General features: G+C 68.7%; 154 protein-coding genes and 3 tRNA genes. 88 read left to right on the top strand and 69 right to left on the bottom strand.

The features are described from left to right. The 3 genes from KEG57_RS23320 to KEG57_RS23310 all read right to left on the bottom strand — a co-directional run. Positions 1-3,982, bottom strand: a 3,982-nt coding sequence (locus tag KEG57_RS23320) for a SpvB/TcaC N-terminal domain-containing protein (RefSeq protein ID WP_272458808.1), incomplete at its 3' end; no start/stop codon positions are given. Positions 3,983-4,020: 38 nt separating this feature from the next. After that, positions 4,021-13,368, bottom strand: coding sequence for a Tc toxin subunit A-related protein (locus KEG57_RS23315; protein WP_272458807.1), 9,348 nt, complete (start codon positions 13,366-13,368; stop codon positions 4,021-4,023). A 987-nt stretch (positions 13,369-14,355) separates the two neighbouring features. Continuing rightward, the gene (locus KEG57_RS23310; protein ID WP_272423445.1) at positions 14,356-14,895 is read right to left on the bottom strand and encodes a hypothetical protein; all 540 of its coding nucleotides are present in this window, start codon (positions 14,893-14,895) and stop codon (positions 14,356-14,358) included. Positions 14,896-15,200: 305 nt separating this feature from the next. On the opposite strand from KEG57_RS23310, the gene KEG57_RS23305 reads away from it, so the two are divergent. Genes KEG57_RS23305 through KEG57_RS23295 form a run of 3 tightly spaced genes read left to right on the top strand, consistent with a single transcriptional unit; the run spans position 15,201 to position 18,845 of the window. Beyond that, a complete protein-coding gene (locus tag KEG57_RS23305) occupies positions 15,201-17,324 on the top strand; it encodes a c-type cytochrome (RefSeq protein ID WP_272423446.1) in 2,124 nt (707 codons plus the stop codon). After that, a complete protein-coding gene (locus KEG57_RS23300) occupies positions 17,321-17,839 on the top strand; it encodes a hypothetical protein (protein WP_272423447.1) in 519 nt (172 codons plus the stop codon). The genes KEG57_RS23305 and KEG57_RS23300 overlap by 4 nt, the downstream gene beginning before the upstream one ends. 25 nt (positions 17,840-17,864) lie before the next feature. Then, positions 17,865-18,845: a formylglycine-generating enzyme family protein gene (locus KEG57_RS23295; RefSeq protein WP_272423448.1), complete on the top strand. Its 981-nt coding sequence runs from the start codon at positions 17,865-17,867 to the stop codon at positions 18,843-18,845. A gap of 6 nt (positions 18,846-18,851) precedes the next feature. On the opposite strand, the gene KEG57_RS23290 is transcribed toward KEG57_RS23295, so the two are convergent. Beyond that, complete coding sequence (locus KEG57_RS23290; RefSeq protein WP_272423449.1) at positions 18,852-19,712, bottom strand: SGNH/GDSL hydrolase family protein; 861 nt, start codon at positions 19,710-19,712, stop codon at positions 18,852-18,854. A gap of 184 nt (positions 19,713-19,896) precedes the next feature. Here KEG57_RS23290 and KEG57_RS23285 point away from each other — a divergent pair, with 184 nt between their 5' ends. Then, entirely contained in the window at positions 19,897-20,529 is a 633-nt protein-coding gene (locus KEG57_RS23285) for a hypothetical protein (RefSeq protein WP_272423450.1), read from the top strand. 8 nt (positions 20,530-20,537) lie between these two features. Here KEG57_RS23285 and KEG57_RS23280 read toward each other — a convergent pair whose 3' ends face one another. Together KEG57_RS23280 and KEG57_RS23275 are read right to left on the bottom strand one after the other, a co-directional pair. Beyond that, positions 20,538-21,083: a hypothetical protein gene (locus tag KEG57_RS23280; protein ID WP_272423451.1), complete on the bottom strand. Its 546-nt coding sequence runs from the start codon at positions 21,081-21,083 to the stop codon at positions 20,538-20,540. Continuing rightward, positions 21,080-21,778 (bottom strand): hypothetical protein, encoded by a 699-nt coding sequence (locus tag KEG57_RS23275; RefSeq protein ID WP_272423452.1) that lies wholly within the window; start codon positions 21,776-21,778, stop codon positions 21,080-21,082. Before KEG57_RS23275 ends, KEG57_RS23280 begins: the two co-directional genes overlap by 4 nt. Positions 21,779-21,877: 99 nt before the next feature. Here KEG57_RS23275 and KEG57_RS23270 point away from each other — a divergent pair, with 99 nt between their 5' ends. From KEG57_RS23270 to KEG57_RS23255, 4 genes are all read left to right on the top strand, one after another. Next, complete coding sequence (locus KEG57_RS23270) at positions 21,878-22,699, top strand: ATP-grasp domain-containing protein (protein ID WP_272458806.1); 822 nt, start codon at positions 21,878-21,880, stop codon at positions 22,697-22,699. 71 nt (positions 22,700-22,770) lie between these two features. Further along, positions 22,771-23,295, top strand: a complete 525-nt coding sequence (locus tag KEG57_RS23265) for a hypothetical protein (protein ID WP_272423454.1) — start codon at positions 22,771-22,773, stop codon at positions 23,293-23,295. 200 nt (positions 23,296-23,495) lie between these two features. Then, entirely contained in the window at positions 23,496-24,593 is a 1,098-nt protein-coding gene (gene ychF, locus KEG57_RS23260; RefSeq protein ID WP_272458805.1) for a redox-regulated ATPase YchF, read from the top strand. A 418-nt stretch (positions 24,594-25,011) separates the two neighbouring features. Then, on the top strand, positions 25,012-25,329 hold the full coding sequence (locus tag KEG57_RS23255) for a BPTI/Kunitz domain-containing protein (RefSeq protein WP_272423456.1): 318 nt from the start codon (positions 25,012-25,014) through the stop codon (positions 25,327-25,329). A gap of 51 nt (positions 25,330-25,380) precedes the next feature. Here KEG57_RS23255 and KEG57_RS23250 read toward each other — a convergent pair whose 3' ends face one another. Beyond that, the gene (locus KEG57_RS23250) at positions 25,381-27,792 is read right to left on the bottom strand and encodes a TolB family protein (protein WP_272423457.1); all 2,412 of its coding nucleotides are present in this window, start codon (positions 27,790-27,792) and stop codon (positions 25,381-25,383) included. A gap of 286 nt (positions 27,793-28,078) precedes the next feature. On the opposite strand from KEG57_RS23250, the gene KEG57_RS23245 reads away from it, so the two are divergent. Next, complete coding sequence (locus KEG57_RS23245) at positions 28,079-28,711, top strand: hypothetical protein (RefSeq protein ID WP_272423458.1); 633 nt, start codon at positions 28,079-28,081, stop codon at positions 28,709-28,711. Positions 28,712-28,744: 33 nt separating this feature from the next. Here KEG57_RS23245 and KEG57_RS23240 read toward each other — a convergent pair whose 3' ends face one another. Continuing rightward, positions 28,745-29,371, bottom strand: coding sequence for a hypothetical protein (locus KEG57_RS23240; RefSeq protein WP_272423459.1), 627 nt, complete (start codon positions 29,369-29,371; stop codon positions 28,745-28,747). A 157-nt stretch (positions 29,372-29,528) separates the two neighbouring features. On the opposite strand from KEG57_RS23240, the gene KEG57_RS23235 reads away from it, so the two are divergent. After that, positions 29,529-31,364: a serine/threonine protein kinase gene (locus tag KEG57_RS23235; RefSeq protein WP_272423460.1), complete on the top strand. Its 1,836-nt coding sequence runs from the start codon at positions 29,529-29,531 to the stop codon at positions 31,362-31,364. Here the strand turns inward: KEG57_RS23235 and KEG57_RS23230 are convergent. The 3 genes from KEG57_RS23230 to KEG57_RS23220 form a co-directional block, all read right to left on the bottom strand. Next, entirely contained in the window at positions 31,340-32,104 is a 765-nt protein-coding gene (locus KEG57_RS23230) for a hypothetical protein (protein ID WP_272423461.1), read from the bottom strand. The two genes, KEG57_RS23235 and KEG57_RS23230, sit on opposite strands and share 25 nt — an antisense overlap. Continuing rightward, a complete protein-coding gene (gene infC / locus KEG57_RS23225) occupies positions 32,082-32,804 on the bottom strand; it encodes a translation initiation factor IF-3 (RefSeq protein WP_272423462.1) in 723 nt (240 codons plus the stop codon). The genes KEG57_RS23230 and infC overlap by 23 nt, the downstream gene beginning before the upstream one ends. Positions 32,805-33,273: 469 nt before the next feature. Further along, positions 33,274-33,345 (bottom strand) — tRNA-Val (locus tag KEG57_RS23220). Between the two features lie 275 nt (positions 33,346-33,620). Here KEG57_RS23220 and yajC point away from each other — a divergent pair. From yajC to KEG57_RS23190, 6 genes are all read left to right on the top strand, one after another. Beyond that, positions 33,621-34,049, top strand: coding sequence for a preprotein translocase subunit YajC (gene yajC / locus KEG57_RS23215; RefSeq protein ID WP_272423463.1), 429 nt, complete (start codon positions 33,621-33,623; stop codon positions 34,047-34,049). Positions 34,050-34,104: 55 nt separating this feature from the next. Further along, entirely contained in the window at positions 34,105-36,252 is a 2,148-nt protein-coding gene (secD, locus tag KEG57_RS23210) for a protein translocase subunit SecD (RefSeq protein WP_272423464.1), read from the top strand. 11 nt (positions 36,253-36,263) lie between these two features. Next, a complete protein-coding gene (secF, locus tag KEG57_RS23205; protein WP_272423465.1) occupies positions 36,264-37,520 on the top strand; it encodes a protein translocase subunit SecF in 1,257 nt (418 codons plus the stop codon). A gap of 106 nt (positions 37,521-37,626) precedes the next feature. Then, positions 37,627-39,441, top strand: a complete 1,815-nt coding sequence (gene recJ / locus KEG57_RS23200; RefSeq protein WP_272423466.1) for a single-stranded-DNA-specific exonuclease RecJ — start codon at positions 37,627-37,629, stop codon at positions 39,439-39,441. An 11-nt stretch (positions 39,442-39,452) separates the two neighbouring features. Continuing rightward, positions 39,453-40,232, top strand: a complete 780-nt coding sequence (locus tag KEG57_RS23195) for an ABC transporter ATP-binding protein (RefSeq protein WP_272458804.1) — start codon at positions 39,453-39,455, stop codon at positions 40,230-40,232. A 35-nt stretch (positions 40,233-40,267) separates the two neighbouring features. After that, positions 40,268-41,392, top strand: coding sequence for an MlaD family protein (locus KEG57_RS23190; protein ID WP_272423468.1), 1,125 nt, complete (start codon positions 40,268-40,270; stop codon positions 41,390-41,392). Positions 41,393-41,401: 9 nt separating this feature from the next. Here the strand turns inward: KEG57_RS23190 and pdxR are convergent, their stop codons facing one another. Next, positions 41,402-42,892, bottom strand: coding sequence for a MocR-like pyridoxine biosynthesis transcription factor PdxR (gene pdxR / locus KEG57_RS23185; protein ID WP_272423470.1), 1,491 nt, complete (start codon positions 42,890-42,892; stop codon positions 41,402-41,404). A 90-nt stretch (positions 42,893-42,982) separates the two neighbouring features. On the opposite strand from pdxR, the gene KEG57_RS23180 reads away from it, so the two are divergent. The 3 genes from KEG57_RS23180 to KEG57_RS23170 all read left to right on the top strand — a co-directional run bounded on the left by KEG57_RS23180 (position 42,983) and on the right by KEG57_RS23170 (position 45,488). Then, positions 42,983-44,068, top strand: coding sequence for a GNAT family N-acetyltransferase (locus KEG57_RS23180; protein ID WP_272423471.1), 1,086 nt, complete (start codon positions 42,983-42,985; stop codon positions 44,066-44,068). A gap of 23 nt (positions 44,069-44,091) precedes the next feature. Continuing rightward, complete coding sequence (locus KEG57_RS23175; RefSeq protein ID WP_272423472.1) at positions 44,092-45,300, top strand: pyridoxal phosphate-dependent aminotransferase; 1,209 nt, start codon at positions 44,092-44,094, stop codon at positions 45,298-45,300. A 116-nt stretch (positions 45,301-45,416) separates the two neighbouring features. Beyond that, a tRNA-Val gene (locus tag KEG57_RS23170) sits at positions 45,417-45,488 on the top strand. A gap of 50 nt (positions 45,489-45,538) precedes the next feature. On the opposite strand, the gene KEG57_RS23165 is transcribed toward KEG57_RS23170, so the two are convergent. Next, entirely contained in the window at positions 45,539-46,543 is a 1,005-nt protein-coding gene (locus KEG57_RS23165) for a hypothetical protein (RefSeq protein WP_272423473.1), read from the bottom strand. 196 nt (positions 46,544-46,739) lie between these two features. Continuing rightward, on the bottom strand, positions 46,740-48,329 hold the full coding sequence (locus KEG57_RS23160) for a TIGR02266 family protein (protein WP_272423474.1): 1,590 nt from the start codon (positions 48,327-48,329) through the stop codon (positions 46,740-46,742). A 241-nt stretch (positions 48,330-48,570) separates the two neighbouring features. Here KEG57_RS23160 and KEG57_RS23155 point away from each other — a divergent pair, with 241 nt between their 5' ends. Next, positions 48,571-48,927, top strand: a complete 357-nt coding sequence (locus KEG57_RS23155) for a PilZ domain-containing protein (protein WP_272423475.1) — start codon at positions 48,571-48,573, stop codon at positions 48,925-48,927. Between the two features lie 54 nt (positions 48,928-48,981). Here KEG57_RS23155 and KEG57_RS23150 read toward each other — a convergent pair whose 3' ends face one another. The 7 genes from KEG57_RS23150 to pilB form a co-directional block, all read right to left on the bottom strand. Then, entirely contained in the window at positions 48,982-49,533 is a 552-nt protein-coding gene (locus tag KEG57_RS23150) for a hypothetical protein (protein ID WP_272423476.1), read from the bottom strand. Positions 49,534-49,644: 111 nt separating this feature from the next. Continuing rightward, the gene (locus KEG57_RS23145; protein ID WP_272423477.1) at positions 49,645-51,420 is read right to left on the bottom strand and encodes an early set domain-containing protein; all 1,776 of its coding nucleotides are present in this window, start codon (positions 51,418-51,420) and stop codon (positions 49,645-49,647) included. A 54-nt stretch (positions 51,421-51,474) separates the two neighbouring features. Further along, complete coding sequence (locus tag KEG57_RS23140; RefSeq protein WP_272423478.1) at positions 51,475-52,683, bottom strand: OmpA family protein; 1,209 nt, start codon at positions 52,681-52,683, stop codon at positions 51,475-51,477. Continuing rightward, the gene (locus tag KEG57_RS23135; RefSeq protein WP_272423479.1) at positions 52,680-53,006 is read right to left on the bottom strand and encodes a DUF4398 domain-containing protein; all 327 of its coding nucleotides are present in this window, start codon (positions 53,004-53,006) and stop codon (positions 52,680-52,682) included. The genes KEG57_RS23140 and KEG57_RS23135 overlap by 4 nt, the downstream gene beginning before the upstream one ends. A gap of 114 nt (positions 53,007-53,120) precedes the next feature. Further along, the gene (gene lexA / locus KEG57_RS23130; protein ID WP_272423480.1) at positions 53,121-53,783 is read right to left on the bottom strand and encodes a transcriptional repressor LexA; all 663 of its coding nucleotides are present in this window, start codon (positions 53,781-53,783) and stop codon (positions 53,121-53,123) included. Between the two features lie 107 nt (positions 53,784-53,890). After that, positions 53,891-55,009: a type IV pilus twitching motility protein PilT gene (locus KEG57_RS23125; RefSeq protein WP_272423481.1), complete on the bottom strand. Its 1,119-nt coding sequence runs from the start codon at positions 55,007-55,009 to the stop codon at positions 53,891-53,893. Between the two features lie 2 nt (positions 55,010-55,011). Continuing rightward, positions 55,012-56,724 (bottom strand): type IV-A pilus assembly ATPase PilB, encoded by a 1,713-nt coding sequence (pilB, locus tag KEG57_RS23120; RefSeq protein WP_272423483.1) that lies wholly within the window; start codon positions 56,722-56,724, stop codon positions 55,012-55,014. 73 nt (positions 56,725-56,797) lie between these two features. Between pilB and KEG57_RS23115 the strand changes: the two genes are divergently transcribed. The 3 genes from KEG57_RS23115 to KEG57_RS23105 all read left to right on the top strand — a co-directional run bounded on the left by KEG57_RS23115 (position 56,798) and on the right by KEG57_RS23105 (position 62,878). Continuing rightward, complete coding sequence (locus tag KEG57_RS23115; protein ID WP_272458803.1) at positions 56,798-58,030, top strand: FHA domain-containing protein; 1,233 nt, start codon at positions 56,798-56,800, stop codon at positions 58,028-58,030. Next, entirely contained in the window at positions 58,027-59,328 is a 1,302-nt protein-coding gene (locus tag KEG57_RS23110) for a serine/threonine-protein kinase (protein ID WP_272423485.1), read from the top strand. Before KEG57_RS23115 ends, KEG57_RS23110 begins: the two co-directional genes overlap by 4 nt. A 136-nt stretch (positions 59,329-59,464) precedes the next feature. After that, positions 59,465-62,878 carry a tetratricopeptide repeat protein gene (locus tag KEG57_RS23105; RefSeq protein ID WP_272423486.1) on the top strand — a complete coding sequence of 1,138 codons (3,414 nt, stop codon included), beginning with the start codon at positions 59,465-59,467 and terminating at the stop codon, positions 62,876-62,878. Positions 62,879-62,914: 36 nt separating this feature from the next. Here KEG57_RS23105 and KEG57_RS23100 read toward each other — a convergent pair whose 3' ends face one another. Beyond that, positions 62,915-65,050, bottom strand: a complete 2,136-nt coding sequence (locus KEG57_RS23100; RefSeq protein ID WP_272423488.1) for a M3 family metallopeptidase — start codon at positions 65,048-65,050, stop codon at positions 62,915-62,917. Between the two features lie 60 nt (positions 65,051-65,110). Between KEG57_RS23100 and KEG57_RS23095 the strand changes: the two genes are divergently transcribed. After that, positions 65,111-65,407, top strand: coding sequence for a hypothetical protein (locus tag KEG57_RS23095; protein WP_272423489.1), 297 nt, complete (start codon positions 65,111-65,113; stop codon positions 65,405-65,407). Between the two features lie 16 nt (positions 65,408-65,423). Here KEG57_RS23095 and pruA read toward each other — a convergent pair whose 3' ends face one another. Next, on the bottom strand, positions 65,424-67,055 hold the full coding sequence (gene pruA, locus KEG57_RS23090; protein ID WP_272423490.1) for an L-glutamate gamma-semialdehyde dehydrogenase: 1,632 nt from the start codon (positions 67,053-67,055) through the stop codon (positions 65,424-65,426). A gap of 92 nt (positions 67,056-67,147) precedes the next feature. Here pruA and KEG57_RS23085 point away from each other — a divergent pair, with 92 nt between their 5' ends. Further along, positions 67,148-68,152 (top strand): DUF2804 domain-containing protein, encoded by a 1,005-nt coding sequence (locus KEG57_RS23085; RefSeq protein WP_272423491.1) that lies wholly within the window; start codon positions 67,148-67,150, stop codon positions 68,150-68,152. Between the two features lie 77 nt (positions 68,153-68,229). Here KEG57_RS23085 and ligA read toward each other — a convergent pair whose 3' ends face one another. Together ligA and KEG57_RS23075 are read right to left on the bottom strand one after the other, a co-directional pair. Beyond that, positions 68,230-70,194 (bottom strand): NAD-dependent DNA ligase LigA, encoded by a 1,965-nt coding sequence (ligA, locus tag KEG57_RS23080; protein ID WP_272423492.1) that lies wholly within the window; start codon positions 70,192-70,194, stop codon positions 68,230-68,232. Between the two features lie 30 nt (positions 70,195-70,224). Further along, positions 70,225-70,701 carry an NUDIX hydrolase gene (locus KEG57_RS23075; protein WP_272423493.1) on the bottom strand — a complete coding sequence of 159 codons (477 nt, stop codon included), beginning with the start codon at positions 70,699-70,701 and terminating at the stop codon, positions 70,225-70,227. 121 nt (positions 70,702-70,822) lie between these two features. Between KEG57_RS23075 and KEG57_RS23070 the strand changes: the two genes are divergently transcribed. Together KEG57_RS23070 and KEG57_RS23065 are read left to right on the top strand one after the other, a co-directional pair. Continuing rightward, positions 70,823-71,668: a carbon-nitrogen hydrolase family protein gene (locus KEG57_RS23070; RefSeq protein WP_272423494.1), complete on the top strand. Its 846-nt coding sequence runs from the start codon at positions 70,823-70,825 to the stop codon at positions 71,666-71,668. 34 nt (positions 71,669-71,702) lie between these two features. Next, entirely contained in the window at positions 71,703-72,176 is a 474-nt protein-coding gene (locus KEG57_RS23065) for a hypothetical protein (RefSeq protein WP_272458802.1), read from the top strand. A 398-nt stretch (positions 72,177-72,574) separates the two neighbouring features. Here the strand turns inward: KEG57_RS23065 and KEG57_RS55690 are convergent, their stop codons facing one another. From KEG57_RS55690 to KEG57_RS23050, 3 genes are all read right to left on the bottom strand, one after another. Then, complete coding sequence (locus KEG57_RS55690; protein WP_272423496.1) at positions 72,575-73,018, bottom strand: helix-turn-helix transcriptional regulator; 444 nt, start codon at positions 73,016-73,018, stop codon at positions 72,575-72,577. 506 nt (positions 73,019-73,524) lie between these two features. Beyond that, the gene (locus KEG57_RS23055) at positions 73,525-75,459 is read right to left on the bottom strand and encodes a DNA gyrase/topoisomerase IV subunit B (protein WP_272423497.1); all 1,935 of its coding nucleotides are present in this window, start codon (positions 75,457-75,459) and stop codon (positions 73,525-73,527) included. A gap of 3 nt (positions 75,460-75,462) precedes the next feature. After that, positions 75,463-77,895 (bottom strand): DNA gyrase/topoisomerase IV subunit A, encoded by a 2,433-nt coding sequence (locus KEG57_RS23050; RefSeq protein ID WP_272423498.1) that lies wholly within the window; start codon positions 77,893-77,895, stop codon positions 75,463-75,465. Positions 77,896-78,246: 351 nt separating this feature from the next. Here KEG57_RS23050 and bamA point away from each other — a divergent pair, with 351 nt between their 5' ends. Both bamA and KEG57_RS23040 read left to right on the top strand, forming a co-directional pair. Next, positions 78,247-80,916: an outer membrane protein assembly factor BamA gene (gene bamA / locus KEG57_RS23045; RefSeq protein WP_272423499.1), complete on the top strand. Its 2,670-nt coding sequence runs from the start codon at positions 78,247-78,249 to the stop codon at positions 80,914-80,916. Between the two features lie 195 nt (positions 80,917-81,111). Next, a complete protein-coding gene (locus tag KEG57_RS23040; RefSeq protein ID WP_272423500.1) occupies positions 81,112-81,915 on the top strand; it encodes a rhomboid family intramembrane serine protease in 804 nt (267 codons plus the stop codon). A 30-nt stretch (positions 81,916-81,945) separates the two neighbouring features. On the opposite strand, the gene KEG57_RS23035 is transcribed toward KEG57_RS23040, so the two are convergent. The 9 genes from KEG57_RS23035 to KEG57_RS22995 form a co-directional block, all read right to left on the bottom strand. After that, positions 81,946-82,308, bottom strand: coding sequence for a hypothetical protein (locus KEG57_RS23035; protein ID WP_272423501.1), 363 nt, complete (start codon positions 82,306-82,308; stop codon positions 81,946-81,948). A 38-nt stretch (positions 82,309-82,346) separates the two neighbouring features. Further along, positions 82,347-84,233 carry an RNA polymerase sigma factor RpoD gene (rpoD, locus tag KEG57_RS23030; RefSeq protein ID WP_272423502.1) on the bottom strand — a complete coding sequence of 629 codons (1,887 nt, stop codon included), beginning with the start codon at positions 84,231-84,233 and terminating at the stop codon, positions 82,347-82,349. A 107-nt stretch (positions 84,234-84,340) separates the two neighbouring features. After that, positions 84,341-86,266: a DNA primase gene (gene dnaG, locus KEG57_RS23025; RefSeq protein ID WP_272423503.1), complete on the bottom strand. Its 1,926-nt coding sequence runs from the start codon at positions 86,264-86,266 to the stop codon at positions 84,341-84,343. Positions 86,267-86,384: 118 nt separating this feature from the next. Next, positions 86,385-86,939: an ATP synthase F1 subunit epsilon gene (gene atpC, locus KEG57_RS23020; protein ID WP_272423504.1), complete on the bottom strand. Its 555-nt coding sequence runs from the start codon at positions 86,937-86,939 to the stop codon at positions 86,385-86,387. Between the two features lie 2 nt (positions 86,940-86,941). Then, on the bottom strand, positions 86,942-88,366 hold the full coding sequence (gene atpD, locus KEG57_RS23015; RefSeq protein ID WP_272423505.1) for a F0F1 ATP synthase subunit beta: 1,425 nt from the start codon (positions 88,364-88,366) through the stop codon (positions 86,942-86,944). 104 nt (positions 88,367-88,470) lie between these two features. After that, on the bottom strand, positions 88,471-89,295 hold the full coding sequence (gene rsmA / locus KEG57_RS23010; RefSeq protein ID WP_272423506.1) for a 16S rRNA (adenine(1518)-N(6)/adenine(1519)-N(6))-dimethyltransferase RsmA: 825 nt from the start codon (positions 89,293-89,295) through the stop codon (positions 88,471-88,473). A 67-nt stretch (positions 89,296-89,362) separates the two neighbouring features. Beyond that, a complete protein-coding gene (locus KEG57_RS23005) occupies positions 89,363-91,015 on the bottom strand; it encodes a DUF58 domain-containing protein (RefSeq protein WP_272423507.1) in 1,653 nt (550 codons plus the stop codon). A 2-nt stretch (positions 91,016-91,017) separates the two neighbouring features. Then, complete coding sequence (locus KEG57_RS23000; protein WP_272423508.1) at positions 91,018-91,989, bottom strand: AAA family ATPase; 972 nt, start codon at positions 91,987-91,989, stop codon at positions 91,018-91,020. Further along, positions 91,986-93,440 carry a DUF4350 domain-containing protein gene (locus tag KEG57_RS22995; protein ID WP_272458801.1) on the bottom strand — a complete coding sequence of 485 codons (1,455 nt, stop codon included), beginning with the start codon at positions 93,438-93,440 and terminating at the stop codon, positions 91,986-91,988. The genes KEG57_RS23000 and KEG57_RS22995 overlap by 4 nt, the downstream gene beginning before the upstream one ends. Positions 93,441-94,173: 733 nt before the next feature. Between KEG57_RS22995 and rpsP the strand changes: the two genes are divergently transcribed. The 9 genes from rpsP to KEG57_RS22950 are packed head-to-tail and all read left to right on the top strand — an operon-like array spanning position 94,174 to position 100,455. Beyond that, positions 94,174-94,428 carry a 30S ribosomal protein S16 gene (rpsP, locus tag KEG57_RS22990; protein ID WP_272423510.1) on the top strand — a complete coding sequence of 85 codons (255 nt, stop codon included), beginning with the start codon at positions 94,174-94,176 and terminating at the stop codon, positions 94,426-94,428. 6 nt (positions 94,429-94,434) lie between these two features. Continuing rightward, a complete protein-coding gene (locus tag KEG57_RS22985) occupies positions 94,435-94,695 on the top strand; it encodes a KH domain-containing protein (RefSeq protein WP_232379670.1) in 261 nt (86 codons plus the stop codon). Beyond that, on the top strand, positions 94,692-95,240 hold the full coding sequence (gene rimM / locus KEG57_RS22980) for a ribosome maturation factor RimM (protein WP_272423511.1): 549 nt from the start codon (positions 94,692-94,694) through the stop codon (positions 95,238-95,240). Before KEG57_RS22985 ends, rimM begins: the two co-directional genes overlap by 4 nt. Positions 95,241-95,252: 12 nt before the next feature. Further along, entirely contained in the window at positions 95,253-95,996 is a 744-nt protein-coding gene (gene trmD, locus KEG57_RS22975; RefSeq protein WP_272423512.1) for a tRNA (guanosine(37)-N1)-methyltransferase TrmD, read from the top strand. Then, positions 95,993-96,559: an RNA methyltransferase gene (locus tag KEG57_RS22970; RefSeq protein WP_272423514.1), complete on the top strand. Its 567-nt coding sequence runs from the start codon at positions 95,993-95,995 to the stop codon at positions 96,557-96,559. Before trmD ends, KEG57_RS22970 begins: the two co-directional genes overlap by 4 nt. Before the next feature lie 40 nt (positions 96,560-96,599). Beyond that, the gene (gene queG, locus KEG57_RS22965) at positions 96,600-97,754 is read left to right on the top strand and encodes a tRNA epoxyqueuosine(34) reductase QueG (protein WP_272423515.1); all 1,155 of its coding nucleotides are present in this window, start codon (positions 96,600-96,602) and stop codon (positions 97,752-97,754) included. A gap of 17 nt (positions 97,755-97,771) precedes the next feature. Further along, positions 97,772-98,668 carry a lysophospholipid acyltransferase family protein gene (locus tag KEG57_RS22960; protein WP_272423516.1) on the top strand — a complete coding sequence of 299 codons (897 nt, stop codon included), beginning with the start codon at positions 97,772-97,774 and terminating at the stop codon, positions 98,666-98,668. A 12-nt stretch (positions 98,669-98,680) separates the two neighbouring features. Next, positions 98,681-99,412 (top strand): DUF72 domain-containing protein, encoded by a 732-nt coding sequence (locus tag KEG57_RS22955; protein WP_272458800.1) that lies wholly within the window; start codon positions 98,681-98,683, stop codon positions 99,410-99,412. Then, the gene (locus KEG57_RS22950; protein WP_272423518.1) at positions 99,409-100,455 is read left to right on the top strand and encodes a hypothetical protein; all 1,047 of its coding nucleotides are present in this window, start codon (positions 99,409-99,411) and stop codon (positions 100,453-100,455) included. Before KEG57_RS22955 ends, KEG57_RS22950 begins: the two co-directional genes overlap by 4 nt. Positions 100,456-100,699: 244 nt before the next feature. Here the strand turns inward: KEG57_RS22950 and rpmB are convergent, their stop codons facing one another. From rpmB to KEG57_RS22935, 3 genes are all read right to left on the bottom strand, one after another. Beyond that, positions 100,700-100,924, bottom strand: coding sequence for a 50S ribosomal protein L28 (gene rpmB / locus KEG57_RS22945; RefSeq protein ID WP_272423519.1), 225 nt, complete (start codon positions 100,922-100,924; stop codon positions 100,700-100,702). A gap of 142 nt (positions 100,925-101,066) precedes the next feature. Then, positions 101,067-103,652 carry an ATP-dependent helicase HrpB gene (gene hrpB / locus KEG57_RS22940; protein ID WP_272423520.1) on the bottom strand — a complete coding sequence of 862 codons (2,586 nt, stop codon included), beginning with the start codon at positions 103,650-103,652 and terminating at the stop codon, positions 101,067-101,069. After that, complete coding sequence (locus KEG57_RS22935) at positions 103,652-103,984, bottom strand: PH domain-containing protein (protein WP_272423521.1); 333 nt, start codon at positions 103,982-103,984, stop codon at positions 103,652-103,654. The genes hrpB and KEG57_RS22935 overlap by 1 nt, the downstream gene beginning before the upstream one ends. Positions 103,985-104,140: 156 nt before the next feature. Here KEG57_RS22935 and KEG57_RS22930 point away from each other — a divergent pair, with 156 nt between their 5' ends. After that, on the top strand, positions 104,141-104,512 hold the full coding sequence (locus KEG57_RS22930; protein WP_272423522.1) for a response regulator: 372 nt from the start codon (positions 104,141-104,143) through the stop codon (positions 104,510-104,512). A 17-nt stretch (positions 104,513-104,529) separates the two neighbouring features. On the opposite strand, the gene KEG57_RS22925 is transcribed toward KEG57_RS22930, so the two are convergent. Continuing rightward, entirely contained in the window at positions 104,530-104,994 is a 465-nt protein-coding gene (locus KEG57_RS22925) for a YbhB/YbcL family Raf kinase inhibitor-like protein (RefSeq protein WP_272423523.1), read from the bottom strand. Positions 104,995-105,168: 174 nt separating this feature from the next. Here KEG57_RS22925 and KEG57_RS22920 point away from each other — a divergent pair, with 174 nt between their 5' ends. Together KEG57_RS22920 and KEG57_RS22915 are read left to right on the top strand one after the other, a co-directional pair. Next, a complete protein-coding gene (locus tag KEG57_RS22920; RefSeq protein WP_272458799.1) occupies positions 105,169-106,275 on the top strand; it encodes a hypothetical protein in 1,107 nt (368 codons plus the stop codon). A gap of 165 nt (positions 106,276-106,440) precedes the next feature. Continuing rightward, a complete protein-coding gene (locus KEG57_RS22915; RefSeq protein ID WP_272423525.1) occupies positions 106,441-106,914 on the top strand; it encodes a hypothetical protein in 474 nt (157 codons plus the stop codon). Positions 106,915-106,917: 3 nt separating this feature from the next. On the opposite strand, the gene KEG57_RS22910 is transcribed toward KEG57_RS22915, so the two are convergent. The 3 genes from KEG57_RS22910 to KEG57_RS22900 form a co-directional block, all read right to left on the bottom strand. After that, positions 106,918-107,931 carry a diacylglycerol/lipid kinase family protein gene (locus KEG57_RS22910; protein WP_272423526.1) on the bottom strand — a complete coding sequence of 338 codons (1,014 nt, stop codon included), beginning with the start codon at positions 107,929-107,931 and terminating at the stop codon, positions 106,918-106,920. Positions 107,932-108,059: 128 nt separating this feature from the next. Beyond that, positions 108,060-109,133 carry a hypothetical protein gene (locus tag KEG57_RS22905; RefSeq protein ID WP_272423527.1) on the bottom strand — a complete coding sequence of 358 codons (1,074 nt, stop codon included), beginning with the start codon at positions 109,131-109,133 and terminating at the stop codon, positions 108,060-108,062. Positions 109,134-109,220: 87 nt separating this feature from the next. Further along, positions 109,221-110,558: a hypothetical protein gene (locus tag KEG57_RS22900; protein ID WP_272423528.1), complete on the bottom strand. Its 1,338-nt coding sequence runs from the start codon at positions 110,556-110,558 to the stop codon at positions 109,221-109,223. Positions 110,559-110,744: 186 nt separating this feature from the next. Here KEG57_RS22900 and KEG57_RS22895 point away from each other — a divergent pair, with 186 nt between their 5' ends. Beyond that, positions 110,745-112,112, top strand: coding sequence for an MFS transporter (locus tag KEG57_RS22895; protein ID WP_272423529.1), 1,368 nt, complete (start codon positions 110,745-110,747; stop codon positions 112,110-112,112). Here KEG57_RS22895 and KEG57_RS22890 read toward each other — a convergent pair. Next, positions 112,109-113,587, bottom strand: coding sequence for a hypothetical protein (locus tag KEG57_RS22890; protein ID WP_272423530.1), 1,479 nt, complete (start codon positions 113,585-113,587; stop codon positions 112,109-112,111). The two genes, KEG57_RS22895 and KEG57_RS22890, sit on opposite strands and share 4 nt — an antisense overlap. Positions 113,588-113,821: 234 nt before the next feature. Between KEG57_RS22890 and KEG57_RS22885 the strand changes: the two genes are divergently transcribed. Next, on the top strand, positions 113,822-114,613 hold the full coding sequence (locus KEG57_RS22885; protein ID WP_272423531.1) for a hypothetical protein: 792 nt from the start codon (positions 113,822-113,824) through the stop codon (positions 114,611-114,613). Here KEG57_RS22885 and KEG57_RS22880 read toward each other — a convergent pair whose 3' ends face one another. Further along, positions 114,614-115,888, bottom strand: coding sequence for a patatin-like phospholipase family protein (locus KEG57_RS22880; protein ID WP_272423532.1), 1,275 nt, complete (start codon positions 115,886-115,888; stop codon positions 114,614-114,616). It abuts the gene before it with no gap. After that, positions 115,885-120,309 (bottom strand): serine/threonine-protein kinase, encoded by a 4,425-nt coding sequence (locus tag KEG57_RS22875; protein WP_272423533.1) that lies wholly within the window; start codon positions 120,307-120,309, stop codon positions 115,885-115,887. Before KEG57_RS22875 ends, KEG57_RS22880 begins: the two co-directional genes overlap by 4 nt. 77 nt (positions 120,310-120,386) lie before the next feature. On the opposite strand from KEG57_RS22875, the gene KEG57_RS22870 reads away from it, so the two are divergent. The 3 genes from KEG57_RS22870 to KEG57_RS22860 all read left to right on the top strand — a co-directional run bounded on the left by KEG57_RS22870 (position 120,387) and on the right by KEG57_RS22860 (position 125,014). Continuing rightward, positions 120,387-121,562: a hypothetical protein gene (locus tag KEG57_RS22870; protein ID WP_272423534.1), complete on the top strand. Its 1,176-nt coding sequence runs from the start codon at positions 120,387-120,389 to the stop codon at positions 121,560-121,562. A gap of 211 nt (positions 121,563-121,773) precedes the next feature. Further along, entirely contained in the window at positions 121,774-123,582 is a 1,809-nt protein-coding gene (gene ftsH, locus KEG57_RS22865; RefSeq protein ID WP_272423535.1) for an ATP-dependent zinc metalloprotease FtsH, read from the top strand. A 76-nt stretch (positions 123,583-123,658) separates the two neighbouring features. Beyond that, entirely contained in the window at positions 123,659-125,014 is a 1,356-nt protein-coding gene (locus KEG57_RS22860; protein WP_272423536.1) for a LysM peptidoglycan-binding domain-containing protein, read from the top strand. Here the strand turns inward: KEG57_RS22860 and KEG57_RS22855 are convergent. After that, a complete protein-coding gene (locus tag KEG57_RS22855; protein ID WP_272423537.1) occupies positions 125,011-128,544 on the bottom strand; it encodes a serine/threonine-protein kinase in 3,534 nt (1,177 codons plus the stop codon). The two genes, KEG57_RS22860 and KEG57_RS22855, sit on opposite strands and share 4 nt — an antisense overlap. 107 nt (positions 128,545-128,651) lie before the next feature. Between KEG57_RS22855 and KEG57_RS22850 the strand changes: the two genes are divergently transcribed. Genes KEG57_RS22850 through KEG57_RS22830 form a run of 4 tightly spaced genes read left to right on the top strand, consistent with a single transcriptional unit; the run spans position 128,652 to position 131,384 of the window. After that, positions 128,652-128,903: a MoaD/ThiS family protein gene (locus KEG57_RS22850; protein ID WP_272423538.1), complete on the top strand. Its 252-nt coding sequence runs from the start codon at positions 128,652-128,654 to the stop codon at positions 128,901-128,903. Positions 128,904-128,907: 4 nt separating this feature from the next. Then, entirely contained in the window at positions 128,908-129,957 is a 1,050-nt protein-coding gene (moaA, locus tag KEG57_RS22845) for a GTP 3',8-cyclase MoaA (RefSeq protein WP_272423540.1), read from the top strand. 12 nt (positions 129,958-129,969) lie between these two features. Beyond that, positions 129,970-130,908 carry a cyclic pyranopterin monophosphate synthase MoaC gene (gene moaC, locus KEG57_RS56100; protein WP_372518203.1) on the top strand — a complete coding sequence of 313 codons (939 nt, stop codon included), beginning with the start codon at positions 129,970-129,972 and terminating at the stop codon, positions 130,906-130,908. Then, a complete protein-coding gene (locus KEG57_RS22830; RefSeq protein WP_272423541.1) occupies positions 130,905-131,384 on the top strand; it encodes a molybdenum cofactor biosynthesis protein MoaE in 480 nt (159 codons plus the stop codon). The genes moaC and KEG57_RS22830 overlap by 4 nt, the downstream gene beginning before the upstream one ends. A gap of 2 nt (positions 131,385-131,386) precedes the next feature. Here the strand turns inward: KEG57_RS22830 and KEG57_RS22825 are convergent, their stop codons facing one another. Genes KEG57_RS22825 through KEG57_RS22815 form a run of 3 tightly spaced genes read right to left on the bottom strand, consistent with a single transcriptional unit; the run spans position 131,387 to position 133,894 of the window. Next, positions 131,387-132,589, bottom strand: coding sequence for a molybdopterin molybdotransferase MoeA (locus KEG57_RS22825; protein ID WP_272423542.1), 1,203 nt, complete (start codon positions 132,587-132,589; stop codon positions 131,387-131,389). Then, positions 132,589-133,137: a MogA/MoaB family molybdenum cofactor biosynthesis protein gene (locus tag KEG57_RS22820; protein ID WP_272423543.1), complete on the bottom strand. Its 549-nt coding sequence runs from the start codon at positions 133,135-133,137 to the stop codon at positions 132,589-132,591. The genes KEG57_RS22825 and KEG57_RS22820 overlap by 1 nt, the downstream gene beginning before the upstream one ends. Before the next feature lie 4 nt (positions 133,138-133,141). Beyond that, entirely contained in the window at positions 133,142-133,894 is a 753-nt protein-coding gene (locus KEG57_RS22815) for a patatin-like phospholipase family protein (protein WP_272423544.1), read from the bottom strand. A 128-nt stretch (positions 133,895-134,022) separates the two neighbouring features. Here KEG57_RS22815 and KEG57_RS22810 point away from each other — a divergent pair, with 128 nt between their 5' ends. After that, a complete protein-coding gene (locus KEG57_RS22810) occupies positions 134,023-134,994 on the top strand; it encodes a prolipoprotein diacylglyceryl transferase (RefSeq protein WP_272423545.1) in 972 nt (323 codons plus the stop codon). Positions 134,995-135,063: 69 nt separating this feature from the next. On the opposite strand, the gene KEG57_RS22805 is transcribed toward KEG57_RS22810, so the two are convergent. After that, positions 135,064-135,948: an acyl-ACP desaturase gene (locus KEG57_RS22805; RefSeq protein WP_272423546.1), complete on the bottom strand. Its 885-nt coding sequence runs from the start codon at positions 135,946-135,948 to the stop codon at positions 135,064-135,066. Between the two features lie 437 nt (positions 135,949-136,385). On the opposite strand from KEG57_RS22805, the gene KEG57_RS22800 reads away from it, so the two are divergent. From KEG57_RS22800 to rodA, 7 genes are all read left to right on the top strand, one after another. Continuing rightward, positions 136,386-137,306: an RNA recognition motif domain-containing protein gene (locus tag KEG57_RS22800; RefSeq protein ID WP_272423547.1), complete on the top strand. Its 921-nt coding sequence runs from the start codon at positions 136,386-136,388 to the stop codon at positions 137,304-137,306. Between the two features lie 234 nt (positions 137,307-137,540). Continuing rightward, positions 137,541-137,702, top strand: a complete 162-nt coding sequence (rpmG, locus tag KEG57_RS22795) for a 50S ribosomal protein L33 (RefSeq protein ID WP_136930735.1) — start codon at positions 137,541-137,543, stop codon at positions 137,700-137,702. Positions 137,703-137,925: 223 nt separating this feature from the next. Next, positions 137,926-138,960: a rod shape-determining protein gene (locus tag KEG57_RS22790; protein WP_136930736.1), complete on the top strand. Its 1,035-nt coding sequence runs from the start codon at positions 137,926-137,928 to the stop codon at positions 138,958-138,960. A 113-nt stretch (positions 138,961-139,073) separates the two neighbouring features. After that, on the top strand, positions 139,074-139,952 hold the full coding sequence (gene mreC, locus KEG57_RS22785; protein ID WP_272423548.1) for a rod shape-determining protein MreC: 879 nt from the start codon (positions 139,074-139,076) through the stop codon (positions 139,950-139,952). A 23-nt stretch (positions 139,953-139,975) separates the two neighbouring features. Then, entirely contained in the window at positions 139,976-140,503 is a 528-nt protein-coding gene (locus KEG57_RS22780) for a rod shape-determining protein MreD (protein WP_272423549.1), read from the top strand. After that, entirely contained in the window at positions 140,500-142,449 is a 1,950-nt protein-coding gene (gene mrdA, locus KEG57_RS22775) for a penicillin-binding protein 2 (protein WP_272423550.1), read from the top strand. Before KEG57_RS22780 ends, mrdA begins: the two co-directional genes overlap by 4 nt. Next, entirely contained in the window at positions 142,446-143,579 is a 1,134-nt protein-coding gene (rodA, locus tag KEG57_RS22770; RefSeq protein WP_272423551.1) for a rod shape-determining protein RodA, read from the top strand. Before mrdA ends, rodA begins: the two co-directional genes overlap by 4 nt. A gap of 167 nt (positions 143,580-143,746) precedes the next feature. On the opposite strand, the gene KEG57_RS22765 is transcribed toward rodA, so the two are convergent. The 3 genes from KEG57_RS22765 to KEG57_RS22755 form a co-directional block, all read right to left on the bottom strand. Further along, on the bottom strand, positions 143,747-145,222 hold the full coding sequence (locus KEG57_RS22765) for a GTP-binding protein (RefSeq protein WP_272423552.1): 1,476 nt from the start codon (positions 145,220-145,222) through the stop codon (positions 143,747-143,749). A 129-nt stretch (positions 145,223-145,351) separates the two neighbouring features. Then, a complete protein-coding gene (locus KEG57_RS22760; protein ID WP_272423553.1) occupies positions 145,352-146,059 on the bottom strand; it encodes a PA14 domain-containing protein in 708 nt (235 codons plus the stop codon). Positions 146,060-146,118: 59 nt separating this feature from the next. Further along, complete coding sequence (locus KEG57_RS22755; protein WP_272423554.1) at positions 146,119-147,081, bottom strand: rhomboid family intramembrane serine protease; 963 nt, start codon at positions 147,079-147,081, stop codon at positions 146,119-146,121. Positions 147,082-147,225: 144 nt separating this feature from the next. Here KEG57_RS22755 and KEG57_RS22750 point away from each other — a divergent pair, with 144 nt between their 5' ends. The 17 genes from KEG57_RS22750 to KEG57_RS22670 all read left to right on the top strand — a co-directional run bounded on the left by KEG57_RS22750 (position 147,226) and on the right by KEG57_RS22670 (position 167,550). Next, positions 147,226-148,008: an RNA polymerase sigma factor gene (locus tag KEG57_RS22750; protein WP_272423555.1), complete on the top strand. Its 783-nt coding sequence runs from the start codon at positions 147,226-147,228 to the stop codon at positions 148,006-148,008. Next, positions 148,005-148,715 (top strand): hypothetical protein, encoded by a 711-nt coding sequence (locus KEG57_RS22745; protein WP_272423556.1) that lies wholly within the window; start codon positions 148,005-148,007, stop codon positions 148,713-148,715. The genes KEG57_RS22750 and KEG57_RS22745 overlap by 4 nt, the downstream gene beginning before the upstream one ends. Beyond that, the gene (locus KEG57_RS22740; RefSeq protein ID WP_272423557.1) at positions 148,712-149,302 is read left to right on the top strand and encodes a hypothetical protein; all 591 of its coding nucleotides are present in this window, start codon (positions 148,712-148,714) and stop codon (positions 149,300-149,302) included. Before KEG57_RS22745 ends, KEG57_RS22740 begins: the two co-directional genes overlap by 4 nt. An 8-nt stretch (positions 149,303-149,310) precedes the next feature. Then, positions 149,311-150,285 carry a lysophospholipid acyltransferase family protein gene (locus KEG57_RS22735; RefSeq protein WP_272423558.1) on the top strand — a complete coding sequence of 325 codons (975 nt, stop codon included), beginning with the start codon at positions 149,311-149,313 and terminating at the stop codon, positions 150,283-150,285. A gap of 41 nt (positions 150,286-150,326) precedes the next feature. Continuing rightward, on the top strand, positions 150,327-151,961 hold the full coding sequence (locus KEG57_RS22730; protein ID WP_272423559.1) for a DnaJ domain-containing protein: 1,635 nt from the start codon (positions 150,327-150,329) through the stop codon (positions 151,959-151,961). A gap of 75 nt (positions 151,962-152,036) precedes the next feature. Beyond that, positions 152,037-153,866, top strand: a complete 1,830-nt coding sequence (dnaK, locus tag KEG57_RS22725; protein WP_272423560.1) for a molecular chaperone DnaK — start codon at positions 152,037-152,039, stop codon at positions 153,864-153,866. Positions 153,867-153,894: 28 nt separating this feature from the next. Continuing rightward, positions 153,895-155,448, top strand: coding sequence for a hypothetical protein (locus KEG57_RS22720; protein WP_272423561.1), 1,554 nt, complete (start codon positions 153,895-153,897; stop codon positions 155,446-155,448). Next, positions 155,445-157,508: a M1 family metallopeptidase gene (locus KEG57_RS22715; protein ID WP_272423562.1), complete on the top strand. Its 2,064-nt coding sequence runs from the start codon at positions 155,445-155,447 to the stop codon at positions 157,506-157,508. The genes KEG57_RS22720 and KEG57_RS22715 overlap by 4 nt, the downstream gene beginning before the upstream one ends. Before the next feature lie 5 nt (positions 157,509-157,513). Next, the gene (locus KEG57_RS22710; protein WP_272423563.1) at positions 157,514-158,554 is read left to right on the top strand and encodes a hypothetical protein; all 1,041 of its coding nucleotides are present in this window, start codon (positions 157,514-157,516) and stop codon (positions 158,552-158,554) included. Positions 158,555-158,617: 63 nt separating this feature from the next. Further along, positions 158,618-158,690: transfer RNA gene (locus KEG57_RS22705), tRNA-Phe, on the top strand. Positions 158,691-158,887: 197 nt separating this feature from the next. Beyond that, complete coding sequence (locus KEG57_RS22700) at positions 158,888-160,315, top strand: carboxypeptidase-like regulatory domain-containing protein (RefSeq protein WP_272458798.1); 1,428 nt, start codon at positions 158,888-158,890, stop codon at positions 160,313-160,315. 40 nt (positions 160,316-160,355) lie between these two features. Continuing rightward, positions 160,356-161,510 (top strand): SUMF1/EgtB/PvdO family nonheme iron enzyme, encoded by a 1,155-nt coding sequence (locus KEG57_RS22695; RefSeq protein ID WP_272458797.1) that lies wholly within the window; start codon positions 160,356-160,358, stop codon positions 161,508-161,510. Between the two features lie 94 nt (positions 161,511-161,604). Next, positions 161,605-163,167, top strand: coding sequence for a serine/threonine protein kinase (locus KEG57_RS22690; RefSeq protein WP_272423566.1), 1,563 nt, complete (start codon positions 161,605-161,607; stop codon positions 163,165-163,167). Further along, on the top strand, positions 163,167-163,952 hold the full coding sequence (locus tag KEG57_RS22685; protein WP_272423567.1) for a tetratricopeptide repeat protein: 786 nt from the start codon (positions 163,167-163,169) through the stop codon (positions 163,950-163,952). The genes KEG57_RS22690 and KEG57_RS22685 overlap by 1 nt, the downstream gene beginning before the upstream one ends. Next, positions 163,952-164,653, top strand: coding sequence for a hypothetical protein (locus KEG57_RS22680; protein ID WP_272423568.1), 702 nt, complete (start codon positions 163,952-163,954; stop codon positions 164,651-164,653). Before KEG57_RS22685 ends, KEG57_RS22680 begins: the two co-directional genes overlap by 1 nt. A 46-nt stretch (positions 164,654-164,699) precedes the next feature. Further along, on the top strand, positions 164,700-166,163 hold the full coding sequence (locus tag KEG57_RS22675; protein WP_272423569.1) for a hypothetical protein: 1,464 nt from the start codon (positions 164,700-164,702) through the stop codon (positions 166,161-166,163). Positions 166,164-166,170: 7 nt separating this feature from the next. Further along, entirely contained in the window at positions 166,171-167,550 is a 1,380-nt protein-coding gene (locus KEG57_RS22670; protein ID WP_272423570.1) for a glycogen synthase, read from the top strand. Here the strand turns inward: KEG57_RS22670 and KEG57_RS22665 are convergent. Both KEG57_RS22665 and KEG57_RS22660 read right to left on the bottom strand, forming a co-directional pair. Further along, on the bottom strand, positions 167,516-168,067 hold the full coding sequence (locus KEG57_RS22665; protein WP_272423571.1) for a hypothetical protein: 552 nt from the start codon (positions 168,065-168,067) through the stop codon (positions 167,516-167,518). The two genes, KEG57_RS22670 and KEG57_RS22665, sit on opposite strands and share 35 nt — an antisense overlap. 433 nt (positions 168,068-168,500) lie before the next feature. Next, a complete protein-coding gene (locus KEG57_RS22660) occupies positions 168,501-169,103 on the bottom strand; it encodes an HAD family hydrolase (RefSeq protein WP_272458796.1) in 603 nt (200 codons plus the stop codon). Positions 169,104-169,565: 462 nt separating this feature from the next. Between KEG57_RS22660 and KEG57_RS22655 the strand changes: the two genes are divergently transcribed. From KEG57_RS22655 to KEG57_RS22625, 7 genes are all read left to right on the top strand, one after another. After that, complete coding sequence (locus KEG57_RS22655; protein WP_272458795.1) at positions 169,566-170,072, top strand: hypothetical protein; 507 nt, start codon at positions 169,566-169,568, stop codon at positions 170,070-170,072. Positions 170,073-170,280: 208 nt separating this feature from the next. Further along, a complete protein-coding gene (locus tag KEG57_RS22650) occupies positions 170,281-170,802 on the top strand; it encodes a MarR family winged helix-turn-helix transcriptional regulator (RefSeq protein ID WP_272423574.1) in 522 nt (173 codons plus the stop codon). After that, a complete protein-coding gene (locus KEG57_RS22645; protein ID WP_272458794.1) occupies positions 170,799-171,848 on the top strand; it encodes a phosphatidylglycerol lysyltransferase domain-containing protein in 1,050 nt (349 codons plus the stop codon). Before KEG57_RS22650 ends, KEG57_RS22645 begins: the two co-directional genes overlap by 4 nt. An 89-nt stretch (positions 171,849-171,937) precedes the next feature. Beyond that, positions 171,938-172,534, top strand: a complete 597-nt coding sequence (locus KEG57_RS22640; RefSeq protein ID WP_272423576.1) for an SRPBCC family protein — start codon at positions 171,938-171,940, stop codon at positions 172,532-172,534. Between the two features lie 330 nt (positions 172,535-172,864). After that, on the top strand, positions 172,865-173,887 hold the full coding sequence (locus tag KEG57_RS22635; RefSeq protein ID WP_272423577.1) for a methyltransferase: 1,023 nt from the start codon (positions 172,865-172,867) through the stop codon (positions 173,885-173,887). Positions 173,888-173,987: 100 nt separating this feature from the next. After that, the gene (locus tag KEG57_RS22630) at positions 173,988-175,277 is read left to right on the top strand and encodes a cytochrome P450 (protein ID WP_272423578.1); all 1,290 of its coding nucleotides are present in this window, start codon (positions 173,988-173,990) and stop codon (positions 175,275-175,277) included. A 42-nt stretch (positions 175,278-175,319) separates the two neighbouring features. Then, a complete protein-coding gene (locus KEG57_RS22625) occupies positions 175,320-176,645 on the top strand; it encodes a PAS domain-containing protein (RefSeq protein WP_272423579.1) in 1,326 nt (441 codons plus the stop codon). 336 nt (positions 176,646-176,981) lie between these two features. On the opposite strand, the gene KEG57_RS22620 is transcribed toward KEG57_RS22625, so the two are convergent. Both KEG57_RS22620 and KEG57_RS22615 read right to left on the bottom strand, forming a co-directional pair. Continuing rightward, the gene (locus tag KEG57_RS22620) at positions 176,982-178,349 is read right to left on the bottom strand and encodes a sigma-54-dependent transcriptional regulator (protein ID WP_272423580.1); all 1,368 of its coding nucleotides are present in this window, start codon (positions 178,347-178,349) and stop codon (positions 176,982-176,984) included. After that, positions 178,342-179,904, bottom strand: a complete 1,563-nt coding sequence (locus KEG57_RS22615) for a sensor histidine kinase (RefSeq protein WP_272423581.1) — start codon at positions 179,902-179,904, stop codon at positions 178,342-178,344. Before KEG57_RS22615 ends, KEG57_RS22620 begins: the two co-directional genes overlap by 8 nt. 212 nt (positions 179,905-180,116) lie before the next feature. Between KEG57_RS22615 and KEG57_RS22610 the strand changes: the two genes are divergently transcribed. The 5 genes from KEG57_RS22610 to KEG57_RS22590 are packed head-to-tail and all read left to right on the top strand — an operon-like array spanning position 180,117 to position 188,061. Continuing rightward, positions 180,117-181,532, top strand: coding sequence for a TolC family protein (locus tag KEG57_RS22610; RefSeq protein ID WP_272423582.1), 1,416 nt, complete (start codon positions 180,117-180,119; stop codon positions 181,530-181,532). Then, the gene (locus KEG57_RS22605; RefSeq protein ID WP_272423583.1) at positions 181,532-182,704 is read left to right on the top strand and encodes an efflux RND transporter periplasmic adaptor subunit; all 1,173 of its coding nucleotides are present in this window, start codon (positions 181,532-181,534) and stop codon (positions 182,702-182,704) included. Before KEG57_RS22610 ends, KEG57_RS22605 begins: the two co-directional genes overlap by 1 nt. Beyond that, positions 182,701-185,808, top strand: a complete 3,108-nt coding sequence (locus tag KEG57_RS22600; protein ID WP_272423584.1) for an efflux RND transporter permease subunit — start codon at positions 182,701-182,703, stop codon at positions 185,806-185,808. Before KEG57_RS22605 ends, KEG57_RS22600 begins: the two co-directional genes overlap by 4 nt. Before the next feature lie 22 nt (positions 185,809-185,830). Then, positions 185,831-186,445 carry a hypothetical protein gene (locus KEG57_RS22595; protein ID WP_272423585.1) on the top strand — a complete coding sequence of 205 codons (615 nt, stop codon included), beginning with the start codon at positions 185,831-185,833 and terminating at the stop codon, positions 186,443-186,445. Then, entirely contained in the window at positions 186,391-188,061 is a 1,671-nt protein-coding gene (locus tag KEG57_RS22590) for an alpha,alpha-trehalose-phosphate synthase (UDP-forming) (protein ID WP_272423586.1), read from the top strand. The genes KEG57_RS22595 and KEG57_RS22590 overlap by 55 nt, the downstream gene beginning before the upstream one ends. Before the next feature lie 15 nt (positions 188,062-188,076). Here the strand turns inward: KEG57_RS22590 and KEG57_RS22585 are convergent, their stop codons facing one another. The 9 genes from KEG57_RS22585 to KEG57_RS22545 all read right to left on the bottom strand — a co-directional run bounded on the left by KEG57_RS22585 (position 188,077) and on the right by KEG57_RS22545 (position 198,002). Then, positions 188,077-188,367, bottom strand: coding sequence for a hypothetical protein (locus KEG57_RS22585; protein ID WP_272423587.1), 291 nt, complete (start codon positions 188,365-188,367; stop codon positions 188,077-188,079). A gap of 138 nt (positions 188,368-188,505) precedes the next feature. Beyond that, positions 188,506-189,222, bottom strand: a complete 717-nt coding sequence (locus KEG57_RS22580; protein WP_272423588.1) for a response regulator — start codon at positions 189,220-189,222, stop codon at positions 188,506-188,508. Continuing rightward, entirely contained in the window at positions 189,219-191,924 is a 2,706-nt protein-coding gene (locus tag KEG57_RS22575; protein ID WP_272423589.1) for a DUF4118 domain-containing protein, read from the bottom strand. The genes KEG57_RS22580 and KEG57_RS22575 overlap by 4 nt, the downstream gene beginning before the upstream one ends. Continuing rightward, on the bottom strand, positions 191,921-192,502 hold the full coding sequence (kdpC, locus tag KEG57_RS22570; protein WP_272423590.1) for a potassium-transporting ATPase subunit KdpC: 582 nt from the start codon (positions 192,500-192,502) through the stop codon (positions 191,921-191,923). The genes KEG57_RS22575 and kdpC overlap by 4 nt, the downstream gene beginning before the upstream one ends. Before the next feature lie 12 nt (positions 192,503-192,514). Further along, positions 192,515-194,590: a potassium-transporting ATPase subunit KdpB gene (gene kdpB / locus KEG57_RS22565; protein WP_272423591.1), complete on the bottom strand. Its 2,076-nt coding sequence runs from the start codon at positions 194,588-194,590 to the stop codon at positions 192,515-192,517. Positions 194,591-194,603: 13 nt separating this feature from the next. Beyond that, positions 194,604-196,349 (bottom strand): potassium-transporting ATPase subunit KdpA, encoded by a 1,746-nt coding sequence (kdpA, locus tag KEG57_RS22560; protein ID WP_272423592.1) that lies wholly within the window; start codon positions 196,347-196,349, stop codon positions 194,604-194,606. Next, positions 196,346-196,438: a K(+)-transporting ATPase subunit F gene (gene kdpF, locus KEG57_RS22555; protein ID WP_272423593.1), complete on the bottom strand. Its 93-nt coding sequence runs from the start codon at positions 196,436-196,438 to the stop codon at positions 196,346-196,348. The genes kdpA and kdpF overlap by 4 nt, the downstream gene beginning before the upstream one ends. 89 nt (positions 196,439-196,527) lie before the next feature. Continuing rightward, positions 196,528-196,776 carry a hypothetical protein gene (locus KEG57_RS22550; RefSeq protein WP_272423594.1) on the bottom strand — a complete coding sequence of 83 codons (249 nt, stop codon included), beginning with the start codon at positions 196,774-196,776 and terminating at the stop codon, positions 196,528-196,530. Positions 196,777-196,778: 2 nt separating this feature from the next. Beyond that, positions 196,779-198,002, bottom strand: coding sequence for an outer membrane beta-barrel protein (locus KEG57_RS22545; protein WP_272458793.1), 1,224 nt, complete (start codon positions 198,000-198,002; stop codon positions 196,779-196,781). 85 nt (positions 198,003-198,087) lie between these two features. On the opposite strand from KEG57_RS22545, the gene KEG57_RS22540 reads away from it, so the two are divergent. Then, the gene (locus KEG57_RS22540; protein WP_272423596.1) at positions 198,088-200,016 is read left to right on the top strand and encodes a potassium transporter Kup; all 1,929 of its coding nucleotides are present in this window, start codon (positions 198,088-198,090) and stop codon (positions 200,014-200,016) included. Between the two features lie 342 nt (positions 200,017-200,358). Here KEG57_RS22540 and KEG57_RS22535 read toward each other — a convergent pair whose 3' ends face one another. Continuing rightward, positions 200,359-202,053 carry an AMP-binding protein gene (locus tag KEG57_RS22535; protein WP_272428821.1) on the bottom strand — a complete coding sequence of 565 codons (1,695 nt, stop codon included), beginning with the start codon at positions 202,051-202,053 and terminating at the stop codon, positions 200,359-200,361. Between the last annotated feature and the right edge of the window lie 265 nt (positions 202,054-202,318).

The following is a 202,318-nucleotide window of genomic DNA, read 5'->3' as shown; positions in this document are numbered from 1 at the left end:
TGACGGGATTGCCCTTGTTGTCAATGACCACGCGCCCCGTGCCCACCCATCGCGGCGAGGCGGTGGCCAACACTACCGCGCCGTTCTCGTCCTTGACAAGCCCCCCGTTCTCGTCGCGCACCGGCGCAAGACCGGGCTCGGCCTGCACCTTCTTCAGGATCTCACGCCCGAGCCCGTCGAGGTACGTGTAGCTGTGTTGCCAGGGCGTCAGCGCATCCCCGTGCCGCTCGCGCGCGGCAGCATGCACGACGTTGGGTTTGCCCGTCGTGCGCCATACGTCGAGGTCGTACGCGAACGTCGTGGTTGGATCCGTGAGCGTGTCCCCGTCGTTCGAGCCGACCTTGCCCATCACGGCCGTCGCCACGACCATCCCGAGCTCGTCGAGCTTCACAGCGCTGCGATTGCCGTTCGGGTCGGTGACGAGCGTGGGCCCGAGGACGCGGTAGTCGTTTGTCGCGGTGACCGTATTACCGAGCGGATCCTCGGCGGACGTCACGAGCAAGTCGTGGACGTCGTACGTGATGGTCGTAGGATTGCCGAGCGGATCCCGGATCTCGACCGGCAAGTAGAACTTGTTCGGGTCGAACACCTGACGGCCAGTTCGCACCCAGTACTCGCTGTTCTCCTCGATGTACCCGCCCTCGGCGAGCATGGTCGAGGTCACGCGCGAGCCATAGGCCGCGGTCAAGAGCCCGGGCGTGAAGGCAAGCGCGTACGTCTCGTAAGGCAGCGCGAGTGCGTCGATGGTGCCGAAGGGCAGCGCCGCGGGGGAAGAGCCGGACAGCGTCGTGCTGTCGTAGTAGACCTGTCGTACCCGCTCGACCAGGCGCTTTTGCATCGTGCTGCTGTTGGGCGTCGCCTCGTAGTCGATCGCGACGGCCGCGTCCGCGGCGCCAAGCACCTCGCTGAACGAGAACAGCGTGCTTCGTGTCGTGGAGAGCCCCGTGAGCTCGTACGTTCGCGTCTCCTTGGGCACTCCGAGGCGGTACCAGCTCGGCTGCTTGTCCTCGTTGACCACGTCGCTCTCGGTCAGGGTGGCTAAGAGTCCCTGCTCGGGCATGTCCTGCGGGATGCTCCGCCGGGCGTATGCAATGCTCACTGAGCGCTCCACGTGCCCGAACGGATCCACCTCGAGCACCAGCGTGTGCACGACGCGCGGGTCATCGGGATCGCGCTCGTAATGCACCTCCACGCTCTCGCGAACCCACGCGTGGAAAGACCCGAACGCCTTCGCCGTCGCCGATTGCAGGCGCCGGATCTCCGCGCAGCTCTCCGTCACCACGTACGGGTGCGACTCCGCCTCGGAACCATCGAGCGCGTAGACCTCCGTGCGGAGGATTTGCCCCTTGAGCGCCCGGCAGGCCTCACGCAGGTCCCTCGGCGACAACCCCGTCTGCAGCACGGCATCGGGCAATTCCGGTCTCTGCCCGTCACCGGCATAATACTCTTTCTCGAACTGCTTCGCGATCCGGCTCCTGTCGATGAACGCGCCCGTATGGAACCACGTCTTCGTGAGCACCGGCGGCAGGTGGAATTCCTCCTCCACCGGTGGAGCCTCCGCGAAGAGCCCCTTTCCGCGCTCGGCCGAGAACGACTCCGCGTCGTATTGCTCGACGAGGCCAAACCCCCGGAACTCTCGCTCCGCGCCGTCGTAGTACCCGTGATGATACTTGTACGTACTGACGAACCGCGCCTTGCTGACTGCGTCGAACGTCTCCACACGCGTGAGCACGTGCACGGGGAACGACAGCCGCGTCACCCACGGCTTTCCAGCCTTCAGATCCTCCAGGTAAAACTTCGTCGAGGGCGCATACTCGAGCTTCGTCTCGGCCCCGAGGTTGTTCTTGACCGACGTGAGTAGATACGGCTTCTTGCTGCCCAAAAGATCGATGTACCGCATCGGCGGCTTCGCCACGCCCCGCCACGGCGATGACCACACGAGACACGCCGTACCGGACCCGAGCAGATCGACCACGCCCACGGTGGACATGGAATCGGCCGTCGGGAACCCCGGCATTCGCACCGGCTCACTCCAGCCGTTCCCCGCCTGGTTGAACACGATGACTGCACCTTCGCCGGCTACGTACACGATATCCGTGGTCCCGGTCCCATCGATATCGCCGAGGCGAATCCGGCGCGGATCGAACGTGTGCGAATCATCGAACAGCGGCGCCTTGCTCATCTGCACCTTGGCGCCGAACCGCCCATGCCCGAGGTTCGGCCAGTAGCAGATGCTCCCATTACGGACGCGCACGATGTCGGGCAAACCGTCCCCGCTCATGTCCGCCACGAAGATCGCCTGCGTCATGTCCGCGAACACGAGCGTCGGGCTCTTGTCCTCGTCGTAGACCTTCGGCAACACCCGCGGCGGGCCCCATCCGCCCTTGCCGAGCGACGGGTACCAGAGCTGTACGTGATCGGTCGTGACCAGAATGTCGTCGAGTCCATCGCCGGAAAGGTCGATGAAACGGACCCGCGGGTCATTCCAGTTGACGTTCGGCTGCGAGGGGAACGGCACGAAGGGCCCCCAGCCGCCCTCTGGCGTCCGCTCGTGATAACCCGAGGTCCCCTCTGGTGTGAGCTCCACGAGGCATTGCCGCCCCTCGCTCCCGACGTCGAGGAGCTGCGCTCCGCCGCCCGACGCCATGGCCGGCCGGCTCGCGAGCAAGCGCGCCGGCGCGAGGTGCCCATCACCGAGGTTTTGCTTGTAGTAAAATGCCCCCTGCTGCTCGCAGAGCACGCCGGGAATGCCCTCGCCATTGAGATCGACCCATCGTGCGGTTTGTCCGTCCACACCGCCAGGTAGGTCTTCGAGGCTTCGTGGATCGAGGAGTTTGACGGCGGTCTGGAGCTCGGGCAACGAATACCCGAGATCGAGCGGCGGCAGGGACTTTTTCGAGTAGCCGCTCTGCGTCTTGATGTACCCCGACTGCGTGACCGAAACGAGCCGGGTGAGCGCCGGCCCCTCGGCATACGTGAAGTCGGTGGAGCGCACGAGCACCGGATCCTCACCGAGCTCGGGGAAGTGGTGGAACATCAGCACCCGCCGGCAAAGGCGGTACGTGCGGATCTCGAAGGTCGAGCGATAGCTCGAGAACGGATCCTGCCGGCAGGGCCATGGATTCTCCTCCGCGGGCGTCGGCGCCACGGCACCGTGCTCGCCGTAATCGAAGACGACCTCGAAGAGGAAGTCCTGTGCCTGGAAGGGCACTGTATTCCCGTACCGGATCCGCTTCAGGTAGCGGTTTACGACCGGCGCGTCCCCCGAGAGCCGTTGCCTCTCGTAGACGGCATTCGGCACATTCGCGAAGTCCTCAGCCTTGTAGTCATATACGATGACGTTCCCGAGCGCGTCCTCGGTGCGCTCGAGCAGCCACGAGAAGACCTTGGTCGGGGCCGCAGGGCTCGTGATACGAGCCCCCTCGGACTGGCCATAGACGCTCGTGACGTTGTCCTTCGTCGTGGCTCGCCAGTAAACGTTGCCGTCCCCCTTCTCCGTGACGCGCTCGATGCGCGCGAAGAGGCCTTCCACCCGGGGGCGATACCGCTCGATGCGCTCGACAGCGTCGTCCTTCGGGACGTCGCGCACCCAGTTGCCTTGCCCCTCCTCATCGAGCTTGGGCACGAGGTCTTCCGCGCCCGACATGATGAACACGTCGGATTCGCGGAAGTCCTCGTACTCGGGCAAACCACGCTCGGTCTTACGAGAGATCGAGGGCACGGAGAGCCGAAAGCCCACACCAAAGGGCCCATTGCCACCGCCGGAATCGTACGCGACGGCGAGCTCGGGCCCGAACCCGCCGCGGCCAGGCGACACCGCAATCGGGACCGTGAGGGATCCCGTGCCGCTCACCAGGCTCGCGGCGAACTTCTCGCCGAGTCCACGAACCGCGCCGCCCCCCTTCGGAAGCGACGGGCTCGGGGCCTTGACCGCCTCGGGCGCGGTCGTCTTGGGCTTCGGTGCAAAACCTTTCTGCTCCATGGCGTGCCCTCTCTCCTGTTTCAGCGTCGCTTCCGAGCCTATTGCTGCTGGTACTCGCAGACGATCCAGATGTCTTCGAGCTTCGTATCCGCCAGCGTGACTACCTTCAATTTCCAGGGCGCGCTCTCCGCGAGGATTGGCTCTGCGGCCGGCATGTCATCCACCAGCAGAAGGTCGCCATACTCGCTCTGAGAAGTCTTCAGCGTCAGGTTCGGCGTACCCGAGAACGGTGCGCCTGGCGATTGGAGCTCGGCCGATAGCTGGGTGGCCGCGCCGCCCGATCGCTTGGCGAAGACACGCACCCTCGTGATCTCGAGGTTGCGCTCCCCGAGCAGCGGTTGGAAGAGCCGCGAGCCGAGTGGCAACGAAAGGACATACTCGACCGGAGCTCCCTGGCCCGTGATGAACACGTGCCATGCGTCGGGGAAATCCGTCTTTGCGCTGAAGAGCCGGAAGCCGGTCGGGCCGTCAGCGGTACCCAGCGCGTTCAGCGCCGCCGTCTTGAGATTCTCGCCGCCCTCCCGCGCCGTGTAACGCACGTGCAGAACCACGTCGTGCACAGCCGTCGGGTCGAAGCGGTTCGTCCCCTTGTCGAGCTCCATTCGCCACGTGCTGTCCGAGCCCGCGCCCTCGAAGGGCAGATACCGTTCGTCGCGGAAGACCAGCTCGAAGAGCCCGGCGTCGCTCTGGCCACTGCTCGTCACGATGGATGGGATGGATCCATAATGGTCGAGGAATCGAGCATCGGGCCCGGATGCGCCGGTCTTCCGAGGATAGTTGGCGGCCAGGCTCGGGGTCGAAGCGACCTCGCTGTTCATCCTCACGCTGCTCTTCAGCAACGTGAGCTTGCTGTTCACCCCGGCATAGGGTCCGTTCACGACCGGCACCGTCATGCTGACGGACTTGATGCGCCTCAAGTAATGCCCCGGCCAATCCTGATCGAAGAGCGCCTCGGGCAGCTCGACCTCGCATTGGCCCGTCTCGCGCAGCTTCAGGAGCGCCAGCGGGGCAACCTCCGCGAGCGAGACGTGCTTCGTGATCTCGTACTCGCGCCTGTTCTGCTCCAGGTACGCGACCTCCATGCGCCGAAGGTCGTGCTGGAGCTTCTCGCCCATCATCAGGCCCTTCTTCATGCTGTCCCAGGGGACGAACTGGACGTAGCTCGCCTCAGGCTGCGCAAGCTCGAACTGGAACGCCCGTTCGGCCCGCTTCGCGAGCTCGTACGCCAACTTGTAGCCCTGGAAGTACACGGCTGAGGCCTGCGATACCATCCAGTCGTAAAGCTCCTCGTTCGTGTGCTTGGTGCGCAGGTACTCCTCGACCTCTTTCGCGTTCTTGACGGAGAGCTCGTGGTTCTGGAGCTCCTTCTTTGCGATATCGAGGCGGATCTCCCCGGCGACGATCTGCCGATCGATTTGCTCGAGCTCCTTCTGCGCAAGCCGCTCCTGGAGCTTCCACTCCTCCCAGCGACGCTTGTAGCTGGCCGCCGTCGCACTCCGCGACGCATCCGCGTGGTGCATGCTTGCAAGCAGGGAGTGGAACTGCGCGCCGGCGTCCAGAACGCCGCCAAGTTGGACGCCGCCGAACTCGCTCTTCACCTCCGGAGGGAACGGTCCCCCAATCGTAATTTGAGGAACCAGCTTCAGCACGGAAGCGAAGGTTTGTGCGATCCCCGCATTCATGGTCTCGAAATTGGCCCAACCCGTGAGATTCGCCTGCATCTCCTCTTCCGGAATCATGTACTCGATCCGGTTATAGAACGTCAGGCGCTCCTCGATGACCGCCCGCGAGCGTCGAATCGCCGCCAGCGACTCCATGGCCTCGTCGACCTGGCGCTTCCTCGTCTCGCGCACGGCCGTGAGCACGTCGAGCTCGTGCCTCGATCGCAAGATCGAGAGCGTCTCGCCGTCCCGTTTTTCGAGCGCCGCGAGGAGCGCGCCACCCATGGCAATCACGCTGCTCGTGAACTCCAGCGCCTTGGGCTGGAGCACCGAGAAGCGGTAGAGGGGCAGCGGGACGTTGACATCCGACAGCAGGGCGCCAATGTCCACCCCGGCCGCCGTCGCCTGCACGAGCAACGCCGGATCGATCGGCGGCTCGAACAGCGGGAGCTGCCGCACCGTGCCGTCGATGTTCATGCAATGGCGGATCTTGAACAGCCTATCCGCCACCGTGTCCCAGAGCCCGAGCAGCTTCTCGTTTTGCGGCACGCAGAAATAGAGCGTCAGGAGGGCCGGCGGTGGCTCGCGTCGCGTGCATAGGGCGTTCGGCGCCGGCGGCGGCAAGATGCTCTCGACGACGAGCGCATTCGAGAACTCGTCGATGCCTGGCTCGAGGTCCGCATACGTGCGGTCCGATGCGGCCTTCTCCTTCACGAGACGCGGGCGCTCACCGAGAATCTGCGCGGCCAGGATGTAGAGCTGCGTTGCCTCGTTGATCGACTCGAGCGTATCGCGCTGGAACAAGCTATCGCCCCAGGAAAGGAGGTTCTCGACGTACTTCATCACGACCGCCTTCTGGTAGGCGAGCGGTCGCATACGTGCGATCAGGTGCGGATTGAACGGCGTCTCCCGCCAGCGTGCGATTTGCGCCACCATGTCCTGCGTGGCTCCCGATTCGGAAGAGAGCCCGAAGAGCTCTGCGATGAGCTGGGCATTCGGGTTCTCGACGCTCGTTTGATTGCCCGAGAGTTCTTCGAGCTGTGCCTGGATCGAGGCGAGGTCGACGTTCTCGCGGAAGGGACGCACGTACCAGTAGCGCTCCGGCCCGTCCCCAGGCGCCCCGCCCGTCGGGTCGAAGATGTAACGGAACCAGCGGTCCGCCTCCTCGAAGCGGCTGTTCTTCGACAGGCGCGTGGCGATGAGGAAGGGCGCGTGGAAAAACAGCTCCCAGTTGTATTGCGAGTATGCGCCTCCGTAGGAGAAGTCGACCGTCTCCTTGGGGAAGGGCTGGCCTGCATGAGCCTGCGGCGCGTAGGACCCCTCGATGGGTGCCCAACGGCCTTGGATCGGCGACTCCTGCTCGGACCAGCGCAGCAGCCCGTCCACCCCTCCCTTCGCGACGAGCCGCGTGAAGTCGCAGGTGTAGGGATGGTAGAACAGGTGGAATCGGTAGAATCGCTCGATCTCGTAGTCGACATCGAGATCGAGCTTGGGCTCGTTGGCCCACTCGAGGACCACTTCATCGAGGTCGTTTGCTGCATCGCCGACGATTGGCGCCTTCCCATTGGGGATGACCTTCGCGAGATCCTTCCACGCAGTCGCCGTGCGGCGCTGAAGATCCATGAAGAACACTCGCCCGAAATCGCTGAGGAACAGAGACTCCTGCGAGCGGTGCGGGCTCAACTGGACGAATTCGCGATTTCTGTCCTGGAGCATCCAGTACCGGTCCCCCGTCCTCCTGAGCACCGGGGCGCTGATCGACCACTTGTCCCCCGATGCCGAGCCCGATGTGTGCATCGGAAGCCTCACGGCCTGCGAAATCCCCTGCTGCTCGACCTCCTCCTCCTCGTTGTAGAAAGTAAGGAGCGCCTTGTCCGAGTCATAGATCTCTCTCAAGCCCATGAACAGCGGCGTTGCATACTCTGGAGCCCAGCCATGGAACCACATACCCTCGTCCCAGGCGTCGTCCTTGGTGAAGGTTCGTGATTCCGAGGCGGCCTCGATCACCCCCGAACACGGCCCGATTTTGAACCTCCCTGCGACCGCGTACGTAGCCAGGTAGCTGATCTTGATCCCGTACCAGTTCACGAGGCAGGTCACCGTCAAGTCCGTGCCGGTGCTCTCGACCATGAAGGAAATCCACTTGCGCTCGATCGTGGGGCGCACGGTGATGCCCAGATTCGCGGTGGTCTTGATCGGCCCCCAAGCGCCATCTCGGAGCTCGCTCCACGCGAGCGTGATCCTCCAGTACTTGCGCGTAGACGAGTCGTCTTTTTGGGTGCCGTCAGCTCGCTCCTCGAAGATGGGCCAAAGCAGATGCAGCCTGCGGTTCCAGATCGTGGCGAGCAAGTGGTCCCCCGGGATATCGAGGTCGATCTTCTCCCACGCCGTCCAGTACTCCGAATCGATCCGCTTGCGATAATAGTAGCGGTGCGGCGGCGCGGCCGTCCTCGCGATCACGTGAAGGACATCGACGTCGTCTTCGAGCTCGTGGCACATCGCTGCCACGTCGAGCCGCCCCACCTCGTGCAGGCTCTCGAGGTACTCGAGGTAGGCAGATTCGGCCGTCTCCGCGTTGATCTCGCCCTGGAGCAGCCGGCTCTCCAGCGTCTTGAAGAACGGCGTCTTGTCGTCTCGGAGCTCCGGCTCGATCCAGTTCTCCGGATAAAGGAAGACCTTGCGGTTGGCCTCCCAAACGCGATAGCTCTTCAACCATTGCCATTCACGGGCCGCCTCCTCGTCGAGCTCGACCTTGTCTTTCTCGAGCAGGAGGAATGCGCGCTGGACGAAGGTCTGGACGGAGCTGATGGCCTGCTTGATGCGGGAGGTGAGCTGGCACGGGCTCATCTCCACGTCGATGAGCAGGTCCTGGAAAAGCTCGTTCGGACTCGCGTAGTCCCGCTTCGCGACGAGATATCCGACGAGCGCGTTGCGCTGCTTCTCGCGCAGCACGTCGCGCAGCGGGCGGGCAACCTCGCTCCAGCGCGCGTCGTCGTGCTTGGCACGCGCCACGCGCTTGATGTCGAGCGCGACATCGGCATGGGTAGCGTCCTCGACATCGGCCCAGAGCGTGCCTTGCGCGGCGGACGCGCCGAGGCGGCCGAGGAGCTGGAAGGCGCGGTGGAGGCAGAGGAGCCCCTTCTCGTCGCGGAGATCCGATAGCGTGAAAGCAAAAGTCACCGTGATGAGGTGCTCGACGCCGTCACGCGGCCAGCCGGTGCGCGCCGAGAGTTCGTCATAGAAGGCCGCGGCTTGCCCCGCATTGCTTTTCGCGAAGATGGCCAGCAGATCCTCACGGCCATTCCGCAGCGTGTCGCGGAAGGAGGCCAGGTCGACGAGACGCAAGAGCTTTGCGAAACGCTCCTGCCGGTCCGAGTCTGCGTCTTGCTCCCCGAGCAGCAGGGTATTCAGATCGAGCGTTGCGTCCGTCGGGTACGGCGAGGCCAGCTCCGACGCGTGGAGCTTCAGCCGCTGGATGACCAGCGCGGCCTTGTGAAGGAGCCGGACGGCGTTTTGGCGTTGCGCCTCCGTCGCGACAGCGGGCGGGACGTATTCGACTGCCGCATTCATTTCCGGCAGGAAATCGGATATCGCGGAGGCCGCCTCGATGGCAAAGGACCCGAGCGCCTCCGTGAGCAGGTGCTCGACCATCTCGGCGTCGAGCTTCATCTCGGTCGCGAGCTTCTGCTTGACGACGCTCTCCGCCCGCACCCTGCGCTGATGGTTGAGCAGGTACGCAAGGGCATACGCGAACCGCTGGTCTACGTCCGCAAGGAGCGGCCCGCCCACCTCGCTCGACAGACCGACGAGTTTGTCCTTGGCCTTTGCGACATCACTGCCGAAGAAGGGGGTCAGATGCAGATCGATGAGTGTGCGCTGCTCCGTCCGCGTAAGCGCCGAACGTCCGTTGATCACCGCAACGATCGCTTCTGCCTTCGCGGCGCGCTCGGCTCGGGTTTCCCCGGCGAGGAGCTCCTCCAGACGCCCGCGGGTAGAATCGCCCTCGGGATCCGGGACGACAACCGTTTCGGCCACGACCTTGTCGAGGGCCGCCTTGATGTCCTCCACGATCCGCTGGAGGACAGCATCGGAGAGCGCCGCTTGCGTCCCCGGCGGCGGGGCGTGCCGGACCAGGAAATGCAGCTCGGCAATGCTGAACCTGGACCGCCGCACCTTCGCCACGAGTTCGACGAACGCCCGCGTGGTGGCCGGCACGGCTAGCGTTTCGGAGTCCACCGTGAGCGCTCTGAGGCCAGAGAGCGAAAGCAGCACGAGGAGGTCGGGAATACTGAGGCGCAGACCCCTCGCCAGCGCGACGATACGATGAAGCCGCGAGAGGTTTTCCACGGTCAGGAGCGCGTCTGCGGTGAGCGGGCTCGTGACGCCAATGTGCTTCTCGGCAACTTCGGGCATGACGAGCAGCGCCAGTTCCACGGCGCTGATGCGCAACCCCGCGAGAATGCCCGCGGCATGATTGAGGAGGAGCAGGGGATTCTGCGGATCCGGCTCACCAAGAGCCGCCTCGAAAGCTGGATCGGCCGTGAGGGCCTTGTTCAGGAAAAGCTCCTCGTAGAGCGACTTGCCCCACTCCTCGCTCGAACGCGTCCCGATGTTCCCCCAGAACGAGAGGAGCACGGGCAGCGGCAGATCGAGCTCCTTCCGCAATGCCACGATACCAGCCACGTCGCGCACGACCTTCGCGTCGATGTCCGTCGCGCCGAGGGAGGTGAGCGTCCAGTCGAGCTCGGTGATGCGGAAGCCGAGCCGCTTGCGCAGGCGAAGGAAACGGTGGATCCGCCCGAGGAGCGCTGCGTCGAGCCCGTCCAGCAATTTCGTATCGATATCGCAGCCCGTCTCGGGGTTCAACTTCACCGTTGGCGAGGCGGCCGGATTCACGTATTTCGTGGCGAGCAGCTCCCGAAGTTCATTGAAGGAAAGCCCTGCCTGCTCGAGGAACCGCGGGACGGGCGCGAGCTTCTGGACCCAGTTGACCTCCGGCATTCCCCAGCACGCATACGCCGTGGGGGCCCCCGAGGTTTGTTGCGTGACGATCTCCCACTCCCGCTTCGACATGCGCAGGCGCTCGCGCGCGATCTGGTCGCTGACATCGCCAGAGGGCAGCTTCATTGCTTCGACGAGCTCGTGCCGGGGAACGCCGAGATGTTCGAGGTAGACTCGTGCCTCTTCATCCCACAGGTGGAACGGCAAATCGAAGGGATGGACCGCAGCGGCGAGCCCGGCGTAGGCCGCATTGCGCGCCGCGAGGTATTTCACCTCGGGCTCGGCCAGAAGCTCCTGCGGCGTCCCCGCGCTCGTGATGTCCTGCGTCCCGAGATAGTCCAGCCCATCCAGCTCGTTGGCAACGACGGCCTCGAGGATCTCGTTGACGAGATCGATATAAGGCAGGGTCGTGTCCGTGTTCTTGCAAGAAAGGAGGAGCCGCGCGATGTCCGGCCTTCGTGCAGGAGGCGCATCCGTGTCCCCCGGAAGAGCACCGATGAGGACGTCCCGGGCCGACCAGTAGGCTGGGTTTTGCTCGGTGCTCTCCGGCGTCTCGATTTTCGAATCGTGGCGGTCGAGGAACTCGAGCAGATCCACGAGGTAGGCCGCGGGGCCATACACGGACCTGCAATGCTCGCACACGCAGCCATCCAGAGAGCCGAAGAGGGAGGTCCAGTCCGCGATGTTCTGTTCCTCGTTGGGGGTGGCGAGCGTCACGAGGTCCGGGAGGGTCGCGATTTTCGGCCCATGGAAGCTGCTGCCGTACTTGGCGAAGAGCGCGGTGGAAGCGGACGCGATCCAGCAAGCCCTGCCGAAGATCGCCTCGGCTCGTTCGATTCCAAATTCGGAGCCGAACTTGGCGACGAAGCGGCGTTTGCCCATGCGGTGGATGCGCTGCGCCGAGTGGAGATCGGCCTCGAGGAGCGGCTTCATCTCACGGTGCCGCGGCGTGATGTGGAAGATCCGCTCCATCTTCTTCAGCCGCTCGGTCGTGGCGGCGACATCGCTCACGCCCGTCATCGCGCCGCTCGTTTCCGCGAGGTACTTCGATACGCGCATCGAGCCGAACTCGAAATTCGGGTTGTGCTCGAAGAACACGCGAATACCAGACCCGGCCACCTCGTCCCGGATGACCCGGTCCGCGATGACCGCGGTGGGGAAGGCCGCCTCCATCGTGCTCAGGAGGACGTTCGCGTAATTCTCCCGTCGATGTTCTGGCTCTGTGCCCGGCGTATCCTGTGCGGGCCCAATCGGCGCTTCGCCGCCAATATCGAAAATCGTGAACCAGTCAGTTTTGTCGTATTTGGCGATGTCACGAATACTCGTCAGGGTACCCGCGCTGAAACGCGAAGCGAGCTCACGGATGAGCCCCGCGTGGTAGCGCGTGAGCGCGCCGAGCTGCATCACGAGCTTGAGCTTGTCGATGGTCGCGGGATCCTCGAAACCCTCACGCGCGGAGAGCTTCGTCCAAAAGTCATCGACGGTCCCTTTCCCTTGGTGTTCGATGACCGCGCGCGCGAAATCCTCCTCCAGTCCCCCGAGCTCGACCCCGTTGAAGATATGGGCAAGCGAGCTGGGGCCACCCACCCGCGATCCGGCAGCGAGTGGTGCCATTCTGACGACGAATTTCTCGATGATGTCGTCGATGTTCGCGGTCGGTAGAGAAGGAATGATATTCTCTCCCATGGCCTGCTCGAGTGCGCGCCGGAGGGTGCTTCGGCGCTGCGAAAGGAGCTCGCGACGTGTCTGGGGCAGACCTTGCCGCAGGAGCGCGTAGACAAGCGCCACATTGACGTCGGGATGGTAGTCGACATCGATCTCGTCCTCGAGACGAACCGCCTTTACGAACAGGTCGACGAGATCGCGCTCTTCGCCGGTCCTGCAAGCCACCAGATCGATCAGGGTCGAGATTTCTTGCAGCTCCAGTACCCGTTCGGGATCGATCAGCACAGCCCGGCTGAAGACAGACTCGACGTGTTTGGCCACCCTGTGGACCTCGGAACGTCCGCGCGATCTCGCGTTATTTGCCACGAGGTCCACGTGCGCCGTGGCGGGAGCACGACAGACTTTTACGGCGACCGTCGAATCTGTCGTCACAGTCGCCCGTACCAGGAGATTGGCATGGGTACCGTTCGCCGGCGTGTAGGAGATGCAGAACTGCCCCGACGAATCCGTGGTATCGTTACCCAGGGGCAACTCATTCAGGAGCGGCGGCTCGGGCGGCTCGGGCGTCGGAGGTGTCGTATTATACACGACGTCATAGGCGGCGACCGGCTTTCCAACGAGAGGTGAGCCATCCGAGTCCGTAAGCCTTCCTCGCACGACCAGCTCGGAGGGTTGCCCCTCCCTGGTCGCACCGAGGTCGACAGCGATGCGGATGCGCTGCGCTGCGGCAGACGGCTGCCAGGTGACGGTCAGCGGCTCGAGCTGCTGCCAGGTGACGGTAGGCGGCTCGAGCTGCGGCGTGGCCGTGAAGAGATGAAACTTGAGAGCAGGCCTGCGCGCGAAAAACAGCGAGTCGAGGTACGTGTCGGTCACGGTGATGGCAAAGTCGCCAACCTCGTCGGTCTTCGCGACGGCTACGAGGTCCCGGCAGATGCCTTCCCGATCCCACAGCTCGACGCGCACGGCGTCGACACCTTTGCCCGTTGCCGCATCGACGATCCGGCCGTGGAGCCGGTAAGCGATATCCGTGACGTTCTCCAGTTCGAGCTCCTCATTCATATGCTCACCGCGCTCCTTTGATCGAGTGACGCCGCCTTCACAGAGGCGAGCAAAGCCATGCCAGCCCGAGGCATAGACCATCGGGCAAGGCGCCCCACGAGCACACCACGGCCCCTGTCGTCGCATGAATTGCGGCGAGCACGAGCTTCGACATGCGCACCACAATCCGCGAGATAGACGCGACCCATGCCCTGCGTCCACCTCGTGGTGGCGATGCACACGCCTCTTGTAGACCTATCGATACATACCCCGGGGCGAAATGTCGCCCCGCGTATTCATGTTCTCACCTTTTGCAAAATGGACCACTCCCGCCCTCGAAGAGCGCCGAGAAAAACTCTGCGCATCACGAGGTAGGCACCGACCGCGCGGCGACGCGATGCACGACGACCCACGGTCGAACCTCACGAATCGGCAGGAATAAAATTCCCTGTCCTACCGAGGTGCGAACGCGGGGCGGCGGCAACGTTTATAAGCCACACGTCGGCCAGGCTCCCGAGCATCGGGCGCCCGCATTTTCCTACAGATGTAATTGGCAGACGGCTGGGGTTCCGTCCAGGGGATTGATCTGGGTCCGTACGGTTCTGGAGGACATGTGGGTACGGTGTGGTCCCCTGTCACCCAGGCCGGAATGCCAATCGATGCTGGAACGGCCATTTTCGAGCACGCTTCCGACTGCGGGGGGCGATGCTCGGATGGCGTAGGACACGGAATGTCCTATGCGTTGGGTCGTTCAACGATCATTTTAAAAGTCAAGGTCTTCAACACGTCGAGGAGGGCGTGAGGGGCGGTGATGACCTTGCCGTGGCGCTCATTGCGGGTCGCCGGACGCCAGGGGGTCGGAAGTGGCACCTGGTCGCGCGAAAGGGCGTGCGCCGGCGTCTGCGAGACGCGGATCCAGCAGGTTACGCCGGGTCAGGGGTGACGGAATCCGAAGCGGAGGCGGGAGCAGGGGCGGGAGCGGAAGCGGAGGCGGGGTAGGGCCAGGGCTCACGGCTCCACGCGGCAGATGAGCGCAATCCGGTTGGGCGAGTGCGCCACCGGCCCCTTTCCATAGTACCGCACCATGGCCTGGTCCTCCGACAGGCAAGACATGGTCGGCGTATTCGGCTTTTCGACGTAGCAAAACCCGTTCGCCACGGCCTCGTCCATGTTGTCGCTGTGCTGACAAGCGACGAGCGCCTCCCCGGTGAGCCTCGGGATTTCGCACAGGCAGCTATCCTCGAAAAGCGGGGCGACGAGGGCCCGAAGGTGCGCGTTCTCCGGGGACGGTGGCACCTCCCACGGGCCATTGCAGTCGCAAATGCCGTCGCGATGCTCCACGACGACGGTGCACTCGGGCTGCCCGTCGCCGTCGAGAGGCAATGTCTCGTCGAGGCAGCGACCGGCGATCCACGTGTCTGCGGTGCCGCCAAGATCGATGCCGAGGATGGAAAAGGGCGACGACTCCGTATCCACATCCACATTCGCTCCGCAGCCGGCGAGGGCCAGGATCAGCGGAACGACGGAAGCTCTGTTCATCAAGATCATGGCGTACGCCATAGCATGCCGCCGCACGCCAGGCTATTTCGTTGCCCCCTCGACGAGCGCGCGCCAACGGTGGTGGCATACATGCCACCCTGTTGCCGTTGAGAAGCGACGCCTGCCGGTGAACGTTCCTCGCTTTCGGGAGCAGGTTCCTCATCCTGCTTGGCGTGGCGAGCCGGTTGTAGTGGACATCGTTCTCCCTGGGCTGGCGAAGGATCGGCCACCGCGTGGCGAAGGATCGGGCCTCCCTCACCGTGCGAAATTCATAGAGATCGACCCTCGGGCAGCGGTATGTTGCTCTCATCTCCGTGCCTACCCTGCTCCGCGTCGGATCTCTCGGCTCACGCTTCGCCCTCGCCTGCATAGCGCTCGGCGGGGCCCTCGGCCTCGGCAGCGGCTGCACCTGCTCGGGCTCGGACCAGGCCGCCGTCGATGCGGGCGCTGCGTTGCCGTCGGCCTCGGTCGCATCCGCTCCTTCCGCGACGACGCCGCCTCCCGCCGCGAACGTCGCGTCGATCGGCCCGCGTCAAGGCGCCGTGCTCGCGCGTGGCGTGGGCGAGGACGCGCTCTACGTCGCGGACGAGGATCACAACGTGCTCCGGCGCGTGGCCTTGCCCTTGTCGCCGGCGGGGACCGGCACGGCGCTTCCCATGCCGGGGCCGCCCGCGCAGGTCGTGACCTTGCCCGGGCGTGTGCTCGTGACCATTCGCGATCCGGGGCTGCTCGTGGAGTTCCGCGCCGAGCCCGGCGGGTCGCTCGCCGAGACATCGCGCGTAAAACTCCCGGCCGATGCGTGGGGGCTCGCGGTGACGGCGGATCAATCACTCGCGATCGTGACGAGCGCCTGGACGCACAAGATCAGCGCTGTCGATCTGCGTAGCCACGAGGTTCGCTGGACGGTCGACGTCGCTCGGGAGCCGCGGGGCATCGCGCTTCGGAAGGACGGGCAATCCGCGTACATCTCGCATCTCACCGGCGGGCCGCTCACCCGGATCGACGAGCTCGGGAGCAGCACGCCCACGGTCCGGCGCGTCGATCTGCCTCCTTCGCCGTTGCGCACGCCCGTGGGGAAGACGCTCAATGCGTCGCTCGGGTATGCGCTCGCGTTTTCTCCCGACGAGAGCCTGCTTTTCGCGCCGCGGCACGCGCTCGGCGCACTGGGGGAGATTGCGTGGTTCGGGGCGGCCACGGTCGATGTGCTCGTCACGGGCTCGGACAAACCCCTCGCGCCGCTCCATCGCGAGCACACCACGCTGATTCGGGCCGTGGGGGAGGGGCCGGCGCCCGAGCTGCAAATCCCCGGCACGAGCCTCGCTCCCCTCACGCAGCCGCGCGCCATCGTGTATCGGAGCCGCACCGACACGCTGCTCGTCGCGGGCGAAGGCGACGATCGGCTGGTGGAGCTCGACGCGCTCGCGGTCGATCCGACCCTCTCCGTCGTCGCCACCTACGAGGTGGGGAGCGAACGGGATCCCGCGCTGGGAATCGCGAATCGGGGCGGGGCGCCCGCAGGGATCGTGCTTTCGGAGGACGAGGCGACGGCGTTCGTCTTTTGCGGCGCGACGTACGATCTCGTCGCCATTCCGCTCGCGCCGCACCCGTCGCGCGGCGCGTTGCATAGCGATAAGCCGCCCGCGCCGACGCTCGTTCGTCTCGCGGAGGATCCGCTCGGCGGCGACGCGGCCCTTGGCCGCCGGCTCTTTTACAATGCCACGGACCGTTTGATGAGCGGAGGCCTCGGTTGCGCCGGCTGCCATCCGGAGGGGCGCGACGATGGGCACGTGTGGCACGAGGCGAAATTCAATACCGAGGACGGGACGAACGTGAATTTCGTCGGTTCGGCCGAGAACGTGCCCGAGACCGATCGGGTGCGCGGCATACCGCGCCGGACGCCGATGCTCGCGGGTCGCGTAAAATCGCCCGGTCCGTACGGCTGGGTCGGCGAGAGCCCCGATCTCATGGCGCGGCTGCGCGCGGGCTTCGGCCTGCATCGGTGGGGAGGCGTGCCGAAGCACGAGCCGCAGAACCTCGACGCGCGCGCCATGCGCATCGCCGCGTTCGTGCGGGCGGGCCTCCGGCCGCCGCCGCGCGAACAGCGCGCGCTCGATGCGGTCGAGCAGCGCGGAAAAGAGGTTTTCATGAAGGACGCGGTGCAATGCGCTCGTTGCCACGTCCCCGAGACGGAGTACACGGATCGGCAGGTCTATCCGCTGCCGAGGCTCACGCGCCGGTCCAATTTCGATGAATTGAAGACCGGTGAGCTCCGCGTCCCCTCGCTCCTGTACCTCGAAGGTCGGGCGCCGTACCTGCACGACGGGAGCGCGGCGACGCTGGACGAGCTCATCGCGAAGAACAACGATCGCATGGGAAAGACGAATCAACTCTCGAGGGAAGAGCGAGACGCGCTTGCCGCGTTCTTGCGCACGTTATGAGAGCCATCCCCCTCCCCATTCTCGCGCTCGTGGCGGCGGCGACCGCGTCCTCGCCGGCCCCGGCACAAGCCCCGCCCGCCGCGTCCGCTTCGGCGGCGGCGCCGGGGGATGCGGTTTCGCTCGAAGTGGATCCGCCGGGTACGGAAAAGACGAAAGCGCCCACGTTCGATGAATGGGCCAAAGCGACGAAGGTCCGGCTGACGCGCACGGGCCCCGCCGCGGCGCCTTGCACGGCGTATCGCGTGCGGGAATGGCTCAAGGTGCGATGCCTCGGGACGAAGCCGCATGCGATGGTGGTGCTCGGCGGGGACGCGGCCGAGGTCTCGTTCTGGATCGATCGCGACGAGCGGCAGGGCGGCGAGGTGCAATTTCCGATGCGGCGTGGTGATCGCCGCGTGGTGCAAATCTGGACGGGCGGGGTCGACGCGGCGGGGGTGTTCAAGGCGAAACCCTCGCTGGTCATTCAAGAGCATTGGCTGGAAGATCGCGCGGCACCCACCGTGACGGCGATGTGAACGACGGAGACGCGGAGGCGAAACGATGTCGGTGAAACGATGGACGAACGCATTACACGGGGCGCACGCGGGGGCGGTCGCCATGGCCCCGTTCGCGTGGGTGACCGCGTGTCTCTTGGCCTCCGTGAGCGCCTGCGGCGGCGCGGGTGAGCCGCCGCCCGCGGGGCCCTCGAATGTCGCGGCAAACGCCGACCAACCCGCGGCGCCGGCCGCGACGCCCTCGGCAAAGGCCGAGCCGGCGCCGAGTGCTGCCGCCACCACAGCCGCGCCGGACAACACGGCGGGCCCCGTGGCCAGCGCGGCGCCGGCAACGACCGCGGCGCCGGCGGCAACGACGCCCGCTCCCGCGAGCGTGCCGGACACGGGCGGCTGTCCGGCCGGGATGGTCCGCATCAAGGGCGGCAGCTTCAAGCTCGCCGCGATCAAGGCCCAGGTGACCGTGAAGGATTATTGCCTTGACGTGAACCTGGCCACGACGGATCAATATGCGGCGTGCGTGCAATCGAAGAAGTGCAACGACGGCGCCGTCAAGGTTTGTGATCCCTCGACGTACGGCGTGGAAGGGAAAGGGAACCTGCCGATGATCTGCATCGATTTCGTGCAGGCCACCGACTATTGCAAAGCGCAAAACAAGCGCCTTCCCAGCGGCGAAGAATGGGAGTGGGCGGCGCGCGGCGGTCCGGAAGGTTTTACGTATCCGTGGGGGAACGAGCCGCCCGCCGAGCAGCTCTGCTGGTCCGGAAAAACGAAGCGCGACGGCCCCTGTCCGATCGGGAGCTTCCCCGCCGGCGCGAGCCCGCAAGGGGTGCTCGATCTCGCGGGCAACGTCTTCCAGTGGACCACCACGGGCAACGATGTCGTGAGCTCGGCCCGCTTCGGCCGCGGCGGGAGCTGGCGCGACAGTGGGGACGAGGTCAAGGCGGGGAAGACGGCCGTGTTCAAGACGACGTACCGCTGCGGCTTCCTCGGGGTCCGCTGCGCCATCAGCGCGCCCAGTACGCCCTGACGCCAATCAAAATCCCGCGTCTTTCTCTTCACGCGCAAAACGTTCGAGCTCGCCGAGGACCCATCGCGCGGTCTCCTCGGCGCCCGCACCGTCGAAATGCAGGCCGTCGGGCCGGATGGGCTTGCCCTCGCTCTCGACACGGCAAGCGGGCGTCGGGCAGACGTGCCCCATCAAATCGAGGACGGGCCATCCACGCTTTCGGGCGGCGCGCTCGAGCATACCGTTGAGGCAATCGACGCGGGCCGGGACATTTCCGTAACGCCAGTCCTTGATCGGATACGGGACCCGCGTCAGCACGATGCGACCCGCGTTCGTGCCCATTCCGTCGGCCAGTGTGAAGATGCGCTTTTCGTACGCGTCCTGCCAGGCCGGTTCGCAGGCCTTTTCATTGAAGAAGGCGCCACCCATGACGAGGAGCGTCATGTCGGGGTGGAGCTCGGCGGCGTCCTCGATCCAGTGCTCCGAGCAGCTCGTTCCCCGCACGGGTTTTCCGTTCTCGATGCGTATCTTGGCCTCGAAAATGGAGCAACTGCCGACCCCACGAACGGCGACGAACGCGCCGGCCTCGTCCTGCCGATACCGCAATGCCATGCCGAGGAAGCTCGCCACCGAGTCGCCGACGACGAGAAGGCGGAGTGTGTCCGGCGGGAGTGCCTCGCGGGGCGGGAGAGCGGCGGTCGGTACGGAGAATGGCGTGGGGTAAACAATGGGCGGAGGCGGCGGCAGAGGGGACGACGCGGCGGTGGAGGCTTCTGGGGGGGGCAGCGGTGGGGTGGGCGCGGGGGGGCGGCGAAGGAGGAGCCATGCAGCCGCGGAGAGCCCGAGCAAGCAAGAGAATGCGAGGACGAGGTGGAGGGACGTACGCACGCGAGAGGCGAGCCGCCGGGGGCCCAGGGGAATGGGCCGCGGCGCCACGGTCGCACTTCCTTCACGGGAGCGCAAGGTCGGCGGGGGCCCCGCGTCGGATCACGACTTTCTTGTTGCGGCGCTCACCCCTTTTGAGGTATTCGTGAGCATTGGCCTTCACCACACGAGCCGGAGAATTCTGCCCATGTCTGTCACCATCGAACGCGTCATGCAATCGTACGACCCCCGCAACCCCCTGACCCGTGGCGAGGTGCGGACCCTGCTCCGGGACTCGTACTTCGTGGCTGGCAACGCGGGGCCAGCCGGCCACGCGGAGGAGCACATCGACGGCGGCGACGAAGGGCGGTTCGACCGCGAAGCCGGCTACGTCGCTCGTGAAGCGCACTCCGTGTTCATCGACGAGGACGACGCGGTGACGGGCCTCTACCTCGCCATCGGCTCCGCGGCCGGCCGGTATGCGATGCGCAGGCTCCAGAACGGGCAATGGCAAGGTGCGGCGATCCACGTCGCGGCCTTGCACGCCACGCGGATGCGTGTCTACGAACAAAACCCGCTCTTTGGTCTCCTGCACGTCGAGGCGGATTGCCGGAGCATCACGGCCGTCATCCGCCTGCACGGGCATCTCATCCGCCGTCTGCACGTGCAGACGGTTTTCCCCCGCGATGACGCGAGCGTCCTTTCCCGCCAGGGGGCCAACGTCGACAGCGTCGCTTCGCAGACGCCCAACGGAGAGACGGTCTCCTTCGCCGGCAACGCGCGGGTGGGCGGCGCGGGGGGCGGCGGGGGCGATTATGGGCTCGCCCGGCTTTTCCGCTGAGCTCGCCCTCAGGGCACGTACGACAGCGGCCCCTCTCGTTCGAGCAGGAAATAACTCGGCGTGCCCACCCGGGCGAGGCCGAGATCGAGGTACGTCCAGCCGAGCAGGCGATCCACGCGCCCCTCGTCGAGAGAGACCAGCGGATCCCGCCCGAGGCGAATCGGATCGAGGCGAGGATTCTCGCTGCTGTGGTTGTAATCGATCACCAGGCCGTGCCGCGCGGCGACGGGCATGTCGTACGCGCGCCCGTCGCGTACCTCGTAAAAGCCAAAACATCGAGGTTTGCCCTCGGCGTCGCGCATGGGCTCGCGCGGGCCGTCGAGCCCTGCCTGCTGCATGCGGACGTTCCATCCGCGCAGCGCGCCCGTCCTTGGATCGCGGTGGAAGGTTTTCCGGAACGTGAGCCACGTGATCGCGACGATCGGCGCGGGGAGCCCGAGCGAGACGCCGCGGTATTCGCTGTCGTCGAGCGCGCTCGGATCGATCGCGTGACCCTGCTCCAGCAGGGATCGGAGATCGGCGTGCGAGAGCGTGAGGAAGTCTTGCGTGTTCATGCCATCACCGCTTCGTATCGGTACGCGCCCAGATCGATGTCGCCGCAGAGGAGCGCCGGGATCGCCTCGCGCCAGGTCGCGGGCAAACGCGCGCACCAGCGCATGTATCCAGTGAACGAGATGTCGGGATCGTCGGCCTCGTGCGGCGCGAGGCGCACGCCGTGCGCGCGCGCGTGCTCCGCCGCGGCGAGGAGATTCTCGTGGTACCCCTCGAACACCACGAGATCCCGCAGCCATTCGGCGCGCGGATCCTCGCCCTCGACCACGCGCCGCGCGCGCTCGTGAAGCTCTTCGAGCCCGCCCGGGTGAAGGGCGAGGATCTCGAGATCGTAGGCGAACTGGTTCACGTCGTGGTGCGCGCCGAGCAGGTGGCGGAGGATGCGCTCGCGTGAGCTCGCCAGGCCGGAGAAATCGAGCGGGGCGATCGCGCGCTCTCGCAAAAGGAAGGGGAAGCGGAGCGGGCGATACGCGAGGAGGCGCGCGCGGAACGTGGGGCGCACGTGGTGTGCGGTGCAGGTGCCGATGGTCTCGGGCCGCTTTACGAGGCGCACCCACATACGAATCACGCCGAGCGAGACCTGCACGAGGTTCGGCGCGCGCGGGACGAGGCCGGCTTGCTCGACGCGCGCGAGGTTCTCGGCGATGCGTCGGGGAAAGAGCAACAGCGCGCCGGTCCAGAGCGGGTCGTCTCTCACGATGACCTCCTCCTTTGCGTCCTTAACACCTTGACGATGCAAAGGACACCGGTATCGTCGCGCCGTGCAATCGTCCTCTGGGCCAGCGTGTCTCTGATCATGCAGCCGCGTTTCCTCTTCCTCACCGGTGAGCCCGCCGCCACGCTGCCGCTCCTGAAAGAGCGGCCGACCTGGGCCCCCGTGCTCTCCGCGATCACCTTCGACGTGATCGCCGGCCGCCTGCACCGCCGGAGGAGCCCGACCGACGATTTCCGTGGCGTCGTGTATTTCGCCGACGTCCGCGACAAGGACGTCGAGCAGCACAACCTGCGTGTCCTCGCGGAAAACGAGATTCCCTGCTGGCCCGATCCCGCGGCCCTTTCCGCCGCGTCCCTGCGTCATGCGGCGCTCGGCCGGTGCGTCGCCGCGGGGCTCGTCGATCATCCCGTCGTGCAATCCCCATTCACCCGCGAGCCGCTCCTACCATTTCCTTACGTGCTCAAGATCGGCGAGGAGCATCGAGGGGAGGGGAAGTACCTCATCCGGTCGGCGCGGGACATCCCGCGATGGGACGGGATCGCGAGCGCGGAGCCGTTTTTCGAGGGAGAATCCGTGCGCGTGCTGATCCTCGGCGAGCGCGCGTTCGGCGTGCGGATCCAGAATGAGGGCACCTGGATCAAGAACGCGCCCGGCGCTTCGTTCGAAGCGTGGGAGCCAGACGAGGCCATCGCCACGCACGCGCGGCGGGCGGCCCGGCTCTTCGGGCTCGAGGTCGCCGGGATCGATTACGTGATCGATCGAGCCGGCCCCCATTTCATCGAGCTGAACCCATTTCCGCGCGTCGGCCTCTCGAACGAGAGCGCCGCCCTCGCGCGAGACATCTTCCGCCGCGCGATGGACGCCGTCGAGGCCTCCGCGAACACGTCCGGCCGGACCGACTGAGCCAAGCAATCGCCCGCCGTCCGCTTGTCGAACCCGCACGACGGACCGATGCTCCGGCTGAGGAGGATGCCATGCGACACGTGCTCTTTGCCTTGTTCGACGACGATACGGACGCCGAGCGGTGCCTGCACGCCGTTCGCGCGTTGCCCGGGCTTTCCGAGGCGTGCACCGTGCTCCTGCATCACGACAAGGTGAACCGGCACGACGTGCCGCTCGCCGAGACGAGCGCACGCGAGGGCGTCGCCACCGGCGCACTCGTCGGCTCCGCCGCCGGCGGCCTCCTCGGCGGGCTCGTGCTCGGTCCGCTCGGCTTCATCGCGGCCGGTCCGCTCACCGCCGCGCTCTTCGGCATGCTCGGCGGCGGCGCAGCCGGCGCGCTCGGTGGCGGGCTCACCGGCGCCGGCAAGCCCGATCCCGTGATCGAGGACGTCGAGCGCGAGGTGAAGGCCGGCAAGGTGCTCCTCACGGTCGAGGTCGAGAACATGGACCAAGCCGATGAGGCGGAGCAAATCTGCCTCGCCCACAACGGGCGCATCGCGCGCAAGCCCCTCTTCGGCTTCTGGAGCCACCGGCTCCACCGGCGCGACGTGGCCTGAAAGGTCCTCCGATCGTCTGCGAGAGCGCCGAAAGGATCGGCGCTCTGCGAGATCGCACAGCGAGCTCGCCTCGGGGGGTGAATCGTCCGGGCTTTGCCTGGACGAGAGGGGGACGCGAGGCGTCCCCCTCGGGAATGAGGGCTGGTGCGTGTGCCCCGGACGTGCTAGGTCGCGCGGCCCTCTTTCCCCCGAACTGCGCCATGGCCCTCAAAGTCGCGATCGTTGGTCTGCCGAACGTCGGCAAATCCACTCTGTTCAACGCCCTCACCCAGACGGCGGCCGCGCAGGCCGCGAACTACCCGTTCTGCACCATCGAGCCGAACGTCGGCGACGTGGCCGTGCCCGAGCCGCGGCTCGACAAACTCGCGGCGCTGGCGAACTCGAAGGAGATCATCCCGGCCCGGATCAACTTCGTCGACGTGGCAGGCCTCGTGCGCGGCGCGTCCAAGGGCGAGGGCCTGGGCAACCAGTTCCTGGCCAACATCCGCGACTGCGACGCCGTCGCGTTCGTCGCCCGGTGCTTCCAGAACGACGACGTCACGCACGTCGAGGGGCGTGTCGACCCGCTCGCCGATCTGGACATCATCGAGACCGAGCTGATGCTGGCGGACATCGACAGCCTGGAGAAACGCATTCCGAACCTGGAGAAGCGGATCCGGGGCGGGGACAAGGAGGGCGCGAATACCTTGCGTCTGCTCAAGCTCGCGCTGGAGCAGCTCCACGCGGGCCGGCCGGCGTTCACGGCGAAGGTGGACCCCGACGATCAGAAGGCCTGGCGCATGCTGCAGCTCTTGACCGCGAAGCCCGCGCTTTACGTGTGCAACGTCGACGAGGCCGCCGCCGCGACGGGCAATGCCCTGTCGGCGAAGGTGGTCGAGCGCGCGGCGAAGGACGGCGCGAAGTCCGTGGTGATCTCGGCGCAGATCGAGGCGGAGGTCGCCCAGCTCGGCGCCGCCGAGCGCGCAGAGTTCCTGGAGACCCTGGGGCTCGCGGAGCCCGGCCTGAATCGACTCATCCGCGAGGCGTACGCGCTTCTCGGGCTCCAGACGTACTTCACGGTCGGCCCGAAGGAGGCGCGCGCCTGGACGATCCCGATCGGCGCAACCGCACCCCAATCCGCGGGCGAGATTCACACGGATTTCGAGAAGGGCTTCATCTGCGCCGAGACCATCGCGTTCGACGATTTCGTCAAATTCGGCGGCGAGAGCGGCGCAGCGCAGGCCGGCAAGATGCGCAAAGAAGGGAAGGCATACGTCGTCAAGGACGGCGACGTGATGCATTTCCACTTCAACGTCTGACTTCCTTCTTGGTGCCGCCGCGCCGGGGCGCCGCCCCGGGCCCCGCGGGGGCTGTTCGCCCCTCGACCCGAACCAGGGCAAGCCCTGGACCGTTCGTGGAAGAACTGCGCGATGCGCAGTTCTTCCCACAGGCCGGTGGCAAGACCCGGGACAGCGTTGCCAGTCACGGCGGTCTTGGTTGGCAGGGTCGTACCTGGCCTTGACTCGGCCTGTTCGATGAACTGCGCATTGCGCAGTTCATCGACCCCGGGTCCAGCGCTTGCGCTGGTCCGGGTCCAGGGGCGGATAGCCCCTGGTGGGGCCTGGGGCAACGCCCCAGCGAAGCGCCTCAGGACCAGGGGACGCCGAGGACGTGCGCTTTATGCTTCCACCGGGCGGGCTCGCCGGTGTGGCTCCCGCTCGAAGGGGGAGGTGCGCCATGACGAAGGGTCTACCGTTTGTATTTGCGGCGATTTCGTTCTTGTTCGTGCTGCCGGCGTCGGCGGCGGAGGACGCGTCGGAAAACGCGGAGCTCGCGGAGGACGTGCAGGATCTCGTCGTGCCACCGGCGCGTAGGATCTGCCTCCAGCCGATCGCGAGCGGCCCGTGTCGCGCGGCCTTCCGTCGGTATGCCTTCAACAGCGCCGTTGGTCGCTGCGTGCCTTTCATGTACGGCGGCTGTCAGGGGAACATGAACAACTTCGAGTCCATGCACGCCTGCCAGCGCACCTGCAACCGCCCCCCATTCCGGTGGTGAGATGAGCAAGACGCGGGGGCCCGCCAAACCCCCGCACCTTCGCGCGGATGTTTACTTCGGCCCGTCCAGCGTGCAGAACCCGTTCAGGCAGATGTTGTCCGGGCTGCAGCAATCGGCTGCCGTCGTGCACTTGTCGCCCTCGTTCGAGCACATGCCGTTCGGGGGCGTGTCGCCGCAGACGAGTGCGCCGCTGCCCATCGGATCGGGCGAGCAGTAGCCATTGCAGCATTGATCGCCGGACTCGCAACCGGCGCCGTCGGCGCGGCAGGGCTCTTGCACCCAGAAGCCGCGCGCATTGCCGGCGAGCAGCTCCTGCGCGGGCAGGTAAAATGCCGGGTGGCTCCCGTCCACGCCTGCCGGCGAGTTCAGATCCACGGCTGCGACCCAGAGCTTCTTCGGCGTGATGTTCGTGAAGAGGTTGACGCCGCGCGGATCGCTGCAGAACGGCGGGATCGTCGCGACGTTGCCGTACATGCGGCGGCTCGTGAAGACCACCCAGGCATAACCGCCCGAGGCAATCGGGTTCACCGTCGGCTCGTAGTTCAGGTTCACGTCATCGCCGTGATCGGCGTTGATGCCTCCGACCTGCGTGCCGTCGCCCGTGCAGGTCATTGCAACGGGCTGGGCGAGCTTCGGCAGGTACACATTGCCAGCGTCCTTGCCATTGAGCTGATCGAGCGGCACGGGCGCGCCGCCGTCGTCGCGGACCATCGCGATGTAGGCCTTGGCGCCCTTGCGCGTGCGCAGATCCCCGAGGGTATTGCCGTCGACGCCCGCCGCGGTCTGCTGATGATACACGACGGTCTTGCCGTCCGGGAAAAACGCCGCCCAGCCGGGCCGCGTCTCCGCCGGTTGTCCCGTGTTGTCCACGACGACGAGCGGATTCGCGAAGGCGTTCGTCGCCGCGTCGAAATCCATCAAGACGAGCTTTTGCCGCGGGTTCGTGATGGACGCGCTCGCCATCGGGTTGAACACGACGCGCTTGCCGTCCGGCGAGAACGACGGCGTGCCGACGTTGGTCGAGACCCCGTTCAGCCCCGAAACCGGCTGGACGGTGCCATTGGCCAGCGAGACGAGCTGCCCCACCGTCGTGAGTGCCAGCGCGCCGTCCGGCGTGATGCCCGGGAACGAGCTTCCATTCGGGAGCGACTTCTCGGTCACCATGTCCGGCGCGATATCGTAGGCCCACGGGATGGAGCCGCCATTCGACGTCGCGACGAGGCGCGAGCCGTCCGCCGCGACCGAATGGCAGACGCGGCACTCCGCCTCCGATCCGCTCTTGCCCGCCGTGAGCTTGGGCGCCGTGTCACCGACCTTGATCGAGAGCACCGCGCCGCCGAACATGCCGTCGCCGCCCACGGCGCCGGTCAGGTTTTTCGCGAGCTTCGTGCCATACGAAATGTAATAAATGGCGCCCGAGAGCCGCCCCGGCGCGACGGTCCACGTCTCCTGGATCGGCCCGTACGCGACCTCGCCTTTCGCCACTGTCAGCCGCACGACGAGCTGATCGGGCGAGCCGTCGAGCGTCTTTCCGCCGGCCGTATTCGTCGCCATGGCCCAGATGTCCTGCGGGATCGGGTGGCGAATGAACGAGCCTCCCGTTTGCACGAGGATCTGCGGTTTTGCGAAGGTGCCCTTCCACGAGAACGAGCCGCTCGTGGTCGAGAGCTCGATCTTGATGGCGTCGACGCTGCCGAGCGTCGAATCCCATTGGAGCAGCGGCGCCGTCATGCCGCGCGGCCAGACCGTGCGGTCGTACGGATAGATGAATTTCAGCCCCTCGGCCTGCCCATTGCTGCTTGGCGCGTCGAGCGCGGCGACCACGACGGGATTGTCGACGCCGACGCCGAGGCCCTCGCCGCCGACGCCGCCGACGCCGCCGCCCTCCGTGAGCTGGGGGATCGTCGTGGCGATCTGACCCTGCTGGGCGGGGTTGTTCGGGTCCGCCCCATTCTGTTGCGATGTGAGCTTGACCAGGAGATTACGCTCGAGGACCTGCCCGTTGAGGCCGGCCCGGACGCGCACGACGCCGCCGGCCGTGCCCTTCGGCGTGAACGTCGCCGTGCTCGTCGGTCCCGCCGTGATGCTTCCAATCTCGCCGCGATCGACGCTCCAGCCCGCGCTGATGGGGTTTCCGTCGAGGTACGAGGTGTACGTGACCGTCGGGGTATTTTGACCCGCAACGACTGTGATCTCCTGCGGCGCGCTCGGCAGGACATCGAAGCCCTGCGTTTGGCTGCCGCCGCTTCCGCCCACGCCCGACGAGGAGCCGACGAAAATATCGCCGCCGTCCCCGCCGATGCCGCCGTTCCCCCCGCTGTTCGAGCCGCCCGCGCCGCCGCTGCCGTTCGAGGAGGTGCCCCCTGCGAGCCCGGTGGAGCCGCCGCCCCCGCACGCAGCCGTGAGGACCGCCGTGCCGAGGGCTGATACGAGTACAATTCCAAGGCGAGATCGTTGCAACATAAAGGCAATGCTACAAGGGAGGAGAACAAGGTCGCAAGGGTGAAGGTTGCCCGCGTGCGCGGCACGGGCTTTGCCAAAGTGCCGCCGTATGAGCTGGAGAGCGCGCCCTCTCCAATGAGCAGTGCTTCACGCCGCCTTGCGAGACGGTCTGTCCGTCGGGCGAGACGTGCTCCTCCGATACACCGAATGGCCTGTTCTTCCGGGGCACCTCGCTCTTCGACGACATGTTCGGCGGCGTCCTGCACGCGACCGCGGAAGGCGGGACGCAGGCTTCGTCGCAGGCGGGATGTCGCTCCTCGATCCGGAGGCGGAAAACCTCGGCCTAGCGCTGTTCAAGGACGCGGGCGTGTTCCTCGGCCTCGCGCTGCGCGATGCCGACGGCATGCGCCTCGTCGACGAGAGCACGAGCATCACCATCACGGGGGACGCGAAGGAGGATGGGGATTTGTCGACGTGGGATCGGCGCTTCGTGACGGTGGGTGCGAGCGGGACCGTGAGCGCGAGCGTGGTGACGGGCGACGGAACACCGTTCGAAGTGACGATGCCCATCGTGGACAAACTCGACGATATCGTCGCCGTGAAGAATTTGGTCAGCCCGGACCTCGCGCAGCCGTTGCCCGTGGGCTTGGAGCGCAACGTGTGTTTCCGGGGCATCTCGAACGGGCGCGCGGTGGCGGGCCTCTCCGGGTGGATGATGTCGGGCGAAGGCTCGATCGAGGTGGAATACGTCACCGAGACGTGCGGGTTGGTCAAGGCGCTCGCGGCGGGAAAGGCGACGATTTTCGTGGAGGTCGGGGGCGTGAAGAAGAGCTTCCCCGTGACGATGGCGAAGGCTGCCAAGGCGGACACAGCGCCCGCGGAAAAGACGTCGGGCGAGGAACTCGTCGGCCTCACGCCCGGCGAGCGCGCGCGTCACTGAGCGGATTCGAAAAGGTGCGTCGCGGCCAGGGCCTCAAGGCATGGCCGGGACGACCGCGCAATGGCCGGTCACGCAATCGGCCTTCCATTCCGACGGATAAAGAGGGGCGCAGGGCGGGCAGCCAAACTCGGGCGGGCAGACAAGATCGTAAATCGCCTGAAGGGAGCTCGACGCGACCGCGACGAGGTCGGGCACGCCCCCCGCGCAAGGCTCGCAGCAACTCAAGCCGAGCCGGAGCGTGCAATCGGCGGCGGTCGTGCATTCGCTGAAGGCGTGCTCCGCGACGTCGGCCTCCGCGCAGCTACCGGCCTCGCAATACGCGAAGAGGCCGGGGTTCGGCGCGCCCGCGCAGGCGGGGCAGGCCGAGGGCTCGGGACAAACGAAGGTGTTGTATTCGTCGACCTGATCGACGTGCACGGGCTCGACGTCGGCGAGCGTGGGTTCGCTGCACGTGCCGCAGCAGGTATTCTTGACGAGGGTACACTGACCCGGTCCGCTGCAGGCCCCGAAATTCGGAGCGCCGCCGCCGCCGCCCGCGCCGCCGCTGCCACCGCTGCCGCCGTTTCCGCCGTCGACCTCGCTCCCGCAGGCCGCGGGGAGCGTGGTCACGAGGAAGGCAGAAACCAGAAGGATTCCCCAATTCGATCGAGGTCGAAGCATGAAGGCCAGCCTACGAACCCGCGCTTTCCCGGGGCAAGGGAGAAGTGCGCGAGGGATGTCCTTCCTGGATCCGTCTCGAGGTCCCGTCGTGGTAAGATGCCGGATCCCGGCGCGCGGGCTCGACCGGCGGCCGAGGAGAGGGTAGTCCTCGTCTGGCATGAAGCAGGGGCATCAGCAGCAGCGGTACCGCGTCCTCGATCGCCTCGCGTCCGGCGGCATGGCCGAGGTGTTTCTCGCGGAGAGCGCGGGGATCGAGGGATTCAAGAAGCGGGTGGCGATCAAGAAGGTCTTGCCCCACCTCTCGGAGAAGAAGCGCTTCATCGCGATGTTCCTCGACGAGGCGCGCCTCTCGGCGAACCTCACGCATTCGAATGTCGCCCAGGTATTCGACATCGGCGTCGGCGATAACGCGTACTTCATCGTGATGGAGTACGTCGATGGCTCGGACCTGAAAGCCGTCATCGAATACCTCCGCAAGATGAAGCGGCCCTTCCCGGTGGAGGTCGCCGTCTACATGGCCGAGAAGATCTGCGACGGCCTCGCCTACGCGCACGAGGCGAAAAACCCCGAGGGGCAGCCGCTTCGCATCGTGCACCGCGACGTCTCGCCAGCGAACGTGCTCATCACGAAATACGGCGAGATCAAGATCGTCGATTTCGGGCTCGCAAAAGCGACGAGCCAGCTCGAGAAGAGCGAGCCCGGCATCGTGAAAGGAAAGTTCGGCTACCTCTCGCCCGAGGCGACACAAGGGCTCGAGGTCGACGTGCGCACGGACGTGTTCGCCGTGGGGATCATCCTGTGGGAGATCCTCGCGCAAAAGCGGCTCTTCCACGGCGACAACGATCTGCAGACGGTGATGCGGGTGCGCGAAGCCGTCGTGCCGCCGCTCGCGCAGCTCAACAAGGACGTGCCGCCGGAGCTCGAGAAGATCATCCACCGCGCGCTCGCCCGCGATCCGGAGAAGCGCTACCCGAGCGCGCGCGAGCTCGGCCGAGCCCTGAACGGCTTCTTGTTCAAGTTCGGAAGGCCCGTCGGCGCGCACGACGTCGCCGAGCTCGTGAGCGGGACCGTGGCGCTGCGTAAAACCACGGACCAGGAAAAAGACACGACGCTGCACAAGCTGATCGAAGCAGCGCTGCTCGAGTTCAACTCGCTGCAAGACGACCCACGGCCCGGCGCACCGAGGGAGAAGTCGAAGCCGGAGATCAGCGCAGCGGCGCCGCCCCCCGAAGAGCGGCCGCGCGGGCGCGTGTCGCACTTCGAGGACATCGGCAAATGGGCCGAGGAAATGGATCTCGCGCCGCTCAGCGGCGAGGGGCGCGCGTCGCGGGTCGGTCCAGTGTCCGCGCGGAGCGAGCGCGAGCCGGAGAGCAAGCCCGTCCCGAGCAAGCCTGCCGAGAGCACGGCAGCCGAGAGCACGGAGGCCGAGAACAAAGCGGCCGAGAGCACGGAGGCCGAGAACAAAGCGGTCGAGAGCACGGCAGCCGAGAAGAAAGGCGCCGAGAGCTTGCCGACCGAGAGTCTGCCGGCCGCGACGGTCAAGGCGACGCCACAAGCCAAGGCCGAGGAGAGCGCGCCGGTCGAGAGCCTGAAGGCCGAGAGTCTGCCGGCCGAGACGGTCAAGGCGACGCCGCAAGCAAAGGCGGACGAAGGCGCGGTCATCAGCGAGCCAGCCGAGACGGTCAAGGAGACGCCGCAGGCCAAGGCCGAGGAGAGCTCCATCGAGAGCGCGCCAGTCGCGACGAGGACGCCGTCGCCCAAGCAGGAGAAGGACGTCGCGGGCAAATCCGGCAAGGCAGCGAAGGCGGGCGCGAAGGGGAAGAAGGGCGCGGCCGCGAAGCTCAGCAAGGAGAGCACGGCCGCTGTCGCGAAGAAGGCGCCCCTCGCGAAGCCCGCCCCCGCCGCGAACAGCAACGTGATGTGGCTCTACGTCGCCGCGGCGGTTCTTCTGCTCGCAGCGAGCGCGTACTACGGCGGGCTGTTCGGGCCCTGAGCGCGTTTGGCCGGAGCACGGGGCTTCGGCATCGCGCGACCTGGGACGCCTTGCCGACCGATCGGCGGGACCTCGACGGCCACCGTGAGCCGCTGATCGCCGCGCCACACCTCGCCCGTGATCACCTTCGCGTTGTGCTTGAGCGCGCCCGCGACCGCGCCGATGACCACGCCGACCGAGGTCGCCGGCGCGCCGCCGATCCGCGTGAGCACGTCGCCATCGCGGAGACCCGCGCCGAAGCCACCCACGCCCTGGAGCGCGATGCCCGCGGGCCTCGGTCCGCTTGCGGGCACGGGCACGCCTGACGGGACGACGCCGCTCTGCACCGCGCGCGCCACGACGTCGGCGCGGACATGAATTCCGCCGCGCGGCGCGGGGGTTCGTACGGACGAACCTTTCCTCGCGGGGGCAAGCGTTTCGCTCGGCGGCTCGGCGGGCGCCGGAAGCACGTCGAGCCCGGGCACGTGGGGCAGGTCGAGGCCGAGATCGAGGGAGTCGGGGCCGTGCAGAGGTGCGTCCGTCTCCTCGGCGTTTCGCCAGACGAACGCGCGATCGAGCGCGTCGGCGAGCCGCGCGCCGAGGGAAGCGGCGCCGCGGTCGACGAGCGCACGTGTCGCGAAAGGAAGGGTGACGAGCGGAAGGGCGATCAGGAGCGCGGCGAGCAAGCGAACGAGGCCCGTTCGCCGCTCACCGCGGACGTTCAAGGCAGGAAGCGGATCAGCTTCCTTCCTCGTCGTCATCCTCGTCATCATCCTCTTCTTCGTCGAGCTGCTCCTCGAGCTTGCGAAGCGCCTCGTCTTGCTCGTTGACGGCCGGCGCAGCGCGGCCTTCCTGGAGCGCCTTCTGCCGTGCCTTCTCGGCGGCGGCGCGGGCTTGCGCGACCTTCTGCATGACGGCCGGCTTCGGCGCCATGAGCAGCGTCATCGTGCGCTGCTCCATGACGGGACGCACCTCGACGTTCGCGACTTCGTCGCACTGCTGCACGATCCAGTCGAGCTGCTCCTGCGCCTTCTCGGGGTGCGTGATCTCGCGACCGCGGAAGCGCACGGTGAACTTGACCTTGTGGCCGGCCTCGATGAAGCGCAGCGCGGCGCGCGTCTTGAACTGGAGATCGTGATCGTCCGTCTTCGGGCGGAGCTTGATTTCCTTGATCTCGACCACGCTCTGCTTGCGCTTCGCCTCGCGCGCCTTCTTCTTCTCGTCGTACTTGTACTTGCCGAAGTCGAGGATCTTGCAGACGGGCGGATCGGCCTTGGGATTGACCTCCACCAGATCGAGGCCTCGCTCCTGGGCACGCCGCAGGGCCTCGTGGGTCGGCATGATGCCGAGCATCTCGCCCTCTTCCCCGATGACCCGGATCTCCGGAACCCGGATTCGCTGATTGATTCGGATCTGCGGTCCTCGCTGGGCCTGTCGAGGGTCGAAGCGTCGCATGCTCATGTGTGGTCTCGCTGTCTCCTTGCTTGTGATCTACTGGCAATCCACGGTCAGCCGCGCTTGCCCGTCGGGATGACGGGTGCAGGGCCTACACAATCTCGCCCGGATGGTCCGCGTTATCAACGGGCGGAAGCTGCCTCCGGGCCCGAAGTCACGCCCGGCGCTCGTTCTCCACCGGGGAAGGCCGGTGGGGAGGGCAGCCGTGCGGGCAGGGCGACGAGGACGGCGCAGAGGCGCGGCGGCACGGGACTTCGTGCCGCGCTCGGCGCTCTCCGCTTGGTTCGGGGGGGCGACGCGTCCTGCGTGCGGGGGCGGCCTTTGCACGCCCGACGTCATGTGCACGACGTGAGCCGCTCGCTCGGCGTGCGCCGCGGTTCCGTTCTGACTGACCCCAAAGGTCCTCACGAGGACGGGCAGGCGGCATCCGCCATGAGGCGGGAACCTGCAGAAAGGTCCTCGTATCGAAACTTTGTAGGCGCGGCCGGGTTCGAACCGGCGACCCCTACCGTGTCAAGGTAGTGCTCTACCACTGAGCTACGCGCCTGTACCGCTTCCTCCGCCGCCCCGCCGATGTGCGGTGCGTCGAGGGAGGCGCATCGGTACCAAGCCTTTTCGGTCTGGTCAAGAAAAAAAACGAAAGGCAGGGTTCGGGAAGGGGGGCCGGGAGGTGGGGGCCGGGGAGGGGACGACCATTTGTTCCAGGGTCTCCGGCCGTTCCTTGCGTGGAACCTCGATCGTGGGTATGGACGGCCGCTTTCCGAATGATCGGGGGCTCGCATTCGGGGAGCCAAGCTTCGTCCCCGTGGAGGTTACCGCCTCGTGACCACGCTGTTTTTGTCTCAGCCGACCACCGTCTCCCCGGGCCAGGGCGCACCGCCCGCGCCCGCCCCTGCCCAGCCTTCCCAGGGCGCTCCCACGCAGACGCCCGAGGGCGGAGGCGGCGGCGGGCAGCCGTTCGGCGGGATGACGATCCTCTTCTTCTTGCTGCCGCTTCTCTTCGTGTTCCTGATGACGCGGAACCAGTCGAAGAAGCAGAAGGAGCTCGAGGCGGCCCTGAAGCCGGGCGACAAGGTCGTCACGCAGTCGGGGCTCATCGGCAAGCTCATCGAGGTCGGGGACAGGACGGTCAAGCTGGAGATCGCGCCCGGCGTGAACGTGCAGGTCCTGAAGGCGGCCATCCAGGGCGTGGACGGCGAGCCGAAGCCCGCCGCCGAGGCGAAGGACAAGGCGCAGGAAAAGAAAGCGTAGCGCGCGCGCTTCGGCTAAGAAGGGCTCGCGACCGCCCCCCCGAGTCGACCCTCCCATGATCTACAACATCCTCCAGTACGCATTCGCTGGCCTCGGCGCGCTGTCCATCGCGCTCGGCGCGTGGCAGAGGTCGAAGCGCGGCGTCTTCGTCATGTCGGCGATCGCCTCGTTCTGCGCCGCGATCGCCGCGCACTACCACGTGTTCTGGGCGACCGCGACCTTCGGGCTCAGCGTCCCGTGGGCGTTCTTCTGCGCGCTGCCCACCATCGATCTCTCCTGGCGCATCAAGAGCGGGTTCGTCCTGTTCCTCGCGCTCGGATCGTGGCTCAGCATCTACCCGACGTACGCGGACGAGCGATACGGCCGCATCGATCGATCGGGCCTCGGGCCCGAGGAGCGCGCGAAGGTCGAAGAGGACGCGCGCGTGGGCAACCGTGGCGTGCGCGAGTGGCTGCTTTCGAACATCGAGTTCCGCCTCGTGCGCGGCCTCGATCTGAAGGGCGGCCTCAGGCTCGTCTACACGGTCGACGTCGACGAGGCGATCAAGGACAAGCGCGACCGGTACTACGACGAGGTTCGCCAGGCGCTCGCGCGCTCCTACGGGATCGTCGGGGCGGAGCAGCAGGCGTCGGTCGACGATCTGAAGAAGCTCATCGGCAAGGTTCGCGTCGAGAAGTCGCGCGAGCACGCGGGCACGCTCTTCATCAACTTCGAGAACGCGGCGGACGCGGACAAGGTGAACGACGAGTTCATGCGTCCGTTCCAGGAGATGCAGCGTCAGTTCTCGTCGGATCGGAAGCGGGTCACGCTGCGGATCAAGGGCGAGATCGAGAGCCAGATCCGCGAAAAGGCCGTGGCGCAGGCGAAGGAGACGGTGCTCCGCCGCGTCGACAGCATGGGCCTCAAGGAGGCCGGCGTCACCACGCGCGACGAGGACATCATCATCGAGATCCCGGGCGACAACGACCAGACGTTCGCCGAGATCCGCGAGATCGTCAGCCAGACGGCGCGCCTCGAGTTCAAGCTGCTCGACGACGAGGTGAACTTCTTCGAGACCGAGGTTCGCAACCCGAAGAACAAGGAAGTGAAGGGCCTGCGCTTCCAGCAGGAGCAGGTCTCGGTCGGCCCTGGCAAGCAGAAGGTCAACACCTACGCGGTCCTCGAGCACATGGAGGGCGAGGACATGCGGCAGGCGCTCGCGCGGCTGCGCGAGTGGACCTCGACGTTGTCGGTGCCGGACGATCACGAGATCGGGTTCGGCAAGTACCAGTCCTACGACGAGGAGAAGGGCACGGTCGAGGACGTCGGCTGGCGGACCTACTACCTCTTCAGCAAGGCCGAGATCACCGGCGACATGGTGAGCGACGCGCAAGCGATGCCGGACCCGAGTGATCGAGGTCTTGGCGGCTGGCTCGTGCAGATGAAGATGACGAGCGTCGGCGGCGATCGCTTCGAGGACATCACCGCGAAGAACATCAAGCGCCGCTTCGCGATCATCCTCGACGAGAAGGTCGAGAGCGCGCCCGTCATCCAGACGAAGATCCCGGGCGGGGTCGCAACGATCACGATGGGCTCGGCGAACGTGGATCAGCAGATCACGGACGCGCGCAAGCTCGAACTCGTGCTGCGCTCGGGCGCGCTGCCCGCGCCGATCTCGCCCTCGAACGAGCAGCGCATCGGTCCGTCGCTCGGTCAGGACGCGATCGTGCAGGGCGCGAAGGGCGGCCTCGCCGGCGTCATCCTCGTGCTCCTGTTCATGCAGGTCTATTACAGCCGCGCAGGCGCGATCGCGAACATCGCCGTGCTCTTCAACATGGTGCTCCAGGTGGCGATCCTCGCGATGTTCGGCGCGTCGATGACGCTGCCCGGAATCGCGGGCCTCGTGCTCACCGTCGGCATCGCGGTCGACGCGAACGTGCTCATCAACGAACGCATCCGCGAGGAGCTGCGGCAAGGCAAGAGCCCGCGGGCGGCGGTGGACGTGGGCTACGACAAGGCCTTCAGCGCCATCCTCGACGGGCACGTGACCACGCTGATCTCGGGCCTCATCCTCGCGCAGTACGGTTCGGGTCCCATCAAGGGCTTCGCCGTGACGCTCATCGTGGGCATCGCGGTCAGCCTGTTCACCGGCGTCGTCTGCACGCGGCTCATGTTCGATTGGGCCGTGCGGGCTCGCAAGGTCAAGAAGCTCCACCTCGGCTGAAGGCGCAGCACATGGAATTCATCAAGCCTGGGAGACAGTTCGACTTCATGGGCAAGCGCTGGCTGTTCATCGGCCTCAGCGCGCTGCTCCTGCTCGGCTCGATCGTCTCGTTCTTCAAGCCGGGACCCCACCTCGGCACCGACTTCAAGGGCGGCACGGAGCTCGAGGTCGCCTTCCTCAAGTCGACGGAGGCGGGCGACATCCGCGCGGCCGTCGAGTCGCTCGGCTTCGAGGCGCCGGACGTCATCCGCGTGAAGGACAGCGGCGCCGAGGATACGCACCGCTACCTGATCCGCGTGCAAGAGGTCAGCGCCCTCGGCGAGGAGCAAAAAGAGGCGATCCGCCAGAAGCTCTGCGTGCTGCCCGAGGGCACGGCGCCGAGCGCGGACTACGAGGCGCGCTGCCCCGCGAACGCGCGCGCCAGCGAGATCAAGTTCAGCCCCGGCGGCGACAAGGTCACGATGCGGTACGAGGTCGAGCCCGACCTCGCGGCCGTACGGGCACAGCTCACGGGCATCCCCGGCGTGGAGCTCCGCGCGGGCGAGAACAACCCCGTCGTCGTGAGCACGCGTGACCACAAGGTCGAGGCGCAGCTCAAGTCGCGCGGCGATCAGCTCCTCGACGGCCTGCGCAGCAAGCTCGGCGCCGACCGCGTGCCCGAGCGCGCGCTGCGCGTCGAGTGGATCGGCCCGAAGGCGGGCGCGCAGCTCCGCGACGCGGCCATCCGCAGCATCGCGATCGCGATCGTGTTCATCATGGCCTACATCGCGTTCCGGTTCGATCTCCGGTTCGCGCCCGGCGGCATCCTCGCCCTCGTCCACGACGTCGGCATCGCGCTCGGGGCCATGATCATCACGCACCGCGAGATCACGCTCTCCACGGTCGCCGCGATGCTCACGATCGTCGGTTACTCGATCACGGACACGGTCGTCGTGTACGACCGTATCCGCGAGAACCTGACGAAGCACCGGAACATGTCGTTCTCGTCGATCATCAACCTGTCGATCTCCGAGATGCTCGGACGCACGATCATCACGTCCGGCGTGACGGCGCTCTCGATGGTGTGCTTCCTCGTGTGGGGCACGGGCGTCATCAAGGACTTCGCCTTCGCCCTGCTCGTCGGCATCCTCGTCGGCACGTACTCGTCGATCTACGTGGCCGCGCCGTTCACCGAGTGGATCGACAGCAAGTTCTTCGGCGGCCAGGCGACGACGCAGAAGAAGATCACCCGCACGAAGGCCGTCAAGCGCGCCGACGCGGTGGTCTAAACCTCGCTCCTCCCCAGAGCCCACGACGCCCCGCGGTGCGCACCACCGCGGGGCGTTTCGTTTTTCCAGGAACCAACGCGCCAAAAAGGAAGGTTTTCCGACCGGCATGGACTCCGGACGAGGGCTGCGCTACGCGTGGGCCCCACGGATGTTGAGCGAGGCCGCGTGGGTACAGGCGACGGATCCCGAGGCTCGGAGCCTTCTCCTTCCGTCCACCACAGCGAACCCGGGGCGCGAGGGCGCGATCCGTGATCCGGGCGCGGCGTCCGTCGAGGCGCTGGAGCTTTCGCGGGCGCTCGGGCTCTCGATCACGGTCGCCGACGCCTTGTTCCGCGCCGGTCGCCGCGCCGACGCCGAGACGCGCCTCTTCCTCGATCCGCGCCTCGCCCACCTCACGCCGCCCGACGCGATGGCCGATCGCGAGCTCAGCGCCGACCGCCTCGCGCGGGCGATCCGCGCGCGCGAAAAGGTCGCGGTGTTCGGTGATTACGACTGCGATGGGATCACGTCGTGCGCGATCGTGACCGAGGTGCTGCGCGCGCTCGGCGGCGATGTCGTGCCGCTGCTCGCGACGCGCAAGGACGGCAGCTACGGCTTCAACGCGAAAGCGCTCGAGCGCGTGCGGAAGACGGGCGCGACGCTGCTCGTCACGTGCGACTGCGGATCGAGTGATCACGAGCGGCTCGCGACGGCGCAACGCCACGGCATCGAGACGCTCGTGATCGATCATCACCTCGTGCCCGCGGAGCCCTTGCCCGCGATTGCGTTCTTGAATCCGCATCGGCCCGAGTGCGGCTTTCCGTTCAAGGGGCTCGCGTCGTGCGGGCTCGCGCTCTCGCTCGGCGCGGCGGTGCGTCGGGCGCTCGGCGCGAACCTCGACATGCGGCAGTGGCTCGATCTCGTGGCGATCGGGACCGTGGCCGATGTCGCGCCGCTCGTCGGCGACAACCGCGCGCTCGTGCGGGCGGGACTCGCGGTGCTCAGCCAAGGCACGCGTCCGGGCCTCCGGGCTCTGGCCGAGCTCGCGCGGCTGGATCTCGGGCATGGCGTGAGCGCTGACGACATCGCGTTCCGCATCGCGCCGCGCCTCAACGCGCCGGGCCGGCTCCAAGATCCGGACCTCTCGCTCGCGCTTCTGCTCGAACGGGACAGCATGCGCGCGGCTGGGATCGCGGCGACGATCGAGCAGCTCACGGCGCAGCGGCGCGCGATCCAGGAGGAGATGATCGGGCAGGCCCTGCGCGAGATCGAGGCGAACGGGTGGGCGAAGGAGCCGGCCATCGTGCTCGCGCGCGAGGGGTGGCATCCAGGGATCGTGGGGATCGTGGCGGGCCGTGTGGCGTCGAAGTACGGCAAGCCCACGATTGTCGTGGCGCTCGACGGTGGATCGGGCCGCGGATCGGTGCGCGGGCCGATGGGGTTTCCGCTGCACGACGCGCTCGTGCTCTCGCGCGCTGGGCTCGTCGGGTTCGGCGGGCATCAGGCCGCGGCGGGCGTCGAAGTGCGGGCGGATCGGGTCGAGGCGCTGCGCGCGCTCTGGTGCGACGCGGCGATCGCGCTTGGCGCGGTGAACTTCGGGTCGCTCGAAGGCGAGGCGGACGTTCGCCTCGACGATCGGGACGAGCCGGCCGTGGTGGCGCGTGATCTCGAGCGGCTCGAGCCTTGCGGGCAGGGCAACCGCGCGCCGCGTGTGCTCGTGCGTGGGGCGCCGGTGCGCGTCTCGCGCATCATCAAGGGCCACTTGAAGCTCGAGATCGCGCTCAAGCGGCACGTGATCGGCGCCTTCGGGTACGAGCTCGGGAGCCTTTCGCAGGGCCTCGCGGGCGGGCGTGTGGACATCGTGGGCCGGCTCCGGCGCGACACGTTCCGGGGCGGCAGCGCGGTCGAGATTCGCATCGATCGCGTGGAGCGAGCGAGCTAGGAGGGATGACCGTGAGCGAGCCGATCATCCGGTTCCGCGACGTACGCAAGGCGTTCGGCCCGAAGGTCATCTATCGTGGCCTGAACCTCGAGGTTTTCCCGGGCGAGACGCTCACCGTCATCGGCGGATCGGGCGTGGGCAAGAGCGTGATGCTGAAGCTCTTGATCCGCCTGCTCGAAGCCGACGGCGGGTCGATCACGTTCCACGGCGAGGACATCACGCAGATGAAAGAGGCGAAGGCGCGCCTCATTCGTCGTCGGATCGCGATGCTCTTCCAGGGCGCGGCGCTCTTCGACTCGATCTCCGTGGGCGAAAACGTCGCGTACGGGCTGCACGAGCACTATCGCGACGAGATGACCGAGTCGCAGATCGCCGAGCGTGTCGACTGGGCGCTCTCGCTCGTGGGTTTGCCGGGTATCGAGGCGATGCGGCCCTCGGATCTCTCGGGCGGCATGAAGAAGCGCGTCGGGCTCGCGCGGGCGATCGCGGTCCAGCCCGAGGTTTTGCTCTACGACGAACCGACGACCGGCCTCGACCCGATCAACACCGAGCGCATCAACCACCTGATTCGTGGGCTCAAGAAGGCGCTGGACGTGACGAGCATCGTGGTGACGCACGACATGAAGAGCGCGTTCACGATTTCCGACCGCATGGCCATGGTGCAGGCGGGCGAGATCATCCTGTCCGGCCGGGTTGAGGACTTCCAGCGGTCGACGGATCCGCGGGTGAAGAACTTCATCAACGGCATCGCCCCGGTCAACGAGGACGTCGAGACGCTCCTCCGTGCGTGACGACGGGCGCGTCTTCGCGCAATATGGGGGAGCAGATGAACAGGTCGCGCGACGTCAAGGTCGGGCTCTTCGTGCTGGCGGGGCTGCTCTTCTCCGCGCTCGTGATCTTCTTGATCGGCGATGAGCGGCGCTTCTTCAGCTCGTCGGTGAAGTTCACGACGACGTTTTCCGATGTGCAGGGCCTCAAGCCCGGCGCGCCGGTGCGCATGGGCGGCATCGACATCGGCAACGTGAAAAAGGTCGGCTACCGGCCAGGTCAGGCCGAGGCCGTCGTTTACGTCGAGCTCGACGTCGTGAAGGCCGAAGCGGAGCGCATCCGCAAGGACAGCATCGCGCGCGTCGCGGCGAAGGGCCTGCTCGGCGACAAAATGATCGAGATCTCGAAGGGCAAGTCGCCGGAGGCCGTGCCGCCGGGCGGAGAGATCTCGAGCGAGGAGCCCACGGATCTGATGGGCATCGCGCAGGGCATGACGTCGAAGGCCGACGCGGCGCTCGGCAACATCTCGAAGATGAGCGAGAGCCTCGCTGACGAACGGCTGCACCAGGATCTGCGCGGCAGCGTGTCGTCGATGAACAAGCTGCTCAAGGACGTGGCCGAGGGCGAGGGGTACCCGAAGAAGCTGCTGACGGACAAAGAGGAAGCCGAGCGGATCTCGCGCACGCTGCAGAACCTCGACCGAGCGGCCTCGGAGCTCGCGCTCACGCTGGCCGAGGTGCGCGGTGTGGTGACGCGCGTGAAGTCGGGGCCCGGCTTCGCGCACGAGGTGATCTACGGCGACGGCCCGCAGAAGGAGATCGCGCAGTTCGGCGCGGCGGCGGGCGAGGTCGCGAGCACGCTGAAGGGCATCCGCGAGAGCGACAGTTTTGCCCATGACGTCCTTTACGGTGGCAAGGGCAACGGCGCCGAGGCCCTGGCCAACGTCACGGCGATGACAGCGGATCTGCGGGCCATCGTTGCCGACGTGCGCAAGGGCAAGGGCACTGTGGGCGCGCTGCTCGTCGATCCCTCGATTTACGAGGACGTCAAAGCGATCGTCGGCAACGTGAGCCGCAACGACATTCTTCGCGCGCTCGTGCGGTACTCGATCAAGCACGACGAGAAGAAGCCGGGTGTCGAGGTGACGCCGGGCAAAGAAGAGTCGGCGGCGCAGAACAAGTAAATAAGCGCTTCATGAAGCGGCCCGCGTGGCGCCCTTCGTGGGCAAGGCCGCGCGGAGGCGCGTGGCGCCTTCGTGGATCTCACGTTCGTCGAGCGCAGCGAAGCCGGCCCGGAAGAAGGGGCGCGAGCGGCCGTCGAAGGCGAACCTTCGCGCCGGGTGAATCACGACGCCACGATCGAGGGCGCGCGCGGCCCAGGTGTCGACGTCGAGCCCCGGCGCGACGCGGACCCACATGGCCATGCCGCCAGGCGGCGGGGCGAGCTCGACGGCATCGCCGAGGTGTTTCCGTAGCGCCTCCGTGAGGACGTCGCGCCGCGCCTGGTAGATGCGGCGCATGCGACGCGCGTGGCGCTGCACCTCGCCGTCTTCGAGCAGCTCCGCCACGGCGCGTTCGAGCGCGAGATCGCCCTGTCGATCGACGAATGTGCGGATCGCGGCGAGGCGCCCCACGAGCGGCGCGGGGGCGACGACGAAGCCGATGCGCAGGCCCGGCGCGAGGATTTTGGACAGCGTGCCGATGTAGACGACCACGCCCGCTCGATCGGCGCTCGCGAGCGGCAAGACCGGGCGGCCGTCGTAGTGGAACTCGTGATCGTAGTCGTCTTCGAGGATCGCGATGCGGTGCGCGCGCGCGAGGTCGAGGAGGCGGATGCGGCGCGCAGGCGAGAGCAAAGCCGTCGACGGGTACTGGTGGTGCGGCGTGACGTAGACGGCGCGCACGGGCTCGCGGGCGACGAGCGCGGCGAGTGCGTCGACCGAGAGGCCATCGGTGTCGACGGGGAGCGGCACGAGGCGCGCGCCCGTCTGCGCGAGCGCTTCCCATGCGGGGCGGTATCCGAGCGCCTCCACCGCGACGACGTCACCGGGCCGGAGTAGCGCGCGCGCGCAGAGATCGAGCGCCATCTGGCTGCCACGCGTGACCAGCACGTCCTCCGCCGATGCGCCGAGGCCTCGCACGGCCGCGAGCATGTCCGCGAGCGCTGCGCGAAGACGCTCGTCCCCGCGCGCATCGCCGTACTCGAAGAGCCGCCGCGCTGAGCTGCGCAGCACGCGCCGGTACGCGCGCGCGAGAATCTCCGTGGGCAAGAGCCGCAGATCCGGCATGCCCCCGGAGAAGACGATCGCGCCCGGCGGTACCTCGTGTGCCCAGCCGGCCGCGGAGACACGCGCCGGCAGATCGAAGCCCGCGCGCGCCGCGATCGTGCCGGGCGTGGTGGGTGAGGCGCGGCGCCGCGGGACGTCGGGCATCGTGGTGGAGACGTAGGTCATCGTCGCGTTGCGGGTCTCGACCCAGCCTTGCGCGGCGAGATCGCGGTACGCCGCGACGACGGTGTTGCGATGGACGCCAAGCGATCGCGCGAGCGCGCGGCTGCCGGGGAGCGCAGCGCCGGGCCGGAGCCTGCCGCGGCGGATGTCCTCGATCAGGGCGCGCGTGATCCGCACGAAGAGCGGGACGTCGGGGGAGGGATCCAGGGCTAGCTCGAAGGGATATTCGCGCACCCAACTGGTCTACCCGATTTTTGGACACTGGTCCTTTTGAGGGTACCAGCTCCGGCTCACCTTCCGGCCATGCGTAGGGAGATCTTCCGGATGGATCGTGCGAGCGCGGTCGCGCTCCTCGCGCGCGCGCCCGTGGTGCACCTAGGCTCGACGACGCACGACAGCGAGCCCGTGCTGCGCGTCGTGCACGGCGTCGTCGTGGGGGACCACGTGCTCTTTCACGGCGCGCCCGTGGGCGAGAAGATGGACGTCATCGGCCGGCGCGCCGTGGTCTCGGCGGAAGAGATCGTCGCCTCGATCCCGAGCTACTTCGTCGATCCGGAGCGCGCATGTCCGGCCACCACGCTCTACCGGAGCGTGCAGGTGCACGGGACGGTCGAGCGCATCGAGGCGCCGTACCTGAAGGCCGCCATGCTCACGGCGCTCATGAAGAAGCACCAGCCCGAAGGCGGGTACGTGCCGATCGACGCCGAGCATCCGCTCTACAAGAAGGCCGTCGCGGGCGTGCTCGTGCTCGGCGTCTCGCTCGAACGACTCGATGGCAAAGCGAAGCTCGGGCAAAACCGCACGCCCGCGGAGGTCGGTCGTATCCTCGATCTGCTCTGGGCGCGCGGCGCGCCGGGTGATGTGGCAGCGATCGATCTCGTGCGCGCGGCGAACCCGTCCGCGGCGGTGCCGTCCTTCCTCGAAGCGCCCGCGGACACGACGCTCGTGTGTGCGATGGGGGAAGCGGACGCCGACGAGGCGACGGCGCTGCTCGTCGGCACGTACTGGTGCGAAGGCACGCCGCCCGATCGCATTCGAAAAAGCCTGCTTGGTTCGTCTGCCTGGGTCGGCGCGCGGGATCGATCGGGCACGCTCGTAGGGACGGCGCGCGCCATCGCGGACGGCGCGCGGCGCGCCTGGATCTACGACGTGATCGTCGCGAACGCGTGGCGAGGCCGCGGGCTCGGCCGCGCGCTCATGCGACTCTTGCTCGACCATCCAGCGGTGCGCGGCGCGGAGACGGTGCTCTTGCGCACGCGGGATGCCATGAAGCTCTACGAGCCGTTTGGCTTCCGGACGCGGCACGTGCACCGGACGGATGGGCGGGAGGTCCACGAGATGATCCTCGGGCGAACGGCAGCGAACGGAGAGGCCGTCTGTCCGCTTGCGTCGGCGGAGAAAGGCACGTAGTGCAGTGAGAAGGATCTCTAGAGATGCCTCGTAAGCTCGCTGATCGTCTCTCCGCCGTGGCCCCGAGCGCCACGCTCGCGATGGCCGCTCAGGCCGCTCGCCTGCGCAGCCAGGGCCACAAGGTCTACCCCTTCAGCGTCGGTGAGCCGGACTTCGAGCCGCCTCGCCACGTGCTCGACGCCGCGAAGGCCGCCATCGACAAGGGCGTCTCGCATTACACGGCCGTCACCGGCACGCCCGAGCTCAAGGCCGCCATCTGCGCCGCGACCGAGCGCGACCGCGGCTACCGCCCCGCGCCGAACGAGATCACGGTGTCATGCGGCGCGAAGCACGCGCTCTTCAACGTGGCCCTCGGCCTCTACGAGCCCGGCGACGAAGTCGTGATCCCCGCGCCGTACTGGGTGAGTTACCCCGAGCAGGTGCGCATCGTCGGCGCGACGCCCGTGATCGTCGAGACGCGCGAGGATCAGGGCTTCCGCATGGATGCGGCGTCGCTCGAGCGCGCGATCACCGAGCGCACGAAGGCCATCATCCTCTGCACGCCATCGAACCCCACGGGCTCGGCTTACGCCGAGTCGGATCTGCGCGCGCTGCTCGACGTCGTGCGCCGCCACGACCTCTGGCTCGTCGTCGACGAGATCTACGCCGACCTCACCTACGACGGCTTCCGACACGTGTCGGTGCCCGCGATGGCAGAGGATCTACGGAGCCGTACGATCATCATCTCCGGCGTGAGCAAGACGTACGCGATGACCGGATGGCGCATCGGCTGGAGCATCACGCCGCCCGAGCTCTCGAAGGTGCTCGACGTCGTGCAGAGCCAGAGCACGACGAACGCGACGGCCGTGGCGCAGGTCGCGGCCGCCGCCGCGCTCTCGGGCCCGCAGGACGCCGTGCGCGAGATGCGGGATGCCTTCGCGAAGCGCCGTGATCGTATGGTCGAGGGCCTCCGCAGCCTCCCCGGCGTGCGCTGTAGGATGCCCGAAGGGGCCTTCTACGCGTTCGCCGACGTTCGGGGCCTCTACGGCATCCCGTACAAGAACGGCACGATCCAGACCGACCTCGACGTCGCGATGTGGCTGCTCGAAGAGGCGCACGTCGCGAGCGTGGCGGGCACGCCGTTCGGCGCGCCGGGCTATGTGCGGTTCTCGTACGCCTGCTCGGAGGGCGACATCGAGGGAGGAATCGAGGCCATCCGCGCGGCCGCCACGGCCGCCCGTGGCGGGGGCTGAACTTTCCGAGCGTCCCCATCATCAAAACACTTGTCGGACGACATGGCTTGAGCTAGTCATGTCGCCGTCGTCGAGCCGCGGCGGGAAGTGACCCACGCCCCGCCAAACTCTCGAACGGGCGCATAACTCAGCGGTAGAGTGCATCCTTCACACGGATGAAGTCACAGGTTCAAATCCTGTTGCGCCCACCCCGTACCCAACCTCGTTGACCTTGCTCCCCCCCGGAGCCCTCGCGAGGTTACTGCTTGGATGAGCCGGCCTGATCGAGGCGCTTCGTGATGGCGTCGATCGTCGCGCGAAGGTCCTTGCGATCACCGAGGCACGCGAAGCAGTCGGCTTGGCGGTGCCAGCTGCAGCCCTTTGTCGCGAGCAACGGCTTGAGGTGCCCGAGCGCGCGCTCGTCGCCTTCCTTGGCCGCGCGCGCGAAGAGCTTCTTGCGATCGCATCCCGCCGCCGCGCGAAGATCGTTCGCGACGAGCAGCCCAGGCCCGGCAAGCTCCTTGACCTTGGGATCCGTGAACAACCGGGTCGCGCGGTCCTTCGGAAACTTGCCGAGGCCCGACGCGCTGAGGAGCTCGTAGAGCAGCTCGGGCCCACGCGGACCCATCTCCTTGCCCATGATGTCGAGCGCCGTCGCCGCGACGTCCACCGGACCGTTCGCCACGATCAAGAGCGCCTGCTTGACGTCCGGATCCTTCGTCATCTCCGGCGAGACCACGAGGAGCTTGCGCACGGTCGTCATCGCCTTGGCGTAGTTTGTCTTGTCGCGCGTGTACGCGCTGACGAGCGCGCGAAGCACATCCGGATCGTCGGGGTACCGCTCCACGAGCGTCGCGAGCGCAGTCGCGCCCTTCGACCGCGCCGCATCGAGCTCCTCCGCCGTCGCGCGATTCGTCTTCGTCGGCGGAGGATCTTTCGTCACGACCGGCGTCGACGCCACGATCACCACCGGCGCTGCATCCTGCGCCGAACCCGCGTCGTTCACCTCCGCCGCGGACGAACTCTGCTCGAGCGCGTCGATCGGCGCCGTGCCACGCAGCATGATCGCGAGCGCGACGATGCCCACGACGCCAACGAGCCCCACGCCCGCGAGCGCCACGGCCAGCGCGCCTCGACTACGCGTCGGTGCAGGTCGCGCGCGCGGCGCCTGCCCCGGCAACGCCGGCGCATACACGGTGGCTGCCTCGGCGATCACGCCGCGCTCTGCGCCCTGCCTGGAACCCGACGACCCAGCGCCGCTCATTCAGGTCCGCATGATACGCGGCGACACGCGGCGCGCACCATGCCGCTCGACGGGTTTAATAGATGGACACGATGCATCCGCCCGCGCTGCGAAGTGCGGGGCAGGCACGAGGTGGCGAGGAGGAAGCGGGAGCGGAAGGGGAGGGGAGGGCGTCGAGCGAAGCGCGGGCGGCCGGATCGCAGCCGCCCGCGGCGGATCACTCGTAGTCGTCGCCGCCCGAGGGGGGCTTGGGCGCGGCCGGCGCCGGCTTCGGCTTCTCTTCGGCCGGCGGCGCGGCGGGCTTCGGCTCGGCCGGCGTCGCGGCGGGCTTCGGCTCCGTCTTCTTCTCGGTCTTCGGCTCCGCGGTGGGCGCCGCCGTCGCGGGGGGCGCCGCTGCGCTCGCCGTCGTGGTGGGCGCCGCGTTCGCCGAGGACGCAGGCTCCGCCGCGTTCGCCGAGGCCGCAGGCACGACCTCCGGGGTCGGGGCGGGCGTGGGCGCCGCCTTGACCTCGGGCTTGACCGTCGGCTGGACCTGCGGGGTGGGCGCGGGGGGCGTCTCGTTCTTGCTCTGGCCGAGCGCGAGGAAGAGACCGCCGCCGATCGCCGCCGCGATGAGCAGGATCGCGAGGATCCGACCGCTGCCGCCGCTGCTCTCCTCGACGGGCTCGGGGGGCGGAGGCGCCGCCTTTGCCGCGGCCGCCTTGGGCTTCGCGCCGCCGCTCTTGCCTTCGCCGGCCTTCGCCTTCGTGCCGCGCACGTCGACGGTCTTCGCCTCGCGGCGGTCTTCGCCGTCGCTCTTCTTCGTCGTCGAGCCCGCCTTGCTCTCGGGCTTCTTCGAGACCGGCTTCTCGGAGTCGGCCTTCTTCTCCTCGGCCTCGGGCTCCTCGGCCTTCGCTTCGGCCTTGGGCTCCTCGGCCTTCTCCTCGGCCTTGGGCTCCTCGACCTTCTCCTCGGCCTTGGGCTCTTCGGCCTTGGGCTCCTCGGCCTTCGCTTCGGCCTTGGGCTCCTCGGCCTTCGCTTCGGCCTTGGGCTCGGCCTTCTTCTCCTCGGCCTTCTTTTCCTCGGCCTTCTTTTCCTCGGCCTTCGGCGCTTCCTTGGCGAGCTCGATCTTGCCGCCGCTCACGTCGTCGAGCGAGCTGCCCGTGCCCGCGAGCGCTTGCTTCAGGAGCTCCGCGGCCTGGCGCATCACGGTGCGCTCCTCCGGCGGCGGCATGTCCTGCTCGGGCGTCGTGGACGGGAAGAACCCGCCGCCGCCGCTCGACTCGCTCTTCTTGTCGTCGGCGCCCGTCGTCGGCCTGCCCGCGGCCTTCGCCGCAGCGCCGACCGCGCCGAGCCCGAGCATCGTCGATGCGCGCGGACCGGTCTTCGCCGCGGCCGCCGTGGGCGCCGGCGTCGCCGCGCCGTCACCGTCGTCGCTCGAGCCTTCGGGTTTGCCCGCGTCGTACGCGTTCGGGCCACCCTTCTGGTTGTCGACGAGGCGCTGGATCATCGCCTTCGATTCGTCGTCGATCTTGATGAACTTGACGCCCATGCCGGCGGGCGACTCGTCGGTCGCCTGATCCGAATCACGCTTCCAGACGACGCGTCCGACGCCGGTCAGCACGGACTTCTCCTCCTGGATGCGGATCTCGAATTTGAGCAGCGTTCCGGGGGGGAAGGGCGACGTCGACGTCGTCTTGATGAAGATGCCGCCTTTGCTGACGTCGTGTGAATGGTTCTCGATGAACTCGTCGACGGTGGCGCTCTTGTAGCGCACGGTCATCGAGAGCACCTTCGTCCGGGCGTCCTTACGAGTGTCCTCAGCCATCAGGGTAGAGCTCCCATCTCGATCAACGAAGGGTCGCTCCGGGTCGCCCCGGCGCGAGCAGCGGCGCGGATGTTACCTTGAGGTCGCGCACAAACCCAACTACGTTGTAACGGCCTCCGGCCGGAAACTTTCCGTGCCCTCGTTTGCCCAGAGACGCCCGCACGCTCGGGCTCGCTCGCCGATCCCGCGGATCGAGCGCGCCGCGCATGTGTCGCCTCTACGATAGAGATATCATTTCCGCATGTCCGTTCGGGACCACTTCCGCGCGCACGGACGAAAGCGCATGGAGCTCGAGGCAACCCTCCTCGACCAGGAGGGCCGCGCCCGCGGCGTCACCATCCGAGATCTCGGCCTCGGCGGCGCCGGCATCGAGCTCCTCGAGCGCGACAATTCGGCCAGCGCGGGAAACGAGCTCACTCCCGATACGTCCGTCACCCTCGAAGTGACGACGCCGTCGCTCTGGGACCCGCTCCGCTTGAACGGCACCGTCGCCTGGATCCGCCGCGGCACGCCCGGCGGTCGTCGCACGCGGGTCGGCATCCGCTTCGAGCACCACGACGCAGGCACGCTGCTGTCGTTGTTCCAGATCCTCTCGTAGCTACGCACGAACGACACGAGCGTCGCGTGGAGCGCCGCGCGATCGTTTCGACGTTCAGGAGAGCAGCCGCGCGCGGTGCCCTTCCTGGTTGTAGCGGACGGCGTAGAGCCCGCCGAAGAGTGCAGACACGCAGATGGCGAACACCCAGAACAGAGGCGCGAAGATCAAGCTCGCGCCGAGCACGCGTCCGAACACCATCACGAGGAGCGACGCGGCGAGCACCACGCGCAGCGGCGCGGCATACGCGAGCCCGATCCCTGGGACGAGCGCGCCGAGCACGACCGCGAGCGTCACGCTCTTCCGCCTCACCGTGAGCAGGCTCGGCGGCTCGTACGTCATGGGCATGGCGCGATCGGCCTGCATCGGCCTTGCCTCGCGCCTGCGTGGGCGCGGCGCGGTCGTGGAGAGGCCGCGGACGCGGTAGACGACAAAACCCTCGTTCTCGTCGACCTCGAGATCGAGCAGGCCCTCGCGAGCCATCCTGTCGAGCCCGCCTTGCACGCGCGCGGGTGGCGTCCGCAGGTGCGCGACCACGTTGGCCACGGTGAGCGGAACACCGCGGCTGCCGAGCTCGATCACCTCGACCTGGAACCTCTCGTAGTTCACCGACGATCTTCTAGCGCTCGTCGGCGAAGACCACAGCGCCTCGAAGATCGTTGGTGTACGGACGAATTTTCGTGGAAGAGTCGGGTCGCACGTCGGGGGACGTGGACAGAATCAGAAGGCGAAGACGGGGCCGAGGGAGGGCGCGATGACCACGGAGAACGTGGTCAACATGAACATCGCCTTGATCTCGGCAGTCACGCCGAAGTTCGGCGTGATGGCGTAGGTCGCGCCGCCGCCGACCGAGATGAAGTTGAGGCCCGAGATCTGGTACGCGTCGAGCTCGCGCTGGACGGAGGACCGGGTGCCCGTGCCCGGGCACTCCGCGTCATCGTCCTCCGGCGCGATCGCGTCCTCGCCGTTCTTCTGGAGTCGGTCGCAAACGGTGACGGGCACGGACGCCGAGACCTTCGCGAGGCCGACGCCGATGAAGCCGAACGGACGGATCTGGCCCTGCTCGAACTGGCTGCCCCCGAACGAGTACCAGGCGCGCAGCTCGCCGTGGATGGGCGGGAAAGCGACCATCTGCGGGTGGAGCGCGTTCGGCGGCTGCTCATCGGACGAGGGATGCCCGCCGAACGCGATGCCGAAGCGGACGCCCGCGCCGAACGCGCCCGGGCCGGCCTTGGCGAACTCGCGATCGTACGAGGCGAAGGCGCGGCCGCCGGCGAGACCGAAGCCACCCTGGATGCCGTTCGTTCCCGTCGCCGAGATCGGATCGCCGAAGAAGCGATCGGTCGTGCCGGCGTGGAAGCAGTAGTACGTGTCGTTCTCGCCGGAGCAGACGTTCTCGGCGCTGCTGATCAGCATCAGGTCGAGCTGACCGCCGAGCCCGATGATGTTCTTCTTGCCCTTGCCGGCGGGCTCGGGGCCTTCGTCGCCGCCCTCGCGCTTGCCCTCTTCGCACTGGCCGTTCTGGCAGATGAGCCCGGCCTGGCACTCTTGATCAGCCTCGCAGGTCGCGCCCCAGCCCTTCTCGCCGCGCTTCTCCTCTTTGGAGGTCTTCTCGCAGCCTGGCAGGCCCGGCGGACAGTCTTCCTTCGCCTTGCACTGCCGCGGGGGCTTCTTGCCCGGGAGCGAGGGCTCGTCGCCCTCGAGCTCGCGCTTGATCGGGACGCGGTACGGATCCTTCTGCGAGCCCGCCTTGAGCTGCTCGCCGCCGTCGTCCGTGACGACGATGTAGTACTTGATGTCGCCCGTCGTGGTGACGTCCGAGCACGGGATCTCCGCGCCCCAGCCCTTGCCGACGCGCTGCATCTCGAGCGAGATCCACTTCGAGGCGCCGAAGGGCTTGTACCGGAGCGTCGCCTTCTCGACCGTGACGTCGTCGCCGACCTCGATGAACACGGGCACGGGCGTGTTGACCGCCTGCTCCGCGATGGGCGTGTGCTCGAGATCCCCGCCGGGCTTGTCGCCGCCGTCCTCGCCGCCGTCCTCGCTGCTCGGCGGGGGCTTCGACGGGCCGGTGGGCTTGCTCGGCTTCGCCTGCTTCTTGGCCTCTTCGAAGGCCTTCGTCAGCTCGGGCGTGGTGAGCGACTCGATCAGCGTGGCGGAAGGATCGGCCTTGAGGGCCTCGATGAACTCTTCCTTGGCCTTGTCGAGCTTGTTCGAGCCGCCGTAGACCGTGCCGAGCGCGACGTGCAGCTTGCCCACAACCTTGGGGCTGCAACCATCGTCTCCGCACTTCTTGAGCGCATCCTTGAGCTTCTTCTCGGCCTTGTCGAACTCGACGGCGAGGTAATCCTCGTCCATCGCCTGGTCGTGGAGCTTGAGGGCCTCTTTGTCCTTCTCGCCTGCCGCGAAGGCTGTGCTCGGGTAACCACAAAGGCCACCCACGAGGACGGCGGAGAGCGCAAAGGCAGCGAACGACCCAAACGGACGAAGATACACGGCGGTCTGTCCTCCGGGAGGAGCGAGGGGGGAGGGCTGGTCGGTACCGAGGTTTTACTTCTGACCTTCGGTCCGGACAAATTGAACGCGTCGATTGAGCGCGCGATTCTGATCGGTCGTGTTCGGAACGATGGGCACTTCCATACCGTAGCCGTGCGACGTGAGCCGGCTCGGGTCGATGCCCTTCGCGACGAGATACTTCAAGACGGCCGCGGCGCGGCGATCCGAGAGCTTCTTGTTATACACGGCCGAACCCTTGTTGTCCGTGTGGCCCTGGATTTCGATCTTGATCTTCGGGTTGTCCTGAAGAACCTGCGCGACAGCGTCGAGGATCGCGAAGCTGTCTGGCTTGATCTTGTCCTTGTCGAACTCGAAGTGGATCTGCTGGGTGATCTTGATCTCCTTCTCCGTCACGATGACGAGAGAAGGCTTCTTCGGGCACCCAGGCTTGTCGCCGCCGACCACGCCCGGCTCGTTCGGGCACTGGTCCTCGAGATCGACGACCGTGTCCTTGTCGTTGTCCGGTTCGGGGCAGCCGTCGACGTCTTCGTACCCGTCCGGATCCTCGGGCTCGTTCGCGCAGCTCTTGCCCGTCGAGGGATCCTTGTCCGCGTCGTCGAGGATCGTGTCGAGATCGTTGTCGAGCTCGGGGCAGCCGTCGTCGTCGAGGTAGCCGTCCTTGTCCTCCGGCACGAGGACGCAGCTGTCCTTCGAGTTCGGAAGGCCGTCGCCGTCCGTGTCCGGATCGTCGGGGCAACCGTCCTCGTCCTGAACGCCGTTCCACGTCTCGGCCTCGCACGGGCACTTCGTGTCCTGCGGATCGAGGTAGCCGTCGCCGTCGCAATCTCCAGGAGGCGGCGGCGGGGGCGGCGGCGGCGGCGGCTCTTCCTCGACGAAGCCACGCTCCGCGCACTTCTGCGGCGGCGAGAGATCATAGGCCGCGTGCGCGTTCGCGCGCGCGATGTCGAGGTGCGCCTTCGCCTTGAACAAGAAGCCCTGATCGAGCTCCGTCTCCGCGAAGGTGAGGTGGCTCTTCGCCGTCGCGAGCTCGCGCGGCGCGCAGCGGATCGCGCCGTTGCGCTCGGCCTGCCCCGCGACCTTCGTGAGGCCCTCGATGTCGCCGCGCATGACGGAGACCTGCGAGCACGAGGCCTGCCCGATCGCCATGACGACGAGCGCCGGCAGCGCCCAGCGCCCGTGCGAACGATCCACCGGCCGACGAGCCGGCTTCTGCATCTTGGTAGCGCCGCGCGTGCTCTTCATCGGCCCGATCCTTCGTGCGCCTGCTTCGCGAGAACGATGGCCTTTTCGGCGTACTCTTCCGCCGTGCTCGCGAACTTGATCGCGTCGCCGTAATCAGCGGTCGAGGCCTCTTCCATCGCCTTGTGGAGGTGCTCCTTCGCGTACCAGAACTCGTAGGGCGCGTAGCGCTCGGCGCCGAGCGCCTCGGCCGTCTCGAGCTTCGAGGAAGCGCTGCTCGAGGTGATCGCGTAGATCGATCCACCACAGCCGGTCGCGCCGACGAGGGAGAAGATCCCCACCGCTGCCAGGAGCCCAGTTCGGAACCGCCGCACGTGCGCCTTCACGATCGCGTTCTTTCTGGAGCGACGACGGAACCGATCCGTCGCTCCCATCCGTGTCCGGGACGCTATCAAGCGTGCGCGTCGCGCGTCAACGGTGCTGTGACACGCGGGATACGGTCAAAGTCGGCGGAATACCGAGACCACGACGCCGAGCAGCATCGTCGGCTTGAAGTCCGAGGCCCGCACGAGGATCGGGGCCATCTTCGAGTTCGCCGGCTGGAACCGGACGTAGTCCTTCTCGGGGAAGTAGTACTTGACCGTCGCCTCGTCCCCGATGAGCGCCACTACGATCTCGCCGCGCTGCGCCGTGGCCTGGCGCCGCACGAAGATGTAGTCGCCGTTCAGGATGCCGGCCTCGATCATCGAGTCGCCCGTGACCTTCAAGCCGAAGATCTCGCGGCCGCCCCGCACGAGCATCCGATCGATGCGGACCGTGTCGATGAGGTGCTCCTCGGCGAGGAGGGGCAGACCCGCGGCAATCCGGCCGACAACCGGGACCTCGAGGAGGTCGTCCTCGGGCGCCTCGGGCATCGAGATCGGCTCGTCCGCTCGGGCGTTCGCGGCCGACATGTCCTTCGGCCGCAAGGCGCGGCTCTTCATGTCCTCCCGCGTCAAGTATCCCTTCCGCTCGAGCGCGCGCAGATGGTCGTTCACCCCGTTCGTGGAGCGAATGCCCATGTGCGCGCCGATCTCTCGCAGCGTGGGCGGATACCCCCGCTCGTTGATGGACTGGCGGATGTAATGCAGAACCTGCTGTTGGCGCTCGGTGAGCCCTTGCATCGCAGCGCCTACCCTACTGAACGGGCGGTGGGGTGTCAAAACTCCTGCTTTGTTTCTTACGGGAGGGATTCGGGGACTTGCGCGGGAGGCTGGATCCACCGGGCTCGCTAGGTCGCGGGGCCGCGGCGGGCGTTGCGCCCTTCGATCATGGCGCGCAGCTCCTCGATGTCACCGGCGTGCGCGAGCGCGTCCTCGAGCGAGATCAAGCGGCGCTGGTAGAGGCCGTGGAGGCACTGGTTCATCGTCTGCATGCCGCTGCCCGCCTGGCCCACCTGCATCTGCGAGTAGATCTGGTGGAGCTTGTCCTCGCGGATGAGGTTCCGGATGGCCGCGTTCGGCACCATGGCCTCGATCGCGAGCGCGCGACCTCCGCCGATCTTGGGCACGAGTTGCTGCGTCATGACCGCGGCGAGCGTGAAGCTGAGCTGCGCACGGACCTGCGACTGCTGGTGCGCGGGGAAGACGTCGATGATGCGATTGATCGAGGAGACCGCGCTGTTCGTGTGCAGCGTGGCGAAGACGAGGTGGCCCGTCTCGGCGATCGTCAACGCCGCCTCGATGGTCTCGAGATCACGCATCTCGCCGACGAGCACGACGTCCGGATCCTGGCGGAGGATGTACTTGAGCGCGTCCTTGAACGACGCCGTGTCGGCGCCGACCTCGCGCTGGTTCACGACCGAGAGCTTGTGGTTGTGGATGTACTCGATCGGGTCCTCGACCGTGATGATGTGCAGGCGCTGCTCGGAGTTGATCTTGTCGATGATGCTCGCGAGCGTGGTGCTCTTGCCGGAGCCGGTAGGTCCCGTGACCAGGACGAGGCCGCGTGGCTTGTTGGCGATCTCGGCGGCGACGGGCGGCAAGCCGAGATCGTCGAAGCTCAGGATCTTGAAGGGGATCTGGCGGAACGCGCCCGCGACGGCGCCGCGCTGCATGAAGATGTTGGCGCGGAAGCGGGAGATGCTCGAGAGGCCGAACGAGAGGTCGAGCTCGTTCTTCTTCTCGAAGACGATCTTCTGATCCTCGGTGAGGACCGAGTAGCAGAGCTCCTTCGTGTCCTCGTCGGAGAGCGGCGGGAGCTTGAGCGGGACGACCGAGCCGTCGATGCGCAGCAGCGGAGGCGAGCTCCGCGTGATGTGCATGTCGCTCGCCCCCTTGTCGACCATGACCTTGAGGAGCTGCTGGATCGTGTAACGGAGGGGCTCGCGCCCCGGCGTCTCCGCGGTCATGGCTAGTCTCCCATCGTGACGCGACCGACCTCCTCGGTCGTCGTCATGCCCTGCATCACCTTCTCGATGCCCGCCATGCGCAGGGTCATCATCCCGTTCTTGATCGCGGCCGTCTTGAGCTCCGCCGTCGAGGCGCCCTGAAGGACGAGCTCCTTCAGGTTGTCCGTGAAGCGCATGACCTCGTAGAGCGCGACGCGGCCCTTGTAGCCCGAGCCGTTGCACGTCTTGCAGCCCGCGCCCTTCATGAGCTTGGCGGTCTTGATCTGCTCGGGCGTGAAGCCGAAGTCGGCGAGGTTTCGCGGATCGGCCTTGTACGGCTGTTTGCAGTCGGCGCAGTTCTTCCGCGCGAGGCGCTGCGCGAGGACGAGGTTCACGCTCGCCGTGATGAGGAAGGGCTCGATGCCCATGTTGAGCAGGCGCGAGATCGTCGACGGCGCGTCGTTCGTGTGCAGCGTCGAGAGCACCATGTGGCCCGTGAGCGCGGCCTTGACCGCGATCTCGGCGGTCTCGAAGTCGCGGATCTCGCCGACCATGATGATGTCCGGGTCCTGGCGCAGGAAGGAGCGCAAGGAGGCCGCGAAGTTCAGGCCGATGGAGTCCTGCATCTGCACCTGGTTGATGCCGTGGAGGTTGTACTCGACGGGATCTTCGGCGGTGCTGATGTTCGTCTCGATCTGGTTGAGCTCGCTCAGCGCGGAGTAGAGCGTCGTGGTCTTGCCGGAGCCCGTGGGGCCCGTGACGAGGACCATGCCCCAGGGCTGGTTGATCGCCCACTGGAAGTCCTCGAGCGGCCTCTTGTCGAACCCGAGCTTCGTCATGTCGAGCTGGAGGTTCGACTTGTCGAGGAGGCGCATGACGATCTTCTCGCCCCAGATCGTCGGGCAGACGGAGACGCGGAAGTCCATCTCCTTGCCCTTGCCGAGCTTGAGCTTGATGCGGCCGTCCTGCGGCAAGCGGCGCTCCGCGATGTCGAGCGAGCTCATGATCTTGAGCCGGCTCGCGATCGCGTTCTTGAGCTTCATCGGAGGCTGCATCTCCTCCACGAGCACGCCGTCGATGCGGTACCGGACGCGGAGCTTCTTCTCGTACGGCTCGATGTGGATGTCGCTCGCGCCCTTCTTGATGGCGTTGAGGAGGATCGCGTTCACGAGCCGGACGACCGGCGCGCCCTCGGCCGCCTTCTCGAGCTCGAGGACGTTGACGTCCTCGGTGTCGACCGTGAAGTCGACCTGCTCGTCACCGAACTCGGCGAGCATCTCGTCGTACGAGGGGCCGGCAGAGTAGGCGCGCTCGATGGCCTGGGTGATCGCGCCCTCGGAGGCGACGCGCGGTTCGACGATGGAGCCGGTGAGGAACTTGATGTCGTCGATCGCGTGGAGGTTCGTGGGATCCGCCATCGCCACGACGAGCGAGGTGCCCGAGCGGAACAGCGGGATGATCTTCTGCTTCTCGCAGACTTCGCGCGGGACGAGCTTCAGGACTTCAGGATCGAACTCCGTGCCGTCGAGGTCGGCGACGGGGACGCCGTACTGCGTGGCGAGGAAGCTCGCGATGTCGTCGTCGGACAGATAGCCGAGCTTCGTCAGCACCTGACCCAGGTTGGTTCCGCTCTTGCGTTGCTCTTCCTGCGCCTGGCGGAGCTGCTGCAAGCTGATGAGCTTCTCGCGGACGAGCAGCTCGCCCAGGCGGGTCTGACCGGTCGTGAAGTTGGACATCGAGCCTCCGATGGTCCGCGGAGGGAAGGGGAGAGTCAACAGGTCTCGCCCAGCGCTTCCGAGCCGCGCTACGATGCCGGCAGTGGGTCTCTTCGATCGCTTCCTGGGCTGGGGCGAGGGCCGACGAGCAAAAGAGGCGCGCGCCCGGGAGCTCGCCGGTGACCTCGCTTCCGCGGCCACGCTGTACGTCGAAGCCGAGATGCCGGACGACGCGGCGCGCGTGCTGCTCTTGCGCGCCGATGCCGAAGGATCGGTCGAGCAACGGATCGCGTTCTGCGACGTCGCCGCGCGGACCGCGAAGAACGAGGAGATCCAGAAGCGCGCGCTCGGCCGCAAGGCGCAGCTCACGCTCGACGTGATCCGCGCCCGCGGCGGGGCCTCGCTGAAGAGCGAGCTCGCGCGTGTCGCCCGTGATCTCGAAGGCGCCGGGCAGCTCGAACGCGCGGCCGAGGTCTACGCGGAGCTCGGGGACGCCGAGTCGGAGATCCGGGTGCTCACGGAGATGGGTGCGATCGAGAAGCTCGAAGAGCGCCTCAAGGTCTCGCATGCCGAGTCGCGCAAGGTCCGCGAGGTGACGGACGTGCGCAGGCGCGTGGCCGATCTCGACAGGACCGCCGAGCGCCGCGCCGCGCTCGAGGTCGCGCGGGCCGCGCTCGTCGAGCGAGACGACGACGTGGTCGCCGACGCCGCTCGCGCGATCCGCGCGCGCCTCGCGACGGGGCCGCTCGTCGATCTGGAGATCGGCGGAAAACTCTTCCACGTGGCGCTCGGCGAGGAGGCAACGATCGGCCGCGGCGAAGCGACGATCCTCGTCGGCGCGCGGGCCGTGAGCCGCACGCACCTGCGCATCCGCCGCGAGGGGAGCGAGATCTTCGTGGAGGATCTCGACACGCGGAACGGGACGATGCTCGCCGGCGCGCGGATCCAGGGAGCGATCCCGGTGGGCCAGGGGATCCGCCTGGAGCTCGGCGGAGAGGTGCCGTGTGGGATCGACCGGCCGACGGCGTCGCCCGAGCGAGACCTCGTGCCCAACGGCGTGATCGTGACGGTCGCTGGAACACGTTTCCTTGCGCCGCTCGGTCCGCTCGTCGTGGGCGCGCTGCACGTCGATCGGGTGGTGCACGGTGACAGTGGGTTCGTGGTGCTGCGGACGCCGAGCGGAGCGCCGCGGCCGATCCTGGGCGAGTTCGAGCTCGCCGCCGAGGTCGAGCTCTGCATGGGCGACGAGATCCGCGCGAGCCGCGGCGGGCCCGTGGTGCTGCGCGTGGCCGCGGGGAGCCGCGAAGGGAGTGGGGGCGGCGTGTGAGCTTGTGGCGGAGGATCAAGGGGAGGCTCTTCGGCGAGAGAGACGAGGCCGCGGGCGAGGAGGCCGCACGCGGCGCGGACGCGCGCGCGAAGCCCGCCGTCGAAGAGACGCGCGGCGAGCGTGCTCGCCCCGTGGTCGACGAAGCGTCCGCCGAGCTCGCGCTGCTCGCGCGCGTGGGCGCGCCGGATGGCCCGAGCGAGGAACAGGCGATCCTGCTCCTGCGCAAGGCGCGCGGGACGGTGCGCGAGGCCGAGGCTGCAGCGCGCGTGCTCGAAGCCGCAGAAGATCATGCGGTGCCCGAGGCCGTGCGGCTCGCGTGCGCGGACATCCTCGCGGCGCGCGGCGACGAGAAGGGCGCGCTCGAAGCGCTGGCGAACGCGTCGAGCACGCCGGCGCTCTTGCTCGCGGCGGATCTGCACGCCTCGCTCGGCCAGCTCCCGCGGGCGCTCGGCACGATCGAGCGCGTGCTCGCGCGGAGCATCGACACGCCGGGCGCGCGGGAGCGGCACACGCGTTGGCGCGCGGCGCTCGGCGCGGCGCCCGGTCCAGCGCGTCGGCTCGACGAGGCCACGGTGGTGACGGACGCCGGCGCGCGCGCGCCGTTTCGGCTCTTGCGCGAGGTCGCGCGTGGCGGCGCCGGGACCGTCTACGAAGCCGAAGACGAGCTCCTCGGCAGGCGCCTCGCGTTCAAGGTCTACCATCGGCGTGGTCGCGACCGAGAGCACCTCGAGCGCGAGGCGCGGCTCGCCGATCGGATGCGCGGACCCGGCGTGATCCGCGTGCTCGACGCGGATCCAGAGGAAGGCTGGCTCGCCCTCGAGTGGATCCCGCGGGGCTCGGTGCGCGACGTGCTCGCCCGGGGGGATCTCGCGGCGCTCCTCCCGATCGATCGCTGGGCGCTCCCGCTCGCTCGGGCGCTTGCGCGGCTCCACGCCGGGGGGTTCGTCCACGCGGACGTCAAGCCGGCGAACGTGCTCCTCCGGGACACGGGCGAACCCTTGCTCGGCGACTTCGGCATCGCGCGCCCGCTCGGCGCCCGCGGGGACGGAGGCAGCGCCGGCTACGTCTCGCCCGAACGTATCGCCGGCCGAGCGAGCGACCCCCGCGACGACGTGTACGGCTACGGCCGCGTGCTCGAAGACGTGCTCCACAGGCTCGGGGAGCGGGGGCTCGCCACGGAAGAGGCCGCGCGGTGGCGCGCCGTCGCCGACACATGCATCGGCGCGGACGACCGCCGCCCGGCGAACGGTACGGATCTGGTCGGGCGTCTGCCCATGGCGCGGGCGAACGGCACGTGAGCCTCTCCGTCGCCGGTGCGGCCCAGGATACCGGAAGCGCCTGGTCCACGAGGGCTTGTCGTTCGCCGCGCTCTCCGCGCCCGAGGCCTGATAGATTGCCTGCTTCGATGAAGGCCCGCGGCCCGGGAGCAGCCTGATGCGTTTGGCGATCGTCGCGACGCCTTCGCTCCTCTCCGACATGCGCGCCCCGCCGGGCGCGCTCGACGGCGACATCCTCCGCTCGCGTCTCCCCCTGGAAGACACGGCGTTCGAGGTGGTGGACATCGATCCACACGTGGATCTCGCCGAGCAGCTCGACACGCTCTTCGAGGAGCGCAAGCCGGGCCCGGAGGACGAGATCCTCTTCTATGTCTCGAGCCCCGTCGCGGTCTCGGTCGATGGCGAGTTCTTCCTCTGCCTCGATCCCGAGAACCCGCAGACGGGCGACGCGCTCGCGGACGTGGTCGCCGTCTTTCAAGATCACGCGTCGGGGCCTGTGCTCTTCGTGCTCGAGTGCCGCCACGCGCCCGCGCCCGCCGATCCGTTCCGCAGCGCGACCGTGGTCGCTGCGGCGAAGGACGCCGTGAACCCGCAGCGCAGCGGGATCGAGCTGCTCATCGCGGCGCGTCCCTCGTCGCCCGCCATCGAGGAGCGGCCGTCGCCGTTCACGCGCGCGCTCATCAACGCGTTCGACGACGCGGATGCGGAGACCGGTCTGCTCGCGCGGATGCTCTACGAGCGCATCAAGGAAGGGCTCGTCGGCGTGGTGCCGTGCTTCGCGCACGCGCGTGGCTGGACGCCGTTCGCGCTCATCCAGGTGCCCGTCGGAGCGGCGATCTGGAAGGACGCGGGCGTGCCGGCGATGGCGGACGCGCCCGCGACGCTCGACGCGGACGCGCTTTCGCTCGGCGAGCGCCTCGAAGAGGTGACGCTCGAATCGGAGGCAGCCGAGACGCTGCTCGGAGCCCTCGGCAAGCCGCTCGCGCGCTCCGTGCGCGTGGAGGCCGTCGATGCGCCGCCGCTCCGGGAGATCTCGCCGGAGAACATGCCGTCGAGCGTGGACGTCGTGGTCGACGATGCCGCGTTCGGTGAACGCGGGCCTGCGACCACGTTGCGCTCGCGCATCATGCCGAGCTCGACCTCGCCCGAGGCCAAAGCGCCCGAGCCCGCGCCGGAGATGACGCCGGAGATCACGCCGGAGATCACGCCGGAGATCACGCCGGAGTCCGCGTCCGAGATCGCGCCCGAGCCTGCACCGGAGATCGCGCCCGAGCCTGCACCGATCCTTCAGGCGAGCGACCCCTCTGCGGCGTACGTGGCGACGACGTTGCCCGAGGATCGATCGTTCACGCGTCCCGAAGCGTCGGTCCCTCGCGTCATCATCCAGGAGCCTTCGCCTCCGTCGGTCGCGCCGGCGACGACGCCGAGCCCGCAGGCCGAAGAGATCACGCCTGCGCCCGCGCCGCGCATCACTGTGGTCCCGGCGATCCCCGAGCCCTCGGCGACCACAGTCCCATCGCCCCGCGCGTCCTCGCCGCCGGCCGCGCCGAGCACGACGCCGAACGCGTCGCCTGCGCCCGAAACGCCGCCGGCGGTGGAAACGTCGCCTGCGGTGCGCCATCGCGATGCGGGCGACGCAATGCTCGCCTCGAAGGAGCACGAGGGCGCGCTCGCCGAGTACCGAAAGGCGCTCGGCCACCTCGCGCCCGGCGACACCGAGGAGCGCGCCGAGCTCTACGTTCGCCTCGCGACCGCGAAGTGGAGCCAGGAGAAGCGCAAGGAGGCGATCTCGAACCTCGACAAGGCGCTCACGCTCCGCCCCGAGTACCGCCCCGCGCTCGAAGCGCTCGTCGTGCTCAACGTGGCCGAGCGTGATTTCCGCGCTGTCCACGCCGCCGAGGAGCGCTTGCTCGCGACCCTCACGAGCCAGACCGAGCGCTTCGAGCACCTGATGGAGTTCGGTGAGCGCTGGGAGAGCATCGGCTCCGATTCCGCGCGCGCCCGCTCGTCGTTCGAGCGCGCGCGCGACATCCGTCCCGAGGATCTCGTGGTGCTCGGCAAGCTCCGTCGGCTGTACGAGCACGCGAGCGAGATCGACAAGGCGATCGAGACCCGCCGCCGCATCGCGGAGCTCACGCCGGTCCCGCGGGACCGCGCCGCGACGTACCTCGAGCTCGCGACCTATTGCCAGGGCATCGGCCGCGACGAGCTCGCGATCGAGATGCTCGAGCTCGCGATCGACAGCGACTCCAGCATGCTCGAGCCGCTCGACACCCTCGCGCGTATCCTCTCGGAGCGACAGGAGTGGAGTCAGCTCGAAGCGATCTATCGGCGCGCGCTCTCCCGCCTCGATCGGCTGCCGCAGGGCGAAGCGCGTCGCCGCGCGGCGTGGGAGATCGGGCGGCGCCTCGGGCTCCTCTTCCGTGATCACCTGGAGGATCCGCTCGTCGCGCTCGCCTACTTCGAGCGCTCGGTCGACGAGCGACCCGACGATCTCGGCGGCCACCTCGTCGTCGCGGACCTCGCCCGCACGATCGGCCGGCACGAGCGCGCGCTCGTACACCTGCGCGACGCGGCGAAGCTCGATCCGCAGCGCGCGCAGTCCTACCACGACATCTTCGACGTCGCGCAGAAGCTCCGGCAACCGGACGTCGCGTACACGGCCTCGGTGGTCACCGCGCACCTCGGCATCGCCGAGTCGCGCGAGCGCTTCCTCTACGACGAGCACAAGCCGAACGGCGTGCCGCGTTTCCTGAGCGCGATGCCTGCCGAGGGCTGGGATCTTTTGCGGGACGAGCGAAGGGACACGCTCACCGAAGGCGTGCTCGAAGCGATCGCGGGCGCCGCGATCGCCGCGCGGCTCGAACAGCTCGGAAGCGAAGGAAGGCTCCCGGCGCTGGATCCGTCGCAGAAGCAGGACCTCCAGCGCAGCACGATCTCGATCGTCCGCTCGTTCGCCTGGGGCAGCCATTTCCTCGGCGTGACGCCCCCCGACGTGTACGTGCGCGAGGACGCCGCCGTGAGTCTCGTGGCCATCCCCGCAGCGGACGCCACGGTCCTCGCGGGCCAGCACGCGCTGCGAGGTCGTACGCTCGCGGAGCTCGCGTTCCTCGTGGGCCGGCACCTCACGTACCACGTGGGCCATCACCGGCTCCTGCTCTTCTATCCGTCGCTCGAAGAGCTCAGCGCGTGTTTCGTCACCGCCATCGCGATCGCGCTCCCGAACGAGCCGATCCCCGCGAAGGTCCGTGACGTCGTGCTCGCGTTCAAGCCGCACTTCGAAGCGCACCTCGACGAGGAGCAACGCAAGGCGCTGGAAGATGCGGTCTCCGCGTTCGCCGCCGCGAGCGTTCGTCCCGACCTACCGCGCTGGGCCGCGGCCGTGGAGCGATGCGCGACGCGTGCGGGTTACCTGCTCTGCGGCAGCCTCGACGTGGTCGCGACGTTGCTCCGCGCCGAGCCGCGCGGCGCGCTCGATGCCGAGACGAAGATCACCGATCTGATCGGATTTACGGTCTCCGAGGCGCACGCCACGCTGCGCGAGGCGATGGGGATCTCGGTCCAGCCTTGAGGGACGCGGGGGCGCGAGGCGCGCCCCCTGTTCGCGTCACTCCTTGCCCTTGAGGTACGCGAAGTACGCGTCGTGGCTCGGGGCGCGGCCGAGGAAGCGCGAGATCATCGTCCGCTCGTCCTCGCCGCCGCCCTTCGACAGCACCTCGGTCCTCCACGCTTCGGCCGTGGCCGTGTTGAGCAGGCCCTCCTTGCGGAAGCGCGTCAGCACGTCACGCGACAGGCTCAGCGCCCACTGGTAGCCGTAGTAGCCGGCGTCGTAGCCGATGAGGTGCCCGAAGCTCGACTGGAAGTGCGTCCCCTTCACGTACGGGAACACGTCGACCTTGCCTTGCACCTCCTCCACGACCTTCGTCGTATCGAACGGTGTCGCGCGGGCGTGGAGCTCCTGATCCAGCGACGCGAGGAAGAGCTGGCGTTGCGTGGCGAGCGCGAGCCCGAACGTGCGCGCCTTCGTCATCGACGTGAAGAGCGCATCCGGGATCTTCTCGCCCGTCTTGTAGTGCCGCGCGAACGTGTCGAGCACCTCGCGCGACCACGCCCACTCCTCGAACATCTGCGACGGCGCCTCCACGAAGTCGCGCACCGCGTTCGAGCCCGAGTACGTCGCGAGCTCCGAGCGCGTGAGCAGCTGGTGCAGCACGTGGCCGAACTCGTGGAAGAACGTCGTCACCTCCTCGTGCGACATCAGGCCCGGCTGGCTGCCTTCCGTCTTCGGGAAGTTGCACACGAGCGCGGCCATCGGCTGCTGCCACGTCCCATCGGACAGGCGCTTCGCCGTGCGCACGCCGAACATCGCCGCGTGCTTGTACTTGTCGGCGCGCGCGTAGAGATCGAGATAGAACTTCCCGATCTTCTCGCCCTTCGACCACACCTCGTACGCCGTCACGTCCGGGTGCCACGCCGCGGCCGGCACCTCGCGGTACTCGAGCCCGTACATCCGCGCGGTGATGTCGAGCAGGCCCTTCTTCACCGCGCCGATCTCGAAGTACTCGGCGAGCGCCTGCGAGTCGAAGTTGTACTTGGCCTTCCGGACCTTGTCCTCGAGGTAGTACCGATCCCCCGGATAGAGGACGTCCGTCTTCTTCCCACCGAGCCGCACGTGCTCCTTGCGCAGCTCCTCGAACTCGCCCTTCACCGGGTCCTTCAGCGCGGCCGAGAGGTTGTCGAGGAACTCGCGCACGTTCTTCCGGCTCTTCGCCATGCGCGGCTCGATCGCGTAGTCCGCCCAGGTCTCGTAGCCGAGCAGCTTCGCCTTCTCGGTCCTCCGCGCGAGCAGCTCCTCGAGCAGCCGCACGTTCTGCTTTCCGCCGCGGTTCGTGAACTTCACGTAGAGCTCGAGCGCGAGCTTGCGGTTCTTCGCGTACGTGATGAACGGGAAGTAGTCCGGGTAGTCCGTCGAGATGCGGACCTTCTGCTTGTCGTTCGGCTTGTGGCTCGCGACGTACTCCTTCGGTAGGCCTTCGAGCTCCTTCGCGTCGACCTCGATCCACTCCGTCGAGGCGCCGATGTTCGACATGAACTCCTGGCCCTTCTTCGTGATCTCGGCGTTCAGCTCGCGCAGCCGCGCCTGCTTCTCCGGGGAGAGCTCGAGCCCGTTGCGCCGGAAATCACGCAGCACGTCGGCGACGAGCCGCGCGCGTTCGCCTTCGAGCTTCTCGCCCTTCTTCGCGTAGGCCTGGATCACCGCGGCCACATCCGCGTCGAGCCAGAGCGACGTCTGGAACGCGTCCGTCTTCGGCTCGCAACCCTTCGCCGCCTCGCGCACCGCTGCCTCCGGGTGCGCCACGCCCATCAGGTACGGGAACTCTCCGGCGCTCGCGAGCTCGAGGATCACGTCGTCGAAGCGACCCACCGTCGACGCGAACGTGAGCTTGTCCGCAGGCGCGCCTTTCAACGCCTTGATGTCGTCGACGAGGCCCTTCGCCTTCGCGAGGTGCTCATCGCAGAGCTTGCGCGCGCCATCCGGCGTCATGGCGATCGCCACCGGATCGAACGCAGGCTTGGCAGCGGGCGCGGGCGGCGGATCCGCAGGTTTCTCTGTCGTCGCTGCGGCGCTCGTCTTCGCCGTGTCCGCATCCGTGTTCGGAGGCGTCACGGGCTCGGGTGTCGAGCCACCGCAGGCGAGGAGGGCGAGAGCGAGCGAGACCAGGGCGAAGCTCGGGGTACGCATCGAGCGCCCGTATACCATTCGGAGCGCTTTGCCAAAACCCGCCTGCGTTATCCTCGACGCATGCGCCTTTCGACTCTCTTCGCCCTTCTCCTGACCTTCGTGATCTCCGGCTGCGGCGACCGTTCACCCGAGGAAAGTTGCGCCGTCATTTGCCAGAAAAACGCGCTCTGCCAGCCCGGCTCGAGCGAGTCGCTCTGCACGTCGACGTGCGTCGAGCTCGCGGCCGAAGACTCCGCCTACGCCGCGTCCCTCTCCACCCAGGCCGACTGTTACGAGGAGCAAGCCTCGTACTACGAGGACGAGAAGGGCGTGTGTGTCGCCATCGAGGGCGGCGCTTGCCAGGCCACGCCGCAGTGATGCGGCGCAACGCGTTTCACGGCTCGGACTGGAACGGATAGGGCACGGCGCGCGGGGGCTCGAAGTTCTCTTTGATCACGCGCGGCGACGTCCAGCGCAGCAGGTTCAGCACGCTGCCTGCCTTGTCATTCGTCCCCGAGGCGCGCCCGCCGCCGAACGGCTGCTGCCCGACCACGGCGCCCGTGGGCTTGTCGTTCACGTAGAAGTTGCCGGCCGCGCGCCGCAGCGCCTTGCTCGCCTTCTCGATGAACACCCGATCGCGGGCGAACACCGCGCCCGTCAGCGCGTACGGGCTCGTCTCGTCGCAGAGCGCGAGCGCTTCGTCCACCTTGGCGTCCTCGTACGGCCACACCGTCAGCACCGGGCCGAAGAGCTCCGTCTCCATCAGCGTGTGCTTCGGATCGTCCGTCTCCATCACCGTCGGCTCGATGAAGAAGCCCTCCGTGTCACTCCACTCGCCGCCGCAGATGAGCCGCGCGCGCCCGCCCTTCCGTGCCTCCTCCACCGCGCTCGTGATCCGCGCGTAGGCGCGACCATCGATCACAGCGCCCATGAAGTTCCGGAAGTCCGCGACGTCGCCGACGCGGATCATCCGCGTGAGCTCCACGATCCGCTCCTTCAGCGCCGGCCACATCGACTTCGGCACGTACGCGCGCGACGCCGCCGAGCACTTTTGTCCTTGGTACTCGAACGCGCCGCGCACGAGCGCGACCGCGAGCGCCGTCGGATCCGCGCTCGCGTGGGCAAACACAAAATCCTTGCCGCCCGTCTCGCCCACGAGCCGCGGGTACGTCCGGTACCGATCGATGTTCTCGCCGATCTTGCGCCACATCCACCGGAACACCGGCGTCGAGCCCGTGAAGTGCACGCCCGCGAGACTCGGGTGCTCGAGGGCCGCCGTCGTCAGCTCCGCCGGATCTCCCATCACGAGGTTGATCACGCCGTCGGGCAGCCCCGCTTCGCGGAAGAGCGCCATGATCCAGTGCGCCGAGAGCAGCGCGTTCTGCGACGGCTTCCACACGACCGTGTTGCCCATGATCGCCGGCGCCGCGGGCAGGTTCGCCGCGATGGCCGTGAAGTTGAACGGCGTCGCCGCGAAGACGAACCCTTCGAGCGGACGCGGCTCCATCACGTTCCACGTCCCGGGCAAGCTCTCGGGCTGCTCCGTCGCGATCTGCCGCGCGTAGGCCACGTTGAAGCGCAGGAAATCGATGAGCTCGCAGGCCGCATCGATCTCGGCCTGATGCGCCGTCTTGCTCTGCCCGAGCATCGTCGCCGCGTTGAGCAGCGGCCGGTACCGCGTCGCGAGCAGCTCCGCCGCGCGCAAGAACACCGCCGCGCGCGCCGTCCACGGCAGTTCGCTCCACATCTTCGACGCGCCGAGCGCGGCTTCGATCGCCTCCTCCATGTCGCCGCGATTTCCGTCGTGCGCGCGTGCGAGGAGCAGGCTCCGCTTGTGCGGCGCGCGCACTTCGGTGAGGCGGCCCGAGAAGACGTTGTTTGCCCCGATCACCATCGGGATCTCGATCGTCTCGCCGGACATGCGCGCGAGTGCGGCCTTGAGCTCCGCGCGTTCGGCCGTACCGGGCGCATAAGAACGCGTCGGCTCGTTGACGGGATGGGGCGTGTTCACGATCGCGGCCTGCATGGCGCGCGAGTCTACCACTGCGATCCGCGGTGGCGCTCCCGTGCCGTGCCGAGGTCCGTGCCGTCTTCCCAGGGCTCGCTATTCTCCCGTGGATGCAGATCCACCGGACTCCGCCCGAAGCGATCCTCGACCCGACCACCCAGAGGCCCCGGTTCGGCACGTACGTCGGGGGGCTGCCGCCCGTCGTCTTCGGGGCTGCCGCGAAAAACCCGCTCACCCGCGTGCGCCGCGAAAAGCGTTGGTTTTACGTGGCCCTCGCGTCCGACGAGCTCATCTGCGCGGCCGCGATCATCCGCCTCGGCTACGCCGCCAACGCCTTCGCCTTCGTCGTGGATCGCCGCGAGGGCCGCACCCTCTGCGACGAGACCAGCAAGGGCCCGCCGTTCAGCGCCTTCGTCGGCGACAGCGGCGGCGAGGGCTGCCTCGCCTCCTACCACCTCGGTGGAAACCACCTCTCCGTCTCGAGGCCCGTCGGCCAGAGCGATTACGTCATTGACGTACGCATGCAGGGCCTCGAACTCCAGGCGCGGCTCGGCACCACACAGGCGCCGCCTGCGCTCGGGGTCGTCGCTGCGCTCCGTGAGGGCCTCTTCTCGACCACGGAGAAACGCGCGCTCCTCACGGCTTCTGGCTCGCTCGTCGCCAGGGGCCGGAAGTTTTCGCTCGACGGCGCGCTCGCCGGGTACGACTTCACGGCGGGCCTGCTCGAACGGCACACCGCGTGGCGATGGGGCTTCGGCCTCGGCCGCACCTCGGATGGCAAATCCATCGCGTTGAACCTCACCGATGGGTTCGTCGGTGATCGCGAGTGTGTCGCGTGGATCGACGGCGAAGTCGTGCCCCTCTCGGCCGTCCGATTTTCGTTTGACCGCGAACGACCTCTGTCGAGCTGGCAGGTCCGCGCGCCTGACGACAGCATCGATCTCCACTTCACCCCGAGCGCCCTCCACGCTGAGCGGCACGACCTCGGGATCGTTCGGTCGCGGTTCCTTCAGCTCGCCGGCGAGTTCTCGGGGCGCATCCTCGTCCCGGGGCGCGAGCCGATCCGCGTCGATCGGCTCGCCGGGGTCACCGAGGATCAGGACACGTACTGGTGAGGGGGTTTGGGGCGTAGCTCGGCTTGTCCGAGCGTAGCCCCAAGCGTTGAGGGGTTTGGGAAGGGGCGTGGTCGAGGTCAGGAGACCTTCACGCCCTTGTCCTGGATGAGCTTGAAGAAGCCGGCTTCGTCGAGGAGCTGCGTCCCGTACTTCTTCGCCTTCTGCGCCTTGCTCGACGTCGAGTCGGCTTCGGCGCTGACGAGGTAGTTGAGCTCCTTCGTCACACCCGAGAGCACGCGCCCTCCGTTCGCCTCCACGAGGTTCGTCAACTCGCCGCGCGGCCGGGTCAGCGCGCCCGTGAAGCAGAACGACATCCCCGCGAGCGGCCCCTCCTGCTCCTGCGTCACGGGCACGATGCCTTGCGCGATCAGCCGCTCGATCTCGGCTTTGCGGCCCTGGAGCCCGCGCACGATCATGCCGGCCTTGATCGGACCGAGCCCCGAGATCCCCGCGAGATCCTGCTCCGTCGCCGCGAGCAATTTTTCGATCGTCGTGTAGCCCGACGACACGAGGAGCCGCGCCGTTTGGATCGCAAACCCCTCGATGCCGAGCGCCGCCAGGAACACGGGGAGCGTCAGCGGCAGCCGGCTCGTGAGCTCGTCGAGCACCTTCTTCGCAATCTTGTCGCCGCGTCGCTCGAGGTCCGCGATCTGCTTCGGCTTCAGCTTGTAGAGATCGCCCGGCTCCTTCACGAGCTTCGCCTCGACGAGCTGCTCGATCAGCTTGTCGCCCCACTCGAGCGCGCCGATCGCGTCGATCCAGTTGTGGATCCGGCCCTCGACGAGCGCGGGGCACTCCTGGTTGCGGCAGAGCAGGTACTCGCCGCTCGTCACGAGCTCGGCCGAGCAACGACGGCAGCGCGTCGGCGGCTGCTCCGTCTTGCCGCCCTTCTCCACCACTTCCTCGACGTACGGGATCACGTCGTTCCGGCGTGACACCAGGACCTCGTCGCCCACGCCGATCCCGAGCGCGCGCACGTTGCCCACGTTGTGCAGGCTCGCGCGCTGCACCGTCGCGCCCGCGAGCTCCACCGGCTCCACGATCGCGACGGGCGTCACGCGCCCGCTCGGTCCCGTGTCCCAGAGGATCTCCACCACCTTCGACACCTTCGCCTGCGACGCGAACTTGAACGCGACCGCGCCGCGCGGCCTGCGGTTCACGTCGCCGAGCAAGGTCTGCGCGGCCGTCGAGTTCGCGCGCACGACGAGCCCGTCGATCTCGTAGTCGAGCCCCGCGCGGATCTCCGACGAGTACTTCCGGTAGATCCCGAGCACGTCCTTCAGCGTGCCCTTCGCGGTCCACGGCGTGCCGAAGCCCTGCTTGCGCAAGAACGCGATCTTCTGCTCCTCGGTCGCGACGTCGAGGTGATCGGCGAGGTCGTAGAACAGCACCGTGAGGTGCTCGCAGCCCTGGCCGTCGAAGCGCTTCGACGTGCCCGCGGCGGCGTTCCGCGGATTCGCCACGCCCGGGAACGACTTCTTCATGTCCGACAGCTTGAGGATGATCTCGCCGCGCACGCTGAGCGTGAGTTTCTCCTTCAGCTTTTGCGGCACGCCGCGCATGCGCGCGACGTTCGGCGAGATCCGCTCGCCCATGATCCCGTCGCCACGTGTGATCGCGTCGGCATACTTGCCGTCGCGGTAGATCACCTCGATCGAGATCCCGTCGAGCTTCTCCGCGACGAAGAGATCATCGGAGATCGCCTTGCCGCCTTCCTTCACGACGAGCTCGTCGCAGCGCGCGGCCCAGGCTTCGAGCTCGCCCTCGTTCACGACCTTGTTCAGCGAGCCCATGGGGATTTCGTGCCGGGCTTTTTCCCACTCGGTCACGGCCACGGGGGAGCCGACGCGCGCCAGCACCGGGTGCGTCGGGTCGAGATCACGCAGCTCGTCTTCGAGCGCGTCGTAGGCGGCGTCCGAGATGTCGGGTTTGCCGGCGTAGTAGCTCGCGCGGTAGCGCTCGATGCGCTCGGCGAGCTCGTCGATCCGCGCTCGCACGGCCGGATCCGGCTGTTTGTCCCAGCCGTGGTGCAGGTGCGTCATCCTCGTGTCCTCCCTAAGTCGCTTCGAACGTCACTCGAACACCACCTCGCCGCGCCGCGCGGCGGCGAGCATGTCGTCCATCCCCATCGCCAGCGGCGCGGGCAGCTCTTCGTCGCGGAAGAGCCGCGCCTCGCGGATCTCCAGCCGGTTCTTCGGCGGCCGGTTCGGCGCGCCCACGCGCGCGGACACCACGATCGTCACCGCGTGAAACCGGATGTCCCGATCCGGCCGCGAGAACACGCCGACCATCGGGCCGATCGTCACGTCATCGACCCCGGCCTCCTCGTCGAGCTCCCGCACGACCGTCGTCCGCAGGGTCTCGCCCCACTCGACCGTCCCGCCGGGCAGCGCCCAGGTCCCCGTGTCGGCGCGGCGCACGAGCAGCCACCTCCCGTCCGCCGTCCGAGCGGCCACGGCCACGCCGACGACGGGCCGCTTGAGGAGGTGGCGCACGATCTCTTGCGCCACGCCGAGCACCGACCGCGGCAGGTACGAGAGGGGCCCCATGGGGCGCGCAGAATAGCGACCCATCCGGGGCCGGGAAGGGGCATGCGTGAGCTCGGGTCGATTTCAGTGGACGGTCCTCGCACTCGACACACGCGACCCCGTGCGAGGTAGGCTTCCCCGCATGCGTGAGCCTCTCGTCGCCGCGGCGGTGCAGATGAACAGCCAGGCGGACCTCTCCGAGAACCTCGGCCGGGCCGGGCGCCTCGTGGCCGAGGCTGCTTCCCGCGGCGCGAAGGTCGTGGTGTTGCCCGAGAATTTCGCGTTCATGGGCGGCGATGACGACGAGCGGCTGCGCGTCGCCGAGGACCTCGACGCGAAGGACGGCGGCCGGATCCGCACATTCCTCGCAGAGAACGCCACGAAACACGGCCTCTGGATCCTCGCGGGCGGGCTCCCCGAGCGCTCATCCGATCCGAAGCGCGTGCACAACACCTGCGCCGCGGTCGCGCCTTCGGGCGAGGTCGTCGCGCGGTACCGCAAGATCCACATGTTCGACGTCGAGGTCGGCGACGGCCAGCGGTACCGCGAGTCGGCCTCGTGCATGCCGGGCGACGAGGCCGTCGTCGTCGACGTCGCAGGCACGCAGATCGGCCTCTCGATTTGCTACGACCTGCGTTTCCCCGAGCTCTATCGCGAGCTCGTCTCCCGCGGCGCCGAAGTGCTCATCGTGCCGGCCGCATTCACGCTCGCGACGGGCAAGGATCACTGGCACGTGCTCCTCCGCGCGCGGGCAATCGAGGCGCAGTGCTACGTGATCGCGGCGGCGCAGTGGGGGAGCCATCCGAAGGGGCGCAGGACGTACGGCAAGTCATGCATCGTGGACCCGTGGGGCGAGGTCGTCGCGCAAGCTTCGGAGGGGGAAGGAATCGTCGTGGCGACGCTCGATCCAGCGTATCTCGCGCAGGTGCGGGCGAGCCTGCCTTCGCTCCAGCACCGACGGATCGGGGTTGTTTCGCGGCAGACTTGAGAAGACTCCCAAAGTCAGCGTACCTTCCAGGATCGTGGGACGTTTTCACCTTGGGGTCATGTTCGTGCCGCTCCTCGTGGGCTGCGCCGGCGGCAATGGTGGGCAACCCGCGGAGGGAGCCGCGAACGGCGCGGCAGTCGAGGCGGACAAACCCGCCGAGCCCGAGCTCGTGGGCGTGAAGAAGAAGCTTCAGGGGACGTGGGAGATCGTGCGGTACACGTCGGAGCACCCCATCCCGAACGAGGCGATGCCACTGATGGCAGACCTCTTCGAGTCGCTGCGGATCGGGTTCGAGAAGGACGCGCAGAGCGTGCGGACCTCGAAGACGCCCGACGAGAGCGCGCCCTATCAAATCGAAGGCGAGTCCGGAGACGCCTTCACGCTCCGAGGAAGCGGAGGCATGTTCGACGGCGCAAAGTGTCGGTTCCTCGGCCCAGACGAGTGGGAAGTCACCGATCGCGGCAAGACCTGGCCCGGCGTGAGCGTCCTTCGTCGCACTCGACGCTAAACCTGCGACACCCGCTCCGCATCGCGGAGTCAGAGCCGCGCCACATCGTCCGCGCTGAGCGGGGCTTTGCCCCGCACCCCAGCAGGGGGCTGTCCGCCCCCTGCACCCCGGACCAGGCACGGCCTGGACCGAGGGCCGAGAAACCGCGCGATGCGCGGCTTCTCGGACGGGCCCGTGGCAAGACCACGAACGACGTTGCCAGTCGAGACAGCAGCGCTGCCGTATGTGCTTGAGGACGTCTTCCCTGTCGACAGCGCGCATCGCGCGCTGTCGCCCCGCGTCCAGGGCTTGCCCTGGTCCGGGTCCAGGGGTGGACAACCCCTGGTCGGGGTCCGGGGTGAAACCCCGGGCGCTACGGTGTGGGGGAGGGGCGGGGGCGTTGGCCGAGCAAACGCGGCTCAGCGCTTCGACAGCAGGGCGCGCAGCTCGGCGGGCCTGCGGAAGCCGATGCGACGGGCGACATCGCCTTCGCTCATGCCATCGGCGAGCAGCTCGCGGGCCTTCTGGGCGCGCACCTCATCGTAGAAGACGTGAGGAGAGCGACCGAAGGCGGCGCGGAATTGCCGGGCGAAGTGGAACTCCGACAGGTCGAGATCGAGGGCGACCTCGTACGAGCGGATTCGTTGACCGGCTTCGGCGGCGGCCCGAATGCGCTCGCGCGCGACGCGCATGCGCTCGGGCGTGCTCTTCGGGATGATTTGCGACGGCTGCGGAGCGGGGATCTTCGGCAGCGTCTGCGTGATGGGGGCCTGACGGACCGCAAATGGCGGCATGGACGAGGCCGAGGGGATACGGGCGACGGAGGGTGCGTTCAGCATCGTCAAAGGAAGCGCATCGCTCACGGGAACCTCTCCTTGCCACGGGGAATCTCGCCGCTGCATGCGGCGCCGTGACGGCATCTCGACGTTCTGCCTTTGCAACCCTCGGGCCGAACCTCGTCAGGGGGGGTGACTGGTATCTAATTTTACCATACAGGCATACCAATCTCGAATGCGCATAATCAGGCCTGTTGGCTGGGGACCAGGTTCGGGCAATAACTCGGAGCGCAAATGTGCCGGGATTTTGCGCGGATCTGGTGATCCTTTGGGCGCGTAGAGGGGCTGCACGAGCATCGTTTCGACCCTTGCGCCGTCTCACGCTCAGGCCTAACCCTGCGTATGAGCGGCAGGATCTCGTGTTGCGCCGAGTCTGCTCAACTCGCGCAGGTTCGGCTCCGGATGGCCGGGTGCGGCGCGATGGCGCGGCGCCACGGTTGCGCAAGCGCTGGGCGCGCGTGATCCCGGACGCACGGGCGGTGCGTGGGGACGAACGGCGGAAGTGAGGGGTAGGGGCGGGGGGAGGCTCGGGATCAGACGTCGATTTCGGCGGTCTGGGCTCGGTCCATGATGAACCGGAACCGGGCCGAGGCGTCTTTGCCCATGAGCTCGTTCAGGATGCGATCGGTCTCGAGCTCGCCCTCGATGACCACGCGCAGGGCGCGGCGGCGGCGGGGGTCGAGCGTCGTGGCCTTGAGGTCCTCGGCGGGCATCTCGCCGAGGCCCTTGAAGCGGGAGATCTCGGGCTTCTGGCCCTTGGGCAGCTTGACGAGGATGCGGTCGCGTTCCTTCTCGTCGAGGGCCCAGTGCGTCTCTTTGCCGGCGTCGATCCGGTAGAGCGGGGGTTGCGCGAGGTAGACGTGGCCGCCGCGGATGAGGCCCGGCAGGTGGCGGTAGAAGAACGTGAGGAGCAGCGTGGCGATGTGCTGCCCGTCGCTGTCGGCGTCCATCAGGAGGAAGATCCGGCCGTAACGGAGCTTCGAGGCGTCGAAGTCCTTGCCGAAGCCGCAGCCGAGCGCGCTGACGATGTCCTGGAGCTCCTTGTTCGAGAGCACCTTCGAGGTCGAGGCTTGCTCGGCGTTCAGCACCTTGCCGCGCAGGGGCAGGATCGCCTGCGTGCGCCGGTCGCGGCCCTGTTTGGCGGAGCCACCTGCGCTGTCGCCCTCGACGATGAAGAGCTCGCTTTCGTTCGGGTCGGTCGAGCTGCAGTCGGCGAGCTTGCCGGGCAGGTTCAGGCGGTGCGAGACGGCCGTCTTGCGGACGACCTGCTGCGTCGCCTCGCGGCGGGCTTCGCGGGCGCGGGCGGCCAGGATCGCGCGCATCACGATCGCCTCGCCGGCCGTGCCGTTCTCGAGCAACCATTGCTCGAGCGCGGGGCGCACGATGCCTTCGACAGCGGGGCCGGCCTCGGGGTTGTTCAGCCGGTCCTTCGTTTGCCCCTGGAATTGCGGCTCCTGGATGTAGATCGACAGGAGGCCGACGATGCCCTCGCGGATGTCCTCGGCGGTGAGCGTCACGCCCTTCGGCTGGATCTTCTTGGCCTCGATGAAGGCGCGCACGGCCTTCACGATCGCGGTGTTGAAGCCGCTCTCGTGCGAGCCGCCGGTGTGCGTCGGGATGCCGTTCACGTACGAGCGCATCGACTCGTCGGGCGACTCGGTCCAGAGCAGCGCCGCTTCGAGCCGGATCTCGCCGTCCTTCACGACGTGGAACATCGACGCGTGCACCGCGGGCTTGCCTCGCTGTGTGACGAGCTTCGGCAGGTAGTCGGCGATTCCGTTCGGGTGCACGAGCTCGACGGTCTCGCCCGTCGCCTGGTCCTTGAAGACGATGATCAGGCCGCCGTGCAGGTAGGCCTTCGCTTCGAGACGCTCCCTGACGGTGTCCGCGTCGAACGATGCTTTGTCCCCAAAGATTTCCGGATCGGGGCGGAAGTGCAGGATCGTCCCGTGCTTGCGGGTCGCGGCGCCGCGCTTCAGCTTGCCCGTCGGCGTGCCTCGGCTGAAGGCCTGCACGTGCTCGAAGCCGTCGCGCAGGACTCTCACCTCGAGCTCGACGGAGAGCGCGTTCACGACGCTCGAACCGACGCCGTGCAGGCCGCCGGAGACCTTGTAGTTCGAGCTCGCGAACTTGCCGCCGGCGTGCAGCGTGCAGAGGATGAGCTCGAGCGCGGGGCGGTTGTACTTCGGGTGGACGTCGACCGGGAAGCCACGGCCGTCGTCGGCGATCGTGGCGCCGCGCCGATCGGCGTCGAGCGTCACCTCGATGCGCTTGGCGTGGCCGTTGATCGCCTCGTCGACCGCGTTGTCGACGATCTCCCAGAGCAGGTGATGATAGCCGCGCGTGTCGGTCCCGCCGATGTACATCGCGGGGCGCTTGCGCACCGGCTCGAGGCCCTCGAGGACCTCGATGTCCTTCGCGGTGTAGCTCGATCTGGAGGTGGGCTGCGGAGTAGCGGTCGTTGCCATGGTCTAGCTCTCCTCCTCGGACGGTTTGCCGAGGACGGGCGTCGCGACGGGGGGCGGGACGAGCCGGACGACGCGGTCCTTCTTGGCGAAGACCTGCCGGCCGAACTCGCCGCGCGCGCCGATGACGCTGTCGGGGACCAGGTTCGCGACCTTGCCCTTCTCGGTTTCGGCCTGGATGACGTCGCGATCGTCGAGCATCGCGCCGACGACGCGCTCGCCGTCGTCGAGCTTCATCACGATCGCGCCCTTGCCGGCGCCCGAGAGCACGCCGATCTCTTCGACGGGCACGCCGAGCGCGTAGCCGTTGCTCGCGACGCACACGACGGCGCGGCCGGCGCTCGGGAGCAGCACGGCGAGAATGTCGTCGCCCTCGTTGAGCTTCGCGAACTTGCGGCCCGCGCGGGTGCTCGGCTCGCGGTGCTGGCGGAGCGAGAAGCGGAAGCCCAACCCTCCACGCGTGAGCGCGAGCGCGAACGGCGGCTCGGGCTCGGCCGCGCCCTCGGTCGGCGCGGAGAGCTCCTCGCCGAGCGCGCGCGGATCGAGCGACATCATCGCGACCATCCGCTCGCCGTCGGCCAGCTTGAAGAGCTTCTGGACCGGATCGCCGTAGCCCGTCGAGGGCGGGATGTCGTGGATGCGGCAGACGTAGCAGGCGCCGAGGTTCGAGAAGAACGCGACGGCCGAGCGCGTCGAGCCGGCGACGGCCGCGAGCACGCTGTCGCCCTCGCGCAGGCGCGTCGCGGACGGGTCCTTGAGCTCGCGCACGCGCTTCACCCAACCCTGGGAGCTCAAAACGATGTTCGCGTCCTCCGCGACGATGAAGTCCTCGGCCTGGAACTCCGGCTCGTCGACCGCGCCCATGATCTTCGTGCGGCGGCGATCGCCGTACTTCTCCTTCAACTGCGCGAGCTCGTCGCGCACGAGGTCCCAGCGCCTCGTGTCGCTCTTGAGCAGCGCCTCGAGGCGCTTGGCCTCCGCGCGTTTGTCCGCGAGCTCCTTGCGCACGACCTGGATCTCGAGCCGCGCGAGGCGGTAGAGGCGCAGCTCCAGGATCGCGTCCGTCTGCTCCTCCGAGAGCTCGAAGCGCTTCATCAGCTTGCTCGCGGCGTCCGCCTTGCCTTCGCTCTTGCGGATGATCGCGATCACCTCGTCGAGCGCGTCGAAGACGATCTCGAGGCCCTCGAGGACGTGGATGCGCGCCTTGAGCTCGCCGAGGTCGAACTCCAGCCGCCGCGTCACCGTCGAGTACCGGAACGTGAGGAACTGGTTCAGGATCTCGTCGAGCCCGAGGCGCTTCGGCGCGGACACGTCGGGGTTGTCCGTGGGCACGAGGCAGGTGAGGTTCACCGGCACGTGCACCGCGAGCGGCGTGTGCTTGTAGAGGTACGCCATCACGAGCTGCGGATCCGTCCCGCGCTTCGTCTCCAGAACGATCCGCACGACGTCCGTCGACTCGTCGCGCACGTCGAGCAGCGGCGGCAGCTTCTTCGAGATGATCACCTCCGCGATCTTCTCGACGATCGCCTTGCGCTCGACGCCGTACGGGATCGACGTGACCACGAGGAACGAGGGCCCGCGCTTCGAGTCGTCGTCCTCGATCTTCCACTCGCCGCGCAGCTTCAGCGAGCCCTGGCCCGTCGTGTAGACGGCCTCGAGCTCCTCCTTCGTCGCGTGGAGCTGGCCGCCCGTCGGGAAGTCCGGACCCTTGATCTTCTTCAAGAGCCGGCTCACCGGTAGATCCCGCTGGTTCGAGAGCTCGATGCAAGCGTCGAGCACCTCCGCGAGGTTGTGCGGCGGGATGCTCGTCGCCATGCCGACGGCGATGCCCTGCGAGCCGTTCACGAGCAGGTTCGGGAAGCGCGACGGCAGGATGACGGGCTCGCTCTTCGTGCCGTCGTAGTTCGGTCGCCACTCGACCGTGCGCTTGCCGAGCTCGCCGAGCAGCTCCAGCGCGAGCGGGCGGAGCTTCGCCTCGGTGTAACGCATCGCGGCGGGTGCATCGCCGTCGATCGAGCCGAAGTTGCCGTGGCCCGCGACGAGCGGCGCGCGCATCACGAAGTCCTGCGCGAGCCGGACCATCGCGTCGTAGATCGCCGTGTCGCCGTGCGGGTGGTACTTACCCATCACGTCGCCGACCACGGCCGCGCTCTTGCGGAAGCGCCCGTCGGGGGCGAGGTGCAGGTCGTGCAGCATCGCGTAGAGGATGCGGCGCTGCACCGGCTTCAGGCCGTCGCGCACATCGGGCAGCGCGCGCGACGTGATGACGCTGAGCGCGTAGTTCAGGTACTTGCGCTGCGCCTCTTCCGCGAGCGACGTGTCGGGCACCGGGGGAGGCGGAGGCGGCTCGCTGCCGCCCGGGGTCTTGGGGGCGCGCCGAGGCCTCTTCTGACCACCCTCGCCATCGAGGGGAAACGGGACCTGCTGAGCAGGGGGCACGGGCGTTATCTCCAGGGGTGGGGAGGCAAGGCGCGGCCGCCTCGGCTCGCGCGCGCCCCCCAGGGATCGACGGTGTACCCGCGTTCAGTGGGCCGCAGGCAGGGGATGCCATTACCCACGGAGCGCCGCTCGGTCAAGCCACGGCGGCACGGACAGGGCGGGCACGCCGGCCCCGAAAAGCGTTCGTCCAGAGGGATTCTGCGGGCGAATATGCGCCCCGTCCCCATCGATCCGGCCTCCCCCCGACGGACGCCCCTCGTCCCGGGCGCCCTACCGTCCACACATGGACATGGAAAACCAGTGGGTCCCACCTTGAGACCTCTGGCCCGCTGGGCTACGGGGAGGCGCCTCTTGTTTACGACGCCCACCCCACCCAACCGCCTGACGAGCCGGCTCCGGCTCCTGTGGACGAGCGCCTTTCTGGTCGTTTTCACGATCACCGGGCTCTCGCCTCGGGTGGCCTTCGCGCAAGGAGGCCCGCCGCAAGGCGCAGCGCAGCCTCCCGCGGCGAAGGATGCGGCAGGACAAGGCGACGAAGAAGGCGCGGACGAAGGCGACGACAAACCTACGGCGCCGAACGGAAACGGCACTGCAGCGCCCGGCGCGCGCCCGGAAGAGGCCGCTCAGCCGGCGCCGACGCTCGCGCCTACAGAGGCCGAGCTCGCGCGTGGTCAGTCCGTCGCGCGCGTGGTCATCGCGGGCAACCGTCGCATCTCCGCGGACGACATCCGCGCTTATCTCGGCACGGCGCGCGTGGGCAAACCCTTCACGCCCGAAGGCCTTTCCCGTGACGTGCGCGAGCTCTGGGACTCGGGCTTCTTCGAGGACATCGAGGTCGACCTGACCCGACGCGACGACGGAGTCCACCTGCGGATCCTCGTGCGCGAACGTCCGAACATCAAGACGATCGAGTTCGACGGCAACCAGAACATCAACGCGGAAGACCTCACGGAGGCGCTCAGCGTCGAGGTCAAGAGCGGCACGATCCTCAGCTACAACGCGATCCGTCGCGGCATCCAGAAGCTGCGCGACAAGTACGCGGAGGAGGGCTACTTCCTCGCCGAGGTCTCGTACGAGACGGTCCCGCAGCGCGACAACGAGGTGCTGCTCCGCTTCAAGATCAAGGAGCACGAGCGGGTCACGGTCCGGCGCGTCACGTTCATCGGGAACAACAACATTCCCGACTCCGAGCTGCGCGAGGTGATGATCACCGGACAGGGCAGCTTCTTCGACTTCGGCACGGGCGGCGCGTTCCGGCAGGACGCGTTCGAGCGCGACGTGCTCGTGCTCTCGGCGCTCTACTACGACCGCGGCTTCCTCTCGGTGCAGATCGCGACGCCACGCGTGATGCTCACGCCGGATCGCACGGGCATCGAGGTGACGCTCACCATCAACGAGGGCCCGCGCTACAAGATCCGTCAGCTCCGCGTCTACGAGCGCGACGCCGAGGGCAAGGAGATCGAGCCCATCGGCGGCCGCAGGCGCCTGCGTGAGATGATTCGCGCGAAGAGCGGCGACTGGTTCAACCGCGCCGAGCTCGCCGCGGACCTCGGCCTGATCCAGACGATGTACCGCGATCAGGGCTACGCGAACGTGGAGGCCCCGCCCGCGACCGACCTCGATCCGGAGCGCCAAGAGGTCGACATCATCGTCGCGATCCGACGCAACCAGCCGATCAAGATCGGGCGCATCGAGATCCGCGGCAACACGAAGACCCGCGACAAGGTCATCCGGCGCGAGATGGAGCTGCTCGAGGAGCAGCTCTTCAGCGAGTCGAAGCTCGAGCGCAGCAAGCGCCGCATCACGATGCTCGGCTACTTCGAGCGCGTCGACATCTCGACCGAGCAGGGCGACGACGCCGAGCACATCAACATCAACGTCGAGGTCGTCGAGAAGCCGACGGGCACCTTCCAGGTCGGCGCGGGCTTCTCCAGCATCGAGAACTTCATCGCAACGGCGCAGGTCCAGCAGCAGAATCTCTTCGGTCGCGGCCAGTCGCTCTCGCTGCAGGCGCAGATCTCGGGTCTCCGTCAGCTCATCGACGTCCGGTTCTTCGAGCCGTACCTCTTCGACACGCAGTTCTCCGCGGCGATCAGCGCGTACGATCAGCTCCGCGTCTACGGCGACTTCTCGCAGACCTCGCTCGGCGGCGCGCTCACGCTCGGCTACCCGATCATCCAGCCCGAGCTCCGCGTGTCGCTCACGTACACGCTCGAGTTGAACGAGACCTCGACGCAGACGACGTCGACACTCTTCGGCACGGCCGGCACGTTGAGCAGCTACTGGCAGAGCGTGCCGCTCGCGAACGTCTACAACAACGGCATCACGTCGAGCATCCGGCCGACGATCACCTACGACACCCGCAACAATCAGCTCTTCCCGTCGTCGGGTATCTTCCTCCAGGGCTCGGTGGAGCTCGCCTCGAAGTACCTCGGCAGCGAGCAGCAGTTCGTCCGGTTCCGGAACACCGCGCGCTTCTACTACCCGATCCGCGACTGGCTCGTCTTCAAGGTGAACAGCGAGGCGGGCGTGGTGACGAGCCCCTCGGCCGAGGGCGTGCCCTTCTTCGCGCGCTTCCTCCTCGGCGGCATCCTCGACCTCCGCGGCTTCCTCATCCGCAGCGTCGGCCCGCGCCTGTCGCTGACCGAGACGCTCGATCCGAACGGGCGCCCCCGCGCCAACGGGACGAACATCGGCGGCAACCTGATGTACTACCAGAACGCCGAGCTCGAGTTCACGATCCTGGAGCAGGTGGGCATCCGCGGCGTCATCTTCACCGACCTCGGCAACGCCTGGAACCTCGAGCGCAACTACTGCGAGGCGAACCCGGCGTCGCCGTACGCCGTGACGAACCCCTGCTTCACGCCGGACCAGCTCCTCAACGTCCGCACGTCCTGGGGCTTCGGCTTGCGCTGGTTCTCGCCGCTCGGCCCGCTGCGCTTCGAGTACGGCTTCCCGTTCAAGCCGCTCCCGTACGAGCAGGCGAGCCGCTTCGAGTTCACCATCGGCAACTTCTTCTGAGAGGCTGCGCTGCATCGACCGCATCGCGGTCGATGTACCAACAGTCCAGGGCTTGCCCTGGTTCGGGTCCAGGGGCGAACAGCCCCTGGTCGGGCCCGGGGTGAAACCCCGGCGCTACGCTCAGGACGGCTGCAGGGGCCCTTTCCCGCGCCCTCCGGTTGCCCGTCCGCGTTCCTGTTGGTAGCTCCATGGACGATGCGCCCTAGCCCCGTCCAATTCGTCCTGCCTCGCCCTGGCAAGGCCATCAGCGGGATGATGATCGCCATCACCGTCCTGTGGGTCGGCCTCGCGCTGAGCATCAACTGGGTGGAGGTCGGCGTGGGCGTCGCCCAGTTCATGGCCGGCACGACTGCGGGCGTGCTCCGCGGCCAGGTCTGGCGCCTCTTCACGGCGCCGCTCTTCCACGACACGTCGAGCCCCGGGCACTTCCTGATGACCCTGCTCGGGCTCTACTTCCTCGCGCCCACGCTCGAATCGCGATGGGGCGCGCGGCGCATGCTGATCTTCCTCTTCGGCTCGGGCGCCTTCGCGTTCGCCACCCAGGTCGCCGTGGGCGCGCTCGTGCCCAAGCTGAGCCAGGCCATGTGGTTCGGCGGACTCGGCATGATCGAGGCCGTCGCCGTCGCGTGGGCGCTGCAGAACCGCGACGCGCAGGTCCGCATGTTCTTCGTGCTGCCGGTGTCGGCCGGCGCGATGGTCGCGATCATCTTCGTGCTCTCCGTGCTGAACGTGATCGCGCTCAACCACCACACGCCCGAGGGCCTCGTGACCCCGTTCGGCGGCATGCTGGCCGGCTGGCTCTTCGGCGACCGTTCGCCGCTCCGTCGGTTCTACCTGAAGCTGCGCCTGCGCCAGATCCAGGCGCAGACGGCGGCGCTCCGTGCCGAGGCCGCCGTGAAGGCCGAAGCTGCCCGCGCGCGCCGCGCTGCAGGGCCCCCGCTGCGCGTGATCGAGGGCGGCTCGAAGGCGCCCCCGAAGGACAAGCGGTACCTCAACTAAGGGCGACGCGGAGCGACCCAGCGTGTGGGCCTAATGCGCCGGGATCGTCGCGCACGTTCGCACGTCGGCGAGCGTCTTCGCGTGGCTGAGACAGGAGAACTCACCTGACGCGCGAGGCTTGCCGACGAGGTCGCGCTTGCAGTCGGTGACGAACGACTCTTCCAGTCGTTGCCCTTCGCTCTTCACGACGGCGACGGCCTTCTCCGCCGAGGGACTCGCCGCCTCGGGGTACTTCGCCTCGGCGGTCCAGAGCACGCGCAGGTGCTCGCCCACGGCCTTGCAGTCGTTCTCGGTCACGTTCCGCGCGCAGCCTGTCGCGAGGCACGCCAGCACGAAAAAAACGAGGGGCGCTCCCCCTGCGAACGATCGCTTCGGAGCACCCCTCGTATTCATGGCGGGAGTTTAAGCCCGCCGGCTCGGGCCGGACAAGCTCAGCTATCGATGAAGCTCTTGAGCTGCTTCGAGCGGCTCGGATGGCGGAGCTTGCGCAGCGCCTTGGCCTCGATCTGCCGGATGCGCTCGCGCGTGACCTCGAAGTCCTGGCCGACCTCTTCGAGCGTGTGATCGCTCTTCTCGCCGATGCCGAAGCGCATGCGGAGGACTTTTTCCTCGCGAGGGGTGAGCGTCTTGAGAACCTTCCGGGTCTGCTCCGCGAGGTTCATGTTGATCACCGCCTCGGCGGGCGAGATCACGCTCTTGTCCTCGATGAAGTCGCCGAGATGCGAATCTTCCTCCTCGCCGATCGGGGTCTCGAGCGAGATGGGCTCCTTCGCGATCTTCAGGACCTTGCGGACCTTGTCGAGCGGCAGCTCCATCTTCTCGGCGATCTCCTCGGGGGTCGGCTCGCGGCCGTATTCCTGCACGAGGTAACGCGAGGTGCGGATGAGCTTGTTGATCGTCTCGATCATGTGGACCGGGATGCGGATGGTCCGGGCCTGATCGGCGATCGCGCGCGTGATGGCCTGCCGGATCCACCACGTTGCGTACGTCGAGAACTTGTAGCCGCGCTTGTACTCGAACTTGTCGACGGCCTTCATGAGGCCGATGTTCCCCTCCTGGATCAGGTCGAGGAACTGCAGGCCGCGGTTCGTGTACTTCTTCGCGATCGAGACGACGAGCCGGAGGTTTGCCTCGACGAGCTCGGCCTTCGCGCGCTCGGCCATGCGCTCGCCTTCGCGGATGCTCTCGTAGGTGCCCCGGATGGCCTCGACGTCGATGTTGAGCTCTTCCTCGACCCTCTTGAGCCCCTTCTGCGCGTTCTTCAGGGTGGACTCGAGGTCGAGCAGATCCTCGCGCGAGACGTTCAGCTTCTTCGCGAGCCGCGCCTCGGCGAGCTTGTTGCCCTTCACCTTCGCGAGCTCGCGTCGGAGCTCGGCCTTGCTCATGCCCGTGCGCTTCTCGATCTCGGTCGCGCCGGCCTCGGCCTTCTCCACCTTCGAGATGAGGCCCTTCAACTTCTGCACGATCTTGTCGATCGTCTTCTTGTTGAGGCGCATCTCCTCAAGCGTCGTCACGAGCTCGCCCGTGGTCAGCACGACCTCGGCGTCGAGCTGCTTGCGACGGCCGTCGGTCTTGACCTCCTTGCGCTCCTCGAGCAGGTCGGCCTTCTTCTTGTCGAGGCGCTTGACCTTGTCGATGAGGCGGATGATGCGGCGATCGGCCTCCTCCTCGTCGAACTCCTGATCGTCGCTCTCCGCGTCCTTGATGAGCTCCTTTACGCGGATCTTGTGCTTCCGGAGCTTCTCGCCGAGGTCGATGATCTCGCGCACGGCGATCGGTGAGTCGAGGATCGCGGCGTTGACCGACTGCTCGCCCTGCTCGATGCGCTTGGCGATCTCGACCTCGCCCTCGCGCGTGAGGAGCGAGACGCTCCCCATCTTGCGCAGGTACATCCGGACGGGATCGTTCGACTTCGAGTAGTAGTCGACGTCCTCTTCCTCGCGATCCTGCGTGACGACGAGCTTCTTGTCGCTCGCCTCTTCGTCCGCGATGCGCTTCGGCGCGATCTTCACCTGCGTCGCGCCGTCGACGATCTCGATGTCCTCGTCGCCGAGCGCGCCGACGACGTCGTCGAGCTGATCGGGAGAGACGTCCGCGGGCAGCGCGTCGTTCACCTCGTCATACGTGAGAAAGCCCTTCGTCTTGCCCGCATCGACGAGCTTCTCGAGCGCCTTGCGCGGATCCGACTTCCCCGCCCCATCCGGTGCCTGCGGCCTCGTCCCGCGGTCCCCCCGAGCGCCTTGTGCGACTCCGCCGCCACTTTTCCCCGCGCCCGATCCGCTTGCCCGACCCGCAGACTGCTTGGCCTTGCTCGCCATCCCATTCGCTCCACCGGGCCCACGCCGGGCCACGTGCTTCAAGGAACCACACCGAGAAAAAAACGTTCGTCACGCTCGCGCGGACTCATGCGCGCGCAAAAAACACGTCAGCCGAGCCCCAACTTGGCCTTGGCCTTGCGCACCGCTTCACGAAGCAGCGCCGCTTCGCGCTCCACATCCCCCAGTGGCGCGACTCGTTGAAGCTCGTCCACCGTCGCGGCTTTCTCGCGTGACAAGCTCAAGCGTCTCAACTTCCCTGCGTTCTTTAAGAGCTCTTCCCTCGCCACATCGGCCGTCTCGAAGACGGGCGACGCGAGCCGTCCAGCCGCGAATGCTTGGATCGACGCCGGGATATGCGCAAGAAATTCGTCGGGAATAAGTTGCGTTTCCGCCCCGAGGGACTGACGCACCGCGCCAGCGGCCAATGCGAGATCGCCATCCAGCACGTCGAGTGCCTCCATCACTTCAGGGTCGTCGAGCAGAACGGGATGGTCGAGAAGTGCACCCAGGATGTACTCCCCCACGTCGTGGATCTGGGAACGCGAACGCGCCCGGTGACCCGGCACCGTGGTCTCGGCCGCGCGGAGCTCCATGGGCTGTTCTGTGTCGTACCTCGTTGCCTGTTCGAGGAGCTGTTCGACTTGACGCAGATCGGCCGGCGCCGTGCCGCCCACGATGAGTTTCGACGACAGCCGATCGGCGTACGTCTTCAGCATGAGGCGCTTCACGGGGTCCTTTTGTTCCCCGAGTAAGTTTGCCACCGCACGCATGCGCGCGAGTTTGCCGTCGGTCGTGGCGTCGTTGAACGAGTCGTTCTGGAGCGCGTCTTCGATGAGGTGCTCGTAGAGCTCCTTCGCGCTCTTGAGGACGCTTTTCAGAGCCTCGGGGCCCTTGGTTCGTACGAGCTCGTCGGGGTCGAGCTTCGCGGGCAGCGTCGCGGCGCGTCCTTCGAGGCCGCCCTCGTGGACCGGGATGCGCGCGGCCCACGTAGCCTTGCGCCCGGCGGCGTCGCCGTCGAAGAGGATCGTCACGGTGGGCGCGAAGCGCTTGAGGAGCTTCGCCTGCGTGGTCGTGAACGCGGTGCCGAGCGGCGCGATGACGTTGCAGATGCCGCGCGCGTGCAAAGAAAGGACGTCGAAATTGCCCTCCACGAGGATCGCCAGGCCGTCCTGGCGGATCGCGTGGCGCGCCTGATGCAGCCCGAAGAGGTGCTCGCCCTTCGTGTAGATCGGCGACTCGGGGCTGTTCATGTACTTCGCCGGCGACTCGCCCCCGTTCGATGGTTGGAGCCCCAAGCGTCGCATCTCGTCGGGCGTGGGCTCGGGGAGGGCCCGGCCGCTGAACGCGATGACGCGGCCTTGCACGTCGGTCACGGCGAACATGAGGCGGTGCCGGAACCGATCGTAAAACCCCGTGCCCGTGCCACGCGCGACGAGCAGGCCCACCTTCTCGGCGAGGACCGGCGAGACACCTTGCCGCTTGAGGAAGTTCGCGAGCCCGTCCCAGCCCGGCGGCGCGTAGCCCACGCGAAACGCCTGCAGCGCGTCGGCCACGGGGCCCGTCGCCTCGCGCGTGTCGAGCGCGCGCCGCGCGAGCTCGCCGAGCGCGTAGGAGGCGAGGGGATGCGCGCTCGGACCACGCATGCTCTGCTCGAAGAACGTCGCCGCGAGGTGGCTCACGGCGTACAGATCGTCGCGCGCGCGCCGCGCCGCGTTCGCCTCGCGCCGCTCCGCTTCGGTCGCGGTCTCGATGATCTCCACGCCGCTTCGCTCGGCCAGCGCGCGCACCGCCTCGACGAAGTTCATGCCCTCGACCTTCATGACGAAGTCGATGGCCGTTCCGCTCTCCTTGCAGCCGAAGCAGTGGAAGATGCCGCGCTCCGGGTTCACGTGGAAGCTCGGCGATTTTTCCTTGTGGAAGGGGCAGAGCCCGACGAACGAGCGACCGCGCCGGGTGAGACGAACGGTCTCGCCGACGAGCGACACGAGATCCGTGCGCTCTTTGACCCGCGCGATCGTATCGGCGTGAATCATCGTCCTAAGCGATCAGGATAACGACGAACGCGCCGATCGTCCCGAGCCCTCGTCTCGAGATCGACCGGCGCGCTTGGTGTTCGTGACGCGCGATGCGCCTCCGGACGTGGAGGCTCTTTCAGGCGTCGGGGAAGGCGGAGCCCGGCTTCTTGTGATCCGTGAGGCTCTCGTCAGGGGTCTGGCCCTCGACCATCTCCTCGACGGGCGGCGCTTCGGCGTGATCCACGAGGAAGCGCGTGTCTTCACGCACGAGCGGCAGCGGCGGATCCCCGATGAGCTCGAGCTGCGTGGCGAGCCACTGCTCCTCCTCGATGAGCGAGCGACGCTTCGGATCCGTGAGGTCGCCCTGCCAGTGGTCGAGCTCCGCGTCGACCTCCTTCAGGCGCAGGCGAACCCGGACGACGTCGACGTCGTCCTTCTGGACGTACTTCTCCGTGAGGAGAAGCGCCTTGTCGCCCACGACCTCGACGAACCCGTGCGCGACGGCGAGGCGATGCTCCTTGCCGGCTTCGTGGTACGTGACGAGGCCGGTGCGGAGCGCCGCGAGCAGCGGCAGATGGCCCGGCATCACGCCGAACTCACCCGCCACGCTCGGCGCGGTCACGTCCGTGACCTCCTTGCGGAGCGCGACGCCCGTGGGCGTCACGATCTCGAGCACGATGGTCTCGGCCATGATCAGGCCCGCTTGCCCTCGGCCCGCGCCTTCACCTCATCGATGCCGCCGGCCATGTAGAAGTCCTGCTCGGCCACGTGATCGAGCTTGCCGTCGATGATCTCCTCGAAGCCCGCGATCGTGTCCTTCAGGCTCACGAGCTTGCCGTCACGGCCGGTGAACTGCGCGGCGACGAAGAACGGCTGCGAGAGGAACTGCTGGATCTTGCGGGCGCGCTGCACGACGAGCTTGTCGTCCTCGCTGAGCTCGTCCATGCCGAGAATCGCGATGATGTCCTGCAGATCCTTGTAGCGCTGCAGGGTCTGCTGCACGCGGCGCGCGACCGAGTAGTGCTTCTGGCCGACGATCTGCGGGTCGAGCATCGTCGAGTTCGAGTCGAGCGGATCGACGGCCGGGTAGATGCCGAGCTCGCTGATCGCGCGCGAGAGAACGGTCGTCGCGTCGAGGTGGGCGAAGGCCGTCGCGGGCGCGGGGTCGGTGAGGTCGTCGGCGGGGACGTAGATCGCCTGCACGCTGGTGACCGAGCCCTTCGTCGTCGACGTGATGCGCTCCTGGAGCGCGCCCATTTCCGTCGCGAGCGTGGGCTGGTAACCGACGGCGCTCGGGATACGGCCGAGGAGCGCGGACACCTCGGAGCCGGCCTGCGTGAACCGGAAGATGTTGTCGACGAAGAGGAGCACGTCCTGGCCCTCCTCGTCGCGGAAGTACTCGGCGACCGTGAGCGCCGAGAGCGCGACGCGGGAGCGCGCGCCGGGCGGCTCGTTCATCTGGCCGTAGATCAGCGCGGCCTTCGAGATGACGGGCGCGCCGGACTCGAGCTTCGACTCGCTCATCTCGAGCAGGAGGTCGTTGCCCTCGCGCGTCCGCTCACCGACGCCCGCGAAGACCGACACGCCGCCGTGCGCCTTCGCGACGTTGTTGATGAGCTCCATGATGAGCACGGTCTTGCCGACGCCGGCGCCGCCGAACAGGCCGATCTTGCCGCCCTTGCGGTAGGGCGCGAGCAGGTCGATGACCTTGATGCCCGTCTCGAAGATCTCGACCTTCGTCGACTGATCGACGAACTTCGGCGGATCCTTGTGGATGGGCGCGAACTTCTCCGCGTTCACGGGGCCCGCCTCGTCCACGGGCGCGCCGACGACGTTCAGGATGCGTCCGAGGCAAGCCGGGCCGACCGGCATCATGATCGGCTTGCCCGTGTCGCGGACGTCCATGCCCCGCACGAGGCCGTCCGTCGTGTCCATCGCGATCGTGCGAACCGTCGACTCGCCGAGGTGCTGCGCCACTTCGAGCGTGAGGTTGTCGGCCTCGCCCGAGATGCTCGGGTTCGAGACCTTCAGCGCATTCAAAATCTTCGGAAGCTGGCCCGCCGGAAAGTCGACGTCGACGACGGGGCCGATGACCTGGGTAATCTTTCCAACCGACATGGGGCGGGGCTCCTCCAGCGAATCGCCATGACGACGAACGCGCGCGGCCACTACCACGGCCATCGTGGACTGTCGAGGGGTCCGGAGCGGATGAACAGGGGTTTCTAACCCTTCATCGCCGCAATTCGGGCGAAATCCTCGACCGCCAGCGTTTCACCACGCACGTCGAGCGAGATCCCGGCTTCCCGGGCGCGCGCTTCGAGCTCGTCCTTGGACCAACCGTAGAGCGAGCGCCAGGCATTTCGCAGCGTCTTTCGCCGCGCGCCGAACGCCGCACGGACGGCATCGCGAAACGCCTCGGTCTCCGCAGCACGCGGCGGCCTGTGCGGCGCGAGGACGACCACCGCGGAGTCGACGTCGGGGCGCGGGTAAAACGCGCCGCCGCGCACCGTGAGCAGGCGCTTCACGTCGAAGGCCGCCTGCACGAAGACCGTGAGCGCGCCGTAGGTCTTCGAGCCTGGCGCCGCGATGAGCCGATCGGCGACCTCGGCCTGCACCATGAACACCGCGCGATCGACACGATCGGCAAGCCCCGTCGCCCGTTCGAGGAGCGCACCGGTGATCTGATAAGGCAGGTTGCCCGCGATCACGTGCGGGCGCGGGCCGACGAGCTCGGCCGCCCAGTCGACGGCGAGCGCGTCGGCTTCGATGATGGAGACGCGACCTTCGGCGATCGGCGCTTCGAGCTCGGTCGAGAGGAGCGGGACGAGATCACGGTCGCGCTCGATCGCCACGATCTTCGCGGCACGTTCGAGCAAGGGGCGCGTGAGCGCGCCGAGGCCGGGGCCGATCTCGAGCACGGTGCCGCCCGGCGGCGTGGTCGCGGCTTCGGCGATCGCGCGGGACGCGGAGACGTCGACCAGGAAGTTCTGGCCGAACCTCTTCTTGGGCGAGAGGCCGCGCGAGCGGAGGCGTTCGGCGATCGACATGGCAGGTTCGTGCTCTCGGAGAAGGTTCGTTGGTGTTCCAACCGATGCGCGGACGGCGACCTTTCGTTCAGGTCGCCTTGGGGTCCGCGGCGTCGGGGCGCTTCGTCGTCGTGGCGCGGATCTTCGTGACGCGCACGCCGAGGCGGCGGAGCACGGCCTCGCTGCGGCTGACGGCGACACGCGTGCGGACGAGCACGGCCTCGGCGGCGACCCCGGCGGCCTCTTCCCACGCGACCCTTCGCGGTCCTTCGGCGACCTCCTCCGAGGCCGAACCGTCCGCGCGCGTCGGCGGATCCCAGGGCGGGAGCAGGCCCGGATCGAACTGCGGCATCGACCAGGTGACGGACGCCGAGTGGCGCGAGAGGCGGCGCAGGGCGTCCATGACGGGTTTTTCCTGCGCGATCTCGGAGGGCGCGGGCGCGACGACGTGCACGACGCTCGGTTTGGGCTTGCTCTTGACGATCTGCGAGAGGACCTCCGCGAGCATGAAGCCGGATTCGTGGCGCTCGGCCTCCGCGCGGGCAGGCGACTCGATGCCGTAGGCCGCGAGGTAGCGGCGGAGCGTTCGCTCGCGCGGGCTCCGGCCCTCGGGCGGAGGCGGCGCGAACGGCGCGCGGGGACGAACCGCGTCGGCGCGCGACGCGAGTCGGTCGAGATCGCCGCGGCGCAGATCCGAAAGCCCTCGCGCGTCGAGCGGACGGAGGTGCTCGAGGACGCGCACGGCCACGTCGGCCTCGTCGAGATCGCTGCGCGAGGCATCGTGCGTCCCTGTCGCCGTGACGAGCAGGTGCGCGAGCTTTTGCCCATGCGCCGGTCCCTGGTCAGGCAGGACGAACGCGCGCACGGTGGATGCGTAGACCGCGAGCCCGACGCGATCACCACGCGAGAGGTACCGCGCGCAGATCGACGCGGCCTCGTCGATCGCGAGATCGAGCGGCGCGCGGCCGAGCGGGCCAGCCCAGAGCTCGACCGAGGCGTCGAGCACGACCCACACGACGTCCCGCTCCTCGCGTTCGAAGTCGCGCACGAGCAGGATCCCGCGCCGCGCGCTCGCCTTCCACGCGATGCGCCGGAACGGATCTCCCGGCTGGTGTTCGCGCAGCTCGCGCATATCGCTGCCTTCGCCGCGGGCGCGGCCGGGCCTCCCGCTCGACGCGAGCAGCTTGCTTCGGCCGCCGCGCGGGGAGGGGAGCCACGCCGCGAAGGGGCGCGGCAGGACCTCGACGCCGAAGGGATTCGCGAAGGTGAGAGGAACCTCGAAGAGCCCGGGCGCGCCGTGCACTTCGAGTGCGAGCCCGTGCACGCCGTGTTGTCCCACGCGCGGTGCGTGCACCGAGACTTTCACCTTGAGCCGCCCGGAGGCCATGACCTCACCCGCCGAGGGCTCGATCGTGATCTGGAGCTGCGACGAGGCGATGGGCCGGAGGCGCACGTACCGCGCGGCGAGCGTGTCGCGGTTTCGCACCTCGGCTTCGATCTCGATCGTGCTGCCGCGGCCCGTGCGCACGACGCGGCGTGGCCCGCTCCAGAGCATCTCGAAGCCGGCGGCGCGGATGCGCGAGACGGAGACGAGCGTGACTGCGCGGGCGAGCGCCATCGCGAGAAGCATCGCTCCTCCCCACCCGACGATGGCGGGCTCGCGCGCGACGAGGCCGACGCCCGCGACCGAGATCGCGGCGATGCTGAGGTGCGCCGCCGTGCGCGTGGGAAAGAGCTGCATCGCTAGACCGGCCGCACTGCGCGACGGTAGGCCACGCGCTGCACGGCGTCCTCCACGACCGCGTCCCGAGCGCGCGAATCGCCCTCGGCCTCGGGCACGAGCACGAGCCTGTGCGAGAGCACCGCCGTCGCGACGCCACGTACGTCGTCCGGCGTGACGAACGGGCGGCCCGCGATCACGGCCGCGCTCTTCGCGGCCTGCACGAGCCCGAGCGTCGCGCGCGGTGAGGCGCCGAGCAGCACGCGCGCGTGCGAGCGGGTGAACGTCGTCAGGCCGACGGCGTACTCGTAGAGATCGTCCTCCACGTGGATCCGCCGCGCGATGCTCTGGAGCGAGAGGAGCTCCTCCACGCTGAGCACCGAGCGGGCGCGCGGCGGCTCGGCGTTGTGCGCGCGGAGCATCGCGACCTCGTCCTTCGCGTTCGGGTAGCCGATGGCGACGCGCACGAGGAAACGATCGATCTGCGCCTCGGGCAGCGGGTACGTGCCTTCGAGATCGATCGGGTTCTGCGTCGCGAGCACCATGAACGGCGCGGGCAACTCGAACCGGTCGCCTTCGATCGTCACCTGCCGCTCCTGCATCGCCTCGAGCAGCGCGGATTGTGTCTTCGCGGGCGCGCGGTTGATCTCGTCGGCGAGCACCACGTTCGCGAAGATCGGCCCCGGCCGCAGCGAGAACGTGCCCTCCTTCGGCGAGAGCACGTACGTGCCGGTGATGTCTGCAGGCAGGAGATCCGGCGTGAACTGGATGCGGCGCACCGAGGCGCCGAGCGCCGATGCATACGCCTTCACGAGCGTCGTCTTCGCGACGCCGGGCACGCCCTCGAGGAGCACGTGGCCCTGCGCGAGCAGCGCGGTGAGCATGAGATCCACGGTGCGCGAGGGACCGATGTAGACGCGCGTGATCTCCCGGCGGAGCGCGTCCAGCCGCTCTTTGGCGGCGGCGATCTCCTCGATGGCGACGGCCTGGGTCAAGTGGCGCTCTCCTCTGCGGGTGCGGGCGGGCTCGGGGTTCGTGAGGGGTCGCTCGTCGGGCTCGTTCCCGCCGGGCGATCAGAAGTCTTCTCGCCGTTCGCGGCGCCGTGGCCGAGCGGCTCGGGGGTGATCGCGCCCGCCTTTTCGAGCACGTCCCTCACGACGGCGGCCGCGTGCCGAAGCGCCGCGCGGGGCACGCGGACCGGCTTGCCTGCGACGACGGAGGCTTCGGCTCTTTGCATCACGGCGAGGACCTCTTTCAAGGCCGAGCGGCCACGCTCGTCAAGGCCTCCTGCGCGCTCGGCCGCAGAAATCACCGCGTCCGCCGACGGATCGAGGGGCGCGTTGAGCTTGTGCGAGAGCGCCTCGACGAGCGCGCTCTTGAGCTCGAGCAGGAGCAGCCCCGGCGGCGAGGACGGGGCCGAGAGCAACGCGAAGCGCCCGGCCACGCCTCCCTGCGCGACGAGCGGCACGGGCCGCGCGAAGCGAGGTTGCGGGCTCTTGTACGGGCGCCCTGCGGCACGCGCCACCCACGCGGCCACGCCGAGCACCGCAAGGAGCGCGAGGAGCCAGTGCGCCCAGGTCGGCAGTCCGCTTTGACGTGCCTCCGCCAGCGCGTCTCCGATCGAGCGGAGCTGGCCCTCGATGTCCTTGCGCAGCGTCGACTTGCCGCCGAACGAGCCCTCCTCGGAGAAGCGGTTGGCGACGATGAAGAGCCGGCCGCCTTGCCGTTCGCCGCCGTCTTCGTCGACGAGGTAGTGCGAGAGCCCCACGGCGAACGAGCGGTTGCCGGGGTAGCGCAGCATCTGGTTCATGAGGCCCGAGGGATCGCTCAGCGCGAAGAGGCGGCCCTTGCCGACCTGGCCTGCGACCGCGACGATCGTCGGGGGCTCGCCGACGGCGCGCACCTCGAGCACGGGCGAAAGGTTCGGGTGGCGGAGCCCCGTCGCGTGGTTCGTGACGAACTGCTGCACGCTCGCCACCACCGGATGTGGGCCCGTGAGTTGCCCCTTGTCACCGGTGAGCACGGGCTCGGCGATCGCGAGCTGGGGGTTGTTGCGCAGCGCCGCCACGGGGCGCGAGGGCAGCGAGGTCCGCTCGATGTGGAAGCGCCGCAGCGTCTCCTCGCCTCTGCCGTAGTCGTCCACGATCGCCAGGCGCCCGCCGGCCTTCATGAAGGCCGCTGTTTCTTCGGGATCCATGCTCTGGAGCGGGTGCAAGACGAGCACACCGTCGTTCGGCGTGACCTCGTTCCAGTCGAGCACGGCGACGGCCTTGACGCGTCCGTCGCCGAGCTCGTTCACCGCGAGCCCGTAGAGCTCCGAGCAGCCTTCCCACGTCGTGTCCGCGACGTCGAAGGCGGCGGCGTGTGCGTCCACGGAGGCGAGGCCGATGCCGAGCGCTGCGCAGATCACAAGGGAACGGCGCGCCTGCTTCGCCGAGCCCCACACGCGCGCTTGGAGCTTCGGCGACGAGGACGAAGCTCGAGAGGCGTGCGCTGCATGGCGCTCTAGCTCCGGCGATCTCACGCCATCCTGCGTCATAGAGGCGGCGAGCATATCACCGTCGTCCCGGGCGATAAGCTTGACCCCGTTACTCTCATTGCTAGATTCGACTCGTGAACGGGCCCATTCTTGCTAGGCACGTTCATCCGAGCGACGCTACACGCGGTGCGGAGGAGTCCGGATGCTACCTCCTTTCATCATCGAACAAATCCGACAACGGGAAGAGAGGGAGCGCCGGCAGCGTGAGGAGAACCGACCGCGCCTGGAGCTTCCGCTCGAGCGGTTCCCGGCTCCGCGTCGACCCGGAGGCGGGTCGAAGGAGCCTCACGAGGATGAAGACGACCCGAATCGCGGCGTGATCATCCTCGAGATCGGCTGATCTCCCGTCTGTCCTCTCGAAAACGCCGCGCGTGCCCGCGTGGCGCTTCTTCCCTCGTTTTCACCCGAACCCCATGTTTTTCGCGGCCGCGGGGTGCGTCCGGGCCGCAAGTTGGCAAGAACCTCCATGCTGAGGACCGGACGGGACGAATTTGCGTCTTGTCGGCCTTGACCGGTGGGGGGGTTCTGCCTACCCTTCGCCCCCCGTTCCCCTGGCGTGGTGCGTCGGGGGACGCGAATGCGCGCGGGTCATGCCCGCACCCGGCAAGCGCCGGATCTCCAAGAAGACCGAGGTTCACCGATGGCCGTTCATATCCGCCTCGCCCGGGCGGGCACGAAGAAGACCCCGTTCTACCGTATTGTCGTCGCCGACCAGCGTTCTCCGCGCGGAGGCCGGTTCATCGAACGTTTGGGCACGTACGACCCGCGTCGCAACGAGATCCGCCTGGACACGGCTCGCGTGAAGCACTGGCGCGACGTGGGGGCGCAGCCCTCGCACACGGTCGAGCTTCTGCTGAAGCGCCCGGACGTCGTCGCGGCGACGGTGGCGAAGTAACGAGGCATGGCGCCGTCTCCTGCGTCCTCCACCATGCTGCTGGATCTCGTCGCGCTCATTGCGCGGTCGCTCGTGGATCATCCCGAGAAGGTGACCGTCCGCGAGGTGACGGGAGACAGGTTCCCGCGCATCGAGCTCAGCGTGGCGCGTGAGGACATCGGCAAAGTGATCGGCAAGGATGGCCGCACCGCGCAATCGATCCGTGCGCTCCTCAACGCGGCCGCCAGCAAGGCGGGCCTCCGGGCCCACCTCGACATCCTGGATTGATCCCGCGTAAGCGCGCCACGAACGAGGCCGAAGCCCCGCGACGGTTCGTCGCCGTCGCGGAGATCGCGCGTGCCCACGGGATCCAGGGCGAGGTCCGCCTCAAGCTCTATCACGAGGGCTCCGAACTGCTCGGGCAGCGGCCGACACTCAAGCTGCGTCTCCCCGACGGCGCGGAGCGCGCGGCCGACATCACGTCGATCCGGAGCGCGAACAAGGCCGTGCTCGTGCGGCTCGCGGGTGTCGCGGATCGGGATGCCGCCGAGGCGCTGCGCGGGGCGATCCTGCTCGTCCCGCGCGACGAGTTCCCGCCGCTCGAAGAGGGCGAGTTTTACGCGTGCGATGTCGAAGGCGCGCGCGCCGAGCTCGGCTCCGGCGAAGTCATCGGTCGCGTTCTCACGCTGGCCTCGTACCCGAGTTGCGAGGTGCTCGTCGTCGAGCGCGCGGACGGCAGCAAGATCGAGGTCCCGCTGCTCGACGACTTCGTCGAATCCGTGGACACCGACGCCGGGGTCGTCCGGCTCGTCACGCTCGACGGCCTGACCTGACGAGGCGCGCGCATGCGTGTCGACATCGTCACCCTCTTCCCCGAGATGTTCGAGCCATTCCTGTCGACAGGGATGGTCGGCCGCGCAGCGCGCGCAGGCGCGCTCGACGTGCGTTGTGCGAACTTGCGCGAGCACGGGCTCGGTCGCCATCGCAGCGTCGACGACACGCCGTACGGCGGCGGCTCGGGCATGGTGATCCGCGTCGACGTCGTGGTGGAGTGCATCGAGGCCCTCGAGCAGAAGGCGCGCGAGGGACGCGAGGGCGCGGACGCCACGCGCTCGCATCGTGTGTTGCTCTCGCCGCAAGGGAGCGTGCTCGATCAGCGCAAGGTCGAGGCGCTCGCTGCGCTTCCGTGGATCACGCTCGTATGTGGCCGTTACGAGGGCTTCGACGATCGGGTGCACGCGTTCGTCGACGAGGAGATCTCGCTCGGCGACTTCGTGCTCGCGGGCGGCGAGGTGGCGGCGATGGCGATCGTCGACGCTTGCTCGCGGCTCTTGCCCGGCGTGCTCGGCAGCGCGGACTCGGCGATGCACGAGTCACACAGCACCACGATGGACGGGCTGCTCGAGTATCCCCACTACACGCGACCCGAGGAGTTTCGCGGGATGAAGGTGCCCGAGGTGTTGAAAGGCGGTAACCACGCGGCGATCGCGGCCTTCCGGCGCGAGCAGGCCGAGGCGCGCACAGCGGCGCGCAGGCCCGATCTCCTGGAGCGGGCGAAGCGCCTGCGCGCCGAGCGGAGTTCGTCGTGACGAAGGTCGCGCTCGCTCTGGTTCATCACCCCGTGCTCGATCGCGGCGGGGAGATCGTGACGACCGCGATCACGAATTTGGACCTGCACGACATGGCCCGGAGCGCGCGCACGTTCGGCGTGCTTGAGCTGTACGTCGTGCACCCGGTCGCGGCGCAGCGGCTTCTCGCCGAGCGCATCCGCGATCACTGGGTGAACGGCTCGGGGAAGAAGCGCATCCCCGATCGCGCGGATGCGCTCGACGTGCTGCGGATCGTGCCGAGCTTGGAAGACGTGTACACCTCGCTCGCGCCGGGCGTGGGGCGCGCGGGGATCGAGCTCTGGACGACGGCGGCCTCGGCGAAACGTGGGCCCGTGACGAACTATCCCGACGGGCGTGCGCGTCTCTCGCAAGCGGACAAACCCGTGCTGATCACGTTCGGGACGGGGTGGGGCCTCGCGGGTGAGCTCGTCGCGTCGGCTGACGTTCGCCTCGCGCCGATCCACGCGGCGAAGGACACGGGCTACAATCACCTGAGCGTGCGCGCGGCGTGCGCGATCGTGCTCGATCGGCTGTTCGGGTAGCTCGATCGCGGCGCGGGCGGCGCGCGGGGAGGCAGGGCGGATGTCCGCGAGCGACGTCGATCAGCGGATCCGGGAGCGAGCCTTCGAGCTCGGCTTCGACGTGGTCGGCGTGGCGCGCGCCGATGAGCCGCTCGACGTCGAGCACGATCGCTACCGCGCGTTCATCGAGGCCGGGATGCACGGCACGATGCGCTACCTCGAAGAGCACGTCGAGGCGCGGCGAAGGCTCGACACGGAAGCGATCCTCCCGGGCGCGCGGAGCGTCGTCTGTGTCGGTCGCCGTTACGCCCGCTCGGCCGAAGCCGAGGCGCATGATCCAGAGGTCGCGCGCGGGATCGCCCGCTACGCGCGTGGGCAGGACTATCACCTGTTTCTTCGCAAGAAGCTGCGCCGGCTCGCCGAGTTCATCCGCGAGCTCGGGCCTGGCATCGACGCGCGTCCGCTTTGCGACATCGAGCCGGTGATGGAGCGCGCGTGGGCCGCGCGCGCAGGGATCGGGTTCGTCGGAAAAAACGGGCTCGTGATCGTCCCGGGGCAGGGGAGCTTCGTCATGCTCGGCGAGGTCGTCACGACGCTCGTGCTCACGCCGGGCGTGCCGATGCACGAGCGTTGCGGAGCGTGCACGCGTTGCCTGGATGCATGCCCGACGGGCGCGTTTCCCAAGCCGTTCGTGCTCGATGCGCGTCGGTGCATCTCGTACCTCACGATCGAGCAATACGAGGCGCCGCCCGAGGAGCTCCGCGCGAGGATCGGGGAGCACCTCTTCGGTTGCGACGTTTGCCAGGAGGTTTGTCCCTACAACCGCACGGCGCCGCCGCCCGACACGCGCACGCAGCAGTTTCATCCGCTGCCGCGCTGGTCCGAGACGCGGCTCTCGGATCTCGCATCGATCGAGGAGGAAGCGTTCCCCGAGACGATCCAGGGGACGCCGCTTCGGCGGGCGCGTCGCGGAGGGCTCGCGCGGAACGCGGCGATCGTCGCGGCGAACAGGCTCGCGCGGGATCCCGAGGGGCCGAGCGCAGAGGACGACCGGAGGACCTTGGAGCGGGCCGCAGCGCATGACGACGCGGCGGCGCGCGAGGTCGGTGTGTGGGGGCTTTTGCGGATCGGGAAGGTTCTCCCGGAGCCTGGATCCAGCGGCCACGACGAGGGCGTCGTCGATCCCGACGCGCCGCCCTTTGCGCCGCGCCGCTGAGCCGCTAGGTGGGCCCCGTGGGGATCGGTGACGACCTCGGCAAGCTAATCGACGATCTGCGCCGGCACGACTCGGTGCTCTGGCGTCGCGCGCTCGACGCAGGCGTGACGCACGGCCCGCGTCCCTTCGTGCGGTACGCGCCGCCGCTGATCGGGCTCGCCTTCGGGATCGCGCTCGGGCGTCAGCGGCGTGCGGTCCGGAAAAACCTCCGGCGCGCGCTCGGGAAGCGGAACGTGCTCGTCGAGAACGTCGACGTCGCCCGCGTCTTCGCGAGCTTCGCGAGCTGTTTGACGGAGGCGTTTCTCGTGGGGCGCGAGCGTCCCGAGCGCCTCGTGGGGCTCTGCGCGTCGGACGAGAACTACGTGCGCGCCACGTCCGAGGGGCGCGGCGTGATCATCGCGACGGCGCACACGGGCGGCTGGCAAGCCGCGGGCCCGATCCTGCGCAGCGTGCACACGGCCGACGTCGTCGTGGTGATGGCGCACGAGCGCGACGAGCGCGCGGAGGCGCTCACGGACGACGCGCGCGACAAGGCCGGTGTGAGGATCGTGCACGTGGGGACGAGCCCGCTCGACGCGCTGCCGCTGCTCTCGCACCTGCGGCGCGGCGGCGTCGTGGCGGTCCAGATCGACAGGCTCCCGAAGGGTATGCGCGGGCGCGAAGTCACGCTCTTCGGCGAGCCGTTCGTCGTTCCCGAGGGCCCGCTCTCGCTCGCCGCCTTGAGCGGGGCGCCGATCGTGCCCGTCTTCACGCGGCGGCTGGGTTACATGCGCTACGAGGTGCGGAGCTGTCCGCCGATCTCGCTGCCGCGCCGGCCCAGCGAGGACGAGCTCTCCCTCGCCGCGCGGCGCGTCGCCGCCGCGATGGAAAGCTTTTTGCGCGAGAACCCCACGCAGTGGTTCCACTTCGAGTAAAGAGACCCCGCCATGGCAAGACTCCACGTGGGCGTGCACGCGCTCCAGGGCGACATTAAGAAGTACAAGGATCAGCTCGATCTGGTGGAGATCCGCCCGATCGACACGTCGCTGCCCGGCGCGTCCGGCTTGCGAAAGTGGCGCAAAACGGCGCCGCCCGCGTTCGTGTTCAGCGTGGTCTTGCCGCGCGTCGTGGCCGAGCTCGTCCCCGGCAAGGAGCTCGACGACGCGCTCGCTACCTCGCTCGAGGTCGCGACGACGCTCGAAGCGCGCTGCATCGTGCTCTCGACGTCGACCGAGATCCGACCGACCGCCGCGAACAGGAAGCGCATCGCCGCGCTCTTCGAGCGCATCCCGGCTGAAGGCGCGCTCCGCTTCTGGGAGCCGCGTGGCATGTGGGAGCGTGAAGACGTGATCGACACGGCACGCGCCGCCGGCGTGCTGCCCGTTTTCGATGCTGCGCGTGACGATCTGCCGCGCGGCTCCGTGGTCTACACGCGCCTCCGATCGCTCGGCGCGCAAGCCATGCTCTCGGCCGCCGCGCTCGATCGCGTGGCGAAGAGGCTCGGCGAGCGTCGGGACATTTTCTTGGTGGTCGAAGGAACGCGCGCGGCGGCCATCCGCGCGAAGACGACGCTCGTCGCCGCGCTCGCGCGAGCAGGCCGCGCGCCGGAAGCGGGATCGATCGCGGCGCCGGTCGCGCCGATCGTGCGTCCGCTCATCGCGGAGGACGAGGAGCAGTGATCCGCGGCGCTCTCGCACTCGCACGCTCGGCGACCACGCAGGGCCCGGCCCAGGCCGTGCTCGACGCAGGTGGCAGCGCCGCCGACGCGGTCATCGCAGGGTTTTTCGCAGCAGCAGGTCAGGATGCCTCCGTGCTCCTCTCGCCCGTCGTGGCGATCGTGGCGGGCGGAGGCGCCGGGGCGCGCGTGATCGACGGACGCTCGCTTCAGCCGGGAAAAGGCGCCGCTCGCCCGCGCGGGTGGAAGACCGAAAAAGAGATCCCGACGGGCGCGTACGTGGCCGTGCCGCGATCGCTCGGGCTCGTCGCGATCCTGCATGCGGCGCGAGGTCGATCGGGGCTCGGGGGGCTCGCGCGGGCCGGCGTCACGGCGGCGGAGGCCGCAGGCGCGACGAAACGCGCAGCGCTGCTCAAGCGCGTGGGAGCAGCAGGGCCCCTCGCGCTCGCCTCCGAGGAGGCAGTGAGCGCGCTTCTCGCGGCGGGAGGGCCCGTGGCGGGCGGCATCCTGACGGCCGAAGATCTGGAGAGCGCGATGCCGGAAGACGTGCCGGCCCGGTCGACGTCGCTCGGATCGGACGTGACAGCGCTCAGCGTGCCCTGGGATGCGCCGCTCGGTCGGCTACCCGTGGCCGACGCGATCCTCGCGTGCGACGGTCGAGGCCTCGTCGCAGCGCTAGTTTTCGTGCCGACGCGGCGCGAGCAGGGCGTGCTCGTGCCAGAGCTCGAGCTCGTGCTCGGCCGGCATGCGCAGCCAGTGCGGCGCGGCGTTCCACGGACATCGCCAGGCGCGCCGCTCGACATGCCAGCGCCGCTCGGGATCGTGAGCAAGGCCGGGTTTTACGCGGCGGTCGCGCTGCTCGGGAAGGCGGGCGTCGACGTCGCAGCGCTGCGGCCGCTCGCAGAAGGCTGGCCAGCGGAGACGGCCGTCGCAGATCTGCGCGAGCAAGCGGGCGCATTCACAGCGATGGCGCTCCTGCGGGATGCGCGCGACGCGCGGTTCCTGGTCTCGACCGGAGACGGGGCCGCGCGATCCGACGAACCCTGAGCAGGTAAGCGTAGCGCCGGGGTTTCACCCCGGGCCCGTCTGGTCAACGATGGGGCTACGCTCGGCAAGCCGAGCTACGCCCCAAACCCCGGGCCTGTCCGCCCCTCGACCCGCACCAGGGCAAGCCCTGGACCTCATCCATCGACCGCGGTGCGGTCGATGGATGAGCAGACAAAAAGCAGGCGCGCCCCCGAATGGAGGCGCGCTGTTCCGCGAGGCGCGGCGACGAGCCCAGGCCAGCGGCCTAGAGCGTGATGCCGTACCGCTTCGCGTACGCGACGACGCCGAGCTTGTCGATGCTGCGGATGTCGCGCGTGGTGAGGCTCAGCGTGACGTAGCGCTTGAGCTCCGGAACCCAGAGCCTGCGGGTCTGGATGTTCACGTTCTGCCAGCGCTTGGTCTTGATGTTCGAGTGGGAGACGTTCTGCGCCAGAAGCTTCCGTTTCCCAGTGATGTCGCTCTTCGCCATGACGTCCTCAGCAGGCATTTCGCGCGCGTCTCGCGCGGGACCCGTCGCTCGGGGCTGCGGAAAGTGGCGGAAGAGGCCGGGCATGTCAAGCACGAGTGCAGTGTTTCCATCTCGAACGTGCGGGCCGGCCACGGCGAACGCTTCAGGAAGGGCGCATTCCCTTGGGGAGCGGCGGCGTCGCATGGCGGGGATCGTCCGGCCAGGCGTGTTTCGGGTAGCGGCGCCTGAGCTCGCGCGCGATGGCCGGGTAGTGCCGCTCCCAGAAGCCGGCGAGGTCGGTCGTCACCTGGACCGGGCGCTGGTTCGGCGCGCAGAGGTGGAGCACGACCGGCACCCGTCCCCGCGCCACGCGAGGGCCCTCCGCCAAACCGAAAAAGTCCTGCAGGCGCGAGGCCGCCGAGACCGTGCCGTCGGGGCCATATTCGAGCCGCAGCCTTCGTCCGCCCGGTAGCTGCATCGTCTCGGGCGCCCACTCGGCCACGCGCCGCGCTTGCTCCGCGGTGAGGCGCTCGCCGAGCGCCGCGCCGAGATCGGCCTCTCGCAGCTCCGCAAAGCTCTGCCGGCCCATGCAGAGCGCGCGGAGCGTCCCCACGATCGCGGGCTCGTCGAGCACGGGCAGGCCGGCTTCGGGGCAGTGCGTCCGGACGAACGCGACACGCGCGAGCCATGTATCGAGGCCATCGCCGCGGACGAACGTGCGGTATCCGCGAGCGCAGGCCGCCTCCGCGAGGGCCTGGCCGATGCGCTCGATCGAGGCGGGATCCGTGGCCGCGACGCGCGACTCCTCCAGCACGAGGCCCTCGTACGCGAGACGTCGCGTGACCTCCACGCGCTCCTGCGCCGCGTTCCATCGCACGTCGGTCGTGTCCGTGATCGCGTCGGTGAACAGGTCGAGGAGCCAGTCGGCCTCCACCGCGCTCGCAGCGCGCACGACGACGCGGCCCTTCGTGCCCTCCGTTCGTTCCTCGACGTCGACGGCGACCACGTACTCCTCCGCGCCGAGCACGCTCGACTCGGCGAGCACCGCCGAGCCTCCCGTGGCGAACACGATCTCGCGGCCACTCCGTCCCGTCGCGGTTTCCGGTCTGCGCATGCGGCCCACGCGATCGGGGTAACCCGCGAGTGTCGCGAGCAGGAGAGCGCGTTCGCGATCGAGCGCGCTCGCAGGGCGCAGAGCCTTGCGATGATCGACGAGGCGCGCGAGCTGCTTCACGGCGCGATCGACGGCGAAGACACGCGTCGGATCCAGGCCGAGCGCGCGAAGTCGATCCGGCGCGTGCCCTTCGAGCTCGGCCATCTCCAGTTGATCGAGCGCATGGAGCAGATCCGATCGGTGCTCCTCGACGCGCCCGCCACCGCGACGCGAAGACGCGCCCGAGACGCTCACCTCGCGCTCGCCGAGCAGCGCCGCGAGCACGCACCCTTCCTCGGCGACGCCACGCGCCTCGGCCTCCACGATGAGCCGCGCCTGCCGCGGATGCGCAGGGAACCGAAGCATGCGCCGGCCGAGGGGCGTCACGCGGCGCGCCTCGTCGATCGCGCCGATTCGTCGCAAGAGCTCTTCGGCGGCGGTGACGGCGGCGCGTGGCGGTGGATCCAGGAAGGGCAGCTCTTCGAGCGGACCCACGCCCGAGGCGCAGAGCTCGAGCACGGTCTCGGCGAGATCCACGCGCAGGATCTCGGGCGCGTCGTGCTCGGGGCGCGCGAGCAGATCGCCGCGCGTGAAGAGACGCAAAGCTCGGCCCGGTCGTGTGCGTCCCGCGCGACCCGCGCGTTGTGCCGCCGAGGCTCGCGCGATCTTCGCGACCTTGAGCGTCGGCAGGCCCGACCACGGCGCATACGACGCGACCCGCGCAAGTCCACTGTCGATCACCGCGACGACACCGTCGATCGTCACGCTCGACTCGGCCACGTTCGTCGAGAGGATGATCTTGCGGCGATCGGCCGGACGCACCGCGCGATCCTGCTCGGCCGGCGTGAGCATCCCGTGCAGCGGCAAGACGAGCAGTTGCTCCGCGTCCGCGATTGGCCGCAGCGCCTCGCCGGCGCGACGGATCTCCGCGGCGCCCGGCAAGAACACGAGCACGTCGCCGTCGAGCCCCTCGCGCACGAGACGCCGCACCGCGGAGGCGACCTGCGCTTCGAGCGGACGATCGTCCGAACGTTCGAGGTGCTCGATCGCGACGTCGTACATCCGGCCCATCGACCGTACGATCGGCGCGTCGAGCCACGCCGCGATCGGATCCGCTTCGAGCGTCGCCGACATGACGACGAGGCCGAGATCCTTGCGGCGCTCGCGCGTGAGGCGCGCGAGGAGCGCGAGCGCGACGTCCGCGTGCACGTGCCGCTCGTGGAACTCGTCGAGGACGACGACCGAGACGCCTTCGAGCGCCGGATCTCGCACGAGCCTGCGCGTGAGCACGCCCTCGGTGACGAAGCGGATGCGCGTCGCGGAGCTCGACACATCCTCGAAGCGCATCGTGCAGCCGACGGTCTCGCCGAGCTTCTGGCCCATCTCCTCGGCCACACGCCTCGCTGCCATCCGCGCGGCGAGGCGCCTCGGTTCGAGCACCAAGATCTCCCCCGCACCCGCGAGCCCGGCTTCGAACAGCGCGCGTGGCACGCGGGTCGTCTTGCCCGCGCCCGGAGGCGCCTCCAGCACCAGCCGGCGACGTTCGGCGATCGCTGTACAGATCTCGGGGAGCGACGGCTCGATCGGTAAGGTCATCACGCAGCCTGCGATCGCCCGGTACGCTCACGCAGCAGGGCGAGAACGGTCTCGTGATCGTCCGGCGTGAGCGCGATCTTCACGAATCCGCCCCGGTCAATCACGATGCATCGATCCTTGCCGGGCCGAGCCATGTCGAGGTGGAACCAGATGGGCGTGAGGCCCATGCCCCAGATGCGCAGCTCGCCCGTGAGCAGGCCCATCCGCTTCTCGTCCACGCGCCGGATGTCGGCATACGGGATCCGCTTCTTGCCGAGCGGGAAGTAGTATCGCTTGATGGTGAGGGCATCCTCGTCGCAAACGACGTGCTTGTCTTCGTACAGGACAGCCATGAGCGGGACCTGGGGGCAGGTGACCCTGGAGACAATACCCCCCGCCCCTCGCGCGGGGGAGGTGGTGCGGCGATCGGAGCGGCTCGATCTGGCCCGCACCCGGGTCTCGATGTAGAAGGGACGAACGGACCCTTCGGGGCCGGAGCGAGTGAAATCATGCGAGTGCTCGTCTGCGAAGATCAGGACGCCATCCGCCGGATGATCGAGACGCTGGTCGGTTCGAGCGGTCACGAGGTGGTGGGCGTCGCCACGGGAGCGAAAGCCGTGGAGCTCGCCTCGACCGAGCGGTTCGACATCCTGCTGCTCGACCTCATGCTCCCCGGCGCGCTCGACGGCTTCGAAGTCTGCGCGCGCCTACGCGCTCACGAGGCGACGAAGGATCTGCCGATCTTCGTGATCAGCGCGATGGACGACCCGGAGTCCCGCGCGCGCGTGCGCGACGCCGGCGCAACCGCGTTCTACGCCAAGCCCTTCCGGCCGCTCGAGCTCCTGAAGGACATCCAGGCCATCGCGGCCAGCCGCAAGTGACGCGAACGAGCCGCTGATCAGGCGGTTTTTTCGTACGTGCCCACGAGCTCCGCGTGCTCGAGCACGTGCCCTTCCATCGCACGCTCGAGCTCGGCCTTCGTCGGCGTCCCGAGGTCCGGCAAGATCATGTCGAGCGCGTAGAGCTTGTGGAAATACCGGTGCCGCCCGATCGGCGGACACGGGCCGCCGTACGCGTCGCGGCCCCAGTCGTTTTTCCCCATGTGCGCGCCCGTAGGCAGCGAAGCGCCCGCGGATAGGCCCGTCGTGGTCGGCGGGAGGTTGTAGACGACCCAGTGCACCCACGTCCGCTTCGGCGCGCGTGGATCCGGCGCGTCCGGATCGTCCACGATGAGCGCCAGGCTCTGCGTGCCCGGCGGGACCGACGAAAACGCGAGCGGCGGGGATCGATCGTCGCCCTCGCAGGTGTGCTCCTTCGGGATGTGGCCGTTCGGCCCGAACGCGGCAGACGTGATCGTCAGCATGCTCCCTCCTCGGCGCGCCTGTCTTCGTTTCACCCGCGGCGCAAGGAGCATCTGCGGCCCACAGCGTCGCCCTTCCATCCCCCGGTGGACGCTTGGGGGCGCCGCCCGGATCCCCCCACCGGTTCGGCCCGGTCGGACCTGACACCCTCGCGAAAACGAGATACATCGTGCGCCATGGCTCTACGCGCGAACGTAGCCCGATGCGCGAGCATGATCGCGCTCGGCCTCGTGGTCTCCACGATCGGCTGTCAGGAAGAGAAGAAGCCCGCGGCGCCCATCGCCGACGCGGGCGCGGATGCCCAGACCGGGCCCGTCGTCGGCGGCAAGCTCGGCGAGGCCCTCGCCGCCGCAGCCCAGGCGCCGCCCGCGCAGTCCGCTGGCCCGAAGGACGGCGCCGCAGGAGGCCCGCCCGAGACCGGCATCTTCGAGCCCGCCGCGGCCGACGCCGCCCACGCGCCCACGGCCGCGCCCAAGATCGAGCTCTTCGGCGACGGCAGTGATCCGAAGGTCCCGCTCTCGTACGCGTTCGCAGGCGGCGACGAGCGCAAGACGACGCTCCTGCTCCAGGTGCGCGCGGCGCAACAAGGGCTGCCGCCGCTCGTCGTCGAGATCGCGTTCAAGGCCGACAAGGCGAAGGACGACAAGAAGAAGACCGACAAAGCAGCCGAAGCGGCCCCGGCGGGACAACCCGTGGTCGTGAAGCTCGCGTCGGTCCGCGCGATCCGCGGTGACGTGCCGGCCGAGCTGAAGAATCTGAAGGACAGCGTGATCCGCTATCGCCTGCAGCCTTCCGGGATCGCCACGGATCTCGTGGTCGAGTACCCGAAGGACTCGAACCCGGGCATCGAGCTCATGACGGGTTCGCTGATCGACGCCGTGCTCGCGTCGACGGTGCCCTTGCCGGACAAACCGGTCGGTGTCGGCGCGTACTGGATGGTGACCGACCGGGCGCGCTCGTCGGGCGTGGATGTCCTGCGGTACCGCGTGGCGAAGGTGGAGAAGCTCGACGGCAAGCGGGCGACGCTGTCGCTCGAGGTCCGGCAATACGCGACGAACACGACGCTCGGCCTGCCCGGCTTGCCGAAGGACGTGCCCGTCTCGCTCGAGCGCTACGAGTCGCGGGGCAAGGGCGAACTCGAGGTGGGCGACAGCCGGTTCATGCCCGAGCGGGGGCAGATCGCGCTCGTGATGCAGTCGCTCCTGAAATCGCCGAATCAGCCGGCGGGTCAGCAGCTCGTGATCCAAACGGAGACGAAGGCCGCGCTCGGGGCCGCACCCTGACGGGCAAGACGGGAGCACGTGGAGCGGGCGATCCCGACCGCTCTGCGACGTTCCCGCCCTGCACGTTCCTTTTTGGCGGAAGGGGGCGTTGGCGACGCTCGTGCATAAAACCCCTGTGAGGAGGCGCGGCGGGCCCGTCCGAAGGCGGGGTCCTCGCGGTACAGCATGGGGGACGCCAAGAACAAGGACACCGCGGGATCGGAGATCCCGGCGAGCCTGTCGAATTTCCTCGCCGAAGCCTCGCTGACGGAGGGGCAACGCCGTCGCATCGCCCTTTTTCGGAGCGTGGAAAACGCGGTCTGCTCGCGGATCGAGCAGATCTGCGTGACGAGCGGGATCGACGTCGTGGACGTGGCCGTGCTCGTGGTCGACGTCTCCGCGCACGAGCTGTTTTTCCAGGACGACGAGCCCGTGGGCACGTGCGTGCTCATCGGGCACCGCGACAAAGTCCACGCTTTCCTGCGATCGGCGCTCCCTCCCGCGGAGGACGCTCCGTTCGATCCGTACGAGGATCTCCGCACCGCCGCGCCCGCGCGTTGCGTGCGCGTGATGATCGTCGACCACGAGTCGCTGACGGTGATGAGCTACGGGACGTTCGTCACGGTACGGCTCGACGCCTCCGAGATGCCGGAGGCGTGAGCGTCACGAATTGCCCGGCTGGATCCAGGGCGGGGGGAACGCAAAGGTGCTCCCGCCCGGCGGCCGAATGCCCGCCTTGTGTGCCACGACAATCTGGACGCGCGGCCCCACGCGCATCTCGAGCGGCCCGTGCTGCTCGTGCAGGTCGCCGTCGAGCACGTACCGCACCACGCCCGAGCGAGCTTCCAGGATCGCGTGCTCGGCGAGGTGGTCGTACGTGTGCTCCTCGCCCATCGGGCGTGCTTGCCAGATGTCCGGGAGCTTCTTGACGAACCCGAGCGCGGTCGTGTGGATGCCGAGAATGTGGAAGCGGCCGGGGACGTGGCCCGAGCGATAGAAAGGCCGGAAACCGAGGCCAATCTGGTCGACCGTGCCCGCGGCGATGCAGAGGTAGTCCCGCATGGGCAAACGCACGCCGCCGGAGAGCTCGACCGAGCCTTCCCAGCGCTCGGCGACCGGCGTCTTGAGCCCGAGCAGGACGTTCTTGCTGGCCTCGTAGAGCGTGCTCGCTGCGTGGACGGGGTTCGGCTCGGGGTGCCGGTAGTACTCGGCCATGTATCCGTGGATCGCGCCCGTGCCGAAAATGAACCCGTAATGGTCATTGATTCGCATCGTGCTGCGCTCGACCACCTGGAGCGAGCCTTTTCCGCGCTCGTTGTAGCGGGCGATCAGCGCGGCGAGCAGGCCGTCGGGCTTGCCGCGGGGCACGCCCACGGCGTTCGCGACCGTGTTCATCGTGCCGCCGCGCAGGAACGCGATCGGCGGGAGCGGCTCGTCGCTGTAGACCTCGAGGAATCCGGTCAGGGTGATGTGATTCGTGCCGTCTCCGCCGGAGATGCCGAGCACGTCGATCTTGAGTTTTCGGAAATCCTCCGCGATTCGAGCGAGGTCCTCTCGCGTCCGCGCGGTGCGAACGACGCCTCGGTCGCCGAGGGTCCGTGCCAGCCGCGAGGCCGCGGCCGGGTCGCGACGGTTCTGTCGGGAGCGAGGATTGAGAACGACGCCAATGCCACCCATGTGATCATCCGTTACGGGATTGCGTCGAAACGTCAAGAACTTCGCGACAGCGAAACGCAATGAAACACCTGCGAAATGGCCTTCGCGGAGGTGGCGACTCGATTACGCGCGTCGTTCGAAGCGTTCGATCACGACTTCCCGCGGGGCGTTTTCCAGCGGGCCTCCAAATGGACACGCACGATATCGGCCATGAGTCCGATGTGCGCGCAGTGATCGGGCTTGTCGTCGCCGGTGTAACCGCGGACGTGGAAATCGCCCTTGTCGTAGCGGCGGATGAGGTCGAGCCCGAGCACGTCCGCGCGCTTGGCCTTCTTGGGCTTGCCCTTGAGCTCGCCGATGACGTAACTCGCAACCTCCGTCGTCGACGCGTAGCCGGGCGGGATGATCGACGAGTGGCTCAGGAACATGAACGCCTGCTTCTTGGCCGCGCGCTTGGCGTAATCCACGAAGACGTCGATCTGCCCCGCCTTCAGGGCCTTCGAGCGCTCGTCGATGTAGCCCGTGTGCAAGGAGTCGAGCAGGATGACGGCGTCGACGCGCTTGCCCGACGGCTGGCGGAGGATCTGTTCGATGGCCCCGTAGCCCGCGCTCCAGGACGAGAGCGCGAGCTTGCGGACGTGCGCCTTGGCGTTGCCCGTCTTCTTCGCCATCGCCGCCTCGACGCTGGCGAGGAGCTGCGTGAAGGTGTTCGGCGCGGCAAACCCCTGCGCGTACGCGCCCGAGCCAATGCCGAGGTCGATGCCGACGAGGACCGAGCCCTTGGCCGTCTTGACGAACTCCTTGCGGATGGGCTCGTGGCCGTGGAAGTGGACGATGAGGTCGAAGCCGCCGCTCTTCGTGATGCCGCCCTTCTTCGGGGCGATCATCTGGCCGATCGTGGGCTCGTTCGACCAGCGGTCGTAGATCCCGAAGCCCGGGTCGGGGGTCATGCAGGGGTGGATGCCGCCCCGGCGCTTCTTCGCGGGCGCGCTCGCCTGCTTTCCTTCGCTCTTCGGGGCCGCCGCACCGGCCGGCTCGGCCTTGGGCGCGACGAGGACCGCGGGCTTGTTGTCGGCCTCTTTCTTGGCTTCCTGGGCCTCAGGCTTGGGCGCGGCGTCCTCCGCCGACGCAGGCAGGGACGCGAGGAGGGAGCTCGCTGCGACGAACGAGACGAGCGCGCCGATGCGGTAGAGGCTCTTCGAGGAAAGGGAAAAGAAGCGCATCCGGGTCTTTGCCTCCTCGCATGAATACGGCGGAGAGGCCACTTTATTGACGCGGACGGCCAGGCGCGTGAAGAAAGTTCTGCGGATTCAGCGGCCGGGGTAGCCGCCGCCGGGCGGATAACCGCCACCAGGAGGCATGCCGCCCGGGGGAAAACCGCCGCCGGGGTAGCCCTGGGGCATGGCCTGCTGCGGGTAGGGCTGGGCGGCGCCGGCGTCGGCGGCGGCGAGGATCTGCTCCTCGGCCTGCGAGGCGAGCTGCGCGACCGTGGCGGCCTGCTCCTGCGCGGAAAGCTTGCTGAAGAAGGCCCAGAACTCGGGCTCGCGGCCGACGTGCACCGTCGAGAGGACGAGCACGATGGGGACCGCGGGCTTCTCGATGTCCGCGAGCTCGGTGGCGCGCGTGCGCCAGTTCGCGAGGCCCTCGAACATGCGCACGGTCCACTGGAAGCCGAGGCCGAGGAGGAGGCCGACCATGACGCCCGCGACGAAGATGTCGGCGTCGAGCGGGAACACGATCGCGGCGATGAGGCCGCCCACGCCGGCGCCGATGACGAGGCCGGGTTCGCCGCCGTTGTGCTGCGAGGCGAGCGTGAGCAGGGCCGCGGCCTGCATGCCGGAGTTCCCCGTCTTCGCGGCCTCGCGCAGGGGCAGGAGCGTCGAGAGGCGCCGTGTGGCGGCCGCGCGCACGCTGAGGAAGCTCGCGAGGAGCGCGACGACGCCGATGAGCACGCCGAGGCCAACCGCGAGCTCGCGCGGGAGCAGGCCCTTCGGCAAGGGCTCGCGCACCTGCGCGGTTTTCGCCTTCTCCTGCTCGGCGTCGGCGGCCTTCTGGAGCGTCGCCTCGGCCTCCTTCGTCGCCTCGAGCACCTTGTCGACCGGCGCTTCGCTGAGCGCCGCGAGCAGCTTGCGCGCGGCCTCGACCTGCGATTTGTAGTCCTCGCCGACGGTCACGGCGGCCGCCGTCGCGACCGCTTCCCAGCCCTTCGCCGCCTCGGGTTTGGCGCCGGTCACGCCCTCGACGAGCGGACGACACGGCGCGAGCAGTTTTACCTGTTTGTAGGCGGGGAGCGCGGAAGGCCACGCGAGATCGACGTCGGGCTCTTTTTCCTTCGGCGGCGGCGGCTTCTTGCCTTTCGTGGGCGGCGGCGTGGCGCTCGGCGTGGCCGTCGCGGCGAGGCGCGCGGCCTTCGCGGAAGCCTTGAACACGGGGATCTCCGTGTTCAGCCGATCGGCGGCGGTCTGGCAGGCCTTCGCCTGCTGCGCCTTGGTCTCTGCGGCCTTCGCGGCGGCGATCGCCGCGGGGTCGGGGATGAGCCGTCCTTCGGCCGTGACGAGCCGCACGACCGCGCCTCCGAACGAGAGCACGAGCACGGTCAGCGCGATGATCGTCCAGCGCATCTCCTCGCGTCGGGTGTAGACGTTCACCGCGATTCCCCCATCACGGAATCCGTGGCCCCAGAGCGGCGCCGGCAGAGCCTCGACATGTCGTCTCCACGTCTAACCGAGACGGCCGAAAACCGCTACCTTCTGGACGAGGCCCTCTGTATTTCCGCGGTGCGTCGGCCGGAAGGTGGGCCCGTCGGAACTTTCTGGTGTAGGGGACTCGGCAACGTGTCAGTCGTCGAACGAGCGTCCGCCGGAGCGGAGGCGGCCCCGCAGGGCCCTTCACTCGAAGAGGTCTATGCACCTCCGAAAAACGCGGCACCGGACGCACCGCGGCGCGAGGCCGAGGAGAAGGTCGCGGAGAGCCCGCTTCGCGCGGCACCGTGGGTCGCCACGACGTACTTCGGCGAGGGGCTCCCGTACTCGATCGTGCATCAGGTGAGCGCGGAGCTCTTCACGGCGTTCGGCGCGAGCCTGCAGGCGATCGGATACACGGCGTTTTTCGGCTTCGCGTGGAACGCGAAGTTCCTCTGGAGCCCGCTCGTCGACATGTACGGCAAGAAGCGCGGCTGGGTCGTCGCGACCCAGATCGCGCTCGGGCTCGCGGTGCTCGCGCTCGCGATGCCGGCCGATCGCGGGGATCTGCTCGTGGTGACGTGGGGGCTCATCGCCGTGTCGGTGCTCGCCGCGACGCAGGACATCTCGGTGGACGGGTTCTACCTCGACGCGCTGCCCGAGAAGCGGCAAGCGGCGTTCTCGGGGCTGCGCGTGGCGGCGTTCCGGGTCGCGATGCTGGTCGCGAAGGGCGGGCTCGTGGTGCTCGCGGGGATCGCGGGGGGGTGGCGCTACGCGTTCTTCGCGGCGGGCGCGATGATGCTTCTCCTCGGCGTGGGGCATGCGTTGTTCTTGCCGCGTCCCTCGGCGCCCGCGCGTGCCGAGGTCGAGGCGCGCGTGGTTCGAAACGCCGACGCTTCGTACCTGCAGGCGTTCGTCACGTTCCTGCGTCAGCCCAGGGTCGGGCTCGTGCTCGCGTTCATCCTGACGTTCCGCGCGGGCGACGCGCTCATGTTCGCGATGCACACGCCCTTCCTGAAGGATCTCGGCCTGAACCTCGCGCAGCGCGGGTTCGTGAGCGGCACGTGGGGCACGGTGTCCTCGATCGCGGGCTCGATCCTCGGCGGGATGGTGGTCTCGCGGCTCGGCCTCGAGCGGACGCTGAAGCCGATCTCGATCCTCCAGAGCGCGGCGATCCCGCTCTACGCGTGGCTCGCCTGGACGCGGCCGGGGATCGCGGCAATCACCGCCGTGGTGCTCGTCGAGCAGTTCGTGGCCTACGCGGGATCGGCCGCGTTCATGGTCTTCATCATGCGGCGCTGCCAGGGCGCCTACCGGGCCTCGCACTTCGCGATCGGCACCGCGCTCATGTCGCTGGCCACGACGCTCGCAGGCTCGGTGAGCGGGCACCTCGCGCAGAGAGTCGGGTTCACGACGTTCTTCCTGCTCGCGTTCGTGGCCTCGATCCCGGGTGTGATCCTGTCGATGTTCGTCCCGACGAACCGCGCCGACGAGGAGCCGGCGAAGGCCGCGGCGGCTTAGACCGCGCGCGCGTCGTCGCGGGGGAGCTCGGGAGCCTCGGCGCTGCGCAGAAGGGCCTCGCTGTGCGGAGGCGCTTCGGTCTGTGGATCGCGGACGACACGCGGGACGATCGCGCTGTCTTTCCAGGCGTAGAGCCCGCCTGTGATCGCGCCCTGTTCGTCGCTCGTGAGCCAGACGAAGGGGTGTTCGCCGAAGCGCGGGGTGCCGTCAGGGCCATCCATGGCCGCGGACCACGAGCCGCTGTTGCCGATGAACACGTCACCTTCCCACGAGCCCTCGGGGTTGTGCGTGTGGCCGAAGACGACCGCGCGGGCGCCGTGGATCTTCGCGACGTTCCGCATCACGCGGCCGACGCGCAGCCACGTCTCGGCGAGCGGAGGCTTGGGGACGAGGCGATCGTAGAGCATGAAGACGAGGAGCGGCACGATCCCGCCGAGGAGCCCGAGCGGCATGCCCACGGCGCTGATGAAGAGAGCGCCGAGCGCCGCGCCGACGAGGATCACGAACACGTGATCGACCCAGAGCTCGCGCACGACACGGAGGAAACGCGACTCGGCCGGCGGCTCGAAGAGGCGGGCATGACGCGCGACGGCCGCGACGCGCTCGCCCGTCTCGCGGGCGCAGGCGAGCACGTTGCCGCGGTAGCGCGCGCGGCAGAAGGGCCGCCGTGATCGCCAGAGGCGGGCGAGGATCCGCGCGGTGCCGAACGCCCAGATGAGCGCGAGCCAGCGGCGCGAGAAGAGGTAGTAGCGCGCCCAGTGCAGGAGGTAGCCGAGCTTCGTCATCATGACGGAGCTGTCGTCGTGCGGGTTGAAGTAGCCGAGCCGCGAGACGAGCAGCCGCGTCCCCATCGAGCCCATCGTCGCCACGATCTCGCGCCCGCCGTCGTCGTACGGGGCCATCGGGTAGCGGTAGCTGCAGTAGGGATCGTAGAGGTGGCCGTGCTCGATGACGACACGATCGGGCGTGACGTGCATCCACGCGCGGAAGTGGATCCGCGCCGCGATTGCGGCCCGCGCGCTCGGGCTGCGATCGCGCGCCCGCAAAGCGCACGCGGCGTCGCAGAGGCGCGCCGCGAGGTGCGCGCGGACCTCGGGCAGCGTGAGCAGGACGTCGTGGTTGCCCGACACGATCACGATGTCGTGTCCCTCGTCGAGGACACGCCCGAGCGCTTCCAGGACGATCGGGTGATCGTTCAGGATCGCCGCGATCGCCGGCACGCCGTGCTCGGCGTCGCGCGGGAGATCGTGGCAGGCGCTGCGACCGTCGATCACCCGCGGAGCGTCGAAGTCGAAGACGTCCCCGTTCAGCACGAGCGTCATCCGCTGCCCGCGGACGGCGTGGAGGACCGCTTCCAGCATCCCTGCGATCTCGCCGTCCGGCAGGAAAGCTCGCTGCCGATGACGCATCCACGGACCCGTCCCCGGCTCCACTTCGCAGAGGTGGATGTCGGAAATTACGAGCGTGTGATGCATTACGTTAAGGATGGCACGGCGGCGGGGTGGGCGCCTGCCAGGGGATCTCCTAACGGCGCGAAATCATTGAGAACGGACGGGGAACGTCAGCGGCGGTTGGGCAGGGGAAAAGGCGGAGGAGCCGGGAGTTTGGGGGCGTAGCTCGGCTTGTTCCGAGCGGGCCCCCAAACGTCGAAGGGCCTTGCGGAGGGGGGGCGCGGACGCCCAGGTTCTACCGAGTACGGAGGGGGAGTGATGCGGGCGACCGAGGCGTTGGGGCGGGCGATTGGCGGCGTTTTGTCTCCGATCACGGGGGAGGGGAGTCTTCTCCGGCGTGCGCGGCTCTTCCATCCGGACGGCGTCCTGTTCCGGGCAGACGTGCGACCGCTCATGCGCGAGGGCGCCGTGGGTGAGCTCGCGAAGAGGCTCGCGGGGCCCGCGATCGTGCGGCTGTCGAGCGCGTGGTGGCGTCACGAGAAGGAGCTGCCGGACGCGCTCGGGATCGCGGTGCGGTTCTGCGGGCGCGCGCCGACGGCGACGTCGGTGGAGGTCTCCGCGAGGGATCAGGACCTGCTTTTCGCGACGTTCCAGCACATCTGGTCGCTGCCGTTCGCGCCGCTCACCACGAACGTGCACGACTACCTGGCGAACGAGTACCACGCGATCTTGCCGTTCTACGTGCTCGGGCTCGGTCGCGTGAAGTTCAGGCTCGTGCCGTCGCGGCAGAGGGAGACGTACGGCAGTCGGCGCGAGCGGCTGGAGCGAGCCGTGGCCGCGGGGAACGCGGTGCTGCGGCTCGAGGTCAAGCAGACGGGAGCGCTCGGCGCGCGGCTGCGTTCGCCGGAGCAGATCCTGCGGATGTCGCGATGGCAAGCGGTGGCGTTGATCGATCTGGAGGAGCGATCGCTCGTGGATCAGGAGGCGCTGTCGTTCACGCCGTTCCACGCAGGTCGCGGGATCATGCCGGTCGGGCCGTTCCAGATGATCCGCGCGGCGACGTACGCCGCGAGCCGCACGGGCAGGAAGGTCGCGTCGATCGCGGGCTAGTCAGTCCACCGGAGGCGGGATCGTCCAGCTCGTGTTTTCAGCGTGGCGCGGCTCGTCGTCCTCGGCCGCGCTGCCGAAGAAGTCGGCGATGTCGTGCCTGCGGGCCTCGGCGTCGGCGCGGCCGAGGTCGATGAGCCTGCGCGCGAAGGCGCCGTCGAAGAGCAGGTAACTCGCGAGGTCCGCCTCGGTCGCCTCGCCGACGTCGACGAGCGTGAGCATGCGCCGCGCGAACGCCGGGCCGCCGTGGATGTTGCCGCGACGCACGTACTCGGCCGCGAGACGGCCGATGTCCTCGCTCGGGCGCACCACGAGCGAGTGGATGCGGTTGTACGGCATCGTGCCACGTCGCTCGGCGCTCCCGTTGACCTTGTCCAGGAACTCGTTGCCGAACGTGTTTTCCGCGTCCTCGATGATGTGGTTCAGGCGCGTCATCACCTCGAGGTCCGTCTGGATGTGGTCGAGGAGGAACGCGTTCAGGATCTTGCCGAGCAGGAAGGCCGCGCCCGGCGGTTTCTCGTCCTCGGGCATGGTGCTCGGGCCCGTGATCTCGCGCGAGAGTCCAATCGCGAAGACGTGCGTCGCGCCGAGCCGGAGCGCCGGCGCGATGGGCGTGTTCTGCCGGACGCCGCCATCCATGAAGAGCTCGCGGCCGATGCGGACGGGCGGAAACAAGATGGGGATCGACGCGGAGGCGAGCGCGTGCAGCGGGCCGATGTGCGCGCCGCGGATGAGCGTGCGCGGCGGCGCCGTCGTGGGCAGCGCGCCGTCGGGGCCGGTCTGCATGAAGATGACCGTGCGGCCCGACGCGACCTCGGTGGCCGAGACGCTGAGCGCGCCCAGGTGGCCGCGGCGCAGCGTGCGCGCGATGGCCCGCCACGGGATCTCGCGCTCGACGAGCTTGGCCATCGGCGTGACGTCGAAGACGCCGGCCGCCGCCTTGCCGCCGCCGAGGAGCACACGCGGGAGGCTCACGGCCTGACGAAAGCCGAAGCCGAGCACGTCCGGCAGATCGAGCTCGGTCCAGAGGTTCGCGAGGCGGCGGATGCCCGTCGTGGCGTCGCCGAGGTGCGCGGCGAGGAAACACGCGTTGATCGCGCCGACCGAGGTGCCGCAGAGGATGTCGATGCGCGGGACCGCGCCGCGCACGCGGGCGAAATTGTCGAGCACGTACGACAAGACGCCGACCTCGTACGCGCCGCGCGCGCCGCCGCCCGATAGGATCAACGCGACCTTTCGTCGGCCCGCCCCCGCTCGCTTCGTGGTCTTCAAACTCATGCCATTCCGCCGCGACTGAGCGGATCCGACCGAGAAGAGAGGTCGGAGCCGTCTGCCTCGGACAGAATGCGCTCGACGACGGGTCTTCGCAAGAAGAGCGCGCGGAGGCGCGCATCTCGGACATACCCGGCGACCTTGCGTACGTGCGTCGCGGCGCGGAGCAGTGCGTCACGAGCGCCGCTGGAGCTGCCTTTGCGCAGCGCTTCGATGCAGAGCGCGCGGACCTCGATGCCGTACTCGGAAAAGCTCGTGGCCTCGATCGCGCCGAGCGCCGTGCGAGCGAGCAGGACACCGGTGTGATGCTCGCCCGCATCGACGCGCGCGGCGGCTTCGATGGCGGTCGCGTGAATGTGGTAGCTCAAAAGACCTTGCGGCTCGGCGAGCTTGCGCGCGGCCTGCGCGTGGACGACGGCCTCTTGCGGGCGGTTCTCGGCGCGCGCGAGGAGGGCGCGGACGATGCGCTCGTGCACGGTGTCGTACGCGCTTCCGGTGACGGCCACGAGCGCGCCCGCGTCGCCGCACATCGTGGCGGCCTCGGCGATGCTGCCGAGCTCGATGAGGATCTCCGCGGAGCAAAGGAGCGTGTCGGCGCGCGAGTCCTGATCGGTGTAGCGCTCGTGCGCCTCGCGCGCGCGCTTGAGGTAGCTGAGGCCGCGCTCGGTGTCGCCGAGGCGCGCGTAGGCCTGGCCGACGTTGCTGAGCGTCTTGGCGATCTGGAAGCGGCCGCCGATGGCGAGGTCGATGCCGATGGAGGAGAGACCAAGCGCGATCGCGTCCTCGAAGCGCTCCATGACGAACATGGCGTAGGCGAGGGCGTTTTTCGCGCGCGCTTCACTGCGGCGCGCGCCGACGGCGCGGAAGACCGCGATGGCCTCGGCGTGCGCCGCGGCGGCTTCCTCGACGCGGCCGATGCGTCGGAGCAGGACGCCCTTCGAGCGGAGCACCTCGGCGCGCAGGCGCGGCTGGAGCTTGGCGGTATGTGTGACTTCGAGCGCGCGCTCGCAGGCGTCGATGGCGCCCTGCACGTCGCCGAGGTCGCCGAGGATCTCGGCGAGGATCGTGTACGCCTCGACCTCGAGCGCGGGCTGGCGCGCGAGGCGCGCGATCTCGGTGGCGCGCTGCGCGACGGGTAAGCCTCGCGCGAGGTGGCCGTCGTCGGAGTCGAGGCGCGCGGTGCGGACGAGAGCGAGCGCGACGCCGCGCGCCTTGCCGCTCTGCCGCGCGAGCTTGCGTAACGCTTCGAGGTGTTTGCGGCGCTCGCTGCGGCGGCCGAGGTGCCGGTAGATCGCTTCGAGCGCGGCGTGCGCGTTCATGCGGCGCGAATCCTCGGGCGGGAGCAGGGAGAGCGCGCGGAGGTAGTAGCGGAGCGCGAGCTGCTCCTGGTGCGTCGCGCGCGCGGCGCCGGCGGCTTCGAGGTACATCTCCGCGGCGGGCACGGCGGCCTCGCCACGTGCGAGATGGCGCGCAACGATCGCCGCGGAGAGGCCACGCGCGAGCGGCGTGCGCGAGAGGTGCTCGCCGAGCGAGAGGTGCATGCGCGAGCGCTTCGCCGTGTCGAGCGCGAGGTAGGCGACGTCGCGCGCGAGCGGGTGGCGGAAATCGACCGATCCGGCGCGCCGATCGCAGAGCCCGCGCGCGCAGAGGCGCGTGATCGCCTCATCGTCGGGGAGGCGCGCGAGCGCGAGGATGTCGGTCTCGGTCAGCGGGCCTCCGGCGACGGCGAGCCAGTCGACGACGTCGTGCTCGGCGAGCGGCAGCTCGCGCAGGCGATCGCCGATGAGCTGCTCGAGCGTGGAGGGCAGGGTCTCGCTGCGCTCGCCGGGGCGCTCGTGTCGCACGAGCTCGTGGAGGCCTTCGCCGCGCTCGACGATCTCCAGCGTGCCGCGTTCGAGCAGCGCGTCGACCATCTCCAGCAGGAAGAAGGGGTTGCCCGCGACGCGCGGGACGAGCTCGCTGCACACGGCCGCGACGCCTTCCCGGACGCCGAGCCGCGCCTCGACGAGGCGCACCTGTTCTTCGGCTTCGAGCCCGCGCAGCTCGATCCGCACGAGGCCCTCGACGTACGGCAGCACGCGCTCGTCGGCGCGGGTCATGAGCACGACGAGGATCGGGAGCGGATCCGGTCTGCGGAGCAGCTCCTTCAAGAGCTCGAGGCTCGCGCGATCGGCCCACTGCAGGCCGTCGACCACGACGACGATCGGCTGCCTGCGCGCGAGCCCGGCGAGCAGGTGGCGTATACCCTGGACGACGAGGTCGTGGCGGTAGTTGCTCGCGTCCTCTTCCTGGTGATCGCCGTGCTTGCCGGTCACGAGCTCGGCGAGGCGCTGGATCTCGCGCGGCGCGCTCGGCGTGCGGGCGAAGGGGCCGAAGACGTCGCGCAGCGCGTCTTGCGCCTCGTCGAGCGAGTTGTCGAGGTCCATGCCCGTCACGTCGCGCACGACGTCGGCGACGGTGGCGAGGGGCAGCTCCATCTTCACGGGCGAGCACTCGACCTGCACCACGCGTGCGCCGCTCGGGAGCTCCGAGAGGAACGTCGAGACGAGCGCGGTCTTGCCGATGCCCATCTCGCCGACGACCACGCGCGCGACGAGCTCGCCGAAGGATCTGCGCGAGAGCGGCGCCGCATCGAACGTCTGCGTCTTCGGGCCACTCGGGGACTCCTGCGAGGGATAGGCCTCCGAGGAAGGCGGCGATCCCGGCACGCCGCCGAGCGGCGGTGAGACGGCGCGGTGATACGCGGCGTAGAGGTCCGCCTTCTCGGCGTCGCGTCCGACGAGATCACTCTGACCGAGCGCGTGCTCCGCCGTGCGCTCCTCGCGCGTGAGCAATCGATCGAGCGCGTAGAGGCGCATCTGCGCGGGGACGCGGTGGCCGCCCGTGTCGCCGAGCGTGAGGCTCGGCGCCTCGCCCCAACGGAAGTCGCGCCGCACGAGGCGGTAGACACCTCCCGCGACCCACGTCTTGCCAAACGGCGTCGCGGCGCCCACGCGATCCGCGAGCAGATCCGCGGGCTCCTGCAACGTGTGCCGCACGAGGTGGCCCTGCGGATCACGCTCCCCGGAGGCGATGCCCCGCACGATGCCGATCGACGCGCGCAGCGGTGCAGGCAGATCCTCGCTCGCACCGGCGAGCGCCTCGTGCACGTCGATCGCGAGCGTTGCGGCGTCGGCCGCCGCGCGTGAAGGGTTCGCCATGAGGCCAACGACGGCCCGCGCCGACCACAGCGACTCCCACGACCACACCGCACTGCGCTTGAACGCGATGTCGTCGAGCGTCTGCCGGATCGACGCGCCCATCCGCCGCGCCGCTTGTTTGCCGTGCGCGCTCTCGAGATCGACCGTGCCGTCGATGCGCAGCGTGACGACCGCGACGTGCCGGACCTCGCGGGCGACACGCGTGAACTTCTCGCCGTTCGTCCCGTCGGACGGCGTGCGCGCGAGCGGCACCGCGGCGAGCGTCGCGGCCTCCGGCGCCTCGCGCGGGCTCGCGAGCGGCAGCTCGAGCTCGCGGCCGAAGAGCTCGAGCAGCATCGCCTCGATCGACGCCGAGTCGACGAGCTCCTGCTTCGCGAGCAGCGTGCGCATGATCGCGGCGCTCATGTCGCGCGCGGTCTGAAAGCGGTGCTCCCGCGGGCCCCGCATCGCTTTGAGGACGATGGATTCGAGCTCGGGCGGCACGTCGTTCACGTACGTCGACGGAGGCTGGAACGCGCCCGTCTTCACGGCTTCGAGCAGCGCATCGTCGTCGAGCTTCCCGTACGGCGATCGGAGCGCGAGCATCTCGTACAGCACGACGCCGAGCGCGTAGACGTCGCCTCTTCGATCCACGCGCTCGCCGCGGGCCTGCTCGGGCGACATGTACCCGAACTTGCCCTTCAGGACGCCGGCCTCCTCACGGAAGAGGTTCGCGGTCGCGATGCCGAAGTCGGCGATCTTCACCGCGCCTTCGTACGAGAGCAAAATGTTCTGCGGTGAGATGTCGCGGTGGACGATGGCGAGCGGCACGCCGCCCTCGTCCTTGCGCTCGTGGGCGTAGTGCAGGCCCTTGGCCGCCTCGGAGACGATGTATGCCGCGACGAACGGCGGAATCCGCGCTCCGATGCGCTTCGCCGTCGACATGATCTTTCCGAGGTCGAAGCCCTCGACGTACTCCATCGAGAGCAGCAGCCCGTCGTCGCCGTGGTCGTTGAACTCGTAGACCTGGACGATGTTCGGGTGGTTCAGGCGCGTCGCGAGGTGCGCCTCCTCGACGAACATCGAGCGGAACCGCCGCGACGAGCCGTGCGCCGGGAGCACGCGTTTGACGACGAGCAGCTTGTACGTGCCCTCGGCGCCGCGCTTTTTGGCGAGGAACACCTCGGCCATGCCGCCTGCGCCGAGGCGGCGCAGGATCTCGAAGTCGGCGAGCTGGTCGGGGTGCATGGCCATCGTTGCGCGCGCCGGGAGACGGACGCCTCGGCTGCATGGTAGCGTCGCGGCCCACTCCCGTGACACCGAGCATGCTACGCCCCACGCCCTTCTCCAGCACCAAACGGAAGCTCGCCGTCGGCTTCTCCACCTTCGCCCTCGCGCTCGTCGCCGTCCCCGCGCTCGCCTTCGCCCAGGCGCCGCCCAGCAAGGGGACCGACATGGAGATCGACCCTGACGCGCCTCCTCCGCCGCCGGCCGAGCCCCCGCCGCTCCCGCCCGCGCAGGAGGGCGACTGGGGCGTCGGCGGCTCGGAGGAAGAGGGGAAGTTCGCGCCGTCCGGCAAGACGGGCGCGAAGAAGAGGGAAGAGGATGAGAAGGCGGAGGAGGCGAAGGCAGAGAACTACCGCGCGCTCCCGCCGCGCGAGGTCGGCGTCGACATGGTGATCGGCTTCGGTGAGATCCGCGATGTCCTCAGCGATACGGATCCCACCGACGTCACCGTCGCCTCGTTCGTTCCGTACTTCTTCTGGCGTCTGAACGAGACGTGGGCGATCGGCGCCCGCGTGCCCTTCGCGACGGGCAGCGTCGACGGTCCGATCGAGAACCCCGTCGACTCGTTCGTGCTCGGCAACATCGAGGTGAGCGTGCATGCGCGCTTCAAGTTGAAGCGACGCATGACGCTACCCGTGAGCCTCGCGATCGCCCTGCCTACCGCGCAGGGCGACATGTTCCCGGAGCAGGATGCGGCAGGCGCGAGGCCGCAGGCGATCTTGAACCAGGCCGTCGCTGGCGCGCGTGGCTGGGAGGAGCAAGCGCCCTACACGCCGAACCGTCTCGGCGCGACGCCGAGCGTCGGTTTCGCTTACGACACGCGCCTCTTGCACTTCGCGGCGAGCACGAAGTTCGAGCTCATGATCAAGACGGGCGGCGGCGCGCCCGAGAGCGAGGCCGCCGGCACGTTGCACTCGCCCGCGTACAACTGGGTGACGAGCGCGTCGTTCTTCTACGACTTCCTCGACGGCATGATCTCGCCGGGCCTGCGCGCGTGGCTCGCGGTCTCCCAGCAGCCGGTCACCAAGGGCACGAGCGACTACTCCGGCGCGCAGTTCGTGATCGAGCCCGACGTGAACAGCACGATCCCCGTCGGCAAATCGCTCGCCGTGCGCGCGGGGCTCGGATTCCTCGTCCCGCTCGGCGGCCCGCTCGGCGGCTCGAATGGCGCGACCATCAACGGTTTCCGTCTTCGCGCCGGTCTCGCGTTCTGACTTCCGGACAAACCCGGAACAACGTCTGCTGGAGGCCGCTCGCCGAGTCTGTAAGTCTCGGAAATCAGGCCATAAAACGTCATCGTCCACGCTGGCGGACAACCTCCTCGCAGCTATCGTGCTTCGCCCCGGCTGCAAACCGCCGGCCGTTGCGACCGTTTTGGTCGACTGCGCGCCGGATCGGATGGGCCGGGCGACGAGGTGCGACGCGATGGGATGGCTCTCGAGATTCGAAAAGCGGCTGGGGCGTGTGGTCGGTCCGGTGGTCGTTCTGATCATCGCGGTGACGATCGGTGCCCTCGTCTACTCGCTGCGAGGACCGCGCGAGGGGACGATCTCTTACACCGAGCTCACGCAGATCACGGGATCGCAGGCGGTCACCGAGGTGCGCGTGGAGGGTGAACGCTTCTCGATCCGGGGTGCCGACGGTTCTCTTCGCGTGGGCATCGTCGGTGACGAGGAGGCGCGGCACGCGCTCGTCGACAAGTTCGCCGCAGCGGGCATCGCGGTCGAGTACGGCTCGCGCGAGGGATCGGCGGGCGCGCGCGCGGCGACGGCGCTCGCGCCGATCGCAGTGATGCTCGCGCTCGGCGCCGTGGGCCTCGGCATGCACCGCAGGAAGAGCCGCGCGCACTTCTCGGAGGGCCAGTCGCCCGGCGTTGGCAAGGTCCGCTTCACGGACGTCGCCGGCATGGACGAGGTCAAAGAGGCGCTCGCCGAGACGGTGGAGTTCCTCAAGAACCCCGAGCGCTTCGGCCGCCTCGGCGGACGCGCGCCGCGCGGCGTGCTGCTCACGGGTGAGCCTGGCACGGGCAAGACGCTCCTCGCGCGCGCGGTCGCGACCGAGGCTGGCGTCCCGTTCCTCTCCGCGTCCGGTTCGAGCTTCCAGGAAATGTTCGTCGGCGTCGGCGCCTCCCGCGTACGCAACCTCTTCGCCGAGGCGCGCCGCGTCTCGCCCTGCATCGTGTTCATCGACGAGATCGACGCCGTCGGCCGCTCGCGCGGGCGCGGCGGGGACTCGGCCTCCGCCGATCACGATCAGACCTTGAACCAGCTCCTCGTCGAGATGGACGGCTTCGATCACACGACGGGCATCGTCGTCATGGCCTCGACGAACCGCGTGGACGTGCTCGATCCGGCGCTCCTCCGCCCCGGCCGCTTCGACCGTCAGATCGTGGTGCCGCTGCCGGATCTGCGTGGTCGTCGGGAGATCCTCGAGGTGCACGCGCGGCCGATCGCGCTGAAGGAGGACATCGACCTCGCGCACGTGGCGAAGGTGACGCCGGGTTTCTCCGGCGCGGAGCTCGCGAACCTCTTGAACGAGGCGGCGATCCTCGCGGCGCGCAGCGGCGCGGACAAGGTCGACCTCGAGCACATCGACAAGGCGCGTGATCGCGTGCTCATGGGCGAGGAGCGCAAGAGCCTCGTGATGGACGCGGAGGAGCGGCGCGCGACGGCGGTCCACGAGGCCGGGCACGTGACGGTGGCGCTCGCGTCGAAGCACGCGGACCCCGTGCACAAGGTGTCGATCCTCCCGCGCGGTCGAGCACTCGGCGTGACGCAGGCGCTGCCCGAGCGGGATCGGTTGCTCTACACGAAGGAGTACCTCGAGGATCAGATCTGCATGCTCATGGGCGGTCGCGCGGCGGAGATGGTCGTGCTCGGCACGATGACCGCGGGGGCGGCGGACGACATCCAGCGCGCCGCGTCGCTCGCGCGGAAGATGGTGGCCGAGCTCGGCATGAGTGAGCTCGGGCCGATCAACGTGACGGATCATCCGGGCCACGTGACGCACAGCGAGCACCTGCACGCGCGTGTCGACGAGGTCGCGCGCAAGCTCGTCGAGCAGCAGCTCGAGCGCGCCTGCCGCATCGTCCGCGAGACGCGCGACGGCGTCCTCCTCCTCGCAGAGCGCCTGCTCGAAGCGGACACGCTCGTCGGCGCCGCGATCGTCGCGTGCTTCGAGAAGGGCGCCGATCACGCCGAGGCAGCGCCCGCGGAGCTCGCGGCTTCCGCCTGAAACGTACGTCCCTCCTCGGGCATGCGGATCTGCTCGGCGCTTGCCGGGTCCTCCGCGCGGCGTGATCCTTCTCCGCATGCCCCAACCCCCTCAGCGCTACACCGTTCGACGCGGCGATACCCTCGGGCGTATCGCCGCGCGTTTCGATGTCTCCGTCGGGGCGCTCGTCGACGCGAATGCGGCGACGTACCCGAGCCTCCGCACGAATCCGGGTTTCGTGCGGATCGGATGGGGGCTCGAGATCCCCACGGAGGGCGGGCCGAACGACCGCATCCTGTTCGTTGGGATGAACCCGGGCGCGGTCGTCGAGCACCGCGCGCTCGCGAGCACCGGGGTGGATGTGGTGCCCGTGCTCGACTCGCCCGAGGGCGACGATCGGCTGCGTGTGGCGGGCGTGGTGCACGATCTCTCGACCGAGGAGGGCGCGCTCGGCTTCGCGCGGACGCTCTCGATGTCACCGGATCAGACCGCGGCGATCGCGCGCGTTCTCATCGATGCGCCGCCGGACGCGCGGGACGAGCTCGGCCGGATGGCCGAGGTCTGGGCCGAGGCGGAGAAGGGGCGCTCGATCCCCGCGCGGCTCGTGCTCTCCGGGCACAGCGTGGGCGCGGGCGTGTGGGGCGACGAGAACGGCACGCTCACGCTCGACGCGATCGGTGAACTCGCGACGGCCATGCCTCGCGCGGCGCGTGCGATCGAGGACGTGCACGTCTCGGGCTGTTACTCGGGTGGTCGGTACGCGCTCCTCCGCCTGCAGGCGATCTTCCCGCACGTGGCAACGATCTGGGCCTACGCAGGATCAGCACCCGGCGCGGAGAGCGGCGCGACGACACACGAGGCGCTCTGGGAGCGCGCCACGCGGGGGCGCGCGGAGACGATCGATCGTTCGATCGCGGAAGATACGCGCAAGGGCGAGAACGTCGTCGTCTGGAGCCGCGTCACGGGTCTCGATGACGGCAACTCCGCGCGACCGCTCGAATCGCTGCGCATCGACCTCGCATACTTCGAGCCGCTCCAGGCGCTCTACGACAGCGGCGATCTCGTCGTGGACGACCCACAATCGGGGCAGCTCCGCGACTACTACGACGCGCTGCATGCGCTCCTCGCGCACCCCGACGTTCCCGCGGACGAACGCGCCGCGCTCTCGGCGCGGCGTGATCACACGGTTCGCCTGCTCTACTACCGCAGGACCGTCGCGCCTCGGTTCGCGGCACACCACGCGGAGGTGATCCGCGACGGATACCGGAGCCTCGGCCTGCCTGCCGTCGACTACAGCGTGCTCTCGCGCCGTGACGCGCTCGCGCAGATCGAAGCGTTCTCGAGCCGCGCCCGCGCAGCCGGCGCGCCCGAGGCCGCGGTCGTGCTCGCGAACCTGCTCGAACGCGGCCTGCGCGACCTCGATCCTGCGGTGATCCCCGACGGCTGGGTCTAGCTGCTGGGCTTCGCGGAGGGCGGCGCTGCGGCGGCTTGCTCCGCGGGCGGCGGCGTCGAGAGCGGGCTCCGCGTGGAGAGCGCGCGCATCCATGCCGCGATCGTCTCGCTCGCGGGCGCGGGCCAGCCCATGCGGCTGAACCTGCGCAGGAGCTCGGGCGTGTGATCGCCGGTGCGGCTCGGATCCTGGAACGCCTTGCGCGCTTGATCGAGCTCGTGCGCGGCGTCCTGGAACCGGCCCTCGTGGTACGCGAGCCACGCCCGCGTGAGCGCGAGGTGTTGCTTCGGCTCGGCCTCGGCGAGCCCCGTGGCCTCGCACTCGGCAAGTGCCGCGCGCGCGACCTCCGCTTGCCCACGTTCGAGCGCGATCTGCGCGACGATGATCTTGATCTCGACCTGCCCCCACGGATCGGCGAGCCGATCGAAGAGCGCCGTCGCGGCGCGCGCGTGCGCGTCCGCCATGTCGAGCTGACCCGCGTCGAACGCGGTCATCGCGAGCAGACGCTCGCACGCGCCCTCGCCGCGCGGGTTGCCGAGGTCGCGGAAGCTCCGGCGCGACAGGAGCGCCACCCGCCGCGCTTCTTCGAGCCGACCTTCGCGGTGATCCGAGTGCGCGAGCGTGACGTCGCACTGGGCCATGCCGAGGCGATAGCCGATCGCGTCGAACTCGGCGCGCGCCGTGCGGAGGAGCGCGCGCGCCTTCTCGGGCGATCCGCCGGACTGCTCGACGAAGCTGTGCAGCACGAGGCACTGCGCGTGGCCGAGGCGATCACCGACGGCCTGGAACTTGGGCCCTGCGCTCTCGAGGATACGGGCCGCTTCGAGGTGATCGCCGAGCAGGAAATCGATCTCCCCGATGATCACTTCGCAGAGCGCTTGCCCGTGCGTGTCGCCGAGCGACCGGAACATCTCGAGCGCCTTCGCCACGAGCTTGCGCCCTTCGGCGGGCGCGGCGAGATCACTCGCGGCGTGACCGAGGAGCCGGAGACACGCGGCCTCGCTCTCGGGATCCCCTGCTTCGTGGAAGAGCCTGCGCGCCTCTTCGGCCTCACGGCGGCAGTCTTCGAGCCTGCCCGCGTGCCGCAGCGCCTCGGCGCGCCACCTGCGATGCCGCGCGAGCAGCAAACCTTCGAGCCGACCGTCGAGGAGCGACAGATCGCGCAGCGTCGCCTGCACGTCGCGCTTGCGCCCCCACGACTCCGCGATCGATCGGTGCAAGAGCTCCGCGGCGACGTTCACGTCGCCCGCGCGGACGAGGTTCATCACGCGGTGACGCACGATGCGCCGGCTGCCTGCGTCGGGGTGATGCGCGAGCGCGTTCGCGGCGGCGCGCAGCACCGCGGCCGCGTCGGGCTGTGCGAAGAGCTGCCCGAGCAGGTGCTCTTGCAAGAGCGCGTGTGGCCATCGCAGGCGCTCTTCGCCGGACGCGAGCAGGATCTGCGCGCGCTTCATCGCGGCCACGGCGCGCTCCGCGTCCACGCCGAGCGCCCCGAGCTCGAGCCGCAGCACGTCCTCGCGGATGTCGCCGCCGAGAGCCGCCGCCGCGCGCGCGCCGCGCCGGAGATCCTCGGGGATCGCGCGCAGCCGCTCCTCCCAGAGCTCGGCCGTCGTGGCCGCGCGCATCGCGAGCTTCGCTTCGGGCACCACGTACCGCCCGTCGCGCAGCTCGATGTGCCCGCCCGTCGCCCACGCATGAACGATCTGCAGCGCGAACAGCGGGTTGCCTTTGCTGCGTTGCGCGGCCTCGACCACGGCCGCCTCGTCGAGCGGCAACGTCTCGCGCAGGAGCGCGTGCGTCTGCGTCGGGTCGAGCGGCTCGAGCGTCAGGCGATCGCCGCCGAGTTCGCGCAAGAGCCACTCGACCCACTCGCGCGCGACCGGGTCCGTCATGATCGCCTCGTCGCGCACGGTGCCCACGATGAGCAGCCGGAGGCCCGGCGTCTCGCGGTGGAGCCGCGCCATCCCTTCGAACGTCGTCGGCGATCCGTGATGCAGATCGTCGAGCATCAAAAGAAGCGGACGGTTCTTGGCGATCTTTTGCAGCGCGTACTGCATCACGCGCCACCGCGTCTCCGACGAGAGCGCGAAGCGTTTGCCCGTCGGGCCGATCGCGTCGCCTTGCGACGAGGGCCGGATCCACTCGGCCGTCGCGGCGACCCACATCTTGCCTTCGTCGTCCTCGGGCGCGACCTCCCACTGGTTCAGGAGGACTTTTTCGACGACATCACGCACTTCGCGCTCGAGCCGATAGTGCTGCACGATCGCGCCGACCACGCCGTCGAGCGGCGCCGCGATCTTCCGGTACCGCGCGCGCAGCGGCACCACCAGGCCACGCTCGTGCACCTCCTCGCAGAGCCACTCGGCGAGGCGCGATTTGCCCACGCCGGCTTCGCCCGAAAGCAACAAGAAGCGGTGTTCTGGGCTCTCCGACGTGGCGATCTGGTTCGCCACGTCGAGCAAGCGCGAGCGCTCCGCCGCGCGCGCAACGAAAGGGCTCGGCCGCAGCCCGAGCAGGCCCGTCGTGGTCACCTGCGAGTCGAGGTAGTTGCTCTCGACGACGAGCGGCGAGTCGCGCAGCGGCATGGACATCGGCGGCGCCGCCGAGGGCCTCGGCGTCGCCGTCGGGTCTCCGCTGCGCGGCCGCATGCGCCAGAGGAGCGCGCGCGCGTCGGCCGCGAACTCGAAGCGCTGCCACGGCCGCTTGTTCATCAAGCGCCGCACGAGCGGAACGATGTCCGGCGGGATGCCTGGACGGAGCGGCACCTCGGGCAGCGGCGAGCTCTTGTGTTTCGCGAGCAGTTCCTCGTCCGTGCCCTCGTACGGCTCGCGGTTCGCGAGCATCGTGAACAGGACGCAGCCGAGCGAGTAGAGGTCCGTCGACGGACCCACGTGTGGCGCGGCGTAACGGATCTGCTCCGGCGCCATCCACCCCGGCGTGCCTGCGCCCCAGCGGATCGTCGGCTTCGAGACGGGCGAGCCGTCGAGCCTGTGATCGACGCGATCCTGCATGAGCCACGCGAGCCCGAGATCGAGCACGTGCACCGTCGGCGGTTCCGAGTCGTCGTGCGGGATGTCGACGAGGATGTTCGAGGGCTTGAGATCCCCGTGGATGACGCCGCGCGCGTGCGCATGCGCGAGCGCGGCGAGCACGTCGTCGGTGATCTTCCAGATGAGCGGCCACGGCAGGCCGCCTTCCTCTTGTGCGAGGTAGAGCCACTCGTGCAGCGAGCGACCCGGCACGGCATCCATCACGAGGAACGGCGTGCCGTCGGCGAGCGCGCCGAAGTCACGCGCGCGCACGATGCACGGGTGCGAGAGCGCCGCGAGCGCGCGGGCCTCCTCGTGGAACCACCACGCTTCCTCGGCGCGTGGTCGCGCCCCCGGTCGGCTCAGGACCTTCACGGCCACACGGTCGTCAGCCACGAGGTCGCGGCAGAGGTAGACGACCCCCATGCCGCCACGCCCGAGCTCCCTCCGAACCTGGTACCGTCCGGCCAAAATCTTGCCGATCGTGCCGGTTTGCTCGCTCATCGGACGGGCGACTATATCGCGCCCCTGGCCGCTCGGCACAGCGACGAGACGGCTTGTTTTCGCGCCCGATCTGTCAACCTCGATCCAACAATGCTACGTTACGGAACATGTCGAACACGGTGAGGCTGCTCGCGTTCGCGGGGGCGCGAGACGTGCTCGGTGCGTCGGAGCTCGTCTTTCCGCTCGACGCGCCGTGCACCGCGGAGGAGCTTCTTCACCACGTTTGCAGCCGTTTTCCCGCGCTCGTGCCGTATCGGCGATCGATCCGCGTCGCGGTGAACGGCGCGTATGCGCGGCCCGACGAGGAGGTCCGGTCGGGGGACGAGGTCGCGTTGATCCCGCCCGTTGCGGGAGGATGAGGCGATGGCGGTGGTGAACGATCCAACGGTCGAGAAGCGGCGCTCCTTGCCGATGCTCGGCGTGCGCTCGCTCGTGCCGACGCGCGTTTCGGCCGGCCCGCCGCCGCGCAGCGTGCGTGTCTCCGTGACCGATCGGTGCGACTTCGCCTGCACGTACTGCCGGCCCTCGCGAAACGACGGCTACGCGGACGGCCGCCTCATGACGCCGGCGTGGAAGACGATGTTCGAGGCGCTACGCCGCGCGGGCGTGCGCCGCGTGCGGCTCACGGGCGGCGAGCCCCTCGTGCATCCCGAGATCGTCGCGATCGTCGCGCACCTCTCCTCGCTCGGCTTCGAGGATCTCGCGCTCACCACGAACGCCTCGCAGCTCGCACGCCTCGCGCGGCCGCTGCGCGACGCGGGACTGCATCGCGTGAACGTCTCGATCGACACGCTCGATCCCGTCCGCTTTCGCGAGGTCACGCGCGGCGGAGATCTCGACGCTGTTCTCGCGGGCATCGACGCCGCGATCGAAGCGGGGTTCTCCCCGATCAAGCTGAACACCGTCGTCCTGCGCGGCGTGAACGAGAACGAGCTCGAGCGCATCTTGCTCTGGGCCTGGGAAAAACGGCTCTTGCCGCGGTTCCTCGAGGTCATGCCGATCGCCGAGGGCGCCAAACTCGTAGCCGATCATCTCGTCACGGCGGCCGAGATGCGCCGCGCGCTCGACGCGCACCTCCTCCCCGAGGAGGCCGTCACCGATCCGGGCCTCGGCCCCGCGAAGTACGTGCACGCGCGCCACGATCCGGCGCTGCGCGTCGGGTTCATCACGGGCACGAGCGACACGTTCTGCGAGACCTGTGATCGCCTGCGCGTCTCGTCGACGGGCGTCTTGCGTCCTTGCCTCGCCACGGACGACGGCGTCGACGCAGGGGCTCCTGCGCGCGCGGGCGACGCGGAGGCGATCGTCGAGCAGATCGGGCTCGCCTGGTCGATGAAGCCCGACGGCACGATCTGGAAGGGCTGCACCGAGGAGACCGCCGCGGGTGTGTCCATGCGCGCGATCGGCGGGTAGGATCCGGCCGCCGTGAACGAAGTGTTTTCATTCGAAGCCGAAGAGATCGGCCCCGCGCTGGATCTCGTCCCTCTGGCCGCGCGACGCGCGCTCGATCACGCCGGGCTCCGGCTGCCACTCGAAGGATGGCGCTCCCTCGCGTTCGAGGATCGACGGCGGATCACACGCGCCGGCGCCGAGGCCGTCGTCGACGTCGCGACCGTCAACGAGGTCGTGCAGCAAGCCCACCCGCCTGCGCTCCCGATGCCACTCGCCGTGGATCCGAGCTCGGATCACCTGCCCGAAGGCCTGCGCGAAGCTTTGCCGACGGGTCGATCGATCGACGCACGCACGTGGGCCTCACTCTCGGGGCTCGTTCGTTTTTCTCTCGTGCATTGCGTCCGCCGCGCGGCGAAGCGTGGCGATCCGACGATCCTCTCCGCCGCGCTCGACGTCCTCGTCCCGCGCGCTGCGGTGCACGCGACCGATGCGACGAGCCTCTCCTCGCACCTCGGTCCTCGCGGGGATGTTCGGATGGTCGACGTCGCCGAAAAGCAGCCGACGCAGAGGCGCGCGGTCGCCGTCGCGCGCGTGCGCATGCGGCCCGAGACCGCGGCTCGCCTCGCGCGTGGCGACACGCCGAAGGGTGAGGTGCTCGCGACGGCGCGAATCGCCGGCATCATGGCCGCCAAGCGCACGCCGGAGCTCATCCCGATGTGCCACGCGATCGCCCTGACGCACGTGGCCATCGCGCTCGACGTCGACGAGGCTGCCGCGCGCGTGACGATCACGGCGAGCGCCGAGGCCACGGACAGGACCGGCGTGGAGATGGAAGCGATGGTGGCCGCATCGGTCGCCGCGCTCACGCTCTACGACATGCTCAAGGGCATCGATCGCGAGATGGTCGTCGAGGACGTGATGCTGGTGGAGAAGAGTGGTGGCCGATCGGGCCACTTCCGGAGGTCGCCGTGAGCACGACGCGTATCCGTCGCGAGGCGCTTTCGCTCGACGAGGTCATCCAGATCGTGGCGCGTCCCGAGGCCGGCGCGATCGCCACCTTCCTCGGCGTCGTTCGCAACATGAACGACGGCCGCGCCGTGAGCCTGCTCGAATACGAGGCCTACGGCACCATGGCCGAGGCCGAGCTCCAGCGGATCCTCGAAGAGCTCGAGCGCGAGATCCCGGGCGTTCGTGTCGCAGCCACGCACCGCATCGGCGCTCTCCACGTCGGCGACGTCGCCGTCGCATGCGCCACGAGCGCCCCCCATCGCGGCGAGGCGTTCCGCGCGTGTCGCGAGCTCATCGATCGCATCAAGGCCAGGCTTCCGATCTGGAAACGCGAGCACGGCCCCGACGGGCCTTACTGGGTCGGCTGGGAAGACGCGCGCTGCGCACCCGATCACGGCGAACACGAGCATCACGCGCACGCGCACCACGAGAAGCGCTGACCTCAGAACGCGTCGATCCGGATCGCTTCGAGCTCGCTCCCGTCCTCGACGCTCCCCTGGCTCGCGGGCACCACCACGAGCACCTCTGCCTCGGCAAAACTCGTCACCGCGCCCGACGCCTGATTCGGCAGGATCCGCGCGCGCACCGGGCCCGTGCCCGGCTCGATCCGCGCGCGGACGAACTCTTCGCGGCCCGGCGTGCGCTCGTACGAGCCCACCACGACCACGCGCTCGCGACGCGGGAGTGGCGCCGGATCGCCTTGCAACGCGCGCACGAGCGGCGCGCCGAAGAGCAGCCAGGTGAGCGATGCGCTCGCGGGATTGCCGGGCAAACCGAGCACGTGCGTGTCGCCGGCACGACCCACGGCGATCGGCTTTCCCGGCTTGATGGCCACGCGCCAGAAATCGAGCGTCACGCCGGCCGCTTCGAACGCGGGCCGCATCACGTCACGATCCCCGACGCTCACGCCGCCGATCGTCACCACGAGATCACTTCCGCGCAGCGCCTCCACGACTGCCGCGCGCGCGACATCGAGGTCGTCCGGCACGTACGCACCCACGCGCGCGATCGCCCCGATCTGCCGCGCTGCAGCCGCCACGAACACACCGTTCGACTCGGCGATCGATCCGGGCTTCCCCGGCTCACCTGGCGATCGCAGCTCGTCGCCCGAGCACAGGATCGTCACCACGGGCCGCTGCGCGACGAGCACGAAAGGACGATCGAGCGCCGCCGCGAGAGCCGCGTGACCCGGCGTCATCCGCGTGCCCCGCGCGATCGCCACCGCGCCTTCCGCGAGATCGGATCCACGCCGCCGGATCCACGCGCCCGCGCGCGGCGCCTCGCGGATCACGATCACGTCGCCGCGCCGCTCGACGTTCTCCTGCATGATCACGGTATCCGCGCCCTCGGGAAGCCGAGCGCCGGTGAAGATCCGGCACGCGGTCTTCGGAGCAAGCGCGGGCCTCTCGCCGCCTGCCGAGCTCTCGCCGACCACGGGCAACTCGAACGGCCCGCCTCCCTCGAGGTCCGCGGCGCGCACCGCGTAGCCATCCATCGAGCTGTGATCAAACGCAGGCATCGGCGCGCGCGCGACGAGGTCCTCCGCGAGCACGCGTCCGGCGGCCTGATCCACGCTCACGCGCTCCTTGCCCACGGGCTTCGCCGCGGCGAGCAGGCGCGCGAGAGCGTCGCGATACGAGAGCATCAGTGTTTCCTCCCGTGCTTGCCGTGAGGATGGCCGTGCGCGGCGTGTTTCCCGCCTCGCCCCGACGCCAGCGCGATCGCGTGCGCCAACGTCGGCGCGAGCAGCGCATCGACCGCGAGCTCGACGGCGCTCGGGCTGCCCGGCAGCGCCGCGATCACCTTGCCTCGCACCACGCCGGCGATCGCGCGCGAGAGGATCGCGCGGGGCCCGATCTGATCCCACGAGAGCCTGCGGAACGCCTCGCCGAAGCCGTCGATCGTCTTGTCGAGCATGGGCTCGATCACCTCGATCGTTCGGTCCCGCGGCGCGATCCCCGTCCCGCCTGTCAGCACGATCGCGTCGGCCGTGTCCGCGTCGCAGACGTAGTGGATCGCCTCGCGAAGCTCGTCCCGCTCCTCGCGCAGGATCGCGTGCGACACGACGGTAAAACCCGCCGCCCGCAGGCGATCGACGAGCACGCGGCCGCCCACGTCGTCGCTCGGCGTGCGCGTGTCGCTGAGGGTGAAGGTGGCGACCTTGAAGACCTCGGGACTTTCGTTGGTTCTCATAAATTCAACGACTTTTCGGCTCGATGACGACCGAGCGGTGCGGCATCGTGAGCGCCTCTTCCATCGGATCCGGATCGAAGTCGAAGTGCCGCTGCCGGAGCGGCCGCTCGGGAAACAGTAGGCGCAGGCGCACGTGTGGCGGCGCTGTCGGGGGCTCCTCGGGCGAAAAGAGCGTGCGCGCGATCTTCCCGCCTGGAAACGGCGAGATCACCGTGATGTCCGTCGCCCCGCGCGCCACGAGCGTGTCGATGAGCGTGTTGTCCGCGGCGCCTCCGTCGAGGTGCACGTCTCCGTCGAGCCGCGGCACGCGCGCGTACACGACCGGGATGAAACACGAGGCCACGAGCACGTCGTGCATGTCGCGACGCTCGTGGTTCGAGTGCACCACGAGCGCGTCCTTCCTCCCCGCGAAGAAGCGCCGCGCGTGCGTGGTCGCCACGAGCAGCTCGGTCTTCGTCCCGTAGAGCTTGTCCTCGGGCAAGAAGCGTTCGAGCGCGCCGCGCAGCACCGCGCTCATCCCGAACGGGCTCCGCTCGCTTTGCAGGTAGCGCCGCGACACGACGGGCGTCTTCGCCATCGAGCGCCAGAGGTCCGGGCCCACGGCCGCGAGACCCGCGACGAGCGCCGCGCCGGAGATGGATCCCGACGAGGCCCCCGCCACGAGATCGAAGCGCTCGCCCGCGGCCACGAGGCGCGAGAGCACGCCGAACTGGAACGCCGCCCGGCAGGCGCAGCCGGGCAAGGACAGCGCTCGCACGCCGAGGTCTTATCAGAGCCCGTGTTCGACGTCACCCTTCGCCGGGGCAGGGGCCTTCGGCGCGGAAGCGTGAGGCTCGCTGCGCGCGTCCATGGCGTCGGCGCGCGCGCTGCGCTACGCACGTCCGCGTGGCAGAGCCGCTGATCCCCTACATCTCGCTCCCCGAGATCCCGCTCGGTTTCCTGCTCGACGTCCCCGTCCTGGGCAAGCTCTTCGACCCGGCTCACCCGCCGTCGATCAAGCCGTTCGGCACGCTCGTCGCGCTCGGCGTCTACATCGGCTCGGTCATCACGATGCACCGTGCGAAGGAGCGCAACCTCGACACGAAGAAGATGAACGAGTTCATCTTCTGGGTCGTCGCCGCGGGGTTCGTCGGCGGACACGTCCTCGACGCGATCTTCTACCACCCGCAGCGCGTCGCTCGTGATCCGCTCTACCTGCTGATGCTCTGGGACGGCCTGTCGAGCTACGGCGGCTTCATCGGCGCGATCATCGGCTGCTTCGCGTACAAGTTCATCAAGCGCGAGAAGGTCCTCCCGTACGCGGACGTCGTCGTCGCGACCTTCCCGATCGCCTGGATCTTCGGCCGCGCCGGTTGCTCCGTCGTGCACGATCACCCGGGCCGCCTCTCCGACGCATGGTTCGCGGTTCGTTACCCGATGGGCAGCGGATGGGTCGGCCGCTACGACCTCGGCCTCTACGAGTTTTTCCTGACGATCCCGCTCGCGATCATCGTCACGATGCTCTGGCGTCGTGGCCCGCGGCCGCCGGGCTACTTCACCGGCGTTATCTGCATGGCGTATGCGCCCGTGCGCTTCGTGCTCGACTTCTTCCGCGAGGAAGAGGGCGCGAGCATGCTCGGCGGCGATCCGCGGTACGGCGGCCTGACGCCCGCGCAATGGGCCTGCTTCGGCCTCTTCGCAGTCGGCGCCTACTTCACGTTCGTGATCGCCAAGAACAAGGCGGTGCCCACGGATGGCGCGCCGCCCGCGGCGGGCAAGAAGAAGCGCAAGAAGAAGGCTCGCCCCGTGGAGAACACGGCTGCGGAAGAGGGCGGCGAGGGCAGCGAGAGCAGCGGCGCGGCGGGGCAGGAGAGCTAGAGGGCGGACAGCAGGTCGCTCGACGCGATCCACGCCGTCGTGGCTCGCGTCGAGCGTGGCTGTCGAGCGTCACTCCGCGTCGAAGAGCGCGGGCTCGGCTTCGACCTTCGGCTGGCTCTTGGCGCGGAAGTTACGCGGGAACCACGCGTCGGGCGCGCGTCGGATGTTGTGGCGATCGGCGAACTTCGTGAACAGGTCGAACCACTCGAGCCCGGGCAACTCGCTGATCTTCTGATCGACGCGTGCGATCGCCTTGCCGTCGAGGCCGTCGAAGAGGAAGCGGATCGTGTGAAGGACGTCTTCCTTGGAGCACATACCGTCGCCGACGGGGGTCCAGGCGAGCTTCAGCGCCGCGGAGACGATCTTCGCCGTCATCGGATCGCGCTGCAGGCGGCGCTTCGCGTGCTCGCGATAAAACGCGTAGTGGCGGAGCTCCTGCTTCATGATCCGCTGGCAGATCTTGTTCAGGATCGGGTGATCGATCCGCTCGATGAGCGCCTGGTAGGCGCTGTACGTCGTGAACTCCTGGATCGTGCCCCAGACCATGTGCACGCCGGGCCAGTGCGTCGGGAAGAGCTTGCCGAGCATGTTCTGCCCGAACTCGTCGATCCGCTCGCCGGGGCTGCGCGAGAGGAACATGTCACGCCGGTACGTCGGAGAAAGCGGCTCGCCCAGCGCTTCCATGAACCTGCGGAAGGCACGTCCGTGGAACTCCTCCTCGTACATCCACACGCAGAGGAAGGGCGCGATCTCCGGCTCCTCGTACACGGCGTTCGTGGACATGAGGGCCTTGGTGTAGAAGAACGTCGAGTTCTCCGTCAGCAGGAAATACCGCAGGCAACGGATCGCCTCGGGGGTCATCGGGTGCTTCGGGACCTCGGACCAGTCGATGTCCGAAAGGTCGACCCTGCCAGACGAATCCATCAAGCGCTCGATGTTGAAGTGCTCCGCCATCGCGTTTTGAACCTCGGGGAACGGGTCGTAACACGATTTACGTCCGACGACGCAAGCGGATCCTCCGTCCCGGTCGCCCGGGCGCCGAACGTCTCCCTACGCCTGTTTTTTTCGCTGCGTAAAGCCTTTCGCCGCCCTGATTTCAGCGACCGAACGGCGATGCGGGAAGGGCGAGACGGGAGGGGTCGGCGAGGCTGCGGAGGCGGGGGCTCGGGGGCTGCCGCGGAGGAATCGACGCGCTCGGGGACGAACGGGCCGAGAGAGGCTCCCTTGACGCGGGAAGTGGGCCATATATCGTGGGCTGTAGCTCGTCCCAGGAGGTACGGTCCTCGCCATCGTGATGCGAGACGCGCCTCTCAGGGAGAGTGTTCGAGGCAAGCAAGAGGGCGCGAGCCTCGAAGGCGAGGCGCTAGGATCGATGGTGCGCAGGTTTTTCGATGGCTGAAGATTCTCGTAAGTTGTTCGTAGCAGGACTGCCCGACTCCATTACCGAAGATGTTCTCCGCGGGCTCTTCGAGGCGACAGGAGGCAACGTCGTCGAGGTGAGCCTGCCGAAGGATCGCGCGACGGGTCGGCCGCGCGGTTTCGGGTTCGTGACGCTCGCGACGAGCGAAGAGGCGAACGCCGCTCGCGAGTCGCTGGACGGCTCGTTCCAGGGCGGCAAGTCGATCTCCGTGCGGCCCTTCCAGGCCGAGCCTCCGCGCCGTGAAGGCGGCGTGGGCGGCGGGCGCCCGATGGGCGGCGGCATGGGTGGTGGAGGTGGTGGCATGGGCGGTGGTGGGCCTGCTGCGGCAGCGCCCGACCGCACTCTCTACGTCGGCAACCTCCCGTACGACGCAAGCATCGAGGAGGTCGAGTCGATGATCACCTCGACCGGCGCAGGCCCCGTTGTGCGCGTGCACTTGCCGATGGACGCGGACGGACGCAAGCGCGGCTTCGGGTTCGTCACGATGGCGAGCGCCGAGGCGGCGAAGGGCGCGATCGAAGCGCTGCGCGGCGTGGACGTGCGTGGCCGTCGGCTCGTCGTCAACCTCGCGCATCCCAAGGGCGAACGTCCGGCTGGCGCGGAGCGTTCCGGCGGCGGCGGCGGTTACGCCGGCGGCGGCGGCGGCGGTTATGGCGGCGGCGGCGGTTATGGCGGCGGCGGTTATGGCGGCGGCGGTGGTGGTGGGTCGAGCGGTTACGCCCCCGCGCCTCCTCCGCCTCCACAACGCAAGACGTTTGACGATCGTCGTCGTCGTGGCGGCGGCGGCGGTGGCCACGACGGGGACGGCCCTGGGGGTGGCGGCGGACGTCGCAACAACAAGAACTGGGGCCGCGACGACGACTGGAGGGACGGCGGAAAAGACGACGAGTGATCGGGCTCGGCGAGCGCCCGAGCGTCGGCTCGGGCTCGCCCGTCACGGCTCGTTTGCGATCTTTGCCCAAGGTCGTGCTCGCCGACGTTGACAGCGGCGGGAAATTCCGTAGGTTACCGCCCTCCTTTGCGCCCCCCGTCGTGGTGGGGTCGTGGAGGGCGGGTTTCGCGGCGCCTCACGCGAGCGTGCCCGTGACCGAGCCGGCGCGAAACCGGTGAGTTTCAGGAGACAGCCATGCGCGACATCATCAAGCTGACGTGCGGCAATTGCAGCCGGGCGAACTACCACACGACGAAGAACAAGCGGACGATGTCGGACAAGTTCGTCATCAAGAAGTTCTGTCCGGTGTGCCGCAAGCACTACGAGCACAAGGAAGGCAAGATCTCGAAGGGCTGATCGGCCTTTCTCGGGATCTGCCTGTGCACGTGGGAATGTGATTGACGGGTGGATCCATGGCATGGCCATGGGTTCGCCCGTGCTTGCTGCTGAACGGGTGTGCCCGACCTGAGCAGGCGCTCTCGTTGCGACCACCTACCATGGATGATAGGACCGCCGTCTGCCCGTGCGGCATGGATGCACGTCTCGGGCGGACCGGACCCCAAGCTTCGAAGGCGATGCGATGATCTTCGACTGGCTCTACGGCCTGTTCTCGAACGATCTCGCGATCGATCTCGGCACCGCCACGACGCTCATCTACGTGAAGGGCAAGGGCATCGTCTCTTGCGAGCCTTCCGTGGTGGCCGTGCAGCGCGACAACCGCGGCGGCAAGAAGGTGCTCGCGGTCGGCCGTGAGGCGAAGGAAATGCTCGGGCGCACACCCGGGAACATCCAAGCCGTGAGGCCGCTGCGCGACGGCGTCATCGCCGATTTCGAGATCACCGAGGCGATGCTGCGTTACTTCATCGCCCGCGCGCACAACCGCCGCACGCTCGTCAAGCCGCGCATCATCATCTGCGTGCCCTTCGGCATCACCGAGGTCGAGAAACGCGCGGTGAAAGAGAGCGCGGAGGGCGCGGGCGCGCGCGAGGTGTACCTCATCGAGGAGCCCATGGCGGCGGCCATCGGCGCCGGCCTTCCGATCACCGAGCCCTCGGGCAACATGGTGGTCGACATCGGCGGCGGCACGACGGAGGTCGCGGTCATCTCCCTGGCCGGCATCGTCTACTCGCAGAGCGTGCGCGTCGGCGGCGACAAGATGGACGAGTCCATCATGGCGTACATGAAGCGCAAGTACAACATGGCCATCGGCGAGCAGACGGCTGAGCGGATCAAGATCACGATCGGCAACGCGTATCCGCTCGAGCAGCAGCTCACGATGGAGGTCAAAGGGCGCGACATGGTCGCGGGCATCCCGAAGACCGTGGTCGTGAACTCGGACGAGATCCGCGAATCGCTTGCAGAACCAACGAATGCGATCGTCGACGCCGTGCTCGTCGCGCTGGAGCGCACGCCCCCCGAGCTCGCAGCGGACATCGTGGACAAGGGGATTGTCCTCACCGGCGGCGGTTCCCTCCTGAAAAATCTCGACGTGCTGCTTCGCGAAGAGACGGGTCTGCCGGTGATGGTCTGTGACGATCCGATCAGCGCCGTCGTTCTCGGCAGCGGAAAAGCGCTCGATCACCTCGAGCTCCTGAAAGAAGTCACGATCAGCTGACCGGAGCGCGTGTGCAGGTAGCGTCCGCGCGTCTCTCGTGGCATCGAGGGAAGAGCGGGGACCTCCCGCGCGTTGCCTGATGCCGCCTTCCCGGCGGCAGCGCCGCCCGAAGCATGAACTTCAAGCGTTACCGCGACCTGGCCATCGTCCTGCTCGCCCTGGCGGTGCCGTTCTGGTTCCTCCGGGCCAGCATGCGTGATCCGGGCAAGGTCACGGGCGCCGACAAGGTGATCGTCCGGATCGCGACGCCCCTCCAGTACGCTGCGGCGACGCTGGCGCGCGGGCTCTCGAACATTTGGGGCGACTACATCTACCTGGTCGACGTCAAGGAGGACAACGCGCGGATCGCCTCGCAGAACGCGCGTCTCCGCGAGCGCGTGAGCAAGCTCGAAGCGCTCGAGGAGGAGAACCGAAGGCTCCGGCGTCTGCTCGATCTGCGCACGAGCGTCCGCACCGACGTCGTGAGCGCGCAGGTTGTCGGGAAAAACACGAACGAGTTTTTCCGCGTCGCGCGCGTGGCCCTCGATCGCGAGTCGCGCGACGTGCAGCCGAACCTGCCCGTGATCTCGCCCGACGGCGTCGTGGGCACGACGCTCAAGGTCTCGGGCGACACGATCGACGTGCGGCTCGTCGTCGACGCAGGCAGCGGCGTCGACGTGGTCGTGCAGCGGACCGGCGCGCGTGGGTTCGTCCGCGGGACGGGCGACGAGACGAAGTACCTCTGCAGCGTGGAGTACGTGCAGCGCACCGACGAGGTGGAGGTCGGCGATCTGCTCGTCACGAGCGGCGTCGGGAAGCGGTATCCGAAGGGCATCCCGGTCGGCAAGGTGACGCAGGTCGTGAAGCGGGACTTCGGCATCTACCAGCAGGTTTACGCGACACCTGCCGTGGATTTCTCGCGGCTCGAGGAGGTGCTGATCGTCACCTCCGCGCCCCCGGAGGAGGCCCAGCCGGCACCCTCGGCGTCTGGCTCGTCCACGCCGCGGCGGTAAGGTCGGGAGGAGGAGAGAGGACGATGCGAAACACCGCATTTCTCGCTGTCGGCGTCGCCCTTCTCATCATCCAGTCGAACCTCTACCGGCTGATCGGGCGGCTGCAGATCGCGGGGATCACGCCGAGCCTGCTCCTGCCGCTCGTGGTGTTCATGGGCGTGCACGAGTACTCGATCGCGCGCGGCGCGGCGCTCGCGTTCTTGCTCGGCTACCTGCTCGATCTGTTCTCGGCCGCGCCCATCGGCCTGTTCACCTTCATCACGGTCGCCACGTTCGTCGTCGCGCGCGCCGCGGGCGTGCGGCTCGCCGCGCAGACGCTCCTCACGAAGGTCGCGCTCGCCTTCGCCTTCGCGCTGCTCGAAGGCGTGCTCATCGTGGTGCTCACGGCGATCTTCGGGACCGACACGGCGAGGCCGCGCGCACTCGCGACGCTCGTCGCGCCGCACGCGATCGGGACGGCGATCTTCGCGCCGCTCGTCTTCAGCCTCGCCGAGCGCGTGCATCAGGCGACCATCAACGTGCCGAGGCCCGGAGAAGGAGGGCAGCGATGAGCCTCGTCGTTCAGCGCTCCGACGTCAGCGAGTTCAGGCGCCGCTTCCGCTGGATCGCGCTCGCGATGGCGGTGCTCCAGCTCATCCTGATCGGGCGCCTGTTCCAGCTCCAGATCATCGAGGGCGACGACAACAAAGCGATCGCCCGCGAGAACATCGTCCGTCGCATCACGCTCGCGACGACGCGCGGGCTCATCCGCGATCGGGGCGGCAAGATCCTCGCGGCGAGCCGGCCCTCGTACAACCTGTACGTCGTCCCCGAGAAGATGGACATGCAGGGGGTATGGCCGAAGCTCGTCGAGTACCTCGGCGTCGGCGTGGACGAGCGCGCGCGGCTCGAAGCGCTGCTTACCACGATCCGCGCGAACGACGGCCCTCGGAAGAGCCAGCAGATCCTCCTCAAGGAGGACATCTCGCGTGACGCCGTGGCCACGCTGCGCACGCACGACGCCGAGCTGCCCTTCGTGGACGTCGTGCCTGTGCCGGTCCGCTACTACCCGTACGAAGAGGTCGGCGCGCACGCGCTCGGTTACATGGTCGAGGTCGACGCGGAGAAGCTGAACCAGCTCCGCAGCGCGGGCTACGTCGAGGGTGATCGCGTCGGCGCGACGGGCATCGAGCGCGCGTGGGAGAGCTACCTGCGCGGTTCGCGTGGCTGGGAGAAGGTGCTCGTCGACGCGAAGGGCCGGCGCAGGCCCGGCGGCGAAGGGATCATCGAGGAGCCGCGGCGCGTCGATCCGATCCCGGGCCGCGATCTCCGACTCACGCTCGACGCCGATATCCAGCGCGCGATCGACAAGGCGATGCGCGGCGAGCTCGCGGGCGGCGTCGCGCTGATCGACGTGCGCACGGGCCGCATCATCGGCCTCTACTCGAAGCCGAGCTACGACCCGAACGCGCTCTCGGGCGGATCGGGCAAGCAGGTCATCCGCGACGCGTTCCGCAGGCTCTACTCGGATCCGCTCAAGCCCGCGCTCGACAAGACGATCTCGGGCGCGTATCCGCCGGGCTCGACGTTCAAGCCGTTCACGGCGCTCGCGGCGCTGGAGAAGGGGCTCATCGATCCGCGCCAGGCGACGAACTGCCGCGGCGCGCTCACCTTCGGCAAGCGCACGTTCCGCTGCACGCACGTCCACGGGCCGGTGGATCTCCACCAGGGGATCGCGGAGTCGTGCAACGTCTACTTCTACCGCCTCGCGGCCGAGCTCGGCGTGGGCATGGACGTCATCGCCGAGATGGGCCAGCGCTTCGGCCTCGGCGCGAGGACGGGTCTCGGCGTGAACGCGGAGGCAGCCGGGCGCATGCCGACGCGCGCCTGGATGACCTTGCGCAACAAGGGCCAGTTCCGACTCGGCTTTGGCCTGAACGCCGCCATCGGCCAGGGCGCGACGACCGTGACCGTCCTGCAGCTCGCGCTCGCGTACGCGGCGCTCGCGAACGGCGGCACGCTCTACCAGCCGCAGATCGTGCGCGCAGTAGAGACGAGCGCGGGCACGGTGGTGCAGGAGTTCGCGCCGCGCGTGCGGCGGCAGATCGACGTGAGCCCCGAGAACCTCTCGCTCGTGCAGAAGGCGCTCTACGCGGGCGTGAACTCCGAGGAGGGCACCGCCTTCAAGGCGCGCGTGCTCGGCGTGGACATGGCAGGCAAGACGGGCACCGCGCAGGTCTCGCACAAGCTCGCGCGTGGCGCCGAGGCCGAACGCGTCTGGTACTTCAACCGCGAGCACGCGTGGTTCGCGGGCTACTCGCCGTCACGCGCGCCCGAGGTCGCAGTCGTGGTCCTCGTCGAGCACGGCGGCGCCGGCGGCAAGCACGCCGCGCCCGTCGCCTTCGAGGTCGTCCGCGCCTACAACGAGCTCGCACGCGAGCGCGGCCCGCGCGCCGGCGTGAACAACGCGGGCAACGCGCGAACGCAGCCGAAACCCGATCGAGGAGGCTCCCCGTGATCCGCGGCGACGTTTCGCCCCGCGCGAGGGATCACTTCGACTGGCCGCTCTTCATCGCGGCGGCCCTCATCGCCGTGCTCGGCGTGGTCAACCTCTACAGCGCGACCAGCGTCTACCAGGGTGTGCGCGCCGAGCTCTACATCAGCCAGATCTACTGGCTCGTGCTCGGCGGCATCCTCGGCGGGATCCTCGTCGCCATCGACTATCGCCACCTCGAGCGCCTCGGCTACGCCATCTACACCTTCGGCGTCTTCTCGCTCGTCCTGGTCTTCATCTTCGCGAAGGACTTGCGAGGCTCCAAGCGCTGGATCGAATTCGGCTCCTTCCGCTTCCAGCCGAGCGAGTTCATGAAGGTCTTCCTCGTCATCGCACTGGCGAAATTCCTTCACGACGATCCACGCAGCGAAGGACGCACGCTGAAGGATCTCCTCGTTCCCGCGCTGCTCACGGGCGTGCCCGCGCTGCTGATCCTGAAGCAGCCCGATCTCGGCACCGCCTCGATCCACGTCCTCGTCTTCCTGATGATCGCCGCGCTCACGCGGGTCCGGTGGAAGAGCGTGCTCACGTTCATCGTGACCGTCGCCTGCGCTCTCCCCATCATCTGGAACTACGTTCTGCTCGACTACCAGAAGGCGCGCGTCACCGTCTTCTTGAAGCCCGAGGACGACATCCTCAAGACCGGCTGGCACGCGCATCACTCGCGCGTGGCCATCGGCAACGGCGGGCTTTTCGGCAACGGGTACATGAAGGGCACGCAGAACCAGTTCAACTTCCTGCCCGATCAGTTCTCGGACTTCCCGTTCCCAGTCTTCGCAGAGGAGTGGGGCTTCGCCGGTAGCGTGCTGCTTGTGCTGCTCTACGGCTTCCTCTGCCTGTGGTCGATTCGCATCGCCTCGCTCGCCAAGGATCGCTTCGGCGCCGTGCTCGGCGTCGGCTGCGGCGCAATCCTCTTCTGGCACGCGTTCATCAACGCAGGGATGGTCTGCGGCATCCTCCCCGTCGTCGGCGTGACGTTGCCGCTCTTCTCCTACGGTGGCTCCAGCGTGACCACGATGCTCATGTGCGTCGCGCTGCTCATGAACGTGTCGATGCGTCGCTACTCGGTCGTTCCCGCGCCTGATCGCCTTTGAGAGGGCGATTGGCAGCGTAGCGCCGGGGTTTCACCCCGGACCCGACGAGGGGCTGTCCGCCCCTCGACCCGGACCAGGGCAAGCCCTGGACGTTTGGTGCATCGACCGCGATGCGGTCGATGCACGCGATGCACCGCTGATGGTCGAACGCCGTCTGCGCAGAGCACTCAGCGGATCGAGCTGCGCGCGAGCCGCGCGTCGATCGCGAAGGCGTAGACCGCGAGCGCGTCGCGCGCGGTCATCTTCACGCCCCCGCGCGCCGCACGCACGGTCGAGCGGAAGGACAGGTAGCGGCGTCCATCGAGCCCGAGCATGAGCGGCACCGTGGAGGGATCCCGCGGCGCATCCGAGGCGCCGAACAAGCTCGCAGCGCTCGCGAGCTGGCGCGCCACGAGTCCATCACACTGCTCAATCGCCTCGGCGTAGCGGCCGTTCGCGATCGACGCTTCGACGTTGTGGATGAGCGCGTGATCGCCATCGGACCAGAGCTCCGCGAACGAAAGCCCCGCGCCTCGCAGCCCCTCGGCGTGCACGCCTGCTTCGGTCTTCGATCCGATGTTCAAGCCCGCGTGGTTCGAACCCGGCGCCGAAGCCGGTGCCTGCGGGACGAGCGGCGCGAACGGTTTCGGTGGCGGGAAGACCGAGCCACGCGTCCGACTGCGCACCGACTCGGGCGCGCGCGGCCGGCCCGCCGTCGGCGGCGGATGCACGGACGGCGGCGGCGGTGGCCGCACGGACTCGGTCTTCGGCAGGATCGGCGCCTCGGCGGGCGGCGCGATCGCGAGCTGCGCGCTCGACGGCGTCGGCTCTTCCTGCGCCTCGGGGAAGCTCGTGACGGGCAGGGGAGGCGGGCGAATCGCAGCGCTCTTCAGCTCCTCCGGTTCCTCGATGCCCGTGTCGGGCGGCACGCTGCCCCAGGCGCGGCTCGGGGCGACGCGGTTGACCATCGCGGCGCTCACGGGCGGACGATCGCTGCGCGAAGCATCACGCAGCGCTGCGGCGAGCCCTTCCTCGGCCGGATCGTAGGCCTCTGCGGCCGCGGCACGCACCGACTCGGGGATCTGCGACTCGAACGACGCGAGCACGACCTGCGTGATTCGCTCCAGCGTCTCGTACACGCCCATGCCCGTCTTCGCCGACGCGGGCAGGGACGGCGCGCGGAAGCGGTTCAGCATCCGATCGAGCTCCTCCATCGGGAGCACGTCGGGCAGGTCGCGCTTGTTGTGCTGGAAGACGATGGGCATGTCCGCGACGTTCCGGCCCTGATCGGCGAGGTTGTCGCGCAGGTTGTCGAAGCTCTCGAGGTTCGCGTCGGCGCGCGCGATCTGCGAGTCGCTCACGAACACGATGCCGTCGGAGCCCGTGAGCACGAGCTTGCGGGTCGCGTTGAAGTAGACCTGGCCCGGGACGGTGAAGAGTTGCAGCCGCACGTTCATGCCGCGGATCGGCGGCAAGCGCATCGGCAGGAAGTCGAAGTAGAGCGTACGGTCGACGGGCGTCGCGAGCGAGACGAGCTTGCCGCGGTGCTCGGGCTTGGCCGTCGCGTGGATGTACTCGAGCGTGGTCGTCTTCCCGCCGAGCCCCGGGCCGTAATAGACGATCTTGAAGACGAGCTCCCGCGAGAGCGGGTTCACCGACGCCATACGCGAGGCGACGATAGCATCATGGCCACCCGCCGCGTCGAATAAGCCGCAGGATCGAGGCGCTTGCGAGGGGTCGGGACGAACGAAGGGCGGAGAGAGTCGGGATGATCGCGGGGTGAGGCGCGCGAGCTAGCGAACGCCCACGAGGGGACGCGGCACGGCGTCGCCGATGGCCTCGGCCACCGAGAGGGAGAGGGCGACCGTGCCCTTCTTGCCCTGGAAGTAATCGAGGCGGAGCTGGTGGCGGCCGGCCTTGAGGGCCGTCTGCGCCGTGGCTTCCTGAGGCATGTGCACGCCGTCGTTGTCGATGACCTTCGCGCCGTCGATGTAGAGGATCGCGCCGTCGTCGGAGACGAGCTTGAAGAGGTAGGTAGCGTCCTTGGAGATGTCGAACGGGCCTTCGTAGCGGATCCCGAACCACTCTTCCTGGGCGAGGGCGCCGGGGAAGCCGCCCGAGAACTCCTGGCGCTGGACGATGAAGCTGTCGGTGAGCAGCGTTGCGAAGGGGACCATCTTGGAGAAGTCCGGCATCTTCGTCGTCGTGTTGGGGATCACGTACGCGTAGCCCTTGAAGGCGCCGATCGAGCCGTTGCCGAAGGCGATGCGGCCGTTGATGCGCGGCGGCTCGACGGCGGGCTTGGTGGTCCCGGTCTGGGTCGGCGTCGTGGTGGTGGGCCGCTGCGCGTTCGTCGGGCGGGGCATGCCGCGGGACGGCTGCCGCGCCGGCTGCGCTTGCTGCTGCTGGTTCGACGGGGGACGGTTGTTGACGTAGACCGTGCAGCCGCCAAGGGCGACCGCGGAGGCGAGAAGGGCGAGCCGAAGCGAGCTGTGCGACATGGCGTCTCCTGGGGAAGAAATCGATACGAGGCGGTAGACGGTCGGAGACGATTTTGCAATCACCGCTTCGTCTGGAAATCGACTTGCCCGGTCTCCGCCCCACGCCAGGACGAACGCTGCCGGCTCTGATCGAGCTCGCGCCACGTCGGAGAGAGCTGCGCCAGGACGAGCGAAGCCACACACGTGAGCAGGCCGAGCACCGCGGCGACGTTCATCCCGAGGTCCGATTTCCCGTCCCGGCTGGAAACACGCACGGGCTTGGCAAAAATCACGCCGAGGAGGATGCCGGCGGCGAGGCCGCCCAGGTGGGCGATGTTGTTGATGACCACACCAACGTTGGCCTGGTTGACGGCGAAGCCGAACACCACGTTGAGGAGCACGGCCTGCAGGGCGAAACGCTTCCACTGCGGGTTTCGCTGTCGGTACAGCATCCCGAGCACGAGCCCCATGATTCCGAAGACGGCGCCGCTCGCGCCCGCCGTGAGCCCCCCGCCCGAGGGATCGAAGAACAACGTGTAGGCCATCGAGGCGACGAACCCGAAGACGCCCGTCACGACGTAGGTGAGGAGCAAGCGCGCCGGCCCCACGGCAGGCTCGGCGATCCGGCCGAGCCACGAGAGCACGAACATGTTGCCGAGCAGGTGCAGGGCGCCGAAATGCACGAATATCGCCGAGACGAGGCGCCACGGCTCCGCGAAGACGAGCAGCACGTGGAGCGCCCCGAACCGGAGGGTGTCGATCGGCGCCGGGCGAAGCAACGCCGAGAGCCCGTCCTCGGAGCCCCCAGCGCGGAGCGCGACGTAGATTTGCGCCGCGAAGACCAGGATCGTGAGTCCAAGCACGAGCTTCGAGGCGAGCAAGGCTTCCGGGTCGAGGCGCGCGCCGAAGCGATCGAGCGAGCGAGCGACGGTGGAGAGCGCCTGCCCGCAGCGCACGCAGCGATCGAAGCCCGCACCGTTCAGCGCGCCGCAGCGCGCACAGGGCACCGCCTTCGTCCGCGAGGAGTGAGCTTCTTCTGCCAAGTCGACGCTCCCTTGGTGGAAATTCCGGCCTTTCCCGCGAGAAAATCCGTTCGAGGCCGGACGATGGGCCGCGTGACCGCGCGCCGGGGCTCAATGTGGTGGCGATCGCCCGTAAGGTCGAGCGGCAAAGGCCGTTCTCCAGGCGTGCAAGCGTTAGCTCTCGCGTTCCGTCCGCTCGCGCCGCCCGCCCAGGATCCGATGGCGGCGCTCTTGCTCGCGGTCGGGCTCGGTCGTGCGAAGCCGTCGCCGGTCCAGGCTGTGCGGCCGAGGCCGAGTCCAGGTATGGTGGCGTCCGTGGCCGTTGCGCGTACGGATCTCGAAGCAGAGCGCGAGCTCTGCGAGCGCGCGAAGGCCGGCGATCGCGCGGCGCTCGGGCAGATCCTGCGTCGCTACGGTCCGATCCTCTACCGCTCGGTGCTCCTGCCGCGTCTCGGGCGCGAGGCGCTCGCGCAGGACGCGCTCGCCGAGACGTACGCGCGCGTCGTCGAGCGGTTTCATCAGTTCCAGTGGCAAGACGCGGGCGTCTACCCGTGGCTGCGCGTCGTGGGCTTGCGGATCGCGTACGACATCCTGCGATCACGCAAGCGCGAGACGCTGTACGAGCCCGACGATCTGCAGCGCGAGATCGACGCGGCGGAGGCCGATCCTTCGACGAACGGGGAGGCGGAGCTCTGCGAGAAGCGCGACCTCGCCGAGGCGCGTGCGCGGGTCGAGGCGGCGCTGCGATCGATCCATCCGCGGTACGCCGAGGCGATCCGGCTGCGCGTGCTCGAGGAGCGATCCCGCGAAGAGGTGGCGAGCGCGCTCGGCGTGACGGTCTCGACGTTCGACGTGGTGCTGCACCGCGCGCTCGCAGCGCTGAAGAAGGCGATCGACGTGCCTCGCGTGGCCGAGGGCAAGCTCGCGTCGAGGGAGGCTCCGCGATGAAAAGGGAGCACAAGCTCAGGCTGGTGCGTCCGGACGAGCGCGTCTCGTTCGAGGACGAGCCGCCGCCGTCGCCCGAGGAGCTCGCGGAGGCCGAGGCGCTCCGCGCGTCGCTCGAGAAGGGAGAGCACCCGCTCGCCGTGGTGCTGCGATCGGCGAGCGCGCCGGCATCGCTCGACGATGCGCTGAACGATGCGTTGATCGAGCGAGCGCTCGGCAAGAGCGAGACGCGCGCCGAGAGCGAGGACGAGCCACCGACGGCCTCCGAGCGCGCGGGGGCCGCGAAGCTGCGTGACGCGCTCGACGCGCCTCGCGGCGAGGAGCGGACGGTGCCGCTCGCGGAGCTCGCCGAGGCACTCGTCGCGGCGCACAGGCCGCGCTCGATCGAGCCGCTCCGCAACGAGGCGCTCATCGCGCGTGCGCTCGGACGAACGTCCGCGCAGCCGCGCAAGGGGCGCGTGCTGTCGGTCGTCACGGCGGCGGTCGTCATGGCGGCCGCGGCGGCTGCGGGCTTCGTGCTCACGCTGCGTCCTTCGGCAGAGAGCACAGTCGCAGAGGCGCCGGAGCTTCAGCGATCGCGCTCAGCAGGCGAGCTCTTCGACACGCCGTTCCCGCGTGTGGGCGGTGCGTCGGCGCGTGTCGATCGCATCGCGAGCGCGCGCGCCACGGAGCTCCGTCAGAACCGCTTCGCCTTGTGGGGTGTGCGATGACGCGCCGCTCGGTGAAGATGGCGATCGTGGCGATCGGGCTCGCGGTGATGGGCACGCTCGGCGTGAGCTGCGCGCGTTCGGAGCGCGCGGCGACGCAGCCTTCGGCATGCGAGCCCGGTGCCGCGCCGGTCGTCGACTCGGTGCTGCTCGCGTTCCTGTCCAAGGCGCGCGCCGCGCATCACAAGGCCGATCTCGCGGAGGCCTCGGGCGACGTGGCGGGCGCGATCGCCTCGCTCGAATCGCTCACGAGCGGCGCGCGTCCCGGCGGCTCGACGCCGCTGTCCGAGGCGAGCGAGGTTCTCTCCGACACGTACGCGCGCCTCGCCGATCTGCGCAGCGCGCAGAGCGAGTTCGACGTGGCGCTGCGCGACGTCGATGCGGGGCTCGCGCTGGCGAAGGAGACGACGTACTTCCGCGGTCATCTCTTCGAGGTGCGTGGGCTCGTCGAGGAGCGGCGCGCGAAGTCGATGCCCGAGGGCGAAAGTCGAGAGCGCGCGCGCAAGGCCGCGATGGATGCGTTCGACGAGGCCGTGCGGATCCAGGACCAGGTGATCTCCTCGGCGCTCGGCGACGCGGGCCCGCGCTGAGCACGCGCGTGGCGAGCGAGGACCCCGTCGCCGACGTCCGTGAGGGGGGGACGTGGACCCCGCGGCAACGCCTGAAGAACGACGTCGTGTACGTGCTCGTGCGGGCGCTCCTCGCTTTCGCGTTGCTCCTGCCGCGGCGTGTCCTCCGCGCCGCTTGTCGCGCCCTCGGGGGCGTCGCGTACGCCGTCCTGCCGCGCACGCGGCGCATCGTCGCGGCGAGGCTCGAAGCCGGACTCGGGAGATCGAAGGTTCGTGCTCAAAGCGTCTTCACGACCGTCGCGGGGATGCTCGCGGACACGCTCGATCTCCTGCGACCGGGCGAGCGCGCGGGGGCGCGGCTCTCGCTCGATCCGACGTCGCGCCGCGTGTTCGCGGACGCGCTCGCCGAGGGACGCGGTGTGGTGTTCGTCGCGGCGCACCTCGGGCCCTGGGAGCGCATGGCCGCGCTCCTCGTCGAGGAGGGTTTTCCCGTGGCCACCGTCGCGCGCGAGAGCTACGACCCGCGCTTCACCGAGCTCTACGAGCGACTGCGTCGTCCGCGCGGCGTTCGTTCGCTCTACCGAGGCCGGCGCGGCGTCGCGCTCTCCATCGCGCGCGAGCTCGCGGAAGGCCGCGCCGTGGGATTTCTCGTCGACATCCCCGCGCGTGTGCCCTCCACCACCCGACGCCTCTTCGGCGCCGATGTCCTCGTCCCGATCGGGCCCGCGCGCATCGCGCTCGCGCGTCGATCTGCGGTGGTGGTGGGCACGTGTGCGCCTCCCGCGCCCGCGCCGACCACCTCGGGTTCGTCGCACCCGATCGTCTTGATCTCCCGGGTTTCCCTGGACGATCTTGGGCCGGAATCTTGCGCCGAGGACGTTCTCGTGACGAGAATCACGGCCGAGCTCGAACGACGCATCGCGGCATGGCCGGAGGCGTGGCTCGGGAGCTTCGTGCCTCCCGGGCGTCCGGCTGCGTTGCGGGGCGCGCTCGATCCTCACTAGACTGCATGCTCGGTTCCGCGTCCGCTACGTCCGGTTTCCCCATGGTGCGTGTTCCTAGGCCGGTGCCCGGGTGCGACATCAAGTCGCTGCCGCTCAGGCCCGACGAGGCTTACCTGCTCTCGCGCATCGACGGCGTGGTGAGCGAGCGTGAGCTCTCGCTCATCACCGGTCTCTCGCAAGCCGAGGTGACGACCGCGCTGGATCGGCTCTTCGTGCTCGGCGCCGTCGACTTCAACGAGCCGACGGCGCCCGTGTCCCGCCGCGCGCACCCGAGCGTGGCGCCGTCCTCGGGAGCCACGTCCACCCGAGGAACCGAGGGCCCGTCGAGCCGCACGTTCGAAGGAGGCTTCCGCGCGGGTCCGTCGTCGCGGAGGTTCGAAGGGACCGTCGACGCTCCGCCCGCGAGCCGCCGGAGCTTCGAGCCGCTCGCGGATCTACCGCCGCCGACCCGGCGCAGCATCGAGCTCTCGGCCGAGCGACGCAGCGGCGCCGACACGGGCGTCGAGCCGCCGCCCGCGACGCGTCGCGCGATCGACCTCACGGTCGAGCAGCCGCGGATCGTCGATCCGGAGCTCGAAGAGCCCGTCGATCTCGATCACGCGAAGAAGAAGCGGGTCCTCGAGCTCTACGACGCGCTCGACGAGCGCAACCACTACGAGCTGCTCGGGGTGAGCATCGACGCGGACAAGAAGCAGATCAAGAGCGCGTACTGGGTGCTCGCGCCGGAGTTTCACCCCGACAAGTACTTCCGGAAAAAGCTCGGCACGTACAAGCAACGGATCGAAGCGATCTTCGACAGGCTCACGCTCGCGCACGACGTGCTCACGTCGAAGCAGCGCCGCGCGGAGTACGACACGTACCTCGAGCAGACGCGGCGAAACCGGACGATGGCCGCGCTCCTCGAGCACGATCCGGCCGACATCCCCGCGGTCGTCGCGGCGGCCGAGGATGCGCCGGGGAACGGGCCGCCGACGTTGCCCGGACGCCTCGTGGGCACGAAGCTCGCGTCGACCCCGATACGGCGCACGGTGGCCGACGCTGGCGGCACGTCCCCCGCGCCCGCGACGCCCCCTACGCCGACGAATGATCCCTTCCGCCGATACGACTCGACGCGGAACGAGGCGCGGCGTCTGCAGCTCGATCGGTACGTGCTGGCGGCGAAGGTGGCGCTCGAGCGGAAGGATCTCGCCGCCGCCGCGAACGCGTATCGGCTCGCGGTGGCCCTTGCGCCCGAGGACGACGCTCTCGCGCGCAAAGCGGTCGAGATCCAGCAGCAGGCGGCGGCGGAGCTCGCGGAGGGCTTCTTGCGTCAGGCCGAGTACGAGGCCAGCCAGGGGCGCTGGTCGGAGGCGGCCATGAGCTTCGCGAATGTCTGCAAAGCGAGGGGAGACGACCCCCGGCCGCACGAGCGTGTCGCGTTTTGCACGCTCAAGACCGGCCAGAACAACCGGCGCGCCATCGATTTCGCCCGCCGCGCGGTGAAGCTTTCACCTGGTGTCGGCGAGTACAGGCTCACCCTGGCGCGGGCTTACATGGCCGCCGGGCTGGAGACGAGCGCGCGGGTCGAGATGGAGCGCGCCGCCGAGCTTTCGCCGAACGATGCTAGGATACGCGAGGCGATCGCGCAGCTTCGCGCACAGATGAAGAAACCAGACGGCGCCGATCCCGAGAAATGATCCCCGGCGGCAGCGGTCTCGCCGTACTTTGGCACGTCTCTCCCCGGCACCCCCCTCCACGGAGCACCTGAATCGATGGAGCGCGTCATCGGAATCGATCTCGGCACCACGAACTCGTGCGTGGCCATCGTCGAGGACGGCGTACCGACCGTCATCCCGAACCGCGGCGGTTACAAGACGACCCCTTCGATGGTGGCGATCACCGAGGCCGGCAAGCGCCTCGTCGGTCACATCGCGAAGCGGCAGGCAATCACGAACGCGGAGAACACGGTCTACGCCGCCAAGCGCCTCATCGGGCGCAAGTTCTCCTCGTCGCAGGTCAAGCACGCGACGCTCTCGGCGTCGTACCGGATCGTCGAGGGGCCGCACGGCGACGTGCGGATCCAGCTTCGGGACAAGACGTACTCGGTCCCCGAGATCAGCGCGATGGTGCTGCAGGAGATGAAGCTCTTCGCGGAGGACTACCTCTCGGAGCCCGTCACGAAGGCCGTCATCACCGTGCCCGCGTACTTCAACGACGGCCAGCGCCAGGCCACGAAGGACGCGGGGCAGATCGCGGGGCTCGACGTCATCCGCATCGTCAACGAGCCCACGGCCGCCGCGCTCGCGTACGGCTTCGAGCGCAACGTCGAGAAGACGATCGCGGTCTTTGATCTCGGCGGCGGCACGTTCGACATCTCCATCCTGGAGATCGGCGCGGGCGGCGTGTTCAAGGTCATCGCCACCGCGGGCGACACGTTCCTCGGCGGCGAGGATTTCGACGCGCGGATCATCGACTGGCTCGTGCAGGGCTTCCGCGATCAGACGGGCGTCGATCTCAGGCAGGATCGCATGGCGCTGCAGCGGCTCAAGGACGCCGCCGAGAAAGCCAAGTGCGAGCTCTCGGGCGTGCGCGAGACCGAGATCAACCTGCCGTTCATCATCTCGAGCGGGCGCAACGAGGCCCTGCACCTCCAGCGCACGCTCACGCGCGACGCGATGGAGTCGCTCTCGGGCGATCTCGTCGAGCGCTGCATCGAGATCTGCCGCCAGACGCTGGACGACGCGCGCATCGAGCGCGAGGAGATCGAGGACGTGATCCTCGTCGGCGGCATGACGCGCATGCCGCGCGTGCAGGACGCGGTGCGCCAGTTCTTCGGCCGCGAGCCTTGCAAGGGCGTGCATCCCGACGAGGTCGTCGCGCTCGGCGCGGCCGTGCAGGGTGCCGCGCTCGTCGACGAGTCGAAGCAGATGGTGCTGCTCGACGTCACGCCGCACGCGCTCGGCATCATGACGCACGGGTCGAACTTCGACGAGCTCATCCCGATGAACACGACCGTGCCCACGAGCCGGTCGAAGATCTTCACGACGAGCCGCGACAACCAGACGGCCGTGAAGATCCTGGTCATGCAGGGCGAGAGCGCGCAGGCCGAGGGCAACGAGCTGCTCGGCGAGTTCGTCCTGACGGGGCTCCGGCGCGCGCCGAAGGGTCAGGTCGAGATCGAGGTGACGTTCGCCATCGACAGCGACGGCATCGTCTCCGTTGGCGCGAAGGACCTCGAGACCGGCCAGCAGCAGTCGATCCAGGTCACGGCTTCCAGCGGCCTCACGAAGGAGGAGGTCGGCGCGATGATGGAGGCCGCCAAGGAGTACCTCGTCGAGCGTCGCTCGAACGACGAATTTGAAGGGGTCAAGCAGGAAGCCGAGAAGGTCATCGTGGACATCGAAAAGATGTTCCCGAAGGTACAGGCCATCGTTCAGTCCAGCGATTTCGGGCGTGACGCCATCGAGAAGGCGCGCGCCATCCTCGAGCGTTGCCGCGATGCGATCGCCCGCAAGGATTTGACCGCGCTTCGTGGTCAGATGGACTCGCTCGCCCGCACGCACCGCATGTTCAAGGGCGTCATCGCCAGGCCGCAGGGGTGAGCACGGCGCGACGCTTTTTCGGGGTGTGATGTCGCAAAAGCCTCCCGAACGATCGAACGAAGAGACCGGAGACGAGGGACCGGGCCCGGAAGGCAAGGGCCCCGCGGATCGCGGCGCGCGCAAGCCCGTCGTGCCGCGTGGCCTCGGCCTCGCCGGCGACACCGTGCGTCCGCCGCAGCCCGTGGTCTCGTTCGGCGACGCCGAGCCGCTGCCGGACTTCATCCAGGATCGCGAGACGTTGCCGCCGCCCATCCCGATGGAGCAGCTCGTCGAGCAGATGATGAAGCCCGACGTGGAGGAGGAGCCACGCGGGTTCTCCGCGGCCTCCGAGACGATCCCGCCGCCGGCGAGCGACGTGGACACGGTGCGGCCGCGCGGTGACGACGCGAAGACGATCCCGCCGCGCGGCGACGACACGATCCCGCCGCGACCGCTCCACGAGGCGAAGACGGTCCCGCCGAGCGGCGACGATACCGAGCCGCCGCAGCGGGACGACGCGAAGACGATGCCGCCGCGCGCCGACGACACGGTCGACATGCGGCAGGACGATCTCGCCACGATGCCGCCGCCGCTGCTCGATCAAGACACGCTCCCGGGCGTGGCGCCGAACCTGCTCGAGGAGCACGAGCCGCTCTACCGCGGCATCGCCGCGCGCGAGTCGTCGTCGTCGCTCACGGCGCGGGCCCTCGACACGGCGGAGGCCGTGTTCGAAGAGCTCGGCGTGGAGCTCTTCCGCGCGAGAGACACGCTCGAGACCGAGCCGCCGCCGCGCAAGCTCGAGACCGAGCCGCCGCGCAAGCTCGAGACCGAGCCGCCACGTTCGCGCCCGGTGGAAGAGCCTCCGCGCTCGCGCCCCGCGGAAGAACCTCCGCGCTCGCGGCCCGTGGAAGAGCCTCCGCGCTCGCGCCCCGCGGACGAGCCCGTGCGCGCGCGTGTGCCCGCGCCTCCGCCGACGCCCGAGGAGACGCCGCGTCCTCGCGCGATGGTCGACGATCGTCCGCGTCTCTCGCCGCGCCTCACGCCTACGCGCACCGTAAAACCCACGTTGGACGCACCGCCGCCTCCGCCGGCGCCGAGCAGCGCGGCGGGTCGTCCGGGCTCGCATCGTCGGCGCGGATCGGAGACGGGAACACGCAGCAGCGAGTCGGTCATTTCGAGCGAGCGCTCCTCGCCCGTGCAGCACGTGCCCGCGAGCGAGCGGCTCAACGAGGTGCGGTCGCGGTACGAGGCCGGGGATCATCGCGGCGCGCTCGCGCTCGCGGAGGCGATCCTCGCGGACGCGCCGGACAACATCGGCGCGCTCAGCTACGCCGAGAGCTCGCGGCAGATCTTGAAGCAGAAGTACATGGCGCGCATCGGCGACATGAGCCTCGTCCCGCGCCTTCGGGCCTCCATCGAGGAGCTCGCGCGTGGCCTCGACGAGCGCGGGCGCCTCGTCGTCGCGTCGATCGACGGTGTGGCCTCGATCGAGGACATCATCGGCGGCGCGGGCCTGCCGACGATCGAGGTGCTGCGGGTCGTCCACGATCTGCTCGTGGCGCAGAAGCTCGAGCTCGTGACGTTCTCGAGAGGAAGACGATGAGCAAGCGGCAGGGGGGGCGGGGCGCGTGGGGTCGGACGCTCCTCGCCATCTTGGTGGGCCTCGGCGCGACGTACGGAGCCGCGCTCGCAGCGACCTCCGGCGTCTCGGCGGAGCCTGCGGGCGCGACGGGCGTCGAGCTCGCCGAAGCCGTCGTTCCGCCGAGCACCGCAGGCTCCGGCGCGCTGCCGGCGTTCGCCGCCGAGCCCATGGCCGCGCACGCTGATCCTGTCGCGAGTTACACGCTGCGCGCCTCGTTCGATCCGAAGCTCCACCAGGTGCGTGGCGAGGGCACGATCGTCTGGCGCAACGCCTCGCGCATCCCGCAGCGCGAGCTCTGGCTGCACCTCTACCTGAACGCCTTCAAGAACGAGAAGACGAACTACATGCGACAGCGCGCGCGCGGCTTCCGTGGTGGCGGCGCGCTCGCCGACTACGGCTGGATCCGCGTCTCGAAGCTGTTCGCACGCGAGCTCGACACGGAGCTCTGGGACAAGGCCGATCGGCACACGCCCGGCGATCCCGACGATGAGACTGACATCCGCGTCCCTTTGCCGCGCGCGATCGAGCCCGGCGAGACGCTCACGCTCGACGTCGCGTTCGTCTCCGATCTGCCGAGCGTCACGCTGCGGACCGGGTTCGACGAGAGCTTCCACATGGTCGCGCAGTGGTTCCCCAAGCTCGCGAAGATCGAGCCCGACGGGCGCTGGGCGCACTTCCCGTTCTATCGCTTCTCGGAGTTTTACGCCGACTACGGCAACTACGACGTCACCATCGACGCGCCCGAGGGCTACGTCGTCGGCGCGACCGGCAGGCTCGACAAGGAGAGCGCGAAGGACGGCCGTGTCGAGCGCCGTTTCCTGCAAGAGGACGTGCACGACTTCGCGTTCACCGCGTGGGATCACTTCCGCGAGGTCACGGCGACGACAGCGGACGGCGTCGCGCTCCGTTGCCTCTATCCGCCGGGCTTCGATCGCGTCGCGACGATCGAGCTCGACGCGGTGCGGTTCGGTCTCGAGCACTTCGGCGCGGCGTACGGAAAGTATCCGTACGGCACGGTCACGATCGTGCATCCGCCGCCCGGCGCCGGCGAGGCCGGGGGCATGGAGTACCCCACGCTGATCACCACGGGCGGCGCGTGGTGGACGCCCGAGACGGGCGCGCGCGCCATCGAGGGCGTGACGATCCACGAGCTCGGGCATCAGTGGTTCTACGGGCTCGTCGCGACGAACGAGCATGCCTTCCCGTTCCTCGACGAGGGCCTCAACTCGTACGCCGAAGGCGAGTCCATGGAGGCGCGCTGGCCCTCGAACTCGGCGCTCCGCTTGCCCGGCGGCTTCAGCGTCGCGCTCCCCGCGGCCTACCGCGTCGCCGCCGCCGAGGTCGAGCACAACGAGGCCGTCGCGCAGTCTGCCGCGCGTTTCGCGAGCGGCAGCGACTACGGCTCGCTCGTCTACTCGCGCACGGCGACGATCTTGAACACGCTCGCCGGCGTCTACGGCCCCGATCGCGTCCGCGAGGCGATCGGCCGGTACACGCGCCGCTACCGCTTCCGCCACCCCGGGCCCGAGGAGCTCCTCGGCATCATTCGCGACACGATGGGTCCCGACGCCGAGCTCGCCACGCGTCAGGCAGTCTTCGAGCGCGGCTGGGTCGACTACTCGGTCGCCGAGATCAGCTCGAGCCGCATGGATCCGCTCGGCGGCATCTTCGGCGATCCGGACAAACCTTCGGCCGCGCCCGTGCTCGACACGTACGGCTACCGCGGCCGTGTCCTCGTCCGGCGCCGCGGCACGCTCGTCTTCCCCGTCGACATCGATCTCGTGATGGCCGATGGCTCGACGAAGCGCGTGCGCTGGGACGGCAAGGGCGTCACGCACGAGGTCGACTACGAGGGCGAGCGCGAGCTCGTCGCGGCCGTCATCGATCCCGAGCATCGCGTGCTGCTCGACGACGACCTCTTGAACAACGCGCAGAGCCAGCGAGGCGGCGGGCCCGGTTCGCGGGTGCTCGAGCGCGGCGTGTTCGGCGCCGAGCTCCTCCTCTGGCTCCTCGCTCCGTGAGCACCATGAACCACGCGCAAGGCACGATCGAAGAGAGACCTCTCGCGCGCAAGCGCCCCGGGGTGGTGCTGCTCGCCTACGCCTTCCGCCTCGTCGCGGCCTTCGTGCTCGCGTGGCCCTTCGCCGTCACGCTCGGTGGCGCCGTCTCCGGTTATCCGCGCGGAGATGCCGTCCTCTTCGATCAAGGCGGCATGCTCCTCCTCGAAGCGCTGCGCCGTTCGGCCGGCGCCCTCAGGCCGGCGACGTCGAGCTCGCTCTTGCTCTTCGTCCTCGTCTGCTTCCTGAGCCTCTTGCCGCTCGCCGCGCTCCTCGGCGCGCTCGGCGCGAAGGGTCGCATCACCGCGCGTGATCTCGGCGCGTGGGCCCTCCGCCCGATCGGCACCTTCTCGCTCTTGCTCGGCGCGGCGGCGATCGTGGAGGCGATCCTCGGCGGCATCGCGATCGGCATCGGCAACGCCGTCGCGCGCAGGGAGACGATCGACCTGCGCGCCGCCGATCAGATCCGCGTCGGCTTCGTCGCGGGCGCGCTCCTCCTCGTCCTCTTCGTCTCCGTCTTCCACGACCTCGCGCGTGTCGCGACCGTGCGCGGCGAGCTTGGCTTTCGCGCCTCCATCAAGCGCGCCTTTGCCGCCTTTCGCAGCGCGCCGCTCTCGCTCCTCGCAGGCTGGTCCTGGCGCGCCGCGCTCGGTGCCGTGCTCCTCGGCGCCGCGCTCGTCGTCGCTTCCCGCCTCGGTGTCGAGCGCAAGTCGCAGGTCGTCGCCGGATTCTTGGTGCACCAAGCATCCGTGCTGGCGGTCTTCTTCCTCCGCGCGTCCTGGCTCGCGGCGGCCATCCGCCACGTCGATCGCGTCTTGCCGAAGACCACGACCGGGCCTGTCGTCCCGGCCTTGCTCCCCGAGTCCCCCGCCGAAGACGACGCCGAGCCCCCCGCGCCGCTCGGGCTCCTCGCTCCAAACCCCGAGGAAAACCCTTCGGCCGAGGCTCTGGACCCGGTGCCCGTTCGCCCCGAAGAAAAAGTTGTCGCGGAAGAACGATTGGACGCTTGACTTGGGAGACGATCCGCGTAACGTACGCGGTCCGCGGAGCTCGCGAGAGCCAACGCGGAGAACGCCCAGGTAGCTCAGTTGGTAGAGCAGCGGATTGAAAATCCGCGTGTGGTTGGTTCGATTCCGACCCTGGGCACTACGTTTCGATTCTAGACGCTGCCTCCCCATCGAGGCGGCGTCCGTCGAGAGCATCACGTCATCCGTGTGACGGCGATGCAGCCTTTCCCCGGCTGATGCAGAATGCAGACGGCCGGGAGGGCTCAAGTTGTTGCCCTCTCCGGCGCTGGCTCGGGTTCTTTGCTTGGCGCGCGGCGCCGGGAGAGAGGCAGCAACATGAGAGGCAAACACGCGGTTTGCGTGGGGATCGGCGCGACCTTCGCCATCCTCGTCGGGCTTTCTGCGGGCGCTTGTGGCGGGGGCGGCAGCTCCACGCCCACAGGCTCGGCCGGCTCCGCCGGCACGGCGCAAGGCGGCATGGGTGGCCAGGGCGGCACGGGTGGCGATGGCGTCGGCGGCAGCATCTTCACGGGTGGCGGACCGCCTTGCTCGAACCTCGAGTGCCAGCAGGTGAACTGCGCCGGCGGCGCCAAGACCACGGTGAGCGGCAAGGTCTTCGATCCGGCCGGCAAAACGCCGCTCTACAACGTCACCGTCTACATCCCGAACGAGCCCCTCAAGCCCCTCCCCGAGGGCGCGAGCTGCGATCAATGCGGCTCCGTGCTTTCCGGTGACCCGGTGGTCACCGCGCTCACGGACACCGAGGGCAAGTTCGTCCTGGAAAACGTTCCGGTCGGCAAGGACATCCCGCTCGTGATCCAGGTCGGCAAGTGGCGCCGGGAAATCGTGCTGCCCGAGGTCACCGAGTGCGTCGACAACGCGCTCACCGATCCCCAGATCACGCGCCTGCCGCGCAACCAGTCCGAGGGGCATCTCCCGCGGATCGCGCTCACCACGGGCGGCGCCGATCCGCTCGAGTGCCTCCTGCGCAAGATCGGCATCGACGACGCCGAGTTCACGCCTGCCGACGGCCCTGGCCGCGTCCAGCTCTTCGCGGGCCCGGGCGGCTCGAGCAAGTACGCCTCGTCGCTCAACAACGGCGCCAACTTCGCCGCCGCGACCACGCTCTGGGGCACGCTCGAGAGCCTCCAGAAGTACGACATCGTCCTCATGGCCTGCGAGGCCAACCAGAACCCAGGGCAGAAGCCCGAGTCCGCGCGGCAGGCTCTGTTCGACTACGCCTCGCAGGGCGGACGCATCTTCGCCTCGCACTGGCACAACTACTGGCTCGAAGAGGGCCCCGATCCCTTCCCGCAGACGGCGGTCTTCAACCACCAGTCCGACCTCGCGAACCCCTTCACCGCGAAGATCGACGACACCTTCCCCAAGGGCGCCGCGCTCCGCGACTGGCTCGTCAACGTGAACGCCTCGACCACCGCCGGCGAGCTCGTCATCAAGGAAGGACAACACACGGTCGACGAGGTCAACCCGGCCATCTCGCGCCGCTGGATCTACGGAGAAAACCCGGGCTCGGTCCAGTACCTCACGTTCAACACGCCGATCGGCGTCGCCGAGGAGAACCAGTGCGGGCGTGTCGTCTTCAGCGACATCCACGTCTCGTCGGGCGACGAGATCGGCGTCGCGTTCCCGAGCGGGTGCAAGACGACGGATCTCTCGCCGCAGGAGAAGGCGCTGCTCTTCATGCTCTTCGACCTCTCGGCTTGCGTGCAGCCCGACGACGAGCCGCCCATCCCGCCGAAATGAGGCTGGCGCCGGATCCCTGCTCGACTAAGGGAGGGCGGGTATGCGGATCGTCTCGTCCCTCCCGTCGATCGTCGCGGCTCTCGTGTTTTTCGCCGCGTGTTCCGCCGCCACACCCGAGCCCGTGACGGCCGGCCCGCCGCCGGCGCCGCCGCCCCCCGCGCCGCCCCCCGCGGCCGCTGTCCCCACCGACAAGCCCGCCGACGCGGCGCCCGCAGACACGACCGCGAAGCCCGCCGAACCTCCGCCGGCCACGAGCGCCATGGCCACGCCCGCGCCCACGCCCGTGCCTTCTGCCGAGCCCTCCGCGTGTCCTCCCGACATGAAGCTCGTCGAGGGCGAGTACTGCACGGAGGTCGAGCACAAGTGCAAGAAGAGCTGGTTCGACAAATCGAACAAGAAGACGGTCTGCGAGGAGTTCGAGCCCACGAGCAAGTGCGTCGGCAAGAAGGTGAAGAAGCGCTACTGCGTCGACACCTATGAATGGCCGAACCAGAAGGGCGTGCGGCCCGAGGTGATGAACCGCTTCCACCAGGCGCAGATCAAGTGCGCCTCCGTGGGCAAGCGCATGTGCACCGAGTCCGAGTGGAACTTCGCCTGCGAGGGCCCCGAGATGAAGCCCTTCCCGCACGGCTACGTCCGCGATGCAGCCAAGTGCAACGGCGACCACCTCTGGGACGATCCCAACATGAAGAAGGTCGCCGCGCGTGACGGAGACGAGCTCGCGCGCCTCTGGAAGGGCGTGCCGAGTGGCTCCCAGCCGAACTGCATCAGCGACTTCGGCGTTGCCGACATGCCGGCCAACACCGACGAGGTCGTCGCGAGCGAGCAACCCAAGGGCTCACGCCACGCGCTTTACGACAGCGTCCACACCGGCGGCCCTTGGTACAAGGGCGTCCGCAATCAGTGCCGCCCCAAGGTCTACACGCACGACGAAGACTTTTATTACTACTTCTTGAGCTTCCGCTGCTGCGCCGAGGCGGACGGCAAACCCACCGATCCGCGCACGCCGTGGCAGGCCCGGGACAAGTGGACGATCCAGAAGGTCGAGAAGCGGGCCGGGTTCACCATCGCCGAGATGCAGAAGAAGCTCGAGGCGAAGAAGCAGGGCCAGTGCACCTGCGCCGCGCAAGACATCCTCTGCAAGACCATGTGCGGCACGTTGCTCGGCCCCGGCGCCGTCGACGCGAAGCACTGACCGCCCAGTCAGTCGTGTCGCCGTTTCACCCACCCGAGGCGCGGATCGCCGGGGGTTTGTGGCGCGCGCGCCAAAGGTGTACCTTGGCGATCCCATGTCGGAGTCCCAGGACGTCCCCGAGCGCCTCGGTCGCTACGAGATCGTAGAGCGACTCGCGTCCGGCGGCATGGGTGAGGTCTTCATCGCGCGTTTCGTCGCGCCCGGCGGCTTCGTCAAACCGGTGGCGGTCAAGCGCATCCATCCGCATCTCGCGGAGGACGAGACCTTCATCCACATGCTGCACGACGAGGCCAACGTCGCTGCGGCGATCCGGCACCCGAACATCATTTCGACGATCGACGTCGGCTTCGAGGCCGGAAACCACTTCGTCGTCCTCGACTACGCGAACGGCGACCCGCTGCAGCGCATGCTGCGCGACATCCGGAAGAACCACAGCGCGGCGTTTCCCGACTGGATGGTCGCCTGGATCGGCGCCGAGGTCGCCTCCGCGCTGCACGCCGCGCACGAGGCCAAGAACCTCGAAGGCGAGTCGCTGGAGATCATCCACCGCGACGTTTCGACCTCGAACGTGATCCTCTCGGACGCGGGTCACCCCATGCTCTTCGACTTCGGCGTGGCGAAGGCGAAACAGCGCATGGTGCAGACGTCGCACGGCGAGCTGAAGGGCAAGCTCCCGTATATGGCCCCCGAGACGTTCCGCGGTGAGGCCGTGGATCGGACCGTCGACGTTTTCAGCCTCGGCGTGATGCTCTACGAACTCTGCACGGGCAACTCGCCCTTCGCGCGGAACTCGGATCTCGAAACGATCATGGCCCTGCAGAGCGCGGTCGTGGAGCCGCCGAGCCGCGTGCGCGACGCGATCCACGACTCGCTCGATCCCATCGTGATGCGCACGATGGCGCGTGATCGCGCCGAGCGATATCCGACGGCCCTCGCCGTGGAGAACGATCTCCGCGCCTGGGCGCGCGCCCGTGGCGCCCCGCACGACGCCGCCTCGGCCGCGGCGTGGATCGCCGAGACCTTTCCCGAGCGGTGCGCGTTCCGGAAGGCCTTGCTCGCGCGCGTGGCGAGCAACGCGCCGCGATCGCAGATGATCTCGTCGCCGCGCATCAACACACTGACGCCGGGCGCGTTCACGCCGCCCTCGCGTCCCCCCGGGCAGCTTCAGACGCCGACGCCCGGGCTGGTCTCGCACACCCCCGCGCCCCTCTCCGGAATGACGCCGGCGCCGAGCAGCTACGTGCCGTTCGGCCCGGAGCCGAGCGTCACGTCGAGCTCGTCGATCCCGGGGGTCGCGCCGAGCGACCCGCATGCGCTCGGGCAGGAGTTTCCTCCGCCGCGGAGCTCCGCGTCGAGGATGCCCGTCTTTCTCGGCGTGCTCGTCACGCTGGTCCTCGGCTGCGTCGCGTTCTTCGTTCTCGGCGCGCGAGGTGGCGACGACACGACTGCGGCCGCGGCGCCCCCGTCGGCCGTCTCGCCCGTGCCCGAGCCCTCTGCGATTCCGGCGGCTCTCACCGCGCCCTCGTCCTCGGCCGCGCAAGAGCCGCTGGCCGCGTCCGCCAAGCCCTCCGCGAAGCCTGGCGCGACGGCCCCGAAGGCGGGCGGGGCGCCTCCGCCTCTGAAGAAGGGCGGACCTCTCGTTCGGAGTTACGACTGATGCGTCGTTCGCCGTTGCGATGGCTCTCCATCGCCCCTGTCGTCGCTTGCTTGCTCGTCGCGCCTGCCGTGCTCGGCGCGGGCCCTGCCAAACCCACGCCCGAACAGCGCGAGGCGCGCGCCCTCTTCGACCAGGGCCTCGCGCTCAGCGACGAGGGCAAATGGTCCGAGGCCCTCGAGGCCTTCCGCAAGTCGGACGACATCAGCCCTTCGACGAACGTCCGCTTCAACATTGCCGCCTCGCTGCGCGCCCTCGGCCGTTACGTCGAGGCCCGTGACACCCTCGACGGCGCGGTCGCCGACGCCGAGGCGCGCAAGGTGCCCATCAAGCCCGCGCTGAAGACCGAGATAGACAAGCTCCGCGAGGACGTCACCACGAAGATCGTCCGCATCGAGCTCCAGAAGAGCCCCACTGACGCGGAGGTCACCGTCGACGGCGTGCCCTTGAAGCTTGCGTCGGACGGCCGCGCCGAGCTCGATCCCGGCAAGCACGTGTTCGTGATCAGCGCCAAGGGCCACGACACGACCACGGTCACGAAGACGCTCTCGCAGGGCGACCCGACGCTCCTGCTCACCGCGCCGCGCCGCGCGACCGTGGAGGCGCCCAAGCCCCAGGAACCGCCCTTCTACAAGCGCGGCTGGTTCTGGGGCACGGTGGGCGGCGTCGTGGGCGCCGCCGCTCTGGTGACCGTGATCGTCGTGGTCACGCGTCCCGATGCGCCCGTGGTGGCCGGCCCTCCGACGAGCACGGTCGATCGCGTCTTCCCCGCGATCGTGAGGTTCTGATGCAGGGCGCTGCTCGCGAAACGCCCCGTCCTCGCCGACGCGCGGCCCTCGCGCTCGTGGTGGGCTCGCTCCTCTCCGTGACGGCCGGCATGCTCGTCTCGGCGTGCGGATCGGACGTCACCGGAGATCCGAGTTACCTCCTCGTCGAGCTCGCCCCCGTCGAGTCGCCTGCGAAGCCCGGCGCTGCGCGCGTCGTGGTCACCAAAGGTACCGCCGAGATCGCCGCGCTCTGCGTGAACCTCGCGGGGGATAACCCGGCGAGCTTCGTCCTCAAGCGTGATGCGGGCAAACCTGCGACGGATCGCATCAACATCGAGGTCCTCTCGTTCGCGACCTTGAAGGGCCAGGAGAACGCGGGGCCGGGCAAGGAGTTCGCTTGTCCGCCCACCCTCCCGCCCACCCTCGGGGACGTGCAGACGATCGACGTCGACTTTTGCGAAGGGCAGACGCGCAAGCTCGTCTTCCAGGTCGGCTCCGTGTGCGGATGCGAGGACGCGGATGCAGGGCCCGGCGACGACGCGGGCGACGCGGGCGAGAGCGACGCGGGCGAGAGCGACGGCGGTGACGTCGACGCGGGGCCGTCCTGTGGATGCGCGCCCGGCTTCTCGTGCGGCGTGGGCCTCACGACCACGGGCGCGACGTGCGCGCCTTCGACATGTTGCGGCGCGAAGCTCTCCTCGGCGTGCGCGCTCGGTAGCTGAGCCCGTTCGGATTGCGCGCGCGCCGCGATCGGCGCGACCATGAGGCATGTCCCGGCCGCCCGCTTCTCTCGCGCTCCGCGGCGTCCTCGCCTCGGCTCTCGCCCTCGTCCTCGTCGTGTTCGGCTTGCATTGCGGCAGCGACGTCGAACCCGTGACAGTCACCGACGTCACGCTCGTGATGGGTGTCGGCACCGAATGCGCGGCGCGCCTTCGCGCCATCACGATGAAGGTCGAGACCGGGACGCGCCTCGACGCCACCGAGACCATGCTCGTCGCGAGCGCGGCCGAGCTGCCCCTCGCGCGCCGCATCTCGCTCTCGGATCCCGAGGGCACGAAGCACCGCGCCTCGGCCGCGTTCGACCTCGCGCGGGACGACGGTTTTACCGTCACGGAGACGATCTTCACCGAGTTCCCCGCGGGCACGACGGGCGTGATTCCGCTCAGCCTGCCGTGTGTTTGCCTCGAGCATCCGTGCCCGACGGGGTACGTCTGCAAAGAGGAGCCTCCGGGCAGCGGCGAGCCTTCCTGCGTCGCGCAGCCGAACTGCGGCGACGGCGCGTGCGTGCCCGGCGAGTCGTGCGGCACCTGCCTCGTCGATTGCCCGTGCAACTGCGGCGACATGAACTGCGAAGGCACCGAGACGTGCGCGAGCTGCCCGGGCGATTGCGGCGAGTGCTGCGGCAACGGCATGTGCGACACGGGCTTCGGCGAGAACTGCTCGAACTGCGACAGCGACTGCGGCGCTTGCTGCCCGAACGGCACGTGTGACACGAGCTTCGGCGAGAACTGCTCGACCTGCGCGGAGGACTGCGGCGACTGCTGCGGCGACGGCGCCTGCAACTTCGGCGAGAAGTGCTCGACCTGTTACGACGACTGCGACTGCTGCGGCAACGCCGTCTGCGAGCCGGACGAGGTCCTCTGCGGCGCGTGCGCCTCCGACTGCGGCACGTGCCCCGACTGCGGCGACGGCGTCTGCCAGAACCACGAGAACCACGACAAGTGCCCGACCGACTGCCCCGGCGGCTGCGGCAACGGCACCTGCGGCGCCGGCGAGACGAAGCTCACTTGCCCCAAGGACTGCGGCGAGGTCTGCGGCAACAAGTCCTGCGGCGGCACCGAGAACTGTTCGACCTGCGCGGCCGACTGCGGCGCGTGCTGCGGCAACGACAAGTGCGACTTCGGCGAGACATGCCTGACCTGCCCGGAAGACTGCACCGGCGCGTGCTGCGGCAACGGCACCTGCGAGAGCGGCGAGACGTGCACGAGCTGCGTCTCGGACTGCGGGCCCAAGTGCGGCGATGGCGTGTGCCACTGCAGCGAGGCCGTCTCCTGCGCGGCCGACTGCCCCGGCACGTGCGGCGACGGCACCTGCCAGGCGTTCGAGACCTGCCTGAGCTGCGCCGCGGACTGCGGCGCGTGCACCGGCACGTGCGGCGACGGCACCTGCACGAAGGGCAACGAGAACCAGTGCACGTGCCCCGCGGACTGCGGCGGCAAGTGCCCGCCGTGATGCGTCTGTGAGGCTCCTCCACGTCGCGGCCGAGCTCGCGCCCATCGTCCGTTTCGGCGGCATCGCGGACGGCGTCGCCGGGCTCGCCCGCGCCCTCGCGCGCCTCGGGCACGACGTCACCGTCGTGATCCCCGCGCCTCCGGGCATCTCTCTCGATCCGGAGATCCCGATCACGCCCGGCGTCCGCGCGCGCGTCGTCACGATCCCCGACGTCCCGGCGCACCTCGGCATCTACGGTCGCGAAGGCGACGGCGAGCACGACAACGCGCGTCGCTTCGCCCTCTTCGCGCGCGCCGTCTCTGCGATGGCCAGAGACTTCGACATCGTCCACGTGCACGACTGGCCCGGCGCGGCCGTACCCTACCTCCTCCGCGCAGCCGGCGGCCCAGGCCCGCCCACGGTGCTCACGATCCACAACCTCGCGTTCCAGGGCATCTTCCCGCCGGAGACGCTCGCGCTCCTCGGCCTCGGCCCCTCGCACTTCCACCCCGGCGCACTCGAGTTCCACGGCCGCGTGAACCTGCTCAAGGCCGGCCTCCTCGCCGCCGACGCCGTCACGACGGTGTCGCCCACCTACGCGCGCGAGATCCTCGATCCTGCCTACGGCGAGCTGCTCGACGGCGTGCTCCGCGCGCGCGCCCTGCAGGGCGGCGGCAGCGTGCTCGGCATCGTCAACGGCATCGACCTCGAGGCCTGGGACCCCACGCGGGACAAGGCCCTCGCCGCGCCGTTCAGCTCCGACGATCTCGCCGGCAAGGCCCTCTGCAAGCGCGCCTTCCTCGCAGAAACCGGTCTCGATCCAGACGCGTCCCGCCCCCTCGTTGCCTCCCTCGGCCGCATCGTGCCGCAGAAAGGCGCAGACCTCGTGGCCGCAGCGATCCCCGCTCTCTGCCGCACCGGCGCGACCATCGTCGTGGCCGGCGCCGGCGACGAACCCCTCGAACACGCCCTCACCACCGCAGCCGCCGCGCACCCGACGCACGCGCGTTTCCTCGGCCCCATCCCCGACACGAGCGCGCGCCGTCTCCTCGCCGCCGCGGACATCCTGATCATGCCCTCCCGCTTCGAGCCTTGCGGCGTCGTGCAACTCGAAGCCCAACGCTACGGCGCGATCCCCGTCGCACGGCGCACCGGCGGCCTCACAGACACCCTCGTCGACGAAGCCGAGCACCCGAGCCGCGGGACCGCCTTTCTCTTCGACGCACCCACAGTCGACGCACTCGTGCGCGCAGTCCGCCGCGCCCTCGAGCACCTCAGCGGTCCCGAGGCCGCATCCTTGCGTCGTCGCGTGCTCGAGACCTCACCGGGTTGGGATCGCCCAGCAAGCCTGTACGCGCACCTCTACGGCCGGCTCAGTGCGTCGGGAACGGTGCCGTGTAGCGCATGAAGCGTCGCAGGTAAGGCGTGTCGAACTGGACCTTCGTGATCCGCTCGACAGGGATCAACGTCGGCGATTCGTCCCAGCGCCCAAGCGCATCCACGTAGTGGAGGATGATCGTCTCCCCACCAATCTCGAGCAGTCGGCCAAGGTAGAAGTCGCCATCATCGTCGCCCTCATCCTCACACTCGATGATGACGTCAGCATGGTGCGCCTGGATGGAGCGCAGCGCCGCAGGAAACCCGCGAAGATCAACCTCGAACGGCAAGCGCAGCCCGCCAAGCAGCCCCTCGCCGACAAGCATGCGGTCCCAGTGCTCTTCATGGGCGCCGCGCTCATGGGCAAGCACATCCTCCAAGCGGAAGAGGGTGTAGCCGTCCGGCTCGAAGTCATCGAAGCAGTGGATGAGCCCAAGCTCAGGCCCAAGGCCAAGGAGGTACCCGTGCAACGAGGGCTCGCCCGACAAGCGTCGCTCGAGCCGAATCATCTTCCCCGTCCCAACATGCTCGACCAACGACGCGTACATGGCTCTCCGCACAAACCCCAGCAGAACAGCGCCAGCATAGAAGCAGGGGCAGAAGGCCGGCAAGATACGCGCGGGGACGCGCGGGGCGTTGCCCCGCACCCCAGCGGGGGCTGTCCGCCCCCTGCACCCCGGACCAGGCACGGCCTGGACCGAGGGCGGAGAAACCGCGCGATGCGCGGTTTCTCCGACGGGCCTGTGGCAAGACCACGAGCGGTGTTGCCTGCCGAGGCGGTAGCGCTGTGGCACGGTCGAGCAGACACGTCCGCGCGGCGGTTTTGACTGGCAGGATCGCCGCCGGTCTTGACTCGGCCTGTTCGATGAACTGCGCATCGCGCAGTTCATCGACCCCGGGTCCAGCGCTTGCGCTGGTCCGGGTCCAGGGGTGGACAACCCCTGGTCGGGGTCCGGGGTGAAACCCCGGTCCGGCGCTGCGCTACGCCTTGACGAGCCCCCGCTGCGCGAGCTCGTCGCGTAGCTTTGCGGCGCTGTTGAATACGAGTGCTTGCATGCCGATGGCGCGGGCGCCTTCGCAGTTTTTTTCGCGGTCGTCGATGAAGAGTGCCTGCTTGGGCTGCTCGCCGAGTTTCTGGCAGGGGACGAGGTAGGCGTTGGGATCGGGCTTGCGTGCGCCGGTCTCGTACGAGACGAATGCGCCGTCGAGGAGTGTGTCGAGTTCGCAGCGGTCGGCGATCCAGCGGTACCAGGGTGGGTAGTTCGAGAGGGCGTAGAGGCGCACGTCGGGTGCGTTTTGGCGCAGGTCGACGAGCAGCTCGCGGATGCCGGGGAGGAGGGCGTAGCTCTCGCGGACCACGTTGCAGAAGCCTTCGGCGTTGAAGGAGCGACCGGGCAGGAACAGGGCGAGGAAGGTGCGCTCGTCGATGCGCCCGAGTTCGAAGTCGATCCAGGCTGTGGGGTGCTTGTACTGGAGCATCTCGGGCAGGGTCATCCCGAGGAATGAGGGCATGACTTCGTGGAAGGGGTCGCGGACGAGGGTGTCCATCACGTCGAAGAAGAGGAGCCGCGGCCTTGGAGACACGGCGGGAGGATGGCAGGGGGCGGCGGGGTGGGGAAGGGGAGGGGGCGAAGAGGGGTCTGGGCGTCCGGAGACGTGCTTGGGGCGAGCCCAAAGGTGACTGCCGGCGATCGGAGACGTGGTTGGGGCGAGCCCACAGGTGACTGCGGGCGCCCGGAGGAGGGCTTGGGGCGAGCCCATAGGCGACTGCGGGCGCCCGGAGGTGTGCTTGGGGCGAGCCCAAAGGTGACTCCGGGCAGTCGGAGGTGTGCTTGGGGCGCGCCCAACGATGACTCCGGGCGTCCGGAGGAGGGCTTGGGGCGCGCCCAAGGATGACCCCAGGCGTCCGGGGGTGTGCTTGGGGCGAGCCCAAAGGTGACTGCGGGCGTCCGGAGACGTGTTTGGGTCGCCCCCAAAGGTGACTGCGGGCGTCCGGAACCTTCTTGCAGGGGGGTGGGGTGATAAAGTGACGCGATCGAGCCCCCCGTGACCGACACCGACGACCTCCACCCCTACGACGACATCGTGCGTCGGTTTCACCACGACGACACGGACGAGCTTCTACGCGCCCGGGGCCTCGCGCTCGTGGCGCGCCTGCTCCGCCTGCCCTCGCTGCCGCCCCTGGGGCTGCGGTACGACATGTACTTCTACAGCGGCGGCATTGGCATTTCCGATCAAATCCACATCAGCCTTCCTTGTACGCCGACGGAAGCGAATGCGATCATCGCGCGCCTTGGATTCGCTACGCCCGAGGAGGCGATCGCTGACGAGGCCTGGCGCGACGATTTCGAGTTTCTCGTACTCGACGGGAACGACACCGAACCCCTGCACATAGCCGTGGCTGCTTTCGTGGAGGAACACCGCGCTGAGTTCCAGCCGCCCCCTGACGAGCCAATGCGCACCTGGTTCTCCCGGGAGAGCGGCCCCAATGCCTGGTCGCTCGTCTATGAACGGGAGGGCGTCCTCAGCTTCCTTGCGCTCGAACAGGCGTAACCGAATCTGACCTCCTGGAAGAACTGCGCATCGCGCAGTTCTTCCACCCCGAGTCCAGGGCTTGCCCTGGTTCGGGTCGAGGGGCGAATAGCCCCCGCGGGGTCCGGGGCGGCGCCCCGGCGCGGCGGCTCACACCCACGCAATCCCTCCTCTGCCTCTGCGGGCGGTTGCCCGCGAGCCCGTCCGGCTCTACCCTGTGATCGAAAGCATGGGATCCCATGAATCGGAACCGGAGGCCGCCCGCGACACCGAGGTGACTGCGGCGCTCGATGCCCTCCGGCACGTGGTGCGGGCGCTCCGACTCTCGTCTACGGCTGTGGAGAAGGCGCACGGGGTGAGCGGGGCGCAGCTCTTTGTCCTCGGCGAGCTCGCGAGTGGCAAGAGTTTTTCCATCGCCGAGCTTGCGACCCGCACGGCCACGGATCCGAGCTCCGTCTCTGTCGTGGTCGGGCGCCTGGTCGAGCGCGGCCTTGCTGCTCGCCGCGCCTCCCCGGATGACGCGCGCCGCGCCGAGATCGCCATCACTCCTGCTGGGAGTGACCTCCTGCGTGAGGCGCCGGCGCCGATCCAGCGCAAGCTCATCGCGGCGGTCGCCGAGATGCCTGAGGACGAGCGCGCGGCCCTGACGAGGGGCCTTGGGCGGGTGGCTGCGGCTCTTGGCGCGTCTGACGGCCCCGCGCCGATGTTTTTTGAAGGGGAGCCTGCCTCCCGGCGCTCGCGAAAGGCATGATCCTCGCAACGGATCTCCCGGCGCCGCCGCTCCCGCGCGCCGTTGCGCCGGGAACGCTCGCCGAGGCTGTGCATCGGTTCGGGCGCGATACGGTGGCGTTTCAATCGCTCGCGCCCGGAATGCGCGCGTGGAGCGACGGCGCGGGGGCCTGGGTTGCGTTTGCGGACACGGGCCGGGCGTGGCTCGCGGTTGGATCGCCGCTCTGCGCGCCTGAGGAGACGGGGCGCGTGGCGCGCGCGTTCGTGCTGGCTGCGCGTGCGGCGGGGCGACGCGCTGGGTTTTGTGCGGTCGAGGAATTTCCGCGCGACACCTTTTTCGAGCGTGTGCCCCTTGGCCGGCAGCCGGTCTGGGATCCGCTGCAATGGGAACGCGTCCTTGCCGGGCGCAGGAGCCTCCGCGAGCAGATCCGCCGCGCGCGTGCCAAAGGCGTACGGGCGCGCGTGGCCTCTGCGCATGAGCTCGGGGGCGAGCTCGGCGCTTCGATTGCGGCGCTCGCGACGAAATGGCTCGCGGGGCGGCGCGGCGGGGCCTTGGGCTTTTTGCTCGCGGTGGACCTTTTTTATCGGCCCTCCGAGCGGCTTTATGTCGTCGCCGAACGGGGCGATCGATTGGCTGGCGTGCTCGTGGCGGTGCCGGTGCCTGGCCGAGGCGGCTGGTTCTTCGAGGACATTCTCCGCGCGGACGACGCGCCGAATGGCACGGTGGAGTTCCTCGTGGATGCGGCGATGCGGCGGCTCGCGGGCGTCGCGTGTGGGCGGGTGACGATGGGCCTCGTCCCGCTCGCGGGGCCTTTGCCGCACCGCCTGCGCATCCTGCGACGCCTCGGGCACAACGTTTACGATTTCGAGGGCCTGCGTGCATTTCGGGCTCGCTTCGCGCCGGAGGCGTGGGAGCCGGTCTGGTTCGTCCATCCGCGCGGCACGAGTGAAATCGTCTCCTTGTGGGACGTGGCTTCGGCGCTCACCGGCGGGCATCCCCTTCGTTTTGCGCTTCGCGCGTGGACAGAAGGCAAACGCCGTCGGCTCCGCCGCGCGTCGGCCGGCTGACGCTGTGTTTGGTTACGACGAACGTTTCCATTCTTGACGCGTCCGCTCTCCGGCCGTAGCAAGGTTTGTCCCTACACCTGGAGGACTCCTTGAAGAAAGTCGCCATTCGCGTGGGCGCTGGCCTCGCGGTCGTGATCGCCGTGCTCTTGATCGTGATCGCGACGCGCCCGTCCGCGTATCGGGTCGAGCGTCACACCACCATCGCGGCGCCTTTGGACCTCGTGTTTACCAAGGTCAAGGATTTTCGGACCTGGGAGGCGTGGTCCCCCTGGGCCAAGCTCGATCCGAACATGAAGACGACGTTTACCGGCAACCAGGGCGAGGTCGGCGCCGGTTACGCATGGGAGGGCAACGACGAGGTCGGCGCGGGACGGATGACCATCGCCGCAATCAAGCCGAACGAGCGCGTGGACATCAAGCTGGAGTTCCTGAAGCCTTTCGAATCCAAGACCGAAAATGGATTCGCGGTCGAGGCGGCCGGCAAAGAAACGAAGATCACCTGGTTCATGAGCGGCGAAAACGACTTCGTCGGGAAGGCGTTTTGCCTGTTCATGGACATGGACGCGATGATCGGGAAGGACTTCGAGAATGGCCTCGCCAACCTCAAAAAGGTCGCCGAAGAGGCCGCGAAGACGGAAGCCCCGCCCGCCGCGGCCGAGACGGTGAACGCCGCCGCGCCGAAGTGACACGCCTTCCGCCGACGAACGGCCTCGGCTGTTCGTATCCTCCTCCCCCCCTCGTGTAAGTTCACCATCCACTGGCTTTCGACGGCGCCGGACCGCCAGCGCGGGCGCGTGGCCCCATGCGGCGTTTCCAGGCTTGACAATTTTGTTATGCCTAAGTACAGGCACGTTGCCGCAAAGCGCGTACGACAATCGCCCCGTCCCTTCCGCTCCTGGCATCGACAGCCCACGCCGACCTTTCCACTCCTTCTCCCCACCGACCCCTGAAGGCGGTTTCTTCGAGGCTAGGGCAGCGGAGCTCGACCTCTCCTGCGCCTTCATGAGGAGTCAGCCATGAACAATTCTGTCGGAACGAACGACCTCTCGGTGCAAATGCGCTCCTTGAGCGTCTTCAACATGTGGATCTCGCGGATGATTTACGCCGCGGCCAAGCTGGGCATCGCCGACTTGATCCATGAAGGCCCGCGGAGCAGTGATGATCTCGCGGCCTCCCTGGGGGTCGACGCGGGCGCGCTCTATCGGATGCTCCGGGCTCTCTCCGGGGCAGGGGTTTTCACCGAGCTACCCGAGCGGCGGTTTGCCCTGGCCCCCCTCGGCGCGACCCTGCGCACCGGCGCCCCCGGCTCCATGCGCGACTTCGTGCTGCTGTTCGGCGGCGACGTTTACGCGCGCGCCTGGCTCGATCTGCTCTCCAGCGTGCAGTCCGGGAAGACGGCCGTCGAGCACGTCTTCGGCGCGCCGCTCTATCCTTATCTCGCGGGCCACCCCGAGGACGCGCAGCTCTTCGACAAGGCGATGACCAGCTTCACCTACGTCGATACCGTCGCGGCCGCCGCCCGCTACGATTTCTCCTCGTTCCGCACGGTGGTCGACGTCGGGGGCGGTCACGGCAGCCTCCTCGTCGCCGTCCTCGAGAGGAACCCGGAGCTCCAGGGGATCCTCTTCGATCAGCCGCACATCATCGAGGGGGCGCGAACGCGGGTGGCCGCGAGCGCGGTCGCGGCGCGGTGCGAGGTGATCGCCGGTGACTTCTTCGAGGCTGTCCCCAGCGCCGACGTCCACGTGCTCAAGCACATCGTCTGCAACTGGGACGACGACGCGGCGATCCGGATCCTGAAGAATTGTCACCGCGCGCTCCCACCGGGCGGGCGGATCCTGGTGATCGAGTCCGTGATCGGCTTCTCTGCGCCCGCCGAGCTGCTCGACGTCCACCTCCTCGCGGTGGTCGGAGGGCGCATGCGCACCGAGCAAGAGCACCGGGATCTGCTGGCCGCGGCGGGCTTCCGCCTGACGCGTCTGCTCCCCACCGACGTCGGCCTCGAGCACGTCGTCGTCGAAGGTGTGCGCGAGCCATAACGCGGCCGGCGCGGCAAAGGGGAGGACATCGCGAGAAATAGAATACGTCGCCAAGCATTCGCGCATGGACCACTTCACCGTGCACGCGCGAGGAGGGACCATGGACCTATCCTTCGACCCGCGTCATCCGGACTTCATCGAGGATCCTTTCCCGGCGCTCCTTCACCTGATGGAGCACGAGCCCGTCTTCTGGAGTGAGAAGCTCCATGGATGGGTGCTCACGCGTCATGACCACGTGCGCGCGTCGCTGCGTGATCCGCGGCTGTCGGCCGATCGCGTGCGCCCGTTCCTCACCCATTTCAAGGGTCCGGAGCGCGGAACGGTGCAGAGCCTCGTCGAGAGCCTCTCGATGTGGGCGTCGTTCAACGAGCCTCCGGTGCACACCAGGCTCCGCGGCCTCATGAACAAAGCCATGACGTTGCAATCGGTCCTGGCGCTCGAGCCGCGCGTACGCGCGCTCGCCGACGAGCTGATCGATGCTGCGCTCGAGCGCGGCGAAATGGATGTGATCGCCGACTTCGCCTATCCCCTCTCCGCGACGATGATCGCCGAGCTCTTTGGCGTGCCGCGCGCCGACGTCCCCTTGCTGAAGAAGTGGTCCGACGAGCTGGGCGCGTTCATCGTCCAATCGCGCACGCTCGCCAACAAGTACGCGATCGCCGTCGGCGGGCTCCGCGCCATGACATCCTATTTCGAGAACGTCGTCGCGGAGCGGCGCCGGCGCCCACGGGAGGACATGCTCTCGCGCCTCATCGCGGCCGAGGAAAAGGGCGACTTCCTGAGCGCGGAGGAGCTTTTCGCCTGCTGCGCGCTTCTCTTTTTCGCAGGGCACGAGACCACGACGCACCTGATCGGCAACGGCATGATCGCGCTCCTCCGCCACCCCGAGGCGCTTGCCGAGCTCCAAGAGCGGCGCACCGACGCCGCGCTGATGAGCTCTGCCGTCGAGGAGATGCTGCGCTGGGACGGGCCGCTGCTCATGATGGCACGTGTCGCCTCGGAGGACGTCGAGCTTTCAGGCAAGCGCATCCTCGCCGGCTCGCGCGTCTTCCTCATGATCGCCGCGGCGAACCGCGATCCGCGGGTGTTCCCGGAGCCGGATCGTTTCGACATCCACCGGCAAGACAACCGGCACATCGCCTTCGGCAACGGTATCCATTACTGCATTGGAGCACCGCTCGCCCGACTCGAGGCGCGTGTCGCCTTCCCACGCCTTCTCGAGCGCCTGCTTACGCCCGAGTTGATCACATCGAAGCTCGTGTGGCGGGACGCTTTCGTGGTACGTGGGGTCGAAAAGCTCCCCATGCGTTTCGCGCGGCGTTCCCCTGCTCCCGAACCTTGCCCGCCATCCATGCTCTCCGGAGGCAAAGCGGCACCGACCTTGGGTTGAAGATCAGGAAATCATCGTACCTGGGCACAGGGAAGGACATTCATGGTGCACGCTGGGTTGGAAGAGGAGTGCGCGGCGCTGCGCGCGCGGGTGGTCGAGCTGGAGGCGCGCCTCGCGGCGTCGGAGTCTGCCGGGAAGGGCCAGCATCGTGCGGGGAGCGCCCCCGACCCCGAGAGCGAGCTGTCGCTCCTCCGGGCGGCGCTTCATACCCTTGCCGATGGCGTCATCCTTTGCGACCAAGAGGGCCGGCTCGTCCACTTCAATGCCGCGGCGGAGGCGATGCTGGGGCAAGCTACAACCGACGCCAACCCCTCGGACTTGTCGCGCTATCGCCTCTACCTCCCGGACGGCGTGACCCCGTTCCCGCCGAGCGAGTCACCCCTGGCCCGCGCCAGGCGCGGAGAGGTCACGGACAGTGTGGAGATGTTCGCGCGGAGCGAGCAGCAGCCCCAGGGTGTGTCCATGGCGGTCTCCGGCCGGCCCATTCGCGACAAGGACGGCGAGCTTCTCGGCGCCGTGGTCGTGTTATGCGATATCGGCGAGCGGAAGCGGTTCGCCGCCGAGCGAGAGCGCCGGCAACGCGCCGATGCGCAACGCATAGCCGCCGAAAAGGAGAGGCTTCGGATGGCGCGGCTCCTCCAGGGGCTTCTCGACAACCTTGACGTGGTCGTCTGGGCGGTCGACCCGAAAGGCGTATGCACCTTCCACGACGGTCGCGGCTCGGAATCGGCAAGCCTGACCCGTGGACAGCTCATCGGGCAGAATTTCCTCGAAATCTATCCCACCGACCACGTGGGCCGCGCACTCGCAGGCAACCACATTCACGTGATCGACGAGGGGGAGGGGGTCATCTGGGAGCACTGGATGGTCCCGGTGCTCGAGGACGACAAGCGCGTCTCGGAGGTCATCGGCCTGAGCTTGAACATCACCGAGGCGCACCATGCCAAAAAGGAGATCGAGGCAAAGCTTGCCCTGATCGAACGGCAGCAGGAGGTCATTTTCAATCTGGAGACGCCGGTCATCCAGGTCTGGGATCACGTCCTGACGCTGCCAATGGTGGGCGTCGTCGATAGCCGCCGCGCCGCGCGGGTGACGGACGACCTCCTCGCCGCAGTCTCGCGCACGCAGGCGCGCTTCGCGATCCTCGACCTGACGGGCGTCGAAGTGGTCGACACGGCAACGGCGGGGCACATGCTGAACATCCTGAGCGCCGTCCGCCTGCTCGGGGCCGAAGGGATCATCACCGGAATCCGGCCCACCGTCGCCCAGACGATGGTTTCTCTCGGTCTCGATCTTTCACGCGTGCGCACGCTGGCCACGTTGCGCGACGGCCTTTCGTTCGCGATTCGGCGGCTCCCGTCGCGCTGACCGCCGCGCCGGGGCGCTGCCCCGGGCCCCGCGGGGGCTGTTCGCCCCTCGACCCGAACCAGGGCAAGCCCTGGACCTCAGGTGGAAGAACTGCGCGATGCGCAGTTCTTCCAGCAGGCCGGTGGCAAGACCAGGGACAACGTCCCCGATCGAAATGGCAGCGCGGCTGTCTCGATGGGCAAGGTCGTCACCAGTCTGGCCTGTTCGATGAACTGCGCATTGCGCAGTTCATCGACCCCGGGTCCAGCGCTTGCGCTGGTCCAGGTCCAGGGGCGGACAGCCCCTGGTGGGGCCTGGGGCAACGCCCCAGCGCAGCGGCTTCGCATGCTCAGCGGCTCATTCCGAGGGTTCGTCCGCGAGGTATTTCGCGAGCGTCTTGACGTCGATCCCCAGGCGATCGGCCGTGCGCGACTTGTTCCCGCCGAGCTCGGCGAGGGCCCAGCGGGCATACCGTTGCTGCACCTCGCGCAGGGGCAGCACGGGCCCGGCGAATTGGGGGCCCTGTGCGCCCTCCGCGGGCGCGTGGGGCAGCGCCGCGTCGGCGAACAGCGCCTCGGGCGAGCGGCCGAGCAGCACGAGGCGCTCCACGGCGTGGGCGAGCTCCCGCACGTTGCCGGGCCAGGGATACTCCAGCATGGCCAGCATGCATTCGCGCGAGAGGCGCTCGACGCGGGAGGTCGGGTGGCGCGCGCGCGCCTTTTCGAGCAGATCGGCGGCGAGCTCGGGGAGATCCTCGCGACGCTCGCGCAAGGGTGGCACGTTCACGGGCACGACGTCGAGCCGGTAGAGCAGATCCTCGCGGAAGAGGCCCTCGGCGACGCGGCGGCGCAGGTCGCGGTGCGTGGCCGTGACGATCCGCACGTCGATGGGCGTCTCCTTCGTCGAGCCGACGGGGCGGACGACGCGCCGTTCGAGCACGTCGAGCAATTTCGCTTGCAATGCTGGCGCCATTTCGCCGATCTCGTCGAGGAAGATGGTGCCCCTTTCGGCCTCGGCGAAGAGGCCGCTGCGGCGCGTGGTCGCGCCCGTGAAGGCGCCCTTGGCGTGGCCGAAGAGCTCGCTTTCGAGCAGCGGCTCGGGGAGCGCGGCGCAGTTCACCGTGACGAACGGGCCTCGCGCGCGGCCGCTCTCGGCGTGCAGATACCGGGCGAGCAAGCCTTTCCCCGCACCCGTGGGCCCCATGAGCAGCACGGGCGCGTCGCTCGGCGCCACGCGGGCGAGCACGTCGAGCGCCGCGCGCATGGCCGGGCTCTTGGCCACGATGCCCGCCTTCGTGGCCTCGTCGCGCAGCGATTTGCGGAGCGTGCGGGCCTCGCGCCGGATGCGCGACTCGTCGAGGGCGCGGCCGAGATACACGACGAGCTCGTCGAGCTTGAAAGGTTTCGTCAGGTAATGGTACGCCCCGCGCCGGATGGATTCGATCGCGGTCTCCAGCGCGCCGTAAGCGGTCATCACGAGGACCGGCAGATCCGGCACGGCGCGGCGCGCGGCGGTCAGGAGCTCGATGCCGTCCATGCCGGGCATGCGCAGGTCCGTGACGAGCGCGTCGACCGGCTCGGCCTCGATCCGCGCGAGCGCCTGCTTGCCCGTGGCCACCGCGGACGCCGAAAAACCGTGGTCGGCCAGGCCGTCGGCGAGCATGTCGGCCATTTCGAGCTTGTCGTCCACGATGACGATATGCGGGGCGTGGGATCGATCAGGCATCGGAGCACTCCTCACCTTGGGCAGGCACGTGGATGCGCGCGCGGGTGCCGCCGCCCTCGTGGGGTTCGAGCACGAGCGTGCCGCGGTGGATGTTCACGATCTCGTGGACAATCGCGAGGCCGAGGCCCGAGCCGGCGGGCTTCGTCGTGAAAAACGGCTCGGTCGCGCGGGCGATGTCCTCGGGCCTTATGCCGGCGCCGCGATCCTCGACGATGAAATCGACGCCCGCGTCCGCGGCGCGCACCGAGAGCGCGACGAGCGTCCCGGGGCTGCTCGCCTCGCAGGCGTTGAGCAGGAGGTTCACGACCGCGTGCTCGAGCAGGCGAAGATCACCCGCCAGCGTGGGCAACCCCTCGTCCACGACCGTCACGAGCGTGATGTGCGCGGCGACGAACCGGTGCTCGACGAGCCGGAGCGCCCCGCGCGCGACGTCGCCCGGATCGACGGGGCGCAGCGAGGGGGAGCCGCCGCGGGCGAGGTCGAGGAAGCCACGCACGACCTGGGTGATGCGTTCGGCCTGCTCGCTGATGGTCCGCACCGCGCGCGCTGCTTTCGAATCCTCGCCCACGCGGGCCGCGAGCTGCTCGGCGCGGCCGAGGATGACCCCGAGCGGCGTGGAGATCTCGTGCGCGATCCCCATCGCCAGCGTGCCCGTCGTGGCCGCGCGGCTCGCCCGCGAGAGCCGCTCGTCGCTTTCGCGGACCAGCGCGGCGAGGGCGAGCTGCTTTTCGAGCTCGAGCTCGCGACGCTGCCGGCGCAAGGCCGTCGCGCCGAACGCCACGATGAGCGCGCACGGCACGAGCACGCCGATGAGCAATCGGCCGCGGGCTCGATCCCATCGATCCCGCTCCTGCGACGCGCTCGCCACCACCGCGGTCGTCCACCGGCCGAGGGACCCGGCATCGGTCGCGGCCACGGCGGCCACGGCCCGGCGATGGGGCAGCCCGAGGGCGACCGCGTCGTCGCGTTCGAGCCGGGTGGTGTCGCGACCTTCGGACACCGCGCGCGTGAGCGGCGTGCTCTCGATTTGCCGGCCATCGGCCGCTTGCCACAGCGCCTCGTCGGGCGGCCGGACCAGGACCACGAGCTCGTCCGGGCGCTCGATCCGCGCCGAAGGACCCATGAGCCACGCGACGGGCACCGTCAATTCGACCGTTCTCCCTTCGGTCGAGGGCACACGCACCGACATCGTCCGCGGCGGGCGTACGCTCGGCGCGCTCTCCGACGAACGGACCTCGATGCTCGGATAGGCCTTTCGCATCCCCGCCGAGGGCCCGTGGCCCGCGGACACGTCGTCCGCGACGAGCAAGGCGTCCCGCCGCACCGCGGAGAGCCGCGCGGAGAGCTCGTCCGACAGGAGCAGCGCGAGCATCTGCTGCTGCCGCGCGAGGGCCACGAGCGCGCCTTCGAACTCGCGCTGCTCGTCGAGCAGCGCGAGCGTCGTGATGGCGAGCACCCCGAGCGCCGCCGTCCAGACGAGCCAGCCGCGCCGGATGGCCCGCGCGATCCGCGAGGGGAGCGTCCGGAAGGGGAGGGGAGGCGAGGCTGATCGCATGGCGAGGGCGTTTCCCGCGGCGGATCCGCCGATTGCAGCGCGCATGCCACGGCGGAGCGAGGCTCTATCCTGCGCGGGACCGGGCGCGCATGCAGGGAAATTTTCCCATCAAGGTCGGGAATTTTTCCCGTTCTCGCGCCTCGGTCGACGCCCGGATCCCGGGCGATTCGGCTTGCTGTGCCCTTGGCATCGTTGGTGCTCATACAGCATGCATGCTTCACGAGGATCGCGCCGTACGGCGGTGGATGGCGCTGCTTTCGCTTGGCCTCTTGCTCGTGCCAGGTTTTTCGTCGGCGGAGCAGGCCGCGGCCACCGCGCAATCGCCGGGCCTGAAGGCTTTTTCGTTGCGCGAGGCGATCACGTACGCCGAGAAGCGGAACCCGGATCTCGTCGCGGCCCGCGCGCGGGTGCAGGCCGCGCAGGCCGCCGCGCGGGTGCCCCGGGCGCAGTGGCTCCCCTCCGTCGGCGCGACGGCCCAGATCCTCGGCTCGACGGTCAACAACTCCACGGCGACCGTCCTCTCGAACCCGCGCGTCGACCTGCCGCGGATCGGCGCGACCCGCATCTCGGCCGAGCCGGATTTCACGCCTTACGCCTCGACGCTCGTCGCGGTCGGCCTGCGGCAGGAGATCTTCGATTTCGGCCGGATCGCCGCGCAGACGGCGGCCCTCGATGCGCAGGCCGAGCTCGAACGGCAGCGGACCGAAGGCGCGAAGCTCGACGTCACACTCGAGGTCACCGAGGCGTACTGGGCCGTGCGCGCGGCGAAGTCGGTGGCGCAAGCAGCCGACGAAGCCGCGGCGAGGGCCTCGACGCATCGCGATGCGGCGCGCGCGGGCGTCTTCGCAGGCCTTCGGACGCCCGTCGATCTCGCCCGCGCCGAGGCGGAGGTCGCGCGGTTCGAGGTCGCGAAGGTGCGGGCCCAGGGCTCGCTTGCCGCCGCGCAGGCCGTCTTCGCGGCCGTCGTGGGCGTGCCCGATGCGGCGCTCGACGCGGGCGGCGAGGCAGGCGAAGACGAGGCGCTCGGCTCGTTGGATGCGCTCCTCGAACGCGCCCGGGAAGGCAGCGCGGAGGTCCAGCAAGCGCACGCGCGGGTCGACCTCGCGAAGGCCGAGACGCGCGCGGCGGCGGCGCAGATGCGGCCCGACATCTTTCTCACCGCGGCGATCTCCGGGCGCGCGGGCGGCGCGCCGCCCTCGAATGGATCGACCGTGGGCGGGCACGGCTTCGCGCCGCTCGTGCCGAACTGGGACGTCGGCGTGGTGCTGAGCGTCCCGCTCTACGATCCGGTCCTCGCGGCCCGGCGTGACGCGCTCCGCGAGGTCGAGGACGTGCGGGAGGCGGAGCTCGAGGCGACCCGCACGACGCAGGCGGCGACCGTGCGACAGGCCTACCTCGGCCTCGTCGCCGCGCGCCAGGCGCTCGGGGCGCTGGAGCGCTCCGCGGCTGCGGCGCGGGCGAACCACGAGCAGGCCGAGGCGCGGTTCAAGGCCGGCCTCGGCACGATGCTCGAGCTCGTCGACGCCGAGGCGCTGCGGGTGGAGGCCGAGGTCGAGCGCGCGGTGGGCGGGTTCGAGGTGGCGAGGGCGCGGGCCGCGCTCCAGCGGGCCGTGGCGGAGGTGCGCTGATGAAACGAATGGATCGGCGGGTGATGATCGCGCTCGGCGCAACGCTCTTCGTGGCGCTCGGCGGCGGCGCGGCGCTGCTTCTTCGGGCGAATTCGTCGGACGTGACACCGCTCTCGGCGCAGCCGAAGGCCGCGACGGTCGTGCCCGCGCGCGAGGCGACATATCGGCCCACGCGGCGCTTCGTGGGCACACTCGCGCCGTGGCAAGAGGCGAACGTCGGCCCGCAGCTCGTCTCGGCCTACGTCGAGACGGTGCTCGTACGGCCCGGGGATGTCGTGAAGCGCGGGCAGGTCCTCGCGACACTCGACTGCCGCAACGCGTCTGCGGGCAGCCAGAGCGTCGCCATGCAGGCCCGCGCCCTCGACCAGCGGCAGCGAGCCATCGCGAGCGAGGCGGCGCGCGTGCAGGGCCTCGTCGACGATGGGTTCGTCTCGAAGAACGAAGCCGAGCAAAAGGCCGCGCAGAGCGCCGCGGCCGATGCGCAATTGAAGGCGCTGCGCGCGGAGCTCGCGGGCAAAGCGCTCGAGGTGAACGATTGCGTGCTCAAGGCGCCGTTCGACGGGGAAATCACCCGCAGGAGCCTCGATCCAGGCACGTTCGTGCGGCCCGGGACGGCGCTCGTGTCGATGGTCGATCGCGCCATCATCCGCGTCACGGCGGACGTCCCCGAGGTCGATTTCCAGGCGGTCACGCCGGGCGCCGAGGTCAAGCTGCGCCTGCTCGCGACGGGCAAGGAGATGACCGCCCGCGTCGCGCGACGCTCTCCAGCGGCCGATCCCGTGACGCGCACGCTGCACGTCGAGATCGACGTGCCCGACCCGGAACGAACGCTCCCCGTGGGGACCACCGCCGAGGTCTTCACCGAGGTCGGCGCGCCCCAGCCCGCCATCGAGGTGCCGCTGCGCGCAGCGACGGTGCGTGGCGCGAAGGCGACCGTGGTCATCGTCGAGGGCGACGTCGCGCGAAAGGCCACGGCGCGTGTCCTCGGCGAAACCGGAAAGAGCCTGTTCCTCGAGCCCTCGATCCTGCCTGGCTCCCTCCTCGTGCTCGAAGGCCGGGCGCAGCTCCGGAATGGCGACGTGGTGCGCGCGAAGGTCGAAGGCGCGGCCGCGCCCGTGCCGTCCCTCGTGCCCGTGTCCACGCCTGCGCCCTCGGGAGGTGCGGTCCGATGACCCGCCTCGCGCTGCGAAACCCGCTCGCGGTGCTCGTGGTGAGCATCGCGCTGATGGTCTTCTCCGCGGTCGTCACGCCGCGTTTGGCCGTCGATACCTTCCCCGAGCTCACGCCGCCCGTGCTCATCGTCGGCACGCTCGCCTCTGGGCTCGGACCCAAGGACGTCGAGAAGACGATCACGTGGCGGCTCGAAAAGTTCATCGCCGCCACGCCCGGCGTCGACCACATCAAGAGCGAATCTCGAAACAGCCTCAGCATCATCTATGTGTGGCTGAAATGGGGGACCGACCTCAACGCCGCGCAATCGCTCGTGCAGCAGCAGGTCGCGTTTGCGATGTCGTCCGTGCCGAAGACGCTCGGTGTCCTACCGCCGTTCGTCTTGCAATACGATCCCTCGAACGCGCCCCTCATCCAGATCGCGGTTCATGGCGGCGGGCTGAGCGGACCGCAGCTTTATGATTTCGCGGTCAACACCGTGGAGCCCATCATCGAGGGGATCCCGGGCGTCGCCAGCGCTTCGCCGAACGGCGGCCGCGAGCGCCAGATCAACGTCGTCGTCGATCCGGTGCGCGCCCAGGCGCGCGGCGTGACCTCGAGCGAGATCGCCGCCGCGGTAGACAAAGCGAACGCGCTCCTGCCGTCGGGCCGCTTCATGGCCGCGGGCTTCGAGGCGAACGTCTACACGAATGCGGTCGCGCCGCGCGTCTCGGACATCGGCGAGTCCGTGGTGAAGGTCGTGAATGGGCACCCGGTGCTGGTGCGCGACGTGGCCACGGTCGAGGACGGCGGAACGCTCCCCACGCAGTTCGTCTCCGTCGACGGGAAACCCGCCGTGTACCTCAACGTGCTCCGGATTCCCGGCGGAAACACCGTGCAGATCGTGGAATCGATCCGCGAGGCGCTCGCGCACCTGCCCGAGCTCCCCCCCGGGATGGTCGTGCAGCCCATCTTCGATCAATCGACGTTCGTCGAGGGCGCGATGAAGGGGCTCGGGCGCGAGATCGTGCAGGCGCTCTTCCTCATCGCGGGGGTCATCCTGATCTTCCTGCAGAGCGGGCGCTCGGTGCTCATCGCGGCCATTTCCGTGCCGCTGAGCTTCGCGGTCATCCTGCTCGTCCTTTACGCGACGGGCCAATCGCTCAATGCATTCACGCTGGGCGGGCTGACGCTGGCCATGGGGCCGCTCGTCGACATCTCGGTCGTCGTGCTCGAATCGATCCATCGCAGGCGCATCGCCGGCGAGGACGACGCGACGGCGGCGCTCCGGGGCGCGAACCTCGTCGCCGGGCCCGCGCTCGCCGCTTCGCTCTGTACCATTGCGGTGCTCCTGCCGGTCGTCCTCCTGACGGGACTTGCGAAGAAGCTCTTCTCGCCCCTCGCGCTCACCGTCGCATCCGCGATGGTCGCCGGATATTTCGTGAGCATGCTGGTGACGCCCGTCGCCTGCCGTTACCTGCTCGGCCACGACGAACCGGGAAAACTCGCGCGTACGCTCGAACGAGCCGTCGAAAGGCTCGCGGGGGCGTACGCGGCGGCGCTCCGCGTGGCGCTCTTCCACCGGGGCGCCGTCGTCCTCGCGACCGTCGTGCTCGTCGCGGGCAGCGTTTATGGCGCGTCGCGGCTCCCGAGCGCGTTTTTCCCCGAGATCGACGAATCGATGGAGCGCGTCTACGTCCGCCTCGCGCCCGGGACCTCGCTCGAAGAGTCGACGCGCGTGTTCCAGGAGATCGGGCAGGCGCTCCGGGAGGAATTGCCCAGGGACGAGGTCGAGCTCGTGCTCATGAACGTTGGAGCTCCCAGCAAGGCCCGCGCGAAGATGAACAGCCCGAACGCCGGCCCGCACATGGGTTTTTTGCGTGTCGCGCTCGTGCCGCCCGAGAAACGCAAGCACTCGCAGCGCGAAATCGCCGACATGATGCGCGCAATCCTCGCGCGGCGTTTCCCCGGTGTGGATTTCTTGCAGGCCCCCGGCGGGCTCGTGGCCAGCGTCTTCTCGAATGGATACATGGCCCCGCTCGTCGTCGAGGTGCGCGGGGACAACCTCGAAGAGCTCGACGCCCAGGCCCGCGCCGCCGCCGAGGTCGCGCGGACCGTGCCGGGCGTCCGTGACATCTATACGACCTTGCAGCTCGATTACCCCGAGCTCCGCGTGGCCACCGACAGGCAGGAGGCGGGCCTCGTCGGCGTGACGGCGCGCGCCGCGGCGCAAACGACGCTCGAAGCGACGCTCGGGAACATCAATGCACCCTCGGTCTGGGTCGACGGCTCGAATGGCCAGTCGTATTACGTGGTCACCGCCTACGATCGCGGGGTCGTGAGCGAGGCCGACCGGCTGCGCGAAATCCCGATCCGCGCGCTCTCCTCGGGCGCCGTCACCCTCGGCAGTTATGGCGCGATCGAGCGATCGGCAGGCCCAATCTCCATCGAGCGCAACCACCTCCAGCGCGTCGCGCACGTCCTCATGCAGACCGAGGGGCGGGATCTCGGCAGCGCCGCCGCCGATCTCGAAGCGCGGCTCGAGCAGGATCCACGCACCCACGACGTGCGATTCGCCATGGCCGGGCAGGTCGAGTTGATGCGCACGACCTTCGGCGGCCTCGGGATCGCGCTCGGCCTCGCCGTCATGGTCGTCTTCATGATCATGACCATTCAGTTCAAGTCGCTCCGGCTGCCGCTCGTCATGTTGTTCACGATCCCTGCATGCCTCGTCGGTATCGTCGCGGCGCTCCTCGGCGCGCGCGAAGGCTTTTCCATTCCCGCGTTGATGGGGGTCCTCATGGTCATCGGCATCGCCGTGTCGAACGGCATTCTGCTCGTCGACCATGCGAATCGGTCGTTCCAGTCGGGCAAGGACCTCCTCGAAGCGGCCGTCGAGGCAGGACGCGCTCGATTCAGCCCCATCGCCATGACGAGCCTCGCCACCATCATCAGCTTGCTCCCGACCGCGCTCGGCCTCGAGCACGGGACGGAGTCGAACCGCCCGCTTGCGCTTGCCGTCACCGGCGGCCTTGCTTCGTCCACCTTCCTGTCGCTTTTCCTCGTGCCTTCGATGTTCGTTTTCCTGGCCAAACGAAGTCCCGAGGACGTGCTTTCCGTCGAATGAACCGTAGGTGAATGGGGGACTCATGCCTCGCCTGTTGCGATTCTTGCTGCTCCTTTTGTGCGGGCTCGCCCTGATCACCGCGGTCGGGTACGTCGCCTTGACGCGCACGACGCACCGCTGGTTCGAGTCGGATTTGCGCGCACGTTCTCTGTTCGTCGTGACCGCCACCAAGCAGCTCCTCGCGCGGAACTGGGAGCTCGGCCATGAGGGCCTCGTGGACGCCCTGGAGGACATCACCCGGGACGAGCGCGTCATGGGCGCCGCCGCGTGCACGCTCGACGGCCAGCGCCTCGCCGCGACGGCCGCGTATCCGCTCGATTACGGCTGCCGCTGGGTCCTCGCGCGCATCGAGAAGGAGGGCGCGGAGGCGAACCCCTGGACGACGACCGAAGCGCTGCCTGGCGGCCGCGTGCACCTCAGCGCGGTCACGGTCGGGCCCGAGGGCCAACCCCTCGGGCGCGTGCTCCTCGTGCACGATCTCAGCTATCTGGAGCGGCGTGAGGCGACCACGCGAAACCTTCTCCTCGTGGCGTTTTTCGTGCTCTCGCTCGGCGCGGCCACCATCACGATGATCGCGAGCGGTTGGCCTTTCGTGTATGGACCTCGGAGCTGCGGCGCGCCTTGTCGGGCGAGGTGACGCGTGATTTCAAGCCGCTCGTCGGGGACGTGCGGGAGCTCGCCCGGCGCCTCGCCAGCGAGCGCGATCGCGAGGCGCGGGGCGGCCCCTGGAATCCTTCGCGATTGCGATCCACGCTCACGACGCACCTCGAAGGCGAGCGCGTCATCATCCTCGCGAACCGCGAGCCCTACATTCACGACAAAACGCCCACTGGCGTGCGGGTCCTGCACCCCGCGAGTGGCCTCGTGACCGCGCTCGAGCCCGTCATGCGCGCCTGCTCCGGGGTATGGGTCGCGCACGGGAGCGGGAGCGCCGACAAGGAGACCTCGGATGCTCGCGGCCACGTAAAAGTCCCGCCCGGGGAGGAGTCCTACAGCATTCGACGCGTCTGGCTCAGCGACGCTGAGGAGAACGGGTATTATTACGGCTTCTCGAACGAGGGGCTCTGGCCGCTTTGCCACGTGGCGCATGCGCGCCCGGTGTTCCGGGCCGAGGACTGGGAGCATTACGTCCGCGTGAACCGTAAGTTCGCGGACGCGGTCTGCGAGGAGGTCGACACCGAGGACCCGATCATCCTGGTGCAGGACTACCATTTCGCGCTCGCCCCCCGCATGATCCGCGAGCGCCTCCCGCGTGCGACGATCCTGACCTTCTGGCACATCCCCTGGCCGAGCGCCGAGCGGATCGGCATTTGCCCCTGGCGCGAGGAGATCATCTCGGGGCTCCTCGGATCGAGCATCGTCGGGTTTCACACCCGAGAGCATTGCAACAACTTCATCGACGCGGTCGACACGTTCATGGAGAGCCGCATCGACCGGGAGGCGAACGCGGTCGTCCAGGGGGCGCGGCGGAGCCTGGTCCGGCCGTACCCGATCTCCATCGAATGGCCCGTGCACTGGCTCGAGGAGCTGCCGTCCGTGGCGGAGTGCCGCGCCTCCGTGCGCAAGGAGCTCGGTTTGCCCGCGGACGCGCTCCTCGGCGTTGGCATCGATCGGCTCGATTACACGAAAGGCATCGAGGAGCGCCTCCAGGCAGTCGACGAGCTCCTTTCACGATACCCGGAGTTCCGCGGCCGTTTCACCTTCGTCCAGCTTGCCGCGCCGAGCCGCACCAAGATCGCCCGTTACCGCGAGCTGAACGATCGCGTCGAGGCCCTGGCCGACGAGATCAACGCGCGGTGGGGGAAGGGCGACTACCGCCCCATCATTCTCCTGCGCTCGCACCACGAGCCTCCCACGGTCTTCCGTTATTACCGCGCGGCCGAGCTTTGTTACGTGTCGAGCCTCCACGACGGCATGAACCTCGTGGCCAAGGAGTTTGTCGCGGCGCGTGACGACGAGCTCGGCGTGCTCGTTCTGAGCCAGTTCACCGGGGCGGCGCGCGATCTGACCGAGGCGCTCATCGTCAATCCGTACGACCTCGGCCAGGCCGGCGACGCGATGGCCGCGGCGCTTCGCATGCCCGAGGACGAGCAACGCGAGCGGATGTCGTCCATGCGCCGCATGGTCTCCGAATTCAACGTCTATCGCTGGGCCGGACGGATGCTCGTGGACGCGGCGGAGGTGCGCCGCCGCGAGCGCGTCTCGGGAAGGCTCTCGGCGCCGGCGGTGCTCGCGCGGGCCATGGGTTCGTGAAGGACGGGAGGATGCTCAGAGACGTGTGCAGCGGGTGCTCGTGCAGGCGTAGCCGTCGAGGCAATCACGACCGTCCCTGCAGGAGCGCTCGCAGACGCCGTCGACACAGGCATTGCCCACACCGCAGCTCGCGTCGCTCACGCATTCGACGCAGCGGCTTTCGAGGCAGTACTGGAACGCGGCGTTTTTGCCCTCGCAGTCGCCCTGGTTCGAGCACGGCACCGATTTCGGCTCGGGCACACAGGCGGCCCATGCGACGAGCATTCCGACGGAAACAACGAACCAGCGTGTGAAGGAAGGTTTCACGTGGTGGACCTCCAAACGCTCGTTCGCAAGAGCAGAGAGCATGCCACGGCGGGAAGCGCGGGGATCCCGCACGCGCGGGTGACGTCCCGTGTGGGAATTTTTCCCCGGGCGCAGGGAAATTTTCCGGTCCCGGACGCGTCACGCCCCCGCGTCGCCCCCTCGATCCCGCAGCCGATATCCGACGCCCGGCTCCGTCACGAGCAATTTGGGCCGCGCCGGGTTCGCTTCGATCTTCTTGCGCAGCTCGGCCATGTGGACCCGGACGTAATGGGGCTGGTTCGCGTATGCCGGCCCCCAGACCTCCTTCAAAATGTGCTGGTGCGTCAGCACCTTGCCGGCGTTCTGCGCCAGCAGCACGAGGAGCTTGTATTCGATCGGCGTGAGGTGCACTTCCTGGCCCCCCTTTTTTACCTCGCGCCGCACGAGATCGATTTCGACATCCCCGATCTCGATCGTCTGCGCCGCGCTCTGTGCCCCGCCCGCGTGCGCGTGCCGCAGCGCGACCCGCATCCGCGCGAGTAGCTCGTTCACGCCGAAGGGTTTTGTCAGGTAATCGTCCGCTCCCGCGTCGAGTGCGGCCACCTTGTCGTCCTCGCGCCCGCGCGCCGAGATGACGATCACGGGCATCCGGCCCCATTCGCGGATCCTTCGCGTCAGGTCGATTCCGTCGCCGTCCGGCAGGCCCAGATCGAGCAGCAAGAGCTCGGGATTGTGCGTGCTCGCGAGCATGAGCGCCTCTGCGGCGCTGCCCGCTTCGAGGAGCCGATACCCGTGCGACGTGAGCGTCGCGCGCATGAACCTTCGCATTTGGGGCTCGTCCTCGACGAGGAGCACCAGCGGGCGGAAGTCGGTCATGGCTGGGCCTCCAGGGCGTGCGCGGCGACGGTGGGGGCCACGCCGGGGATCGGGACGCGGATGCGAAAGTTCGCGCCGCCGGAGGCGCGATTCTCGGCGGTGATCGTGCCGCCGTGCGCCTCGACGATCGCCTTGCAGATTGCGAGCCCGAGCCCTGCGCCGCCCGCGCCCGTGTTTCCTCCGCGGAAAAACTTCTCGAAGATCCGCGACTCGCTCCCCGGCGGCAGCCCTGGGCCCGCGTCGGCCACCTCGACGATCACCATGCCGGGCTCGCCGCGGGCGAGCACCTCGATCGGAGACCCGGGGCTCGTGTACCGCGATGCATTCTCGAAGAGGTTGATGAACACCTGCTCGAAGAGTACGGGATCCACCGACAGGAGCGGTAATCCTTCGGCGAACGCGACGTTCACGGGCCGGTCCCCGAGCTTTCGTTCGAGCCGCGTCAGCGCGGAGCCGACGAGCTCTTCGAGCGGCACCCATTCGCGCTTCAGCGCCACCGGGCCCGCCTCGAGGCGGGTCATGTCGAGCAGGTTCGCGACCAGCCTTTCGAGCCGCTCGGCTTCCTCGCAGATCGACTCGAGCAGCTCGGCGCGGGTGTGCGCGCCGAGCCCCCCGTCGTCGCGCATCGCCGTGGCCGCGCCCGTGATCGCCGACAGCGGCGTGCGCAGGTCGTGCGAGACCGCCGAGAGCAGCGAGCTGCGCATTTCCTCCGTCTTCGCGCGCAGGGCGGCGGTGTTCGCCTCGCTCGTGAGCCGCACGCGCTCGAAGGCGAATGCCGCCTGCCTGCGAAACGCGTCGAGAAACGCGCGCTGCTCGGCCCCGAGCGGCGTCGCTCCTTTGGGCGCGAGCACGAGCACGCCGAGCGGCGCTCCCCGGACGGAGAGGGGCGCACAGACGACCTTCGAGCCCGGGAGTGTATCCGTGCCGAGCCCCGAAGGACGGGCGTGTTCGAAGGCCCAGCGGGCGACCGCGAGATCGGCGGAATCGAGGGTTGCCGTGGCCGGGGCGACCGCGACGGTCCCGAGCGCGCCGTCGTCCGCGGCTTGCAGCACGTGCGCGGCCGCTTCGAAGACCTGCTCGGCGTGGCGCGCGACGGCCGAAGCGACGGCCCCGGTATCGTCCGCCGCCGCGAGATCCCGGCTGAGATCGTAGAGCGCGGCCGTCCGCGCCTCGCGATGCCGCGCGTCTTGCTCCTGGCGCCGGATGCGGGCCGTCAGCTGGCTGAGGAGCAGGCCGACGCCGAACATCATGGCGAACGTCAGGAGATACCGCGCGTCGGCCACGTCGAACGTGTGGAACGGCGGGACGAAGAAGAAATCGTAACCAGCCACCGCCAGCGCCGCCGCGAGGATGGACGGGCCGCGCCCGAAGCGCACCGCCGCGAGCATGACGGCCAGCATGTAAAGCACTTCGAGATCGGGCACCGGGTAGATTGCGCGCACGGCCTCCGCGAGCACGGTGGTGGCCGCGACGAGCAAAACGGCCCACCCGTACATCACGGGCCGCGTCGGCTCCTTCGGCAATTCCGGCGGGACGGGCGCCGTCTCCGCGCTCTCGCTGCCGCTGATGACGTGCACGTCCACGTCCCCGCTGCCCCGCACGACCTCGTCGAGCAGCGAGCCGCGCAGCCGGTCGCGCAGGCGCGAATGGGTCGGCTTGCCGATGATGATGCGCGTGACGTTGTGCTTGCGCGCGTAACGCAGGAGCGCCTCCGAGATGCTCGCGCCGGAGAGCCTCGTCACCGCGGCCCCGAGCGTCTCTGCGAGGCGCAAATGGGCTTCGAGCCGCGCCCGATCGGCCTCGCTCGGCGTCTTCGTCGCGGGCGACTCGACGTACGCGGCGACCCACGGCGCGCGCAGGCCCGCGGCCATGCGGCTCGCTGCGCGCAGGAGCCGTCCCGAGCTCGGCGCGGGGCTGATGCACACGAGGATGCGCTCGCCGGCTGGCCACGGCGTGATCACGCCGTGCTGCTCGCGATACGCCCGCATGTCCACGTCGACACGCTCGGCCGTGCGCCGCAGCGCGAGCTCGCGCAGCGCGAGCAGGTTGCCGCGCTGGAAGAAATGCGCGGCAGCGCGCTTCGCCTGCTCCGGCAGATAGACCTTTCCTTCGCGCAGGCGCGCGAGCAGCTCTTCGGGCGCGATGTCCACGAGCTCGATCTCGTCGGCGCGATCGAGGATCGAATCGGGGATCGTCTCGCGGACCTGGATGCCCGTGATCTGCGCGACGACGTCGTTCAGGCTCTCCACGTGCTGCACGTTGACGGTCGTGAACACGTCGATGCCCGCGTCGAGCAGCTCGAGCGCGTCTTGCCAGCGCTTCGCGTGCCGCGAGCCGGGGACGTTCGTGTGGGCGAGCTCGTCGAGCAGGAGGAGCCCGGGCCGGCGCGCGAGCGCGGCGTCGAGATCGAGCTCGGAAAGCGTGCGTCCGCGATAGTCGACCTTGCGCCGCGGCAAGACGTCGAGCCCTTCGAGCAAGGCCTCGGTCTCCGCGCGCCCGTGTGTCTCGACGATCCCGGCGACGACGTCGACCTTTTGCTCGAGCGCCCGCTCGCGTGCGACCTGCAGCATGCGGTACGTCTTCCCGACGCCGGGGGCGAACCCGAAGAAAACACGCAGCCGCGCGCGTTTTTCGCGCCCCTCTTCTTCGTTCGCACGGCGAACGAGCGCGTCGGGATCGGGTCGACTGTCGGGATCGGTCATGGACGAGCTTCCGCGTGATCGAGAGCGAGGTTCAGGCGTAACACGTTCACGCGTGGCTCGCCGAGGACGCCGAGGGCGCGGCCTTCCACGTGCGCGTCGACGAGGGCACGGACGCGCGCCACGTCGAGCCCGCGAGCGCGCGCGACGCGGGCGACCTGGAAATGGGCGGCGGCCGGCGAGATGTGCGGGTCGAGGCCGCTGCCCGAGGCCGTGACGAGGTCGACGGGGATCGGCGTGGTGTTCCCCGGATCCGCCTCGCGGAGCGCCGTGATCCGCGCCGCGACGGCGTCTCGCAGCGCCGGGTTCGTCGGCCCGAGGTTCGACCCGCTCGATGCCGCTGCATTGTAGGGATGGCTCGGCGTCGCGGACGGGCGCCCCCAGAAATACCGCGGATCGTCGAACGGCTGCCCGATGAGCTCGGAGCCGACCACGCGTTCTCCCTCGCGGATCAGGCTGCCATTCGCCTGCGCCGGGAAAGCCGCGCGAGCGACCGTGGTGACGAGCAGCGGATACACGACGCCCGTGAGCAGCGTGAACAGGGCGAGCAGCGTGAACGCGGGGCGGAGGAGCGATTTCATCTTCGATTCCTTTTAACCGACGCCGAGGGCCGCGAGCACGAGGTCGATGAGCTTGATGCACGGGAACGGCAGCACCACGCCGCCGAGGCCATACACGAGCAAATTCCGCCGGAGGAGCACGGGCGCGGGCGCCGGCCGGTAACGAATGCCGCGGAGCGCGATGGGGACGAGCGCGATGATGACGAGCGCATTGAAGATCACGGCCGACAGGATCGCCGTGGCCGGCGAATGCAGCCGCATCACGTTCAGCGCGCCGAGCGCGGGGTACGTCGCGGCGAACGCGGCCGGGATGATGGCGAAATACTTCGAGACGTCGTTCGCGATGCTGAACGTCGTCAGCGCGCCGCGCGTCATCAGCATCTGCTTTCCGATCTCCACGATGGCGAGCAGCTTCGTCGGGTTGGAGTCGAGATCCACCATGTTCCCGGCCTCCTTCGCGGCTTGTGTGCCCGTGTTCATGGCCACGGCCACGTCCGCCTGCGCGAGCGCCGGGGCGTCGTTCGTCCCGTCGCCCGTCATTGCGACGAGGTGCCCGTCCCGCTGATACGAGCGGATCATGGCGAGCTTTTGTTCGGGCGTCGCCTCGGCGAGGAAATCGTCGACGCCCGCCTCCGCCGCGATCGCCGCGGCGGTGAGGGGGTTGTCGCCGGTGATCATCACCGTGCGGATACCGATGCGGCGCAGCTCCGCGAATCGCTCCTGGATCCCGCCCTTCACGATGTCCTTGAGCTGCACGACGCCGAGCACCTGCGCTCCCTCGGCGACGACGAGCGGCGTGGATCCCTGCTTCGCGACCTCGTCCACGATCTGCCGCACCTCGGCCGGGACCACGCCGTTCTGCTCCTCGACGAAGCGCGTGATCGCATCCGTCGCGCCTTTTCGGATGCTACGCCCGTCGAGGTTGACCCCGCTCATGCGCGTCTGCGCGGTGAAGGGCACGAACGTCGCGCCGAGCGCGTGCACGTCCCGACCGCGCAGCGAAAAGCGCTCCTTCGCCAGCACCACGATGCTGCGACCCTCCGGCGTCTCGTCCGCGAGCGACGAGAGCTGCGCCGCGTCCGCGAGCGCGCCCTCCTTGATGCCGGGCGCGGGCAAAAACGCCGTCGCCTGACGATTGCCGAGCGTGATCGTGCCCGTCTTGTCGAGCAGCAGCACGGTCACGTCCCCGGCCGCCTCGACGGCGCGCCCCGACGTGGCGATCACGTTCGCCTGGACCATTCGATCCATGCCCGCGATGCCGATCGCGGAGAGCAATCCGCCGATCGTCGTAGGAATGAGGCAAACGAGCAATGCGCAGAGCACGGTGAGGCTCACGGGCGCGCCTTGCCCGGAGCTCTGCACGGCATATTTCGAGAACGGCAGGAGCGTCACGGTCGCGAGCAGAAAAACGATGGTCAAGGCCGCGAGCAGGATGTCGAGCGCGATCTCGTTCGGCGTCTTCTTCCGCTTGGCGCCCTCGACCATGGCGATCATGCGGTCGAGGAAGGTCTCGCCTGCGTTCTCGGTGATACGCACGATGAGCCAGTCCGAGAGCACGCGGGTCCCGCCGGTGACGGCGCTGCGGTCCCCGCCGCTCTCGCGAATGACGGGGGCGCTTTCGCCCGTGATGGCGCTCTCGTCGACCGACGCGACGCCCTCGAGCACCTCGCCGTCGCTGGGAATGGTATCTCCCGCTTCGACGAGCACGATGTCCCCGCGGCGAAGCGTCGACGAGTCCACCTCGGCGCGCGGCGCGTCGAGTCGAGGCGTATCCAGGCGTTTGGCGCTCACGTTTTTGCGCGTTTTTCGGAGCGCATCGGCCTGCGCCTTGCCGCGTCCTTCGGCCATCGCCTCGGCGAAATTCGCAAAGAGGACGGTGAACCAGAGCCACAGCGAAACGGCGAGGATGAACCCCGCGGGCGCTTCGCCAGGTCCGGTGATCGCCGCGTGGAGGAACAGCACCGTGGTGAAGGCGCTGCCGACCTCCACGACGAACATGACCGGGTTTTTGATCATCCGCCGTGGATCGAGCTTCCGGAAGGCGTCGACGGCGGCGCGGCCGACGATGGCGCGCTCGAAAAGCGGACGAGCCTGGGTTCGGGTCGTCATGAGGGGGCTCCAATCACCTTGCAAACAGGGAGAGATGCTCGACGATGGGACCAAGCGCGAGCGCCGGGACGAACGTCAGCGCACCGACGAGCAGAATGGTCCCGACGAGCAAAAGCACGAAGAGCGGCGTGTGCGTCGGCAGCGTCCCCGCGCTCGCAGGGACCAGCTTTTTGCGGGCGAGAGAGCCGGCAATCGCGAGCACGGGGACGATGATCCCGTAACGACCGATCAGCATGCAGAGGCCGATGGCCGTCGCGTAAAACGTCCCGCTCACGGTCAGCCCGCCGAACGCGGATCCGTTGTTGTTCGCGCCGGACGAGAATGCATAGAGGATCTCGCTGAATCCATGGGCGCCGGGATTCCCGAGGGACGCCGTCCCCGCGGGCGTGGCGCTCGCGAGGGCCGTGCCGACGAGCACCGCCGCCGCCGGGAGCAGGATGACGAGCGAGGCCATTTTCATCTCGAATGCCTCGATCTTCTTGCCGAGGTACTCCGGCGTGCGCCCGACCATCAGCCCCGCGATGAACACGGCGATGACCGCGTACATGAGCATGCCGTAGAGCCCCGAGCCCACGCCGCCGAACACGATCTCGCCGAGCTGCATGAGCCACATCGGCACGAGCCCGCCGAGCGGCGTGAAGCTGTCGTGCATGGCATTGACGGATCCATTCGAGGCCGCGGTCGTCGCCGTCGTCCAAAGCGTGCTGTCGACGATGCCGAACCGCGCTTCCTTGCCCTCCATGTTGCCGCCGGGCTGGAGCAAGCTCGCGCCCTGATCGACGCCGAGGCTCGAAAGGACGGGATTGCCATGCTGCTCCGCGGCCGTGGCGATGACGAGCAGGGGCACGAAGATCGCGAGCATCGCCGCGAAGACGGCATACCCTTGCCGTTTGTCCTTCACCATCGCACCGAACGTGAAGCAGAGCGCGGCGGGGACGAGCAGGAGCGAGAGCATCTCCACGAAATTCGAGAGGGCGTTCGGGTTCTCGAACGGATGGGCGGAGTTCGCATTAAAAAAACCGCCGCCGTTTGTCCCGAGCTGCTTGATGGCGATCTGCGAAGCGGCGGGCCCGAGCGCGAGGATTTGCCGGGTGACGCCCGCTCCGTCGCTCGAGGTCGTCGGATCGAGCAATTCCGCCACGTGGCTCCCGGCGAACGTCTGCACGACGCCTTGCGAGACGAGCACGAGCGCCACGATGACAGAGAGCGGCAAGAGCACGTACAGCGTGCTTCGCGTGAGATCGACCCAGAAGTTCCCGATGCCATCGGCCGTGCGTCGGGTAAAACCTCGTACCAATGCGACGAGCACGGCCATGCCCGTGCCCGCGGAGACGAAGTTCTGCACGGTGAGCCCGAGCATCTGCGTCAGGTGCGACAGCGTCGTTTCCCCTGCGTAGGCTTGCCAGTTCGTGTTGCTCGCGAAGCTCACGGCCGTGTTCCAGGAGACCTCCGGGGACACCGCGCCGAGCCCGGCCGGGTTCAAGGGAAGGAGGGCCTGCAATCGCTGGAGCACGTACACCACGACCAGGCCGAAGAGGTTGAACAGGAGGACGGCCGCGGCATACCGAGGAAAAGGCATGTCCTCGCCTTCGCGGATGCCCGCGGCGCGATAAAAGAGGCGCTCGACCGGCCCGAAGACTCGCGCGGCGAGCTTGGCTTCCCCTGCGTAGACCCGCGCCATGTAGGCCCCGAGCGGGACGGCGAGCGCGACGAGCGCGATCAGGTACAGGACGCATCGAAGAAGGGCGTTTTCGATCACGACAACTTCTCCGGATAGAGGAGCGCGAACAGGAGGTAAGCGAAGAGAAGGGCGGCGAGGACGCCGCCGAGGTTCGTCAGGATCGCCATGGCGTCAGACTTTCTCGCAGAGCCGCACGAAGCCCCACGACATCAGGAAAAACGCGGCCGTGATGGCCAGGAACACGGCGTCCATTGGGTCAACTCCTCTCGCGTCGTCCGCCGTGGCGGAGGCGCGTGACGTACGAGCCCACGAGGCCTCTTATGGCCAGGATCGAGATCAACATGCCGAGCGTGCCCACGGAGCCGAAGGGCGCCGGCTGGCCGGCCTCGTACACGACGAGCAGGAGCCCGAGCCCGAGCCATATCCAGAGGAGGCTCCTCTGCTCGGCGCTCTCGTCGGGATCCCGATCGATTCCAGGTCGTTTGTCTCTTCGGTACGGATTCATGTTCAAAACCACGTCGTCGCGCCGAGCGTGACGGTGTCCTGGGCAGGGCGGTTCGGGACGAACGGCGCATCCACGCCATTGCCCGGGACCGCGCCGCCGAAATACATGTTCCCCGCCGCGTGATCGTGGCGGTATTCGAGCCGGAAGGAGGCTCGCTCGTGCGGCCGGAAGTCCGCCGTCGCCGTGCCGGACGCGACCCAGGAGACCGGCCAGAAGATGGCCGCGGCCGCGCCCTCGCCATTGCCATTGCTCGGCACACGCTCGTGGAATGCGTCTCCTCGCGCCGCGAGGTAGAGTTTGTCCGAGACGCGGACACGCGCATAGAGCGCGCCCGCGATCCACGCGCTCGTCCCGAAACGATTGGGCTCCGTCCCGCCATTGAGGTGGGCGATGAACGAGAGCCGGTCCGTCGGGTGGACGGTCGCGTGCGCGTCCACGAGGTGCCGCCACGCGCGGCCCTCGGGGGCGCCGCGGGGCCGCTCCACGCCCGTGAAATAGAGGAGCGAAAGCGCGAGTTTGTCCGGCCGCGTGTACGTGACCTGCGCGCCCAGCGATTTCTCCTCGTTGTTGTCGACGACACTGTTCCAGCCGTTGTAACAAGCGAGCGTCAAGGCCCAGGCGTCACTCAGCGGATACGTGACGCGCGCGCCCGTGTGGTAGAACGGAAGCCCGAAAAACAGGTTCGAGCGGGAAAAGTTCCAGTTGTCCCGGACCGCCATTCCCTCGGGGCCGATCGGCGAGAGAAAGAGACCGGCCTGGACGAGGAGCCCGCGCCCGATGTCGAACCGATACCCGGCGTAAGCTTGCTGGACGTACTTCCAGAGCTCCGCGCTCGTGGCATTCGTCCCGCTCGCGCCTGCGAGCGCTGGCTCGGCGAGGTAATAGGTGCTCGGCGTGTGGCCGACCTGGAGCGCGACGAGCCCCACGATCCGCTCCATGTCCCAGGACGCGGAGAGCGCGACGTTCGAGAGCGTGAACGTGTTGTGCCTGTTATCGAACCCTCGATAATGCGTGATGCCGTTCGAGGGCCGCCCAAAATTCCACTGATAAAAGCCTTCCGCATACCCGCCGAGCTGGAACGTGGCGGGGGGTTGTGCCTCGTCCGCGCGAGCCTCGTGGACGGAGCCGAGCAGGGCTGTCGCGGCCAGGAGAGCAGAACCATGACGGGTCATGCCGACGATCTGCATGCCCGGTGTATAGAGCTTCCCGTGTAAGGGCGGCGTCAAGGTCCGGCGCCCGGGTATCAAGAAAGTATCAAGATTGGGCGCGCGACGTTGGGGCCGTTCCGGATGGGATTACTCTTTGCGCCCCATGTCGGTCACTCCTTCCCAGGTGCCACCTACCAGTACGCATGCGCCCTCGGCGGCGCATGCAGCGCACGCCGCCCGCTTACCGCTCCTCCTCGGCGCGCTCGGCGTCGTCTTCGGCGACATAGGCACGAGCCCGCTTTACGCCATCAAGGAATGCTTCAGCCCCGCCAGCACGCACCGGGTCGATCCGACGCCCGCGAACGTCCTCGGCGTCCTCTCGCTCGTCTTCTGGTCCTTGCTGATGGTCGTGACGGTCAAGTACCTGACGTTCATCCTGAAAGCGGACAACCAGGGCTCCGGCGGCATCCTCGCGCTGCTCGCGCTCGTCCCTGCCCGCAAGGACGGTCGATCCATAGCGGGCCCGCTCGTGCTCCTCGTGCTTTTCGGCGCGGCGCTTCTTTATGGGGACGGCGTCATCACGCCCGCCATTTCGGTGCTCTCCGCGATGGAGGGCCTCGAAGTCGCCACGACGTCCCTCAAGCCCGCGGTCGTCCCGCTGACCGTCGTGGTTCTCTTGACGCTCTTTTTCGTGCAGAAGCGCGGCACGGCGGGCATCGGCAACGTCTTCGGCCCGATCACGCTGATCTGGTTCGTCACGATCGCGGCGCTCGGCGTCCGCTGGATCTGGCAGGAGCCCTCAGTGCTCGCGGCGATCGACCCGCGCCACGCGGTCGGGTTTTTCCTGGAACACAAGACCCACGGCTTTTTGTTGCTCGGCGCCGTCGTCCTCTGCATCACCGGCGGTGAGGCGTTGTATGCGGACATGGGGCACTTCGGCCGCGGTCCGATTCGCACGGTCTGGTATGCGGTCGTCTGGCCAGCCTTGCTCCTCAACTACTTCGGCCAGGGCGCTTGCCTCCTCCGGAACCCGTCCGCGGCGGCGAACCCCTTTTATGCCCTCGTCCCCTCCTGGGCCCTCTATCCGATCGTCGCCATCGCGACCGCGGCCACGATCGTCGCCTCGCAGGCGCTCATCTCCGGGGCCTTCTCGCTCACGCAGCAGGCCGTGCAGCTCGGCTATTTCCCGCGCGTGACCATCGTCCACACCTCGAAGGAGACCGAGGGCCAGATCTTCATCCCCGAGATCAACCGCGCGCTCTGCGCCGCCTGTGTCTTCCTGGTGCTCTGGTTCCAGAACTCGAGCGCGCTCGCCGCCGCGTACGGCATTGCGGTCACGGGGACGATGGGCATCACCACGGTCGTCTATTTCGTCGTCGTGACGCAGCGCTGGAAATGGCCGCTCTGGAAGGCGCTCCCGCCCGTCGTCCTTTTCCTCAGCATCGACCTCGCGTTCTTCGGCGCGAACGCCGCGAAGTTTTTCCACGGCGGATGGTTCCCAATCGTCATGGGCGCCGGCATCTACGCCGTGATGACGACCTGGAAGACGGGCCGCCGGATCCTCGGCGAAGCCTTCCAGGCGAACCTCCTTCCGCTCGAATCGTTTCTGCGCGACGTGGAGGAGCGGAAGCCGCACCGCGTGCCGGGGACGGCCGTGTTCATGGCCTCAAACCCGCAGGGCACGCCGCCCGTGCTGCGGCACCATCTCAATCACAACAAGGTGCTGCACGAGCAGGTCGTGCTGCTCTCCGTGGTGAACGAGCGTGTCCCCGAGATCGCGCCCGAGGAGCGGGTCGCGGTGGTCGACATGGGCCACGGGTTTTACCGGGTGACGGCGCGGTATGGCTTCATGCAGACGCCGAACGTGCCGAGCGTGCTCGCCCAGTGCAAGGACCACGGTCTCGTCGTGGAGCTCCGCAACACGAGTTATTACCTCGGCCGCGAGACGCTCCTGCCGACGGGGCGATCGAGAATGATGAAGTGGCGGAAGGATCTCTTCGCGTTCATCTCGCGGAATGCCAGGCCGGCGACGGCCTACTTCGGGCTTCCCCCAGGCAGGGTCGTCGAGCTGGGAATGCAGATCGATCTCTGAGCTGAGCATGGGTGTCATCGGGGAGGCGTTGAGCTGGGGCGTTGCCCCAGGCCCCACCAGGGGTTGTCCACCCCTGGACCCGGACCAGCGCAAGCGCTGGACCCGGGGTCGATGAACTGCGCAATGCGCAGTTCATCGAACAGGCCGAGGAACGACCCCCGAAAACCAAGACAACCGCGCTGCCATTTCGATGGGCAACGTTGTCCCTGGTCTTGCCACCGGCCGTTGGAAGAACTGCGCATCGCGCAGTTCTTCCACCACGAGTCCAGCGCTTGCGCTGGTTCGGGTCGAGGGGCGAACAGCCCCCGCGGGGTCCGGGGCAGCGCCCCGGCGCGGCGGCCCCTAGCCGCGGACCTCGCCGAAGTCCTCGGTCGTCCACTCCAGCGCGCCGCGCTCGTTCCGCGCGCGGCGCGCTGCCTCGAGCTTGCGTAGCTCGACGCGGCGGATTTTGCCCGAGATGGTCTTCGGCAGCTCGGTGAACTCGATCCGCCGCACGCGCTTGTACGGGGCGAGCCGCTCGCGTGCGAACTGCAAGATTGCCTGCGCGGTGTCGCGCGTGGGCGCCACGCCGGGCGCCAGCACCACGAACGCCTTGGGCACGCTCGTGCGCACCGGGTCGGGGCTCGGCACCACCGCAGCTTCGGCCACGGCCGGGTGCTCCAAGAGCGCGCTCTCGAGCTCGAATGGGCTGATCCGGTAATCCGAGCTCTTGAATACGTCGTCGCCGCGGCCGACGAAGGTGTAAAGCCCCGCCGCGTCACGCACGGCTTCGTCGCCCGTACGGTAGTATCCGCCCGCGGTGACCTCTGCGGTGCGCGCCTCGTCGTCGAGGTAACCCGCCATGAGCCCCATCGGCCGCGGGTCGAGCGCGAGCGCGATTTCGCCCTCGGAGCCGGCGCGGCCCTCGGCGTCGAGCAGCGCGACGGTATAACCGGGCAGCGGCCGGCCCATCGTACCGGGCACCACGGTCATCCCGGGCGTATTGCCAATCTGCGCCGTGGTCTCCGTCTGCCCGTAACCGTCGCGCACCGTGAGGTTCCACGCGCGGCGTACCGCATCGATGATCTCGGGATTGAGCGGTTCGCCGGCGCTCACGGCCTCCCGCAATGAAACCGGGTGCGCCGCGAGGTTTTCGAGGATGAGCATCCGCCAGACGGTCGGCGGCGCGCATAACGTGTCCACTTTGCACCGCGCGAGCAGGTCGAGCGTGGCGGTGGGCACGAAGCGCTTGTAGGCGTGGACGAGCACCGTGGCGCCGGCGTTCCACGGTGCGAACACGCTCGACCAGGCGTGCTTGGCCCAGCCGGGCGAGCTGATGTTGAGGTGCGTGTCCCCCTCGCGCAGCCCCACCCAGTACATCGTGGACAGGTGCCCCACGGGATAACTCTGGTGCGTGTGCAACACGAGCTTCGGTTTGGCCGTGGTGCCCGAGGTGAAGTAAAGCAGCAGCGGGTCGGTCGCGCGCGTGGGCGTGGCACTCGTGGGCAAAGCGGCAGGCGCGGCGTATGCGTCGTCGTAGCGCGTCCAGCCCTCGATCGGCTCGCCCACGGCGATGCGCACCACGTCCGGGCCGGCGGCGCCAAAGCGGTCTGCGACCGCGGACTCGGCGATCACGCAGCGCACCTCGCCGCGCGTGAGCCGGTCGGCCACGTCCTCGGCGGTGAGCTGCGTCGTGGCCGGGATGAGCACCGCGCCGATCTTCGCGGCGCCGAGCAGCACCTCCCACAGCGGCAGCACGTTGGGGAGCATGACCAGGATACGCGCGCCGCGTTCGACGCCGAGCCCGTGGAGAAACCGCGCCACGCGCGTGGAGCGCTCGGACAGCTCGGCAAACGTGGCGGTCGTTTCGGCACCCGACTCGTCGACGATCCAGAGCGCGCGGCGCGTGTTGCCGCGGGCGTACACGTCGAACCAGTCGGTGGCCCAATTGAAGTGCTCGAGCACGGGCCAGGAAAAGCCAGCGCACGCGCGATCATGGTCGTCGCGTGTTGCGAGCAGGTGGTCGCGGGCGCGTAGGAAGAGGTCCGTGGCGTTCATGGCAGGCTGCTCGTGAGAAGTATACGACCCGCAATGCGCGCGCAAGAGCGGCCCCTGGGAGGCGCTGAGCTGGGGCGTTGCCCCAGGCCCCACCAGGGGTTGTCCACCCCTGGACCCGGACCAGCGCAAGCGCTGGACCCGGGGTCGATGAACTGCGCGATGCGCAGTTCATCGAACAGGCCGAGTCAAGACTGGCGAGCGACCGCGCCAAACCAAGACCGCCACGCTGACGTCGCGATTGGCAACGCCGTCCCTGGTCTTGCCA

The sequence above is a fragment of the Polyangium jinanense genome, assembly GCF_028435365.1.
The sequence above is the reverse complement of the archived record's forward strand: the minus strand, read 5'-3'. Positions and strand labels throughout refer to the sequence as shown.

Coding starts and splice junctions, on each gene's coding strand:
- KEG57_RS23280 (WP_272423451.1), bottom strand. CDS start 21,083: ATGAACACGCAAGACTTCCTCACGCTCTCGCACGCCGATCTCCGATCC.
- KEG57_RS23300 (WP_272423447.1), top strand. CDS start 17,321: ATGAGAGCCATCCCCCTCCCCATTCTCGCGCTCGTGGCGGCGGCGACC.
- KEG57_RS22825 (WP_272423542.1), bottom strand. CDS start 132,589: ATGCTCTCGTATCGCGACGCTCTCGCGCGCCTGCTCGCCGCGGCGAAG.
- mreC (WP_272423548.1), top strand. CDS start 139,074: ATGAACTTCAAGCGTTACCGCGACCTGGCCATCGTCCTGCTCGCCCTG.
- KEG57_RS23315 (WP_272458807.1), bottom strand. CDS start 13,368: ATGAATGAGGAGCTCGAACTGGAGAACGTCACGGATATCGCTTACCGG.
- mrdA (WP_272423550.1), top strand. CDS start 140,500: ATGAGCCTCGTCGTTCAGCGCTCCGACGTCAGCGAGTTCAGGCGCCGC.
- KEG57_RS22575 (WP_272423589.1), bottom strand. CDS start 191,924: ATGACCGATCCCGACAGTCGACCCGATCCCGACGCGCTCGTTCGCCGT.
- KEG57_RS22605 (WP_272423583.1), top strand. CDS start 181,532: ATGAAACGAATGGATCGGCGGGTGATGATCGCGCTCGGCGCAACGCTC.
- moaA (WP_272423540.1), top strand. CDS start 128,908: ATGGCGGTGGTGAACGATCCAACGGTCGAGAAGCGGCGCTCCTTGCCG.
- lexA (WP_272423480.1), bottom strand. CDS start 53,783: ATGCAAGGGCTCACCGAGCGCCAACAGCAGGTTCTGCATTACATCCGC.
- KEG57_RS23285 (WP_272423450.1), top strand. CDS start 19,897: ATGTCTGTCACCATCGAACGCGTCATGCAATCGTACGACCCCCGCAAC.
- pilB (WP_272423483.1), bottom strand. CDS start 56,724: ATGTCCAACTTCACGACCGGTCAGACCCGCCTGGGCGAGCTGCTCGTC.
- KEG57_RS23115 (WP_272458803.1), top strand. CDS start 56,798: ATGCCGGCAGTGGGTCTCTTCGATCGCTTCCTGGGCTGGGGCGAGGGC.
- KEG57_RS22870 (WP_272423534.1), top strand. CDS start 120,387: ATGCTACGCCCCACGCCCTTCTCCAGCACCAAACGGAAGCTCGCCGTC.
- KEG57_RS22780 (WP_272423549.1), top strand. CDS start 139,976: ATGCGAAACACCGCATTTCTCGCTGTCGGCGTCGCCCTTCTCATCATC.
- KEG57_RS22580 (WP_272423588.1), bottom strand. CDS start 189,222: ATGACCGACTTCCGCCCGCTGGTGCTCCTCGTCGAGGACGAGCCCCAA.
- trmD (WP_272423512.1), top strand. CDS start 95,253: ATGCGTGTCGACATCGTCACCCTCTTCCCCGAGATGTTCGAGCCATTC.
- KEG57_RS22600 (WP_272423584.1), top strand. CDS start 182,701: ATGACCCGCCTCGCGCTGCGAAACCCGCTCGCGGTGCTCGTGGTGAGC.
- KEG57_RS23240 (WP_272423459.1), bottom strand. CDS start 29,371: ATGCTTCGACCTCGATCGAATTGGGGAATCCTTCTGGTTTCTGCCTTC.
- secF (WP_272423465.1), top strand. CDS start 36,264: ATGGAATTCATCAAGCCTGGGAGACAGTTCGACTTCATGGGCAAGCGC.
- KEG57_RS23035 (WP_272423501.1), bottom strand. CDS start 82,308: ATGAATACGAGGGGTGCTCCGAAGCGATCGTTCGCAGGGGGAGCGCCC.
- KEG57_RS22620 (WP_272423580.1), bottom strand. CDS start 178,349: ATGCCTGATCGATCCCACGCCCCGCATATCGTCATCGTGGACGACAAG.
- KEG57_RS22680 (WP_272423568.1), top strand. CDS start 163,952: ATGCAGGGCGCTGCTCGCGAAACGCCCCGTCCTCGCCGACGCGCGGCC.
- KEG57_RS23265 (WP_272423454.1), top strand. CDS start 22,771: ATGCGACACGTGCTCTTTGCCTTGTTCGACGACGATACGGACGCCGAG.
- KEG57_RS23245 (WP_272423458.1), top strand. CDS start 28,079: ATGTCGCTCCTCGATCCGGAGGCGGAAAACCTCGGCCTAGCGCTGTTC.
- KEG57_RS22805 (WP_272423546.1), bottom strand. CDS start 135,948: ATGGCGGAGCACTTCAACATCGAGCGCTTGATGGATTCGTCTGGCAGG.
- KEG57_RS22860 (WP_272423536.1), top strand. CDS start 123,659: ATGCCCCAACCCCCTCAGCGCTACACCGTTCGACGCGGCGATACCCTC.
- KEG57_RS22930 (WP_272423522.1), top strand. CDS start 104,141: ATGCGAGTGCTCGTCTGCGAAGATCAGGACGCCATCCGCCGGATGATC.
- KEG57_RS22920 (WP_272458799.1), top strand. CDS start 105,169: ATGGCTCTACGCGCGAACGTAGCCCGATGCGCGAGCATGATCGCGCTC.
- kdpF (WP_272423593.1), bottom strand. CDS start 196,438: ATGGCGATCCTGACGAACCTCGGCGGCGTCCTCGCCGCCCTTCTCTTC.
- KEG57_RS22610 (WP_272423582.1), top strand. CDS start 180,117: ATGCTTCACGAGGATCGCGCCGTACGGCGGTGGATGGCGCTGCTTTCG.
- KEG57_RS22695 (WP_272458797.1), top strand. CDS start 160,356: ATGCGGATCGTCTCGTCCCTCCCGTCGATCGTCGCGGCTCTCGTGTTT.
- kdpC (WP_272423590.1), bottom strand. CDS start 192,502: ATGAAATCGCTCCTCCGCCCCGCGTTCACGCTGCTCGCCCTGTTCACG.
- KEG57_RS23005 (WP_272423507.1), bottom strand. CDS start 91,015: ATGCAGCTCTTTCCCACGCGCACGGCGGCGCACCTCAGCATCGCCGCG.
- KEG57_RS23040 (WP_272423500.1), top strand. CDS start 81,112: ATGCGCCCTAGCCCCGTCCAATTCGTCCTGCCTCGCCCTGGCAAGGCC.
- atpC (WP_272423504.1), bottom strand. CDS start 86,939: ATGGCCGAGACCATCGTGCTCGAGATCGTGACGCCCACGGGCGTCGCG.
- KEG57_RS23175 (WP_272423472.1), top strand. CDS start 44,092: ATGCCTCGTAAGCTCGCTGATCGTCTCTCCGCCGTGGCCCCGAGCGCC.
- KEG57_RS23180 (WP_272423471.1), top strand. CDS start 42,983: ATGGATCGTGCGAGCGCGGTCGCGCTCCTCGCGCGCGCGCCCGTGGTG.
- KEG57_RS23160 (WP_272423474.1), bottom strand. CDS start 48,329: ATGGCTGAGGACACTCGTAAGGACGCCCGGACGAAGGTGCTCTCGATG.
- ligA (WP_272423492.1), bottom strand. CDS start 70,194: ATGACGCACCTGCACCACGGCTGGGACAAACAGCCGGATCCGGCCGTG.
- hrpB (WP_272423520.1), bottom strand. CDS start 103,652: ATGACCTTACCGATCGAGCCGTCGCTCCCCGAGATCTGTACAGCGATC.
- KEG57_RS23105 (WP_272423486.1), top strand. CDS start 59,465: ATGCGTTTGGCGATCGTCGCGACGCCTTCGCTCCTCTCCGACATGCGC.
- KEG57_RS22915 (WP_272423525.1), top strand. CDS start 106,441: ATGGGGGACGCCAAGAACAAGGACACCGCGGGATCGGAGATCCCGGCG.
- rpmB (WP_272423519.1), bottom strand. CDS start 100,924: ATGGCGAAGAGCGACATCACTGGGAAACGGAAGCTTCTGGCGCAGAAC.
- KEG57_RS22540 (WP_272423596.1), top strand. CDS start 198,088: ATGTCGGTCACTCCTTCCCAGGTGCCACCTACCAGTACGCATGCGCCC.
- KEG57_RS22630 (WP_272423578.1), top strand. CDS start 173,988: ATGGACCTATCCTTCGACCCGCGTCATCCGGACTTCATCGAGGATCCT.
- KEG57_RS23235 (WP_272423460.1), top strand. CDS start 29,529: ATGAAGCAGGGGCATCAGCAGCAGCGGTACCGCGTCCTCGATCGCCTC.
- queG (WP_272423515.1), top strand. CDS start 96,600: ATGTCCGCGAGCGACGTCGATCAGCGGATCCGGGAGCGAGCCTTCGAG.
- KEG57_RS22800 (WP_272423547.1), top strand. CDS start 136,386: ATGGCTGAAGATTCTCGTAAGTTGTTCGTAGCAGGACTGCCCGACTCC.
- KEG57_RS22535 (WP_272428821.1), bottom strand. CDS start 202,053: ATGAACGCCACGGACCTCTTCCTACGCGCCCGCGACCACCTGCTCGCA.
- KEG57_RS23270 (WP_272458806.1), top strand. CDS start 21,878: ATGCAGCCGCGTTTCCTCTTCCTCACCGGTGAGCCCGCCGCCACGCTG.
- recJ (WP_272423466.1), top strand. CDS start 37,627: ATGGACTCCGGACGAGGGCTGCGCTACGCGTGGGCCCCACGGATGTTG.
- KEG57_RS23085 (WP_272423491.1), top strand. CDS start 67,148: ATGCAGATCCACCGGACTCCGCCCGAAGCGATCCTCGACCCGACCACC.
- KEG57_RS23190 (WP_272423468.1), top strand. CDS start 40,268: ATGAACAGGTCGCGCGACGTCAAGGTCGGGCTCTTCGTGCTGGCGGGG.
- KEG57_RS22700 (WP_272458798.1), top strand. CDS start 158,888: ATGAGAGGCAAACACGCGGTTTGCGTGGGGATCGGCGCGACCTTCGCC.
- KEG57_RS23250 (WP_272423457.1), bottom strand. CDS start 27,792: ATGTTGCAACGATCTCGCCTTGGAATTGTACTCGTATCAGCCCTCGGC.
- kdpB (WP_272423591.1), bottom strand. CDS start 194,590: ATGACGACCCGAACCCAGGCTCGTCCGCTTTTCGAGCGCGCCATCGTC.
- KEG57_RS22985 (WP_232379670.1), top strand. CDS start 94,435: ATGGCGCCGTCTCCTGCGTCCTCCACCATGCTGCTGGATCTCGTCGCG.
- KEG57_RS23125 (WP_272423481.1), bottom strand. CDS start 55,009: ATGACCGCGGAGACGCCGGGGCGCGAGCCCCTCCGTTACACGATCCAG.
- ychF (WP_272458805.1), top strand. CDS start 23,496: ATGGCCCTCAAAGTCGCGATCGTTGGTCTGCCGAACGTCGGCAAATCC.
- KEG57_RS22645 (WP_272458794.1), top strand. CDS start 170,799: ATGATCCTCGCAACGGATCTCCCGGCGCCGCCGCTCCCGCGCGCCGTT.
- pruA (WP_272423490.1), bottom strand. CDS start 67,055: ATGCAGGCCGCGATCGTGAACACGCCCCATCCCGTCAACGAGCCGACG.
- KEG57_RS22550 (WP_272423594.1), bottom strand. CDS start 196,776: ATGAATCCGTACCGAAGAGACAAACGACCTGGAATCGATCGGGATCCC.
- KEG57_RS22740 (WP_272423557.1), top strand. CDS start 148,712: ATGACGCGCCGCTCGGTGAAGATGGCGATCGTGGCGATCGGGCTCGCG.
- KEG57_RS22760 (WP_272423553.1), bottom strand. CDS start 146,059: ATGTCGCACAGCTCGCTTCGGCTCGCCCTTCTCGCCTCCGCGGTCGCC.
- KEG57_RS22955 (WP_272458800.1), top strand. CDS start 98,681: ATGGCAAGACTCCACGTGGGCGTGCACGCGCTCCAGGGCGACATTAAG.
- KEG57_RS23295 (WP_272423448.1), top strand. CDS start 17,865: ATGTCGGTGAAACGATGGACGAACGCATTACACGGGGCGCACGCGGGG.
- KEG57_RS22790 (WP_136930736.1), top strand. CDS start 137,926: ATGATCTTCGACTGGCTCTACGGCCTGTTCTCGAACGATCTCGCGATC.
- KEG57_RS22875 (WP_272423533.1), bottom strand. CDS start 120,309: ATGCACCCCGACCAGCTCGCCGACTTCGAGATCCTGCGCCGCCTCGGC.
- KEG57_RS23095 (WP_272423489.1), top strand. CDS start 65,111: ATGCGCCTTTCGACTCTCTTCGCCCTTCTCCTGACCTTCGTGATCTCC.
- KEG57_RS23100 (WP_272423488.1), bottom strand. CDS start 65,050: ATGCGTACCCCGAGCTTCGCCCTGGTCTCGCTCGCTCTCGCCCTCCTC.
- KEG57_RS23255 (WP_272423456.1), top strand. CDS start 25,012: ATGACGAAGGGTCTACCGTTTGTATTTGCGGCGATTTCGTTCTTGTTC.
- KEG57_RS22820 (WP_272423543.1), bottom strand. CDS start 133,137: ATGAGAACCAACGAAAGTCCCGAGGTCTTCAAGGTCGCCACCTTCACC.
- KEG57_RS22685 (WP_272423567.1), top strand. CDS start 163,167: ATGCGTCGTTCGCCGTTGCGATGGCTCTCCATCGCCCCTGTCGTCGCT.
- KEG57_RS22855 (WP_272423537.1), bottom strand. CDS start 128,544: ATGAGCGAGCAAACCGGCACGATCGGCAAGATTTTGGCCGGACGGTAC.
- KEG57_RS22720 (WP_272423561.1), top strand. CDS start 153,895: ATGTCGCAAAAGCCTCCCGAACGATCGAACGAAGAGACCGGAGACGAG.
- KEG57_RS22635 (WP_272423577.1), top strand. CDS start 172,865: ATGAACAATTCTGTCGGAACGAACGACCTCTCGGTGCAAATGCGCTCC.
- ftsH (WP_272423535.1), top strand. CDS start 121,774: ATGGGATGGCTCTCGAGATTCGAAAAGCGGCTGGGGCGTGTGGTCGGT.
- KEG57_RS23165 (WP_272423473.1), bottom strand. CDS start 46,543: ATGAGCGGCGCTGGGTCGTCGGGTTCCAGGCAGGGCGCAGAGCGCGGC.
- rpoD (WP_272423502.1), bottom strand. CDS start 84,233: ATGGCGAGCAAGGCCAAGCAGTCTGCGGGTCGGGCAAGCGGATCGGGC.
- infC (WP_272423462.1), bottom strand. CDS start 32,804: ATGAGCATGCGACGCTTCGACCCTCGACAGGCCCAGCGAGGACCGCAG.
- KEG57_RS22850 (WP_272423538.1), top strand. CDS start 128,652: ATGTCGAACACGGTGAGGCTGCTCGCGTTCGCGGGGGCGCGAGACGTG.
- KEG57_RS22885 (WP_272423531.1), top strand. CDS start 113,822: ATGCGGGCGACCGAGGCGTTGGGGCGGGCGATTGGCGGCGTTTTGTCT.
- KEG57_RS23055 (WP_272423497.1), bottom strand. CDS start 75,459: ATGGCAACGACCGCTACTCCGCAGCCCACCTCCAGATCGAGCTACACC.
- KEG57_RS23310 (WP_272423445.1), bottom strand. CDS start 14,895: ATGATCTTGATGAACAGAGCTTCCGTCGTTCCGCTGATCCTGGCCCTC.
- KEG57_RS22925 (WP_272423523.1), bottom strand. CDS start 104,994: ATGCTGACGATCACGTCTGCCGCGTTCGGGCCGAACGGCCACATCCCG.
- KEG57_RS22730 (WP_272423559.1), top strand. CDS start 150,327: ATGGTGCGTGTTCCTAGGCCGGTGCCCGGGTGCGACATCAAGTCGCTG.
- KEG57_RS22710 (WP_272423563.1), top strand. CDS start 157,514: ATGAACCACGCGCAAGGCACGATCGAAGAGAGACCTCTCGCGCGCAAG.
- KEG57_RS22745 (WP_272423556.1), top strand. CDS start 148,005: ATGAAAAGGGAGCACAAGCTCAGGCTGGTGCGTCCGGACGAGCGCGTC.
- KEG57_RS22595 (WP_272423585.1), top strand. CDS start 185,831: ATGCCTCGCCTGTTGCGATTCTTGCTGCTCCTTTTGTGCGGGCTCGCC.
- KEG57_RS23230 (WP_272423461.1), bottom strand. CDS start 32,104: ATGACGACGAGGAAGGAAGCTGATCCGCTTCCTGCCTTGAACGTCCGC.
- KEG57_RS22880 (WP_272423532.1), bottom strand. CDS start 115,888: ATGAGTTTGAAGACCACGAAGCGAGCGGGGGCGGGCCGACGAAAGGTC.
- KEG57_RS22935 (WP_272423521.1), bottom strand. CDS start 103,984: ATGGCTGTCCTGTACGAAGACAAGCACGTCGTTTGCGACGAGGATGCC.
- rsmA (WP_272423506.1), bottom strand. CDS start 89,295: ATGTCGATCGCCGAACGCCTCCGCTCGCGCGGCCTCTCGCCCAAGAAG.
- KEG57_RS22665 (WP_272423571.1), bottom strand. CDS start 168,067: ATGTACGCGTCGTTGGTCGAGCATGTTGGGACGGGGAAGATGATTCGG.
- KEG57_RS22615 (WP_272423581.1), bottom strand. CDS start 179,904: ATGCGATCAGCCTCGCCTCCCCTCCCCTTCCGGACGCTCCCCTCGCGG.
- KEG57_RS22715 (WP_272423562.1), top strand. CDS start 155,445: ATGAGCAAGCGGCAGGGGGGGCGGGGCGCGTGGGGTCGGACGCTCCTC.
- KEG57_RS23075 (WP_272423493.1), bottom strand. CDS start 70,701: ATGGGGCCCCTCTCGTACCTGCCGCGGTCGGTGCTCGGCGTGGCGCAA.
- KEG57_RS22905 (WP_272423527.1), bottom strand. CDS start 109,133: ATGCGCTTCTTTTCCCTTTCCTCGAAGAGCCTCTACCGCATCGGCGCG.
- KEG57_RS23140 (WP_272423478.1), bottom strand. CDS start 52,683: ATGAAGAGCACGCGCGGCGCTACCAAGATGCAGAAGCCGGCTCGTCGG.
- KEG57_RS22690 (WP_272423566.1), top strand. CDS start 161,605: ATGTCGGAGTCCCAGGACGTCCCCGAGCGCCTCGGTCGCTACGAGATC.
- atpD (WP_272423505.1), bottom strand. CDS start 88,366: ATGTCGGTTGGAAAGATTACCCAGGTCATCGGCCCCGTCGTCGACGTC.
- KEG57_RS23070 (WP_272423494.1), top strand. CDS start 70,823: ATGCGTGAGCCTCTCGTCGCCGCGGCGGTGCAGATGAACAGCCAGGCG.
- KEG57_RS23155 (WP_272423475.1), top strand. CDS start 48,571: ATGTCCGTTCGGGACCACTTCCGCGCGCACGGACGAAAGCGCATGGAG.
- KEG57_RS22910 (WP_272423526.1), bottom strand. CDS start 107,931: ATGGGTGGCATTGGCGTCGTTCTCAATCCTCGCTCCCGACAGAACCGT.
- KEG57_RS22765 (WP_272423552.1), bottom strand. CDS start 145,222: ATGGCGTCGGTGAACCCGCTCTCGCGGGAGCTCGTCTTCAAGATCGTC.
- KEG57_RS22625 (WP_272423579.1), top strand. CDS start 175,320: ATGGTGCACGCTGGGTTGGAAGAGGAGTGCGCGGCGCTGCGCGCGCGG.
- KEG57_RS22890 (WP_272423530.1), bottom strand. CDS start 113,587: ATGCATCACACGCTCGTAATTTCCGACATCCACCTCTGCGAAGTGGAG.
- KEG57_RS22675 (WP_272423569.1), top strand. CDS start 164,700: ATGTCCCGGCCGCCCGCTTCTCTCGCGCTCCGCGGCGTCCTCGCCTCG.
- KEG57_RS22650 (WP_272423574.1), top strand. CDS start 170,281: ATGGGATCCCATGAATCGGAACCGGAGGCCGCCCGCGACACCGAGGTG.
- dnaG (WP_272423503.1), bottom strand. CDS start 86,266: ATGATTCACGCCGATACGATCGCGCGGGTCAAAGAGCGCACGGATCTC.
- rpsP (WP_272423510.1), top strand. CDS start 94,174: ATGGCCGTTCATATCCGCCTCGCCCGGGCGGGCACGAAGAAGACCCCG.
- secD (WP_272423464.1), top strand. CDS start 34,105: ATGATCTACAACATCCTCCAGTACGCATTCGCTGGCCTCGGCGCGCTG.
- rpmG (WP_136930735.1), top strand. CDS start 137,541: ATGCGCGACATCATCAAGCTGACGTGCGGCAATTGCAGCCGGGCGAAC.
- dnaK (WP_272423560.1), top strand. CDS start 152,037: ATGGAGCGCGTCATCGGAATCGATCTCGGCACCACGAACTCGTGCGTG.